We start from the raw sequence: 175,260 nt of genomic DNA, 5'->3' as shown, positions 1-175,260 counted from the left end.
GGGGACACCACACGGGGCAGTACCCGGCCGCGACCGGGCAGTATCCGCCGGCGACGGGGCAGAGCCCGCTGGGAGCGGGTGAACCTCGCTCGGCCGCCGCGGTGGCGGGACAGCAACTGCCGCCGGGAGGTTCCCGTCCGGGTGCCGAACGCGTACCGGACCCGGTCGGGCGTGCCGCCGGACCTCGACCGCGACATCGGGAGGGGGACCCGGGCAGCGACTCCTTCGCCGAGCCCGGCGTCGGACGTGCACAGGACTACGCGCCTGCGGGAGGATATGCGGACTCGGGGGTCGTGCCCGGCGAGTCTGCGCCCGGCACGGGAGGTTTCGCTGCCGCCGAGGTCCTTCGGGAGTCGCCCGGCAGGCGGTCCGCCGCGCCGGTGCCTGCCGCGGTACCCGCCTATGCGCGGGAACCGGAGCGTGCCGAGCAGCCGGTGCACGCGTACGCCGCCACGGAACAGGACTACACGGAACAGGACTACTCCGAGTCCCGTTCCTACGGCGCGGGCTACGACGACAGCGAGCACAGTGGCACCGACTACATATCCGAAGCGCCCGAAGACGACGGGTACGCCGACGATTACGCACCCGGCGACTACGACGGGGTCGGCGAGGAGTACGACGAGTACGAAGACGGTGACTACGACGACGAAGAAGACGCCGAGGACTTCGAACCGCACACCGGACCGTTCGACTACGACGACGTCGCCGACATTCTCGACGAGGTCTCCGAGCAGCGCCTGGACCTGGGGTCGATTCTGCTCCCCGTTCCCGACGGTGGACAGTTGCAGGTCGAGATGACCCCGGACGGCACTCCACAGGCCGTCCACCTGGCCACACCGCACGGCCGCCTCACCGTGGCCGCCTATGCTGCGCCGAAATCACCCGGTCAGTGGCGTACGGTCGCCGCCGACCTGGCGGAATCGCTGCGCAGTGACGACGCCACGGTCTCGGTGCAGACCGGGCCGTGGGGGCGCGAGCTGCATGCCGTGACCGAGGGAGCCGATCTGCGTTTCATCGGTGTGGACGGTTATCGCTGGATGGTGCGATTGGTCGCGGCCGGGCCGTCGGGTGCGGCGGACGAGGGGACCGAACTGGTGGCGGCCGCGCGGGCGATCCTGGCCGATACCGTGGTTCGCCGTGGTGAGGAGCCGATGCCGGTGCGAGAACCGTTGCCGGTGGTGTTGCCACAGGAACTGGCCGAACAGCTCATCGCGGCACATCAGCAGCAGGCCGAGGCTCAGCAGCAGGCACAGGCCGCGCAGGCGGCGGCGGCCGAGGCCGCAGCGACCGGATCGTTCCCGGTGGTCACCGGGGAGCAACAGACCGAGCGGCGACGCGCGGGCGGTTCGGCCATGCAACAACTCGGACGCAACTAGGTCACTTCATCGGGCAGCCCGCCATCGTGGGCTGCCCGACGGGGTCGGCCGCACCCGCCCAGCAGTGTCGGCACCGGGGCGGGTACCGCTACCCGGGGCGAGCACCGCCGGCCGAACGGCAGCGCTGTCAGTCGCGTGGTAGCGCCGGGGAGGGTGGCAGGGCCGGGGAGATCAGATCGGGGAAGCCGTGGGCGCCGAGTGTGCCCGGATCAGCGCCCAGTTCGTCGAGTGTGATGCGATGCAGCCGTGCGTCCGGGATCAGGTCGTGCCACCGTTGCGCGACCGCGACCGGATGCACCGGATCGTCGACTGCCGCCACGATCGAGACCGGAACCGGCAGTGTGGCAAGAAGTTCCGGTACCGGCCAGCTGTAGGTGGCGGCTTCCTCCAACGCCGTGGGCAGCTCGGGCCAATGGGTGCGCCAGGACTGCGCCAGGGCTCGCGCCAGCCACGCGGGGCTCCCTGCGGTCATTCGCTCGATCACCGCTTCGAGGCCGTCGGCGCGTAGCTGTGCCGCGGTCACCGCGGCGCTCAGCGTGGCCGGGCACTCGGTCGTGTCGGCGCCGGTCCACGCGGGGAGCGCGGCCACCACGCCGTACACCGAATCCGGTTGTTCGGCAGCCCATTCCACGGCGATCGCGGCACCCAGTGAGATTCCGGCCACCAGGACCGGTCCGGAACGACTCGCCTCGTCGAGCGCCCGGCGACAGCCGGCGACCACTGCCCGCGGGTCCGGCTCGACCGCAATCAGCCGCAGATCTGCGGCGACGCAGGCCGGTTCGAAGGCGCGGCGGGCGAAATCGGCATCGGACCCGGTCCCCGGCAGGGCGACGACGACGGCGGGCCGCTCTCCGCTGCCGCGGAACGGTCCGGAACGGGACAGCTGTGACACGGCCCGGAGCCTACGCGGCGCGCCCGTCGGTGCTGCGTGGCCTCCGGCTTCCGGGTGGTCTGCAGACCGGGGTTCGAGGCGGTCGCCGCGTCGGTTCGCCGGCCGGGCGTGGTGCCGGCCACTCGGATCGGAGGGTTCGAGTGGTGCGCGACTGGGAATCCAGCCTGTGGTGCGGTTGGCACCGTCACGATCGTAGGCTTGGCGTAGCAGCTGTGCCGGGGTACATCTACAGTGGCGGTGTACGGCTGACCAGCCGGTCGTGTGGGAATCCGACGACGTGTGACCCACGCCGTCTGTAGTGCAGGAAGTGTTGCAAGATGCCTTTCACAGGCGGGAACAGGCCAGGCTCGGGTGCTGCGGGCAAGGCCGGTCCCGACAGCGGTTATTTCAGGCGTTTGGGACGTCGTCTGACGGCCGATCTCGATGTGCTCGATGCCGAAGAGCTGGCCGAGACTTCCGAAGCGTCGGGAGCGTGCAGGGCGGCCGAGTGCCGTCGCGGTGAAGAGGTCACCATGCTGGGGCGGTTGCGCAGCGTCGAGGCGTGTTCCAAGTCGGCCGGCGCCACCGTGCAAGCCGAATTCTTCGACGGCACCGATGCGGTGACGCTGGTGTGGATAGGTCGTCGCCGGATCCCCGGTATCGATCCCGGACGCCGTATCCTGGTCCGTGGCCGCATCGGAGAGCGCGATGGCGCCAAAGTGATCTACAACCCCAACTACGAACTTCGCGAGAATTCCTGACGAATGCCGACACCCCACCACGACGAGGGCGCCGATCCGGTCGCCGCGACCGGCTTTCCGGCGGACCCGGTCGAGGGGCACGGCCGTCATCGTCTCCGCGAATCCGAGGATCTGCCCGACGAGCGTGCCGCGACAGGTAGTGATCTCGCGACCGACGACTCCTACCCGGCCGAGGAGCGCGAGGAGGAGATCCAGCAGACACTGCTCGAACAGCTCGGCGGTATCAGCGGGCTGATCTACTCCACGCTCCCGGTGGTGGTCTTCGTTCCGGCGAATACGCTGTGGGGCTTGACCGCGGCGATCTGGGCGGCGCTGGCCACCGCGGTCGGCGTGCTGGCGTGGCGCCTGCTGCGCCGTTCGCCGATTCAGCCGGCGATCTCCGGTTTCGTCGGAGTCGCGGTGTGCGCCTTCATCGCGCATCGCACCGGTGCCGCCAAGGGGTATTTCCTGTTCGGCATCTGGGCCAGCCTGGCCTACGCCGGAGTGTTCCTGGCCTCGCTGGTGGTGCGCTGGCCGTTGGCGGGTGTGATCTGGGGCGTGCTGAACGGGCACGGCCACGGCTGGCGTTCCGACCGGCGCGCGATGCGGCTCTACGACCTGGCGACGGTGGTGTGGGTGGTCGTCTTCGGGGCGCGCTACCTGGTCCAGAACCACTTCTACGACACCGACAGCACCGGGTGGCTCGCGGCCGCGCGGATTGCGATGGGGTGGCCGCTCACCGCGGTCGCCCTGCTGGTGACCGTGTGGGCGGTGCGCCGCGCGGGTCATATGCCGGTCTCGTCGTCGTCCGACTGAACCGACTCGAGGTACGAACTGCCCCTGATCTCAGGGGCACTGTTTGTGGGGGTGGGGACAAACCCACCCCTGGGGTATCTATTGCGCGGGCCGGATCCGGCGCACGATCGTACTGTCAGCAGCGATCGGCGAGAGGATCCACAGTGATTACCGAGGACACCGCGGTAGTGACGAACAGTGCGGCGAAGGGCACCGGTATGCGCTCGCCACGCTCGGCGCCCGCGGGATCGGACAGCCGTCGTGCCGCCGCCGAACTCGACCGGTTGATCGGCCCGGCCGCCGCGGGCGATCAACGCGCGGTCTCCGACATCATCAAGATCGTGCACCCGTTGGTGCGGCGCTATTGCGCGGCACGGGTCGGGGCGGGAAGCAACCCGCACGTCAGCGCCGACGACATCGCGCAGGAGATCTGCATTGCGACCGTCACCGCGATTCCGCGGTACCGCGATCAGGGCAAATCGTTTCTGGCCTTCGTCTACGGCATCTCCGCCAACAAGGTTGCCGACGCCTTCCGTCGTGCGCACCAGCACCCGTCGTATCCGGTCGCCGAATTCCCCGATGCCGCGTCCTGCGCGCCCGGCCCGGAGGAACTGGCGCTGGTCTTGGAGCGCCGTGAGGCGACCCGCGAGCTCATGACGATCCTCGCTCCCGCGCACCGTGAGGTACTGGTGATGCGCATCGTGCTCGGATGGACCGCCGCCCAGACCGCCGAGGCGATCGGTACCAGTCCCGGAGTGGTCCGTGTCATGCAGCATCGCGCGTTGAACAAGCTGCGCGCCCGGTTGACCGAAGCCGCCTGAACGACCTCAGATCGACGTGGGGGGTTCCGCGCCGGACGACCCGGCACCGGTCGGTTCGGCGGTCAGGGTCCGGCGCAATTCGTCCTCGGCTTCGACCGAGGAGACGAACAGCAATTCGTCCTCGCCCTCGAGGGGATCGTCGGGCTGCGGCACGATTACCCGGCCGCCTCGCAGGATCGTCACCAGCGCAACATCACGTGGCAGCGCCAGCGACCGCACCGGCCGTCCGGCCAGCGAGGTGTCGGTGGGCAGTGTGATCTCCACCAGGTTGGCCTGGCCCTGACGCAATGTCATCAATCGGACTAGATCGCCGACCGATACCGCCTCCTCGGCCAGTGAGGCCAGCAGCCGGGGTGTCGAGACCGCGACGTCCACACCCCAGGACTCGTCGAACAGCCATTCGTTGCGCGGATCGTTGACCCGCGCCACCACCCGCCGCACCCCGAATTCGGTCTTCGCCAACAGGCTGAACACCAGATTGGCCTTGTCGTCCCCGGTGGCGGCGATCACCGTCTCGTAGTCCTGCAGTACCGCCTCCTCGAGCAGTGCGAGTTCGCAGGCGTCGCCGTGCAGCCAGGTGGCTCCGGCCGCGACGGTCTCGTCGATGTGATCGAGGCGCCGTTCCAGCAGCGTGACGCGGTGTCCGCCGCGCAGCAGTTCCTGCGCGATGGAGCGCCCGACGGCACCGGCACCGGCGATGGCTACGTTCACGACTTGTCCTCACTCGGTGGAGCGGTGGTGGCTGCGGCGAGGGCCTCGCCGAGCCGATCGGAAGCGGCAGCGATGTAGACCGTGTCGTCCGCTTGCAACACCGTTTTGCTGGTGGGCAGTAGTGCCTGCCCGAAGCGGACCAGGAAAGCGACGCGCACCGGGACGGCTTCCTCCAGTTCCCGGACGGTGCGTCCGTACCAGTCCTCGTGCGGCACCAGTTCGGTCACGGTGGCGGTTCCGGTGGGATCGCGCCAGGTGGCGGTGGTTTCGTCACCGGTGATGGCGCGCAGGAACCGGTCGGTGGTCCACGGCACGGTGGCAATGGTCGGGATGCCGAGGCGTTCGTAGACGGCCGCGCGCTTGGCGTCGTAGATCCGCGCGACGACCCGTTCCACGCCGAACGTCTCGCGCGCCACTCGCGCCGCGATGATATTGGAGTTGTCACCGTTGGATACCGCGGCGAAGGCGCCGGCCCGTTCCACTCCGGCCCGGGCAAGGACGTCGCGGTCGAATCCGACCCCCGTCACTCGCTCGCCGGGAAAGTCCTTGCCCAGGCGCAGAAACGCGCCGGGATCCCGGTCGATCACGGCAACCTCGTGGCCGGTCCGGACCAGGGCACGGGCGAGCGCCGAGCCGACGCGGCCGCACCCCATGATCACTACGTACACCGTGTCAACCCCAATTCGCAGAAACCGTGGTGTGCGGTCTGGTGCCATTCGTGGGAACCGTACCTGCAGCGGATTCCCACGAAGCACGTTCCCCCGCCCGAAGTGGTCGAAACGCGAGTGAACCGCCCGCTATGTCACACCCGGGGGTGGCCTTATGCTGTGCCGAGTGTCCAAGTTGACGACGGCCGTCAAACGTATGGTGGTCGGCCGGCCATTTCGTAGCGATTCGCTGGGACATACCCTGCTGCCCAAGCGGATCGCACTGCCAGTCTTCGCCTCCGACGCATTGTCGTCGGTGGCCTACGCGCCCGAGGAGATCTTCCTCGTGCTGTCGACGGCCGGCCTGTCCGCCTACGTCTACGCGCCATGGGTGGGCCTCGCTGTCGCGGCGGTGATGGCGGTCGTGGTGGCCAGCTACCGCCAGAACGTGCACGCCTACCCGTCCGGCGGCGGTGATTACGAGATCGCGACGGTGAACATCGGTCCTATGGCGGGGCTCACGGTGGGCAGCGCCCTGCTCGTCGATTACGTGCTGACCGTCGCGGTGTCGATCTCGTCGGCGGCGTCCAACATCGGGTCCGCGGTGCCGTTCGTCGCCACCCACAAGGTGTTGTTCGCGGTCGCGGCGATCGTCCTGCTCACGGCGATCAACCTGCGCGGTATCCGCGAGTCCGGCGCCACCTTCTCGATTCCCACCTACGCCTTCATGGCCGGAGTCATGCTGATGCTGGCGTGGGGAGCGGTGCGGTTGTTCGTGCTCGGGGATGACTTGCAGGCCGAATCGTCCGGATTCAGTTTGAACGGTGACGAATCCCACCTGCAGGGCATCGCCTTCGCCTTCCTGATCGCCCGGGCGTTCTCCTCCGGATGTGCGGCGTTGACCGGTGTGGAGGCGATCAGCAACGGCGTCCCGGCGTTCCGTAAGCCGAAGTCCCGCAATGCCGCGACCACGCTGCTGATGCTCGGCGCGATCGCCATCGTCATGCTGGTGGGCATTCTGCTCATGGCTCGCAAACTGGGCGTTGTCTATGCCGCCGATGTGGCGGATCTGGTCGGCGCCCCGGCCGACTACGAGCAGAAGACGCTGATCGCCCAGCTGGCCCACACGATCTTCCACGGTTTCCCGGCCGGCTTCTTCTTCATCGCGATCGTCACCGCCCTGATCCTGATTCTTGCCGCCAACACCGCGTTCAACGGGTTCCCGGTGCTCGGTTCGATCCTGGCACAGGACAGGTTTCTGCCCCGGCAGCTGCACACCCGCGGTGACCGGCTGGCGTTCAGCAACGGCATCCTGTTCCTGTCGGGTGCGGCGATCGCATTCGTCGTCCTGTTCGGGGCCGAGGTGACCCGCCTGATCCAGCTCTACATCGTCGGCGTGTTCGTTTCGTTCGTGCTGAGCCAGACCGGCATGCTGCGGCACTGGACCAGATTGCTGCGCACCGAGACCGATCCGGCGGTGCGGCGGCGGATGCTGCGCTCGCGGGTGATCAATGCCATCGGCCTCACCATGACCGGCGCGGTACTGATCATCGTGCTGATCACGAAGTTCCTGGCCGGTGCCTGGATCGCCATCGTCACCATGGCCGCGATCTTCGTCATCATGCGGTTGATCCGCCGCCACTACGACACGGTCGGGCGGGAACTCGAGGAGCAGGACTACACCCAGATCCTGCCCAGCCGCACACATTCGATCGTGCTGGTGTCGAAACTGCATCTGCCGACTCGGCGCGCCGTCGCCTATGCGCGCGCCACCCGGCCCGACACCCTGGAAGCGGTCACCGTCAACGTCGACGAGCCCGATACTCGTGCGCTGGTCCGGGAGTGGGCCGACAGTGACATCCCGGTGCCGCTGAAGGTGATCGAATCGCCCTATCGCGAGATCACCAAGCCGGTGGTCGACTACGTCAAGCGGGTACGCAAGGACGCCCCGCGCGATGTGGTGACCGTCTTCATTCCGGAATACGTGGTCGGGCACTGGTGGGAACAGGTGCTGCACAACCAGAGCGCGCTGCGGCTCAAGGGGCGGTTGCTGTTCGAACCGGGCGTGATGGTGACCAGCGTGCCCTGGCAGCTCAGCTCCTCTGCTCGGGCGCATCGGCCGGAGAAGGTCAACGCGCCCGGTTCGGTCCGTCGCGGCTTCGAGGACCGCCTGTGAGCGCGGGGCTCGACTGGTCCGGGGAAAACTTCCGGGTGCGGCTGGGCCCGCCCGGGCACGGCGGTTTCTGTATTGCCCGCCACGAGGGCCGGGTGCTGTTCGTCCGGCACGGCCTACCCGATGAACTGGTGCTCGCCCGGGTCACCGAGGACCGTGGTGGCTCGTTCTGTCGGGCCGAGGCGGTCGAGATCCTGGAGCCGTCACCGGATCGGGTGGAATCGACCTGCCCGGTATCGGGCCCCGGGGGAGCGGGCTGCTGTGACTTCGCCTTCGCGACACCGCAGGCGCAACGTGATCTCAAGGCGGCGGTGGTGCGTGAGCAACTGCAGCGTCTCGCGCACTGGGAGACCGACGTCGTGGTGGAACCGATCCGCACGGGCCGGCCGCGCGCAGTTGAGGTGACAGCGCCCGATGGCAATGCGGATGGCGTCGAGGCGCTCGGCACACCCGATATCGGCTGGCGGACCCGGTTGCGGCTGGCAGTCGACGGGGAAGGACGCGCCGGGGTCCACCGCTATCGGGGCAGCGAGGTGATCACCGATCTGCGTTGCCCGCAACCGGTTCCGGGCGCACTCGACGGTATCGCCGAGCGAACCTGGACTCCGGGCGCGGACCTGGTGGTCGCCGTCGACTCCGAAGGGCTGCAACATATCGTCGAGCTGGCTCCGCCGACCGCCGGGGCAGCGCCCCGTGGACGCAGCCGCCGCGCCACCACCGCGCGCCGCGCGGCCGCCCACACTCGTCGCGCCGAGCGGTTGGTGTCCGGCAGTGGACGGGCCGTGCAGTATGTCGCCGAACGGCGCTGGGAGGTGTCGGCCACCGGCTTCTGGCAGCCTCATCGCGATGCGGCGCAATGCTATTCGGATGTGGTCGCCGAATGGGCGGATCTGGACGCGGGCGCGAGCGCCTGGGATCTGTACTGCGGTGCCGGGGTGTTTGCGGCCCGGCTGGCCGAACAGGCCGGACCGCGCGGCGCGGTGCTCGGTGTGGAATCCGCGCGATCCGCGGTCGCCGACGGCACCGCGGCGCTACGCGACCTGCCCGGGGTCGATCTGCACGCCGAACGGGTCGAACGCTGGATCGCCGGGCGTGAGCAGTCACCGAGTGTGATCGTGCTGGACCCACCGCGTGCGGGAGCGGGCAAGCAGGTCGTCGGCCCCCTCACCGCGGCGAATCCGGATCGGATCATCCATATCGGTTGCGACCCTGCGGCTTTCGCGCGAGATATCGGTCTCTATCATGCGGCGGGCTACCGGGTCACCCGGTTACGGGCCTTCGACGCCTTTCCCGCCACCCACCATGTGGAGTGCCTGGCACTGCTGGAACGGACGTAACGCCCGCCACCCCGTCGAGGAGGCGGCACCACGTCTCGCGGCCGACAACCGACACGGCCGCCGCACGATCACCGGTCCGCACCGCACGAACATAGGGCGGCCTCGAGCGAGCGGCGGTACTCAGTCCAATTGCCAGGTGGCCCGCAGGTCCGCGCCGACCTCGTGCTCGCCGTATTCGACGGGGACGGGTGATCCCGGCGCGGAGCGGGCCGCGACGAGACGTATCTCACCCCGGGGTTCCGGTGCGGCAGCAGTGTTCTCGGTGATCTCGAGGACTGCTCCCAGCCGGCGGTCGGCGCGCGCGGCATAGCGCCGGGCCCGGTCGAGCGCATCGTCCCAGGCCGCTTCCCGGGCCCGGATCAGCAGGTCGGCGCGGTCGGCGACGGTGAGGTTCAGCCCGCCCAGCCGGACGTCGTCACCACCGGCCTCGACCGCGCGGGCGATAATCGCGGCCGGATCCGGGGCATCGGATGCCGATGCCGAGGGAATCCGCAGTGACACCGTGAGTGCGGTGGTCGCCACATACCCGGTGATGCGGGCCCCTTCCTGCTCCGACCACGCCGTCTCGGTGCGGACCGACAACCCGGTCGTGGCGATATCGCTCGCGGTCACACCGTCGCGGCGCAGCGCATCGGTGACCGCGGAGGTTCGTTCGCCTGCCCGGTGGTAGGCGAGTGCGACGGCCCCGGCACGAGTTTCGATGGAAATGGAGACCTGCATCCGGTCGGGTGCGGCGCTCGCGGCACCGTGCCCGAAGGTAGTGACGGTGCCGGGGTGCCGGGGTGTGGCGTCCTCGGATCGCTGCTGCTCGGCGGTCATATCGTCCTTCCTGGGCGGGGACGGGCAGGCATCCACTGTAATGCGGAGCGGCTATGTCGATCCTCACACCGATGTCCGAATCCCGGATCTTCCGGGTCGTTCCCGTCGTCGCGCCCCGATTCGGCTCCGTAGACTGTTCCGAGACAGATGAGCCATCGGAGAGGGAGCGAGAACGGTGGGAGTTCTTTCCCGGGTCGACACACCCGAGGACCTGCGCCGGCTGACGGCACCGCAGCTGCGCGAGCTGGCCGAGGAGATTCGGGAGTTCCTGGTCCGCAAAGTAGCGGTCACCGGCGGCCATCTGGGTCCGAATCTGGGGGTGGTGGAATTGACCATCGCCCTGCACCGGATCTTCGATTCCCCGGCCGATCCGATCGTCTTCGATACCGGGCACCAGTCCTATGTGCACAAGATTCTCACCGGCCGCAAGGACGGGTTCGATCGGCTGCGCAAACAGGGCGGACTGTCGGGATATCCGAGTCGTGCCGAAAGCGAGCACGACTGGGTGGAGTCCTCGCACGCCTCCGCGTCGCTTTCCTATGCCGACGGTCTGGCCAAGGCGTTCGCCCTCACCGGGCAGGACCGCCACGTCGTCGCGGTGGTCGGTGACGGCGCGCTGACCGGGGGGATGTGCTGGGAGGCGTTGAACAATATCGCCGCGGGCCAGGATCGGTCGCTGATCATCGTGGTCAACGACAACGGCCGGTCGTATTCGCCGACCATCGGCGGGCTGGCCGACCGGCTCAACACGCTGCGGATGCAGCCGGGCTACGAGCAGGCGCTCGACGCCACCAAGCGTTTCGTCCAGGGCATTCCGCGGGTCGGTGCGTCGGCGTATTCGATGCTGCATGCGGTGAAAGCCGGGATCAAGGATGCGGTGGCGCCGCAGGAACTGTTCAGCGATATCGGGCTCAAGTATCTGGGCCCGGTGGACGGACACGATCCGGAGGCGCTGGAGGCGGCACTGCGCCGCGCGAAAGATTTCGGTGGCCCGGTCGTGGTGCACGTGGTGACGTTGAAGGGGCGCGGGTACCAGCCCGCGGTCGATCATGTCGCCGATCAGATGCATTCCATCGGTGCCATCGATCCGGAGACGGGCAAGCCGACCGGCAGCAAATCGGTCGGCTGGACGTCGGTGTTCTCCGAGGAACTGATCCGGCACGGGGAGCAGCGCGCGGATATCGTCGCGATCACCGCCGCGATGGCCGGACCCACCGGGCTGGCCCCCTTCGGTGAACGATTCCCCGACCGCCTGTTCGACGTGGGTATCGCCGAGCAGCACGCGATGACCTCGGCGGCCGGTCTGGCGCTGGGTGGCCTGCACCCGGTGGTCGCCATCTACTCGACCTTCCTCAACCGCGCCTTCGATCAGCTGCTGATGGATGTCGCCCTGCTGAAACTTCCCGTCACGCTGGTCCTGGACCGGGCCGGTATCACCGGCGACGATGGCGCCAGCCACAACGGTATGTGGGATCTGTCGATCCTCGGCATCGTTCCCGGTATCCGGGTCGCCGCCCCGCGCGACGCGGTGACGCTGCGGGAGGAACTGGCCGAGGCACTGGCCGTCGCCGACGGTCCGACCGCATTGCGTTTCGCCAAGGGCGCGGTGGTCGAGGAGGTCGCGGCGTCCGAACGCTTCGACGGTGTCGACGTGCTGCGCATGCCCGAGGGCTCCTCCGGTCAGGCGGTGCGCGGTGATGTGCTGCTGGTCGCGGTCGGCGCGCTCGCATCGGCCGTGGTCGAGGCAGCGGATCTCCTGACTGCGCAAGGGGTTTCGGTGACCGTGGTGGACCCGCGCTGGGTACTGCCGGTCTCCGACACACTCGTCAAGATGGCCGAGAACTACCGGATGGTGGTCACCGTCGAGGACGGTGGGCTGCACGGTGGAATCGGTTGCACAGTGTCGGCACGCCTGCGCGAATCCGGGCTGGACGTGCCCACCCGTGAAATCGGTGTTCCGCAACAGTTCCTGGAGCACAGCTCACGGGCTCAGGTCCATCAGGAACTGGGTCTGACCCCGGAACAGATCGCGGAGCGAGTCGCACGGTGGCTCGGCGGTAGCGCCGCCTGACCCGGCGGGCGCGGAAGCAGCCTTCCGTGTGTCCCGGCATCCCCGGCGTCAGGCGGTCCCCGCCGCAGCGTCGGAAGTGTCCGGAAACAGCGCTGCGGTCAGTTCCGGAACCGCGAGTTCGCGCTGCCAGGTACGAGCACCACCGGATTCGAGGTATTTCCCGATCTCCGCTGCCGGATCCGCCGGTGTGGTGCCGGTCCGGAACTCGGGGAGGCCGTCCCAGCACAACCTGCGCAGCAGGTCCGGGGTGAGCAGATTCTCCACCGGCACCGCGTATCGCTCCGACAGACCGCTCATCACCGCGCGGGCGGCGGTCAGACGGGCGGCGGCGGCCGGATCCCGGCGCTCCCACCGGTTCACCGGAGGCGGTCCGTCGAACGGCTGCGACATCGGCGGCAAGTCGGAATCCGGTAGTGCCCGGGCACGTTCCACCGCGCCGAGCCATTCGCGTGAATACCGGCGCTGGCGGGGCCCACCGAAGACCGGCAGCGCCCGCAGCTGTCCCACCGATTTCGGATCGGCCTGTGCCGCGGCGACGATGGCCGAATCGGGCAGGATTCGTGCCGGGGCCACATCGCGGTGCCGTGCGATATCGTCGCGCGTCGACCACAATTCCCGCACGATCGCCAGCTGGCGGGTGCGGCGCAGCGTGTGGATGCCGGAGGTGCGCCGCCAGCGGTCCGGTTTCGACGGCGCCGGATCGGCGGTGCGCACATGGTCGAATTCCTGTGCCGCCCAATCCTGTTTGCCTTGCTCGGTGAGCGCCGCCGCAACTTCGTCGCGCAGTTCGACCAGCAATTCCACATCCAGTGCCGCATAGTTGAGCCAGTCCTGCGGCAGCGGGCGGGTGGACCAGTCCGCGGCACCGTGGCCCTTGCGCAGCTCACGGCCCAGCAGCCGGGCCACCATCGCGGCCAGCCCGACACGTTCGAATCCGGCCAGGCGCCCCCCGAGTTCGGTGTCGAACAGCTGGGCGGGCCGCAGTCCCAGCTCGGCGAGGCACGGCAGATCCTGGTCGGCGGAATGCAGTACCCACTCCAGCTCGTTGATCACCGCGGCGAGCGCGTCGAGTGCGCCCGGGTCCGGGATGGGGTCGATCAGGAAGCTGCCGCTACCGCGGCGGCGCAACTGGATCAGGTAGGCCCGGTTCGAATAGCGGAACCCGGACGCCCGCTCGGCGTCCACCGCCAGCGGCCCGGTTCCGGCGGCCAGGCTCCGGGCGGCGGCCGCAATCTCACGCGCGTCGTCGAGGACGGGTGGGATGCCGTCGGCCGGCGCCAGCAAGGGAACCGGATTGTCGGTGCCGGGCTGTGCCGGGGGCGTCGCCGGGGCGGTGTCGGGCTGGTCGGCTTCGGGCATAGACCTGGACTCTACGTGGCCCTCAGAAGTGGTCGTCGGCGTTCTGCGGATGCGGACGCAAATGGGTGATGCCCGCCGGCGGCAGTCCCGCGGCGTAGGCCAGCACCTCGCAGAACGCCTCCACATGCGGTGCGAGCTGGGAAGACGGGACCGTCCACGAGGCACGCAGCTCCAGCTGATGGGCGCGGGGTGGGCCCGCGATATCGCCGTACCGCACCGAACTGGTCGAGGTGACGGTTCCACCCAGTGCGGTGAACTCCTCGCCCCGGGACTCCAGCGCATCGACCAACCAGCTCCAGGCCACCTCGGGGAGCAGCGGATCGCCTGCGAGGGCGGCGTCGATATCGGCCTGGATGTAGGCGACCAGCCGGAACACCCCGTGCCAGGCCTCGTGCCCGTTGGGATCGTGCAGCAGGATCAGCCGGCCGAATGCGTCGTCGTCCGAGTCGACCGGGACCGTGGTGGTGTCGAGGTGGGTGACCTCGGCACCGACGGCATACGAATACGGCGCCAGGCGTTGCGGGGGCCGGATCGGTGCAAGCTCGATCCGGGGATGAACTGATGCGGTGCCCATCGCCTCGACCGCGGCGCGAAACTCGGCGGGTTCGCTGTCAGGGCCCGGGGTCGGTGCGGCGCCGTCGCGGAAGTCGAGCGGTGTCACGACTGTGCACGGTAGACCGGAATATCGTCGGGCAGGCGGAGGCGCGCCGCTACAACGGCTCGACGGGGGCGTGTACACCGTGGCGGGGAGGGCTCCGCCGCGGCGGCCTACGATGTCGGGGGTGAGCACACCAACCCGTCGTCGTTTGCCCGATGCGACCTTCCTCGCCGCCGCGACCGGCGCGAGCACGGCTCGGCGTCCCGTCTGGTTCATGCGGCAGGCCGGGCGTTCGCTGCCCGAGTATCGCGAGCTGCGTGCCGGTATCGGCATGCTGGAGTCGTGCTTCGACCCGGAGCTGGTGTGTGAGATCACCGCGCAGCCGGTGCGCCGCCACGGTGTGGATGCCGCAATCCTTTTCTCCGACATCGTCGTTCCGCTGAAGGCGGCCGGAATCGATCTCGACATCGTGCCCGGGGTCGGGCCGGTGATCGCGAATCCGGTGCGCTCGGCCGAGGATGTGCGTGCCCTGCCCCGGCTGCGGCGCGAGGAGGTCGGCGCCGTCACCGACGGTGTGCGCCTGTTGCTCGACGAGCTCGGCGACACTCCACTGATCGGATTCGCGGGTGCGCCTTTCACTCTCGCTTCCTACCTGGTGGAGGGCGGCCCGAGCCGCAACCACGAGCGCACCAAGGCGATGATGCTCGGGGAACCGCAGATCTGGCACGAGCTGCTCGGGGTGCTCACCGATATCGCCGTGGAGTTCCTGCGCGCGCAACTCGCCGCCGGGGTCGACGCGGTGCAACTGTTCGACTCCTGGGCCGGTGCGTTGTCGGCCGCGCAGTACCGCGAATTCGTGCTGCCGCATTCGCAGCGGGTGTTCGCCGAGATCGCCGAAGCCGGGGTGCCGCGCATTCACTTCGGTGTCGGCACCGGTGAGTTGCTGGGTGCGATGGGCGAGGCGGGTCCCGAGGTCGTCGGCGTCGACTGGCGGGTCCCGCTGCACGAGGCCGCCCGCCGGGTCGGGCCGGGAAAGGTGTTGCAGGGCAATCTCGATCCGGCGGTCTTGTTCGCCGGGCGCGAGGTGGTCGAACGCGAACTGCGCCGTATCGCCCGCGAGGCCGACGAGGCGATCACGCTCGGCGCCACCGGTCATATCTTCAACCTCGGACACGGTGTACTGCCCGACACCGATCCCGAGGCGATCACCGCCGCCGTGGAATTCATTCACAGCCTGCCCGTTCCGCTCGGCGGGGAGTGAGCGATGCGGGTCGCGGTCGTCGGCGGCGGGATCAGCGGACTCGTCGCGGCATATCGTCTGCGGGCGGCGCTGGGTGCCGAACTCGAACTGGTGCTGCTGGATCGGCGCGGCCGGCTCGGCGGCACGCTGCGCACCGGTGAGATCGCCGGGGAGCCGGTGGATCTCGGTGCCGAGGCATTCGTCGGCCGCCGGCCCGAGATTCCGGAGCTACTGGCCGAGCTGGGCCTGTCGGATCAGCTGGTGCATCCGGCGGGCCGGCGACCGCTGATCTGGTCCGAGCGCCGTGCGCACCCGCTTCCGGAGCGGACCCTGATGGGTATTCCCGCCGGGCCGGAATCCGTCGTGGGTCTCGTCGACGAGCAGACCGTGGCGCAGCTCGCCGCGGAACCACAGCGGCCGCTGCGGTGGCAGCCCGGTGCGGACGTCTCGGTCGCCGAGTTGGTCGCCGGGCGGTTCGGCGCCCAGGTCGTGCAGCGCAGTGTCGACCCGCTGCTCGGCGGCGTCTACGCCGGACGCGCGGAATCGATCGGTGTGCGGGCCGCCCTGCCGACCCTGGCCGCCGCATTGGACGCCGGCGCCTCCAGTCTCACCCGCGCGGTCTCCGACGCACTGCCCCCGCCGTCGACGGGTCCGGTGTTCGGGGCGTTGCGTGACGGCTACCAGGTCCTGCTGGACGGCCTGCGTGCGGCGGCCGCACCGAAGGTCGACGTCGATACGACGGTGACGAGCCTGACCCGTACGGCGACGGGCTGGCAGCTCGATCCGGCCGGTGAATTCGATGCGGTGGTGCTGGCGACCCCGGCCCCGGTGACCGCCGAACTGCTGCGCAGCGCGGCACCGGTGGCGGCGGGACTGGCGGCCGGTGTCGAGTTGTCCTCGTCGGCGGTGGTGGCGCTGGGCCTGCCGGCCGACACCACATTGCCGGACAACTCGGGAATTCTCGTCGCGTCCGGAGAACCACTGCGGGCCAAAGCTTTCACCCTCTCCAGCCGCAAATGGCCGCATCTGGCCGAGCGGGAACATCTGCTGGTGCGCGCGTCCTTCGGCCGGTTCGGTGACGATACTCCGTTGTCGTGGACCGACGAGCAGCTGGTGACCGCCGCGGTGGAGGATCTGACAACCGTGACGGGAGTCGCGATCAGCCCGGACGTCGCGCTCGTGCAGCGCTGGCAGGGTGGGCTTCCGCAGTACGCGCCCGGTCACACCACCCGCATCGCCGATCTGGAGGCGGCGCTGGCCGACCTGCCTGGTCTCGCGATCGCGGGCGCCTATCTGCACGGCGTCGGAGTGCCGGCCTGCGCTGCATCGGGAACCGCTGCCGCACAACGTATTCTGGCGCGCTGAACCCTTCCGTCGGGGCGTCGGCGCAAGAGTGACGCGTCGCGGCGCTGCCCGGTCGTGTCGTGAGGACCGTGACGGGCCATGGCTCGGGGGCGTCGGGCAGCCGTCCCTGGCACTGCTGAGTGCCCGGCCCGCGGGGCGCGCGCCGCGCCCAGCCGCTGCGGACCACCGCTGGACCGGACGTCGCAGACGGGGTGCGGCTGTGTTACGGCCGCGCGCCGAGTGGCACGATGGAGTCATGGCGCGACTCGATTACGAAGCTCTCAACTCCACCGTCCGGTACCTGATGTTCTCGGTATTCCAGGTGAAACCCGGAGTACTGGGCGACCAGCGCGACACGGTGGTCAAACAGGCGCGCGAGTTCTTCGACTCGCTCGGCGAGCGCGGCATCGTCGTTCGCGGGATCTACGACGTGGCCGGTCTGCGCGCGGACGCCGATTTCATGATCTGGTGGCACGCCGAGCGGATCGAAGATCTGCAGGCCGCGTACGCCGAATTTCGCCGCACCACCGATCTGGGCCGCGCGAGCACCCCGGTGTGGAGCAATGCCGCGGTGCACCGTCCGGCGGAGTTCAACAAGAGCCATATCCCGGCCTTCCTCGCCGGCGAAGATCCGGGTAACTACATCTGCGTCTACCCGTTCGTCCGCTCGTACGAGTGGTACCTGCTGCCGGACGAGGAGCGCCGCCGTATGTTGGCCGACCACGGCCGCCAGGCCCGCGGCTACCCGGACGTGCGTGCCAACACGGTGCCGGCGTTCGCCCTCGGCGACTACGAGTGGATTCTGGCCTTCGAGGCGCCGGAAATGCACCGCATCGTCGACCTGATGCGCGAGTTGCGTGCCACCGACGCCCGTAACCATGTGCGCGAGGAGGTGCCGTTCTTCAGCGGCCCCCGCGTGGATGTCGAACAGCTCGTCAACGCTCTGCCCTGAGGCAACGCTCTGCCCTGAGACGGGGCGCTGCCTCGCAGGTCCCGGCAAGCCCCCGGAATCGGGGGCATGTCCGGGGCGGAGCGAGCCCGTAGGGTCCGGACGTCGGCTCGATCGCGCGCCTGCTCGGCGCGCGATCGGCGGCGGACCCGCACGATCCGCCGCGTTCAGCCCGCCGCGTCGTCCGAGGGGTGCAGACGCAGCGCGATCGAGTTGATGCAGTATCGCTTGTCGGTCGGCGTGGGGTACCCCTCACCTTCGAAGACATGTCCGAGGTGGCTGTGGCAGTTGGCGCACAGCACCTCGATGCGCCGCATACCCAGGGTGTCGTCGGCTCGCAGGATCACCGCATCGGAGTCGGCCGGATCGAAGAACGACGGCCACCCGCAGTGCGAGTGGAATTTCTCGGTGCTGCGAAACAGCTCCGAACCGCATGCCCGGCAGCAGTAGACGCCGGTCGTCTCGGTATCGGTGTATTCACCGGTGAACGCGCGTTCGGTGCCGGCATCGCGCAGCACCGCGTACTCCTGCGGATTCAACCGCGCTCGCCATTGCTGCGGCGTCAGCTCGATCTTGGGTGCGGGCAGCGATGAGGTCACAGGTGTTTCGGCGTCGGAACTCATGATGTGAGTCTAGTAGCGCCACGCCGATGACACCGCGACGATGCGGTGCTCGATCACTGTCACGCTCCCGGGACCGTGCCCGGCCGCCGCAATGCTGTCCGGGCGGGACCGGGTGACGTGGGGGCAGTGGCTCAGCGCAGTGCTTCTGCCGGTGCCTGGGGGTCCGGCGCATCGCTCACCGGCGCACGGTCACCGTCCGCGGTCGGGGGCGACGCGGCGGCACCGGCCGATCCCGCCGTGCCCGCCGCCGATCCGGTGGTCGGCTTCGGTAGCAGGAATGCGGGTTCGATACCCGAATCGAGGCGCCCTTCGCGGCGGGCCGTCAGATAGCGATCACCCAGCACACAGAACACCACGATCAGCAGCAGCGCCCAGCCGAAGGTGATGCGCAGGTACTCGAGCGATCGTCCCAGGCTCTGCCAATTGTCGAGCAGCCACTTGTCGTAGGTCATGAAACCGAAGATGGCCACCCAAGCCGGCCAGTTGCGCAGCACCGAATTGCGCAGCACCACCGTCATCAGGAACGGGAACAGCATCATCGAGTAGTACTGCTGCCCCAGTCCGGCCAGCAACCAGGACGCAGTCAGGATGACACCGGAGGAGGTGCAGATGAAGAACACCTCGTCGTCGCGGCAGTACCGATACAGCAGCCACAGCGAGATCAGCACCAGCACACCGAGCATGATGCGCATGCCCCAGGTCAGCCACGGTGGCAGACCGTAGTACTCGGCATTGCCGGCGATGGCGCTGTTGAAGTAGTTGCGTGTCTCGAGCAGGTACGGAACGGTGCGACGGACGAAATCCATCGGATCCTTGATCAGCGGCCACGCGATCGCCATGAGCGCCGCCGGCACACCGAGCGCGGTGACGAACACCTGCCACTGCTTGCGCATCAATGGAACCAGCAACAACGGCGCCAACGTCGGTTTCACCGCAATCGTCAGCCCCATCACGACCCCGGCCAGTAGATCCCGTCGTTGCAGCAGCAGATGGATGAACAGCACCTCGGCGAACAGCAGGCAGCCGTTGACATTGCCGAATCCGAGCGTGTTGATCACGGTCTCGGAGGCGAAGATCAGCAACAGTGACAGTGGGGCGGCCACCGACTTGATCGAGTACTTGAACAGCCGCAGCAGCAGGTACCAGGCGCCGATGATGGCGACCCCGTTGAGCAGGATGAAACACCAGCTCGACTTCTGCGGATCGATCAGCGCCAGCGGTGCGATCAGCAGGGTGCCGCTGGGCGGATACAGGTAGTGCGGATCGACCAAGTCGAAGTTCTCACCGTAGATCGCATGCCCGTTGAGGAATGCCAGGGAGGCCTTGTACACCGGCGCGAAGTCGTCGGTGATGGAGAAGTTCGTCCCTTTGACGAAGACTTGATGCAGCACGGTGAGGATCGCGAAAGGCCACAGGGCGAAGTTGAACACTTCGGCGGTGGTGCGAGCGGTGCGCGGCTCGAGCTGTCGAAGGAACACTGGGGCACGGTACACCGCAAACCTGTGGAGTAGTCGCGCGGACCCGCCGTCGAGCCGGTTTCCGTGGCGACGTGTCAAGCCGGGCAGGCAGTCCCGTCGTCGGGCAGCGTCGCATCCTTCAGGTAGGCGACGATGTTCTGCTGCGCGCAACCGGAGTGGGTGAACACCGGATGTCCCCAGCCCTGCCACTGCACCGTGGAGGCACGCGCACCGGCCGCGCCGAGCGCACCGGTGACCGAGGGCCGTCCGTCGCCGCCGACTACCGGGTCGGCGTCGGTGCCCAGGACCAGCACTGGCACCGTGATCTTCTCCGGCAGGCTCGGCGCCTGGGCCGCGGGCCACGCCGCACAGGCCATCAGCCCCGTCGCCGCGCTGCGGCCGAACGCCGGATACTTCGTGCCCCATTCCCCGACCAGTTGGGTGGCGCGCTCGGGGGTCGCCGGCCGCTGATCGTCACTGCAGCGTGAGACGAACTGTCCGTCGGATCCGACCGCCGCCCCGGCTCGGGTCGCCAGCGCCTGTATCGGGCCGGTGTCTCCGGTGCGGGCCGCCGACAACGCATCGGCGAGTTCGGTGATCCGCTCCGGCGGCAGGGCGCCGGGATCACCGAGGAATGCTGTGATCGTGGTGGCGAGGGTTGCGGCGGATACCGGACCCAGCTGCCCGGAATCGGCCCGGCTCATCAGATCGTCGACGGCCGCACGCGGATCCGGGCCGAGTGAGCAGCCGAGATCGGCGCACCGCCGGGCGAATCCGGTCAGCGCGGCCTCGGCGCCCTTGACCTGCTGTTCGGTCCGTGTCGCCGCGTCGGCGCCGCTGGCTTCGGGGGAGTCGAGCACCAGCCGCGCGAGATGGGGACCGTATTTGGCGGCATAGCTCATCGCCACCTGGGCGCCGTTGCCGGTGCCGAGCAGGTCGATGTGCTCCACCTGCCATTGTTTGCGCAGTTGTTCGATGTCGTCGGCGGCGTGCGGTGCGTCGAAGGTGGCCTGGTACGGCTGCAGGAAGTCCTGGCAGGCGATGGTGGCGTCCTGGCTCATCGTGGCCAGCGCCCGCACCCGGTCCTCGGAACCGGGGGTGAATTGCGCGTTGTCGGCGAGCCCTCGGCGCAGATCGTCGGGCAGGCAGTCGATCGGCTGTGAACTGCCGATCCCGCGTCGATCCACTCCGACGATCGGCCGCGAGTCCAGCAGCGCCCGTTCCGGACCGGCGGCCAGCCCGGCGAGGGTGGCGGTGGTGGAGCGGTCACCGCCGGAGGTCACGACCAGCGGTGCCGCATCGGCCGGTGTTTTCGCCGTCCGCGCCCGCACCGCGGCGGCGCGGAAGGTGCCCAGCACCGCACCGCCGGTGTCGATCGGTGTGCTGAATTCGGCGCATTCGAACGTGATGCCGGCGGGCGGGGGCGTGCCGAGCAGGTTGAATGTGGGCGCGGCGCAATCGCGCCAGGGCAGATCGGTTTTCGGTACCTGCGCCTGCGGTGGCGGCGGGGGCGCGGCGCTGGTTTCGGCCGCCGGACCCGATCCGCTGTGCGGATGGTCCAGCGCCACATCCGGCCGGTGCGACGGTCCGGCACCACAGGCCGTGGTCAGCAGAACCGTCAGTGACGATGCCAGCAGGGCGGCGCGAGTCCAACGCATGCTGACAGCCTGCCAGGTTCGGCGCGTTGCTTCAGCTCTGGGTGCGGCCGCGTTCCCACCGGGTCAGTACCGTGCCGTCGTCGTCGAGCAGGGCATGTCGCAGGCACATCGGGGTCGGCAACGCGTTGGGCGACACCGCGATTCGGCCCGCCGTCCCACCGACCAGCAGCGGCGACACGGTCAGGCAGAGCTCGTCGACGGCATTCGCGCCGATCAGCTCCCCGAACAGCGCGGGACCGCCCTCGCACAGCACCCGCAGCAGACCGCGTTCAGCGAGGACGCGGCGCAGGTCGGCCGCGGTGACGGTGCTTTCACCGGCCTCGACCACCTCGGCCCCGGTGTCGGCGAGGATGCGCTTGCGGTCGCCGTCGGCGGCTGCGGTGGTCAGGATCAGCGGCGGGCGGGTGGTGTCGGTGAACAGCCGGCATTGCGGATCGAGTGCGGCGCTCGCGGTGACGACCGCGATCGGCGGCGGTGCACCGTCACGTGAGCCGCCCAGCCCGTGATGGTGTAACCGCATCCGGCGGCGGGAGTCGGTGCGGGCGCCGCCGTAGTTCTCGGCTCGCGCGGTTCCGGCACCGACCACCACCACGTCCGCCAGATCACGCAGAATCGAGTAGACGGTGGCGTCGGAGGGCCGTCCGAGCGCGCCGGAGCGGCCGTCGACGCTGACTGCGCCGTCCAGGCTGGCGATGAAGTTGACCCGGATCCACGGCGCATCGAGTGCCGCCGGATAGGTGTAGAGCTGGACCAGGTCGGTGATCTCGCCGGCGCCGGCGGCCGAGAGCGCTGTGAAGTGGATCGCATCGGGGACACGCTGCATAAGGTCCGATCTCACCACGTCAGTACGCTACAAGCGTGCAACAACGCCTCGTCGATCGTCATCCGGAGGTTCCGGCCGATCAGCTCATCGCTCAGATGGTGCCGCCGCCCACCTTCGACGAGGTGAGCTTCGCCTCCTACATTCCCGATCCCAACGAGCCGAGCCAGGCCGCGGCGGTGCGCGCGGCCGAGGATTTCGCCGCCCGGGTCCGCAAGATTCACGCCGCCGCCGGTAAGAAGTCGCTGTTCGGCAAGAAGAAGCAGATCGACGGTGCGGGACTGTATCTCGACGGTGGTTTCGGTGTGGGCAAGACCCACCTGCTGGCATCGATCTTCCACGCCTCGCCGGGGCCCAAGTCGTTCGGCACCTTCGGTGAGCTGACCAACCTGGTCGGTGCACTGGGCTTCACGAATGCGGTGGAGCGGCTGGGCGGCAACAGCGTGCTGTGCATCGACGAATTCGAACTCGACGATCCGGGCGACACCATGCTGGTCTCGCGGTTGCTCACCGAGTTGACCGCGCGCGGCGTCTCGGTGGCGGCGACGTCGAACACGCTGCCCGACCAGCTGGGTGAGGGCCGCTTCGCCGCGCAGGATTTCCTGCGTGAGATCCGCAAGCTGGGTTCGCTGTTCGAGTCGGTGCGTGTCGACGGTCCCGACTATCGCCACCGTGACCTACCGCCCGCCCCGGAGCCGACCGATCCCGCGGCCCTCGCGGAGAAGGCCGCGGACACCCCGGAATCGACCCTGGACGACTTCGACGAGCTGCTGAAGCATCTGAGCACCCTGCATCCGTCCAAGTACGGTTCGCTGATCTCCGGCGTCTCCGCGGTGTACATCTCCTCGGTGCACACCATCACCGATCAGGCGGTGGCGCTGCGCATGGTGGTACTGGCCGACCGGCTCTACGACGCCGGCACACCGGTGACGGTGTCGGGCGCTGCGCTGGACAAGATCTTCTCCGAGGAGATGCTCGGTGGCGGGTACCGCAAGAAGTATCTGCGTGCCATCTCCCGGCTGCTGGCCCTGTCGCGATTCGAGGTACCCGCGGGCTGAGCGGTATTCGTACGGCGTACTGTCGGGACGGAAATCAACCATGGACAATCGTCCAGATCTGTGTGATCGGAGCTGACATGGCCCGTCGTTCCCTACGTGTCGCCGCTTCCACCGCCGCTGCCGCGCTCATCGCAGCCGGACCCGCACTGGGGATCGCGACCGCCGCCGATCCGCCGGCCGCCCCGCCCGCGGTATCGGTGAACACCCAGGACCGTTCGCTGGGCCTGGCCAGTGTGCAGAATGCCCGCGACCTCGGCGGATACACCACGACCGACGGCCGCACGGTCAAGACGGGCGTGGTGTTCCGCAGCGGCGATCTGAGCAAACTCTTGAACGAGGATTCCGCGGCGCTCACCGCCCGCAACCTGCGTGTCGTCGCGGATCTGCGCACCGACTACGAACGGATGATCGCCCAGGACCGGGTACCGGCCGGTGCGACCCTGCGCATCCACGACGCGATCGGCCATGCGCCGCCGCAGATCCTGGCCACGACACTGAGCGCGGGCAGCGATCTGAACAGTGCGTTCATCACCGCACCCGGCGCGAACGAGGCCTTCGCCGGTGTGCTGCGCGACATCATCGATTCCGACGGTTCGGTGCTGTTCCACTGCTCCGCCGGTAAGGACCGCACCGGGTGGACCGCGGCGGTGCTGCTGACCCTCCTCGGTGTGGATCGCGAGACCGTGAACTACGACTACATGCTCTCGAACTACTACCGCAACGCCGCCCCCGGTGACACGATCAACGGTGTCGTCCAGCCGGCGCTGGACGCCTCCTTCGCGCAGGTGGATCAGAGCTACGGCAGCTTCGACAACTACGTCCACGACGGATTGAAGCTCACCGACGACGATATCGCCGTCCTGAAGGCGAAACTGCTGTCCTGATAGGCATTTCACCGCCCACCGGGTGATTCCGGTGGGCGGTGCGCCGTCATATGTCTCGCTGCATCACGTAGTCGTGGCACAGCTGGTTGCCGACGGTCATGGTTTTGGCACCCACTTGCCGGAACCCGTGCTTGTCGTAGAAGCGCTGCGCACGTTCGTTGAGCTGGTTGACCGCCAGCCACACCGTGCGATACCCGCCGCGGCGGCCGTAGTCGACCGCGGCGTCCATCAGGGCCGCGGACACGCCGACCCCGTGATGGCCGGGTAACACATACATTTTGCTGATCTCGATCGCCGGGCGACCGTCGATCATCGCGGCTACCGCGGGATCGGCCGGCTCACCGGTGATCAGCATCGTGTAACCGACGATATCCCCGCCCATCGCGGCTTTGAGGACGATGCGCTGCGGATCGTTCAGGTAGTCGCCGAATCGTTCTCCCGACAGCACCTCGGCGATGAACGCGTCGATACTCTCGTCGGTGAGCTCGGGTGGGCAGGCCAAGGGGAAGGTGGCCGCCGCGACATCGCTGAGCGCCTCCGCATCCCACAATCCGGCACGGTCGACGACGACTTCGTGCTCACTCATGGATCAAGTACAACATGTCCGGGTACGGTCGCCGCGGGTTTGCCGGCGCGTGGACGGAAGTACCGGCTCATCGCCACCAGGGCGGCAGCGAACAGCAGCGGTACGACGAATCCGATCCGCAGGCTCCACACATCGGCGACAGCACCGACCACACCACCACCGATCAGGGTGCCTGCGTAGTTGAACAGGTTGAGCCGCGCGATTACCGCGTCCAGCCCGCGCCCGCCGGTCAGCCGCCCGGCCTCGCTGAAGCACAGTGGTGCGATCACCGGCAGGCCGAGCCCGGCCACCAAGAAGCCCGCGAGCGCGATCGGCGGGCCGGGCGCCGCGACCACCAGAACCAGCCCCAGCAAACCGACGGCGGCCGCTATCCGCACCACCGCACGCGCACCGAAGCGGCGTACCCACCAGTCGCCGGTGAGCCGGGTGAGCAGCGAGGCGCCCTGATACGCGGCCAATGCCAGCGCCGCGGTCGCCGACGAGGACAACAACTCATCGGTGAGGTACAGCGCCGACCAGTTGCCCACCGCCAAGTCGATCGCGAACACCAGGGCCATCGCCACGCCCAGCGCGAGATAGGCGCGCAAGGCCACCACCGCAACGGAATTCACCGGTGCGGCGCTCGTGTCACCGCTGCTGTCGTCCGCACCGCGCTCGGCCGCCTCGGTGCCCAGCAGACGCCGTCCGGCCACCGCGCCGGCCAGGGCGACCACCACCGCCGCGATTGTGACCGCGTACGGCAGCGTGATCCCGGCTTTCTCGCTCCCGGCGACGAACAGCGCTCCGGCGATCGATCCGGCACTCCACGCCGCGTAGAACGACGACAGGACGAAGCGGCCGTATCCGTGCTGGATGAAGACCGCTTGCATATTCGTTCCGGCGTCGACCATCCCGACCGCCACCCCGTAGCAGCCCAGCGCCACCAGATCGATCGCGATATTCGGTGCCGCCGCGACACCGAGCCCCGACACCGCGATCAGCGCCAGCCCTGCCCGCAGCGCCACCCGGCTGGACCAGCGCACCGCGACCCGCTCGGCCAGCAGGCTGCCTCCCGCCGCCAGCCCCGAGATCAGTACGACCGCGAGCAGGATGACGGTGTCGGTGAGCCCGAGCCGGTCCCGCTGCTGCGGCAGTTCGGTGAGGATGACCGCGAGAAAGAACCCCTGCAGCGCGAAGGCCACCGAGTTGGCGGTGCGAGCGGCCCGGAGCGGGGCCGATACAGAAGTGTATCCGCGGTCGAACATTCCGCGCAGCCTAACGCGTTGCGGCCGGAGGCGGTAGCGGAGCGTGACCATGGAGGGCGTGACGCGTTGGGCTGGATCGGACACTGCCTAACGGGTCGCGGCCGGAGGCGGTAGCGGAGCGTGACCACGGAGGGCGGGGAATTCTTCTGCTACGTCCCGATCACGCCGGTGTCCGCTCATGCCGATTTCGCAGCTCATCGGAGTCCATGATCACGTCCGGCTCCCGGTTGGGTAACGAATCCGGTCACGGGTACGTTAAGGCCCCTGCTACGTGCGGCACTCTGGTTGTAGCGGGCCGCACCGGGCCGCAGGTGTACGGGTAGGGGAGTGGTCGCGTGAGCACTACGGAACGGACCGGGACGAGGAGCCATACAGCTGTGCTGCCTCCCCTCGAAGAGGTGAAACTGCCCGCGGTGGAACCGAATCCGCGCGGGCATCAGGCGGGTGAGCGGTGCCGCAAGCCCGGGTGCGGTGATTGTCACTGGGATGTGCAGCGGTTCAAATACTGGTTGCGTGGCCGACTGCTGGCGGCGGGCGCCGAGGACGCCGAGGTGGATCAGGCGCTGGGCGCGCAGACCCCGAGTCTGCTCTGGCGCCGCGACGGGCGGTTGTGTGCGATCGAGGTGCGCAGCGCGCCGATCACCCTGGAGGCCGCGGTGCAGCGCACCGCACGGTTGAAGGCGGTCGGGGTCAGCGAGGTGCTGTGGTTGTGTCCGGGTGGGTACTGGGTCGGCCGGATCCCGGCGTTGGGGGTCGATGATTTCGCCGCGGCCGGCTGCGAATATCGTGCTCTGACCGGCGGCCTGGCCATCGATTCCGACGGCCTGCTCGCGGTCCGGCAAACACCCTGGGAAATCCGGGATTTCATTGATGGCTGGGTCGCTGGGGACCTGGCTTGTGGATATTTGAACGAGAATACGAGAGGGTGGGCGACAGTGCGCGATTGGGAGGCCCACACCCACGCCCAGGCGATGATGATCTCCGAGCAGCGTCAGGAACTGCGCGATCAGCGGATCGAACTGGCGGTGGCACGGCGATCCAACCGGGACAAGGCCAGGCATATCTACAAGCTCAATCATCGGCTGGAGCGGGCCGAACTGGTGGTCTCGGATCTGGACGCGGCAAAACGTAAACTGGCTGATCGCGACCGGTTCGAGGCGGGGCTGCGGGTGCGGCTGGCCCGCCAGCGCGAAGCGGTGATGCACTGGCAGTTGATGACGTGTTTCGCGATGCTGGTGATCGTCACCTTCATCATCGCGGGCTTCATGCTGCACTAGCCGAGCCGGGCTCGTCCTGCGCTGGGAGGGCCCACGCTTCCGGGCGCTCCGTCCCGTACCCGGCCGGTGTCACTCGGTGCGGAGCCGGAAGGGTGCGCGGTCCCAACGCCAGTGGTGGAGCAGCACCAGCGAGCTCAGGTCGAGGGGGGTGATTCCGGTCTCGTCGACGAGGCTGCGGAACTCACCCCATTCGATCGGCCCGCTCGCGAGCCGGTTGCGCAGGATGTTCTCCGAACGCATGGTGACCTTGTGCTGCAACAGGTCCGGTTCTCCGAGTCGGCTGCCGGTGAATACCAGCCAGCCCCAGCCCTGGGCATGGGCCTGCGCCCGTGCGGCCTGCAGCCGGATGCGGTTGACGTGCAGAGCTACTCGCCCGAGGGCGACCACATCGATCAGCAGGGTCCGCCCGTCGGTGAGGCGGACGGCGGCGGTGGGGCAGTAGGAGTCGGCCACGCCGTCCACTTCGTAGTCGACGCCGATGGGTCGTTCCACGTAGGTGGCGACCTGCTCGGCCTCGTCGAGTAACCGCAGCAGCCGCGCCTGTAGAGCGGTGTCGAATGTCACTTCCCGGTCGAGCTTTTCGGCGAACATGTGCCCGCGGGCATCGTCGTCCGCGTCGACGGTCGTGATCGGAAGTTCGGGCAGGGGCGTCGCGGTACCGCCGGGCCATTCGACCCGCCGCAACAGCGGAAGCAACTGTCCGGCATCGGATTCGATGGCCTTCGCTCCGTCCAGATGCCAGCGTCCACGCTGTTGCCAGCCGGCGATCCGTTGAAAAACGAAGCCCGCCACCCGCTTCGCGGCGATCAGCCCGTGCCCGGCCAACCGGAGTTTCAGATAGGCGAGGTCCTGCGCGGCGATGTCCTCGTCACCCGCATAGGTTTCCTGCAGCAGGGTGCGGACCAGGTGCCGATCGCCCCCGTCCACCGGATAGTGCTCGGCGAATACGGCGGGATCCGGAAATCCGGTGGCCTGCACCCGCCGCACCAACTGCCCGGCCGCGCGCGTATAGAGCTGCCGTATCCGGTCCCGGGACAGTTCGAACCGGGCGCCCAGCAGTGTCAGGGTTTCCGGCCGCACCCCGTCCAGACCCAGTCGCCGAGTCAGCAGCTCTCCGTCCCGCGGCCGGTCCTCGGCCTGTTCGGCGACCATCCGCGCAAGTGTGTCGGCCATCTGCTCGGAGGCGAATCCGAGACCGTTGCCCAGGTCGTCGAGCATCCCGGCCTGTATGTCCTCGATCCGGTTGGTCGTCACAGCCACGCCTCTCGTCTCGCACGTTCTTTCGAAAGCGTAGGCCCTCGTGCGTTTTCCGACGACCAGGCGCGGCCGTGCACTGCCCTCAGGTGTCCGGTCAGGACGCCGGAGGACGACCGGTTGGGGGCGTGTTGCGCGAGCTGTTCCAGTGCCGGTGCGGGTCGAACCGCGCGTGACCGAGTACCTCGAGCTTGCGGTTCGGATAGTCCACCGCGATGATTGCGACCCGGTCGGGGTGTCGGCGGTGATGTACTGCTGGTTGCCGGTACTTTCCGTCCAGGTCAGCTGGGTCGAGTACGCTGGGAGAACGGTGGTTCTCAATGCAAGGAGGTTGCTGTGGCGGCGGATGCCGAAGCGGCGAAGGTGCTCGCCGCGGCCGATCGCCTGTTCAACGATCGGGGCGTGCAGGCGGTCGGTATGGACAGCATTCGCGACGCCGCGAACGTGCCGCTGAAACGGCTCTACCGCCTTTTTCCGTCGAAGTCCGTTCTGGTGTGTGCGGTACTGGAGCGGCGCGACCGCGATGTGCGCGCGGCGATCACCGAATATGTGGATGCGCACGCCGATTCACCGCGCGAGCGAATCCTGGCAGTGTTCGGTTACTTGCTCGAGTGGTTCACCGAGCCCGGCTTCCGGGGATGCCTGTTCATCAACACCGTCGGAGAACTGGGCGGCACCTCCGACGATGTCGCCCGCATCGCCCGCCGCCACAAACTCGCGATGCGTGACTACCTCGCCGAACTCGTCGCCGAATGTTCGTTCCCGGCGGAGCTGGCCGACCAGCTCATGATTCTCGCCAACGGCGCCATGGCCACGGCCGCCGTGCACGACGACGGCCCACGCGCGGCGCAGCAGGCGCGCGCCGCGGCGGCCACCCTACTGTCCGCGGCAGAACGCGGAGAGGGGGCGACCTAGCGTTCGTCACCGATTACCGTCGAGCCGGGCGTGGTGTCTCGCGATGGCCGCTCGCGTCGGCGGCGCCGGATTCGGAATCCATCGCGAGGACGGTGAGCAGCAGTGCTCCCGTCCAAGCGATCGCCGACCCCGCTGCGAGCATGTGGATGCCGTCGAGGAAATCCGGGCTCGACGGGGCTCCGGCCACGGCACCGAATACCGCTACACCACAGGCGGTCCCGACCTGACGCGCGGTGTTGGATACTCCGGTGGCGAGCCCGGACCGCTCGGCTGGTGTGGCCCGTACCGTGGCGGCGACGACCGCGGTGGTGACCAGGCCCGCGCCGCACCCGAGGGCGGCGAAAGCTACCAGTAGTCCCACGATTCCCGAGCCGCCCACCGTGAGCAGTGCGAGTGAGCCGCACGCCGCGAGAACGCAGCCGATAGCGATTGCTGAGCGGGGACCGTAGCGGGCGGTCAAGCGGGCGGAGACGGGAGCCAGAACCACCAGCGGCACCGCAATCGGCAGGACCGTGACCCCAGCGGTGGCAGGGGACTGACCCGCGATGTCCTGCAGATACAGCATGCCGACGAACAGCACCCCGTTGAGGATCAGATTCATCGTCGCCGCTACGACGTTGGGTGCGAGGAATTGCCTGCGCTGCAACAGATCCAGCGGCAGGAACGGATGATCGCTCCGCCGTGCCGCGGCGACAGCGGTCGCCAGTGCGCAGATCGCGACCACCACGGCGACCGTGACCGTCCGGCTATCCGCGTGGTGGCCAGCGGAGGTGATTGCGAACACCGCGGCACCGAGCCCGACCACGAATCCGAGTAGCCCCGGCACATCGACTCGATCGGCCATCGACGGTGCGGATGCCGGGACCGCGATGCGCGCGGCGATAACGGCCGCGACGGTCAACGGCGCCGCGATCCAGAACACCGGGCGCCATCCGAAATGCTCGACCAGAACACCGCCCAGCAGCGGACCGGCCGGCAGCGCCAGCGACGACACCGCCGCCCACGTGCCCAGCGCCTTGGCCTGCTCACGCCGTTGTGGAAAGACGTCCACGATCACCGCCATGGTGCTCGGCAGCAGCAGGGCCGCACCGACCCCTTGAACGACCCGTGCGGCGATGAGCACTCCCACCGTTGGTGCCATCGCACAGGCCAGTGAAGCCGCCCCGAACACTGCGAACCCGGCGAGCAGCATCCGGCGGTGCCCGATCCGGTCGCCGACCGTTCCGGCTGCCAGCAGCAACCCGGCGATGACGACCACATATCCGTCCACCACCCACTGCAGCGCAGCGACCGGCGCATCCAGGTCCCGCCCGATCGCCGGCAACGCGACATTCACGATGGTCACATCCAGCAACACCAGGAACATTCCGGCGCACATGACCGTGAGGATTGCGGATCGGTTTCGGCTCGGTGGTATCGAGGGCATATCGCCAGTGTGGGAGCGAAACCCTTCGCCCTGGACCGAACTGTCGCCGCTGCGCAGCTCACCCGCCGGTGCATCCACGATTCGGTGAGTACCGAAGTGTCCGGGCGGCAGACTGGTGTCATGACCGATCGCCGGCCCCTCTACGGCTATTCCGACATCGCGTCCGTCGGCGCTCTGCTGGCGGACGCGACTCGGGCGCGCATGATGATCGGCCTGGCCGATGGCCGGGCACTCCCGGCCTCGGTCCTGGCCGCGGAATCCGGCGTCGTGGCCTCCACCGCCAGCGCCCATCTCGCCCGCCTGGTCGAGGGCGGTCTGCTCACCGTGGAGCGGTCCGGTCGGCACCGCTACTACCGCATCGCCGGACCGGAGGTCGGCGCGGCGATCGAGGCCCTGGCCGTCCTGGCCCCGAGCCGCCCGGTCCGTTCGCTCCGGGAATCGACCCGCGCCGCGGCATTACGCCGGGCTCGCAGCTGCTACGACCATCTCGCCGGGCAACTGGGCGTCGCGGTCACCGAGGCGCTGCTGGATCACCAGGCTCTGTCCCGCACCGATGGCATCGCGGGAACCGAACGCGCGCAGGGGGATCCGCTCTCCGCACCACTGCGGGAGCATCCGTATCGGCTGGGCCCGAATGCCGAGGCTCTGTTCGGCGAACTGGGCGTCGACCTCGATGTAGCCCGTGGCGGGCGGCGTCCGTTGCTGCGCTTCTGTGTCGACTGGAGCGAACAACGCCATCACCTCAGCGGGGCCCTCGGTGCAGCGGTGCTGACCCGCATGGAATCCGCCGGATGGGTGGAACGGCCGGGAGGCCGGCGGACCCTGCGCGTGACGAACGGGGGAGCCCGCACGCTCGAACGAGTCCTCGGGGTGCGGATCGCCTAGCGGACGCCCCGTGTTCCGGGCCTCCCACCGGCATCATTGAGTTTAGCGACAACCTGTCGTAACCTTTACGACAGGTTGTCGCATAGATTCTCGACCACCACATGGCCCGGACCGAATGGAGAGTGAGATGAATACGCTCAGCGACCGCGCGGAACTCATCGAATTGATGAGCCACTATGCCGATATCGCCGATCTGAAGGAGTTCACCGAACTGCCCGGCAAGGTCTTCACCGACCCGCTCACGCTCGACTTCTCCTCGGTGGCGGATATTCCGCCGACGAGCTCACCGCTGGCCGATTACGTCGAAATCCTGCGTGCCTCGTTCGCGCCGTACACCGCGACTCATCACGCCATCACCGGCCATGTCATCGATATCGACGGTGACACCGCGACGATCCACGCGCACGTCCGCGCCGAGCACTGGCTCCCGGACGGCTACACCGAAGGACCCAACCGGTGGCTGGTCGTCGGCTTCTACGACAACGACGCGGTCCGCACGCCGGAAGGCTGGCGCCTGACCCGGGTGAAACTCACCTCGGCGCATCAGGAGAACCCGCACCTGTCGAGCGCCGCCCTGGCTGCCGGGTAGGGGGCCCGATGCCGCGGATCAAGGCAGCCACCATCGAAGAGCATCACGAGATGGTGTGGGCCGCGCTCGCCGAGGCGATGCGGCAGCTGCTGCTCGAACGCTCCTACGACTCGATCACCATGGGGCACATCGCCGCCCGCGCCGGACTCGCGCGCAACACCCTGTACAACTACGCCCGCGACAAAACCGCACTGGTGCTGGCACTCACCGAGCGAGCGAGCCGGCCCGCGCTCGACCGTGTCACGACCATCGCCGCCCGCGCCGGCGACCCCGCTGCCCAACGGCTCCAGGAGATCGTCGAGGCGGTCCTGCAGGCATCCACCGATCAGGCCATGCAACCGATGTTCAGACCCGGATCGGGCCCGCTGGTCGACGAGTTACCGAAGGGCCCACACAACCCGTTCCACGCGATCGTGGCCGAGGTGGAGAACGTTGTCCGCGCCGGCATCGAACGCGGTGAATTCCGCGACACCGGTGACATCGGGCTCACGGTGGAACTGTTGTCCGGCGCGATGCGGGCCGGAGCCGAACGCATCGGCCGCGATCCCTCCGCCTACGCGCCCACGGTCCGTGCGGCGCAGGACATCATCCTCGCCGCTCTGGTCCTCCGAACCGATAGGTGAGCAGTCCGGCCACCGCGGCGACCCCGCTGAAGACGATCGCCTGCAACCACACCTGACCCGCACCGTCCCCGCTTCCAGGGCCGTGCAGGTACCCGGCCAGATCGACAGCCGCATGCACCGACCCCGCGATCCACACCGCCCCGACGGTGCCACGGCCGATCAGAAAGGCCATCAGGAAGGAGAGCGCGACCGTGTTGGCGAGAAAGCCGATCGCATAGATCGCCCCCTCCCCGAACACTTGAATATGCCAAGCGCCCCACAGTAACCCGGTGGCAACAGTGCCGGCCCAGAACCCGAGCCTGCCCTGCAGTTGCGGCTGCAGAAACCCACGCCACCCGAGCTCTTCCCCGAAAGACCCCAGCACCGTCCAAACCAACACGGTCGGCAGCACCCACCCCTCAGCGATCGGAGTGAACAGGGAATCGGTGAGGCCGAACACCCGCATCAGGACCAACCACACGAGCATGCCGGCGGCGCCACACCCCACCCCCAATGCAGCCTGCTGCCACGTCGCACGCCCGGTACGCACACCGCTACGAAGATCCGCCGACTCGAGACCCGTGCACCGCCGGTACACAACCACCGCGGCAATCGCGAGCGCGGGCCCGAACTGAACCCACTGGGCAGAATCGCCGTCCCCGGCTCCCAGCGCGGTCCCGAACACTGCTTGCAGCCAGAGGAACAGTCCGGACGCGAGGAGGACGGCGAGCAGGAAGAGCACGATCAGCGGCCATGAGAAGGGTGCGCTGCGAACAGGCTCTGCCGCCGGTTCCGACTGTCTTCCTGTTGCTGTGTTTCGTCCCCCTCGCCCTGGCGGGACGTCGTCCATCTGATCTCCGTTCGATATGCATGAAACAGCTCGGATCCCGCGGGCCAGCCGGTATGGCTGCGTGGAATCCTGCTTCGAGAACGTCAGCCGGGTACGACGCCGACACGCTGTGCTAGTTTGCCCAGATCGCCGGCGGTCAAGTCACGGCGCGCCGTGCGCATCATGTGCCCGACCAGTTCTCGTACCGGCGGCATGGTCCTGACATGCTGTGGCGCAGCGTGTTCCGCGCGGAGCAGCGCGTAGAGCGATTCTCGGTAGTTCTTCTGCATGGCGTGAGCCTTGCCGATCTCCACGAAGTATTGAGCGCGGCGTCCTTCGTTCGGCAGAGCACTCGGCGACACCGTCGGTGCGAGGGCGAGAACCTGGCCGGGCTCGCGCCGCTCGACCGCGGCCGACATGCGCCAGAGCTGAACATTCGCCGGGCCGAACGATTCGTTGCGCGCCATCGACGTGTTCGGTTTCGTTTCGGGAAGCCGGTCTGCTTGTTCGGCTGCCTCGATCAGATGCGGTTCGGGATCGCCGCCGAGCGTGGCTGCCACGATCGAACCCTGCAGATGCAGCATCCCGAATGTCTCGACCTCGCCGAGCGTACGCACTTCGGATGCGATCTTCTCAGCGGTGCCGACAGTGTTCGCCAATGCCGCAGGTAGGGCGCCAGGGCGAGACAGCAGGATCTGACCTTGGATGAAGGCTGCGGCAGCGATGGGCGCGGTCGTCCCGACGTGGCTCGCCGCACCTTCGGCTTCCTGCGCGGCATTCCATGCGAGCGCGTGGTAGCCGCGGGCTCGCAGCGCCGAAGCAATACCGTAGGAGACCGTTGCGAGGGCGTCCCATGCCTGCTCGGTATCGGCGTCCCGCACATGCCGGTAGGCGTCGGTAAGCATCGGTGCGAGTATCGGCCCCAGTGTCGCGTAGTCGCAGTCATGACGGAGCTTCGTTGCTTTTCGGTTGAGGTTCGCCAGCTCGTCCAGCGGCATCGGCGGTCGCGTATCGGTGACGTTGCCTTTGGCCCACAACACGGTTTCGAGTTCCGGTACAGCCGAATGAAATCCAGCGGTGGATGGATCGAACTTGTCTTGCTCGTGCCCTGTCAGATCCCCGAGCGTGCAACCGAGCGCCTGGGCCAGGGCCAGCATGGTGCGGCGCGAATCCACCGGTCGGAGGCCGGTTTCGTACTTGGCCAGCACTGAACGGTTCAGGCCCGCGCGGTCGGCCAGGACCTGTTGTGTGATGCCGCGCCGAGCTCGTATCTGGCGTACCCGTTGACCGATATAGGTGTCTGTTTCGTCGGTCATGGTGAGTACCTGCGCTTTCCCCTCGAGTTCAACGCCTTACGTGCATTGTTCCATGTGTTCCGGCAGGGAACAGAGTTCCGCGCATCGCTTGCAAAGCTCCACTACAAGCCCCGCCGTCGAGTGCGATCGCCTCGGCCGTGGGTGCGAATCAGCAGGGGACGGCGGAAGGGGAGTGGTGGCGGAACAACGAGGTTCTTCGGGACGGTATCTGCAAGACGGTGAGGGGACGTGGTTCGTCGTCGGACCGGACGGATGGCCGGAGGCGATCGATGCGTGGGCGGCGGAAGTCGGCTGCGCCGATGAGGACTTGCCGACCGAAATGGGTACGCCGGGCACGTCCTTCGTCGGGGATGCACCACCTCCGGCTGGGCAGGATGAGGGGTGGCAAGGGGGCCAGGAGCATTGAGCGACATCTGGATCGTTCTCGGTTGGGTGGTTGTGCTCGGTCTACCGTTCGGCGTGCTGGTTGCCGTCATCTTCTGGCCGGAGCGGGTTCCGAAGGATCGGAGTGTGGAGGCGATTCGGCAGCGGATCGAAGCAGAGGACGAGTTGCGATGATGTTGGGTGTCGGTTCACCAGCGTGAATACGCTTTGCGGGGGTGTGGGGTGTCGAACGCGCTTGAAGGTCCAGAAATGAAATCAGCCCCCGGTGAAAACCGGGGGCTGATTTGGTGCGCGATACTGGGATTGAACCAGTGACCTCTTCCGTGTCAGGGAAGCGCTCTCCCGCTGAGCTAATCGCGCGTGGGTACCTCTAACTTAGAGGCGGCGACGGGAATCGAACCCGTGTGCACGGCTTTGCAGGCCGTTGCCTCACCACTCGGCCACACCGCCAACCAAGGCCGGGTTGGCCTTCGAGCGGATGACGGGATTCGAACCCGCGACCCTCACCTTGGCAAGGTGATGCGCTACCAGCTGCGCTACATCCGCACGCTGCACTTCCGGGGCGCTTCGGCCCCTTCCGGCTGCGAGAAGAAACATTAGCCCACTACCTGCGCAAGCAACAAATCGGCTGGTAGATGGGGGTAAAAGTGAATAACGACGGTGTGATTCCCGGGAGGGGTGTGCGGGGCGCTCCTGGAGTTAGGGGCGAATCACTCGGGCGCTGTCATTTCCTGGGAGTCGGAACGGCCTGGCAGCGCGGGTTCCCGTTCGGAATCGACGCCCTGACGGGGAAGTAGTCACTGAGATTTCACCGCTGAGTGCCGGCGGTAGTTGTACATCGCCTCCGATGCTCGGCCCCTGTGGATTCCCAGGTCCAGCCCCGATTTGGTGTGGTACGGGTGGGGCGTGTTAAAGTTTCGTCTCGTTCGGAACGGCACGCCAGCCGCCCCGAATATCCCCACGGTCCCATAGCTCAGTGGGAGAGCGCTCGCCTCACACGCGAGAGGTCGCTGGTTCGAAACCAGCTGGGACCACAATTCTTGTATTCCCTGGTCAGGGTCTTTTCTGGGTTCTGGCCTTTCGTTTCTCCGGGGTTGGCTTTCGGCTCGTGTAGCCGTCTGATCTGCGGAAATGTCGTAATTTTCCCGGTTCGAACCCAGCTGGGTCCTGTGACTGTTGGGGCTGCTAGGACAAGAGTGGTGTGAGGTGTCACGTCGGATGCTTCGCGTTCGGGCGCGGCCAGGCAGAGCGGACAAGTGGGTCTGACCCGGGCTGGAGGGGGTGGCACGTAAGTGTCGCCGGGCCTGGTCTTCGCTGGGCTCATAACCCAGAGGTCGCAGGTTCAAATCCCGTCTCCGCTAACAGCAAGGGCGGTCCTGACCAGTAGGTTTCAGACCGACCTCAGTCTTTGTCGAGGTTCTTGGCAACGGATTTGGCATCATCCGCGAATCACCACTGCCGATCAGCGCCTAGGGTTGTGAAATGCGCTGCTACCAGCAGATATTCAGCGGACGCCACGGGACGATTGGGATTGCGATCGCTGGGTGCGGCTCCATGAATCGCGGTTGGGGCGACGCGTTGCATGCGGCTTCCGCGAGAGCGTCGACAGATTCCGATCCGCCGAGCACCTCACGGACGCTGTGTCCTCGGCAGCGTGGCATCGCGAGGTCATCGTTGCCGGTCGAGGGCGTTGGTGCCGAAATGGGGTGGGGGCGGAGGTTCGTGTGGCGGGCACGGACACCGTCGGAGAAGTAGTGCTCGTTTTCCTGCGTTCCAGCGCACACGAACTGTTCTCAGTACAAGTCGCTCCAGCTCCAAGCGCCAGCCCCGTGATCGCGCGCGGGTCGGAGGGTGAAGGCCGATGTGGGCAGCGCACCGCTCGTGACGTGCCTGATGATCTACGGAAGCGTTCCGAACTCCCAGTCCGGGGGCCACGGCTTGCTCAATGTCAGCTGCTCAACCGGCTTTCGCTGGTAGTCCTGGTGCGGGCCGTCTGGGCTCCACCCTTCGAGAAACGGTCGCAAGTCGTCGACGCTGGGCTCGATGTCGAACGCTATGTTGGCCAGAGACGCTGGCCCCGTTGTGGGGTCGAGTCGGTTGGCCAGCTCTCGGCCGACGGTGCACCAGTTGCGCAGGTTCGTCGCCGCCTGCGGGTCGTTCGCGTGCTCCGCAGCAGCGGCGCTGTCGTCGAGGATGGTGCAGATTTCACGCAGGTCCTGGGCATTGCGCCATGCGTCCAGCGCCGCGACCATGGTTCTGCGCTGCAGCATTGCTTGTGCCTGCGGCCTCGCGGCAGCCGTGATTTGTTCCCATTGTCGACGCTCCTCCATTCGTCTGCGATTCGCCTCAGCCATATGTGCTTGATGTTTCCGGTAGTTGTCCTCTGCCGTGCGTGCCGCTTCCTCGTGGCTGGCCTTGATTTCGGTGATGATCGACCGGATTCGTCGTTCGAGTGGTGACCGCTTCTGATCCTGCCACGTGTGGGTATTCGTCGACCCTTGGTGCGCAGCGATCTTCAGTCGGAGCCGTCCTGTGGGGGTCGTCTTGGTGTACGTGGAAGTGATCTCCCAGTAGTCGGCAGGGCGGCCGTAGGAGTTGAGATGCTCCTCGGCGAGTGTCAGCTCCCATCTTTCGGTGCCGATGCGGTAGCCCAGCTTTGCGTGCTCACCGCGACGAGTCAGCCGAACTTCTTGATCGTGCTTCGCTGCTGCGATATTGAGATCGATCAGGAACTGCATCGCCCGCTCCCGCTGTCCGTTGCTGACTTGCAGGGCTGCTGGATTGTCGATCAGCAGTTTTCGCAGATCCTGCGGCGGGATCTTCTTGTTCTCGGCCTTCGACTTTCGAGCCTGCTGTCGTATCCGGTACCAGTCGGTGTCGGTGTCCTCGTCGGTATCCAGCAGGCGCACCACGATGTCCCCCTCTGCTCGACCGGTGTATCGGATCACCTGACCTTCCGGGACGAGTCCTCTTCGCCGAGCAGCGTCTACGGCACCACGATAGGCGGCTCGTGTCTTCTCGTCCGGTTCCACAACCCGCACGGTCCCGTTTGGTGTCTTGCCCAGCCGACTTATCAGCTCCTCCGCGTTCTCCGAATCGCCGTGGGAGTACCAGCCTGATGGTCGATCGTTCTCGGGATGGTAGCCATGCCTGAGGTAGTATCTGCCGACGTCGGTGATGCCGGCCGCGAAGAACCCCTTGCGTTTCGAGATCGTGACCAGGCCGCGCGACTGTAGTGCGTGAGCCGAGACTCGCAAGGGTGCACTCTCCGGGCTGTTCAGGTCCTCGCCGTCTGCAATCCGTTCCAGGAGATCGCCTTGCCGGTCATTGAGTTGATCGCTTCGCCGCGTCATCTGACTATGGTGCGCGGCCTGGCTTCTCGTCGTCCGGGACTTCGCTGGATCGGTCCGGAGCTGCGGATGAAACGGTGCTGGCCGCTGGCAGCCGGACCGCTCGTTGTATCAGCGACACCAGGCGTTCGGACGCTGAACCATCCAAAGCCGACCGACATCAGTACAGCAAAGTAATGCGCTCTTGGCGGTATCGTGCGGGCGGCAGCGGGGACACCTGCGGTGGGTACCGCGATCGCGAACAAGCAGGAGGCGGCAGTATTCGGTTGCCCGGTTAACTGCCCTTAACCTCCTCGAGAGGTGGCGCAACGAATCCTGGCCATGGCGATCCAGCGACATCTACCCGGCAAGCCGCGGCCGGTTGCGCGAGTATTGCAGGAGTACCGGGCGCGCCGAGCTCAGCGACCAGACCATTGTCCGGAGGCTTTGTGGCGGCTCTTGGTTCCTCCTCCAGAAGAGTTGCGGCGCTGGCGGATCCAGCTGGATTGCAGCTGCATCCACGAGGTTCTCATCCATGCCGACCATGAGCTGCCCTTAGGTCCGTTCTACGACCCGAACAGCCGTCACCGGTTGCCGCACGGACAGATGGCCTGTTGTTCGGATCGCAGCGACGACGACTGCCCGTGTCATTTCCAGGAGATTGTCGACTGGGGCCGGCGTCGAGAACAAACCTTGCCCGCCGACCCCATAGATCCCCCCGACTATTTGGCCGACGTCGACGACGCCGTCGATTTGTGGGCGAAGATTCGGAACGACAAGCCGGTGACGCGGGCGATGTGGGAGGTCGAGCTGGCGTGCGGCCATTTCGCGGAAACGTCCGCCCCGAGCCTCGAGTGGCAGCCCGGTGACCCGCCAGAGACGGTGTCGGCTGAGCGGGCCGCGCGGCTGACCTCGGAGTGGGAGGAGTGCTACGCCACGCAACCACCGTCCAAGCATGATTCCGAGGACCATCGCGGCCATCGCCGTCGAATGCTGGCGCTGAGATGGCCGCGCCCCGTACCAGAACTGGATTGTTGGCCGTGCAGTTACGCCCGACGCATTCAGGCCTACGAATACGTGGGCCCTCTCGTCGAGTCGAGCCAGTCTGCACCGCCTGCTGGGCAGCTGAGTCCGCTGGCTTCGTATCACCGTCGTGGCGTCCCGCTCGAGGCATACGAGCTGACCCGAACTGACCATCGCTACCAGAGATCGGCTGAAGCTTCCCGCGACTATCTCCGCGAACAGATGAAGGAGTTCAGGGCAGAAGAAGCTGCGGATCCTGAACTTCGGGAACGCCGAACGACATCTGTTCTGAATGCCTGGAAGATGCTGGCTAGTACCACAACCCACGATTGCGAGATCATGCGATGGCGCGTCCGGCTGTATTGCGGCCACGTCGTGACTACGAGCCGGCATTGCACAATCGAGGATCCGACGCAGCATGGTGCGTCATCGATGCGGTGTCCGGAATGCGGAAAGGATCCCGCGTGCATCTGGCCTGTCCCCGGTGGATGACTCCGCCTGGTTTTAGAGTCCTTGTTGGCCCTGGTTGGGGCTGGAAGGGACACTGAAGGACATGGCAGGACGGAAACGGCATTCCGCGGAGGACATCGTGCGGAAGCTGCGCCGTGCCGACGAGCTCGCCGCGGCAGGACAGACGGGCGAGCAGATCGCCGCCGACTTGGGAGTATCGGCTGCGACGCTCTACAACTGGCGCCGCCAGTACGGCGGCATGGACACCGACGCGGCGAAGGAGCTCAAAGAGCTGCGCGAACAGAACAACCGGCTCAAGCGGCTGCTCGCGGATGCGGAGCTGGAGAAAGACGCGTTGCGTGAGATTTCGCGGGGAAAATTTTGAGCCCAGCGGCCAAGCGGCGCGCCGCGCACATGCTCCAACAGGTCATGGGCATGTCGGAACGGTTCGCCTGCAAGGTTGTTGGGCTCCACAGGTCTACATATCGGCGACTGCCGGCCTCGCAGACCCCGCACGATCCTGACGTCGGCGCGCGCGAGTGGCTGCGTTCGTATGCCACCAAGAACCCGTGCCACGGTTTCCGGCGGGCCTGGGCGGCATTGCGGTTCGACGAGGGCCACCGAGTGAACAAGAAGCGTGTCCACCGACTCTGACGTGAAGAGGGCCTGCAAGTTCGCACGCACTCCCCCCGCAAGCGTGCTGGTCAGTCCTCGGTCCCGATCATCGGTGCTGACGCACCGAAGGTGGTGTGGGCGTTGGACTTCCAGTTCGATTCAACCGTTGACGGGCGGGCGGTGAAGATCGCGTCGATGGTCGACGAACACACCCGTGAATCGCTGTTGCATCTGACGGAACGTTCCATCACCGCCGAACGCTTGGTCGCCGAGCTGGAGCGGGTGTTCACCGCTACCGGCGGCCCACCGAAGGTGCTACGCATGGATAACGGTCCAGAGATGATTTCTGTTGCGCTGCAACAGTTCTGTGGTGATCGCGTCGGGATCTCCTATATCCCACCCGGAACACCGTGGAACAACGGCTACATCGAGTCGTTCAACCGGCGGCTGCGGCATGAATGCCTCAATCGCAACCACTGGACCAGCCTGCTCGAAGCCCGCGTCGTGATCGGCGATTTCAAAACCGATCACAACCACCGGCACCGCCACTCGGCACTGAACTACCGGACACCGGTCGAGTACGCTGCGACCTGCAGCCACACCAATCACCCCGTGGTCTGCGACATCAACTGAGAACGGATCGACCCCGGACTCAAAGACCGGGTGGTCGCACCATCGGGGACCGGCCACATCGTTGCGTACGAACCCATCGGACTCCGAGCCCCGCGTCCGGACGACAGTACCGCGGTCGCGTCGTGCCTGCCTGACAAGAGACCCACCCGCAAGCATCTCGAGGCTCGCATCGCCGAACTGGAGGCGGAGTTGGACGCTGTTCGTCGAACCTCCGCCGATCGACCGGACGTGAGCACCCCGTCAGAGGAATAATGGCATTCGCGCTCGAACGATTCGACGAGCTGTATCGAACACGCGGCCGGGGACTGAGACTCCGCGGTCGATGAATGTCGGTGTCCAATCGGTGACGCTGGACGGGCGCTTCGAATCTGGACTCGCGACAGTTCCCGACCCGAACCCTAGTTACCGCGTTTCACGGAAGAGCGCGGTGCGCAGCCGACGGCGGATCCTGCGCGGAAGTGGTTTGCGGCTGTCAGCGCTCTTCCAATTCTCGAGGAACGCCGACAGCAGCCGGTGGTCGGGGTAGCCGAGGCCGGCGAGCATCTTTCGATCGATAGCGATTGCTGACTATTCGCTACTGGCGGGAATTGGATTGGTGGTCGGGCGTGTCGACTCGAGCTGGTCCCATGAGGAACGCGTTCATATGCGTCATCTGGACTTCAGCACCGCGTCGACCGCAAAATACAGCGTGACGTTCTCATTCTCGAGAATCGATGTTTCGGAAGGCAACGCTCGTTCGATCGACAGGCCGTTGAGAACGGTATTGAGGAACCGTGCGTGGTTGGTGATGTTTCCGTCGGCGACGACGCCTTCCTTCGCGAGAACGGACAACCAGTGTTCGACGCGACTCTGCCCTTCGTTGGCCATCGGCAGATAGGACGCACGTAGCGAATCCGTGTGTTCGGGGGCGATGAACGCCTCGAACACTTTGGTCCACGCGCGGCGAATCTCGTCGCCGAGTTGCGGCGCGAGAGTCTGTCTCAAGCATCCGACCAGTCGATCGCGCGGTGGGACCGACTCATCGGAGATGAGATGTTCGCCTGATCCCACGACGTCGTAAATCGTTGCGAGGACGGCGTCACGTAGTGCCCGCTGGGTGGGGAAATGATGTCGGAGTGACCCCATGCTCACTCCCGCGCGGGCGGCTACCGCACGCACACTCAGCGTGGAAGCTGGGTCCTCGCCGATCATCTTGCAGGCCGCGATGATGACCTTCGCGCGCGAGTCGAGCTTCTTCTCCTCGGTCATTGCACCCTTTCCAATACGACGTGCTAGCACGCTGTGCTACTGTCGCCCCGTTGAACGAAATAATACAGCGTGCTAGTCCCGGTTGGGAAAGGAACAGACGCGTGAAGCCCCGACTCCTCTGCTTGACGACCACGGTGGCCACCCTGACGGGAATCCTCGTCGCCGGGTGTTCGACGACCCCCGAGCACCCCGATGTCGTGCGACGGGTTTCGACGGATGTGCAGTGGACGGCCTGCCCGGACGGCGCCGAAGCCTCGAAGGGCGGTCCGCGGCAGTTGCAGTGCGCCAAAATTCAGGTGCCGCGCGACTACAACGACCCCGAGGGCGTGAAGATCGATCTCGCGATCTCGAAACTGGCCTCGAAAAACCTCGACAAGCGTCGCGGGATATTGATGCTGAATCCGGGCGGGCCAGGCGGAACCGGCCTCGATCAGCCTGAATTCCTTGCGAAGCAGGGTATTTCGCAGGAGGTGCTGGATACTTATGACCTCATCGGCATCGACACCCGAGGTGTCGGGCACTCGACTCGCATCAGCTGTGGATTCACCGACGACCTCGGTTACCTCGGTGCGGTTCCACCCTACGCATACGACGATGCGGCATTCGACGAACAGGCCGCACTGTCGGAAGAAGTCGCTCGCCGATGCGCTGAGGACCCTCTCGTGCCATATGTTTCGACGGCGAACATGTCGCGCGACATGAACCGGGTCCGCCAGTCGCTCGGGGAGGAGAAGGCAAGCTTCCTCGGCTATTCCTACGGATCTGCGCTCGGCGCGGCATACGCGTCGATGTATCCGGACACCGCTGATCGGATCGTTATCGACAGCAACATCGGAGATACCCACCTCGACTACGAAGGAATCCGAAACTACGCACTCGGAATGGAAGATGCTTTTCCTGACTTCGCGAAATGGGCGGCGGACCGGAGTGATCGATTCGGACTCGGCAACACTCCGGCAGAGGTGCGCGACACATATTTCGAGCTGGCCGACAAGCTCGACCACGACGTCGTCGACGGACTCGACGGGCGACTCTTTCGCTTGAGTACCTTTGTGGCACTGTATAATCCGCGCATGTACGAGGCGACCGCGAAGGCATGGAAGTCCGCACGAGAAGGGGCGCCCTCGGGGCAGGTGCAGCTTCCGCATGTGACGCCGGAACTGGACAACACATGGTCGGTGTTCCTTGCAGTGACGTGCAACGACGTGGAGTGGCCGGAAGATCCCGCCACGTACAAGAAAGCCATCGCCGCAGACAGCAAGGTTCATCCACTCTTCGGGGCGGCGGCCGCGAACATCATGCCGTGCGCGTTCTGGCGCTCCGGGCCATCGGAAGCTCCCGTCGCAATCGACGACGGTGGTCCGACGAACGTTCTGATCACACAGAACCAGCGTGATCCCGTGACGCCGTTGCGTAATGCCGAATTGGTGCACGAAGAGTTCGGCGACCGCTCCCGGCTACTGACCGTCGACAACAGCGGACACGGCGCGTACGTGCTCGGGAAGAACCCCTGCGCCGACGACGTCATCGGCGAATACCTCGTCACCGGCTCCATGCCGACCGATGGTTTCGCTTGCGGTGCGGCCTGACGCGGTAACCGTCGGGCCGATCATGTGTCCGTGCGGTGGAGCTGCTGACGGTGAGGACCTCGCCGAGGCCTGGGGTGGACCCGTCGTTGAACGTGGTCCATTCCCCGCTGAAGCCCTGTCGGGGTCAGGCGGTCGCGATCACCGAGTTGATCGACATGCTGAACCGACTGTTGCACGGTTTCGACGGAAACCGACCACCCGCCCATGGGCGATCATCACCAAAACCTCCCAGGCGTCGGCACGGGCGACAACAGGCCACCACGTCGAGTGTGAAACATCCGTGCTGTCAATGGAGTTCGGCGATTGCCGGGACGTTCAACGGGTCCGCAGTGCCGGTTTGCCTGCGGTATGGTCGGTGACCGACGGCGTACCGGGAGGGGTGACAGTAGCGATGATCGAGCTCGAGGCTGGTGAGTCGTTCGCCGGGTACATCATCGACCGTAAACTGGGTGCCGGTGGCTGGGGAATCGTTTATCTGGCGCAGGACCCGCGGCTGCCCAGGCCGGTCGCGCTGAAGCTGCTCGATCCGACCAGGGCCGACCCGGAAGCCCAGCAGCGGTTCGAGCATGAGGGCAATTTCACTGCCCGGCTGGATCATCCGAATATCGTGACCATCTTCGATCGCGGGGTTACCGGGGAGATCCACTGGATTGCGATGCAATTCGTGCACGGCACCGATGCCGGCGCACTCCGCAGCGTCGAACCCGAACGGGCTTTCCGGATCGGGGAGCAGATTGCGGACGCCCTCGATTACGCGCATCGGGTCGGGGTGCTGCATCGGGATGTGAAGCCGTCGAACTTTCTGATCGCCGCGCCCGAGCCCGGACGTCCGGAACGCGTGCTGCTCACCGATTTCGGTATCGCTCGTCTGCGTGATGCGACCACCGGCCTGACCCGAACCGGTTCGGTAACCGGGACCGCCGCGTATATCTCGCCGGAGCAGGTTTCCGGTGGTGTCGTGGATCACCGGTCCGACCAGTACTCCCTCGCGTGCAGCCTGTTCGTGCTGCTGACCGGGCAGTCGCCGTTTTCGGTGACCGATCCGCTCGCCCTGGCGTACGCGCACGTCTATCGGCCGCCGCAGTTGCCGGGCCAGTTGATGCCGGAGCTGGCGGTACTCGATCCCGCCTTCGCGAGGGCTCTGGCCAAGGAGCCGGACGATCGTTTCCCGAGCTGCCGCGAATTCCTTGCCGAGGTGCGGCGCGCCGAGCTGGAGATCGGTGTTGCCGGGGTGATCAGCGATATCACGGCCGTGTCGATGCCGGTGGACAACGTGAGGCCGGGGGACGGGACTGTTGAAGACACGACTCCCGAAAACGCGGACCCCGAAGGTGTGACTCCGGAAACTACGCCCCGGGAGGACGCGCATCCGGACAGCTCGGAGACAGCGGGTGATTCGGGCGGAATCCGGTTGTCGCGCAATGTGCTGCTGGCGGCAGGTGTCGTGGTGGTCATCCTGGTGGTGGGCGCAGGGCTGGCATTGGGGACCGATTTGTTCGGCAGGTCGGACGAGACGGATGGGTCCGCGCACACCGTGCCGGGCGCCGCATCGGGCTGGGACGATCGGCACGCGCCCGCCTCGGTCGCCTTCCCCGGACTCATCGGTGGAATGAACGCCAATACGGGATGGCGTGGAGCGACCTGCGCGCAGAACGATCCGGGGTCGGTGGAGAATCCCGCCGATCACGACTACGCCCGCATCTCGTGCACCGTTCCGATGGGGGACTCGGGTGAGACTCCGCTGATGGTCGACATCATGGACCGTGCCGGTTCCGCGCACGCGGATCTCGGTCTCGACGAACTGGTTTCGCGCCTGTTCAGCGGATGTGACACCCGCCCGCAACGCATAGAGCACGACAGGCAGCCGCAGCCTCCGCTGGTCGTCACCTGTGCCGGGACCGACTACGGTCGCGATGTCACACATCCTCCGGTGTGGACGTTCTTCCCCGAGGCGCCGTATTCGCGCTATGTGGCGGTGATGACCTGGAAGGGGCACACCATCAATCAGATTCTCGACCAATGGCGGCAGGTTCCGCTGGGACGATAGGGACTGCCAGATCCGCGACCACCGGTTCAGAAGTCGACCCGGTGCCGCATCACCTTGCCGGTGGCGTTGCGCGGCAACGGTTGCCGGGTCAGCCTCCACCGGGTCGGGACCTTGAAATAAGACAGTCGCCGCGACGCGAAGTCGCGGAGTTGTTCCTGGGTGGTGTTCGCGCCAGGTTGCAACACCACCAGGGCGGCGACTTCCTGACCGAGGTCGGCGTGGTCGATCCCCAACACCACGCATTCGGCCACGTCGGGATGCTCGTCGAGACATTGTTCGATCTCGACGGGGTAGACGTTCTCGCCGCCCCGCAGAATGAGATCCGAACGGCGACCGGACAATCGCAGCTTGCCGTCTTCGACGATCCCGTAGTCACCGGTGCGCAACCAACGGTCGGGGGTGATCGCGGCCGCGGTGGCCGCCTCGTCCTCCCAGTAGCCGAGCATGACGAACGGGCTGCGTGCGCAGACCTCGCCCTCGGTGCCGTCGGGCACCCGTTCGCCGAGGGCGTCGCGGATTTCCATCTCCACGGTGATGATCGGCCGACCCAGGGTTCCGGGGTTCGCCGCAAGATCGGCGGCGGTCGCCACGGTGATGGCCGTACTGCATTCGGTGAGGCCATAGCTGTCGACCAGAGCGGTGCGAGCGAACGGCAGCGTCTCGCGCACCTTGTCCTTGAATGCTTCCGACGATGGCGCCGCCGACATGGCGAGGTTCTGCATCGAGGACAGGTCGTATTTGTCGAGCCCGCCGTGCTCGAGGATGCGGCTCACCATCGTCGGCACCGCGCCCCAGTTCGTGATTCGTTCGCGTTCGATCAGGCCGAGGATGGTGTCAGGGTCGAACGCGCCCTGCGGCATGATCACCGTCCCGCCGGTGAGCAGGCGCGGAACCACCAGATTGTGCAGGCTGGCGATATGGAACAGCGGTGAGGTCAGAAGCGTGCGGGTCGGGCTCGGCGCGGTGGGGTCGTAGGTTTGGCCGCGCATTTCGGCGCCGAGGGCGTCGCCGTAGCGGATGTAGTCCACGACCGCGAGCAGGTTGCGTTGCGAATGCAGGACCCCCTTGGGTCGACCGGTGGTTCCGCTGGTATAGAGGATGACCGACGGATCGTCCTCGCCGATTTCCGTGCGCGGCGCGTCGGCGCCGGCGAATTCGGCGATCAGGGCGGGGAGGTCGGCTTCCATGGTCAGCACGGTGACGGTGTCCGGCAGTTCGGGAAGTGCGGCAGCACGTTTCGCGTCGACCACGAGCACGGTCGGACGGCTGTGCCGCACGCCGTAGCTGACCTCCTGGGGTGCCCACCAGCCGTTGAGGCCCACGGTGATGGCGCCGAGAAGTTGTGTGGCCCAGAAGGTCATCACCCATTCCGGGGTATTGGCCGCGAGCACGGCAACTCGGTCGCCTGCGCCGACGCCGTACTTGTCGTGCAGTGCCCGCGCCAACGCGGTGACGGATTCGCCGTGTCCGGCGAAGGAGATGCGTCGGTCGGCGGTGACCAGATAGTCGCGATCACCCCACGCCAGGGAGTCCGTGAACAGTTCGGCGACCGCCCGTCGGCGATTCTTCATGACCTGCATCCGGATGCCCAGTACGTCCTGCTCGACCTGTTCGAACGGCCCGCCGGGCCCGGTCAGGCGTGCGAGTGCCTGTTCGAGTGACGGCTGCGGATCGGTGCTGGCGGTCATGAGAGCCTCCGGTTGCGCTGCGATGCTTGTCACAGCTTTCACTGCCGAACGCCCGGCTTTCGAGACCGATTACCACTGAGCGAGACCGGAACACCTTCTCACGCCCGCAAAGGCCCCCGACAGGCGATCCCGAGCGCGCGACACGAGCGACTGAGGCCGGGGGATTCGAGTCGGGGTCGTCCTGGCCCCGGAAGGCGGTCACCGCGTCCACGATCCGGTCCTCGACGACGGCGAGCGGGCAGCCACTCGAAAACAAGGTGGCGTACAGCCAGTAGTCCGAGCTGGTGCGCGGAGTGATGTACGGGGCGCCGGTGCCCATGAGGTCCATGACTTCGCCGATGCGCGGCACCGACAGGGGAATGATTTCGGCCCCTACGTTCGCTGTCATACCGGCTCATCAGCCGGGATGGCGCCCGCGGCCTCCGCGATCCGATCAATATCCCGCGCCAAGTCGGAATCCAGTACGGTCAGCTTCGGTCTCGAAGCCTTTGTCGTTGCATGGCCGATTCGAAGGTGCCGAAACCGGATTACCGGCATCTGTACAGCGGCGGCCGGAAGTTGAGGCCGCGGGAATGGGTAAGCAATGTACGCAACGCGTCCGTGGTAGGCGGATCAATTGCGCGAACCAGTTCGGCGACTCGTCGGATGGTCAATGCGTCGACGCGACCTCGCGCCCCGCGAACGTACTCGTCGATGACGCCCAGGGTCTCCCGGTTCGGAACCACCACCTCCGCATACCCGACCACTGCGCGCCGCCGCTCAATATCGAGCTCACTGCGACCACCGCGACGGTTACGCAGTATCGCCTCCGCTTCCCTCAATTCGGACGTTGATACGAGCGGCGCGGCCAAGGATGTGTCGACCAGCCGGCGGGCGTCGACCTCGAATATGTGAGGTGCTGCGTCGGTGAGTTCGATGACTGCGGCTCGCTGGGTTTCGACTCTGCCTCGCCATCCACTCGCGGCGGCGGCGAGAAGGCCGTTGGCCTCGGAGGGATGCCAGGACCACACGTCGGTGAAGGGTGCGGCGTCTCGTGACGTCAAAGCACCTGTCCGGCGAGCTTCGAGTTGGTGCAAGCGGCTGCGGAGTTCGCGGTTTGTCAACTCCCCGTCGAGCCCTGTTCCGGCGACGATCACGCGGACAGGCAGAGCTGACCGTGCCGCCGCCGCGAGAGCGAGGGAATCGGCCAGCGGCGTCCGTAGAGAATCTTCGTGCCCCTCGGCGAGGATATCGCCGCCGACATCAACAACCACTACCTCGGCTGCGGCGAAAACCTCTGCTGCACTGTTGATCAGGTCCGCCATTCCGGCTGCGCCAGATGCCGCGTCCAGTAAGAGCACAGGCTTGTCGATACAGCCGGCCAAGCGGGGCAACGTCGACTGCCCTTTATGAAGTGCGGCGCCAGCCGGAATTTCCATGACGCCTCCACGGTCGATCAAGCCCTGGAAGTCCGTCGCTGTGCGGGGCCCAGGCACGGGGTCGATCATGAAGCGATCCCAGGAGTAGCTCATGATTGCCCGGATTCCCAGCTCCGGCATCGCCGAGGCCAGCATGGCGGCCGCGATGGCATCGCCTCCACCGCCGGCTGCAATTGCGATCGCTGGCATCGCTGAATGAACCCTTCATTCTCAGGACTCGTATAGTGGCTAGTGGCATACGGTAGTTGACCGGAGGTGGACAGGTGCCCCAGATCCAAGAGGTGCTGCCGAAGTATCTGCAGATTGCCGGTCATCTTCGAGACCAGATCGTGCGCGGTGATCTACCTCCGGGAGCCGAGGTGCAGTCCGAGCGCGAGCTCGCCGTTGCCTGGAACGTCGCACGTCCCACTGCGAGCAAAGCTCTGCAGGTGCTGCGACAGCAAGGGCTGGTCGAATCCAGGCAAGGGTCGGGCACCTATGTTCGGGCGCCCCACGCCGCGCCGCGGGCCCGGGAACGCCTCGAGCGAGCTTCGACATTAGGAACTATGTACTCCGATTCCGAAAGTGTCGAGTTCCCGGCTGTCGGCTTCGCTATCGGACCCGCTCACGTCACGGAATCACTCAACCTGCCCGCCGGTGATCGAGTTGTCCGTCGGCAACGGATCATCAGCAACGACACCGGCGTGGTCGAACTATCGACGTCGTGGTTCCCGGGATACTTCGCTGAGATAGCACCGCGATTACTCCTCACGGAACGGGTAGGCGGCGGGACCCTGGGGTATCTCGCCAAGGCTGCGGGCAAACGAGCGGCCTATGTACACGACCAGGCGTGCGCACGAGCCGCCACGGACGATGAGAACGCCGTACTCGGTTTGTCGGCCTGCTCGCCTGTGCTGGCCTACTGGCTCGTGGCCTACGACTCCGCCGACTCTCCGATCCAGTTCGACGAGGCGGTGTATCCACCGGAACGTTGGGCTGTCCGCCAAGAGTATCCGGTGAATATTTAGCGCCGGCCGGAGTGCCTGACTGAAATTTTCACCAGCTTTTGCAAAGTGGCCTAGTCCACTTGGATAAAGTGGCATAGTCCAGTTCGTACTTCGGCAACTCGGCACTGCAATCCCGACTGCCGAGTGGGACACAATCAGAGGGGACGTTTATGACCAGTTGCGATTGGTGCCTGCTGCTTCTGATCTGCAACCTGCTCGGGCTCACGTTGGCGCTGTTCCGGCTGCCGCTGAACCGCGAGCGTCGCAAGGACCGGTCGTGAGGGGCGGTCGTTCGATCGCGCTGGGGTTTACCCATCCGGATTCGGACGTGTCGGAGTGGGATCTCGCTCAGCTGCGCCGACTGGCGCGGCACCTCGGGTACACGCTGGTGTGGCCGCCGCAGACGAGCCGGATACCGCTGGTCGACCAGGTTCGCGCCACCGGGGCCGATGTTGTGATCGTTCCGTCGACCGATCACCTCGGTCCGGTCACTCTGCAGGCGGTGATGTGTGTTGCCGATGTCGAGACCGTCCGGCCGCGATTGTCTTTCGCTCGATGGGCGAGCGAAACCCGCCCCTGAACTCCGAGTACGGCTGCCGCGCAACGTCACTCGACAAGTTGCCGATCTCTTCCACCAGAATCGAGGTTTCGATGTCCCATCCGGTTGATAGCGCTGTGAACACTGTCTTCGGCTACTACCGAGACCGCTGTGGCCTGCCCGTCTCGATCGATCCCTGTTCGGGCCGCCTGGTTGTGAGAGCCGGTGCGATAGCGGCGATTACAACGCCGGAGGCGCTCGGTCAACGGGTGTCGTCTTCCCTCCGTGCCGTCGGTGTCGAACCGGGGCCGGTCATCGTGCATACCCGTAGTCGGCGGTGGACGTTCCTGCTGGAGCCCGACATCGCGTTCGATGACTACGAGCTCTACGCCGAAATGTATTGCCGCTCGGTAACCCTCGCACCGATGGGGGCCAGTGTCGCATTGCCGGTTCCGGGCGATCCGGGCGACAGCTACCGGAGCTGGAAGCAAGTACCGGCCGGGGCTTTCCGGCCTTCGGCTGCGTTGGTGATCCAGCATGTGCGGAACGAGAGGGCTTGAGGAGTGGTCGCGATCGTGACTGTCCTGATGGTGATTGTCTGCTGTGTTTTCATCGGGATCGGGTGTTGGTGGCCGGCGCGTGATCCAGGGTTGACCGTTGCTGTCGTGCAACGGCGGCTGGCATTCGAAAGTTACTGCCGCCACCTGGAATCCCAATGGCCCGCACGCACCGACATCGAAATCGACCACGACCTAGTCCTGACCCGACTACACGCAATGGCCGCCACCGACGCACAACGCGCACAAGGACACCAGCACAATGCGATTCACTGCTGATCCCACCGTGGCCGCCAGCACCACTGATCCGCTGGCTTCGCCGTCATGGACAGCGGAGCTGGCCCAGACTTGGGGAAGCCATCTCATCTCACTCGGCGACGTCGGCCATCTCAACCTGGCTTCGGGGTTCGGCCCCTGGGCCCGAGCACACGAACTACTCGACGCCACGATCGCGCTCGCCCAATTGCCTGCAGACACTTCGACGCATTCACCGTGGCTGCCAGAGCACCTTCGGGCGGGTCATTCGAAGTAGTCCTCGTCGACCTCAACGATGGTGAAGGTTGTCGTGTCCGGACGGCGACGCCGTAGCGGATCATGAGCTCTGCGAGGCGCCTACCATCGATGAGGATGATGCGGGTGCTGATGCTCTGCGCGTACTCGGGGGCACCCGATGTGAAGGCGCTGGTGGTGATGAAGACCCCGCGGGCAGCTCCGACGCGGTGCAGGGCACCGACGATACCTCGAGCTATCCAGTCGGTGGAGGTGCGCTGTGGGGCTCGGCATCAGCGGTCGCCGGAAGCGGGTCTATCCAGTACACCGCATGTCCCCAGAGTTGCCACAGGGTTTCGACTGCGGTCTCGTCGGTGAGTTCGAATTCCGGGTTGTCGTTCTGGTACTGCCAGGTGAGGCAGAACTGTTCGATCATGGCGGCCAGTGCCGAGGCGGCGATGTCGGGGTGCAGACCGGGGCAGTACCCGGCGGCCTGCGCCGCGCGTATGCCGCTCGCGATGAGTTCGGTTGCGCTGCGGTGGATCTCGCGCCACCGCGCGGCGAATGCGGGATCGATCATCGCCGCCTGGGATATTCCGATCACCTCGGCCAGGTGTTCGCGGTAGTGCAGCCAGAACAACCGGATCGCCTCCCGCAATGCGGCGATCGGGGTGAGGCCGCTGCGGTAGGGTTCGGCGATCTTGGCTTGCAGTTGCTCGCTGAAGTCTTCGGCGAGCTCGGCCAGCAACGCTTCCTTACCGTCGTAGTGCTGGTAGAGCAGCGCGGGGGACCGGCCCGCTTCGGCGGCAATGTCGCTCAAGCGCGCGTTGAGATATCCGTCCCGGGTGAAGACCCGGCGAGCGCCCTCCCGGAACGCTTCCCGAGTTGCGCGGCCGCGCGCGGTCCTGGCCATAGGCATGAACTTTATCGGTGGCCGGCGCGCAACTCGGCCTTGAGTACCTTCCCTGTGGCGCCGCGGGGCAGATCGTCGGCGAATTCCACCGAACGCGGGCACTTGAAGTGCGCCAGCCGCCCGCGGCACCACTCGATGACTTTCGCCTCGGTCACCGGCTCCTCGCCGTTCGACACCACCACGGCGTGCACGCGCTGTCCCCATTTTTCGTCCGGGATCCCTATGACCGCGACCTCGGCGACGGCGGGGTGTTCGGCCAGCGCGAATTCGACCTCGGCGGGATAGATGTTCTCGCCGCCGCTGATCACCATGTCCTTGGCGCGGTCGACGATGAACAGGTACCGGTCCTCGGTGAGGCGAGCGATATCGCCGGTGTGGTACCAGCTGTCGGTGAACGCGGCATCGGTGGCGTCCTGATCGCCCCAATATCCGGCAAACAGGCTTTCACCTCGGATGATCAGTTCGCCCGGTTCGCCGGTCGGCACGTCGCTGCCATCCGGTGCCACCACCCGTGCCTCCCAGCCGATGGTGAGCTGCCCGGCGCTGGTCAGATACGGGCTGTCAGGAGTGTGGTCGTCGGGGCTCAGCTGGGTGACGAACGACTGGCATTCGGTGCCGCCGTAGATCTGCCGGAAGCGGCAGCCGAGGGTTTCCACGGCCGCGCGGAGCAGGGTCGGCGTGATCGGTGCGGAGCCGTACTGGATCTCCACGAGTGCGGACAGATCCGGCGGGCGGGCCCGGGACCGGATCTCGGTGACCAGCATGTCGATCAGCGTGGGTCCGGCAGTGAAGAATTCGATGCGCTCGGTCTCGAACGCGTCCACCACATCCGCCGCGCGGAAGGTTTCGTGCACGGTCAGCGTGCCCGCGGTGAGGATGGCCTGCATCGCCTGGGCGAAGCCGGCCAGATGAAACAACGGCATGATCTGCAGGTGCTGGGCCCCGGCGACCTGGTCACCGATATCGAGCGCGAAGCCCGACAGCGACCGGATGAGTGAGCCGTGGTCGAGTGGGATCAGCTTGGGGCGACCGGTGGTTCCGCTGGTGTGCATCAGCGCGAACACCGAATCGGAGGTGAGCCGCTCGACGGGGCGGGGTGGGGCCGGCGCGACGGCCTCCGGTTGCCACCCGTCGTCTCCCTGGCCGCCGAGTACGACCTTGGCCCTGAGGTCGCGGGGTGGTTGTACCGAATCGAGGGTGGAAACCAGGTCCGGGCCTGCCAGGACTGCCACCGGATCGATCAGGTCGAGCAGCGGTGCCAATTCGTGTGCGGTCAGCCGCCAGTTGATCAATGCGGGGATCGCACCGGCACGCATCAGTGCCAAGGCTTGGATGAGGTAGGCCGCACTGTTGCGGGCGATGACCGCGACCACATCGCCCGGGCCGATGCCCAGTGTCGCCCAGCCGCCGGCCCGCCGTTCGACTTCGGCGAGCAGTTCGCCGTAGGTGTAGGCGTTGTCGGCGTCGCGCAGCGCGGGCTGGTCTCGCCGCCCGATGGCCCGCCACTCCAGCACGTGTATCCAGCTCTGCATGAGATATCCCTCCGGACGGCGATCCGCCGGTGTCAGGCGTCCGTGACTGTCGAGAGGGTCCGCCCGGCCCGGCTCACCGGTGCGTGCTGAACGTCTGCATCGGTGAATTCGCGCATCCAGCAGGCGAATTCGAGCAGAATCCCGTCCGGGTCCTGGAAGTAGAATGAGCGAACATAGACGCCGGGGTGCATGGTGGTCGCCACCTGAGTCGGGCTCTCGTCATGATTGACGATGGGGGCGACCTTGACGCCCTTGGCCTTGAGTTTGGCGCGGTATTCCTCGAACTTGTCGGCGGGGACGTCGAAGGCGACGTGATTGAGCGAGCCGATGGCGCTGGACCATTCGCCGAATCCGGGTACGGCCACCGGAGCCGAGATGCCGGGCACCCCCTCGGGTGCGTCGGGGAACCAGAAGAAAGCCAGCGAGTTCCCGCCGCCGGCATCGAAGAAGAAGTGCTGGCCCTGCCCGTCGGGAAGGTTCACTGTCTTGATCAACGGCATTCCCAGGACCTGCGTGTAGAACTCGACCGTGCGCGCCATATCGGAACACACGAGTGCGACGTGATTGAAGCCGCCGAGCTGGAATTCTGGATTCTCTCGCGTCATCGCCATCCTCCTGATCGCCGTGACTTATGAATCTGAGGTTAACATCAGGTTCATAAATCGGCCAGAGCCTGGCTGAACCACGCTGCTCCGGCAGTTAGGGTCGTGACCGACGAGGTGAGGAGTTCGGTATGGCTGAGCGTGCGCGTCCAACTATTCGCGGCCGGGAGACCTTGGCCGCGATCGAGTCCGCGGCGCGGAAGGTGATCGCCGACAAGGGGTTTCTCAAGATGACGATCCCGGACATCGCCAAGGAGGCGGGGCGCTCACCGGCGTCGTTCTACAACTATTTCGACTCCAAGGAGGCTCTGCTGGCGCATTGGGCCGAGGAGTTCAAGGTCGAGGCGAGCCGCCGTGCGCGACCCGCCGACCGCTCCGGCCTGTCGCATCGGGAGCGCGTTACGCAGTCCGCCCGGGCCCATTGGGATACCTACCGGGAGCGGCTCGCCGAGATGGTCGGTGTCAGTCAATTGGCGATGGTCAACGACGAGTTCGCCCGGTATTGGCGCGAACTCTGTGATGACGCGGTGGCGGGCATCGCGGAATCGATCGTGCATGCGCAAGACGAGGGTTACTGTCCGGGGCTGGTGCCGCGAGTGACCGCCTCGGCGATCGTGGCGATGCTCAATCAGTTCTGTTACGAGCACCTCGCCGGTGGCGCGCCCGATATCGACGACGACGAGGCGGTCGCCGCGCTCGCCGACATCTGGTTCCGTGCGATCTATTGGAAGCCCGGCACCGACGCGATGTGACGGATCGGCCCCTGGGGTCTTGTCAGCGCCGCATCCCTGAGACATGATTGTGAGATCAGATTTATATTTTTGGGCGGATGGGCAGCGCAGTCGAGGGAGCTGACCTCCGGCCCGGCGTCAGGAGTCCGATGAAGGTCGATGCGTCACTGGCACATATGGTGCGGCACTGGTCGCGGGTCCGCCCGGAGGCGACCGCGATTACGGTCGGCGGTCAAGGATCGCTGAGTTATCGCGAGCTCGACGAGCTGACCTCGCGATGCGCCAACGGACTGCGCGCCCTCGGCGTCGGAGCGGGGCAGCGAGTCGCCTTTCTCGGGCGTGACACCCGTACCTGGGCGACCACGCTGGTGGGCGCCTCGAAGGTACGAGCGGCGGGGGTTCCGCTGAATTGGCGTCTGGCCCGGCCGGAGATGGCGGAGATTCTCGCCGATGCCGACCCCGCGGTCATCGTGTGCGAACCGCACCTGCTCCCGCTGCTCGGCTTGCCTGCCGAGGAGCCGGGGAACGGCGACTGCCTCGTCGTCGACGGGGTGGCCACACCGTTGCGGGCGTGGCTCGACCAACAGAGCGCCCAGGACCCCGGCGGTGAACCGGAACCGGAGGACATTGCGTTCCTCTTCTACACCTCCGGTACCACGGGACGACCGAAGGGCGTCCAGCTGGCTAACCGCAGTGTGAGCGCCAATCTGGCCAAGACCGCGCCGTGGTCGATCGGCCCCGACGATGTGGTGTTCGTGCCCGCCCCGACGTTCCATCTGTCGGGCAGCGGATGGCTGTTCCTGTGTCTCGCGCGTGGTGCGCATGCACTGTATGTGAACGAGATAGTGCCTGCCGAGGTGCTACGCCTATTCGAAAGATATTGCGTCACACACGCACTGGTGGTGCCGGCGGTATTGCAGATGTTGGCGCGCGACCCGGTGGCCCCGGAAGTCGACTACTCGGCATTGAAAATGATCATCTACGGCGGCTCGCCGATTTCGACCACCGTGCTCGGGGAGGCCCGCGAAATGTTCGGCTGCGAGCTGACCCAGTCCTACGGCATGACCGAGAGCAACGGCCCTATCACCTTCCTGTGGCCGGCCGACCACGCGCCGGACGCTCCGGCGCATCGGCTGACCTCCGCCGGGCGGCCGGTCGATGGTGTCGAGGTCGCCGTCTTCGACCCGGTCGCGGGCGAGCGGCTGCGGCCCGGACAGGTCGGCGAGGTGTGGACCCGCAGTGACCTGCTGATGACCGGTTACCGCAACAGGCCCGCCGAGCAGGCGGCGGCCGTCACCGCGGACGGCTGGTTGCGCACCGGCGATGCCGGCTACTTCGACGAGGACGGCTATCTCTACATCACCGACCGGGTCAAGGACATGATCGTGTCCGGTGCCGAGAACATCTATCCCGCCGAGGTCGAGAACACCCTGATGGAACATCCGGATGTCGCGGACGCCGCGGTAGTCGGTGTGCCGCACGAGAAATGGGGTGAGACGGTCAAGGCGGTGGTCGTGGCGCGCGCGGGTGTCGAGCTGCAGGCCCGCGAGGTGATCGACTACTGCCGCCGGAACCTGGCCCACTACAAATGCCCGACCACGGTCGACGTCGTGGACGACCTGCCGCGCAACCCGAGCGGCAAGATCCTCAAACGGGTGCTCCGCGACCGCTACTGGCCCACCGACGGCCGCCGGGTCGGATAGATCACCCGCAGAATACTTTTCCTCATCACCGCAGGAGCGAACATTGACTATCGAACGGACATTCGTCGGACTTCCCTCTCCGGTCGTCGGGCGGGCCGGCGCGGGCGGGCACCCGTGTCAGGGCATCTATCACACCCCGGCCGGTAAATCCCCCAGGGTGGCGGTGATCGCCACCCACTACCAGATCGATTTCTCCGAGCACTATCTCGCCGAATACCTCGCCGAGCGCGGGATCGGATTCCTCGGATGGAACACCCGTTTCCGTGGCGACGAGAACCACTTCCTGCTCGATCACGCACTGGTCGACATCGGCGTCGGCGTCCGCTGGCTACGTGAGGTTGCCGGCGCGGAGATCGTTGTGCTACTGGGCAATTCCGGCGGCGGATCGCTGATGGCGGCCTACCAATCGCAGGCGACCGAGCCGAATGTGACACCACTGCCGGGCATGCGCCTGGCCTCCGGCGCCGACGAACTGCCCGCGGGCGACGCCTACATCTCCGTCGCCGCGCATCTCGGCCGGCCCGACGTGCTGACCGCCTGGATGGACGGCGCGGTCGTCGATGAGAACGATCCACTGAAAACCGATGCGTCCCTGGACCTGTTCGATCCGCGGAACGGACCGCCCTACGATGCGGACTTCGTGGCCCGCTATCGGGCCGCCCAGGCCGCACGCAACCGGCGGATCACCGCCTGGGTCAAGGCCGAGCTGGCACGATTGACGGAGGGCGGATACCACGACCGGCCGTTCAGCGTATTCCGCACGTGGGCCGACCCCCGAATGGTCGACCCGACACTCGAGCCGACCCGCCGCCGCCCGAACAGTTGCTATGCCGGTAAGCCCGAGCGCGCCAACCGCTCGGTCTACGGCATCGCCGCGGCGTCCACACTGCGCACCTGGCTGAGCCTGTGGAGTCTCGATGATTCCCAGACCCGCGCGCAACCACATCTGGCGCGAATCGGGGTGCCGTCGCTGGTGGTCAACGCCGACGCCGACACCGGGGTCTACCCCAGTGACGCCGACGCCATGTACGAGGCGCTGGCGAGTACGGACAAACAGCGCCACGACATCCACGCGGACCACTATTTTCTCGAACCTGCCGGTGCCCGTACCGAACTCGCCGATCTGACCACCGCGTGGATCGAGAAGAGGTTCGCATGAGCGAGGCATCGGCACCCTGCACCGCCGATGGGCTCGATCCGGCGCTGGAACAGTTGGCCGGGGATTTCATCGCCGCGGTCGAGCGAGGCGATATCGACGAGATCGCCGGGCGCATCTATGCCCCGGACGCGATCATCTGGCACAACAGCGACGGCCTGGAAATGACTGTCGCGCAGAACCTCGCGTCTCTGGCCTGGCTTTCGGCGACGCTGAAGGACATGCGCTACGAGCAGGTCTCCCGGATGCCTGCCCGAGACGGCTACGTACAACGTCATGTTCTGCGCGGGCGCTGCCCGGGCGGCGAGGAAATCACCGTGCGGGCCTGCTTCTTCGTCACCGTCGCGGGCGGCCGGATCACCCGCATCGACGAGTATCTGGACTCCGCGGCCAGTGCAGATCTGCGCAAATACCGGCCCGACGGGCTGACCGAGACGAAGTCATAACCCGCGCTGGACCCGCCCGCGGGCGGATCACCCTGCCGCAATACACATGGACAAGGAGCGATGCCGTGCGCATCACCGCGATTATGGAGACACCGGTCCGATTACACGGCGACGTCGCCAACGCACTGGTGAACTTTTCCAGCCATACGATCTCGCTGGTCGCTGTGGTCTCGGACGTGATTCGCGACGGCAAACCCGTGGTGGGGGTGGCTTTCAACTCGATCGGCCGCTTCGCGCAGAGCGGCATTCTGCACGACCGAATGATTCCACGGGTGCTGGCGGCACCACCGGATTCGCTACTCGGCGAACAGGGACGGATCGATCCGGCGAAGGTACTGCGGTGTGCGATGCGGGACGAGAAGCCCGGCGGCCACGGGGACCGCGCAGCGGCGGCGGGTGCCCTCGAGCTCGCCTGCTGGGATCTGGACGCCAAACTCGACGACGAGCCCGCCTATGCGAGCATCGCGCGTCACTTCGGGCGGGAGCCGATCACCGGCGGAGTGCCGGTGTACGCCGCGGGTGGTTACTACTATCCGGATCGGGGGATCCCGCAACTGCGTGAGGAGATGCGCGGATACCGCGACATAGGTTACGACGCATACAAAATGAAGATCGGCGGCGCCCCGTTGGCCGACGATCTCGCACGGATCGAGGCCGTCGTCGAGATCGTCGGTGCGGCGGATCGGGTCGCGGTCGACGCGAACGGCCGGTTCGATCTGGCCGCCGCCACCGACTGGGCTCAGGCGCTGAGTCCCTACAAACTGCGCTGGTACGAGGAGGCCGGCGATCCGCTGGACTTCGACCTCAACCAGCGCCTGACCGACAGTTACGCGGGGCCGGTCGCCACCGGCGAAAATCTGTTCTCGGTACAGGACGTGACGAACCTGGTGCGGTTCGGCGGTATGCGCCGGCAGCGCGACATCTTCCAGATGGATGCCGGACTCAGTTACGGGCTGACCGAGTACGCCCGCATGCTCGGCGTTCTCGAGTCCCATGGTTTCGACCGCGGGTTCGCGTTCCCGCACGGCGGTCATCTGCTCAACCTGCATATCGTGGTCGGTCTGGGGCTCGGCGGTTGTGAATCCTACCCCGGCGTATTCCAGCCCTTCGGAGGCTACAGCGAGCAGTGCGTCCTCGCCGATGGGCGGATCACGCCGACCGATGCCCCCGGCTTCGGGCTGGAACAGAAGACCGGCCTGGCCGAGCTGATCACCGAGTTGCTGGAATAAAGACACGAACCGGGACAAGGGAATACGTATGAAGATCGCGATAGTCGGTTGTGGCGCAATGGGGTCGATCTACGCCGGCAAGCTCGCCGCCGCCGGCAACGACGTCCTGGCGGTGACCCGGCGGCCCGAGACCGCCGACCGGATCTCCCGGGACGGGTTGCGGATCACCGGGCCCGAGTCCGATGTGGTGGTCGCTCTGCGTGCCGCCGATACCGCTCCCGCGGAGCGGATGGAACTCGTCGTGCTCGCCGTCAAGGCCTCCGACGTGGCCGCTGGGGCGCGCGCGGCACTGCCGCTGCTCGGCGAGTCGACTCCGGTGCTGACGATTCAGAACGGTCTCGGATCGGCGGACGCGGTGGCCGAGATCGTCGGTGGGCACCGCGTCGCCGTCGGCATCGCGAGCGGGTTCGGCGCCTCGCGTCGCGGGCCGGCCCACGTACACCACAATGCCATGAGCGCGATGCGATTCGGGGCCTATTCCACCCTCGACCACTCGCTCGTCGACACGATCGCGGACGTCTGGCGTGCCGCGGGCTTCGATGCGGCTGCCGTGTCCGATATCGCCGCGATGCAGTGGGAGAAGTTGATCTGCAACGTCGCCTACAGCGCGCCGTGCGCGCTGACCGGGATGACCGTCGGCGAGGTCATGGACGATGAGCAGATGGGGCGAGTCAGTCGCGCGGCCGCCACCGAGGCGTGGACGATCGCCCGTGCGGCCGGCATCGCGATAACCGTTGCGGATCCGGTCGAACACGTGCGCGCATTCGGCGCCCGGATGCCCGCCGCCAAACCTTCGGCGTTGCTCGACCACGAAGAGCGTCGGGCCAGCGAAATCGACGTGATCAACGGTGCCGTGCCGCGACAGGCGGAGCGGATCGGTCTCGAGGCGCCGGTGAACGCGACCCTGACCGCCCTGGTGAAGTCCATCGAACACCGTTGGACACGGCATGCTTCGGACGCGTGAGGCCGTCTGGCGCATCAGCTGACAGGCCGAGCGGCGCGTGGGCGTCATGGACGGCCGGACCACTGTTGACCTGCACGTGATGGGATCTTGCGTGAAGTCGGCACATGCGTTTACTCCGTTGCTCCTCGGCGCATACCCCGAGGACTGTACGACCGCCACGCCGTATCCGCTCGATTACTTTTCGATGACGATTGTTATGGAAACGTCCGACCGGTTATACCGTCGTTACAGCAAATAGGGCTTTTCTGGGCGTTGCACGGCGTTTAGGAGGTTCGAATGGTAGCGCTCGTACAACATCGATCACCGCCGTCGGCGGCGAATGCGCTGGTCGCGGATGCGGCGAATTCCACGGATTCAGGTCGGCGCAGGCGGTTTCGGCGGCCGCTGAATCCGGTCGACGCGTTCGATTCGGCAGCGGCGGATCTGTATGTCGGTGAGCCGGCGGCGCAGGTTTCGGCGGTGCACGCACTGGCCGATGTCGCCGACGGTTCGCCGTTCACCCGGCGCCAGCAATGCGTCGACGTGCTCTGCGGCTATCTGCGGGAACCGTGGCCGACTGGGCGGGATATGGGGGACGAGCGGACCGTACGTGACACGATCGTCGCGGTTCTCGCCGACCGTATGCGCCGCCGCCGTATTCGCGGCAACTGGTCGGGCGTGGCGATCGATCTGCGGAACGCCTACCTCGAGAATGTCGATTTCACCGAGGCGGTATTCCGTGGGCCGGCGCTGTTCGAATCCGCCACCCTGGCCGGGGTGACACGTTTCGACGGTGCGACGTTTCTCGGGCAGACCCACTTTCAGTCCGCTGTCTTCGATACTGCCTGGTTCCGGGAGGCGGTGTTCACCGATTCCGCCCGATTCTTCGGAACCCGGTTCGGCAGCGGCCGTTTCGACGAAACCACCTTCCGGGACTGCGCACAATTCCCGCTCGCGGTCTTCACCCGCGAGGCCCGCTTCTATCGCACCGCATTTCAACGCGGAGCGTATTTCGACAGTGCGCAGTTCCGTGGTGATGCCGATTTCGGCGCCGCCGACTTCACCGGTCCGGCACGATTCGACGGGTCCACCTTCACCACCGGCAGCTCATTCGACCATGCCCGGTTCGACAGCCCGGTCGCTGCGGCGCAGCGGAACTCGGTCGAAACTCACCGAATGGCGAGAGGATTGATCGGGGAGCCCACGCCTCGGGTGAACTTCAGCGGTGCACCGGTGTAGAAGAACTCGTAGGTTCCGTCGGCGGCGCAGGCGGCGGACAGCTCTTCGAGGTCGAGCATCTCGGCGAGTGTCATACCCATGTCCCGGATCAGCACCATGTGCAGTTCCATCAGGGCGTCGGGGTTCTCACCGGGCGCCACCTCTACACCCCAGTTGTCCGAGCCCACGACCGCGACGTCGTGCTCCCGCAGCCAGGTGGCGCATCCGAGCCCCAGACCCGGTTCGCCCGCCATGAATCCGGCTGCGTCCCCTTCGGCGACAAACTTGGCCCGCCAACCGGTTCGGATCAGCACGATGTCGCCGGCCCCGACCTGGACGTTCTGGGCGGCCGCGACGGCGTCCAGTTCTTCCGGGCCGATCACGGTGCCCGCTTCGAGCCAGTCCACTCCGCGGTACTTCGCGACATCGAGTAGGACCCCGCGTCCGGCGATACCTTTGGCCTGGGTGTGGATTCCGCACTTGTCGGCGCCCTTGACCGTCACCCCGGAGCTGGGGTGACCGTTGTAAAGCTGCTCGTCGTAGTACACGTGGGCGAGCGAGTCGTACTGTGAACCGGCCTGCAGCGGCATGAAGATGTAGTCGTCGGCGTATTTGAATCCGCCGGGAAACACCTGTTCCTGGCCGTTCTCCGCCATCAGCCGGATCGGGTTGTTCCGGAAACCGCCCGGCTGCGGACCGTCACTGTCGAGTGGGATACCCAGGTCGAAGACCTCGCCGGTGCGCACCAGACCGGCGGCGGCCGCGACGCGTTCCGGCGTGATCAGGTTGGTGGTTCCGCGCTCGTCGTCGGCGCCCCAGCGACCCCAGTTTCGCACCTTCCGGCCGAGCTCACGCATGTTGGGAACGGCGGTCATATCGGACTCCTTACTGTAGAAATGACATCCGTGCCGGCCGGCGACGGGTTCCGATGGGGCTCAGCGTTTGCTGTCCAAGCCGAGGGCCTGCTTCGCGATCAGAGTCCGCATGACCTCGGACGTGCCGCCGCCGATCGTTTCCAGAATCGCCTGCCGCCACATGAATTCGACATCGGTACCGCGAACCAGCGCTTCCGGGGAGCCGAATTCCAGGCCCGCGCGGGCGATCTCCTGGCACAGCACGGTGCCGGCGAGCTTGTGGTATGCGGCAGCGACCGCGGACGGTTCCCCGCTGGTGATCTCACCGAGCAGCGCCAGCGACAACGCCTCCACCTCCCGCACTTTCACCGCAAGGGCCGAAAGACGTTGCCGCACCATCGGTTGGGTGTCGAGACCGGTCGTGGTCACCCAGTCGACGAGGTCCTCTAGGTCGCGTCTGACCCGCTTGGGTGGGAACTGCACGTGCCGCTCCACCGCGAGCGCCGAGCCGACGACCTGCCAGCCCTGATTTTCCGCGCCCACCCGATTCTCGACGGGCACCTCGACACCGTCGAATCGGACCTCGTTGAGCCGCCCGCCCTCGAGCGTCGGAATCGGGGAGACCTGCACGCCCGGCGACGTCAGCGGCACGATGAACACGCTGAGCCCGCGGGAGCGGCTGCCGGGTTCACCGGTGCGCGCGAGCAACCAGATGTTGTCGGCCCAGTGCGCGTTGGAGGTCCAGCATTTCGCCCCGTCGATGCGGTACACCTCGCCGTGCCGGGCGGCTCGGGTGCGCACCGAAGCCAGGTCGGAGCCCGCTTCCGGTTCGGAGTAGCCGAGGCAGAAGTTCATCGTGCCCGCGCGCAACGCGGGCAGATAGCGTTGCTGCTGTTCGGCGGAACCGTGTGACATCAGCGCCTTGGCGACCAGGCCCGGACCCATCGGCGGCCGCGCGACCCGCGCATACGCCATTTCGTCCCACAGGATGAACTCGTAGGTCGGCGGCAGCCCCGCGCCGCCGAATTCCGTCGGCCACGACAGCGACAGCCAGCCGCGTGCGCCCAGCTCTCGGTAGAGCTCCTTGACCGTTTTCCAGGCGTCCGGGGTGCGGTGGAAGTACCCGTTGGTCCCCTGGAACCGGTCGAGCAGGTGCAGTACCTCGCGCCGGAACTCCTCTTCCTGCGGCGAGAATCCGAAGTCCACGTCAGGCCTCCGGCCGCGGAGTGGTCGTCCAGTGAGGTTCGCGGCGTTCGCTGAAGGCGCGGGGTCCTTCCTTGGAGTCCGGGTGCGCCCAATGCAGCCGCAGCAGCGCCCAGCCGTACTCGCAGGCCTGGGTGTATCCCATCTCGAGCGAATTCCAGACCGCCTGCTGGGACAGCGATACCGCGGCCGGCGAGTTCTTCACGATGCTGCGCGCGATGTCCTGCGCCGTCTCCATCACCTTGTCCGGTGCGACCAGTTCGTCGACCAGGCCCAGCTGATAGGCGCGCTCGGCGGGCAGTCGATAGTCCTTGCCCATCAACGTCATCCGGAGTGCGGTGCCCAGCGGCAAGCGTTTGGCCAAGCCGATGTTCTCCATCGCACCGACGAGCCCGACATTGACATGGGTGTCCATGAAGGCGGCGGTGTCGGCCGAGACGACGATGTCGGCGTCGACGACGAAGTGCAGGCCCGCACCGGCGACCAGCCCGTTGGCCGCACAGATGACCGGTTTCCATACCCGGTTCTGCCGCGGCGACCAGTAGACCTCGTCGGTGAGCGGACCGGTTCCGGTACTCATACCGCCGCGGGAAGCGACCACGTTCACATCGGCGCCGGTGCAGAAGTGCCGGTCGCCGGCTCCGGTGACGATGGCCGCCCGGATCCACGGATCGTCGCGGACCTCGCCCCAGACTTCCTTCATCACCGGCATCATCGTCCCGGTCAGCGAATTGCCCTTGTGCGGGCGGTTGAGGGTGATGTAGGCGATGTGGTCACGCTTGTCGAACAGCACCTCCGGTTCGGTGTGCTGTGCTTGCTCGTCGTGCTGCGTCATTGCTCTACCCTCTCTGCGGAAAAACCGGACAGGACTTGCTGTTCGAGCTCGGTGTCCATGCCGGTCGGCAGCGTGAGCTGCCGGATACGTTGTGTTATATGGCCGATCGGTCCCTCGACCGAGTAGCCGATCGCGCCGAGCGCCTGATGCGCAGCGAACGCGGCGTTCATGGCGGCCCGCGACGCCGACAGTCGTGCTGCCGCGGGCAGCCCTCTGTTGTCGGTATGCGGTTCGTCGGTGGCTCGGGCCGCGAGAATGGACAGCTTCTCCGCGGCTTCGAGCTCCAGGCTCGCGTCGACCAGTGGGTGCGCGACGGCCTGGAAGGATCCGAGGGTCCGGCCGAACTGTTCGCGGGTGCGGGCATGGTCGACAGCGGTGTCGAGGACCCGCCGCCCGGCACCCACCGCATATCCGGCCAGCGCCAGATGGAACAGGTCGCCGGCGGCCGCGACGCGCTCGAGGGGATGCTCCCGCTCGACCGAGATCCGGGCCCACGGCTCGTTGCCCAGCGTCTCCACCGGTTCGGCGGCTCCGACCCGCCGCACCACCCAGGCCCCGGCACCGGTCCACTCGATGTGGATATCGGCGATCTCCGCCCAGGGCATCAGCGGCGCAGTGCCGACCGACACCAGCTCGGTTCCCGCTACGAGCCCGCCGATGCGATCCGCGGGTAGGGCGTGCGCGGCGAAGAAGGTGGCCGGCACCGGACCCGGCGCCACCGAATGCCCGAGTTCGATTGCCGTAGCGAGGATCTCACCGGAACCGCCCTCTTCCGACGGCACCGCCATGGCGAAGACTCCGAGCTCGGCCAGGCCGGTCCAGAACTGCTCCGGAAAGGGGGGACCGGGTGCGCGTTGGATATCGTCGGTGCACTTGGCATGGCAGTACCCGCGCACCGCCTCGGCGAGTGCCTGCTCGTCTCGGGTGAACGCGGCCGGGCGGTTCACGACACGTCCCCGCCCCATCGTGCGGCGACCAGCGCTCGCCGATGCCGGCGCAGCCCGCCGAGTTCGGTCCGCAATGCCTGCAGCCGAAGCGTGTAGAGGTGCAGATCGTGCTCCCGGGTGAGTCCGATGGCTCCCAGGAACTGGTGGGTCTCGCGCGTCACCTTCTGCAGGGCAGCCATCGTGTGTGCCGCGGCGGTGGCCGACGCCTGTTCGGGCGCGCCGTGGAAGGCCGCCTCGTAGGTGAGCCAGCGCGCCCCCTCGACCAGGACGGTCAGTTCCGCCGCGCGGTGTTGCAGCGCTTGGAAGGATCCGACCGCGCGCCCGAAGGTGCGGCGGTCCTCCGCGTACCGGACGGCGATGTCGAGGGCTTTGTCCATCATCCCGATCGCCTCCGCGGACATGCCGACCCGCCACCAATTGATCATGGTCGCGGCCGTTCCCGGGGCCAGGTCTTCGCCGGCATCGGAGGCGACCCGGCCCAGCGAGTATCCGTAGGCCGACGGCAGGGCAGCCTCGGCCGTCGGCGACGAGTGCGCCAGCCTGCATCGGTCCTTACCTGCGGCCAGCACCGCGGATGCTTCGGCCCCGAACCGCACGGGCCGGTTCTCACCGCCGAGCACCAGCGCCACCGCGCCCTCGACCGAGTCGACACCCAGTGCGGGCAGCACCAGCAGGTGCGCGGTGGCCGCGATCGTGCCGAGATGGGCGCCGATTCGCTCCACGGCGAGAGTGGCCCCGAGCGGGCCGACGCTCTCCTCGGTGAACGAGTCGAAGAACCCGCCGACCCGTAGCTCTCGTTCGAGGGCGTGGTCGTACCCTTCGACCGCGGCCAGAGCGCGGCACCGCTGCACGCCGGCGTGCCGAACGAGAAGTGTGTCGAGCGCGTCCAGCACCGGTCGCTGTGTTTCGGAGAGTTCGAAATCCATGTCTAGTCCTTCGGCATTCCCAGGATGAGCCGCGATATCAGGTTGAGTTGCACCTCGTAGCTGCCGGCCGCGATACCGGCGCCGAGGGAGTTGCGGAACTGTGCATCGCCGAGGGAGCCTTCCACCAGAGCCTCGCTGCCCATGACGTCCAACGCCAGATCACCCACGGCACGCTCGGCCTGCACCATCGCCGCGCGGGCCTGATAGGCCAGCGGTGAGGGCTCCTTCTGTTTGGCGCGCTCGTCGATCACGCGGTACACGAGCACCCGCGCGGCTTCGCACAGCGTGCGCGCCTCGCCGAACTGTTCCTGCACCCCGGGATCGTCCAGCAGTCCACGGCTGCCGGCCCATTCGGCGAGGCCGTCGAGCACCAGTGCGGCGCGGGCATACCGTGGTGCGCCGACCCGCTCGTAGGCGAGCGTGCGGCGCACGATGTTCCACCCGTTGTTCTCTTCGCCCAGCAAGGCGCTGTGTGGGAGACGCACGTCGGTGAGGAACACCTCGTTGAAGGAGTGCTCGCCCACCAGGCAGTCGATGCGGCGTACCTCGACGCCGGGAGTGTCCATCGGCAACAGGAATACGGAGATGCCGTCGCCGCGGGACCCGGGCGGGCCGGTGCGCGCCAACAGGAAGCAGTAGTCGGCGGCGTTCGCGTAGGAGGTCCAGATCTTCTGACCGTTGAGCACGTACTCGTCGCCGTCGCGCACCGCGCGAGTCTTCAACGACGCCAGGTCGGTTCCGGCTTCCGGCTCGGAGAATCCTTGGCACCAGAAGACCTCACCGCGTGCGATGGGCGGCAACAGACTCTGCTTCTGCTCCTCGGTGCCGTATTTGATGATCGCCGGGCCCACCCAGTTGACGTTCATGTATTGCGGCCCACGCGGCTCGCCGCGCTTCCACATCTCCTCGCCGAGCACGAAGTGCTGCCAGGCGCTCTGGCCGCTGCCGCCGTACTCCTGCGGCCAGTGCGGGGTCAGCCAGCCTTTGGTGGCGAGTTTCCGTACGAACGACTTCGAGAACTCGGTGTACACCGCGCTGCCGAGGCCGGTGCCGTCCGACCGCGACCAGTCGCCGGTCAGTTCGGCGTCGAGATAGTCGACGAGCTCGGTGCGGAAGGCCGCGTCCTCCTTGCTCCACGCGAATTCCATCAACGACCCCCATCGGTTCGGGTCGGTCCGGCCGGCCCACTTGCCGGGAGGCTGGGGGTGCAATCCACTGAGTTGCTCCTAACGTGATGACAACGGTTCGACGCTGCGGAGTGAAACCCACAGTCGAGGATACGGAATAAGTCCGATTTGCAGCTATATGCAGGCGAAATCGCGCCTGTCCTCCATAAGAGTGTACTCAATGGCCGAAGTTTGGCAAGATTTATGAGTACACTCAATGCCGGTGTGACTCATTCGGCAGGAACGATGCCGCACACGGTGCCCGTGCGATGCGGGCACGGAAGGGAGAGAGCGCATGTGTGCAGCACTGACGTTGCCGTCATGGCTGGCAACGATCGGGACGCAACCCCATGGCGTGCACCGCCGTGCGATGCGCGACGAATTCGGCGAGATCTCCTACGCCGAACTCGTCGCGATCATGAACGGTGTCGGCGCGGGACTACGGGATGCGGGAATACGACCCGGTGACCGGGTGGTGACCGCCATGGAGCCCTCCATTGCGCACGTCATGGCGATCCTGGGGACGATGGCCGCGGGCATGGTGGCCGCGCCGCTCAACACTCGGCTGACCGCCGCGGAGATGCGGACCTATCTCGCGACACTCGAACCGAGTCTCGTCGTCGCCGATCCGACCTATGCCGATCCCGTCCGTCGAACCGGTTACCGCGTGATCGAATTGCCGTCGGCGGCCACGAGGGTGCCGGGCATACAGCGGTTGGCACCGCTGTATGCGCCCGCTCGGGAGCGTGTCGAGGTTCCCGAGGTGCCGGAAACCGCCCCGGCGATCATCTTCCCGACCGGAGGCACCACCGGAGCTCCCAAGGGGGCGGTGCATACCCACCGCAGTATGTGGTTGTGGCTGAACACCTGCGCCCACGGCAATCCGCGCACGCCTTCCGACATCGAACTGTGCTTCTCGCCCTTCTTCCACATCACCCTCGGCACCAGTGTGCTGACACCCCTGCTCGCCGGCGGCGAGGTGTGGATACAGCGCCGCTTCGACGCCGGCGCCGCCCTCGCCGCGATCGACGACGGAGCCAGCCGGCTCATGGGGGCGCCGACGATGTTCACCGCCCTGCGGGAGCACGAATCCTTCGCCGCGACCCATCGCGAAACAGTGACCGCGATTCGCTACGGCTCGGCACCGTCCACCGGCGACTTCGTTCGCGACCTGGTCCGCGAGTTTCCCAACGCCCGGATCCGGGCCGGCTTCGGCGCAACCGAATTCGGGTCCGTGATCGGATTCGACCATGAAGACCTGGAGGCCGGGCGGTATGCCGGGGTGGGGCGTCCGCTACCCGGGGTCGTCGTCCGGATCGTGGGAGACGACGGCCGCGAGATGGCGGCAGGCGAGGTCGGCGAGCTCGTCGTGTCCTGCCCGTGGCAGACCCAGGGCTACTTCGGCCTGCCGGGGGAAACGGCCGAGACCTTCCGGCCCGACGGCGTGCATATCGGCGACCTCGCCTCCCGGGCCGAGGACGGCTGGCTGTCCATCGCTGGGCGGAAAAAGGAAATGATCATCAGTGGCGGCGAGAACGTCTTTCCTCGCGAAGTCGAAGAGGTCGTGTTGAACCATCCCGGAGTGGCCGACGCCATCGTGTACGGAATGCCGGACGAATACTGGGGTGAACGAGTCGAAGTGGGCATCGTCGCGGCCCCGGGTACCACCGTCGTCGTCGACGAACTCCGGGAGTATTGCCGAGACAGTCTCGCCGGCTTCAAAATTCCGAAGACGATGCGGCTGCTCGACTCCATCCCCCTGACTCCGAACAACAAGCCCGACCGCAGAGCGGTGCGCGCCGTGGCGCTCGAGGCTGTTGGTTCGGTCGACGAATAGAGAAACCTCATGGTGTTTCGACAGCTACCCCTGACAGTGAACAACATCGACGAATGTCGAGCGCTCGTAGGTGTCGATATCGGACCCACCGACTGGCGCGTGATCACCCAGGAACATATTCAGGCGTTCGCCGATCTGACAGGCGATCATCAGTGGATTCACGTCGACGAAGAACGAGCATCCCGCAGCCTGCACGGCTCGACGCTCGCTCATGGTCTGTACGTTCTGGCGCTCGCTCCAGATTTTATGGCCTCGCTCCTCGAATTCCGCGGATTCTCACGGAGTCTCAATTACGGATACAACCGGGTGCGGTTTCCCGCACCCATCCCGGTGGGCTCGTCGATTCGCATGCGTGCGATGGTGACCGCGGTTGTCGACGTCGATGGTGGCGCCGACGTGGTCACCGCCCGTACCTATGAACGACTCGGGTCGGTCAAACCGGTGTGCGTGGCAGAGAACGTCGGTCGCTACTACGAGTAGTTTCATTGTTTCCGCTCGGTGGAAAGAAGCTGTTGCCGCACCGCCTGCGAAATTAGCCTGAACTGGTCGGTCGTGATATCGGTCACAGGCGTTCATCGCCGGAAATATCGCCGACTCTGTGAACCGCCGTACCGGCGGCATTCTTTCTCGGATCGGACACCCACTCATGAGTATTGACGCATCCCCACCCCCATGCGATAGCACCGACGAGGACCGGGGCTGGTCCCCACGTCTGGTGTGCTCGCTGGTCTCGATTGTGCTGCTCCTGGAAATGCTCGCGGTCAGCTACATGATGATCTCGATCGCGTTGCCCGACATTCTCGTTCACTACGAGACCACCCAGGGCGCGTGGTTGCTCACGGCTTTCCTGCTCGTCGGCGCCATCTCCTGCCCACTGGTCGGCCGGCTCGCCGACCGGCACGGCAAGCGCGCAATACTGCTGGGCTGCGCCGTGTCGGCCGCGCTCGGGTCGCTGCTGTCGGCTCTGGCCCCGACGTATCCGGTGCTCATCGCGGGCCGCGCACTGACCGGTCTGCTGACGCCGTGTCTGTTCTTGAGCTACAGCTTGATTCGCGATGTGTATCCGAAGCGCACCGTGCCGATGGCGGTCAGCATCGCCACGAGCGGGATGGGAGCTATCACGGTCCTCGCCCCGTTCCTCGCCGGATGGCTGATCGACACCTTCGGGTTCCGCAGCATCTTCTGGTTCACCATGATCGGGTTGGCCGTGCTCGCCGTCCTGATCGCATTCACCACCGCCGAGACCTCGATTCGCACCGACGGGCGGCTCGATCCCATCGGGGCCCTGTTGCTCAGCGGCGGTCTGGCGGGCGTTCTGGTGGCAATCAGTTTCGGTCCGCAGTGGGGATGGACGGCACCCTCGACACTCGGAACTCTCATCGGTGGTGCTGTGCTGCTGGGGTTCTGGCTCGTCTCCGCGCGAAGGGTGCGTGAGCCGCTCATCGATCTCCCCGTCCTGTGTAGCCGACCCGTTGCGCTCACCACGATCGGGGCCGGAGCCTGCTACGGTGCCGGCGTCGTCTTCTCACTGGTGCTACCGCTGATGTGCATGACACCGTCGACCCTCGGGCTCGGCTACGGATTCGGCGTGACCGCACAAGGCTTCTCGATTTTTCAGGCGCCGTTCGGGGCGGCGACGTTGGTGGGCGGGATCGTGGTCGGTCTCTGTGCTCGACGGGTGCCCTTGCGCAGCCTCATGGCGGCCGGTCTGCTGATCGAGGTCCTCGCGGCAGCGCTGGCGGCCGGAGTGCACGACCACAAGGTGCTGCTCATCGTGTTCATCGGTGTGTTCGGTTTCGGTCAGGGGCTCATCTACGCATCCATTCCGAATCTGGTGATCGCGGCCGTCGTGCCGAAGCTGCAGGCCAGTGCCGCGAGCATTGTCGCGGTGGCGCAAAGCCTCGTCTCGGCGATCGTGCCGATCATCGCTTTCGCGATCCTCAACTCGCGGATCGCAGTGGTCGCCGGCGAGCAGACGTTCTACAGCGACCTCGGTATCACCCTCGTGTTCGTGCTGTCCGCGACGGTGGCGGCGATCGGGGCCATCGCGGCTGCCACGTTGCCCCGGACGATTCGCCCACTGGCACTGAACGATTCCGGCAGCCTCGGCGCGTCGGCGAAACCGGGCGCAGAGGTCACGGCGTAACGGATCGAAGTGATCGGGGGCCGGGCGTGACACCCGGCCCCCGATCCCGGTAACTACGCCAGATACCTTGCGCGGCACGCCGAAGGGGAGCAGCGAGCAGATGACCGGCTCGGATATCGGCGATCGCCCCGCACACGGAGACAGCCGCGATCACGGCATCCGGCGGCCCGACAGGTGTTCCGATGCACCCGACCCCGTGGGCCGTCTGCCCGTGCTCGACGGCGATCCCACGGTCGCGGACCCGGGCCAGTTCGGCGTGCAGTCGCTGTACATCGGCAGGAGGCGCCAGCCCGCGGCCGTGGTGCTCGACCGCGAGGATGCGGTGCAGCTCGTCCGGCGGCAGGTGGGCGAGTATGGCCTTGCCCACACTCGTGTGCAGGGCCGGCTGCCGCCGGCCGATCCGCGCGGGGATCCGGGCGGCGGGCCCCCGGCCGAGCTTCTCGAGGTAGACGACATCGGCGTTGTCCAGCACAGCCAGATGCACAACGCGTCCCGTCACCCGGTGCAGCTCGTGCAGGAAGGGCAGCGCCGCTCGGTGCAGTCGGCTCTGATACTGGGCCAGGGAACCCAATTCGAGTAAGCGCGTTCCCAGTTCGTAGTAGCCGCCCTCGCGGTGCACCCACCGCAGTTGCACGAGTCGCTGCAGCATCCGATGCGCCGAGGAACGCGGCAGACCGGTTCTGTTCACCAGCTGTTCGAGGGTGAGACGATCGGAGCCCTCGAACGCGTCGAGCAGCAATGCGGCGCGGTCCACCCCGAAGCGGTGGCCTTGGTCAGTGGGCATCGCGCAACTCGGCCTTCCTGATCTTGCCCGTCGCCGTCTTCGGCAGCTCGCCGAAAACCACCGACGCGGGCACCTTGAAATGGGCGATACGCGCCCGTAGCCAGCTGATCAGTTCGCTCTCGGTGAGCAGGTGATCCTCGCGCAGGGCGACGAATGCCAGCGGAACTTCGCCCCAGCGCGGGTGGCTGCGGGCCACCACTGCCGCTTCCAAGACGGCGGGATGCTCGAGCAGCGAGTTCTCGACCTCGATCGAGGAGATGTTCTCGCCTCCGCTGATGATGATGTCCTTCATCCGGTCGTGAATCTCGATGTAGCCGTCGGGATGGCGCACCGCGAGGTCGCCGGTATGGAGCCGGCCACCCTCGAACGCCGCCCGAGTGGCGGCGGGGTTGTCGAGGTAATGGGACATGACGGTGTTGGACCGGACCACGATCTCGCCGAGGGTGCCGCCGTCGGCGGGAACATCGTCGCCGCGCTCGTCGAGCACTCGGACCGATTCCACACTCAGGGTGCGTACTCCCTGCCGGGAGAGTTTGCGCGAGAGGTCGTGTGCGTTCAACGACGACCACGACGGTCGCGGCTCGCACACCAGCGAGGGGCCGTAGGTCTCGGTCGCGCCGTACAGGTGCAGGATCTGCACGCCCATGCCGGACATCGCCTCGATCGCAGCTGGGGACGGCGGTGCACCGCCCACCGCGAAGAGCACATCCTGGTCGAATTGGCGGTGCCGAGTGCGGCTCTCCTCGACCAGTCCACCCAGCACCACCGGTGCGCCGCACAGGTGTGTCACGCCGTGGTCCGCGATCAGGTCCAGCACCCGGGCCGAATCGACCTTGCGCAGCGTGATGTGCTGAGCCCCCACGGCGGTCACCGCCCAAGTGAAACACCAACCGTTGCAATGAAACATCGGCAGCGTCCACAGATACCGAGAATCGGCGCGCAGCCCGGTGGCCACCACCTGGCTCAAGGCATTGAGGTAGCAGCCGCGGTGGGTGTAGACGGCGCCTTTCGGTCCCGCGGTGGTTCCGGAGGTGAAGTTGATCGCCAGCGGCGCGCGCTCGTCCTGCGGCAGGCGGAGCGAGACGCCACGCACGGAGCGCAGCCAGTGCTCGTAGCCGTCCCGGTCGTCGGAATCGGTGATCGTCACGATCACCCGGATCTGCGGCAGCCGACTCGCCACCTGTTCGACCCGTTCGACCAGCGAGGAGTCCGCGATGACCACCTTGGCTCCCGACCTGCGCAACAGATCCTCGTACTCGGGCGGTGAGAGCCGGGTGTTGAGCGCGACCAGCTCGCAGCCCGCACCCGGCACGCCGTAGTGGGCCTCCAGCAGCGGAGCATCGTTGGGCGCGAGAATCGCGACCCGATCCCCGGGGCCCAGGCCCAGCGCACGCAGGTTCGCTGCCAGCCGCTGCGCGCGGTCGAGCAGACCCGACCACGAGATCTGTTCCCCGGCATCGGTTATCAAGGCGAGGTCATCGCCTTTGATCTCCGCCGTACGGTGCAGAAAGCTCAGTGGGCTCAGTGGTACGTCGTTCGCCATCATCTCGGCCGGCAACACCGTGTCCGTCGGCTCCATGAACGTCTTCCTTCTCCTGGGTCGAAACAGAACTCGAGGTCGAATCAGAACTTGCCGAGGCTGCGCCCGCCGTCGATCACCAGCTCGGCTCCGGTCACATAACCGGCGAAGTCACTGAGCAGATAGGTGGCGGCCTGCGCTACCTCTTCGCGGAACGCCAGTCGTCCGGCCGGGATGGTCGCAAGTGCCTCGGCGCGTGCCTCGGGCGTCGAATGCAGCACCGACGCACCCGAGGTGTCGTCGGTCAGGCCCGGGGTGACCAGGTTGACCCGGACTCCGTATCGACCCCATGCCGAGGCCAGCGATTTGGTCATACTGCGGACACCGGCTTTGGCACTGGCCGAGTGCACGGTCGTGGCGCTGCCGTGCTCGGCCATGGTCGTCCCGATACTGAGGATGGAACCGCCGCCCCGCTCGATCAGCTCCCGGCCCACGACCTGGGTACAGTTCCAGCTGCCGTTGAGCACGATCCCGATCACGGCCTGCCAGGCGTTGAGCGACATGTTCTCGGGAGCGACGCGGAAGTTTCCCGCCGCGCAGTTGACCAGGTGGTCGATCCGACCGAAGCGGCCGATCACCGCGTCGACGACCTCCTGCACCCGGTCGCGGTCGCGCACATCGGCGCTGTAGGCCGCGGCAGATCCGCCGCGGGAGCGGATATCGGCGGCGACTTCCTCCAACTGTTCGCGGCGACGCCCGAGCACCGCCACATCGGCTCCCAGCCGCGCGAGTTCGCGAGCAATGGACTCGCCGATACCGGATCCGCCGCCGGTGACGACAGCGACCCGCCCTTCGAATGAGTTCGGTGGCAGCACGTTCGGTTCCTCAGGATGGTGGGTGATCGGTGAACACAGGACTACGTCGTTCGAAGAAGGCGCGGCGGCCCTCGTCGAAGTCGCTCGAGGTCAGCAGCCCGATCTGGGCGTCGGCTTCGGCGGCCAGCAGGGAGTCGAAGTCCTGCAGCGGATTCGCCAGGATGCGTTTGGTGGCCGCCAGCGCCGGCGCGGACGCCCGGGCCAGCTGCGCCGCCCGGTCGAGCGCGACACGCTGCGTCTCGCCCGGGGCAGCCAGCTCGTCGGCTATTCCGATGCGGGCGGCTTCGGGTGCCGCGACACTCTCCGTGAAGAGCAGGAACCGCCGCGCCCGTGCGGGGCCGAGGCGTCCGGTGAGGCTCCAGAACAGTCCGGTATCGCCTACCAGGCCGAGGAGTCCGAACGATGCGGTGAAGCGGGCGTTCTCCGCAGCGACGACGTGATCACACGCCGCCGCCAGTGAGAGTCCCAATCCGGATGCCCCGCCCTCCACCGCGGCGATCACCGGCTTCGGACCGTGCACGATCGCCCGTGCCAGCCGGGTGAGCAACGTCATTCGAGCGTGCGCGGCACCGGGCTCCTGCGACATGGCACCGATATCCGCACCGGCACAGAAGAATCCGCCGGAGCCGGCGAGCACGATCGCGCGAATGCCGTGGTCGGTGTGGGCGGCCTCGAGCTGTCCGGCCAGTTCTCGGCGCGCGTGGTCGTCGAGCGCATTACGTCTGCCGGGACGGTTCAGGGTCAGCAGCAGTACCGCGCCCTTCCGGGAGCGCAGAACGGCCGGCTCGCCGTCGCCGTGTTCGTCGCGCATGATCAGACGATGGCAATCGGGCGGATCGGCGAACCGGTGCCACCGCGAATCGACAACGGCAGCGCGACGAACAGGAAACTGGTCACCCCCGCGGCAGCCGGCTCCTCGCAGTCGACCCACTCCATGATGTGAATTCCCTGTTCCTGCAACAGGAACAGGTGTACGGGCAGCGGGTTGCCCGGGACCGAGGAGGGGCGCACCTCGAACGACTGGGTGTCGGCACCCACATAGCGGACACCGCGCTCGGCCAGCCAGCGGGCTCCGCTCAGATCGACGCCGCTGCCGCCGCTTTCCTGCCGGATCCGCTCGGCATCGGGCCAGAAACGCATCTGACCGGTGCGGACCAGGACCGCGTCGCCGGCCTCGATCTCCACATCTGCGCGCTGTGCGGCGCCGGCGAGGTGTTCGGCATCGACCGCGAATCCCGGTGGCAATGCGTCCAGTCCGAGTAGTCCCGGGATGTCCAGCAGCACTCCACGGCACACGATCGGCTCGAGTGCGGCCGCGTCGCCACGGCGGGCGCCGTAGTCTCCCACTGCGTCCGAGGCGGCGACTCCGCCGTGCCATTCGTCGTTCGGCCCCTTGGTCACATGGCACAAGGCGTCGATGTGGGTGCCGGTGTGCAGGCTTCCGGAGATCAGCTCGGAAACGTATCCGAACTCGACGGCATTCGCTTCCGGGTCGTCGAACGGGAAGCGCTGGTCGACCCGTTGTCCGCCGGGGGAGTTGTAGGTGACGACCTCGAAACGGGGGTAACCCTCGAAGTTCGGCATATGCCGCCACCACCCCGTAGACAGGTCGTAGATCGTCCCGGACCGAGGCCGGCTCAGTGCGCGGATGAGTGCATCGCCACGAACCGATCCGGTTGGTGCGTTCATTGCTGGCTCCTTTTCCTTGCGGGATCGAGCACGGCTCGGGTCGCTCGAGGGGAGCTCTTCGCACTAATAGAGTTCACTGTCCTCGACATCGCGTAGCCGTGCGACGCGGCGCATCCCGGCTAGAGATATCCGAAGCAACCGGGGCTCACGGTAGTATAGTGCACTCTTTATTAAGTGTCGAGACCTGCGTCACTCTCTGAATGGATGTCATACGCATTGGTGACCCTATAGAGGACACTCATACTGTGTGGCTATGTGTTGCTCCGGAAGGGCTATTAGGTGCACTTAAAAGAAGGTGCGGTAGGTAGTATCAGTCCATGGTCGGTGGACAGAAGGACGACGTGGTGAGCGCAGGTCGCGGTGGGCGGCGGCTGGCCGAGACGGTCGCCGAGCGGATCGAGGCAGATATCATCGCCAACGGTTGGCGCACCGGGACCATCCTCGGTTCCGAATCCGAGCTCATCGAGCGATACGGTGTCAGCCGCGCGGTCTTCCGGGAAGCGGTCCGGCTCGTCGAACATCATCAGATGGCCGCCATGCGACGCGGTCCGGGCGGTGGACTGGTGGTGACCGAACCGGATCCCGGGGTCGTTCGTCACGCGGCCCGGGTATATCTGCGCCACGCCGAGGTGACGCGAGAACAGTTGTTCCAGGCCCGCATGGCGCTCGAACTCGCCGGGGTGGTCACGGCAACGGAACGGTTGACCGAAGCCGGGATCGCCCGCCTGAACGATGCGCTGCATACCGAGCAGGAGCTGGTGACGCACGGCGTGACTACCGGTCACTTGCGGAATCTGCACAGCGAGATCGCTGAACTCACCGGCAATCCCGCCATCACGCTCTTCGTCGAAGTCCTTGCCCAACTCGACGAAGAGATGGTGCAGCAGGGGTGGGACAGTCGAGAGTCCCACCCGGACTGGGCAGAAGGGGCAGCCGCCTCGCACCAGGCGCACGAGGCAATCGTCGCGGCGATCACCAGCGGCGATGCCGCCTTGGCCCAATACCGCATGCGCCGGCACCTGCAGGCGATTGCTGCGGTGCTCGAAGAGCCACCGGCACCCGAGCTCGTAGGCTCCGACGCTCAGGACGGTGACAACACCACGGCCGTTCGCTGAGTCGTCCCCCTCAGCGGGACGGCCGGTCACCCGGCTCGACGTCTGTGTCTAACATCACGCGGCGTAACGAACTATCGCGATCGTTCTCTCACCGATCGCAGCCCGCACAGCCCCGGGCGAACGCCATTTCGTGAACTCGGATCATGCCGACGGAGCACACCGGGAAGGCCCACATCATGCCCTCTGAGCAAGCAACCACCGATCACGCCTCCGACCCTTTCGCACCGGCCACCCTCGGCCCCGTGCGACTACGGAATCGGTTCATCAAGGCGGCCACGTCGGAGGGGCGTTCGCCCGACGGCCTGGTCACCGACGATCTGATCGACTTCCACCTGGCCTTCGTCCGCGGCGGGGTCGGGATGACAACCGTGGCGTATTGCTGTGTCGCCCCGGAAGGAGCCAGCGCTCCGGGGCAGATCGTGATGAGCAACGCGGCACTTCCGGGACTGAAGAAGCTGACCGACGCTGTCCACGCGGCAGGTGGAGCGATCTCCGCGCAGCTCGGACATGCGGGAGTGGTGGCGTCGAAGAAGATCACCGGCATCACTGCGCTGTCGCCGAGTAAGTTCGTCAATCCTTCGTCCTTCGAGTACTGCCGCCCGATCCGGCGGCACGAGATCGAGATCGTGATCGACCAGTTCGCCCGAGCGGCAGAGGTGGCGGTCGAGGCGGGCTTCGACGCGGTGGAACTGCACTTCGGTCACCTGTACCTGCCGAGTTCCTTTCTCAGCCGGAAGATCAACCGGCGCAAGGACGAATACGGCGGCAGCATCGAGAACCGATCCAGATTCGTCCGCCAGATCGCGCAGCGGGTGCGTGAAGTCGTCGGCGACCGTGCCGCGGTCACCGCGAAACTGAGCATGGACGACGGTATCCGCGGCAGCATCTGGCTCGACGAGTCGATTCGCACGGTCCAGCTGCTCGATCGCGACCGCAACCTCGACGCCATCGAACTGACCCAGGGATCCTCGGTCTACCACCAGATGTACCTGTTCCGCGGTGACGTGCCGATCGACGGCTTCGCCTCCGTCCAGAAGGAGCCGTTCAAGACGGGTGTGAAACTCTTCGGGCGCAAGGTGCTCGGCGAGTATCCCTACGAGGACCTGTACATGCTCGAATCCGCGCGCCAGTTCGTGCCCGCGGTGAAACATACGAGGCTGATCCTGCTCGGCGGAATCAACAACGCCCAGCACGCGCAGCGAGGCCTGGCCGAGGGCTTCGACTTCGTGGCCATGGGCCGCGCGCTGCTGCGTGAACCCGACCTGGTGCACAAGATGCAGGCGGAGCCGACCACCAACGGCCGTTGCAATCACAACAACCGCTGCATGTTCACCGTCTATGGCCGCACGCACTGCGTGCTCGACCCACAGCAGGTGAGACCCGAACCGGTCGACAGTGCCGCAACGGAATTCGCGGCCCGTGCCGACAGCCGTGCACGGCACTGATCCTGGGCGCGGCACTACCGCCTTTCCGGCCACCGGGAAGGCGGCTGTGCTGCTGACGGCCCATCCGGTTCGGTGGTGGCACGGGTCGCACGATTCGGTGTGAATTGTCGGGCAGTGGAGGGAGTCGATGGTGGGTTCGGAACGAGTCGTGGTGGTGACCGGCGCCAGTCGTGGTGCGGGGAAGGGAATCGCGCTGGCCCTGGGGGAGACCGGGGCGACGGTCTACGTCACCGGGCGGACGCGGAACGAAGGGGATGCGCCGCTGCCGGGCACCGTGTTCGCGACCGCTGAGGAGATCGGTCGCCGCGGCGGCCGCGGCGTGCCCGTCGTGCTCGACCATCGAGACGACGCACAGGTCGAGGCCTTCTTCGAACGCCTTCGCGACGAGCACGGCCGCCTCGACATCCTGGTCAACAACGCGCTCACGGTGCCCGACGGCCTGACCGAGAAGGGGCCGTTCTGGGAAAAGCCGCTGTCGCTGCTCGACCTGCTCGATGTCGGCATGCGTTCGACATACGTCACCAGCTACTTCGCCGCGCCGCTGCTGGTCGCAGGCGGTGGCGGACTGGTCGTGAACACGTCGTCGTTCGGCGGCACCTGCTACATGCACGGACCGGCCTACGGGGCCGGCAAGGCGGCGGTGGACAAGATGGCGCACGATATGGCAGTCGATTTCCGGCCCTGGAACGTGGCGGTCGTATCGATCTGGATGGGGCTACTCGCCACCGAACGCACACTCGCCGGATTCGCCGCCGATCCGGGCGCCTACGACGGCCTCGCGGCGACCGCCGAGTCGCCGGAATTCACCGGCCGCATCATCGCCGCCCTCGCACGCGACCCGGAGTTGATGACCCGTACCGGCCGGGTACTCGTCGGCGCCGAGATCGCCCAGGAACTCGGCGTGGTGGATACCAAAGGACAGCAGCCGCCCTCGCATCGGCCGATGCTGGGCAATCCTCCGGTGTTCTCCGAGGCGGTCATCGACTGACCTGTGCTCCGGCGGAAACGTCGAGGATGATTCGACGGGTTCTATCGCCGGAGTTCAGCTTCGCTGTGTGTGCGCTCCGGTGGTTCGACGATGATGTCGTCGGTGTGTTGCCCGAGCGTGGGCGCGGCGCCACAGTGTAGGTGCCGACCGTCGAACAGGGCGGCTGTTCCCGCCGCCAGGTAGGTGCCGATACCCGGTTGCTCGAGTTCGGTGAACAACGGATTGTCCTGAACATCTGGTGAGACAAAGGTTTCGGCGAATGTGCGGTAGCGTTCGTGCAGGACTGCACATGTGCTCAACGTCGACGTGATCTCCTCGGCGGTATGTCTCGAGAACCAGTCGGCGAACAGCGCAGTGAGAAGATCGCGGTGCCGGTACCTGTCGGCGTCGCGTGTGAAGTCCGCGCCCAGCGCGGACTCGAGAGCCGCGATCGCGGTGGCGGTGCCGGTGGCCGAGACCAGGCCGCGGAAGTGTCTCGGGGTGAGCGCCACGATCATGAAGCGGGCACCGTCGGCGGCGACGAAATCGGTTCCGTACGTGCCGTACACGTGGTTGCCTGTGCGCGGCCTTTCGGATCCGTTGACCTGAACTTCGGTGAGGTATCCGAGAGTTCCCGCGATCGAGAGCGCGACATTGTCGAGCGGCAGCGTGATGTGCATGCCTCGTCCGGTTCCGGCACGGCGAAGTATCGCCGCGGTGAGTGCGAACGCCGCGTAGAAGCCACATGCGATATCCCACGCCGGCAGCGCGTGATTGACCGGATCGCCGTGGTTCGGCGGGCCGGTGACGTAGGGGAACCCGGTGGCGGCGTTCACGGTGTAGTCGACTCCGGGGGTGCCGTCGCGCCGCCCGAGGATCTCGAGGGTGATGACATCGTGCCGCATCCGCTCGAGGGTTTGGTGGTTGAGCCAATCGCGTCCCCCGGCGTTGGTCACGAGGATGCCGCCGCCGTCGCCCCGCGCGGTGATCAGTCGCTGAATCAGTTGCTGACCTTCGGTACTGCGCACGTCGCAGATCACCGACTGCTTACCTCGATTGAGGCCGGTCCAGTAGATACTGGTGCCGTCGCCGGTGGTCGGCAACCGGGTGTGGTCGGCCGCGCCACCCGGCGGATCGATGCGAATCACCTCGGCGCCCAGCTGTGCCAGCGAGAGCCCGCACAACGGCGCGGCGACGAAACTGGAGACTTCCACGACACGAAGTCCCGACAGCGGAAGGTTATCGGTGGACATGTATTTCCGTCCTGTGCGGGTCAGGCGCGCGATCGGTACGCGCGCAGCAGGCCACGACTGATGATGGTTTTCTGAATTTCGCTGGTGCCCTCACCGATCAGCAGGAACGGGGCTTCACGCATCAGTCGTTCGATTTCGTACTCCTTCGAATACCCGTAGCCGCCATGGATTCTGAACGATTCCTGAGTGACATCGACGCAGTATTCGCTGGCAACCAGTTTGGCCATTCCCGCGGTGATATCGTTACGTTCACCGGTCCCTTTCAGACGCGCTGCGTTGACCATCATGAGGTGCGCGGCTTCTATTTTGGCAGCCATATCGGCGAGTTTGAATGCGATAGCCTGGTGTTCGGCGATCGGCTTGCCGAAGGACTTGCGCTGCTGCGCGTAGTCGATCGCGAGCTCGAAGGCGCGGATCGTGATCCCGCACGCCCGCGCCGCGACGTTGACGCGACCGACCTCGACGCCATCCATCATGAACCCGAATCCCTGATCCGGCGCCTCGCCGAGGACCTGAGTCGCGGGGATACGGAAGCCGTCGAATACCGCTTCGGTGGTATCGACCCCTTTGTAACCCATTTTCTCGATCTTGCCGGGGATGGTGAGACCGGGGGCGACCTCGCCGAAACCTTCGGGCTTCTCCACGAGGAAGGTGGTCAGCCGCCGGCTCGGCTTCGGGTCGTCGCCGGTACGCGCGAGCAGAGCGATGAGATTCGACGAGGCACCGTTGGTGAGCCACATCTTGGCTCCGTCGATCACGTACTCGTCCCCGTCGCGGCGCGCACGGGTCTTGACCGCCGCGACGTCGGAGCCGAGGTCGGGTTCCGACATCGAGAACGAACCCCGGATCTCGCCGGTTGCCATCCGGGGCAGGTAGCTGTTCTTCTGTTCGGGAGTGCCGTGCCGGGCGATCATGTGCGCGACGATGAAATGCGTATTGATCACCCCCGATACGCTCATCCAGCCCCGGGCGATCTCCTCGACGACCAGCGCATAGGTCAATAGTGATTCACCGAGGCCACCGTATTCCTCGGGAATGGTCAACCCGAACAGGCCCATCTGCTTCATGGACTCGACGATCTCGCTCGGGTAGCGGTCGGCCCGTTCGAGTTCCTGCGCGTGCGGAATGATCTCCTTGCTCACGAATGCCCGTACGGTGGACAGGATGTCGATCTGAACCTCGGACAGGCCCGCGGTCTGTGCAAGCACAATTTCCTCCTTGTTGCGGTGTCGTCGGGCTATCCGATCTGTGCGGCGCTCGCATAGATGGACTTGTATTCGAGGTAGCTGTCCAAGGCTTCCGGTCCGAGTTCGCGTCCGAGGCCGCTGCTCTTCATGCCGCCGAAGGGAGCGCCGAGATCCTGCAGGTAGTAGTTCACGCCGATCGTCCCGGTGCGGATCCTGCGGGCTACGGCGATGCCGCGCTGCTCGTCGGTGGTCCAGACCGATCCGCCGAGGCCGTATTCGCTGTCGTCGGCCAAGCGGACGGCATCGTCGTCATCGTCGTAAGGGGTGACGGTGATGACAGGCCCGAAGATCTCTTCCTGGGCGATGCGTTCGGAGTTGTCGACATCGGCGAAGACGGTCGGCTCCACGAACCAGCCCGCGGGCAGTGCGCTCGGGCGGACGCCGCCGGTTACCAGCCGCGCGTTCGTCTTCTTCCCCAGGTCGATGTAGCCGAGCACCCGGTCCAACTGGGCTTCGCTGGCCATCGGCCCACAGGTGACCGTCGGGTCGAGCGGGTTGCCCACAACCATTTCGCGTGCGTACTGGGCCACGGCGTCGACGACCTCGTTGTAGCGCGACCGCGGTGCCAGCACTCGCGTCTGCGCGGTGCAGGTCTGTCCGTTGTTCTGGAACGACGCATCGCCCAGTCCGGCGACGAAGGTGGTCAGGTCGGCATCGTCGAGCACGATGGCCGCGGACTTTCCGCCGAGTTCCAGCGTGCAGCGCCGGATCAGCCGTCCGCATTCGGCGCCGATGATTCGTCCCGCCGCGGTGGATCCGGTGAATGCGATCTTGTCGACCAGCGGATGTGATACCAGCGCCGAGCCGGCTTCCCGTCCCGCGACCACGATGTTCAACACACCGGGTGGGAGGCCCGCTTCGGCAGCAGCTTCGCCGAGCACGTAACCGTCCAAAGCGGTTTCGGGGGCGGGCTTCAGCACGACGGTGCAGCCCGCGGCGAGGGCGGGCGCGATTTTCATCATCGCGAGGACCTGCGGATAGTTCCACGGAGTGATCGCGCCGACGACACCGACGGGTTCCCGGCGCACGATCGTCGATCCGGCTTGGCTGGGGCGGGCCTGCTCCAGGGCCATGGTCTCGATGGTGTCAGCATACATCCGCAGCAGGCCCGCGGGCGCCGCGCCGTTGAAGATGTTGGACAGTGCGATCGGCATGCCGTTTTCCCGGCTGACCAGAGTCGAGGTGTGCTCCGCGCGGGCCGCGAGCGCCTCGGCGAACCGGCGCATGACGGCTGCCCGTTCGGCGGCCGTGGTGCTGCCCCACGGGCCGTGCAAGGCGCGGTGGGCAGCGCGGACGGCGGTGTCGATATCTGCTTCGGAGCCCAGAGCTGCTGTGCCCAACGGTGTTCCGGTGGCAGCTTCCAACGCCAGATGAGTGTCGGCGCGATGTGGTGCCACCCATCGTCCATCGATGTAGAAGCGAGTGCGGTCGAGATCGATGTTGTCTGTGGAGGTCACGGTTGTCTCCTGGGGTGGTGGGGCTGGTGGATGGTTCGTTCGGTCGACCGGTCCGTGCTGGCCGGCACTACGGCGCGCACGGTGCGATCACCTTTCCGGGATTGAGGATGCCGTGCGGGTCGAGGGCGTTTTTCACCGCGGCGTGCATGGCCAGGACCGGCTCGGTCAATTCGCGTGTCAGGCCGTGACGTTTCAGCAAGCCCACCCCGTGTTCTCCGGTGACCGTGCCGCCCAGATCCATTGCCGCATCGAGGATTTCCTCGAAGGCACGCTGGGCACGTCGACGTGCCGGAGCGTCGTCTGCGGGGACGATCAACAGCGGATGCAGATTTCCGTCACCGGCGTGGGCGACATTGGCGATGGTGATGTCGTGCTGCTGCCCGATGCGCTCGATCCGGGTCAGCATCTCGGGGACGCACGCGCGGGGGACACACACGTCTTCGGTGAGGACCGGGCCGAGCCGTTCGAGCGCCGGGTACGCGAGCCGGCGGGCAGCGAACAGTGCCTCGGCCTCCTGGGAATCGGAAGAGATCGCCGCCCAGCTCGCGCCCGATTCGGTGAAACAGGCCGAAATCGTCGCGGCTTCCTGCTCGCCTTCCGCGCCCGGCACGTCGGTGCGGGCCAGCAGGACCACATTCGCGTCGTCGGACAGCCCCATCTTCTTCCATGCGTCCACTGCGAGCAGGGTGTGACGGTCGATGAGCTCCAGCGCCGACGGAATGAGGCCCGCCGCCCCGATCGCCGCGACCGCATGTCCGGCATCGGCGAGCGAGTCGAAGTAGCCGGCGATCGTGCGCTCCGGCGGACGCGTCGGGCGTAGCCGCACCGTGACTTCGGTGATGATGCCGAGCGTTCCCTCGGAACCGACCATGAGGCCGGCCAGGTCGTACCCCGCAACCCCCTTGGCGGTGCGCCGGCCCAGCCGCACCAGTTCGCCGGTGCCGGTGACAACCTGCATACCGAGCACGTAATCGCGGGTGACGCCGTACTTCACGCAGCACAGTCCGCCGGCGTTGGTCGCGACGTTCCCGCCGATCGTGGACCACGGGGCGCTCGCCGGATCCGGCGGGTACCACAGGCCGTGCTCGGCACATGCGCTTCTGAGGTGGTCGTTGACCACACCGGGCTCGACCACGGCGAGTTGTTCGGTGTTATCGATCTCCTTGATCGCCGTCATGCGTTCGGTCGACAGGACGACGGCGCCCTCGACGGCATTGGCGCCGCCGGACAGCCCGGTCCCCGCACCGCGCGGCACGATCGGTGTGCGATGAGTCAGGCACGCGCGGACGATCTGCTGAATCTCCTGAGCGTTACCCGGCCGCACGACCGCCAGCGGGCGGCTGTGCGGGGCCCACTCGGCCTCGTCGTGCGAGTAACTGTCGAGAATGTCGGGGTCTTCGAGGGTCCGCTCGGAAGGCAGTACACGGCGCAGCTCCGCGATCACAGGGTCACTCATCGCACACCCACCTCGCTCGTGAGCGCCGTCCCGGCCCGTCGCAGTTTCTCCAGCAGATCGGTGCGCCGGATCCGATAGTCGTCCACGGTGCGGAGCTTGACCTCTTCGTAGCCGCGGATCAGGTCCGGCAACTCCGCGATTTCGACGCTCAGCGCATGGGTTTCGGGCCGCAGCGTGCCGACGGCTTCGGTGATGGTAGCCAGGTACTCGTCGATCAGTTCACGCTCGAGCCGTCGCAGTGCCGCGTATCCGAAAGGATCCAGGCGAGTTCCACGCAGGCGTCGGCCGGCGACCAAAGTGCGGAATACCGGCCGGAACCAGGGCCCGAGTTCGAGTTTGCGGCTCATACCCATAGCGCGCAGCACCGGCGGGTGCAAGCGGTAGGAGATGGTGGCGTCCGCGCCGAATCGCGCTCGCACCGCACGTTCCTGATCGGGATCCAGACTCAGCCGCGCGACTTCGTACTCGTCCTTGTAGGCCATGAGTTTGTAGAGATATCGGGCGACCGCTTCGGTCAGCGCGCTCTGCCCGGGCACGGCCGCAGCCTCGGCACGGTGAACCCACCGGACGTATCGGACGTACCGGTCGGCATACGCCTCGTTCTGGTAGGCGATGAGATCGGGCACCCGGATGCGCAGCAGCCGATCGAGCTCGGAACCAGCCGGCGTGGCGACGGATTCGATCAGTGCCGCAGCACTGTCCGAGATCCGCGCAGGTACATGTGGCTGCCGGCTCAGGGCGGCGACGGTGGCATCGAAGCCGTGCCGGTCCGCGACGAACTGGCGGCCGCGCCGGAAGGCCTGAATATTGTTGTTCACCTTCGTCGCGTTCAGCGTGATCGCCTGTTCGATCGCGTCGGCGGGAATGGGCATGGCGCCCAGTTGATAAGCGACACCAGTGAGTACGAGGTTCGCGTACTGGTCCTCGCCGAACAGGGTTTGCGAGACGGCCCGGGCGTCCAGGGCCGTCAATGCTGTCGGATCGGTGGCTTCCGCGATGCGTTCGAGCAACGTGTCCTCGGCGGGGAACGCGACCGTCGGATCGGTAACCATAGCACCCGTCGGTACCTGCGACGTCGAGATGACCGCGACGGTACGGCCCGGGGCGGCGACAGTCAGGTGCCGGGGGTCGGCGGCGACGAGGATGTCGGCGCCCAGATACAGATCGCATTCGCCCGCGGCGGCCTTGTTGGCCTCGGCTTCGCCGAGTTTGATGTCGGAGATGACCGCGCCGCCCTTCTGCGCGAGTCCGGTCTGATCCAGGGAACACGCGCTCAGCCCTGCAATCGTGGCCGCGCGACCGAGTATCTGGGACAGGGTGACGACCCCGGATCCGCCGACCCCGGTCACTCGGACGGTGAACGCTGTGGCGGAGGTCCGTGCCGAGGGCTGCGGCAGATCGGCGCCGATGGACTCGGCAAGCATTTTATCCGCGCCGGCCTTGCCGGGGACGACTGTCAGGAACGACGGGCAGTCGCCGGCCAGGCAGGAGTAGTCCTTGTTGCACGACGATTGATCGATCAGCGTCTTGCGCCCGAACTCGGTCGCCACGGGCTGGACCGACAGGCAGTTCGACTTCACACCACAGTCGCCACAGCCCTCACACACCCGCTCGTTGATCATGATCCGTTCGATGGGGTCGGGCGCGAGACCGCGTTTGCGTTTACGGCGAAGCTCGGTGGCGCATTCCTGATCGTGGATCAGCATCGTCACCCCCGCGGTGCCCGACAATTCGGTTTGCGCCTCTTCGACCCGGTCGCGGTGCCAGACCTGCACGCCGGCGAGACGACGCAACTTGCGCAGGCGGCGAGGCTCGTCGGTGGTGACGATGATGCGGCGGACGCCTTCGGCACGCATCGCTGTGACAATCTGTGCGATGCTCAGCACACCGGCCGGTTGCTGCCCGCCGGTCATCGCGACCGCGGAGTTGTAGAGCAGCTTGTAGGTGATGTCGACACCGCCGGCTACGGCGGCTCGCACGGCGAGGCTACCGGAGTGGTGGAACGTGCCGTCGCCGAGGTTTTGCAGCAGATGATCGCGGGTGAGGAACGGGGCCATACCGACCCACTGCGCCCCTTCGCCGCCCATCTGGGTGAGGCCGGTGATCTGCCCCGTCTGCTCCGGTTCCATCATCAAAACCAGACTGTGGCAGCCGATTCCGGCCCCTACCAGCGATCCTTCGGGGGTTTTGGTGGACGTGTTGTGCGGGCAGCCCGAGCAGAAGTACGGCGTGCGCGTCGCCAGCGGCAGCAATGTGCGCGGTCGCGTGCTGTGGTGCTGCGGTGACCACGCATCGACGCTGGGGAAATCGCCGTGCGCGCGTAGTCGCGACGCCAGCGCGGTAGCGATGAGGTCGGGGTCGAGTTCTCCGTCGGCCGGAACGAGCGCGGTGCCGTCCGGAGTGCGCTTGCCGCTGATCGCCGGTGCGTCCGAGCGGCCGTAGAGCAGGTCCTTGAGGGCGCTTTCGAGAAACGAACGCTTCTCCTCGACCACGATGATCTCCCGCAGGCCGCGCGCGAATCGGCCGATGATCTCGGGTTCGAGCGGGTGGATCATCGCCAGGTGCAACAGCCGCACCCCGCGGCGGGCCAGTTCCGCCTCGTCGAGACCCAAGGTGCGCAGCGCTTGCCGCAGATCGTGAAATGTCTTTCCGGCGGCAACGATTCCGATCCGATCGGCGCCGCTCTCGGTGACGATCGTGTTCAGGCTGTTGACCGCCGCGTACCGGCGGGCCAGTTCCAGGCGCGCGCCGTCGCGGCTGCGTTCGAGCCGGCCCAGGTCGGGTTGCAGCATGCGCGCGGTCATCTCGTGGGCAAACGACCGCCCATCGATGCGGAAGTCGGGATCGATCGGCCTGATCCGGTCCGGGTGGACGCGCGCGGTCGCGGTGCCGTCGGCGACGTTGGTGGCGATCTTGAAACCCACCCACAGCCCGCATGCTCGCGACAGTGCGACAGCATGGAGCCCGAGGTCGAGAACTTCCTGAGGATCGGCGGGATACAGGGTGGGCATCCCGAGATCGGCCAGTAGCATCTCCGAACTGCCCGGCACGGTCGACGATTTCGCCGCCGGATCGTCTCCCACGAGTGCCAGCGATCCGCCCAGCCGGTGGGTGCCCATGAGATTGTTGTGCCGCAAGGCGTCCGAGGCACGATCGAGGCCGGGTGACTTGCCGTACCAGTAGCCGGTGACGCCGTCGACGCGTTTGTCGGACGAGATCGCGGCCAGTTGCGCGCCCTGCACCGCGGTCGCCGCGAGTTCCTCATTGACGCCGGGCCGGAAGAGGATGTCGTGCTCGTCGAGCAGCGGGCCCTGTCGGCCCAGCTCGAGGTCGTAGCCGCCGAGCGGCGACCCTTCGTATCCGGAGATGAACGCCGCGGTGGCACGGCTTGCTCGCCGATCTGCCCGACGCACGTCGATCGGCAGCCGCGCCAGCGCCTGCACACCGGTGAGGTGGACGACGCCGTCGGCGACGGTATAGCGGTCGTCGAGAGTGTGACGGCCGGAATCGGTCATGGTGTGGTTCCTCCGAATATTGCTATGTCCGAGGCGTTCGATCGGCGTATCAGTCATGGGTGGGCACCGGTCCGAATTCCGGCAGTACGGTGTCGTCGCCGACAGTGCGGAACGACACTGCGACGAGCTCGCCGATGACCGGATCCGCTGCGCCCGTCCAGGTGGTCGTGAGGTTGGGTCCACTGTCGAGACGGACCTGAACGACGACGTAGGGGACCCGATCTGCGGTGAAGTACTGCTTGTGGAAGCGAACCCAGCTGTTGACCCGGCCGGTACCCGGATCGGTATCCCAGCCGATGTCGGTGCCGAAGTCGGCGGGGCATACGGGCGCGGGCGGCCAGAACCGTTGATCGCAGGTGCGGCAGCAGGGTACGCGCAGCAGGGCGTTCACCGCGCCGTCGAGATGTTCGACGTCCTCCGGATACCTGACGGGAAGGGGGCGTTCGTTCGTCACTGCCTGTCACCGATCCTTCGTGAAGATGAGCGAATCGCCGAAGGGTGTCGCCCACTGAACGATTTCGCAGCCGTCGACTTGGCGGTCACCGGCCTGCCCGCGGAGCTGGCGAGTGGCCTCGATCATGTGGCCCCAGCCGCAGATATGTGCTTCCGACAACAGTCCACCGGCGGTGTTGGTCGGTAGTTCGCCACCGAGCCCGATCCGACCGTTCTGGAGCCAGTCGAGCGCTTCGCCTTCGGCGGTGAAGCCGAAGCGCTCGAGGACGAACACCAGGTTGGGTGAGAACGCGTCGTACAGTTGCAGTGAATCGACATCGTCGGCCCCGGTCAGTCCGGCCATCGCGTAGACCGGATTGTGCTCGATTCGCCTGGTGTCGTTCTGGGAGAAGACTCCGAGGCCCGGTGGGGCGAAGATGAATTCGTCGCGACCGGTGTGCAGGCCCTGCATCCGGGCCACCACGACGGCAGGGCGGCGCAGGTCGCGGGCGCGTTCGACGGTCGTGACGAGCAGGCAGCCACCGCCGTCGCTGAGCAACGCGAAATCGGGGCGACGCAACGGTTCGACGATGTAGGGCTGTCGCCGGTAGTCCTCGGCGCTCAGGGGAGTGGTCACCTGTGCGTTCGGATTCGATTGCGCGTGCGAAACGCGGTGGGCACCGCGGCGATCAGCTCGGGGTCGTAGCCGTAACGGGCGCAATACCGTCGGAAGGCCATCGCCGCGCCGGCGCCGGGCGCGGTCATGCCGTAATGCGGTAGTTCGCCGTGCGAGCCACCGCCCTGACGCATCCCTTCGATATCCTCCGCACCACCGACCGTGCCGAGCCCGGAAAATGACACTCCCGCAACGCATGCCGCAATATCGGACATGCCCAGTGCGACCGATTGCACCGCCGCCTGTAGGGCCGGTCCGACGAACCGTCCGTGGGTCCAGGTCTGCAGCGCGGCGCGGATCCGGAGCCCGAACGCTTCGGCCATCCGGTCGTAGTCGACAGCCAGCGGATAGCCGACATTGGTGAACAGGCCGTCGATGTCGCCCGGGCGCAGACCGGCATCGTCGAGTGCGAGGCGCAGCGCTTCGGCGGCGAAATCCAGGGCGGTGCGTGGCGAGCGTCGGGAGACTTCGGTCATCCCGATCCCGACTACGGCAACCTGACGGAGCGGGCCCAGCGGCACAGCGGTTCCTTTCATCGGTGATGGATCAGAGGATGGCGTGGGCGTTCGCGGGCGTTCCGACTCCGCCCGGCAGTGGCAAAACTCCCGACACCAGCAGGAATTCGTAGGCGCCACGGTCGGCGCACGCCTCGGCAAGCTCTGCGAGACACCACAATTCGCCCAACGGCATGCCTTGTAGTGCAATCAGGCGGCGATGCAGGAATCCCTTCTCGCGATCGACCGGGAAGACTTCGGCGCCGACGTTGTCGACAGCGACGGCAGCGAACTCGTTGTCCCACAGATAGCCCGCCATCTCCTTCGACGAGTCCAGTCCCGGGCAGGCGAATCCGGCGCCGATCGTTCCGCGCATACGGGCCCGGTCCTCGAGTGGACGCGTCCGGTACCACTCCGTCCAGCCGGTGCGAACCACCAGGATGTCGCCCGACTCGAAGGTGGTGTCCTGCGCGGCGGCGACCTCGTCGAGCAGGGCAGCGGTAATCACCACCGGTTCGTCCGCAGACAGCGGCGATCCCCTGTCGGACAAGTAGTTGGCGATGTCGAGCAGAACTCCACGGCCGCCGAAGCCGTGTGCCGCCCACCGATCGACCCCGAGGATGTCGGTGCCGGCCAGATCGGGTTCCTGGCGCCCGCCCCAGTAGCCGTGCCGTCCGGCGCGGATATGGCGCAGACCATCCCATTGGGAGGAGCCCTGCAGATAGAAGTGGTCGAGCCGGTCGTCGTGCCCGGCGGCGGTGTCCTCGACGATGTGCTGATAGGGCTCGCGGTCGTCGAACAACCCCGGATCCGGTTCGTTCAGTGGGAGATTCAGCGAAATCATCGCGCCGGTTCGGATGGTGCGGGCCGCACAGATGCGCTGCTCGGGGCCGATCAGGTTGAGCGTACCGAGCTCGTCGTCATGGCCCCACACATCCCAGCCGTGGTGTTCGTCGCGATCAGGCAGTGTCGGCAGGTCGGTGAAACGCGGAGTGCGCCGGATACGGGCGGAGGTGCTCATCGCACGCCCTCGCTGAGCAGCTCACGCAACTTCAGCTTGCTTACCTTGCCGGTGGCGGTCTGTGGCACTGCCGTCGCTTCCATGACGACGAATCGGGCCGGCACCTTGTAGCTGGCGGCACGAGCGCGGATGTACTCGGTGAGGGTACGGCTGAGGGCTTCCGCGTCGCCGATTGCGACAGCCGGCACGACGACACACGCCATCTCCTGATCGCCGTCGGCGGTCTCGATCCCCAGCACGTAGGCCTGGTCGACCGAGGCGTGGCCGGAAACGATCTCCTCGACCTCGAGCGGAGCTACGTTGATCCCTTTGATCTTGAGCATCTCTTTCCACCGACCGCCGAACGCCAGCCGGCCCTCGTCGTCGATCACCCCGAGATCGCCGGTCCGGAACCAGTCGTCCGCGGTCCGGGTGCCCGCGTTGATCTCCGCGCCGCCCAGGTAGCCGGGGATGACACAGCCGCGGATCTCGATCTCACCTACCGAGCCGGGCGGACACGGCCTACCGGTCGAATCGGTTATCCGGATCGCCTGGGTGGGAAGGCATTTCCCCTGTGTTCCGAGTTTGGCCGCCAGGTCGTCGTGTGCATCGGTCATGGTGACGAAGCCGTAGGACTCGGTCATTCCGTACGCGCTGCACGCTTCGGCGATATCGAGACCCTCGATGGCCAGCCGTTTGTCTTCCGCGTTGAATCCCACCGGTCCCGTCCGCAGTGACGAGATGTCACGCCGTCCGAAACTGGGCGCGGCCAGCAGGGCGCGCACGGCGGTGGCGAGGCCATAGAAGACGGTGCAGCGCTCGGCCTCGATGAACGCCAACGCCGCGTCGCCGTCGACCTTCTCCTGAACGCAGAGAGTGAGACCGTGGGCCAGCGCGACCGGCAGCGCATTGCACGCGCCGTAGCCGAAGAACAACGGCATCGCGAACCACAGTCGATCGCCGGGCACCACATGCATACAGTCGCCCATGGCGCGGCCGTTACGCAGCAGTTTGCCGTGTTCGAGCGGGACCGGTTTGGGAAGGGCGGTGCTGCCGCTGGTGTAGAGGATCATCGCCGGATCGGAAGACGCGCAGGTCGGCGGCGGGCACGGGCCGCGCTGCGCGGACGTCGGCAACTGCTCGTCCGCCGGCCACAGCAGAGCGCCCAGATATCCCTCGCCCCCGCCGTCGGTGTCGGAGGTGTACATTCCGGGCCGGCCTGCGGCCGCGAGCTCCGCGGGGATGTCTTTGCCGAAAACGACGCCATCGGTGACGATCAGCCGCAGCTGCGCGGTCGCGATCAGATGTGCCAGTTCGTTGGAGCGGTACCACGTGTTGATCGGGACAACGGTCAGTCCCGCGCGCTGGGCGCCCAGCATCGCTACCAGCCAGCGCAAGCCATTGGGCAGCAGCACTCCGACCCGCTGTCCGGGCCGCAGCCCGGCTCGGGCCAGCATGCCCGCGAATTCCGCACAACGGGAGTGGAATTCGGCAAACGTCACACGTCCTTCCGGCGCTACCACGGCCTCGGTGTCGGGGAATGTATCGGCCAGTTCGGCCAACGCCGCCGGAAAGGTTTCGCCCGCACCTATTCGGATCTCGTTCATTGATTGGTCCTGTCCTATTGCTTCGTGCGCATCGGTGGGCATCGCACCGGTCAGGGGACGGAATGCCTTCGGCTCGGCCGCGCCGCACCAGAGTGGGCGCACGCATTCCGGATATCGAATGACCTGGCCCCGAGCGACTTTGCTGTCGCCGGGATCACCATCTGACACCGACGTTACGCGCAACACTCTGGTGAGTCAAGCAACAGTGTGTTGCGTGAAGTTGGACGTGAAGACCGCCGGGTCGCCGGTGGGGCTCGAAAAAAAGGACAACGCCGGAGCCGGATGTGGACGGCTCGGCGTTGTCGGACAGGGGTGGGGTTGCTACTTATCGGTCACAGGTCCTTCTTCAAGTTCAGAGCGTCTGCCCATAGACCGGTCACCACGTCGAGCAGTGCGTCGCGCTCCAGGGTGAAAACCTTCTGCACGATGCATCGGAAGCACAACTGATCGAGTTGGATCATGAGTAGTTCGATTCGCAGTTGCCGTTCCGCACGTTGGGTCCGGGGGACCGTATGTAGGTATCCGTCCAGTTCGCCTGCCAGTTGGTCGATCTGCGCCTTCCATCGCGCGGCGACCTCGAGGTCGCTCGCCATGGCCTCGTGGATGGCCGGCAGCAACCTGGCGTGGTCCTCCCACCAGGTCAGCGCATTGTCGAGCCAGTGTCGGACCGAGGATTCGGTGCCCTCCTCGAGTGCGGAGTTCAGCAGGGACCAGTAGCGCGTGCTTTGTTGTTTGCGGACTGCCTCGTACACCTCGTTGAAGACTTCCGCCTTGTTGGCGAAGTGGAGGTAGATGGTGGAGCGGTTGATCTTCGCGACCTTGGTGATGTCGCCCATGGACGCTTCGCCGTAGCCGCGGTCCTCGAAGACCGTGCGTGCGGCGTCCACGATGCGCTGACGAGTGAGCAATCGCTGCTGCTCGCGTACCGGCAGCAATTCCGTCGACTCAGTCGATGCGGTGTTGTCCATCCCGTCAGCGTAGTCCTGGGAGTTGCCGCCGGCGGCCGCGCAGTGCCGTCATGGCAGGGGTGGTGAGCGGCTTTGATAGACGGAGAGCACATTGGATCGACACTGTGATGCTTGACTCATCGCACTGTCGTATCTAGTCTCATTTGCAGACGTCCTGCCTCTCGATCCCTGCGCCGGTTCCCGGGAAAGACGAACAATCTCCGCGAGCGGACGTCGCCGAATGAATGCCGGAGCGCGCGGTTCGACGCGCGGTCCGAAGTCTCCGAGGCGTCCGCGCCGGCCCCGGTTCTCGACCGTCTCGATCCTGCGGCCCGAGCTCCGTTCACCGCGGACTACGCAATCCTCATCAACCGCGAGGGAGTTACAGTGACCAGAGTCGTCGCCAGAGCGCGAATCCCCGTTCTGGCAATGTGTTTTGCCGGCCTGGCCTTCGAAGGGTACGACCTCGTCTCGTACGGGACGGTGCTGCCGCAACTGATCTCTTCCGATGGATGGCACCTGGGCGCCGCGACCGCGGGCCTGATCAGCACGCTCACGGTTGTGGGCATGCTGATCGGCTCGATCATCTCCGGCGCGCTGGCCGATTTCACCGGCAGGCGCACGCTGACCATCGCCTCGTGTGCCTGGTTCTCGGGATGGATGGCAGTGTGCGCTGCGGCCCCGAATGTTCAGCTGCTCGGTGGCGCCAGGTTGATGGCAGGGCTTGGTATCGGTGCGTTCGTCCCGCTCGTGGCGGCGCTCGCGGTGGAATTCGCGCCGGATGGAAAGGGCAACCGATACAGTGCCATCGCCTGGGCGGGATACCCCGTCGGTGGTGTGGTCGCGGCACTTGTCGGCGTGCTGGCACTCGAGCCGCTGGGATGGCGATTCCTCTTTGCGGTCGGTGCACTGCCATTGATCACCCTGGTGCCGCTGATGTACTTCGCTCTGCCCGAATCCTCCACACCGTCGCGCCGCGCGAGTGATGCCGTCTCGTCGCAGGAAGTACCACACGGCTCCCATGGCGTCGCGCGTGGCCCGAAAGCACTGTTCGTCGACGGAGTATGGATACGGACCGTCGTCTTCGGGCTGCTGAGTGCCAGCGGTCTCGTGCTGACCTACGGCCTGAATACCTGGCTCCCGCAGTTGATGCGTGCCAATGGCTACGAGCTCGGTTCGGCCCTCACCTTCTTGATGGCCCTGAATCTGGGGGCCGCGACGATCCCGCCGCTGCTCGCCAAACGTGCCGACGTGTCCGGTCCTCGTGTGGTGATCATTGCCGTGTTTCTTGCCGCCGCGGCGAGTATTCTCGCGCTGAGTATCGTCCTTCCGCTGCTGCTGGTCTACCTCCTGGTATTCGTCGCCGGTGCCGGCACGCTCGGTGCTCAACTACTCATGTCCGGGTTCGTGGCGACCGACTATCCGATCACTTCCAGAGTCGCTGCTCTGTCGTGGATTTCGTGTGCCGGGAGAGTGGGCGCTCTGGTCGGGCCGACGTTGATCGGGTTTCTCGTCGCCGCCGGCAGCAGCGTCGAGACAAGTTTCTATGTTCTCGCGGGGTTCGGAATTCTCGGCGCGATACTCGCCGCTCTGATTCCCCGGCAGCGGCAATCGCCGAGTGTCACCGATGTCAATGCGATCAGCGCTGCGTCCGAAGCCTGATCCAGGGAAAGGGAGTAAGTTCGATGACTGCACATTCGCCCGCGGGATATGTTGCCGAAGGGTTTTCGTTCACCGAATGCCCGCGCTATCGCGACGGACGCCTCTGGTTTGTCGACATGCACCTCAATCGAGTCGTATCGGTTCGCGCCGACGGTTCGGACCGTCGCACCCTCGAGGTGGCGAGCTCTCCGGGCGGAATCGGGTGGCTGCCCGATGGGCGGCTGCTGGTGGTTCTGATGCAGGAGCGGAAGATCGTCCGGCTCGAAGGGAACGAATTCGTTGTGCATGCCGACCTTTCCGATGTGGTCGCCACGACGCTCAACGATCTGGCGGTGGACTCGACCGGGCGGTGCTATGTCGGCGAAACCGGATTCGATCCACACATATTCTTCACCACCGCGGAAGATATCGAAAAGGTCTGCCGCGCAGAAATTGTTCCGCCGGCTACCAGTCGGATCTTTTCGATCGAACCCGATGGTGAGTACCGAGAGGTGGCTTCCGGACTCGCGTTCAGCAACGGAATCGTCGTCGACGAAACGAGAAAATATCTGTTCGTCGCGGAGTCGTTCGGTGCCCGGCTCAGTCGCTTCGACCTCGGTGCGGGGGGAGATCTTTCCGGGCGCAAGGAACTGCCATTCGATTTCGCTCCCGACGGCATCGGGATGGATCGTTGGGGGAGCGTCTGGGTCTCCGATGTATTCGGCTGTGCAGCTGTGCGTTTCGATGCGGAGGGCAGTGAGATCGAGCGCCTGCGGTTCGATCAGCTCGTCCTCGCCTGTGCAGCAGGTGGAGAACACGGCAATCAGCTTTATCTGTGCGCCTCTCCGTCCCTGGACAGCGCCGAATGTCTGCGGCTACGCGCCTCCCGGATCGAAGTACGGACCATCGCGGCACCCGCGCCACACGCGCGGTGATCGTGACCGGTGCACCGGCGAACAGAACAAGTAGAGGAACAACTATGAAGAGCCTTGCCATCTCCACCCTCGTGGTCGCGATATGGAGCGCGGCCGCCGGCGTCGCCGACGCAGCGCCGGATCAGAGTCGCGGCGTGAACTACACCGCGACCGCGAACCGGACGTCCACCATCATCACCACCGATGCGGGCACAATGGATACCGACCGCGGCGTCTTCAGGATCAAGGCGGCGGACGGCACGGTGCTGGCCGGGACCGAATTGTCCTTCAGAGTCGACGATTTCGTTTTTCCGATCGCGGCCGAGATCAACGGGCGCACCGCCACGTTGACACCGCGTTTCGATGCGGCGCACGCACAGTATCGACCCGTCGCGTTGCCGTTCGAGGACCAAGCGCCGTTCAAGACCCCATACGACCGCGAGCAGGCCGCCTGGAACCGGATGGTCACGACGATCACCACAGGTGCCACCGTCGGTAGCCTGGTCGGGGGCCTGACCGGTGGTGCGGTGGGATGCCTTCTCGGCGGCATCGCCGGTGCGACCGTTGCGGCGGCAGCGATCGTCGGCCTGTTCGGGGCATTCGTGCCGGCAGCTGTGGTGGGCTGCCTGGGCGGCATCGTCGCAGTCGGTGCGCTGGGTACGCTGGCCGGCCAGCTGCTGGTCACCGCACCGGCCGCGATCATGGCGGGGCTCCAGTACTTCACCACGATCAATCAGCCCTTCCCTGCACCGAGGTGAACCGCGACTGTGCCTCCGCTTCCTCGCCGGTGCCTCGAACGCCCCCGCGATACGACAGAGAAGGACCTGATGTGATCGCTACCCGCCGACGAACAACACTGGTCGCGCCCGGCTCCGACGAACGCACTGCGCGAAAAGCGCTCGGCTCACATGCCGACGAGGTCGTTCTGGACCTCGAGGACGCCGTCACCGCCGCCCGGAAAGACGAAGCGCGCCGACTGGTAGTCGAGCTGGCCCGTGAGTACGGAGCTCGACGGGCGGTCTCCGTCCGGATCAACGGGCCGAACACCCCGTGGTTCGGCCCCGATCTGTCCGTGCTCGGTCGAGCGGCGGACTTCCTGGCCTCTCTGGTGATCCCGAAGGTCGAAAACGCTGCGGAGCTCGAGGAGATCGACCGGATCCTGCACCGCGGAGGTGACAGTGCGGTACGCGTGCAGGCGCTGGTGGAAACCCCTTGCGGTGTTCGCAATGTCGACGCGATCGCCGCGGGCCCGCGACTCGAGGCGATGGTCATCGGCTACGCCGACCTCGGTGCCGCCCTCGGCCGCTCCCAGGTAACCCGGCCGGAACAGTGGCTCTACGTCCAGGACCGGGTATTGCATGCGGCACGGGAGGCCGGCGTACAGGCGATCGACGGTCCGTTTCTAGATCTCGTCGATATGGGAGCATTCCGTCGTGCGGCGCAGTGGGCCGCCGATCTCGGATTCGACGGCAAGTGGGTTGTCCATCCGGTGCATATCGACCCCGCGCTCGAGATATTCACCCCGAGTGGCGAGGACGCGGATTTCGCCCGCCGGGTACTGGCCGCCCTCGAAGCGGCGGAGGAACGCGGCGCGGGAGCTGTTCAGCTCGACGGCCGGATGCTCGATGAAGCTGTCGCCGTTGCGGCTCGGCGCATCGTGGCCAGGATCGGAGCCCGATGACGACACCGCGCCACACTCGCTCCGTCGATGTGGGAGGCCCGTACTTCGACCAGCTGACGGTCGGCCAGATCTTCGACACCGCCCCGGCCGTCACGCTGACCGACGGTCTGGCTGCCGCACACCAGGCGATTCTCGGTGATCGGTTACGGCTGCCATTGGATGCGCGGTTGTCGGCTGCGGTCGCGGGTGGCCCACTCGCACACCCGGGATTGGTCACCGACGTCGCGATCGGTCAATCGACGTCGGTCACCCATCATGTGCGGGCCAACCTGTTCTATCGCGGACTGCGATTGCATCGCCTTCCGCTGATCGGCGACACCCTGTGGACCACGACCGAGGTCGTCGGCTTGAAAACCAACTCGATCAGAGCGGGACGTCCGGCAACGGGATTGGCCGCACTGCGGATCAGTACTGTGGACCAACACGGGCGCACCGTCCTCGACTTCCATCGGTGCGCGATGTTGCCGATCGATCCCGCCGTGAATCCTGCCCAGGTGGTACGGGCCGACGATCTCTCCACGATCGGCGAACGGAACGAACCGAAGTGGGCCGTCCCGGATGGAATCGACCTCGGCGTCTACCGTTCCGAGGTCCCCGGCACCCACTTCGACGCTGCGCTGGTCGGGATTCGGTTCACCTCGAGTGGTGATCTGGTCAGCAGTGCCCCGGAACTGGCCCGGCTCACACTCAATCTCGCCGCCACCCACCATGACGAAAGGTTCGGCCCCGATGGCCGCCTGGTCTACGGGGGCCATACGATCGGCATCGCGCTCGCCCAAGCGACACGTGCGCTGCCGAATCTGGTCACGGTGCTCGGCTGGCGGTCGTGCGATCACACGGCCGCGGTTTCCGAAGGAGATACCTTGACCAGCGACCTGTACGTCGAAGATGCGACTGCCCTGCCCGGTGCCGGAGCCCTCGACCTCCGCTCGATCGTCTTCGCCCACCGCCGGGCGGGGCCGCCGGTGCGAGTACTGGACTGGCGGTTCACGGCACTGTTCGCCTGAACCTGTGGCGACCCGAACGTGCGTATCGGCACCGCTGTGGCAACCGACGGGACGAAGCCTTGTTCCGCACAGATCTGCCCGTCGGGCTGTGCGCCTACGCTGGACTCATGCCGCCCGACCGCGCAACTCTCGACGCTCGCCTCGGCGAGATCGCCCGGCACCCGTTCCGGGCGAAGTTCCACCTGCGTGCGCCCGAGGTGGAGTTCGTCGCGCTGCGCGGTATGGAGGTCGTGCGCCGACATGCCGCCGATCTCATCGGCACGCGGCTCGCGCCGGCTCACCCTGCCCGAGACGGCAAGCAGACGCCCTGGGGTGGGCACCCGGTTTTTCGGGCTCAGCATGCCACCGGCACCTGTTGCCGCAGTTGTCTGCAACGGACGCACGGTATCGCCAAGGGGAATGAGCTGACCGATCGGGAGCGGGAGTATGTCGTCGAAATCATTTGCCGCTGGGTCGAATTGGAATGCCGCGCCGCGCAGGACGGCCGGACATCCGCTACCGGTGAGCGTGCCGCGCCTCCCGGCTGAGTGAGACCGGACCTCCGGTCGGAGATCGGGGTAATCGGCTGTGTATCCGGGTTCGACCTGCGAGCGTCGGGTACCTGGCCGCTCTGCCTCGTTCCCTGAAGCGCGCCGCGAGCACGCCGCTGCTGTACTTCTTCATCCTCGGTGACGTGCTCGGAGCAGGCGTGTACGTGCTGATCGGCTCCGTGGCCGAGGCGTCCGGCGGTGCGGTGTGGTTACCGTTGGCGGTGGCGCCGGGTTCGGCGACGCTCACTGCCGCGTCGTATGCGGAATTGACGACGAAATATCCACGAGCGGGTGGGTCCGCGCACTACGCGACTCGCGCGCTGGGACCGGCGGCCGGTTCGCTGGTCGGCTTCTGCATGCTGGCCGCGGGTGTGGTGTCGGTAGGGGCGCTGGCCCGGGCAGCGGAATCAAGGAATCGTTGCGGGCGAACGTCGCGGCGAGTGTGGTCGAGCTCGGCGGGCTGGTGCTGGTCATCGGGCTCGGCGCCTGGCTGCTGCTGCGTGGCGACGCCGATCCGGGCCGGCTCACCGATATCGGAACCGCGGAGCACGGTCCCGTTGCGGCGGTGGCGGCCGGCGCGGTACCGGCCTTCTACTCCTTCGTCGGATTCGAGACCTCGGCGAACCTGGCGGAGGAGGTGCGCGATCCGCGGCGTTCGTACCCGGCCGCGTTGTTCGGTGCGTTGCTCACGGCCGGGCTGGTGTACGTGCTGGTAGGCGTGGTGACCAGTGCCGCGGTACCGACCGGCGACTGGCCGAATCGAGTGGGCCGCTGCTCGAGGTGGTGCGCCGGGCCGGTGGCGTGCCGGAACGATTGTTCAGTGTGATCGCGCTGGTCGCGGTGGCCAATGGGGCGCTACTGACCGGCGTCATGGCATCCCGGCTCGCCTTCGGCATGGCGCGTGCTGGCCGAAACCTTGGTACTGCTGCTACTCGTCGTCTTCGCGGCGGTGAATTGTTCGGTACTGCTCGAGCGCCGGCACCCGGTCGAGACCGAACATTTCCGCGCCCCGACCCTCCTCGTCTGGCTCGCCCTCGCCTCGTGTCTGTTCCTGTTCACCCGGATCGAGGCCGCGATCTGGGCGCGCGGACTGATCCTGGTGGGCCTGGGTGTCCTGCTCGCGATCCTGAACAGTCTGCGCTCCCGTCACCGGCAGCCCGAGCAGGCCCAGGGCGAAGCAGGCGTACCGGGTCGCGATCTGCTCCGGTGAGGTGGGTCCGTCGAGCCGGAACCATTGGGGCAGCGCGGTACACATGGTGGCGATCGCTCGTCCAGCGACGCGTGCGTCGTCGTGCGGTCGCCGCGCCTCATCCAGCGCGGCGGCGATAGCGTCGTCGAGCAGGTGCTGAAGTCGATTGCGCGAGTCCGCGATTCGCTGCCGGTTCGCAGTTGTCAGGCTGCGCATTTCGCTGGCTCCGATGAAGGCCAGCTGCCGGCGGTGGGTGTGGAACAGTGCCAGTGCTTCCACGGTGTGTACCAACCGGCCGAGCGCGGTCGTACCGTCGGCGTAGGCGGCACCCACCCGGAGGTGCAGTTCGTCCATGGTCAGGTCGAGTGCCCGAACCAGCAGCTCCTGCTTGTCCCGATAGTGGTGGTACACGCCCGGCACGCTGATCCGGGCGCGTTCGGCGATCGAGCGCATCGTGGCGCCGTGATACCCGGTTTCGACGAACGAGGCGATGGCCGCGGCGAGGACGGGGTCGAGTGACAGGGGCGGAAATTCACGCCAGTGACAGTGCTGCCGCGCCTCGTCGGCCCTGATCTCGTCGCCGGAACGGCGTGAGCGCGGCGGGGATTGGGGGTGCGGCCCCGGCTCATCGCCGGCGAGCCATCCGACCGTGACTCCGAATTCGGCGGCAAGGGTCCGCAGTCGCGGTACCGATGCGCCGGTTTTGCCGTTCTCGATGGCGCTGAGTGTGGCGGGGCTGACCCCGATGCGGCGTGCGGTGCCGCGCAGTGAGAGCCCGGCCGCGGTTCTGGCCGACCGGAGCCGGGCACCGATATCTGCGTTACCGAACGCGACAACCGTCATGGTGCTCAGCATAACTGAACACTGGCCACGACGATACTGGTGCGTTGACAAGGGAAAAAGCGACATGACAGGATCGTCGGCAGACGATAGGCGAACGAGCGTTCGGCTGCTGTGGTGAGGAGTGCGTGTGACGATCGAGCTGTCCTATTCGGCCGAGGTCCGGGAGCTGGCGGAACGGACCCGCGAGTTCGTGCGGACGTCCGTATTGCCGGTCGAAGATGCGCACGGTGGCGATATCGCGGCCGCCGGTGGTGACCAGGCGCGCGGTGAGTGGCAGCGCGCGGCACGGCAGGCGGGCGTGTTCGCCCCGCATGCGCCGGTGGAATACGGCGGCCACGGCCTGAACATGTCGGACCGGGCGCCGGTGTTCGAAGAGGCCGGGTACTCGTTGTTCGGCCCGACCGCGTTGAATATCGCCGCGCCCGACGAGGGCAATGTGCATATGCTCGCCCATATCGCGGATCCGGAGCAGAAGCAGCGGTTTCTGGAGCCGTTGGCGCGCGGGGAGGTGCGTTCGGCATTCGCGATGACCGAGCCGGCGCCGGGGGCCGGCTCGGATCCGTCGGCGCTGGCCACCCGCGCGGTGCGGGCCGAGGGCGGCTGGCGGATCTCCGGGCACAAGTGGTTCATCACCGGCGCCGACGGTGCGGGATTCTTCATCATCATGGCCCGCACCTCGGGGGAGCCCGGTCAGCGTGGCGGCGCGACGATGTTCCTCGCGCCCGACGACACTCCCGGGATTCGGGTCGAACGCCACATCGAAACCCTGGACCGGTCGATGATCGGCGGTCACTGTGAGGTGTTCTTCGACGATGTGCTGGTTCCGGATTCGGCGGTGCTCGGTGCGGTCGACCGCGGTTTCGGATACGCGCAGGTCCGGTTGGGGCCGGCGCGGATGACGCATGTGATGCGCTGGCTCGGTGCCGCCCGTCGGGGGCACGATGTGGCGGTGGCTCATGTGGCCGAGCGTGAGGGGTTCGGTTCGCGGCTGGGCGATCTCGGCATGATCCAGAAAATGATCGCCGACAACGAGATCGATATCGCGGCCACGCGAGCACTGCTGACTCGGGCGTGCTGGGAACTCGATCAGGGCGAGCACGCCTCCAACGCCACCTCGATAGCGAAAACCTTTGCTGCCGAGGCGATCTTCCGGATCGTCGACCGGAGCGTGCAGATGTGTGGCGGGCTGGGGGTATCGGGAGATCTGCCGCTGGCGCGGTTGTCACGTGAGGTTCGCCCGTTCCGGATCTACGACGGGCCTTCGGAGGTGCATCGGTGGGCGATCGCCAAACGCGCGGTCGGTGCCGCGCGCCGGGCGAAGCGGGAGCAGCAGTGAACCTCCCCGGTATGGATGTCGCCGCGCTGCGGCAGTTTCTGATCGAACAGGGTGTCGCGGTGCAGGGCGAGTTGCGGGTCGAGCTGATCAGCGGCGGCCGCTCCAACTTGACCTTCTCGGCGTCCGACGAGGTATCGCGATGGGTGGTTCGCCGTCCCCCGGTCGCCGGGCTGACGCCGTCGGCGCACGATATGGCGCGTGAGTACACCGTCACCCGGGCCCTGCAGGGCTCCGCGGTGCCGGTCGCGAAGACTGTCGCCTTCGACGCCGAGGGGCAGGCGCTGGGTGCCCCCGCGACGGTCGTCGAATTCGTCGACGGTGTGGTGATTCGGACCAGCGACGATCTCGCGGCGTTCAGCGACGAACAAGTGGCAGCCTGCGCGGGTGCGTTGGTGCGGGTGCTGGCGGATCTGCACGCTGTCGACCCGGATGAGGTGGGGCTCAGCGGGTTCGGGCGACCCGGCGGCTTCGTTGCCCGGCAGGTGAAACTGTGGGCCTCGCAGTGGGAGCGGGTGCAGACTCGTGAGCTGCCCGATGTCGCCACGCTCGGGGCCGCGCTGGTCGAAGCGGTGCCGCCCGAACAGCCGGGCGCGATCGTGCACGGCGACTTCCGGGTCGACAACACCATCGTGGACCCGGCGAACCCGGCCTCGGTTCGGGCGGTGGTGGACTGGGAGTTGTCCACCCTCGGTGAGCCTCTGACCGATGTCGCGCTGATGTGTGTGTACCGATCCGCGGTGTTCGATCAGGTGCTGGGTGCGCCGGCGGCGTGGACGAGTGACCGGCTGCCCGGCGCGGACGAGCTGGCCGAAGCTTACGCGACCGCATCCGGTCGGGCACTGGACAACTGGGGTTTCTACCTCGCCCTGGCCAATTTCAAACTCGGGGTGATCGCCGAGGGCATCACCCATCGCGCCCGGCACGGATCCGATGCCGGCTCGGCCGCCGAACGGGCCGCCGAGGTGACCCCGGAATTCATGGCGGCCGGGTTGCGCGCACTGAAAGGAGACCGGAGTTGACCGGAACACCGAGGACCGCACTGATCACCGGGGCCTCCCGGGGAATCGGGCAGGGTATTGCCGAACGCCTGGCACAGCAGGGCTATTCGTTGACCATCACCGCACGCGACAGCGCTCGGCTGGACACGGTCGCCACCGAACTGCGTGCCGCCGGCGCGGCGGATGTCGCCGCGGTCGCGGCCGATATGTCCGATGCCGAGGCGGTCGCCGGAATCATCGACCAGCATGCGCAGCGGTTCGGTGCGATGTCAGCGCTGGTGCTCAACGCCGGTGTCGGATATGCCGAACCGATCGCGGACACCGCGATGCGCCGGTTCGACAAGACCATCGCCGTGAATCTACGGGCGCCGCTGCAACTCATCCAAGGTGCGTTGCCGCTGCTGCGGGCCGCCGCGGCCGCCGAGCCGGCGCGCGGTGCGAAGGTGATCGCCTTGTCGTCGATCACCGGCGTCTATGCCGAGGCCGGCCTGTCGGTGTACGGCGCGGCAAAAGCAGCCCTCATCTCGCTGGTCGCGACGCTGAATGCCGAAGAATCCGGTAACGGTGTCACCGCCACCACCCTCGCCCCCGCCTATGTCGACACCGATATGAGCGCCTGGATCCACGACCGGATCCCGCCCGAGGACATGCTCGGGGTGAACGACATCGTGGAAGTGGTGGATTCGCTGCTGCGCCTGTCCGCGAACGCTGTCGTCGGCAATATCGTCATGTCCCGCGCGGGTACCGACGGCTACAGCGCCTAGCGGTGAGAAGCTGCCGTGGTCGCTGCGCACGGCAGTTCTGGACGGTGGCCTATTCCTCGACGATCAGTTCTGTCGGGGATGGAGTTCGGCGACGAATCTTTCGACGAATCTCGCGTCCGCTGCGCCGTCGGCCGGCACGACGACGAACTTGCTGAGGCCGGCCTCGAGATAGCCGTCGATGAGGCGGTGCAGGTCAGGCCAACTGCCCGCGACCAGGTCGGCCGGCTCCGCGGCGGGATGCTGTCGCCGGATTCTGGTTGCCAATTCGGTCGGTACGCCGTTCTCCGCGAGCAGGAGGGTGAGGCCGAAATGGTCGGCCTCGAGGGCACGGTCGGCGGCCGACGCCTCCGCATTGATGGCGGTGACCGCGGCTGCCGCCTCGGTGGGAGTGACGAAACTGCCCAGCCAGCCGTCTCCGTATCGGCCGATGCGCCGGAAGGCGCCGGGCGCGCGGCCGCCCAACCAGATGTCGAGCGGTCGGTCGGGTCTGTTGCCGAGGCTTGCGCCGCGCACGGAGAAATAGTCGCCGTCGAAGTCGACCGCGTCGGCACGAAGGACGGCACGCAGCAGTTGCAGTGACTCGTCGAATACGGCTCCGCGCGGGCCGGCGACCGGAAACAGCTCTGATTCTCGCGGTCCCGCCGGGCGCAGCCCGAATACCGGTAGCACCCGTTTGGGAGCCAGCGCGGCCAGCGACGCCAACTGCTTGGCGACGAGCACCGGATGCCGACCGGGAAGGATCGCCACCGAGGTACCGACCTTCAGACCGGTGGTCCGCGACAGCGCGAATGCCATCCCCACGACCGGGTCGACGGCGGGGGAGAAGACGAGCTCGGAGAACCACAGCGAGTCGACCCCCGCGGCCTCCAGCCGATCCACCAGTGCGGGCAGCTCTTTCGCGTCGGCGGACAAGCCCGTCCCCACACCGAACCGGATCTTCATGGTGGCCTTCCTTACCCGTGGATGAATTCGATGGTCAGGACGACGCCTTGTCCAGGATACGCAACTCCTCGTCCGACAGCTCGAGGTCCTGCATCGCCAGCAGCGCCGGGAGTTGTTCGACGGCTCGGGCAGAGGCGATCGGGGAGACCACTGTCGGTTGCTGTGCGAGCCAGGCCAGTGCCACCGTCGCCATCGCCACCCCGCGCCCCGTCGCCACCTGTTCCAGCGCGTCGAGCACGCGCACACCTCGTTCGGTGTCGGCATAACCACCGGCGAGTCCCTGCATGTCACGGACGCTGTCCACCCTCTGTCCAGGGCGGTACTTGCCGGTGAGGAACCCGGAGGCGAGTGCGAAGTAGGGAACGCATGCGAGTCCTTCACGCTGCACGATCTCGCGCCGTGCGCCCTCGTAGGTATCGCGCGAGACCAGGTTGTACTGCGGCTGCAATGCGACGTAACGGGCCGTTCCCTCCCGGTCGGAGAAGGCCAGCGAGGCGGTGAGCCGTTCGGGGCTGATGTTGGAGGCCGCGATCGCGCGTACCTTCCCGGCCCGCACGAGGTCGTCGAGCGCGGTGATGATGTCGCCGACGGGGATGGACTCGTCCCGATCGAAGTGGGTGTAGTAGAGGTCGATGTGGTCGGTGCGCAGCCGCCGCAGGGATTGCTCGGCGGCGGCGGTGATATTGGCGGGGTCGAGTCCCAGGTACTGCGGGTGATCGCCGACCTTGGTGGCGACGACCACGTCGTCACGGTTCCCGCGAGCGGCCATCCAGTCGCCGATGATGGCCTCGGACTGGCCGGGCTCGTTGCCCGGAAAATGCTGCATGTACGAGTCGGCGGTGTCGACGAAGTTGCCACCGGCGGCGAAGTAGTCGTCGAGCACAGCGAACGACTGTGCCTTGTCGGCTGTCCAGCCGAAGACATTGCCTCCCAGGCAGAGCGGGGACACGGAAAGCTCGGACGAGCCGAGCGCATAGCGTTTACCCATGACAAGATCAGCGCACGATTCAGGGCGGAAATTCCCGCCGGGCGGTGAATGGAAATGCGGGGGCTCACCGGTGTGATCGTGGCGGTGCCGATTCGACGAGGGCTCTCAGGTGGTCGTCCAGGAGTTCGACGACCCAGGTATCGGAATCTGTGCGGGGCGTCGTCACGAGTTGAACTGCCAGGCCGTCGAAGAGGAGTCGGAGTCTGGTGGCCTCTTTATCCGCATTCAGATGCGGTGGTAGCTCGCCTGTCTCGATGGCGTGCGCGATTCGGGCTGCCAGTGGCGCGTGGAGCCGTTGGACCGCGTGCTCGGCCGACATCGCCAGGGCGGGAACCACCGCGGCTTGGGCTGTGAAGGCGAGGTGCACGAGTGCCTCCGCACGACGTTCGTCGTCGAGGGGGAGTAGCTCGAGGGCGGTGGTTCGCAGGTCCGCGAGCGTCATTCCGTCGCCGGTGCGGTGCCGGATGCGCTGGTCCACCCGCTCACCTACGCGCCAGAGCGCAGCGGTGATCAGCTCGTCCTTGTTGGGGAAGTAGTGCCGGATGGAGCCGATCGACCATCCGGATTCGGCGGCGATCTCGGCCAGAGTCGTGCCCGCCAGTCCGTGCCGGGCTATTGCCGCGCAGGCTGCGTCCGCAAGTTCACGCTGACGGGTTTCGTGGTCCACGGTCTTCGGCATGCCCGATAAAATAACATCGCGGTACTAGTATGGCGATGCTAATACGGCTATGCTGAAAAAAATCGTCACGAACGAGGACTCGGCATGGGATGGATCGCAACACCGGATTTCCGGTTGCCGCGTGGGCTGCTCGGCGGTGCAGCCGCCGCCACTGCGCTGGTATGGGGCGTGTACCTGGTCGGACCTGGCGGCAGTCGCCTTTCGGCACTCGTGCAAACCGGTGTCTACCTCGGTCTGGTGCTGCTCACGGTATGCAGTCGACGGGCGAAAGTGCTTGTCGTGCGAACCGTGCAGCGCTACACCATCAACCCGCTGATGCGCCTGTTGCTCGCCATCGGGATAAATCCGCTCGGTCTGGCCATCCTGGAGACGACCGGACACGTGACCGGAAGAACTCGCCGGGTGCCGGTGGGCAACGGCCGGCAAGGCGATGCGTTCTGGATTATCGCCGAACACGGCATGCGCGCGGGATACGTCCGCAATATTCAGCATGATCCGCGGGTAAGAGTGAAGCTGCGCAGGGGCATTCGCTATCGCTGGGTATCCGGTGTGGCCACGCTATTGCCCGACGACGACCCACTGGCCAGGCAGCGGCGAATCATCGCGTGGCATCCGCTCCGCGCACTCAATGCCATCAACGTCCGAGTGCTGGGCGCCGATGTGCTCACTGTGCATATTCGGCTGGTCCTCGAGGCAGCGGCGTCACCGTCCGATCCCGCGGACGGTCCGGATCGGCCTGCGCTGCCGGTGCCGGATCGTCGAGTCGGCCGACAGTAGTACTCGTTTCGGATGCCCGGCCGGCTCGGGGAGCATCGCGGGCGGCTGCCGGTGCGAGCCCTGCGAACCGGCCCCATCCGGGAATGCCGGCGTGCTCCGGATGGGGCCGGTTCGGTTCGGGTCGACTATTCGGCCCGCGCCGTCTCGGGTGGCTGGTTCGGGTCGGTCAGCGCCGGATCCGGGGTACGTCCGGTGCTCATCCATTCACCGATGGTCTGTTGCACGTCCGGGGACTGCATTCCGGTCGGGTCCATGTAGTAGGCGGCACGGCGCATCGCCTGGGCGACACCGATATCGGTAGTGGAGGCCGCTACCGCGATCGCTTCCGCGGCGGCCGATTCCGGGGCCGGTGCGGTGAAGTTCACCAGTTCGGCGCCCGGGAAGGCCGAATCCGTTCCGGCGGCCATGCTGAAGGCGTATTCGGTCCAGGGCGCCAGTTCTGCGGCGAACTTCTCCGCAACCCCCGTGGTGGTGCCATCCGCCGACGCGACGATCTGCCCGAGCAGGGCGGCGCCGACGGCGGCGATGGTCATGCCCTGGCCGTAAATGGGATTGAACGCCGCGACCGCGTCACCGATGGCGACGAATCCCTCCGGGCTCCGGTCGAGTTGCTCCCAGAGCCGGCGCTGGTTGCCCGGCATGCGGTATGTGGCGGGCGGGGTGATCAACTCCGCAGAGCGTGCGGCGCGCCCGACGATCGGGCTCGGCGCCTCGTCGAGGAAGTCCAGTACTTCGGCATGGTCCGCGGACGGGTAGTTCTTCGACAATCCCATGGCGGCCACGACATGATGCCCGTTGCCGCAGGGCAGAATGGCTCCACCCTTGAGCTGCACGGGATTCGGGGTCGAGGCGATCCCGCGGAGTCCGGCCGGCAGCGCGTCCTCGTGCAGGCGCACCACCATCGTGGTGTAGCCGAGGAACGGCCGCACGTGCTGCTCCTCCGGCGCCGCGTAGCCCAGTGCGCTCAACCACTGGGGTGCTTTCGATCCGCGGCCGGTGGCGTCGACCACGAGGCCGGCATCGAGTTGTCCGCCGTCGACTCCGGCGACCGTTGCGCCGATGATCGTGGTGCGGTCGGCGTCGGCCACCAGTCCGGTGGCGTTACCGGTCACCAATTCGACATTGGGCAGTGCCAGGACCCGGCGCCGCAGCACCCATTCGAACGTCGGCCGGAGAAAGCCGATGACGTCCATCCCGCCGGCGACCCGGGCGGCCCATCCCATCGGATACCAGACCGCCACGTCGCGGTCGACCTCGTACCGTTCGCATCCTGCGGCGATCAGGTCGTCACCGAAGCCCGGCAGCAGCGCGTCGATCCGCTCCAGACCGGCGGGCATCAGCTGGTGAACCTGATCACCCTGCGGTACACCGCGTCTGGGCTCCGGCGCGTCGACGAGGTGATCCCGCTCGACGAGTGCGACCCGTTCGAAGGTCCTGCTCAGAGCAGCGGCCGACAGTAGTCCGGCCACACTGGCCCCGAGTACCACCGCGCGAGAAAGGGACATTCCAAGCCTCCGAAGCACATCCGTCGTTCATATGTCTGTTGCGACCGCGGGACCACGCCTGCGTCCGGTGCTCTCGAAGCCGGATTCCGATCGGTCGTGGTCGATCATAGGACGTGGTGTACTTTTCAACGGAACCAAGTCGGAACTCAGGGGAATGTCAAAGGCATTCGAGCACTTGATGTTTCGTGTGGTCACCTGTTCCGGAACCGTCGCTGGCGGATAATTGCCAAATCTGCGGCGGCATGTTGACGGGATTGCTACGGGTCCGCTAAAAACCCCACCTTCGTGCACGAGGAGTTGTTCTACACAGTGAGAGCATCGGTCCGCATGCCTGCCCGGCACAGGATCCGTCCTTCGTGATCGCCGCCTTCGCGTTGGAGCAGCTGCTGGATCTGCTCCCGGAAATCCAGCTCACGCAGTCGGTGGAAGCCCTGTCGTGGCGGGTCGGCGGATACAACCGGGCGGTGGACTCGCTACCGGTCGAATTCCCGCCCGCGCCGCCGATCCGGCTGGGCTGAGCCGATAGCCCCGCACGGGCTCATGGAACCTGTTCTAATCGGGGTACCCGGGTCGAACCGGGAACGCAGCGAACCCGAGCGGAGTGAGAGATCGTGCCCCTTGCCCTGACCGCGGATCAGACGGCGCTGGCGGAGGCCGTCAGCGGATTCGCCGACCGTCACAACAGTCGCGAATACACCCGTAAACACTCCGATCGGCTCGCCGCCGGTGAACTGCCCACCTTCTGGACGGAGTTGGTCGCCCTGGGACTGACGGGTGTGCACCTGCCGGAATCGGTGGGTGGACAGGGCGGCACCCTCGACGAGATCGCGGTGGTGCTCGCCGAAGCCGGACGAGCCCTGCTGCCCGGTCCGCTCCTGCCGTCGGTGATCACCAGTACGATCGTCGCCTCGTCGGGATCCGAGGAACCGGCCCGGGATGCGTTGCGACGCTTCGCCGCCGGGACGACCGGTGCGACGGTGGGCACGGAACACGGCATCGGTGTCTCGGCGGCCGGACTCGACGGTGCGAGCGGCCCGGTCCCGGGTGCCGCCGCGGCCGACGTGTTCCTGGTGGCAGCGAGCGACGAGGACCGGACCCGCTGGTTCCTGGTGGAGCGCGCCGCGCCCGGGATCGAGGTCCAGGCATGTGCCGGATCCGATCTGGGACGTGATCTCGCCGTCGTCCGGATGCGTGCGGCCGCCGGTGTGGAACTCGCCGGGATCGACGCCGGGTACGCCGAGGCGGTCGCCACCGCCTTGATGGCAGCAGAAGCCGCCGGAGTGATCCGCTGGTGCTCGGATGCCGCAACCGACTATGTGAAGGCCCGCAGGCAATTCGGTCGCCCCATCGGGGCCTTCCAGGCGGTGCAGCACCGTAGTGCACAGCTGCTGATCACCAGTGAGCTGGCCACGTCGGCGGCTTGGGACGCGGTACGCGGGCTGACCGACGATCCCGCCCAGCGCACCCACGCCGTGGCCGGCGCCGCGATCACCACGCTCGGCCATGCCGTTCACGCTGCCGTGGAATCGGTATGCCTGCACGGTGCGATCGGCTTCACCTGGGAGCACGATCTGCACCTGTACTGGCGACGCGCCATATCCCTGGCCGGTCTCGGAGGTGGTGCCGAGAGCTGGGAACGCCGGCTCGGTGAGGTCGCGCTGGGCGGCCCTCGCAGTTTTGCGGTGCCACTGCCGGAAACCGATACTTCTTTCCGCACCTGGGTTTCGGAGATTCTGGATCGTGCCGCCGCACTGGACAATCCACATCCCGGCAAGATCGGGGACCACGACGCCACCAATACCGGGCCGCGGCGCACCCTGCTCGCCGACTCGGGACTGGTGTCCCCGCCCATGCCGAAGCCGTGGGGCATCGAGGCCGGTCCGCTGGAACAGCTGATCCTGCAGGACGAATACGACAAGCACGGAATGGCTCAGCCCTCCATGGGAATCGGCCAGTGGGTGGTGCCGATCGTGCTGGCGCGCGGTACTCCGGAACAGCTGGCCCGGGTCGCGGCTCCCGCATTGCGCGGTGAGGAGATCTGGTGTCAGCTGATGAGCGAACCCGAAGCGGGCTCGGACGTGGCGTCGCTGAGCCTGCACGCGACCCGTGACGGCGACGGCTGGCGGCTCAACGGCCAGAAGATCTGGACCACGCTGGCACACCGGTCCGACTGGGGACTGCTGCTGGCCCGCACCGATTCCGACGCCGAACGCCATCGTGGCCTGACCATGTTCCTGGTCGATATGCACGGCCCGGGGGTGACGGTCCGCCCGATCACCCAGTCCAGCGGTAATGCAGAATTCAACGAGGTCTTCTTCGACGACGCCTTCGTCTCCGACGACATGGTCCTGGGCGAAGTCGGCCAGGGGTGGGCGCTGACACTGGAAACCCTTGCCCAGGAACGGTTGTTCATCGGTGGCGTACGCGATCCGGGGCACAATTCCCGGATCGTCGGCATCATCGAACGGGGCGAATACGCGGGCAGCCGTGAGAACGCCCTGCGCGTGCTGGGGCGGATCAGTGCTCGCGGTGCCGCCATCTCGGCGATGAACCTGCGGGAAACGATCCGCCGCCTCGACGGGCACGCCATCGGCCCCGCCACCAGTATTTCCAAGGCGGCGGCCTCGATGTTGCACACCGACGCCGCGGCGGCCGCCCTCGAGCTCATCGGACCGGCCGCCGCGTTGAGCGAAAAGGACTGCGAGGTCGTCCACCACGAACTGGACATCCCGAGCTGGGTGATCGGCGGCGGGACACTGGAGATCCAGCTCAACACCATCGCGACCCTGGTCATGGGCCTGCCGCGCAAGTAGTCTCGGCCTCTCGCGCCGCCGGGCCACGCTTCGGCGGCGCGAGAGGGCGGTGCGGCGAAGGTCAGTTGCGGACGAAGGCGATCGGCAGGCCGTCCTTGGGGAACGGCAGCGAGTGGTAGTCCAGCGGTGGGACATAGGCGGGGTCCACTCGCCAGTGGTAGTCGCGGAGCAGCCGATGCATGATCGACTTCACCTCCAGCCCGGCGAAATGCATCCCGAGACATTTGTGCGCGCCCCCGCCGAACGGCTCCCAGGCGAAGCGATGCGATTTGTCCTCGCGACGTTCGGGGCCGAAGCGATCCGGGTCGAAGGTGTGCGGATCGGTCCAGTACTCGGGCATCAGGTGGGTGAACTGGACTCCGACGACCACGTCCGTGCCGGCCGGAATCCGAACACCCTGGATCACCGTGTCTTTCACCGCGTAGCGGACCAGGACCGGCACCGGAGCGCGCAGCCGCAACGCCTCCCGCATCACCAGGTCGATGGATTCCAGTCCCTCGAGTTCGGCCATCGACGGTGCCGGCCCGAGCGCGAGTGACTCGGTGCGGCAACGCTGCTGCCACTGCGGATGCTGGCCGAGGTACTGCAGGATCGTGGAGGTGGTGCTGGTGGAGGTGTCGTGGGCGGCCATCATCAGGAAGATCATGTGGTTGACCACGTCGTCGTCGCTGAACCGGGCGCCGTCCTCGTCCTCGATATGGCACAGCACCGAGAAGATGTCGCCGGTGGGCTCGGCGCGTTTGGCGGGGAGATAGTGACGCAGGAAATCCTCGAGCACCCGGCGGCCGCGATAGGCCCTGCCCCAGCGGGTGCCCGGCACGTTACCGCGCACAATGCCCGCCGCGGCCTGCACGCAGGCGATGAATGCCTTGTTGACCCGGTCCATCTCGGCCGGGCCGGTATCCGCGGCTCCGCCCATGAACAGGTCGGCGGCGATATCGAGGGTGAGTTGCTTGAGTTTCCAATAGGCGGGGAAGGATTCGTTCTCGCCCCACTGCGCCACCCTGTGCTCGATCGCCGGATGCAACCGCTCGGTGTAGGACTGCAGCAGTGGGCGAGTGAACGCCTGCTGCAGGATCCGCCGATGCCGCTTGTGCTCGTCGAAGTCGATGAGCATGAGCCCGCCGTGGAAGAACGGGCCGACCAGTTGTGACCAGGCCGGCTCGTTGGCCAGGGCGCCGTCCTTGTTCAGTAGTGCCGCACCGCATGCGTCCGGCCCGAGCAGCAGTGCCGCCTTCCGGCCGAGCGAGTTCATGGGGGCGACCGGGCCGTAGTGATCCCATTCGCGCTGGAACAGGGCCAGTGGATCCTTGGCGTATTGCAGCAGTTGCCCGACCACCGGCAGACCGCGGTCTTCGCGCAGTTGGGTCGGGATCGGCCTGGCGTCCAGGGCGTCGGCAGTCATCGCATACCTCGTCTCTGTGATGGCGCTCACGTCCAGAGTGATTCAGGAAGGATGCTCTGTCAACCTTGGGTTCGGTTGCCGCTGTGGCATGCTGGGCCCATGGCCGTGCAATCTGGGCTCTACCGCGGGGCCACCGCCGCCGAACGGGTCGCCGAACGCCGATCCCGCCTGCTCGAAGCGGGGCTCACAGTGTGGGCGGATCCGGCGGTCCGGACGACGATGACCGCCGTGTGTGTCCAGGCCGGGCTCAGTGAACGCTATTTCTACGAGAGCTTCCCCGGGCTGGACGCCTTGCTCGCGGCCGTCCTGAACGGGATCGCGGTCGAGATCGAAGAGAACAGCCGTCACGCCGCCGCCGAAGCCGGAGACGATCCGGAAGCGCGCATGCGGGCATCGATCGGCGCGTTCGTGCGACTGCTGGTCGAGGATCCGCGCAAGGGCCGGGTAGCGATCGTGGAATCGGTGGCCATTCCCGAATTACGCCGTCGCCGTACCGAATTGCTGCGTCACCTGGCGCACGAATCGGCCGTCGAGGTCCGCACCTGGCTCGGCGACTCGGGCCGCAGCCGCGGCGCCGACGAAACATCCGGTCTGCTGTTCATCGGTGGTATGGCCGAACTCGTCACCGCCTGGCTCGACGGCGCTATCGAGGCGACCGCGGAGGAGATCATCGAGGCGGCCTGTCGGGCACTGCACGGGCTCTACCGCTGAATCCACCGTTCACCACGGGCTACACCGAGGGAGCCCGGTGGTGAGCTACCCCTCGTGAGTGATCGAGGTCTGCAGCCTCGACAACGCGGACCGGAGGTCGCCGACGAACTCGGCGGAATCGGGTACCGGCACGTGCTGCCACCCTGGTCCGGCCAGCAGCACTCGTGCCCCGCGGTCGGTGCACATGTCCACGGCAGCAAGGAGTGCAGTGGCTTTCTGTTGCGACCACAGCACCACTGCCGGGCGGGATGCGGTGCCGCCGATGGCGTCCACGCTGCGTCCCAGGGCATCGCCGAGCGCCGGGGTGGGCACGTCCGGGCCGAGCATGGTGGCGGGAATCGCGCACTCGGCCAAGGCGGCTCGCAGGACCTCGAGGGGCAGCGAGTGCGCTTCGCCGCTCGTGCACGCGAGTAGCACCGGGACAGGGGATATTCCGGTCGGGGGCGGGACCGCGCGGTGTAGTGCGGCCGTGATGCACCAGGACAGCAGATGCTCGACGTCGATGCACCCGTCGCCGGTCTGCTGTCGTCGCACGATCTCGGCGAATACCGGCCGGCAGAGACGTTCCCACGTGTCTATGACGCCGAAGGTGCGCAGATGAGCCGGCAGCAAGGCCTGCAGGGTGGCGGTATCGGCGCCGAAAGCCGCGTCGAGCACCGCGGTGTGGTCGCCTTCGACCGGTTGTGGTCCGCGCACCGTCTCCGCTGCTCGTGCAGGGCTCGATCCGGCGCGCACGAGCAGGACCATCTGCTCGAGCCGAGCGATATCGGCCTCGGTGTAGAGGCGGTGCCGCCCGCGGCGATGCTGCGAGGGGCCGATTCCGTAGCGCTGATTCCAGCTGCGCAGTGTCGCGGTAGGGATGCCGATGCGCTCCGCGACCGTGCGGACCAGGTATCCGGTCGCGTCGTTGTCGGGCGGTGAATCGGCGGACATGACGATCATTGTGCCTGCCACGGCTTCGGCTGCCCCACCGTCACGATGCGGCGGTGTCGTGTGGGCCGGGCCGTGCGTGCGGCTGCGAAAGATGTGCATCGAATGTGCATCGATTGCTGGTAGGGTTGGCCGGTATCGGATCTCCGCCCATCGGACAGAGGAGTCGTGATGCTCGAGTGTCGATCGCAGATGGAAGCAGTGGGAGCGCCCGCTACGGAACGGCGAATCCGGTGCTGAACCGGGGCGGTGGCCCGGCCGGGGGCGTTGCGGCAGTTCTGCGGCATGCTGCGCGGCTGATCGGCCTCGCCGTGCCGGTCGCGGCGATACTGCTCGGTGTGCTCGTTCCGGCCGGGGCGAGTCCGGGAGCCGCGGCCTCTCCCGCGCCGGTGCACCGGTTGGATCCGAGTAGGTATCTGGGGACCTGGTATCAGCTCGCGGCGGTGCCGCAGTATTTCAATCTCGTCTGCGCCCGCGATACTCGCGCCGAGTACGGTGCGCTACCGAACGGCGATGTGTCGGTGGTCAATTCGTGCACCACCTGGGCCGGGACGGACAATCGGATCGAGGGCGCGGCGCGGGTGCGCGATCGTGAGACCAATGCGCAACTGCGCGTGGCCTTCCCCGGGATACCGACCCAGGAGAGTCTGGACGGTCCACCCAACTACATCGTGACCGCACTGGGGCAGGACTACTCGTGGGCGCTGGTCACCGACCCGGACCGCACCTCGGGATTCGTCCTCTCCCGCACTCCCGAACTCGAGGCGAGCCAGTGGAATCGGATCGTTGCGTCCATCGAGGCCGCAGGGGAGCAGCCGTGTCTGTATCTGACCACGCCGGCCACCGGTGGCCGCAGCGACATCGTCCCGTTGTGCCGCGTGTGAAACGGCAGTTGTCGTGCAGCCATCAGCAGTCCGATCGGCGTGAGGAAGTGAGCAGTAATGGGTGTCTCGGTGGCGTTGTTCACCCGTGATCTGCGTGTGCACGACAATCCGGTGCTCACGGCGGCACAGCGTGGCGACGCCGTCGTGCCGCTGTTCGTCCTCGACGAGTGGTTGATCACCGGGGCAGGTGCCGCCCCCAACAGGCTGCATTTCCTCGCTGCCGCACTGAACGAACTCGACGAGCAATTGCGTGCGTGCGGTGCACGATTGATCCTGCGCCGCGGCGATGTCGTCGACGAGGTCGAACAGATCGTCGAGACCCTGGGCGCGGAGTCGGTGCATATCGCGGCAGAAGCCGGCCACTACGGCAAGCGTCGTGCAACGGCCCTGCGCGACAGACTGGCAGCACACCGCTGTCGCGTGCACATCCACGCCGCCACGGTGACCAGCGTGGACTTGGAAGCGATCCGGCCGAGTACCGGGCGTGATCATTTCGCAGTGTTCAGCCCCTACTTCCGGCGCTGGGAAACAGCTCGGCATCGGCAGCCGCTGCGGCCGCCCCGACACCTCACCGTTCCCCGACTGGACGAAGCGCAGCCGGGTCTCGACGATCTTCGTGCGGCGCCGGCCTCGCCGCACGTACAGGTAGGAGGGGAGGTTACTGGGCGAAAGCTGTTGCGACGGTGGTTGTCCGAGGGAGTGGGCAGATATGCGGAAGCAAACGACGAACTCGCCGCAGATGCCACGTCGCACCTGTCGCCGTATCTGCATTTCGGATGTGTATCCGCCGCCGAGGTGGTGTCGCGTCTGGACTTGTCGGATCCGGGGGAGTACAGCTTCGCGCGGCAGCTGGCATGGCGCGACTTTCATCATCAAGTCCTGGCGGCTCGCCCCGACGCGGCGTGGACCGATTACCGCCCCGGCCCGGTCGTGGTTCGCGAAGACGCGCAAGCCTTCGACGCGTGGACTCGTGGACATACCGGTTTCCCGATCGTCGACGCACCGATGCGTCAGTTGCGCGAGGAAGGGTGGATGCCCGGGCGGGCGCGGCTGATCACCGCATCCTTCCTGGTCAAAACGTTGCGGTTGGATTGGCGTCTCGGTGCGGGCCACTTCCGGTACTGGTTGGTCGACGGCGATGTGGCGAACAACCAGATGAACTGGCAATGGGTCGCGGGCACGGGCACCGACACCCGGCCCAATCGGAAGCTCAATCCCTTACGGCAGGCACAACGCTTCGATGCCGACGGGACATACGTGCGTCGCTGGCTGCCCGAACTCGCGGAGGTGCCAGGGGCGGCGGTTCACCGGCCGTGGCGTGAAGGAGTCGACCGGGCGGCCTACCCGGCGCCGATTGTGGAAGTGCCCGGCATGTAATCGATGTCGAAGGTGCGGGACCATACGCGGTGTGTGGTATCGGCGGTCCGACGTACTCACCTACGAGCAGATGATGCGCGAGTGCGCGGCGGTGGCACAGTTACCACGACGAGGTGGGGTGTGGTCGCGTGGTAACCGGGTAGCCGACGGTGAAACGCCGAAGAAGGAGTAGGGAAAACCCATGATCCTCAACGAGACCTACACCCTGTCCACGGGCGTGCGCATCCCCAGGCTGGGCCTGGGTACCTGGTTCATCGACGACGACAAGGCCGCCCGAGCGGTCACCGACGCGGTCGATATCGGGTATCGCAACATCGACACTGCGCAGGCTTACGGGAACGAACGAGGCGTCGGGGAAGGGGTTCGCACCAGCGGTATCGACCGCGACGACCTGTTCGTCTCGAGCAAGTTGGCGGCCGAGATCAAGAACTACGACGACGCTGTCGCGGCCATCGACGGTTCGCTCCGGAAGATGGGCCTGGACCACATCGACCTCATGCTGATCCACAGCCCGCAGCCGTGGGAGGACTTCCGGGGTGGCGACTACGCCGAGGGCAACCGCGCGGCCTGGCGAGCCCTCGAGGAGGCGTACGAGGCCGGCAAGCTGCGCTCCATCGGGGTGTCCAACTTCGAACGGCGCGATGTGGAGAACCTGCTGTCGACCTGCACGGTGGCACCGCAGGTGAATCAGTTGCTGGTGCATGTGGGTAAGACCCCGGCCGAGCTCATCGCCTACTGCGAATCCCAGAGCATCCTCGTGCAGGCATACTCTCCGATCGCCCACGGGAAGATCCTGAACAACGAGAACGTCGCGGCGATGGCGGACAAGTACGGCGTCACCGTGCCGCAGCTCTGCATCCGCTACACCCTGCAACTCGGTACCCAGCCGCTGCCGAAGACGGCGAACCCGGACCATATGCGCAGCAATGCCCAGGTCGACTTCGAGATCGCCGACGACGATATGGACGTGCTGCGGAACATGGCTCAATTCGAGGATTACGGCGACTCGCGCAAGTTCCCGGTCTTCAGCGGCAAATAGTTCCGCGCTGGTTCACGCGCCCACGCTCAGCTGTCCGGCGCGCAGTTCCCGCACCGCGTCCGCGTCCGCGGCCTGCTCGCGATCGTGGGTGGCCAGGACGACGATGGCCCCGCGGCGGGCCTCGGCGCGGACCGCGCCGGCGATGATCTCGCGTGCGGTGGTGTCCAAGCCGGTGGCGGGTTCGTCGAGCAGTACCAGGTCGGCTCGCTGGATCAGCGCCTGCGCCAGCAGGGCGCGCTGTCGCTGCCCACCGGACAGGTCACCGAGGCGGCGATGCGCCAGCTCGGCGATACCCAATTGGTTCAGAGCGTCGCGGCAGCGGGCCCTTTCGGCGGCAGCGGGCCGGCGCCACAGTCCCAGCGCGGGCCACAGTCCCATCTCGACGGTGGTCCGGACGTCGAGCGGGACGAGTGGGTCCACGGCGGTCTGCTGCGGGACGAACGCGACCGTGGGCGGCACTCCGGATACTTTCCCGGCGGTGCACGCGGTCAGGCCGGCCAGCACGTGCAGCAGGGTCGATTTCCCCGACCCGTTGTGTCCGACGAGTGCGGTGACGGTACCCGGTGCCAGCTCGAGGTTGATGTCGCGCAAGGCATGCACCGCTCCGTAACGCACCCGCACATCGAACATGGTAATCATGTTCAATTAGGGTAGCAGGATGGATTTCCTGCTCGACCCGTTCACCGTCCTGTTCGTTCGCCGGGCACTCGTTGCCGGCCTGATCGTGTCGGTGCTGTGCGCGATGGTGGGCACCTGGGTCGTCTTGCGGGGCATGGCCTTCATGAGCGAGGCCGTATCGCACGGAATGCTGCCCGGCGTTGCCATCGCCTATTCGACCGGCGTGAATCTCTTCCTCGGGGCGGCCCTCAGTGCGGGGCTGATGGTGCTCGGGGTGGCCTGGGTTTCCCGAAGTTCCTCGCTGGCCGAGGATTCCAGTATCGGGTTGCTGTTCGTCGGGATGCTGGCTCTCGGTGTCGTCATCGTCTCGCGGGCACGGTCTTTCGCGGTCGATCTGACCTCGTTTCTGTTCGGAGACGTGCTGTCGGCGACCTGGAGCGATCTGTGGTGGCTGGCGGGCGCGGCGGTGCTGACCCTGGTTGTGTCGGTGATCGCCTACCGGCCGTTCGTCGGTCTGATCCTCGATCGGCGTATCGCCCACACCATGGGGTTGTGGCCGCGGATCGCGCACGTGGTGCTGCTCGGGCTGGTGGTGCTCGCCGTGGTCGCCTCGTTCCGGATTGTCGGCACACTGCTGGTTTTCGGCCTGCTGATCGCGCCGTCGGCGACTGCACTGCTGTTGCGGCGCTCGATCCCGGCGACGATCGTCCTCGCCACCGGATTCGGCTGGTCGGCCACGGTTGTCGGTCTGTTGGTCTCCTGGCATGCGGACACCGCCGCGGGGGCGACCATTGCGGGTTCGGCGGTGCTGCAGTTCTTCGCGCTGTTGCTCGTTCGTAAAGCCGTGACGGCCGTCCGTGTCCGTTTCGTCGGGGTTGCCGACGATGTTCCCGATGTGCATCACCGGCCGGGTTCGGTTATGGTGACCGACGATAAATGAAAATGGTTTTCATTACCGAAATGGAGGGGTTGTGCGAAGCAATCACCGTTTATGGGTGGGCGCGGTGGTCGCGTCCTGTGCGTTGACCGTCACCGCCTGCGGAAGTGATCAGGGGTCCGAAGCCGCCGAAGGGGACGGAACCGCCCGCGCCGGAAGCGATATGCGTGCCCCGGCGGGGGCGACCGAGGCTGCCTCGGCCGAGCCTCGGCTGATTGCGACGGATGCGAAGACCGGCCGGATCGACGTCCTCGACCTCGCCTCGGCTCGGTCGATCGACAGCGTCACCGTCGACAATCCGGCCAAGGTCACCATGGTCGACAACCGTTACGCCTTCGCCGTCGACGGCCCGGGCGGACACGTCACGATCCTCGATGCCGGCTCCTGGACCGTCGACCACGGCGATCACACCCATTCCTATGTCGCCGATCCGAAAAAGATCGGCACTCTCGACGGCACGAAGCCCGCGCACATCGTGCCCGGTGACGGCAAGGTCGCCGCATTCTTCGACGGGGACGGCGAAGCTCGGGTCCTCGATCAGGAATCACTCGGCAACGGCGATACGCAACCGTCGGCCACCATCGAAGCCGACGCACCGCACCACGGTGTGGTGGCGCCGATCGCCGGCCACTACCTCACTTCGCACTCGGTCGAGACCCCGGGTGACACTCGGCCCGGCAGCTTCGAGCTGCGCGACAGCGAAGGAAAGAAGGTGCAGGACTTCGACACCGCGTGCCCGCGCATGCATGGTGAGGCGGTGTTCGACGACCGCTTCGTTGCCGCGTGCGACGACGGCGTCTTCCTGGTCACCGTCCACGACGGCGCCTGGGACTCGGAGAAGATCGCCTACCCGCAGGGCATCGGCACCGATACTCGGCCCACCACCTTCCGGGAGCAGGAAAATGTGAGCGTCCTGGCCGCGACGGCCGGGCCTGCCGCCACCAACGACGGTGTGCTCCTCTTCGATTCGGCGACCAAGCAGTGGCGCCGGCTCGAGACCCCGGCTCGCGCCCTCAACGTCCACCTCTCCGGTGACGGCCGCTCGGCCTTCGCGATCCTCGCCGACGGCACCTTCCATGTCTACGACACCACGACCGGCGCCGAGACCGCCGCAGCCCCGGTGCTGGCACGGCCCTACAACTGGAGCGACACGGCAGCCACCCCACCCGTGATCGCAGTTGCCGGTGCTCGCGCCTATGTGAGCGATCCCGCCGCCGGCGTGGTCAAGGAGATCGACTACGCCGACGGAGCGCGGGTGGCGCGCACCATCGACGTCGGCATGCCGGTCTCGTCACTCGGTGTCGCCGGCCTGTGAGCAGGACACTACTGACGCTCGTCCTGCTTCTCGCAGCCGTTGCCGGGTGCTCGTCGCAGGGCGGGCACCACTCCGGGAAGCCGTTGATCGTGGTGAGTACCAACATCCTCGGTGACGTCGTGGCCGAAATCGCCGGTGCCGAGGCCGAGGTCAAGGTGCTGATGCCGCGCAATGCCGATCCGCACTCCTTCGAGATCTCCGCCTCCGATGCCGCCGAGATCGGCCGCGCGGACCTTTTCGTGGCCAACGGTTTGGGGCTCGAGGAAGGGATATCGAAGACGGCCGACACTGCGCATGCCGCCGGAGTTCCGCTGCTGGAGGTCGGCGAACAGGTACAGCCGATTCGCTATGGCAGCGGCCGGACGGCCGGCAGCCCCGATCCGCACTTCTGGACCGATCCCGATCGGATCGAGCAGGCCGCAGGCCTCATCGGTGCGGCGATCACCGAGCATGCGGCCGTGAATGCCCCGGTGGTCCACGCCAACACCGTGCGCTATCAGCAGCAGGTGCGCGGACTCACCAGTTTTATGGAGGCGCAGTTCGCGACGATCGCTCCGGAAGCCAGGAAGCTGGTCACCAACCATCACGTCTTCGGTTATCTCGCGCAGCGTTTCGGCTTCACGGTGATCGGCGCGGTGGTGCCCAGCGGGACCACACTCGCCTCACCGAGCGCCTCCGACCTCGCCGGCCTGGCAGCCACCATCCGCGAGGCCCGCGTGCCGGCAATCTTCGTCGACTCCTCGCAACCCGACCGCCTGGCCCGCGTACTCGCCGAAGAGGCGAAGCTCACGGTGAAAGTGACTGCCCTGCACACCGAATCGCTGGGGGAAGAGGGCACCGAGGCCGGTACCTATCTCGACATGATGCGATCCAACGCCGAGAAGATCGCTGCGGGGCTGCGCGGGTGAGCACGGCGTGGGCTCGTCGCCGGGCGCACCTCGGTCCCCGGTGCGCAGGACCAGGGGGATGTCACCGCTGAGTCCGGTCGCGATCACAGATTTGCCAATTCTTCACTGCATTGCTGTACCCGGTGCTTAAACTACCTCCGGCACGCTATGCACAACATGCTGGAAGGTCGGGGATCACCAAGGGATATACGCCCAGGAGGTAAGAAATGCCGGAGGCTGATCATCGGCGCTTTTCGCGCCCGATGCTGATTGCGGGTATGTTGCCGATTGCGGTAATTCTCGGCACCGGAGTGGCCACCGCAGCGCCCGCGGACATCGCCCCGTCCCCGCCCGGCATCGTGCAGCCCGCGGCGATGCCGTCGGCGATACCGGATTGGCAGTCGTTGGCGCACGATGTGCAGCAGCTCGTTCCCTTCCCGCTACCCACGCTGCCCGCCGAAATGCCTGCCGTCCCACAGGTCTCGCTTCCCGGCTCGGCCACGCCCCCGGCGGCTGTCGCGCCGGCCGAGGCTGCACCCGTCGCGCCCGCCGACCCGATGGAACAATCGGCCGAGCCGATGGGGCCTGCGCTGGACGCAGCGGCCGCGACCCAGCCGGACCTGGACAGCGCCCCGGCCGAGGTCCGAGATACCCCAGCCGGCGTACTGCCGGCCGAGGTCATCGATCTGCTGCCTGCTCAGGCGGCAGATCTGCTGCCGACCCAGGTGGCGAATCTGCTACCTGCCGAGGTCGTGCATGCGCTGCCCGCCGAAGTGGTCGACTCGGCACCGGTTCAGGCTGCCGCGGAGCCGGCACCGGCGGGCATTCAGCATCCGGTCGAAACCTTCTGCGAGCAGGTGCCCGCGGATCCCGACCGGTGTGCTGCCACCGTCGTCGATGCGGGGGTCGGTGCAGCCATCGGTGCCGGCATCGGTGCCGCTGTATCGGCACCATTGGCGATTCCGGCCGCGGTGGTCGGCGCCGGCATCGGATTGATCGCGACCCTCCCGCTCTGGCCGACCGGACTGGTCGTCGGTCCGCTGGCCGGTGCGGCGGTCGGTGCCGCGGTCGTGGCGGGGCCGGCTGCCGTTCTCGGTGGGGCGCTCGGAGCGGCGATCGGGACGATCGTCGGAGTCACCGCACCCCTGCCGCCGCAGGTCGCACCCACCGGTGCGGCCGATACCTCCGTTCCCCCTGCGGCATAACACGGGGCCGCCCGGCCGCGCACGCCCGGGGCGAGCCGATGCCCGTTCATCGGGAAGAAGTGACAGCGCCGGGCGGTCGAAACATACCCTCCACACAGCTGAATACCGGCCGACGGTTCGTCGGAGAGTACAACAGTCAGGAGGTTCGATGAGGCTGCAGGACAAGGTCGCGATCGTCACCGGTGGTGCCGGCGGCATCGGACGCGGGATCGTCCGTGCCTTCGTCAAGGAAGGTGCGAAGGTCGTCGCGGTGGACATCAACGACGATGCGGGCGCGGCGCTGGAGGCCGAACTCGGTGATGTGGTCCGCTACCTCGGGGCCGATATTTCCCAGCACGAGAACGCAGCCCGGATCCGGGACTTCGCGGTGGAGCAGTTCGGTTCGGTGAGCGTACTGGTGAACAATGCGCACGCCTCCCGGCAGGCGCCGCTGCTCGAGACGACTCAGCAGATGCTGGACCTGTCCTTCGGCACCGGTTTCTACCCCACGTTCTGGCTCATGCAGGCGTGCTACGAGCAGCTGAAGACCACCCGCGGGACGGTCGTCAACTTCGCCTCCGGCGCCGGTATCGAGGGCCAGGTCACCCAGGCCTCCTACGCGGCCGCGAAGGAGGCGATCCGCGCCGTGAGCCGGGTCGCCGCCAACGAGTGGGCCGCCGACGACATCAATGTCAACTGCATCTCCCCGCTGGCGCTCACCGAGGGCGTGGAGGCGTACATCGCGGCCAATCCCGGTGTCGAGGAGAAGCTGCTGGCGCGAAATCCCTTGCACCGCTTCGGCGACCCGGAATCCGACATCGGCCGGGTCGCAGTCTTCCTGGCCAGCGCCGACGCCTCCTACATGACGGGCCAGACCCTCATGGTCGACGGCGGCAGCATCAAACTGCGCTGACCGCCACCGGCGTCGGTACCGCCCCCGCTACACCGCTGCTCCATTGACATCGAACGCTGCACCATGAATCGTGTGATTCATATAACAGCGGATCGCTCGGTGATCGGGCTGTGTAGTGGCGGGAGGGTTTCCGATGTTCGACGAGGAACAATTTCAGCGCGCATTGCGGCAGCCGCGGCTGTCGAAACCGGTGCCGGAGTTCCTGAATGCCAACCGTGCGGTGCCGATCCGGGCGATTCCGGAGGCGGAGCTGCAGCGGACCACCCTGGAGTGGTTCGGCGAGTTCGAACGCAAGCTGGAGGCCTACGGCGCACTCGGTGTGGATCTCGGCTGGGTGATGACGTGGGCGAAGAAGTACTGGTGGAGCTTCCTGGTCCGGGATATGAGCGTCAACGACGAGCTGTATGCCCAGGATATCCGCTATACCGACGTCACGACCTTCGGGCGCACCATCGTCGGGATCGATGAATTCGTGAAGTACAACTTCGCCTTCTTCGACGCCATCCCGGACTGGCGCTACGACCCGCTGCCGAACCAGGTGTATCTGGATGTGACACCGGAAGGCAACGTACGCACCGTCATCCGCTATATCGGTAGCGGCCATTGGACGGGTCCGTTGCGGTTGTATCCGTACGACGAGTCGGCGCCGGTGATCTACGGCAACGGCCGCTTCATCCAGTGCCCGGCCGTGGACCGGTACCACTTCAATGCCGACGGCTTGATGGAAGAGGGGGAAACCCTCTACGACTTCCTGGACGCCACCCAGCGTGGCGGGGTACTGCCGCGTGACGACAGCTGGCAGTTCCGGGCACTGATGGCGGCATCCAAGGTGCCTGCGCTGCTGTCCCGGCTACCGAAACTGCCGTAGGGCAGGTCGATCGGGATCGAACGCCCGGCACCGGCGGGCAATCCGCATATTCGCGAGGACTGCTCCGCCGGTGGCCGGTCTCGTTCAGTCGATCAGGATGCTGCCCGTGGCCGGAGCCACGCCGATCGCGCCGGCGGGAATCGTCCCGGCGCTGGCACCCGTGCAGTCCGGGCTGTTGAAGGTGACTGCCTCCCGGTCGGTGTAGTTGGCAATCGTGTTCGGCGCCGCCGGATCACCCTCCACCGCATAGCACCCGTGCGGGTTGCCCTGCATGTTCTCGTTGATTCCGAGCGAGCCGGTCGCGGCCTGCGCGGCTCCGGACCCGAGCACGGCCATCGCGGCCAGCGCCACACCGACACTCAGCGTTCGAGCAGTGCGCACCATTCATTCCTCCTTTGTCGCTTGCCGGAGTCTATCGTTGCCGAATCCGGAGCCGTTAGCCATTCGCTCCCGCGGGGAGAAGTCCGGGAAGAGCCCTTGCGTAGGCGTCCTCGGCGTGGCGTACGCGCGGATCACCGGCGGCCAGGGGACGCCGACGGACGGGTGTCACAGGGGCATCCCGAGTGAGCAACGCCGATGTTCGCCGGACTGCCAGTCGCGGGTTGCCGGACCGCCGATACTGGCTCGGTCGAGACCGGCGAAAAGTGCTGCTGCCGTGTGACCTACCGGCCGTGGTTCGAGCATCTCGCGCGGTGAGCGAATCGGGTGCAACGCGATCTTTGCGCCGGTCGTCGAACATGGGGGCCGGAATCGGTCCGGCGATAACTGGCTGGACCGCCATCGGAGCGTGATGGTTATCACGTCCCGCGTCACGGTGCAAGCTGCAGGTTGTTTCGCGCCGCCGCAGTCGACGGGGTCGGTCGGCTACCCGTCAGTTTGTTATGTGCAGAGCGGTAGCGGTGGGTACCATCAGACCGCTGCATCGAATTTTGCTGCACGGAAACGTATTACGAATCAGTTATCAACTCGTGAAGGAGTATCAGCAGGTGGATTCGTTGCTGGGGGCGACCGACCATACCGCCGCCTCGCTGTCGGCGGGGGTGGAACAGCTTCCTGTTCCGGTCCCGATCTACACGCCCGAATTCGCCGCCGATCCCCATGGGTACTACCGCGTCATGCGGGAGCAATTCGGCTCGCTCGTTCCGGTGGAGATCTGGCCGGGTGTTCCCGCAACGCTGGTGATCTCGTACCGGACCGCCGTACAGATCTGCAACGACCCCCAGCACTTTCGCTCCGATCCGCGGGTGTGGCAACGCACCGTCGACAACAGCATCCCGATCATGCCCATGGTCGAGTGGCGGCCGAATGCCTTGCGTAGTGACGGCGGTACGGTCGACCACCAGCGTTACCGCTCTGCCACCAACGATGCGCTGGGAGGCGTCGATCAGCTGACGTTGCACAACGTTGTCGAGAAGATCGCGGTCCCGGCGATCAACGAGTTCTGTGAGAACGGGCACGCGGACCTCCTATCGCAATACATTGCGCCGGTCGCGTTCGCGATCCTCAACGACATCATCGGCTGCCCGCCCGAGATCGGTGAGCGCGTCGCCGCCGCCAGCGCGGCCCTTTTCGAGGGAGTCGACACCGCCACCGTCAACGAGATGCTGGACTCCGCACTGCTGGAGTTGACTCAACTCAAACGGCTTCAGCCCGGCGACGACATCGCGACACGGTTGATCAACCATCCGGCCGGGCTCAGCGACCAGGAAATGGTGCACCAGCTGGTAACGCTGTACTCGGCAGGTCACGAGCTCCCGCAGGACCTCATCGCGCGAACACTGGTGCTGATGTTGACGGACTCCCGCTTCGTCGCGAGCAAGAACAACGGCTCGCCGCTGCCCACGAAGACGGCACTGATGGAGTGCCTGACAACGGATCCGCCGCTGGCCAATTACCTGATCACCTATCCTGCCCAGCCGAAGGAAGTCGACGGTGTCTGGCTGGCGGCGAACCAGCCGGTGATGATCAGTATGGCAGCCTGCAGTAGCGACCCCGCTGTCGCCACCGGCGACTACACGCTCAACTCCTCACATCTGGGGTGGGGGACGGGCCCACACTCTTGTCCCGTGCATGCCCAGTCGCTGTCGATGATGATCGCGCAGGATGTCATCGATCAGTTCCTCGATGCCCTTCCCGATGCCCGGCCGGCGGTCCCCGTCAACGAGTTGGTGTGGCGCCCGGGTCCTTTCCACCGGGCTCTGGCGAGCTTCCCGATCACCTTCCCTCCGACTCCGCCTCTGCCCGTCATGTAGGGGGTGGCCTATGACCTAGCACCGCTCCAGGCATTCCACGGCCTGCATGCCTTATTGTTCCCGGCTGCGCAGCCGTGTGATAGATAAGTTCGACATGATCGGTGTTGCGCAGCCACAGCTTTGACGCGAGTGAGTGTGCATCATGACCATCACGGAAAACTCTTCCAACGTACCCCCTAGAACCGTCTGCAAACCGCTCCCACGCGATGCCGATCGCGGTGTCGAAGTGCGGGATGCACTGCGGCAAGTGGTGTTCGGTGACCAGTTGTCATTGCACCGCCGGGTACGTGATTTGATTACCGGGCTGCCCGGTCGGCCGGGCAGTAGCCTGACCGCTCTCGAAAAAGCCGAGACCGCACCGGGATTGCTGCGGGCAGCGATCCGGGGACTCGGTGTCGGTGCCAGTGAGGTCTCCGCCGACACTCAACTGCGTGGGGCGCTGTGCGATTGGTCTCAGATCGCCGCGCCACAGTTGTTGCTCATCCTGACCGGACATTTCGATCTTGCCCTCGGAGCCATCCGTCATCTCGGCAACGGTTCGCCGTATCAGGAGCGCTGCCTGTCCGACCTCGAGGACGCCTCTGTACTCGGGGTGCTGATGCTGACCGAACTGGGCGGCACCAACGGCGCGAACCAGCAGACCACTGCCACCTACGATCCGGAGACGGATGGCTTCTGGCTTACCAGCCCGCGCATCACGGCTGTGAAGTTCATGCCGAACGTCGCCTCGGAGCGGATGCCGAAAACGGTGGTGGTCACCGCCCGGCTCATCGTCGGCGCCGCCGACGAAGGGGTGCTGCCGTTCCTGCTTCGATTGCGTACCGCCACCGGCCTCGCCGAAGGTGTGGAGCTGGCGGCACTGCCGGATACCGATGCGCCGATGGACCACGCTACCATTCGTTTTCGCCGCGCCTGGGTTCCGCGGGATGCTCTCCTTGGGGGTGATTGGGCAAGGCTGGACGCTCAGGGTCGTTTCGAATGCGATCTTCCGGTTCGTCGTCGCTGGCACCGCGCTATCGGTGTGCTCGACAACGGCCGCCTGGATCTGGCCAACGCCGCGATCGCCAGCGCGCGTGCGGCGCTCGTGGGACTGCACAACTATGCCGGACAACGCCGGCCGTCGCAGACAGTGATGATCGATCGAGATTCGGTGCAACAGGACCTCGTCGACGGTGTGGCCGCCACGGTGGCGGTCGGCGCGCTCGGCAGGATGATCCGTGATATGCGAACCAAGCCGGAATCGGCCGACGATCCGTCGCAGGTGCTGTGGTCGATGCTGGCCAAACCGCTGCTATCCGACACTGCCGCAGCAGTATTGACAACCTGCCGTCGCCGCGCCGCCGCACAGGGTGCGCTGAAGATCAATCATTTTACCGACTGGATCCACAACATCGAGGCAATCATCACCGCCGAGGGGGAGAACAGGATCATGGCGGTGACGGCAGGTCGTTCGACGGCAGTCACCACATTGCGATTACCGGACACGCCAGCCGATTTGCCGTGGTATGTCCGAATGCTAATCGAGCGGGAACGGCGGCTAGCGCGCGAGGTAGCGACGGGTGTCTCCGACCCTGCCAGTGATGCGCTGGGCCCGGAATCGGCTGCGGTCGAACTGGCCACCGCGACCGGCGAACGGCTCGCTGCGACCGCACTGATCATCGAGAGCCGAAACGCCGCTGACCCTCGGGCGAGCGAGTTGATAGAGAGTATTGCCGCGGCATATGCGCTGGATCGGATCAAATGTCGTGCTCCGTGGTTCCTCGCCGAACGGAAGATTGCGGACGTCGCGGGGGACCTACGCCGGTACCGGCGAGTGGTGCTTGACCACTTGCCCCTGATCCTGGACGCATTCGAAATCCGCGGGCTGGGTGGTCCAGTCTTCTCCGGTGATTACGTCGGCAGCTGGCAGGAGTACACCCGCTGGCACGATGATACTTTCCAGGACGCACCGGTGTAGTCGGGCGGCCTCCGGAACCGGGCTTGTCCACGGGGGATGCCGCGGCGCGAGCTGCAGCGGGGCGAAGCCGGCCCGGTTCCGGGACGTCGCGACACACTCGGCCAACGGTCGTGCTGCGGCGCGCGCTTGCCGTGCCATGTGGAAACAAGTTCAGGTGAGATGCATCGGTGCGCAGGCGGGGAACTCCACCGGGAGGGTGGTCAGCGCGCGGTGGAATGGTCCGGTGCGCCAATCAAGTTGTTGCACAGGGGTTGTCGTGCGAATGTCGGGTAGTGCGTCGAGTAGTAGGTCGATGCCCTGCTGGGCGATGGTATGGGCGTGGGGCTGAGCGGGGCAGGCGTGGGGGCCCAGCGCCCAGGCGAGATGGGATCGGTTGCCCTTGCGGTCGCTGTTGCCGACGACCTTGGGGTCGTTGTTGCAGGCAGCCAGGCTGATCACCACCGGCTGGTCGGCCGGGATCCATACATCGCCGATGAGTTGCGGCTGCACCGGATAGCGCAGGCAGTAGTTGGCGAGCGGTGGGTCCATGAACAACACCTCGTCGATGGCGTCTCGGGTGGACATGGCGCCACTGAGTACGTCACCGCCGTACTCGTCGTCGGTCATCAGCAGCAGTAATGCGTTGAGTATCAGGTTGCAGGTGGGTTCGGTACCGGCCGAGAACAGCAGTGCGGCCTGGTTGACCATTTCGACCGGGTCCAGGCCGTCCGGCTGTTCGAGGAGCCGGGAGATCAGATCGTCACCGGGGTCGGTCCGCTTCTGGTCGACGACTCCGACGAGTGCCTGGACGAATCGCTGGTGCCCTTCTTCGGTGCCGGCTCCGTCGAGGGCGGCTGCCATTCCTTCATAGGCTGCGGTGGCCGCCTCGTCGGGGAAACCCATCAGGTTGCTCAGCACCCGGAAGCTGAGTGGGAAGGCGTAGTCGGTTCTCAGGTCGGCGGCGCCGCTTTCGCAGAACGCGTTGATCAGTTTTTCCGCGGATTCGGCGGCGGCGACGTGCACCCGATGCAGGTCGACCGAGTCGAGTGCCTGACTGATCGCCCGCCGGTAGCGGGCATGTTCGGTACCGGCGGTTCGCAGCGCGTTCTTCCGGTAGCCCAGTAGTGGCACCAGCGGGGAATCGAGCGGGGCGTTGTTCTCCCAGCGGCGTGGGTCGGCCGGGAAATGATGTTCGTCGTTGAGGATCTGGACGGCGGTCTGGTAGCCGATCACCAGCGTGGCGGGCACCCCGGGGCCGAGTTCGATCGGGACGAGGGGACCTCGTCCGCGCATCGAACTGTAGGTGTGGTGCGGATTCGCGGCGAATCCGGTGGAGTCCAAACGTATCTGTGGGTCGGCCGCGACGGCGGGGGAGCCGTGTGGAACGGGGCATCCGGCGGTGCGTGCCATGTCTCGTTCGATCACCGGCTCGTTCCCCTCGGCGTTACGGTGTCATGCCCCCTGTGACCGATTGCGGGCTGACCTGACATTCGTTGGTTTGCCACGCCGAGAACCCTAGCCAAAGCTGTTGCAGGTCAGCCGGTTTACTGTCGAGTAGCTTGCGGTTTCACCGGGTCCGGAGACGGTTTCGGACTCCCGTCGGTGCCGGGTTCTCCTATAGGTCTCAATTGTCTAGAACGTGTTCGGGTTGGCAGACCTCGAGCGGAGACGGGAGGTATCCGACCACGGCGTCCAGTAGTGCGGTGATGTCGTCGCTCCACAGCGACCCGTCGCACAGCACGGGGACGAGATCGCCGAGGTGGGTACGGCGGCGCAGGCGGGCGGGTAGCCGGGTGGATGCTCGCCGGTCCGCGGCCGGGCTGCCGGACCGGGTGTCACCGGCCTCGGATTCCAGCACCGTGGCGACCAGATCGGAATAGGACCGTTGGGCGAGGGCCCAGTGGTCGCCGTAGAACTCGACGCCCATCGGCTCCAGCGCCCACATTCCGAGCAGGTCGATCACGCCCGCGAACTCCGGCCCGGCGCCGATGGGCAGCTGCAGTGCCACCGGTACTGCGCCGCGGATTCCGGCGAGTGCGCGCAGGCAGTGGTCGAAGTCGGCGGCCGGATGATCGAGGCCGGTGATCAGGCACAGCCGCGCGACCTGATGATCGTCGGCGATCCGCAGCACCGTGTCGAGCCGGGTATTGCGCCGGGCTCCGGCATCGATGATCGCGATGACGCCCTCGGCCGTCCGGATCACTCGCTGCAGCTGTGTCGGTGGTGCCGCCGGTGACAGTTCGGTGAGATGGATCGCGTATTCGACCCCGTGTTTCACCCAGTGGAATGTGCCGGTCTCGCCGGCACCGCCGCACAGGCGGCGGCCGATCCGTGCTGTTTCGGCGGGGTCGCCGACCATCGTGACATTCCGGATCGATTGTGGGTCAATGGCTTTGCGGTCCATCGTGTACTGAACTCCAGGTCGTTTCGAGGGGGTCGCCCGCGTCGATCCGGGCTCACCGTACTCTGGTCAGCGGGGCGCCGGAGCGGATTGCGGTTCCAAAGTAGAACGTGTTCCTATACGGTCGGAACTGTGCAGAAAGAACAACGCCCCGCGGTGGCAGATTGGTTCACTGCGGACGACGGCGCGGTACGTCTCGTGGGAAGCCGCTGCGAAGTGTGCAGCACACCGTACTTCCCGCGGAACACTCTGGCCTGTCGCAATCCACAGTGCTCCAGCAAGAAGGACGGCTCCGAGCTGGCCGAATACCTGTTCTCCACGCGCGGCCACATCTGGTCGTACGCCGATGCCAGGTACAAGCCGCCCCCGCCGTACGTCTCACCCGATCCCTTCGAGCCCTACATCGTCGCGGCGGTGGAACTCGAGGTCGAGCAGATGGTGATCCTCGGACAGGTGGTGCGCGGTCTCACCGTGGACGATCTGGCCGTCGGCATGCCGGTCGAGCTCACCCAGGGCGTGCTGTACGAGGACGAGGAAGCGGAGCACACCGTGTGGATGTGGAGGCCGGTCGATGCCTGATACGAATGCTCGCGACATCGCCGTCCTCGGTGCGGGTATGCACCAGTGGGGCAAGTGGGGCCGCAATTTCGTCGAATACGGACTGGTCGCGGCGCGCGCGGCGCTCGCGGATGCCGGTGTGGACCATCGCGACGTCGGCTATATCGCCGGCGCGGACACCATCCGCAACGGCTATCCCGGATTCGTGTCCGGCGCGACCTTCGCCCAGGCGCTGGGCTGGTCGGGTGCACGGATCTCGAGCAGTTACGCCGCCTGTGCCTCCGGTGCCCAGGCCATCGCCAATGCCCGCGCCCAGATCCTGGCCGGGCTGACCGATGTGGCCCTGGTCGTCGGCGCCGACGCCGCTCCGAAGGGCTTCTTCAAGCCGGTCGGCGGCGACCGCCACGACGATCCGGACTGGCTGCGCTTCCACCTGCTCGGTGCCACCAACCCCATCTACTTCGCGCTCTACGCGCGTCGCCGGATGGCGCTGCACGGTGCCACCCTCGACGATTTCGCCGCGGTCAAGGTGAAGAACGCGAAGCACGGGTTGAACAACCCGTATGCCCGCTACCGCAAGGAGGTCACCGCGGAGGAGGTCTCCGCCTCGGCGATCGTGTCCGATCCGCTGCGGCTGCTCGACATCTGCGCGACCAGCGACGGCGGTGCCGCGCTGGTACTGACCTCGATGGACTACGCCCGCCGCCACGGCATCGCCGATCCGGTCCGGATCCGGGCGCTGTCGACGGTGACGCCGACGTTCCCGAAGACGGTTCTCGACCTGCCGGATTTCGCGACCGACTCGGCGGTGGCCTTCGAGGCGCCCTCTGGGTCGTTCCGCTCCGCGATCGCGGCCGCCGCCTACGAGGAGGCCGGGATCGGTCCCTCCGACCTGTCCCTGGCCGAGGTCTACGACCTGTCCACCGCGCTGGAGCTGGACTGGTACGAGGACATCGGCCTGTGTGAGGTCGGTGGTGCCGAGGAGCTGCTGCGCAGCGGTGCAACCGCACTGGGTGGCCGGGTGCCGGTGAACCCCAGTGGCGGTCTGGCGTCCTTCGGCGAGGCGATCCCCGCTCAGGCGATCGCGCAGATCTGCGAATTGACCTGGCAGCTGCGCGGGCAGGCCGACGGCCGCCAGGTGGACGATGCCCGCGCCGGAATCGCGGTGAACCAGGGTCTGTTCGGCCACGGATCGGCGACCATCGTCACGCGCTGAGTAGCGCACCGCTTCACGAGAACCCGGGCTCCGGCCCGGGTTCTCGCATATCTGCTCGGCGCTGCCGTTCGCGCGGTGGGCCGGTGACAGCGACCGATGAAAATTCGCGCCCGCTCCGGTCACTACCTGAAACAGCCGAGCGAAGGAGCGAGATCATGCAGTCCATCGTCACCAACCTGTGGTTCGACGACAATGCCGAGGAGGCCGCGCAGTACTACATCGAGGCACTCGGCGACGGCCGGATCATCGATCGCTGGACCAACGGTCCCGGTCAGCCGGGTAAGGAGGGCACCACCATGGCCGTCGAGTTCGAACTGCGCGGCCAGCGGTTCGTCGGAATCAACGGCGGGCCGGTATTCCACTTCAGTGAAGCGATCTCGCTCGAGGTCCGGTGCCGGGATCAGGCCGATATCGACCGGGTGTGGGACGCACTCGTCGCCGGCGGATCCGAACAGCCCTGCGGCTGGCTGAAGGACAAGTTCGGGTTGTCCTGGCAGGTCACCTCCGACGACTGGACCGACTACCTGCAGGGGGACCCCGCCGCGGTGGCCCGGTTCATGGACAAGATGCTGTCCACCCACGGCAAGTTCGATCTGGCCGAGCTGCGCGCCGCCTACGCGGGCACCGCCTGAGCTGCCCACGTGCCCCGGGCCCGCTGGGCCGGTGGGGGTTCGTTGCGCGAGTGCGCCGACTGCAGTAACGATGGAAGGGATGTCGACGCAGCCGAAGCACTGGGGAACACCGCTCACCGGATACGCCGAAAGTACCGCGAAGCGGTTCGGTGTCGGCGGTACGGACCTCGGAATCCCTTATGATCGTGGCCATTTCGAGCCGGGAGCCACGGGGTTCGTATTCGGCGACACCTTCACCGGCGACAGTCAGGGCTCGGGGATATGGACCGGCTCACCGGTGCTGCTGTTCAGCCGTGATCTTCCGGACGCCACCACGACATTCACCGCGACGCCCGGCGGGGCACAGGCCGTGCAGGCGCTCGCGTACACGCACAAGGCCGACAACGGGTACGGCTACGAGGTGAGCCGGATACCCAACGACGCCTTCGTCGATCCCGGCGGCCGAACCTGGCTGACCTACACCAGCGTTCGCGACTGGGAGGTGCCCGACGATCGGTACGGCGCGCTGTTCTGCGGGCTCGCGTACTCCGACGACGACGGTGCGAGCTGGACCGACCTGCCCGCGGTGTGGCCGAACGACGGCAGCGAAGGCGATGACGGCTGGAGTCCGTACATGATGCAGTCGTTCGCCGGAATCGGGAACAACAACGACGACGGCTACCTGTACATCCTGTCGAAGGAATGGGGCCGCGTGCACAACCGTGGTGGGCCGATCCTGATGCGGGTGCCGTGGCAGCGCATCGCCGATCGTGCCGAATACGAGTTCTGGAGTTACGACGGGTCGGTGTGGCGCTGGGGGAACGCGCGGCCCACTCCACTGTTCGCCGGTGCGGGCCCACTCGGCGAACTGAGTGTGAAGAACATCGGCGGCACCTGGGTCATGTCGTACTTCGATGTCGAGGGGTATTGCATCGCCACCCGAACCGCGGCCGCGATCGACGGCGTGTGGTCGGACCCGACACCGCAGATTCACGGCTCGCGCCCGTGGTGGCAGCTGCGGGATCCGGCCTTCCCGCAGCTGTACGGCGGCTACATTCATCCGCGGTCGGCGTCCCCGACGGATGTGACCCTGTATGTCTCGCAATGGAATACCGCCACGGACCAGCCGTACTGGGTGCTGCAGTTCGACGGCATCACCCCGTAGCCGGCCGCGCGGGGGTAGTGGGAGTTGTGCCCTCCGGCGTGCTGAATCCGGGAACTAAGTTTCTATACATTCTTGTGTGGATAACCGGGACAAGACCGTGAGCGAGTGTGTAAGTTATTGACTATTCTGGTTGGTGTCCCGCTGTGAGTGCATAGCGGACTCGGCTCGTCCCCGATCGACAGGGGCGATGTGAACGCAGGGAGTGCAGATGAATCCGTACGTAGTGATCCAGGAGCTTCTCTACCGCCTGGATATGGGATCGGCCGCGTTCGGCGGCTGACCGCCCGTTGCGGTATCCCGCCCACGGCTCACGCGGTCGTGGGCGGCTCCAGCATCGGGACGAGATAGTGCCGGGCCAGCTCGGCGAGCTGGTGTTCGTCGTTCAGATCGACCAGCCGGCTCGGAATGGCGAGGAACGAGGCCGAGACTCGAACCATCAGCTCGGCCACCAGCTCGACGTCGACGTCGGGCGAAATGTTGCGAGCGCGCTGTTCGTGCAGCAATTGTCCCGCGACGAACTCGCGCACCATCGCCACGGTGCGCCCCTGATCGCTGATCATGGAACTGACGAGCATGTCCGGCTCCCCGGCGAGTAATCCGCCGATGATCGGATTGTCGCGGATTGCGCGCAACGAACCGACGAACCCGAGCACCACACGGTCGGCGACCGTATGCGCCTGCCGGATCTCGGACAGGAACTGGTCGAAGTAGCGGCGGTACTCGCGCAGGATCACCTGTTCGACCAATGCGTCCTTCGTGGCGAAGCGTCGATACACCGTGATGCGGGAAACGTTCGCCCGTCGCGCGACATCGTCCACGGTGGAGCGGCGCACGCCCAGCAGGCTGAACTGTTCGCAGGCCGCGTCCAGCACTCGGGAGCGGATGTCGTCGCCGTCCCCGACGCCGTCGACGGCGGCCGAATAGGCCCGCTGCAGTAGTGAATCGGGGGCGTCTGCCTGTTTCTGAGCCGAGGGTTCGGGTGTCACTTTTTCCTCTCGTACGGCACTTGTTCGGAAATCTTGCCAACTTCTTGTGATCCGGGACACGTTGTGTTCTCATCAAGATACGCAGATACGGAACCTGTATCACTGTATCTGGGACTCGACGAAGAGGAACCCTGACATGGATGGACTCGGCCTCAACAGGCGTGATGCATTGCGAGCAGGCGGCGGGGTGCTGGGAGCTGCCGGCGTACTCGCCCTGGGAGTCAGAACCGCACGGGCGGAACCGTGGACGTGGTCACCGAGCGGTTCGGTCGTCGGCAGTGGCGGTGGCGCGGACCCGTTGACGTTGTGGGACCCGGAGGCCGATCCGGTGATCGCCGCGGTGATGGACCACGAGGACGTGCCCCGGGTCAATCACCTTCTCGGCACCTGGACCAAGAACGATCAGCCGATCCCGGAGGGATTGCCGAAGAATCTGCGCGACTTCATGGAGTACGCGCGGCAACTCCCGTCCTGGGCGGATCCGGGAAAGATGGCCGCCGGCTTCGAGTTCAACAAGAAGCGCGGCACCTATCTCGGCGTGCTCTACGCCTTCGCCAGCGGCATGATGTCGACCGTGATCCCGCACGAGGCGCGGGCGGTGTACTACTCGCGTGGCGGGTCGCATATGAAGGACCGCATCGCCAAAACCGCGAAATTCGGTTACGACATCGGAACCGTCAACGCCTACGCGCCGGGTGGCGAAATGACCGTCACCTGCGTCAAAACCAGAATCATCCACGCCGCTGTCCGGCATCTGCTGCCACGGTCCCCGCACTGGCCGCAGGGGGTCATCCCGATCAGCCAGGATGATCTGATGGTGACCTGGCACAGCCTGGCCACCACCATCATGCGGACGTTCCACACCTGGAACGTTGCGATACCCACGGTCGAATCCGAGGGTTATCTGCACACCTGGCAGTTGGCCGCACATCTGCTGGGCATCCGCGACGAGTACATCCCGGCCTCCTGGGATCAGGCCGAGTCGCAGGCCAGGCAGGTCCTCGACCCGGTGATCGCGCCGACGGCAGAAGGTGTCGACCTCGCACACAAACTGCTCGATCTCGGCTTCAACCTCGATCTGACCCTGCTCAGCAAGCCGATTCTGGGGGCCTTCACCCGATTCATTCTGGGGGACAAGGTCGCCGACTGGCTCCAGATCCCCCGGGAACCGGTCTGGTCGCCGTTGCTGGAGTTCAGCTGGGGTCCGTTCGTCGCGGTGCGGGAAGGTGTGATGGGTGCCATTCCGCCGTCGGCCGACGCCGCCTGGATGTTCGACGAATTCCTGCGCCAATTCGTGCTGTGGTACACGGCGGAGCTGCGCATGCCCATCAGTATCGAAATTCCCCAGACCAACCGTTGATTCACCCGGCGGGCGCGTGCTCCGATCGCGCCCGTGAGGAGGGCAGTATTATGCCGAAAAGTCCCCAGCTGCAGCGTATCCGACGTATCTCAGCGGGTGCGCTGGCAGCCGCCGCGGTGCTCGCAGGCGGTATCAGTGTCGAATTGAACGCGGCCGCGACATCGTCGGCCGAAGCGCTCTCCGGCGTCGAGGCGCCCGCCGTCTCGGCAGGTGTGCCGCAGGTGCGGTCGGCCGCGAGCCGCGAGTGGGCCGGCACGACGCCGCTGCGGGAGGGGGACCGCGATCCGGATTCCAGCACGGCCGGATCATGATCGGCGAGCGGGCGGCCACCACATCGACGACGTTCGCCGCGATCGGGACCACCGTCGAAGTCGTGTGTACCGCTGCCCGGGAGACCGAACCGGCCGTGGCGGTGGTGCGGGCCCGGCTCGCCGAGCTCGACCGCGCAGCCTCCCGGTTTCGGGCCGATTCCGAACTGGTACGGATCAATACCCGGAGCGCGGCGCTGGCGAATACGGAACCGGATGCGCAGCTGCGGGTTCCGGTCAGCCGGACCCTCGGCAACTGCTTGCGGGCCGCGATACGCGCACAGCAGCTGACCGACGGCCTGGTGTCGGCCTCCTTGGGGACGGCCCTGGCCGCATGCGGTTACGACGACGATCTGGACGTGGTACGAGAGCGTGCGCAGTCGCAGTCACCGATCTCGGCGCGTCCCCGCCCGGGACCGTGTCCGGCGGCCGATTTCGACGAACAGCACTGGCAGCTGGTCCTGCCCGCCGGTGCCGCCCTCGATCTCGGTGCTTCCGCCAAGGCGTGGGCCGCCGATGCCATCGCACAGGAGTTGGACGCGATGTTTCCCGGTGGCTTCCTGGTGAATCTGGGCGGTGATATCGCCACCGCGGGCCCCCCACCGGACGGTGGCTGGTCGATCGGGGTGCGGGACTGGAATCACAGTGTCGTGCAGGTGATCCGGTCGACCGGCCAGGCGTTCGCCACCTCGTCGACACGGCTGCGCACCTGGGTCCGGCACGGCACCCGTCACCACCACATCATCGACCCGCGTACCGGGTGGCCCGCGCGCACCCGGTGGGCGCAGGTCAGCTGTGCGGGACCCGATGCGGTGCAGGCGAATGCGGCATCGACCGCGGCGATCATTCTCGACGACCGGGCACCGTATTGGATGACCGTGCGCGGGGTCCCCGCGCGACTGGCGGACGCCGGCGGCCGGGTGACCGTGACGCCGGGCTGGCCGGCAGCCTCTGGTGCACAGGAGCGGTAGGCACCATGAGCAGTCCGTGGCTGTGGTACGTCTCGCGGGCCTGCGGTGTGGCCTCGATGCTGTTGCTGACCGTCGTCGTGCTGGCGGGCCTGTTCACCGCGGCCCGGCGGCGCCCGCACGAGCCCGCCTCGACCCTCGCCATGGGGCTGCATCGCACCCTGGGGCTCGGTATGACGGTTTTCCTGCTCACCCATGCGATGACCGCGATACTCGACACCTACGTACCGATCGGCTGGATCTCCGCGGTGTTGCCGTTCACCTCCGAATACGAGCGGCCCTGCGTGGCGCTGGGCACGATCGCGCTCGACCTGTTCGTCGCGGTGATCGTGACATCGCTGCTGCGGCACCGCCTGCCGACCCGGCTCTGGCGCTGCGTGCACTGGTTCACCTATGCCATGGCGCCGATCGCGGTCACGCACGGATTGATGATGGCGAGCAGCACCGAACCACTCCTGCGCGGGGTGACCATCGGGTGTGGCCTCGCCATGGCGGCAGGCGCCGCCTGGCGCCTGCACGCCTCGGACGAGCACGCCCGGCGGCGCGCCGATATCGGGGATCAGGAGTGGGTATGACCACGGTGTCCGAGCTGGTGGCCGCCGCCGGTCTGACCGGACGTGGTGGCGCGGAATTTCCCACCGCCGTGAAGATCGATGCGGCCCGGCGCCACGATGCCGAACTCATCGTCAACGCGTGCGACGGCGAACTGGATGCACGCAAGGACGGTTGGGTGGTCGCTCGCTTTCTTCCCCGGGTACTCGAAGGCGCCCGCCACCTCACCCGGCAGCGCATCAGGGTGGCGGCGCACCGCGATTCCGAGACCCTCGCGACGTTGCAGGCGGCCGGTGTCGACACGCTGGCCGTCCCCCGCCGCTACGTCTCGTCGGAGGAGTCGGCACTGACTCAGCTGGCCCACGGTGGTGCGGCACGACCGCTCATGCGGTTCGAACCGATCGTCGCCGGCAGCCGTACCCGTACGGGCCGGCGGCTGCCGCCCACCCTGGTGCTCAATGCCGAAACCGTATGGCGCATCCAGCAGATCATCGAATTCGGCCCCGGCTGGTTCCGGTCCTACGGAACTCCCGACGAACCCGGGCCACGGCTGATCACCGTCGTCGACGGCGTCGGCGCTCCCGGGGTGTATCCCGGCGAGGCAGGCCTACCTGTCACCGAAATCCTGTACCGCGCAGGTGGACTGGTGTCGCCGATGCGAGCGCTGTGGATCGGCGGCCTCGGCGGGGGCTTCCTGAGCGGCACCAGCGCCCGGCGGGCGGCGTGGTCGCGGGCAGGGCTGGCGCCGTACGGGCTGCGGCCCGGAGCGGGGACCATTCGGGTGCTGGGCACACAGTGTGATCCGTGGGAGGAGATACTACGGGCCGTCACTTACGCGGCCGGCGAATCCGCCGGTCAATGCGGCCCCTGCATGTTCGGACTCCCTGCGGTGCGCGACGACGTTGCCGCGGTCGCCGCGGGGGACCGGGGTGAGGCGCTCGACCGGCTCGCACATCGGCTGGGGCAGTTGGCCGGCCGCGGTGCCTGCCGTTTCCCGGATGGGATCGCCGGATTTCTCGGCTCCGCATTACGCACGTTCACCGAAGAGGAGACCAGGTCGTGGCCATGATCAATCGGCTACTCGGTGCGGCGCGGCCGTCGGTGGGAAGTGTGCTGGCAATCGATCGGATCGCCTGCACCGGACACGGCATCTGCGCCCATATCCTCACCGGCACAATCGAACTCGATGAGTGGGGATATCCGATCCTGCACGAGGAAGCGCCCGACCCCGCCCTTGCCGCCGAAGCGGTCAAGCTGTGCCCGGCCAAGGCGCTGCGCTGGGTCGAGCGCCGGGATGTCCGCAGTCCGGAGTCCGGTCTGCTCCCGGAGTAGAGCCGGTGCTGCGGCCATGCCGGCCTCGCGGCCGCAGCACCGGTATTCGCGTCACCGTGTGAGGATGCGAGTCAAGGCATCGCGCAACCACGAGACAGCGGTGGCACCGCGGGAGTCCACGACATAGGTCGAATAGCTCTGGTGCACACCCGAGGAGAGGAACTGCTCTATCTGGGTCCGCCGTTGCTGCAGTGCCGGCGGAGCGAACTGACCGGCGAGCAGTCCGAGCCCACCCGCCTCGACGGCGGCGCCGAGCAGGTCGGAGCCGTGCCGGGCATAGTCGTCGAATCGCGCGGGGTCGGGGTTGGAGATCTCGGCGAGGAAGCCGGCGATGCGTCCGGCGAAATCGCCGGGTGGCATCGCGCAATACAGATCGCCTACGGCGCAGAAGGTGTAGGTGCGGTCGGCGATCCCGCCGAATCCGCCCGGGCGTGGACCGCCGGCTCCGGCACCTACGGTCGCGGGGCCGATGAGAGTGTCGGCCGGCGCGCGCCGGGGATCGGAGATCAGGCCGACGAGTGCGACCCGCTCCGGCGGCACCACGCCGGCCCCGGTGCCGATTTCGGCGGCGAAATCGCCCGCGGCGTCGGCGCCCTGGCTGTATCCGAGCAGTGCGATATCGGTCGACGCGCACATTCGTGCCATCGCGGCGACCGCGGTGCGCGTCTTGGTGAGGGCCTCGTGTTTGCTGCGCCCGTAGACCTCGGTCTCCCAGGGGAATGCGGTTGCGGCATAGGGGATGTAGTCGACCCGGACGTCGCCGGGGAGGCCATCCGCGCTCGCCGCGAGCAGACCCTCGGCAGGCTCGGCTTCGGAGGTCTCCCAGGTGCCCGGGACCGCTACCACGTACAACTGCGGGCACGGGCCGGGTGCGGCACTCGCGGGTGCGTTCGGTGGGAGGGTGCCCAGTGCCGCTGCGCTCGCTACCGCGGCGGCCGTGGTCTTCCATCGTGAACGGTTGGACATCTCGAACCCCCGAATCCACCGGATCGACATCGCCGTTCGATCGGAACGGACGTCGTCGATACGGTGTACGTCGTGGCGGCACGTTTGCAAATCGTGGAATAGTCATTAACTTACCAAGACAACGACGTGTCTGTTCGCGTTTTAGAGGATATATATATCGGAGTAATCGCCAGTTATATATCTGAATTGTCAGTCACTTATTGGCTTCTGTGGTCGCCGCTGACGATGGCTGGGTGCGCTGCGGCCGCGGTGGCAACGGTGCCGGATGCGCACGTAGGGTTCGACACGCACGCGCATGTGCTGCCCGACATCCATGCACCGACCACGAGGAGACCCACTGTGACCGAACTGCTGTCGTTGAGCCCGGACGAGTTGCTGACCACCACCCGTGCTGTGCGACGCCGGCTCGACCTGTCGCGGCCGGTGCCGCTGGAGGTCGTGCGCGAAGCGCTCGAGGTGGGCTTGCAGGCGCCCTCGGGAGGTAACCGGCAGCGGTGGCACTGGATCGTGCTGACCGATCCGGCACTCAAGGCGCAAGTCGCGGAGTACTACCGCCGTTCCTACCGTGCCTACCGGGAAGCGGGAGGCGCGCCCGCGAATGCGGCAGCCGCGCGGGTTGCCACGAGCTCGGACCATCTGGCCGAGGTGATGGCCGAGGTTCCGGTGCTGGTCATCGGAGCGATCGATACCGGCGGCGCCGAACTGCCCGCTAATCAGGCCGGGTTGTGGGGATCGCTGCTGCCGGCGGCGTGGAACCTCGCACTGGCGCTGCGTGCGCGCGGGCTCGGTACGGCGTGGACCACACTGCACCTGCAGTACGAACGTGAGGTCGCCGAAATCCTCGGAATTCCCGATCGGGTGCGGCAGGGAGTGCTACTTCCGGTCGCCTACACCAAGGGCACCGATTTCAAGCCCGGCCCGCGGGCGGATATGGATGCGGTGCTGCACGTCGACGGCTGGTGATCGAAGCCTGTTCCGGCCCGTGCCACGGCGTTTCGGCACAATCGCCCGGGGTACGCGGTGGGTGGAAGGCGTCGACAGCGGTTCGCAGGTGCCGGCGTCAGGCGGTACCCGTATCGACGCGAGGTGGAGGGAGCTGTGAACAGTGGGAACTACGGCGCGACCACAACGGTGCGAGTCCGGGTGCCCGCCGAACACCGGCAATTGACCCTGCTCGGCGCACTCACCGAAACCGCGTTACTGTTCGCCGATTTTCCCTTGGACGAGGTTGCCGACGTCCAGATCGCCATCGACGAGGTCGCTGCCGACCTGGCCGACACGGCCGTGCACGGTTCCACGCTGGAATGCGATCTGGCCGTGGACGACAGCCGAATCGCCGTGTGTATGAGCGCTTTCGCCTCGACCAGAGAGATCATCGATACTCGCGGGTTCAGTTGGCAGGTGATCCGTGCCGTCACCGACGCGCCGTCGATGGGAATCGGTGCCTACGACCGCGGCGCGGGTGGATACCCCGTGGCCGTCGAGTTCACCCGCTCCGGCGGGATACCGAGCGGAGATGCCGGAGCGGACACCCGGGCGGGCAGTAACGGTCGGGCAGACAGCTGAGCTCACCGCCGTCGGTGCTGCCCATCGACGTACCGAACTCGGAGGTCTACCGCCTTCGCCCGCCACCGGTCCGCATCGGCAGGGCGCCTCGTCCGTGCCGTGCAGTCGCGGCCGGTGACGCTGCCGCGGCGGGGAGTGCCGGCCCGTTCGTTCAGGAGTAGGCCGGATACTGGTACGCGTGCAGGGTTCGCGCCAGATGTGCGGCATTGCGAGCCAGGGTTGCGGTAGTGGTGGCCACCGCCTCCGGGGTTTCGTCCTTGTCGAGGTAGTCGACGCCGCTCATCGCCTCACCGTTCCAATACGTGCACCCCTGAGCCGGAACGGTGAACCCGATATCGTTCAACGATTGGAACAGATCGGCGACGATCTTGTGGGCGCCGTCCTCGTTGCCCACCACGGCCGCGATCCCCACCTTGTTCACCATGGCCGGCCGGTCGGCGTCGTCGGTGACCGAGAACTCGGCGTCGAGCCGCTCCAGGACACGCTGCGCGACCGAGGACATATGCCCCAGCCAGGTGGGGGTGGCGACGAGCAGGATATCGGCGGCGGAAATCCGGTCACGCAGCTGCGGCCACTGATCGCCGTCGCCTTCGTCGCGGGTGATGCCCGGTCGGATATCGAAGTCCACCGCGCGAACCGTCTTCCCGTGCACGCCGTGGCCGGAGAGCTCGCGAAGGACCTGCTCTGCGATCACCTCGCTGCTGGACCGATCCGGCGACGGCTTGAGCGTGCAGACGACGGCCACTGCGGTGAGAGAGTTGTTTCCCGAGGTGGCGGTGGTTTCGCTCATGGTTTCGCTCCTGCCGAGAATCGATGATGGCGGTATCTGTTCCGCGCGTACCCGGCCGGCGCGGCCCGAACCAGGTCGCGCCGGATCGGCAGGTGCGGTGATTGATCGAACAAGCGCCGGGTATGCGCGGGATATGGATATTTCGTGTCCGGAAGAGCCGGCTGTCCGGAACTCGGGGGCGACGGGGCAGGCAGGTGGATATGCACCGCTGCCGCGGTCGCGCGGGGAACTGTCCGGTGCGGTGCGCGCGCTGCTGCTCGGTGCCGGTGTGCCGGCGGTTTTCGATGTGGGCACGGCCGACCCCTACGGCGACGATCTGCAGCTGGCTCTGCATATGTGTTACGAATTACATTATGCCGGTTATGATTCCGTAGATCCCGCATTGGAGTGGGATCCGGATCTACTGCGATTGCGGGCGCGCCTGGAGGATCGGTTCCTGACAGCTATGCAGCGTGACACCGCGGGCGGCGAGGATGTGGGGCGGGCGCTCGACCGGCTGGTGCGCGAGCCCGCGCACCCCGGTGGTACCGGTGGGCACCTGTACGAACAGGGGCAGTGGTGGCAGGTGTGCGAATACTTCGCGCACCGTTCCATCTACCACCTGAAAGAGGCCGACCCGTACGCATGGGTGATTCCGCGGCTGCGCGGGGACGCCAAGGCCGGGCTGGTAGCCGTCGCCTACGACGAATTCGGCGGTGGGCGCGGTGCGAACATCCATGCCCGACTGTTCGCCGATCTCCTCGACGGTGCGGGGCTGGACAGCGGCTACCTGCATTATCTCGAGGCGGTGCCCGCCCCGATGCTCGCCGTGGTCAACATGATGTCGCTGTTCGGACTGCACCGGCGATTGCGGGGCGAACTGGTCGGACATTTCGCCACCGTCGAGATCACCTCACCGCCGGGGTCGCGCCGCATGGTCGACACGCTGCACCGACTGGACGCGCACCCGGCCTGCGTGCGGTTCTACGCCGAACATGTCGAGGCGGATGCGGTCCACGAGCAGGTGATGCGCCGCGACGTCATCGGCGACCTGCTGCGGCGTGAACCCGAACTGGCCGCTGCGGTGGTGTTCGGTATGCAGGCAACCGAACTGCTGGAGGACCGATTCGACCGCTTCGTGCTCGACCGCTGGGCCGCCGGCCGCAGTTCGCTCCGTGCCGTGAACGACGAACAAGAGGAGCGCGCTCGTGTCTTTCACTTCTGAACAGCGACCACGGGTCACCCTCACCAACGACGGTCCCGCCCTGATCGACGGCCCGGTCGACCTGGTCACCGAGGACGGGCGCACCGTGCACTGCGACCGCTTCGTGGTCGCGGTATGCACCTGCCGTCGTTCGAGTATCTATCCGCTCTGCGACACCTCGCACCGGCGCCACCGCCGCCCCGACGACGACTGATATCGCCACCCCCATCGGCGCGCTGCGAGCCCGCTCAGTCCGCGCCGCGAGCCACCGGAGCTGTTTCGCCGATCGAGTCGGGTCGGTCCGCGCGCACCACCACCAGCTGTTCCCGGTGCTGACCGGAGCCGAGCAGCCCGGCGGTCTCGAGGGCGCCGGCCCGGGACCGCAGCACCGGGCCGAACTCGACCGATGTCTGTGCCACCACCGCTGCCTTGAGCCCGCCCGCGCGCAGCCGGCCGATCGTGAGGTCGGGATCGCAGAGGGCCGAGTGCACGATCAGACCGGTCGCATTCGGGTTGAGCAGCCGGGGGAGTATCCGGCACAGCGGATCGAGAATATCCCTGCCCAGCGGTCCCGCATCCCACGCCCGGGCCCGCCCCCGCGCGCTCGCGCTGTTCGGGCCGGGCACATAGGGCGGATTGGCCAGTATCAGATCGTAACCGCCGTCGTGTTCCAGACGCGTCGAGTCCTCGTGCCGCAACTCCACCCGCACCCCGTGGAACCGGCAATTCAGCCAGGTAGAGACCAGGGCCCGCCATGAGATGTCGACAGCCGTAACACTTCCCGCACCGCCGCACGCGGCGTGTATCGCCAGTGCACCGGTCCCGGTGCACATGTCCAGAACCCGTCCGCCCCGCGGAATCGAAGGGTCCGCGGCGGCGCGCAGTAACAACTCCGTATCGGCCTGCGGCCGGTAGACCCCGGGCAATCGCAACAGGTACATGTGGGCCGCATACCCCGTTACGGCCGGTCGACGCATCCGAAATCGGTGCGCGGGTGCCGAATCCGCTGTGTTCGGCGTCGCGATCCCGCAAGCCCGGCCGAGTTCGCGCCGTACCGGACAGGTTGCTGCTGGTCGGGCCGCGGTCGAATGCGTCGCCGTGGTGGTTCGCAGCCCACACGGTGGTAGCGGGCGCCGGTGCTCGGACACCTTCGTGGGCCGCCTGGACCGAACCGGCGGCGCCCGCTCGGGATCGACACGGACAGCCTGCGGGGTATCGACACGTAGCCCGCGGGTATCGACACCAGCAGCCCGTGGGGTCGACACGAATATCGTGAACGCAACGACCGATGGGGAACGGGTAACCCGATCCCTGTGCTCGCATCGGGCATCGAATGCTGTCGATGTGCTGTGGTCCGGGAAGCGTGCGATTCGGGTGCCGGAGCAAGGAGTGCGCCCGTTGCATTTGTGTGCTGGCTTTGTTGTGATCGCGTGAATATCGGAGTGTTCCCGGCGGCCGAAGCGGATCATGGTGCGGGTCAACGATGTCGGGTGGAGACGAGTAGCGACAGTGACTGTAGCTGAGGAATCGTCGGAGAATTCGCGTGAGCCGGAAGGCTCGAAAAGGTCAGGGGGGTCGGAACAGTCTGGGAGACCGGAGAATTCGGAGAGTTCGAAGCGGCCGGAAAATTCGCAGCAACAACCATCGGAACCGGCGGTCGGAGTCGGGAAACCCCCGGTGCCGAGTTGGCGAGCCGGAATAGATATGCCGATCACGGTGGTCGCGGCCACCCTGACGATCGCTTTTCTTGTTGTCGGCGTGTCGTTCTCGGGACAGACGAAGGATATCGCCAAGGACGTGTACGCCGACATTTCGAGACAATTCGGCTGGGTCTTCGTCTTGGCGACGGCCGGTTTCGTCTTCTTCATCCTGTATCTGGCGTTGAGTAGATACGGTCGCGTGAAACTCGGTGATCCGGACGAGAAACCGGCGTACTCGACGTTCTCCTGGATCGCCATGATGTTCGCGCTCGGTGTCGGGATCGGCCTGATCTTCTACGGTGCCTACGAGCCGGTTGCGTTGTGGGCGGATCCGCCGCCCGGGGGACCTGCCGCCCGCACCGACGAGGCTGCCGTGGTCGGCGTGCAGTACGCGATCTTCCATTGGGCGCTGCACCCGTGGGCGTTCTTCGGTGTCGCGGGGCTGGCCTTCGCCTATACGACCATCCGGAAGGGCCGGCCTTCGCTCGTCAGCGCCACCCTGCGGCCACTGCTGGGTAAACGATCCGATGGCCCGGTCGGGCGAAGCATCGACACCTGGGTGGTGGTGACCACGACGGTCGGAAATGCGGTCACGCTGGGGCTCGGTGTGCTGCAGATCGTCGCAGGCCTCGAATCCGTCTCGGGCATCGTCGAGTCCACGCTGGTCCTGACTGTGGTGGTCGGCGTGCTCACCGCTGGGTTCATCGTCTCGGCGGTTGCGGGCGTGGACAAAGGCATCAAGCGGCTTGCCGACTTCAACACACTGCTCGCCATTGCGCTCGGACTGTTCGTGCTGGTATTCGGGCCGGCGCGGTTCATCCTGGACCTGATGTCGGAGGCGCTGGGTGGCTATATCTTCAATTTCCTGCCGATGTCGTTCCAGACCGGCGCCTTCGCCGACGGCGAGTGGATGCAGAACTGGACCATCTTCTTCTGGGCGTGGGGGATCTCGTGGGCGCCCTACGTCGGCAGCTTCCTCGCGAAGATATCTCGCGGGCGGACGATCCGTGAGTACGTCTTCGGGGTGCTGATCGCGCCGAGTATCGCCACGATCGTATGGTTCGCCATCCTCGGCGGTGCCACCTTGGATCTGCAGATCAGCGGGAAGAGCGACGTCGTGGCCGTTGCGAAGGGCGACGACCAGGCGGCGTTCTTCGCAGTCCTGAACGCGTTCCCGCTGTCCACCGTGACCAGTATCGCGGTCATCGTCCTGGCCGGTGTGTTCTTCGTCAGCGGCGCCGACGCCGGGGCGATCGTCCTCGGCACCTTCTCCTCGAAGGGCACCGAAGATCCGAAGAAGTGGCTGGTCGTCGGGTGGGGACTGTTGGTCGGTGTGGTCGCGCTGGCGCTGCTGGTGATCGGCGGGCTGGACGGCCTGCAATGGGGAGCGATGATTGTCGCCTGTCCGTTCGTCCTGGTCCTGGTCGCGATGTGTATCGGGCTCTGGAAGGAGCTGCGCGCCGATGTGGCCGCTGGCCGGGTCCCGATGGTGAGTCCGTACCGGTCCGGCCGTGCCGCTCACTGGGAAGAAAAGTCCGCGGTCGGCGCGGAGGATGAAAAGCTCGGAGGATGAGTACAGCTGCCGACACGACTGCGATCCCCGAACTTCGTGAATTGCCGACCGAGAAGGGTGTGCTGCGCTACCGCGAGAAGGGGGACGGCCCGCCGCTGTTGCTGCTGCACGGTTCCGGTCCGGGCGTCACCGGATGGCGGAATTTTCGCGGCAACCTGGACACCTTCGCCGAGCACTTCCGGACCCTGATCCTGGAACTCCCCGGTTTCGGCGTCAGTGACAGCTTCGGCGCCGTCCATCCGATGATGTCGGCAGGGGCCGCGGTGACCGCGTTCCTGGACGGTCTCGGGCTGGACAAGGTACGCATCATCGGTAATTCGATGGGCGGATTCGTCGCCACCGACTTCGCGCTCGCCGCCCCGGAACGGGTGGAGCGGATGGTCACCATCGGTGGCATCGGCACCAACGTGTTCAGCCCGCAGCCCGGAGAGGGCATCATCCGGCTGGGCGAGTTCGTCGACAACCCCAGTCGTGAGGCGCTGGTGGCGTGGCTGCGTTCGATGGTCTACAACCCGGCACTGGTGACCGAGGAACTGATCGCCGAACGCTGGGAGCAGGCCACCGATCCGGAGACGCTGGAGAATTCCCGCCTGATGTACGGGCGTGAGGCGCTGGAGCGGATGCGGGCGGCGCAACAAGCCTCGGATGCGGTACCGGGCTGGGCGAAGCTGGGCAACCTCAGCGTGCCCACACTGGTCACCTGGGGCCGTGACGACCGCGTGAGCCCGGTCGACATGTCGCTGCTGCCGATGCGGATGCTGCGCAACGGCGAGGTCCATATCTTCCCCAATTGCGGCCACTGGGTGATGATCGAACAGAAGCAGGCGTGGGAGGACGTCGTGCTGGCGTTCCTGCGGCGATCGGCCGACTAGTTTATCCCTTCCAGTTCGGACCAGGAGTTCCGTAGATGTCATACACAGTGCTCGACAACATTGTCGCGATCGCCGACGAGATCGCCGCCGCCGCCGAGGAGGGGGAGACGCTGGGCCGGCTGCCCGACGGGATGGCCACGCAGCTCAAGGGCGCCGGGCTGATCCGGTTGTTGCAGCGCAAGAAGTACAACGGTTTCGAGGCGCATCCGCGCGAATTCGCCGAGACGGTGATGAAGACCGCGAGCATCTACGGTTCGGCCGGGTGGGTCGGTGGCATCGTGGGTGTGCATCCGTGGCAGTTGGCGTTCGCCGACCCGAAGGTGCAGGACGAAATCCTGGGCGCCGACAGCGATACCTGGCAGGCTTCGCCGTACATGCCGGCCGGGATCGCGGTGCCGCAGGACGGCGGCTACGTGCTCAACGGCCGGTGGCAGTTCTCCTCCGGTACCGACCACTGCGACTGGATCTTCTTGGGCGCCATGATCGGTGACGCCGAAGGTAAGCGGGTGATGCCGCCCACGAGTCTGCACGTGATCCTGCCGCGGGCGGATTACGAGATCGTTGCCGACTCCTGGGATGTGGTCGGGCTGCGGGGGACCGGCAGCAAGGACATCGTCGTCAAGGATGCGTTCGTTCCGGCATATCGGGTGATGGACGCGTCGAAGGTGATGGACGGGACCGCGGCGCGGGAGTACGGGGTCACCGAGACGCTCTACAAGATGCCGTGGTCGACGATGTTCCCGCTGGGAATCACCTCCGCGACGATCGGCATCTGCGAGGGTGTGCTGGCGGCCGGGGTCGACTACCAGCGCAACCGGGTCGGCGCGGCCGGAAATCTGATCAAGGACGATCCGTACGTGCTGCATGCGCTGGCGGAGTCGGCCTCCGAGATCGACGCGGCGCGCCAGCAGTTGCTGGCCAATGTGGACCGGATCTTCGATCTGGTGGATCGCGGCGAGGAGATCGATTTCGCGGCGCGTGCGCAGGTCCGCCGGGATCAGGCGCGGGCGGCGTGGCGTGCGGTGCGCGCGGCGGACGAGATCTTCGACCGGGCGGGTGGTAACGCGCTGCGGATGGACTATCCGTTGCAGCGGTTCTGGCGCGACGCCCATGCGGGTCTGCATCACGCCATCCATGTCACCAGCACCACCTATCACGGTGCGGCCATGTCCTCGCTCGGGGTAGAGGTGCCCCCGGGGCCGCTACGCGCGATGATCTGATTTCGTCCCGTTACGACATCCGCCGCCCCCGTATCGAAATCGGGGGCGGCGGATGTCGTTGTCGGCTATGCGGTGAAAGTGGCAGTGACCCTGCCGATTTCGGAGATCTCGGCGTCGTAGGTGGTCCCTGCGGTCACCGTGACGACAGGCCCGAGTGCACCGGACAGAATCACTTCTCCGGCCCGCAGCGGCGAACCGTAGGTGCGGCTCATATTCGCCAGCCAGGCCATCGCCTCCCAGGGGCTGCCCAGACAATCCGAGCCGCGCCCCGAGGACACCTGCTCCCCGGCGACCGTCATCGACATGACGACCCGGGTCAGGTCGGGCGCCTCGCTGACCGGCAGTGAGTCGCCGAGCACGAACAGCCCCGACGAGGCGTTGTCGGCCACGGTATCGGCGAAACTGATGTCCCAGTTCGCGATCCGGCTGTCGACGATCTCGAATGCGGCGAACACTCGTGTGACGTAGGCGGGGGCCTGCTCCGCGGTGATCGCCTCGTCGATATCCGCGGACAGGACGAACCCGACCTCGGCCTCGATGCGTGGCTGCAGGAGCCGTCCGAAATCGACCGCTGCATCGTCGGTACAGTCGAAATCGTCCAGCAGCACCCCGAAGTCGGGCTGGTTCACGCCGAGCTGGCGTTGCACCGCGGGGGAGGTCAAGCCGACCTTACGGCCGATGACGGTGCGCCCCGCGGCCAACCGCGCGGCGATGTTGCGTTCCTGCACGCGGTACGCGGCATCGAGGTCTTCGCTGCCGATGAGATCGCGAACGGGCGCGCACGGCGTTTTCGTGGCTTCCGCTGCGGCGAGCCGATCGGCCGCGGCGACGAGTGCGGTCTGTTCCACCGAGGTCATGATCCGACCACCGCTGCCGCATCGGCGGGCACGGCCCGGCCCTCGGCCACCATGGTCAGCGCGATGTCGACGATCATGTCCTCCTGGCCGCCGACCAGGTGGCGGCGTCCCGCCTCCATCAGCAGGGTCCGGACATCGATGCCGTACTTCTCGCTGGCGGCCTCGGCGTGGCGCAGGAAGCTCGAATACACGCCGGCGTAGCCGAGTGTCAGCGTCTCCCGGTCCACCCGGACCGGCCGGTCCTGCAGCGGCCGCACCAGGTCGTCGGCCGCATCCTGCAGGGCGAACACGTCGCAGCCGTGTTTCCACTCCAGCAGGTCGGCGACGGCGATGAACGCTTCGATCGGCGTATTACCCGCTCCCGCACCGTGTCCCGCGAGCGATGCGTCCACCCGCAGCGCGCCGTGTTCGACCGCGGTCACCGAATTCGCTACCGACAGCGACAGATTCTCGTGGGCGTGGATCCCGATCTCGGTGCCCTCGTCCAGGATGTCGCGGTAGGCCCGCACGCGTTCGCCGACCCCGTTCATGGTGAGGCGACCACCGGAATCGGTGACGTAGACGCAGTGCGCCCCATAGCTTTCCATCAGTTTTGCCTGGGCGGCGAGCTCGGCGGCGGGCGCCATATGGCTCATCATGAGGAAGCCGGAGACGTCCATGCCGATCTCGCGGGCGGTCTCGATGTGCTGGGCGGAGACGTCGGCCTCGGTGCAGTGGGTGGCAACCCGGACCGAACGGACGCCGAGATCGTAGGCGCGACGCAGGTCGTGTGCCGTGCCCACACCGGGAAGCAACAGCGTGGTCAGCCGGGCGCGGCTGATGTTGGCGGCCGCCGCCTCGATCCATGCCCAGTCGCTGTGCGAGCCGGGACCGTAGTTCACCGACCCACCGGCCAGCCCGTCACCGTGGGCGACCTCGATGGCGTCGACTCCGGCCGCGTCGAGCGCGGCGACGATGCGGCCGACGTTGTCGGGGGTGATCCGGTGCCGGACCGCGTGCATACCGTCACGCAGGGTGACGTCTTGAACGAACAGGGTGGTCATCGGAGGTTCTCCTTCTGAGCCGAATTCGCGGCGATACGCTCGGCGACCTGCAGTCCGGCCGAGGTCATGATGTCGAGATTGCCCGCGTAGGCGGGCAGGTAGTGGGCGGCACCCTCCACCTCGAGGAAGACCGAGACCCGATGGGTCGGCCGGGTCCCGGTGCCGTCGGCGAGCAGCGTATGCACCGGCTGGTCGGCGGGAATCGGGTCGATCTGCACGTCCTGCTTGAGCCGGTAGCCGGGCACGTAGGCCGCCACGTCGCCGACCATCTTGGCCACCGAGGCGCGGATCTGCTCGTGGGTGTCCGCATCGTCCGCCGCTACCAGGCAGAAGACCGTGTCGCGCATGATCAGCGGCGGCTCGGCCGGGTTGAGGATGATCACGGCCTTACCGCGCGCGGCGCCGCCCACCACCTCGATCGCGTGCGAGGTGGTCTCGGTGAACTCGTCGATATTGGCGCGGGTGCCCGGACCGGCGGACTTCGAGGCGATCGAGGCCACGATCTCGGCGTAGGCGACGGGTGCGACGCGTGATACCGCGGCCACGATCGGGATCGTCGCCTGTCCACCGCAGGTCACCATGTTCACATCGGGTGCGTCGAGATGATCGTCGAAGTTGACCGCGGGGACCACGAACGGCCCGATCGCGGCAGGGGTGAGGTCGATCAGCCGCTTACCGAGCGGGGTCAGCCGAGCATGATTGACCTCGTGCGCCTTGGCGGAGGTGGCGTCGAAGACGATGTCGATCTCGTCGAAGTTCGGCAGCGCGATCAGGCCCTCGACCCCTTCGTGGGTGGTGGGGACGTTCATCGCGGCGGCACGGGCCAGGCCGTCGGAGGCGGGATCGATGCCGACCATGGCCGCCATTTCGAGGTGTTGTGAATGTCGCATGACCTTGATCATCAGGTCGGTGCCGATGTTGCCCGACCCGATGATCGCAACCTTGGTGCGAATACTGTTCTCGCTCAATGGATTGCCTCCGGTAGTGGTGAGCTGGGTGTCGATGCCCCGTGATAGCCAGTCCACCGCGCGACGCCGCAAACGGCCAGTAGAATGGTCCACTGAATGAACCAGTAGCCCGAAGGAAGTGTGATGACCGCAGAGCTCGACGACCGGTCGGTGCTGGGCCGGGCGCTGCGCATCTTGTATGCCTTCGGTATCGAGGATCAGGCAGTCGGCCTGTCGGAACTGACCCGGCGCACCGGGCTGCCGAAGGCGACGGTGCACCGCATCTGCGGCGATCTGGTTGCCGCGCGCTTGCTCACCACCTCGGCCGCGGGGTACCGGCTCGGCCGTGGTCTGTTCGAACTCGGTATGCGCGCTGCCGCCGAGCGCACCCTGCTCGAATTGGCGATGCCGTTCATGCAGGACCTGTTCACGCGCACCGGTGAGACGGTGCATCTCGCCGTCCTCGACGGCGACGAGGTGGTGTATGTCGGTAAGGTCGGCGGGCACCGGCAGGCACCGGCACCCTCCCGTGTGGGTGGGCGAATGCCGCTGTACTGCACCGGCATCGGCAAGGCACTGCTGGCCTATTCCGATCGTGGCACCATCGACCGCATTCTGAGCGGCCCGCTGATCCGCCGCACGCCGCGCACCCTGGTGGTTCCCGGACTGCTGCACACCCAGCTGCAGAATGTGCGCGAACAGGGTGTGGCCTACGAGTACGAGGAATCCGCCATCGGGGTCGTCTGTGTGGCGGCACCGATTCTCGGCACCGACGACCGGCCGCTGGCGGCTCTGTCGATCACCGGCCCGGCCACCCGGTTCCAGCCGGACAAACATGCACCCTCGGCTCGGGCCGCCGCTGCCGGGGTGGCATCCATTCTGGCCCGGCGGGCGCAGCTGTCCGCATGAGCAGCGCCGGACTCGAACCACGCACCGTGGTGACCGCGGCCGATCCGGGCAACCGGTTCAGTGCTGTGTCCAGTCGGGTTGTCGCAGGTCCGCGACCCGGGTGTCGCGCCCCAGCAGCACCACGTCGCGGAATTGCAGCAGCATCGCGCCCGTCGGGGCGTGGATCGTCATCTTCTCCCCGAGTCTCATCTGCAACAGCGGGGTGCCGTCCGGCTGCGACGCCCAGTGCGGCACGTCGTCTGCGGCGAGTCGGTCGAGGGGAACGTGGTGGACCGCGTGCACTTCGTGATTGGAGGTGACCGTGACAGGCTCGCTCGGCACCACGACGATCGGCGTGATGGCGAAGCCGGAGGAGGCCGGGAAATCATCGAGCCGGCCCAGCACGTCCTCGGGTTTCGCGAGGATGCCGATCTCCTCGTGCAATTCGCGCAGACCCGCCTCGATCACGGTCTCCCCGTCCTCGAGGCGGCCGCCCGGCAACGCCCATTGGCCCGCATTGCGTCCCCGGTAGGCCCGCTTGATCACGATGACGCAGGGCTGCCCCTCGTGTTCGACCACGCAGCAGACCACGGTCGCCCGCCGCATCTCGGGCAGATAGGCCGTGGTCCGGAAGCTGAACTCGCGCAACCGCATCGTCGCAACTTCCTGGAATTCCCGCATGCTCATCATTCGATGGTCTCATCCGGCATCGGTCAGGACGCCGCCGAGAACCCGGCCCACGGATCTGATCGGCCGGGGCCGGGGCGGGCTACCGCAGTGCGCGCTTGAGTAGTTTTCCGCTCTGATTCCTCGGCAGTTCGTCGGTGAAAACGACACGCTTGGGCACCTTGAACGGGGCGATCATGCCCTTGACATGGGCGATCAGTGCTTCGGCCGTGGCGTCGGCACCTTCGCGCAAGACCACGACGGCGGTGATCGCCTCGATCCACTTCTCGTCCGGAGTACCGATCACCGCTACTTCGGCGACCGCCGGATGGGTGTAGATCGCGTCCTCGACCTCTCGGGAGGCCACCAGGATGCCGCCGGTATTGATCACATCCTTGATCCGATCGACCACGGTGATGAACCCCGACTCGTCGCGGGTGACCAGATCACCGGAGTGGAACCAGCCGTCCCGGAAGGCGTCGGCGGTGGCCTCCGGGTTGTCCCAGTAGCCACGGCACAGCTGCGGTGAGCGGTAGAGCACCTCACCGGATTCTCCGGCGGGCACGTCGTTGCCGTCGGCGTCGACCACCCGCGCCTCGACGAAGTACACCGGCCGCCCGCACGACGACGGCCGATCGGCGTGTTCCTCGGGCCGCAGCACCGCGGCCAGGGGGCCGATCTCCGACTGTCCGAAGCAGTTGTAGAACCCCAGGTCCGGATAGCGTTCCCGCAGCCGGTTCAACACCGTGACCGGCATGATCGAGGCACCGTACTGGGCCTTGCGCAACGAGGACAGATCGCGGTGCTCCAGATCCGGATGATTCGACAGCGGCACCCACACCGTCGGGGCCAGGAACAGCGAACCGATCCGGTCGGCCTCCACCCGGCGCAGGATCTCCGGGATGTCCGGCGTGGCCATCAGCTGCACGCTCGCCCCGACCGACAGATACGGCAGCATGAACACGTGCATGCCCGCCGAGTGATACAGCGGCATCGCGACGAGTGGGTTGTCCTCGGCTCGTAGCTCCAGCGCGATCACCGCGGAGACGTATTCGAAGATCAGCGCCTCGTGGGTCATCATGGCGCCCTTGGGCTTCGAGGTGGTACCCGAGGTGTAGAGCAGCTGGGCCAGATCGGTCGCGCTCGCACGGGGAGCGAAATCGGCGACCTCGCCGCTGCCGGCGATCGCGAGCAGCGACCCCTCGGTGTCGCGCAGCGGTATCACGTGTTCCACCGTGCCGAGATCCGGGCGCACCGCGTCGAGGGTGGTGGCGAGCGCCGGGTCGACCAGCACCGCACGCGCGCCGGATTGTGCGACGAGATAGGTCAGTTCGTCGCCGGTGAGGGCATAGTTCACCGGAACGTGCACCAGCCCCGCGCGGGCGCAGGCCAGAAACCCGATCACGTAGGCGTCGGAGTTCGTACCGTAGGCGGCGACCCGATCGCCGGGGTCCAGGCCGAGCCCGGCGAGATGGTGGGCGGCCCGGGTGACCGCGTCGTCGAGCTCGCGGTAGGTACGCGCCCGTCCGTCGAAGGTCAGTGCGATGTGCTGCGGGACCTTCACCGCCGAACGACGCAGTACGCCGTCGATGGTGTGGGTGCGCGGATCGAGGTTCATGGACGCAAGATTATAGGACGTCCAACTAACTTAGGGGGTGTTTTCCCGGTCCTCGAGACGTTCTCCGGTGTTTTTTCGCTATACGTGCCGGTAACACCAGCGCGGTGTGTACGTACAAGCAATACGGGTGCACACTTCGTGGGTCCGGCAGTCGCAAAGTGCCGTCCGCTCGGGACGGCGCGGTGGAGTGGAAGGGAGTTGGCGCGCGTGTTCAGCCGCATTGCCATCGTGAATCGGGGTGAAGCAGCCATGCGGCTCATCCACGCCGTCCGGGATCTGGCTGCGGAGACCGGGGAACATATAGAAACCGTCGCTCTCTACACCGACGTCGACCGCAACGCCATGTTCGTGCGCGAGGCCGATATCGCCTACGACCTCGGGCCGGCGTCCGCGCGTCCGTACCTGGACCTCAAGGCGCTCGAGCAGGCGCTGCGCGAGACCAAGGCGCAGGCCGCCTGGGTCGGCTGGGGTTTCGTCGCCGAGGACCCGGCCTTCGCCGAACTCTGTGAGCAGATCGGCATCACCTTCATCGGCCCCAGCCCCGAGGCCATGCGCAAACTCGGCGACAAGATCGGCGCCAAGCTGATCGCCGAAGAGGTCGGAGTACCGGTCGCGCCGTGGAGCCGCGGCGCCGTCGAATCCCTCGAGGCCGCGGTCGAATCCGCCGCCCAGGTCGGCTATCCGCTGATGCTGAAGGCCACCGCCGGTGGTGGCGGACGCGGTATCCGCGTGATCACCAACGAGGCCGAACTCGTCGACGCCTACGAGCGCACCAGCCAGGAGGCCGCGCGCGCCTTCGGTAGCGGCGTCGTCTTCCTCGAGCGCCTGGTCACCGGCGCCCGCCACGTCGAGGTCCAGGTGATCGCCGACGGTCAGGGCACCGCCTGGGCACTGGGTGTGCGCGACTGCTCGGTACAGCGGCGCAACCAGAAGATCATCGAAGAATCGGCGTCGCCGGTGCTGAGCGCCGAGCAGACCGCCGAACTGAAGGCGTCGGCGGAGCGGCTGGCGGTGGCGGTCGACTACCGCGGCGCGGCGACCGTCGAATTCCTGTACCACCCCGGTGATCAGCTGTTCGCCTTCCTCGAGGTCAACACCCGCCTGCAGGTGGAACATCCGATCACCGAGTCGACCACCGGCGTCGATCTGGTGCGTGCCCAGCTGCACGTCGCCTCGGGTGGCCGGCTCGAGGGCGAACCGCCTGCCGAGCGCGGCCACGCCATCGAGGCCCGGCTCAACGCCGAAGATCCCGATCGCGACTTCGCGCCCGCGCCCGGCCGTATCGCACTGCTGGATCTGCCGGCCGGTCCCGGCATCCGCGTCGACACCGGCGTCGGAGCGGGCGACACCATCCCTGCCGACTTCGATTCCATGATCGCCAAGATCATCGCCTACGGCCGCGACCGGTCCGAGGCCATGGCCCGGCTGCGCCGCGCGGTGGGCGAGACCCGCGTGATCATCGAGGGCGGCGCCACCAACAAGAGCTTCGTCCTGGACCTGCTGGACCAGCCCGAGGTGATCGACGCCAGTGCCGACACCGGCTGGATCGACCGGGTGCGTGGCGAGGGCCGGCTGATGACCCAGCGGCACACCGGCATCGCCCTGGCCGCGGCCGCCATCGACGCCTACGAAGAGGAAGAGCGGGCCGAGCGCGACCGCCTGCTGTCCACCGCCGCCGGTGGCCGTCCACAGGTGCAGCACGAGAGTGGCCGGCCGCTGGACCTGAAACTGCGGGGGGCGAGCTACCGCCTGCGGGTGGCGCGGGTGGGTGCCAACCGGTTCCGCATCGGGATCGAGTCCGGCGCCGACATCCACACCGCCGATGTGAGCTTGGAACGGTTCGACCGCCACACCGGCCAGATCGTGGTCAACGGTGTCCGGTACCGCTTGGTCACCGGTACACACGGCCCCACCCATGTGGTCGATGTCGACGGTGTGACGCACCGCGTCAGCCGGGACGAGGGCGGCGTGGTCCGCTCGCCCGCACCGGCTCTGGTGGTCGCCAAGCCGCTCGAGGTCGGTGCCGAGGTGGAGGCCGGCGCACCGATCCTGGTGCTGGAGAGCATGAAGATGGAAACGGTGCTGCGCGCACCGTTCAAGGCCCGCCTCAAGGAGTGCGCGGTCGCGGTCGGCAGCCAGGTGGAGGCCGGTGCGCCGCTGCTGCGGCTGGAGCCGATCGCCGACGACGACACCGATACCGCCGACGAGGCGCAGGGCACCGAAACGGTCGAGCTGGGCCTGCCCGACGCGCCGGCACAGCTACTGGCCCACGAGCGCACCGCCCGGGGACAGGAAGGGCTGCGCGGCCAACTGCTCGGCTTCGACGTCGATCCGCACGACGAGGGCCGCATCCTCGCGGACTACCTGGTCGCGCGCCGTGCGGCCATCGCCGACAACCGTCGCCCGCTCGCCGAGGAACTCGAACTGGTGGACTTGTTCACCGACCTCGCGGAGCTGAGTCACAACCGATTCTGGGGCGAAGACGGCGGGCCGGGCCATGTGCACAGCGCCCGCGAGTACTTCCACACCTACCTGCAGAGTCTCGACGTCGAGCGCGCCGGGCTGCCGCAGTCCTACCAGACCAAACTGGCCAAGGCGCTCGGGCATTACGGTGTCACCGAACTCGATCGCAGTGCGGCACTGGAGGCCGCGGTGTTCCGGGTCTTCCTTGCTCAGCAGCGCCCGCAGGACACGGTCACGATCGTCACGTCGCTGCTGCGTGAATGGCTGAACGAGCCGGTGCCGGACCGGGCGTTGCAGGAGCCGGTCGGTCTGGCCCTCGAACGCTTGGTCGCCGCGACCCAGGTGCGGTTCCCGGTGATCGCCGATCTCACCCGCGGCGTGGTGTACGCCTGGTTCGGTCAGCCGCTGCTGCGGCGCAACCGGGCCCGCGTCTACACCGATGTCCGCAAACACCTGAGCCACCTCGACGCCCAGCCGCAGGCCGCCGATCGCGCGGACCGGATCTCGGAGATGGTGCGCAGCACCGAGCCGTTGGTTCGCCTGCTCGCTCAGCGTCTGGGCCGCGGTAAGCCGGACAACGCGGTGATGCTCGAGGTACTCACCCGGCGCTACTACGGCAACAAGGGTCTGACCAGTGTCCGCATCGAGGAGGTCGGCGGCTGCACCTTCGTCGTCGCCGAACGTCGCGGTGTGAGCCTGGTATCGGCGGCGGTGAACTTCGACGCTCTCGATACGGTGCTGGCCGGGCTGGGTGAGCTGGCCGGTGGTGCCGCCTCCATCGAGGCCGACATCTACCTGTCGTGGGAGCGTCAGCCCGAGGACTTCGATGCCGCGGCTGCCGCGCTGCAGGAGGTACTGGGCGCCCGCTCGCTGCCGAATCAGGTGCATCGCATCACCACCACGGTCGCGGGCAGCGGTGGCGCAGTCATGCACCACCACTTCACCTTCCGGCCGACGGCCACCGGCCTGGAAGAGGAACGCCTCATCCGTGGCCTGCATCCCTATATCGCCGAGCGTATGCAGATGCGCCGGTTGCGCAAGTTCGACCTCACCCGGCTGCCGTCCTCCGACGAGGAGGTCTACCTGTTCCGCGGTGTGGCCAAGGAGAACCCGGCCGACGAGCGTCTGGTTGCCTTCGCCCAGGTCCGTGACCTGACCGCACTGCGCGATCACGACGGCCGCCTGCTAGCCCTGCCCACCGCGGAAAGCACCGTCGCCACCTGTGTCGACTCCATCCGCCGGGCGCAGTCGCGGCGCGGGTCGGCCAAGAATTTCCGCACCAACCGCATCGTGCTCTACATCTGGCCGCCGCTGGATGTGACTCGTGCGGAACTGGATACGATCGTCGGCCGCGTCGAGCCCGCGACCGAGGGTGCGGGTCTCGAGGAGATCCTGCTCATCGCGCGCCAGCCCGATCCGAAATCCGGTGAGCTGCAGAAGATCGTGGTGCGGATCCGGTTCGACGGCGCTGGTGGCGGCACCGAGGTCAGCGTCGGTGAACGCACCGACGATCCGGTCGAGCCGCTGGACGAGTACCGGCAGAAGGTGCTGCGCGCGAGCAGCCGCGGCACCGTCTACCCGTACGAACTGACCGGCCTGCTCGGCGATTTCACCGAGTACGACCTGGGCACCGAGGCCGAGAGCACCCTGGTGCCGGTCGACCGCCCGAAGGGCAACAACACCGCGGCCATGGTCGCCGGTGTGGTCACCACCGTGACCGACCGCCATCCCGATGGCGTGACCCGGGTGGTGCTGCTCGGCGATCCGACGAAATCGCTGGGCGCCCTGTCGGAACCGGAATGCCGGCGCGTGATCGGCGCCCTGGATCTGGCCGAGCGGCTGCAGGTGCCGCTGGAGTGGTACGCGCTGTCCTCCGGCGCGCGGATCTCCATGAAATCCGGCACCGAGAACATGGACTGGGTGGCGGCCGCGCTCAAGCGCATCGTCGAATTCACCCAGGACGGTGGTGAGATCAATATCGTGGTCTCCGGCATCAACGTCGGCGCGCAGCCGTACTGGAATGCCGAGGCGACGATGCTCATGCACACCAAGGGCATCCTGGTGATGACACCGGATTCGGCCATGGTGCTCACCGGTAAACAAGCACTCGACTTCTCCGGTGGCGTCTCGGCCGAGGACAACTTCGGTATCGGCGGTTACGACCGGGTGATGGGTCCCAACGGTCAGGGCCAGTACTGGGCACCGGACCTGAACTCCGCGCGCGATGTGCTGATGTCGCACTACGACCACACCTACATCGCGCCAGGTGAGCAGGCCCCGCGCCGCGCGCCGACCACCGACCCGGTGGACCGCGATGTGTGCGATTTCCCGCACACACTGCCGGAGAGCGATTTCACCACGGTCGGTGAGATCTTCTCTTCGACCGCCAACCCGGACCGTAAGAAGCCCTTCGATATTCGCACCGTGATGCGGGCGCTGTCGGATCAGGATCACCCGGTGCTGGAGCGGTGGGCCGGGATGGCCGATGCGGAGACCGCGGTGGTGCAGGACGCGCACCTGGGCGGAATCCCGGTGTGCCTGCTGGGCATCGAGTCCCGCGGTGTGCCGCGACGCGGATTCCCCGTGACCGACGGTCCCGATACCTACACCGCGGGCACGCTGTTCCCGCAATCGTCGAAGAAGGCTGCGCGGGCGATCAACGCGGCCAGCGGCAACCGTCCGCTGGTGGTGCTGGCGAACCTGTCGGGCTTCGACGGTTCGCCGGAGTCGCTGCGCAAACTGCAGCTCGAGTACGGTGCCGAAATCGGCCGCGCAATCGTCAATTTCCGTGGTCCGATCGTGTTCTGCGTGATCTCGCGGTACCACGGCGGCGCGTTCGTGGTGTTCTCGAAGGCGCTGAACCCGAATATGACGGTGCTCGCCCTCGAGGGCTCGTTCGCCTCGGTGCTCGGCGGTGCCCCCGCCGCGGCCGTGGTGTTCGCCGGCGATGTGAACACTCGCACCGCCCGCGATCAGCGTGTTCGTGATCTGGAGGCCCGCGTCGCCGATGCCGCCGGTCCCGAGCGCGCGGAACTGTCCGCGGAACTCGACGAGCTCCGTTCCTCGGTTCGTGCGGAAAAGCTGGGTGAGGTGGCCGCGGAATTCGACCGCGTGCACAACATCCACCGCGCCGTCGAGGTGGGGTCGGTCGACGCGGTGATCCAGGCCCGCGAACTGCGTCCGCGCATCATCGACGCCATCGACGCGAAGTAGGCAGGCGCCCGGTGGGAGACCCGCGGGTCTCCCACCGGGCGCTGTCTTTCATCCCGCCCCGGCACCACCGTTCACACGTCGTCGGGACGCCAGGTACTCACGGCCCAGATGGCGACCGTGTTGATCGCGATGGCCACCACCGCCCAGCCCGGTTGGTGCGGTAGCCACAGGAAATTGGCGACCACGGCACACATCGCGAAGAAAGCGGCGGCGGCGCGTGCCCAGGTCCGGCCGGTGATGAGCGCGACGCCGCTGACTATCAGCACGGCACCCAGGACACAGTGCACCCAGCCCCAGGTGTTGTGGCCGAACCGGTAGACGTAATCGCTGCTGCTGAGCAGCAGGTCACTGTCGGCGAACGAGGCGATTCCGATCAGGAGTGCGATGAGCCCGGCCGCCAGCAGAATCCCCGACCAGGCGAATGCGACGACGGTGGCGGCGATCTGACGGGGTGGCAGGCCCGGCTCCCGGATCGTGGTCAACGTCTCCTGGGCACCGATACCGCCGTATTGTTGCGCCATATCCGCATTGTGGGCACGGAGGGCGGGGTGTGCATCATCCGATCGGGGTGAGGATCGAGCGGGGCGATCAGATCAGCCCGGCGGTGCGTGCGGACATGATGGCGTCGGCGCGGGACCTGGCCCCGAGCTTCTGGTAGATGCCGCGCAGATGGGTCTTCACGGTATTGATCGATACGCCCAGGTCGTCGGCGATGGACTGGGTCGTCATGGCGGACGGAAGGTGGCGCAGCACCGATAATTCGGTGCTGGTCAGCATGATGGCATCGGCATGTGCACGCGGGGGCGCCGAATCCCTGATCGTGTCGACGAACCGGTCCAGCTGCCCGAAACAGCCGACGAATCTGTCGAGCAGGTCGACGGCCCCGGGAACATCGGTGAACGGACGAATGATCCGTTCTCCGTCGGCCAGCGCCAGCGCCCGCTGCAGACTGTCGTGCGCGGGACGCGGCCGCTCCAGGTGGTGGCAGACCACGGCATGCAGCAGCCGGGCCTCGATCCGTGCCAGCAGGTCGAGCTCGTGGTCGCGATCGAGCAGCGGGCCGAGCTGGGCGGCGGCGTCGCCGACCCGGCGTTCGGCATAGGCGACGGCCGCCTCCAGCAGCGTGGTCTCGGCGGTCACGCCGAGCACGGCCGTTCCGCGGCGTAGCAGGCTGTGGGCTGATTCCAGCCAGTGGATGCGCAGCATCGCCCAGGTGACCTGGGTCCACAATCCGGCGGTGAGCAGCGGTGCCGGATTCTCCTCGAGCAGGCGCAGCATCTCCGAGCGCAGTTCCTGAGCGGCGTGATGGCGATCGGGTGCGGTATCGAGTCCGAAGAGCTGGGCAAGGATCGCGGTGGGCCGGCCGGCCACCGGAATCGACGAACCGTCGTGGTCCGACCGTGAGGACCCCACCCGGACCTCGCCCGCGGGCTGTTCGCACCGCAGATAGCCGACCAGGGCGACGATGGTCTGTGCTTGGACTGCGGATGCCGTGGCACTCAGGTCGTGTTGCTCGGCGAGCGCGAGCGCGGCGCGGGCGCGTTCGTCCATCGGAGTGAGACGGCCCGCAACGCCGGCCGCCCCGGCGAGCCGGGTCAGTGCCTGCAGCGCCAGATAGGGGACGTCGGCGCTGTGTGCGAGCATCAGCGCCTGGTGCAGCATCGACTCCCGGCCCTCTCCGTGCGAGCTCTCGAAGGCGCGTACGCTGCCCGCCTGCACGGTGATATAGCAATCGATCACCGGATCGCCGGTCGGTGTGAGATGCGCGGGCGGTTGCTCGCAGCGTTCGGCACCGACCGTGTCGGCCAGGCCGCGCAGCAGTGCGGGGGAGGCGAAGATGGAGATCAGATCCTCTCGTGCGCCCAGTGTTTCCCGCAGCGCGACGACCTGCGCGGTATCGGAACGCTCCAGCGAATCGGCGATCCGCAGCAAGACCACGAACGCGTCGTCGGCGAATTCGCGAGAACTGTCGAATTCGCGGAACAGCGTCGCGCCGCAGCCTTCGAAGACCATCCGTGCGCCGTGGTCGCGGACGAATGCGACGAAGGATGCGCGATCGCCGGTGGCGAGCACATGGTGTAGAGCCGTGGGGAGCCGGCCGGTCCGGATGTGCCAGTCCGCGCACGTACGGTGCACGGCGACGATACGGTCGTGATCGGTATCGGCGGCCTCGGCGAGCAGATAGGTCCGCAGCATCGGGTGCAGGCTGTACCAGAGCGCGCCGTCACCTGCCCGGGCGTCGATCGGGAAGTTCTTGCGCAGCAGGAGGTCCAGAACGGTCCTGGCCGAGGTGCCGGCCAACTCCTCGGCGAGCTCCACGGAGAACGCGGCGGGGACCGACACCGCGAGCAGGAATTCGCGCTCGGCGGTGGACAGCGAGGTGAGTAGTTCACCGACCAGGAAGTCCGCGACCGCCCGGGGACCGCGTTCGAGCGCGGTGAGGGCGGTGGCGCGGTCGTCGGTGTGCGCCTCCAGATGGATCGCCGCGATCCGGACCAAACCGGCCCAGCCGCAGGTCATATCGTGGATTCGTGCGATGTCTTCCGGGGTCGCCGGGTAGCTGTGCTGTGCGAGGAGGGCCGCGACATCGGTCGGCTCGAACGCGAGTTCGCGCGCACCGATGCGCGTCAAGCGCCCCGCCATCTGCAGCCGGTGCCATCGCAGCGGTGGGTCGTATCGGCCGACGACCACGGTGGTGAGTACGGGCGGTGCGTGTTCGAACAGGTACTGCAGCCCGGCCAGCAGCACCGGGTCGTTGATCCGGTGGGCATCGTCGAGAACCAGGACAGCGGGTTCGCCCCGGTCGGCGAGCGCGGTGACGATCGAGGCCGGTGCGGCGGTGTGATCGGTGAATTCGTCGCGTGGTGCCGACGGCGCCAAGCCCAGTGCCGATCGCACGGCGGGCCAGAGCTGTTCGGTACTCGTCGCGATGTCGGCGAGGTCCACCCAGCCGATGAGGGGCGCGGGTCTTCGCCGCCGGAGCCAGTCGGCGACCAGCACGGTCTTGCCGCTGCCGGCCGGTGCGCAGACGAGTGCGGTGTGCCCGTCGGCCGCCGCGCGGGCCCGGTCGAGTCGGTGATGCGGTTCTTTCAGGCGCAGCGGAGTGAAGGCGAGGACGGGTGCGCTGTCCAGGTTCGTCGGATCAGTGGTTTGGGCAATTCGACGGCTACCGTGTGGGTTTCCGGTCAGAGCTGTGTTCGCCAAACGATTCGTTGCCATCACACCGTCCTGAACACTGTGTTCTATCGATGGAATGCGCGTAGTAATCCGACTGGGTGATTGGTTTACTAGTTACCGTACGTATACCAGCTGATAGCTGTGAACGGGGCGCATCGGCCGACGATTTGACCGAATCGATTCCGGACGGAATGAGTGTGTGACTGGTCAGTCGGGCAGGCGCGACATCTCGATCAGCGTCAATCCGAGCGAGTCCACCCGGGCGAGCACGCCGCGCACTGCGGTGCTGTCCACCATCGACCCGTACAGGGTGGTGGTGCCGGCGGTGGATACGTCACTGCGAGTCAGGTCGGAGAACACGGCCAACGCCCGGTCCGACAGCTCGCCCTCGATGACGAACTGATACCGCATCGTCCTCGCCATGGAGATCTGCCTCTCTGCGGTCGGTGTCCATCCGTGCTGGCCCCCTCGGTGAGTGTGGTGCGTGCCCGGAACCCGCACATCATCCGTTCGGGATGATTCGCGCCGAGCGGGGGTGTTGCTTCACCCGCAGTGGGTGATGTGGTCACCTCTCGCCCCGAGCAAGGTTGACGCAGAACCCCCGCTCGGAAGGAGTCGGAGATGGCAACAACCGCACCTCAGGACCAGCCCCGGCCGCAGTCCCATGCGGTCCGTGACAGCGTCGCCGCCGGTACGTCGATCGGTGCCGCGATGTTGCTGGCAGTGATCGGAGTGCTATCGATCCTGCAGGGCATCTCGGCCGTCGCGGCCGACGATTTGTTCGTGTCCGGACCCCAGTACGTCTACGAGATCGACCTGACGGCCTGGGGCTGGGTGCACATCGTGCTCGGCATCCTGCTGGTGGTGTCCGCGATCGGCCTGTGGACCGGCAGTACCTGGGGCCGAGTGGTGGCGATCGCGATCGCCTCGCTGTCGATCATCGCCAACTTCCTCTGGCTGCCGTACTACCCGGCATGGTCGATTGTCGTCATCGCGCTCGGCATCGTGGTCATCTGGGCCGTCGCGACCTGGCGTCCCGAGAACTCCTGATCCGATCGTTCGACGATGCCGTGGTGCCGCCGCCGTCCTGACAGTGGGGACGGCGGCTCGGCGCTGCGGCGGGTGGCGGGAAAAGTGCGAGCGGCGTTGCCGCGCGAGCGACCCACCCGTTCCGATGTCATCGCCGGCCTGCCAGGAGCAATCGGCAGCGTGCCCTCCGGCATGGCCGCAGGTGTTCTGGCCGGGGTGAGCCCGGTCCACGGACTGTACGCGAGCATGTCCGGTCCGCTGTTCAGCGGACTCGCCACCAGCACCACCCTCATGATCGTCACCACGACGAATGCCTCCGCACTGGCGGCGGGTTCGGCGCTGGTCGCGGTCGAACCGCGCGACCGCGCGGCTGCGCTGACGTTGCCGACGCTGATCGCCGGTGCGGTGATGATCGGGGCGGGCGCGGCGCGGCTCGGCCGGTACACCAGGTTCGTCTCCCATTCGGTGATGACCGGATTCCTGCTCGGTATCGCCGCGAACATCGTCTTCGGCCAGTTGGCGGATCTGGTCGGTGCGCATCCGGGCGGCGGAACGCCGGTCGAGAAAGCGTGGCAGGTGATTGTCCATCCCGCCGACATCGACCTGCGCTCGTTGGCGGCCGGGATTCTGGCCATCGCCCTCATGGCCGGGTTCGCACGGACCCGAGTGCGATTGCTGGCGTCACTCGGGGCGCTGATCGTGCCGACCGCGCTGGTTATCGTGGCCGGATGGGATTCGGTCGCCCGGGTATCCGACGTAGGTGAGATACCGACCGGATTTCCGGTTCCGCACTGGCCGGACCTGTCGCTGCTGTCACCTTCGTTGATCACCGGCGCGGCCGCGGTCGCGCTCATCGTGCTGGTGCAGGCGGCCGGTGTGGCCGATGCTGCTCCCAACCCGGGTGGGCCACGTTCGGATGCCGACCGCGACTTCACCGCGCAGGGAATCGGTAATATGGCGACAGCCTTCTTCCGTGGCATGCCGGTCGGTGGATCGGTCGGCCAGACCGCCCTCAATCGCACTGCCGGGGCACGCACCCGGTGGGCTTCGGTGTCGACCGGTGTCTGGATGCTGGTGATCCTGGTAGCTTTCGCGGGACTGGTGGGTCGGGTCGCAATGCCCACACTGGCCGCGGTCTTGATCGTGGCGGCGGCCGGTTCGTTCGAGCCGGCTCGGGTGACCGCGATCTGGAGTAGCGGAACCACCTCGCGAATCGTGCTGGTGGCGACCTTCGTTGCGACGTTGGCCCTCCCGGTGACCGCGGCACTGGGTGTGGGGGTGGTGCTGTCGTTGCTGATGCAGCTCAACCGCGACGCGCTGGATTTGAAAGTGGTGCGATTGCGGGTGCAGGACGAGCAGCTGGTGGAGGCTCCGGTGCCCAGATACCTGGCGGCGGGCGAGATTGTGATCCTCGATGTATACGGCAGTCTGTTCTATGCTGGCGCGCGGACGTTGCAGATGCGCCTCCCGAATCCGTCGCACGGGGAGAACGCGGTGGTAATCCTGCGCCTGCGCGGTCGGACCACGTTGAACGCCACCTTCTTCGCGGTCGTCGCCGAATACGCCCGCCGACTGGACGAGCTGGGCGGGCGCTTGTATCTCAGCGGTGTGGATCGCGATATCTACGCATCCTGGACGGCCACCCTACGCACCGGGCACGGCGTGCGATTGGAGTTCTTCCCCGCTACACCTGTCGTCGGTGAATCGACATTGACCGCCTACGGGCGAGCGTTGGTACGCGTGGAACGCGATTTCACCCCCAACGAATGACGAACCTGGCTGCCGGCTCCGATAGCTTTCCGGCATCGGTGTCGCCACCGAGCGCCACCCTCGGCCGAAGGAGCCGTGATGGGTACTCTTTTCGCGGAGTTACTGCCCGAAATGGTGGGCTTGATCGTCACGCCGGGCGCGGTCGCGGGATGTACGCTGCTGTTGCATTCTTCCCGCCCGGTACGTAACCCCGTTGCGTTCGGGTCCGCATTCCTGCTGGTGTACACCTTGATTGCGATCTCAGCCTTGCTGGGTGGCGCATCCGAACCTGGTGCCACCTCCCAGGACACCGCGCACAGCGCCGGGCTCGTGGTGGGCTTGATCTTCCTGGCCGCGGGCAGCTGGATCGCGGTGCATCCCACGGGGCCGGTGGCGAGTACGCCGAAATGGCTGACCGCGCTACAGAGCGCGGGTCCCGGCAGGGCTTTCGTCGTCGGTCTCGGCTTCGCGATCATCAACCCGAATCTCTTCATCATGGTGTCGGGCATGAGTGTGATATCCAGTTCCCATGTAGGCCCGGGGGCTGCGTTGCTGGCCGCCGTACTGCTGTTGGTAGCCGCTGCACTGGATTTCTTGATCCCGATCGCCATCTACCTGGTGTTGGGGGAGCGTGCCAAGCAGGCGATGGATTCCGTGCAGGCGTGGATGATTCGAAACAATCGGAATCTGACGTTGGGCGTGCTGTTCATCTTCGGGGCGTTGTTCACCATCAGAGGTGTTCTCGACCTGAGCTGAGGTGGAACACCCGGCGAAGATAACCGAAAAATTGCTGAATGGTGGCACACTCGGAAGATGACTGCCCACGGTACCGAACTGTCGGCGCATTCGGACGACGGCCGGTCCTTCGTCATCGGTGACGCCACCGGAAGCCGGTTGATTCCGGGCACCTTCGTCGTCATCACCAGCGCGCGCAGTCGGCAGCTGGCGCTGGTGGAGGAACGTTCCGACGGCGAACCGGCCCGGCTACGCGGCCGTCTACTCGGTGATCTCGCCGCGGACGGCATCGACACCCGGGCCAGCCATGCGTTCGACCTCGGTGCCGTGGAACCTGCCGACGCCGCGACAGTACAGCTGTTGCACGATCGGACCGGGGCGATTCTCGACGTCGGCACCGACCTCAGCGCACCCGGCCGCCCGGTGCGGGTGCTGCCCGGCCGGTTCAACCGGCATACGTTCTGGTGCGGGCAGAGTGGATCGGGCAAGACCTACGCTCTCGGGGTCGTGCTGGAGCAGCTCATTGCGCATACGGCGTTGCCGATGGTGATCTTCGACCCCAACTCCGACTTCGTGCGCCTGGGTGACATGAGCCCGGAGGCCGGCGGGACGACCGCAGACGCATTGCGCGACCGCAATATTCGGGTGTTGAGCGCTCACGGCCGTGCGGGGACGAGACTGCGTGCCAGATTCCTGAGCATGCCTCTCGCCTCGAAGGCAGCCATCCTGCGTCTCGATCCGATCGCCGATCGCGAGGAATTCAACGAACTGCTGCATCTGGGTTCCTATCTCGAGGCCGGACCGACGCTCGACGCCCACGAAATCGAGGATGCCCTCGCGCGGCTGCGCGACACCGGCGGTGCCGCTGCCCGGCGGCTGGCCATGCGGGTGGAGAACCTCCGGTTGTCCGGGTGGGAGGTCTGGGCCGGTGGTGATCCGGCCGTCACCGAGATCGTGGCCGAGCGACCGGATGTGACGGTTCTGGCATTGGGAGGCTTCTCCACCCCCGAGCAACACCTGGTCGTAGCTCTCGCACTCCTCGACGAGCTCTGGGACCGGCGTGAGGAACGCAAACCGCTGCTGCTCGTCATCGACGAGGCACACAACCTCGCCTCCCCGCGGCTGGATTCACCGGTAGCGGTTGCGGTGCGGGAGCGGCTGATCCAGATCGCTGCCGAGGGCCGCAAATTCGGGCTGTGGCTGCTGCTGTCGACGCAGCGCCCCTCGCGCGTGCATCCGGGAATCATCTCCCAATGCGACAACCTCGCGCTGATGAAGATGACCTCACCGGCCGATCTCACCGAGTTGAGCACCTATTTCGGGTACGTGCCGCGGGCGCTGCTGGCCCGTTCCCCGTGGTTCCGCCAGGGGGAGGCGTTGTTCGCCGGAGGCTTCGTTCCCGCGCCTGCCCTGGTGAAGATCCACCCGCGGCTGACCTACGAGGGCGGCGGAGACGTGGAAGTGCCGCTGCGCTGAGGTCGCGGTGCACTCGGGTAGCCGACATTTCACCCGACGCGGGTGAGGTACGCGCTCGTCGTCGGTGCGACCGTCGCTGGTGACGGTGTGTTGATAGCTCACAATGGAGACAGGGGTGCGTTCGATGTCCGTTGACAGTCACGTTTCGCCGAAAATCGCGGCACAGAATCGAGACGCGGAACGGACCTTTCCGTTCGGCGACGAGCAGGATTTCGAGGATGCCCGCCGGGGTTTCATAGCGGCCCTGGAACCGGGAGTTGTCAAGAACGACACGGGGGACGTGGTCTGGGACAGCGACTCCTTTTCCTTTCTGGACCAGGAGTGCCCGCCGACCGTCCACCCGAGCCTGTGGCGGCAATCAAAGCTGTGCACGATCCAGGGCCTGTTCGAAGTCACAGACGGGATCTATCAGATTCGTGGGCTGGACCTGTCGAATATGACACTGGTCGAGGGCGATACCGGTGTCGTGGTCATCGATCCGTTGATCTCAGCGGAGACCGCCGCCGCCGGATTGGCGCTGTATCGCGCTCACCGCGGTGACCGGCCGGTGACCGGGGTGATCTACACCCATTCGCACATCGACCATTTCGGCGGTGTCAAGGGCGTGACCACCCCCGAGGACGTGACATCTGGGCGGTGCCCGATTCTGGCGCCGTCGGGCTTCGTCGAACACGCAGTCGAAGAGAACGTATACGCGGGAACCGCGATGGCTCGGCGTGCCGCCTACATGTACGGTGCGGCCCTTCCGCGCGGAGCGCACGGCGCGGTGGGTGCCGGGCTCGGACCGACGACCTCCACCGGCACGCCGACGCTGATCACACCGACCGTCGATATCGGATACTCCGGCCAGACCGAGGTTGTCGACGGGGTGCACATCGAATTCCAGCTCACGCCCGGAACCGAGGCACCGTCGGAAATGAACTTCTACTTTCCCGATCGGCGGGCGCTGTGTATGGCCGAGAACGCGACGCATACGCTGCACAATCTCCTGACGTTACGTGGTGCGCTGGTACGTGACCCGCATGTGTGGTCGAAGTATCTGACCGAGTCGATCAACCGTTTCGCCGCGCGTTCCGATGTCGTGTTCGCCTCGCATCACTGGCCCACCTGGGGTACCGCGAGGCTGACGGAGTTCCTCGGCCTGCAGCGAGATCTCTACGCCTATCTGCACGACCAGACGTTGCGGGCCTTGAACAAGGGCGCCACCGGGATCGAGATCGCGGAGAACATCGAATTGCCGCCGGCGCTCGCCGAGGCATGGCACACCCACGGGTACTACGGTTCGGTCAGCCACAACGTCAAGGCGATCTATCAGCGCTATATGGGCTGGTTCGACGGTAATCCGGCCACCCTGTGGCAGCATCCGCCCACCGAATCGGCGCTGCGCCACATCGAATTCATGGGCGGTGTAGACGAGGTGGTGAAGAAGGCGCACGATTCCTATTCCGCCGGCGACTTCCGTTGGGTGGCGCAGGTATTGAATTATGTGATCTTCGCCGAACCCGATCACAAGGCGGCCCGCTCCTTGCAAGCCGACGCGCTGGAACAACTCGGCTACGGCTCGGAGAACGGTACGTGGCGCAACTTCTTCCTGATGGGTGCCTACGAATTGCGCAACGGATCCGTCGGTACACCGACGGTGGCGGCATCACCGGATATCGCCGCCGCGCTCAGCGTGGAACAATTGTTCGACGCGGTGGCGTTACGGATCGACGGCCCCCGGGCATGGTCGGCGGATATCACCATCGACTGGCGCATTTCCGATCAGGATCTCGTGCACCGCATGCAACTGCGCAACGGTGTTCTCGTACATTTCGATACCGATGCCGACTCGTCCTCCGCGGAGACCGTGTTCACGCTCACCGGTCCCGATCTCCACACAGCTTTGCTGGGAGGCAGGGATATTCAGCAGATGATCGGTGACGGAACCATTGGCGTGGACGGCGACGCGGCGAAGTTGAGTGAATTGATGGGATACCTGGACAATCCGGACCCGGACTTCGCCATCGTGACGCCCTGACTCGTTACCCGAAGGACCCGACAACCGTTGCCCGCCGCGAATGGGATTCGCGGCGGGCAACGATTTGTGGTCGGCAGTCAGCGAGCGTACGGCCGCCAAGTGGAGATCGCCCAGATCACCACGAGATCGAGGACGATCGTCACGATCGACCACCACGGCGCGTACGGCAGCGAGAGAAAACTCGCGATGATCGACAGCCCAGCAACCGCGAGGGCGAAGACCCGCGCCCAGGTCGCCGTGGTCATCAGCCCGAAGGCGACGAGGACGCCGATGATGCCGAGCACGATGTGCACCCAGCCCCACGTCGTCAGATCCATCCGGTAGCTGTAGGCGGGGACGGCGACGAACACGTCGTCGCCGACGACCGCCGAAATTCCCTGCAGGATGAACACAATGCTGCCGAGCAACAGCATGACGGCGGCGAACATGGTGATTCCGGCGGCGAAACCCTGCTGGACCGGACGTTGTTCGTACGGATTGGTCGTCATGAGTGGACTTCCTTCTGACCTGGCCGAAGTGGCGACCACTGCCCGGGGTGCTGTCGAGGGCGTGCTCTCACGCGAGCGCCTTCTCCTTCAGCCGCTCGAACTCCTGCGCGGAAATCGTTCCGTTGTCCAGCAGCTGTTTGGCGTCGGCGATCTGCGCGGCATGGTTGGTGCCGGCGGTCGTCCGAATGTATTCCTTCTCGGCCGCGCGAGCCTGCTCGGTGGCGGTCGCGGTGCGCTCGCTCATACCACCGCCGCGGACCAGCAGGTACACCAGCGCGGTGATCAGCGGGAGAATGAACAGAAACAGGACCCACACCGCCTTGACCCAGCCGGATGTCTGACGGTCCCGGAACAGGTCGCTGATGATGAAGAACAGCAAGAGTATGTAGGCCATGAATGCGAAGCTCACCAGGATCAGCCACAGAACCTGCCATACCGACATGACTCACCTCGTATTTCTCGGTCGTTATTCGCCGCGCATACGACGATGAAGTCGAGAGTAGGAATTCCGTTGCCGACGGGAATCACCCCTTGCGGGTGAAATGTGATCTCGAACCGGAACTAA

At 66.7% G+C, this 175,260-nt stretch carries 157 protein-coding genes, 4 tRNA genes and 3 pseudogenes; 90 read left to right on the top strand and 74 right to left on the bottom strand.

All coding sequences use genetic code 11. The features are described 5' to 3' along the window. Positions 1-542: 542 nt before the first annotated feature. On the top strand, positions 543-1,379 hold the full coding sequence (locus tag NV2_RS17285) for a DUF3710 domain-containing protein (RefSeq protein ID WP_067875049.1): 837 nt from the start codon (positions 543-545) through the stop codon (positions 1,377-1,379). 127 nt (positions 1,380-1,506) lie between these two features. On the opposite strand, the gene NV2_RS17280 is transcribed toward NV2_RS17285, so the two are convergent. After that, on the bottom strand, positions 1,507-2,271 hold the full coding sequence (locus tag NV2_RS17280; protein WP_245662644.1) for an alpha/beta fold hydrolase: 765 nt from the start codon (positions 2,269-2,271) through the stop codon (positions 1,507-1,509). A 317-nt stretch (positions 2,272-2,588) separates the two neighbouring features. Here NV2_RS17280 and NV2_RS17275 point away from each other — a divergent pair, with 317 nt between their 5' ends. From NV2_RS17275 to NV2_RS17265, 3 genes are all read left to right on the top strand, one after another. Beyond that, entirely contained in the window at positions 2,589-3,011 is a 423-nt protein-coding gene (locus tag NV2_RS17275; protein WP_067874964.1) for an OB-fold nucleic acid binding domain-containing protein, read from the top strand. Positions 3,012-3,014: 3 nt separating this feature from the next. After that, entirely contained in the window at positions 3,015-3,806 is a 792-nt protein-coding gene (locus NV2_RS17270; RefSeq protein ID WP_084474919.1) for a DUF3159 domain-containing protein, read from the top strand. Between the two features lie 143 nt (positions 3,807-3,949). Further along, complete coding sequence (locus NV2_RS17265) at positions 3,950-4,606, top strand: sigma-70 family RNA polymerase sigma factor (RefSeq protein ID WP_373863577.1); 657 nt, start codon at positions 3,950-3,952, stop codon at positions 4,604-4,606. 6 nt (positions 4,607-4,612) lie between these two features. Here NV2_RS17265 and NV2_RS17260 read toward each other — a convergent pair whose 3' ends face one another. Continuing rightward, a complete protein-coding gene (locus tag NV2_RS17260; RefSeq protein WP_067874960.1) occupies positions 4,613-5,317 on the bottom strand; it encodes a potassium channel family protein in 705 nt (234 codons plus the stop codon). Continuing rightward, the gene (locus NV2_RS17255; RefSeq protein ID WP_067874958.1) at positions 5,314-5,985 is read right to left on the bottom strand and encodes a potassium channel family protein; all 672 of its coding nucleotides are present in this window, start codon (positions 5,983-5,985) and stop codon (positions 5,314-5,316) included. Before NV2_RS17255 ends, NV2_RS17260 begins: the two co-directional genes overlap by 4 nt. Before the next feature lie 166 nt (positions 5,986-6,151). Between NV2_RS17255 and NV2_RS17250 the strand changes: the two genes are divergently transcribed. Together NV2_RS17250 and NV2_RS17245 are read left to right on the top strand one after the other, a co-directional pair. Beyond that, positions 6,152-8,140, top strand: a complete 1,989-nt coding sequence (locus tag NV2_RS17250) for an APC family permease (RefSeq protein ID WP_067875038.1) — start codon at positions 6,152-6,154, stop codon at positions 8,138-8,140. Further along, entirely contained in the window at positions 8,137-9,474 is a 1,338-nt protein-coding gene (locus NV2_RS17245; RefSeq protein WP_067874955.1) for a class I SAM-dependent RNA methyltransferase, read from the top strand. Before NV2_RS17250 ends, NV2_RS17245 begins: the two co-directional genes overlap by 4 nt. Positions 9,475-9,594: 120 nt before the next feature. Here the strand turns inward: NV2_RS17245 and NV2_RS17240 are convergent, their stop codons facing one another. Further along, positions 9,595-10,293 (bottom strand): SIMPL domain-containing protein, encoded by a 699-nt coding sequence (locus NV2_RS17240; protein ID WP_067874951.1) that lies wholly within the window; start codon positions 10,291-10,293, stop codon positions 9,595-9,597. A 175-nt stretch (positions 10,294-10,468) separates the two neighbouring features. On the opposite strand from NV2_RS17240, the gene dxs reads away from it, so the two are divergent. Beyond that, positions 10,469-12,364 carry a 1-deoxy-D-xylulose-5-phosphate synthase gene (dxs, locus tag NV2_RS17235; RefSeq protein WP_067874948.1) on the top strand — a complete coding sequence of 632 codons (1,896 nt, stop codon included), beginning with the start codon at positions 10,469-10,471 and terminating at the stop codon, positions 12,362-12,364. A gap of 48 nt (positions 12,365-12,412) precedes the next feature. Here the strand turns inward: dxs and NV2_RS17230 are convergent, their stop codons facing one another. Both NV2_RS17230 and NV2_RS17225 read right to left on the bottom strand, forming a co-directional pair. Next, positions 12,413-13,723 (bottom strand): HRDC domain-containing protein, encoded by a 1,311-nt coding sequence (locus NV2_RS17230; RefSeq protein WP_067874945.1) that lies wholly within the window; start codon positions 13,721-13,723, stop codon positions 12,413-12,415. A gap of 22 nt (positions 13,724-13,745) precedes the next feature. Then, complete coding sequence (locus tag NV2_RS17225; protein ID WP_067875035.1) at positions 13,746-14,297, bottom strand: DUF3000 domain-containing protein; 552 nt, start codon at positions 14,295-14,297, stop codon at positions 13,746-13,748. A gap of 199 nt (positions 14,298-14,496) precedes the next feature. Here NV2_RS17225 and hemE point away from each other — a divergent pair, with 199 nt between their 5' ends. The 3 genes from hemE to hemQ all read left to right on the top strand — a co-directional run bounded on the left by hemE (position 14,497) and on the right by hemQ (position 17,857). Then, a complete protein-coding gene (gene hemE, locus NV2_RS17220) occupies positions 14,497-15,582 on the top strand; it encodes a uroporphyrinogen decarboxylase (RefSeq protein WP_067874942.1) in 1,086 nt (361 codons plus the stop codon). A 3-nt stretch (positions 15,583-15,585) separates the two neighbouring features. Next, a complete protein-coding gene (locus tag NV2_RS17215) occupies positions 15,586-16,926 on the top strand; it encodes a protoporphyrinogen oxidase (RefSeq protein WP_067874940.1) in 1,341 nt (446 codons plus the stop codon). Between the two features lie 235 nt (positions 16,927-17,161). Next, on the top strand, positions 17,162-17,857 hold the full coding sequence (gene hemQ / locus NV2_RS17210; protein WP_067874937.1) for a hydrogen peroxide-dependent heme synthase: 696 nt from the start codon (positions 17,162-17,164) through the stop codon (positions 17,855-17,857). A gap of 164 nt (positions 17,858-18,021) precedes the next feature. Here hemQ and msrB read toward each other — a convergent pair whose 3' ends face one another. The 4 genes from msrB to NV2_RS17190 all read right to left on the bottom strand — a co-directional run bounded on the left by msrB (position 18,022) and on the right by NV2_RS17190 (position 22,415). Beyond that, positions 18,022-18,477, bottom strand: coding sequence for a peptide-methionine (R)-S-oxide reductase MsrB (gene msrB / locus NV2_RS17205; RefSeq protein ID WP_157102946.1), 456 nt, complete (start codon positions 18,475-18,477; stop codon positions 18,022-18,024). 131 nt (positions 18,478-18,608) lie between these two features. Then, entirely contained in the window at positions 18,609-19,955 is a 1,347-nt protein-coding gene (locus NV2_RS17200; RefSeq protein ID WP_067875028.1) for a glycosyltransferase family 87 protein, read from the bottom strand. Between the two features lie 74 nt (positions 19,956-20,029). Next, positions 20,030-21,592: an alpha/beta hydrolase gene (locus NV2_RS17195; protein WP_067874934.1), complete on the bottom strand. Its 1,563-nt coding sequence runs from the start codon at positions 21,590-21,592 to the stop codon at positions 20,030-20,032. A gap of 31 nt (positions 21,593-21,623) precedes the next feature. Then, positions 21,624-22,415 (bottom strand): pyrimidine reductase family protein, encoded by a 792-nt coding sequence (locus NV2_RS17190; protein ID WP_067874931.1) that lies wholly within the window; start codon positions 22,413-22,415, stop codon positions 21,624-21,626. A gap of 35 nt (positions 22,416-22,450) precedes the next feature. Between NV2_RS17190 and zapE the strand changes: the two genes are divergently transcribed. Together zapE and NV2_RS17180 are read left to right on the top strand one after the other, a co-directional pair. Next, the gene (gene zapE / locus NV2_RS17185; protein ID WP_067874929.1) at positions 22,451-23,470 is read left to right on the top strand and encodes a cell division protein ZapE; all 1,020 of its coding nucleotides are present in this window, start codon (positions 22,451-22,453) and stop codon (positions 23,468-23,470) included. Between the two features lie 77 nt (positions 23,471-23,547). Further along, on the top strand, positions 23,548-24,354 hold the full coding sequence (locus tag NV2_RS17180; protein ID WP_067874926.1) for a tyrosine-protein phosphatase: 807 nt from the start codon (positions 23,548-23,550) through the stop codon (positions 24,352-24,354). A 46-nt stretch (positions 24,355-24,400) separates the two neighbouring features. On the opposite strand, the gene NV2_RS17175 is transcribed toward NV2_RS17180, so the two are convergent. Together NV2_RS17175 and NV2_RS17170 are read right to left on the bottom strand one after the other, a co-directional pair. Continuing rightward, on the bottom strand, positions 24,401-24,940 hold the full coding sequence (locus tag NV2_RS17175) for a GNAT family N-acetyltransferase (protein WP_067874923.1): 540 nt from the start codon (positions 24,938-24,940) through the stop codon (positions 24,401-24,403). Then, a complete protein-coding gene (locus NV2_RS17170; RefSeq protein ID WP_067874921.1) occupies positions 24,937-26,184 on the bottom strand; it encodes an MFS transporter in 1,248 nt (415 codons plus the stop codon). The genes NV2_RS17175 and NV2_RS17170 overlap by 4 nt, the downstream gene beginning before the upstream one ends. Positions 26,185-26,561: 377 nt before the next feature. Here NV2_RS17170 and NV2_RS17165 point away from each other — a divergent pair, with 377 nt between their 5' ends. Continuing rightward, positions 26,562-27,461 carry a competence protein CoiA family protein gene (locus NV2_RS17165; RefSeq protein WP_067874917.1) on the top strand — a complete coding sequence of 300 codons (900 nt, stop codon included), beginning with the start codon at positions 26,562-26,564 and terminating at the stop codon, positions 27,459-27,461. Positions 27,462-27,530: 69 nt separating this feature from the next. On the opposite strand, the gene NV2_RS17160 is transcribed toward NV2_RS17165, so the two are convergent. Further along, positions 27,531-28,715, bottom strand: coding sequence for a hypothetical protein (locus tag NV2_RS17160; RefSeq protein WP_067874914.1), 1,185 nt, complete (start codon positions 28,713-28,715; stop codon positions 27,531-27,533). 336 nt (positions 28,716-29,051) lie between these two features. Here NV2_RS17160 and NV2_RS17155 point away from each other — a divergent pair, with 336 nt between their 5' ends. Further along, positions 29,052-29,630 carry a TetR/AcrR family transcriptional regulator gene (locus tag NV2_RS17155; RefSeq protein WP_067874911.1) on the top strand — a complete coding sequence of 193 codons (579 nt, stop codon included), beginning with the start codon at positions 29,052-29,054 and terminating at the stop codon, positions 29,628-29,630. 13 nt (positions 29,631-29,643) lie between these two features. Here NV2_RS17155 and NV2_RS17150 read toward each other — a convergent pair whose 3' ends face one another. Then, a complete protein-coding gene (locus tag NV2_RS17150; RefSeq protein ID WP_067874907.1) occupies positions 29,644-31,056 on the bottom strand; it encodes an MFS transporter in 1,413 nt (470 codons plus the stop codon). Between the two features lie 120 nt (positions 31,057-31,176). Between NV2_RS17150 and NV2_RS17145 the strand changes: the two genes are divergently transcribed. From NV2_RS17145 to NV2_RS17135, 3 genes are all read left to right on the top strand, one after another. Then, the gene (locus NV2_RS17145) at positions 31,177-31,941 is read left to right on the top strand and encodes an ArsR/SmtB family transcription factor (RefSeq protein ID WP_067875025.1); all 765 of its coding nucleotides are present in this window, start codon (positions 31,177-31,179) and stop codon (positions 31,939-31,941) included. Positions 31,942-32,068: 127 nt separating this feature from the next. Next, the gene (locus tag NV2_RS17140; RefSeq protein WP_067874904.1) at positions 32,069-32,530 is read left to right on the top strand and encodes a nuclear transport factor 2 family protein; all 462 of its coding nucleotides are present in this window, start codon (positions 32,069-32,071) and stop codon (positions 32,528-32,530) included. Between the two features lie 8 nt (positions 32,531-32,538). Beyond that, positions 32,539-33,153 carry a TetR/AcrR family transcriptional regulator gene (locus NV2_RS17135; protein WP_067874901.1) on the top strand — a complete coding sequence of 205 codons (615 nt, stop codon included), beginning with the start codon at positions 32,539-32,541 and terminating at the stop codon, positions 33,151-33,153. Here NV2_RS17135 and NV2_RS17130 read toward each other — a convergent pair. Together NV2_RS17130 and NV2_RS17125 are read right to left on the bottom strand one after the other, a co-directional pair. Then, positions 33,116-33,874 carry a CPBP family intramembrane glutamic endopeptidase gene (locus tag NV2_RS17130; RefSeq protein WP_067874898.1) on the bottom strand — a complete coding sequence of 253 codons (759 nt, stop codon included), beginning with the start codon at positions 33,872-33,874 and terminating at the stop codon, positions 33,116-33,118. The two genes, NV2_RS17135 and NV2_RS17130, sit on opposite strands and share 38 nt — an antisense overlap. A gap of 191 nt (positions 33,875-34,065) precedes the next feature. Further along, positions 34,066-35,277 carry a helix-turn-helix domain-containing protein gene (locus NV2_RS17125; RefSeq protein ID WP_067874895.1) on the bottom strand — a complete coding sequence of 404 codons (1,212 nt, stop codon included), beginning with the start codon at positions 35,275-35,277 and terminating at the stop codon, positions 34,066-34,068. Positions 35,278-35,658: 381 nt separating this feature from the next. Here NV2_RS17125 and NV2_RS31460 point away from each other — a divergent pair, with 381 nt between their 5' ends. Next, complete coding sequence (locus tag NV2_RS31460; RefSeq protein WP_157102945.1) at positions 35,659-35,835, top strand: hypothetical protein; 177 nt, start codon at positions 35,659-35,661, stop codon at positions 35,833-35,835. A 111-nt stretch (positions 35,836-35,946) separates the two neighbouring features. On the opposite strand, the gene NV2_RS17120 is transcribed toward NV2_RS31460, so the two are convergent. The 3 genes from NV2_RS17120 to NV2_RS17110 all read right to left on the bottom strand — a co-directional run bounded on the left by NV2_RS17120 (position 35,947) and on the right by NV2_RS17110 (position 36,207). After that, positions 35,947-36,021: transfer RNA gene (locus tag NV2_RS17120), tRNA-Val, on the bottom strand. A 19-nt stretch (positions 36,022-36,040) separates the two neighbouring features. Beyond that, positions 36,041-36,111, bottom strand: a tRNA-Cys gene (locus NV2_RS17115). 23 nt (positions 36,112-36,134) lie between these two features. After that, positions 36,135-36,207, bottom strand: a tRNA-Gly gene (locus tag NV2_RS17110). 416 nt (positions 36,208-36,623) lie between these two features. Between NV2_RS17110 and NV2_RS17105 the strand changes: the two genes are divergently transcribed. After that, positions 36,624-36,695, top strand: a tRNA-Val gene (locus tag NV2_RS17105). An 864-nt stretch (positions 36,696-37,559) separates the two neighbouring features. Here NV2_RS17105 and NV2_RS17100 read toward each other — a convergent pair. Beyond that, entirely contained in the window at positions 37,560-39,014 is a 1,455-nt protein-coding gene (locus NV2_RS17100; protein ID WP_067874892.1) for a hypothetical protein, read from the bottom strand. A gap of 297 nt (positions 39,015-39,311) precedes the next feature. Between NV2_RS17100 and NV2_RS31455 the strand changes: the two genes are divergently transcribed. Then, positions 39,312-40,505 carry a hypothetical protein gene (locus NV2_RS31455; protein WP_157102944.1) on the top strand — a complete coding sequence of 398 codons (1,194 nt, stop codon included), beginning with the start codon at positions 39,312-39,314 and terminating at the stop codon, positions 40,503-40,505. A 61-nt stretch (positions 40,506-40,566) separates the two neighbouring features. Continuing rightward, positions 40,567-41,711: pseudogene (locus NV2_RS17090) on the top strand (IS3 family transposase). A gap of 648 nt (positions 41,712-42,359) precedes the next feature. Here the strand turns inward: NV2_RS17090 and NV2_RS17080 are convergent. Further along, complete coding sequence (locus NV2_RS17080; protein WP_067874887.1) at positions 42,360-42,959, bottom strand: TetR/AcrR family transcriptional regulator; 600 nt, start codon at positions 42,957-42,959, stop codon at positions 42,360-42,362. Positions 42,960-43,177: 218 nt separating this feature from the next. Between NV2_RS17080 and NV2_RS17075 the strand changes: the two genes are divergently transcribed. Together NV2_RS17075 and NV2_RS17070 are read left to right on the top strand one after the other, a co-directional pair. Beyond that, a complete protein-coding gene (locus NV2_RS17075) occupies positions 43,178-44,548 on the top strand; it encodes an alpha/beta hydrolase (protein ID WP_245662643.1) in 1,371 nt (456 codons plus the stop codon). 391 nt (positions 44,549-44,939) lie between these two features. Next, positions 44,940-46,595: a serine/threonine-protein kinase gene (locus NV2_RS17070; protein ID WP_168436128.1), complete on the top strand. Its 1,656-nt coding sequence runs from the start codon at positions 44,940-44,942 to the stop codon at positions 46,593-46,595. A gap of 26 nt (positions 46,596-46,621) precedes the next feature. Here the strand turns inward: NV2_RS17070 and casG are convergent, their stop codons facing one another. Further along, positions 46,622-48,283, bottom strand: a complete 1,662-nt coding sequence (gene casG, locus NV2_RS17065; RefSeq protein ID WP_067874878.1) for a steroid-24-oyl-CoA synthetase — start codon at positions 48,281-48,283, stop codon at positions 46,622-46,624. A 527-nt stretch (positions 48,284-48,810) separates the two neighbouring features. Continuing rightward, a complete protein-coding gene (locus NV2_RS17060) occupies positions 48,811-49,890 on the bottom strand; it encodes a DUF1152 domain-containing protein (RefSeq protein WP_067874875.1) in 1,080 nt (359 codons plus the stop codon). Between the two features lie 74 nt (positions 49,891-49,964). Here NV2_RS17060 and NV2_RS17055 point away from each other — a divergent pair, with 74 nt between their 5' ends. From NV2_RS17055 to NV2_RS32840, 4 genes and pseudogenes are all read left to right on the top strand, one after another. Then, positions 49,965-50,708: a GntR family transcriptional regulator gene (locus tag NV2_RS17055; protein WP_067874873.1), complete on the top strand. Its 744-nt coding sequence runs from the start codon at positions 49,965-49,967 to the stop codon at positions 50,706-50,708. A gap of 256 nt (positions 50,709-50,964) precedes the next feature. Then, entirely contained in the window at positions 50,965-51,267 is a 303-nt protein-coding gene (locus NV2_RS17050; RefSeq protein WP_245662642.1) for a hypothetical protein, read from the top strand. Then, positions 51,243-51,785 (top strand): DNA-directed RNA polymerase subunit beta, encoded by a 543-nt coding sequence (locus NV2_RS17045; protein WP_157102943.1) that lies wholly within the window; start codon positions 51,243-51,245, stop codon positions 51,783-51,785. The genes NV2_RS17050 and NV2_RS17045 overlap by 25 nt, the downstream gene beginning before the upstream one ends. Before the next feature lie 259 nt (positions 51,786-52,044). Beyond that, positions 52,045-52,212: pseudogene (locus tag NV2_RS32840) on the top strand (alpha/beta hydrolase); the annotation flags it as partial. Here the strand turns inward: NV2_RS32840 and NV2_RS32835 are convergent. The 4 genes from NV2_RS32835 to NV2_RS17025 are packed head-to-tail and all read right to left on the bottom strand — an operon-like array spanning position 52,172 to position 55,321. Next, entirely contained in the window at positions 52,172-52,474 is a 303-nt protein-coding gene (locus NV2_RS32835; RefSeq protein ID WP_245662646.1) for a restriction endonuclease, read from the bottom strand. The pseudogene NV2_RS32840 and the gene NV2_RS32835 overlap by 41 nt on opposite strands. A 53-nt stretch (positions 52,475-52,527) precedes the next feature. Next, the gene (locus NV2_RS17035; protein WP_067874863.1) at positions 52,528-53,184 is read right to left on the bottom strand and encodes a TetR/AcrR family transcriptional regulator; all 657 of its coding nucleotides are present in this window, start codon (positions 53,182-53,184) and stop codon (positions 52,528-52,530) included. An 11-nt stretch (positions 53,185-53,195) separates the two neighbouring features. Beyond that, positions 53,196-54,716 (bottom strand): class I adenylate-forming enzyme family protein, encoded by a 1,521-nt coding sequence (locus tag NV2_RS17030; protein ID WP_067874859.1) that lies wholly within the window; start codon positions 54,714-54,716, stop codon positions 53,196-53,198. Between the two features lie 32 nt (positions 54,717-54,748). After that, positions 54,749-55,321, bottom strand: a complete 573-nt coding sequence (locus NV2_RS17025; RefSeq protein ID WP_067875016.1) for a VOC family protein — start codon at positions 55,319-55,321, stop codon at positions 54,749-54,751. A gap of 128 nt (positions 55,322-55,449) precedes the next feature. Here NV2_RS17025 and NV2_RS17020 point away from each other — a divergent pair, with 128 nt between their 5' ends. The 7 genes from NV2_RS17020 to NV2_RS16990 all read left to right on the top strand — a co-directional run bounded on the left by NV2_RS17020 (position 55,450) and on the right by NV2_RS16990 (position 62,765). Further along, a complete protein-coding gene (locus tag NV2_RS17020; protein ID WP_067874856.1) occupies positions 55,450-56,070 on the top strand; it encodes a TetR/AcrR family transcriptional regulator in 621 nt (206 codons plus the stop codon). Between the two features lie 128 nt (positions 56,071-56,198). Next, a complete protein-coding gene (locus tag NV2_RS17015; protein ID WP_067874852.1) occupies positions 56,199-57,752 on the top strand; it encodes a long-chain-fatty-acid--CoA ligase in 1,554 nt (517 codons plus the stop codon). 49 nt (positions 57,753-57,801) lie between these two features. After that, entirely contained in the window at positions 57,802-58,911 is a 1,110-nt protein-coding gene (locus NV2_RS17010) for an alpha/beta hydrolase (RefSeq protein ID WP_067875013.1), read from the top strand. Beyond that, positions 58,908-59,354 (top strand): nuclear transport factor 2 family protein, encoded by a 447-nt coding sequence (locus tag NV2_RS17005; protein WP_067874850.1) that lies wholly within the window; start codon positions 58,908-58,910, stop codon positions 59,352-59,354. The genes NV2_RS17010 and NV2_RS17005 overlap by 4 nt, the downstream gene beginning before the upstream one ends. Before the next feature lie 65 nt (positions 59,355-59,419). Next, positions 59,420-60,583 (top strand): enolase C-terminal domain-like protein, encoded by a 1,164-nt coding sequence (locus NV2_RS17000; protein WP_373863576.1) that lies wholly within the window; start codon positions 59,420-59,422, stop codon positions 60,581-60,583. Between the two features lie 28 nt (positions 60,584-60,611). Next, positions 60,612-61,547, top strand: a complete 936-nt coding sequence (locus tag NV2_RS16995) for a ketopantoate reductase family protein (protein ID WP_067874848.1) — start codon at positions 60,612-60,614, stop codon at positions 61,545-61,547. A 276-nt stretch (positions 61,548-61,823) separates the two neighbouring features. Next, the gene (locus NV2_RS16990) at positions 61,824-62,765 is read left to right on the top strand and encodes a pentapeptide repeat-containing protein (RefSeq protein WP_067874846.1); all 942 of its coding nucleotides are present in this window, start codon (positions 61,824-61,826) and stop codon (positions 62,763-62,765) included. Here the strand turns inward: NV2_RS16990 and NV2_RS16985 are convergent. The 6 genes from NV2_RS16985 to NV2_RS16960 are packed head-to-tail and all read right to left on the bottom strand — an operon-like array spanning position 62,696 to position 68,657. Continuing rightward, a complete protein-coding gene (locus NV2_RS16985) occupies positions 62,696-63,619 on the bottom strand; it encodes a cyclase family protein (RefSeq protein WP_067874843.1) in 924 nt (307 codons plus the stop codon). The genes NV2_RS16990 and NV2_RS16985 overlap by 70 nt on opposite strands. Positions 63,620-63,679: 60 nt before the next feature. Further along, entirely contained in the window at positions 63,680-64,804 is a 1,125-nt protein-coding gene (locus NV2_RS16980) for an acyl-CoA dehydrogenase family protein (protein WP_067874839.1), read from the bottom strand. Position 64,805: 1 nt separating this feature from the next. Next, entirely contained in the window at positions 64,806-65,636 is an 831-nt protein-coding gene (locus NV2_RS16975; RefSeq protein ID WP_067874836.1) for an enoyl-CoA hydratase/isomerase family protein, read from the bottom strand. Further along, positions 65,633-66,583: an acyl-CoA dehydrogenase family protein gene (locus NV2_RS16970; RefSeq protein ID WP_067875008.1), complete on the bottom strand. Its 951-nt coding sequence runs from the start codon at positions 66,581-66,583 to the stop codon at positions 65,633-65,635. Before NV2_RS16970 ends, NV2_RS16975 begins: the two co-directional genes overlap by 4 nt. Beyond that, the gene (locus NV2_RS16965) at positions 66,580-67,509 is read right to left on the bottom strand and encodes an acyl-CoA dehydrogenase family protein (protein ID WP_067874833.1); all 930 of its coding nucleotides are present in this window, start codon (positions 67,507-67,509) and stop codon (positions 66,580-66,582) included. Before NV2_RS16965 ends, NV2_RS16970 begins: the two co-directional genes overlap by 4 nt. 2 nt (positions 67,510-67,511) lie before the next feature. After that, positions 67,512-68,657 (bottom strand): acyl-CoA dehydrogenase family protein, encoded by a 1,146-nt coding sequence (locus tag NV2_RS16960; protein WP_067874830.1) that lies wholly within the window; start codon positions 68,655-68,657, stop codon positions 67,512-67,514. A gap of 313 nt (positions 68,658-68,970) precedes the next feature. On the opposite strand from NV2_RS16960, the gene NV2_RS16955 reads away from it, so the two are divergent. The 3 genes from NV2_RS16955 to NV2_RS16945 all read left to right on the top strand — a co-directional run bounded on the left by NV2_RS16955 (position 68,971) and on the right by NV2_RS16945 (position 72,658). Then, entirely contained in the window at positions 68,971-70,512 is a 1,542-nt protein-coding gene (locus tag NV2_RS16955) for a class I adenylate-forming enzyme family protein (protein WP_067874826.1), read from the top strand. A 9-nt stretch (positions 70,513-70,521) separates the two neighbouring features. Further along, a complete protein-coding gene (locus NV2_RS16950) occupies positions 70,522-70,992 on the top strand; it encodes a MaoC family dehydratase (protein WP_067874823.1) in 471 nt (156 codons plus the stop codon). Positions 70,993-71,158: 166 nt separating this feature from the next. Then, positions 71,159-72,658, top strand: coding sequence for an MFS transporter (locus NV2_RS16945; RefSeq protein ID WP_067874820.1), 1,500 nt, complete (start codon positions 71,159-71,161; stop codon positions 72,656-72,658). On the opposite strand, the gene NV2_RS16940 is transcribed toward NV2_RS16945, so the two are convergent. The 5 genes from NV2_RS16940 to NV2_RS16920 are packed head-to-tail and all read right to left on the bottom strand — an operon-like array spanning position 72,648 to position 77,525. Further along, on the bottom strand, positions 72,648-73,442 hold the full coding sequence (locus NV2_RS16940; protein ID WP_067874818.1) for an IclR family transcriptional regulator: 795 nt from the start codon (positions 73,440-73,442) through the stop codon (positions 72,648-72,650). The two genes, NV2_RS16945 and NV2_RS16940, sit on opposite strands and share 11 nt — an antisense overlap. After that, the gene (locus NV2_RS16935; RefSeq protein ID WP_084474893.1) at positions 73,432-75,021 is read right to left on the bottom strand and encodes an AMP-binding protein; all 1,590 of its coding nucleotides are present in this window, start codon (positions 75,019-75,021) and stop codon (positions 73,432-73,434) included. Before NV2_RS16935 ends, NV2_RS16940 begins: the two co-directional genes overlap by 11 nt. Before the next feature lie 44 nt (positions 75,022-75,065). After that, positions 75,066-75,836: an SDR family oxidoreductase gene (locus NV2_RS16930; protein ID WP_067874815.1), complete on the bottom strand. Its 771-nt coding sequence runs from the start codon at positions 75,834-75,836 to the stop codon at positions 75,066-75,068. 10 nt (positions 75,837-75,846) lie between these two features. After that, positions 75,847-76,647, bottom strand: a complete 801-nt coding sequence (locus NV2_RS16925) for an enoyl-CoA hydratase/isomerase family protein (RefSeq protein ID WP_067874812.1) — start codon at positions 76,645-76,647, stop codon at positions 75,847-75,849. 2 nt (positions 76,648-76,649) lie between these two features. Beyond that, positions 76,650-77,525: a cyclase family protein gene (locus NV2_RS16920; protein WP_067874809.1), complete on the bottom strand. Its 876-nt coding sequence runs from the start codon at positions 77,523-77,525 to the stop codon at positions 76,650-76,652. A 317-nt stretch (positions 77,526-77,842) separates the two neighbouring features. Here NV2_RS16920 and NV2_RS16915 point away from each other — a divergent pair, with 317 nt between their 5' ends. The 3 genes from NV2_RS16915 (at position 77,843) to NV2_RS16905 (ending at position 81,073) form a co-directional block, all read left to right on the top strand. Continuing rightward, the gene (locus NV2_RS16915; RefSeq protein WP_084474889.1) at positions 77,843-78,640 is read left to right on the top strand and encodes a FadR/GntR family transcriptional regulator; all 798 of its coding nucleotides are present in this window, start codon (positions 77,843-77,845) and stop codon (positions 78,638-78,640) included. Between the two features lie 176 nt (positions 78,641-78,816). Continuing rightward, on the top strand, positions 78,817-80,085 hold the full coding sequence (locus NV2_RS16910) for an NADH:flavin oxidoreductase (RefSeq protein WP_067875002.1): 1,269 nt from the start codon (positions 78,817-78,819) through the stop codon (positions 80,083-80,085). Positions 80,086-80,212: 127 nt separating this feature from the next. Continuing rightward, positions 80,213-81,073, top strand: coding sequence for an SDR family NAD(P)-dependent oxidoreductase (locus NV2_RS16905; protein ID WP_067874806.1), 861 nt, complete (start codon positions 80,213-80,215; stop codon positions 81,071-81,073). 41 nt (positions 81,074-81,114) lie between these two features. On the opposite strand, the gene NV2_RS16900 is transcribed toward NV2_RS16905, so the two are convergent. The 11 genes from NV2_RS16900 to NV2_RS16850 form a co-directional block, all read right to left on the bottom strand. After that, entirely contained in the window at positions 81,115-82,305 is a 1,191-nt protein-coding gene (locus NV2_RS16900; RefSeq protein WP_067874803.1) for a CoA transferase, read from the bottom strand. A 20-nt stretch (positions 82,306-82,325) separates the two neighbouring features. Continuing rightward, positions 82,326-83,513, bottom strand: a complete 1,188-nt coding sequence (locus NV2_RS16895) for an acyl-CoA dehydrogenase family protein (RefSeq protein ID WP_245662641.1) — start codon at positions 83,511-83,513, stop codon at positions 82,326-82,328. Positions 83,514-83,542: 29 nt separating this feature from the next. Then, positions 83,543-85,009 (bottom strand): aldehyde dehydrogenase, encoded by a 1,467-nt coding sequence (locus NV2_RS16890; RefSeq protein WP_067874797.1) that lies wholly within the window; start codon positions 85,007-85,009, stop codon positions 83,543-83,545. Between the two features lie 67 nt (positions 85,010-85,076). Then, positions 85,077-86,465 (bottom strand): FAD-binding oxidoreductase, encoded by a 1,389-nt coding sequence (locus tag NV2_RS16885; protein WP_067874794.1) that lies wholly within the window; start codon positions 86,463-86,465, stop codon positions 85,077-85,079. Continuing rightward, on the bottom strand, positions 86,462-89,980 hold the full coding sequence (locus NV2_RS16880; protein ID WP_067874792.1) for an indolepyruvate ferredoxin oxidoreductase family protein: 3,519 nt from the start codon (positions 89,978-89,980) through the stop codon (positions 86,462-86,464). The genes NV2_RS16885 and NV2_RS16880 overlap by 4 nt, the downstream gene beginning before the upstream one ends. A gap of 49 nt (positions 89,981-90,029) precedes the next feature. Continuing rightward, a complete protein-coding gene (locus tag NV2_RS16875) occupies positions 90,030-90,434 on the bottom strand; it encodes a Zn-ribbon domain-containing OB-fold protein (protein WP_067874789.1) in 405 nt (134 codons plus the stop codon). A 6-nt stretch (positions 90,435-90,440) separates the two neighbouring features. Next, on the bottom strand, positions 90,441-91,049 hold the full coding sequence (locus tag NV2_RS16870) for a thiolase family protein (protein WP_067874786.1): 609 nt from the start codon (positions 91,047-91,049) through the stop codon (positions 90,441-90,443). Continuing rightward, positions 91,046-91,624 carry a beta-ketoacyl-[acyl-carrier-protein] synthase family protein gene (locus NV2_RS16865; RefSeq protein ID WP_157102941.1) on the bottom strand — a complete coding sequence of 193 codons (579 nt, stop codon included), beginning with the start codon at positions 91,622-91,624 and terminating at the stop codon, positions 91,046-91,048. Before NV2_RS16865 ends, NV2_RS16870 begins: the two co-directional genes overlap by 4 nt. Before the next feature lie 10 nt (positions 91,625-91,634). Then, a complete protein-coding gene (locus NV2_RS16860; protein ID WP_067874780.1) occupies positions 91,635-92,603 on the bottom strand; it encodes a cyclase family protein in 969 nt (322 codons plus the stop codon). Further along, positions 92,600-94,189, bottom strand: a complete 1,590-nt coding sequence (locus NV2_RS16855) for a class I adenylate-forming enzyme family protein (protein WP_067874777.1) — start codon at positions 94,187-94,189, stop codon at positions 92,600-92,602. Before NV2_RS16855 ends, NV2_RS16860 begins: the two co-directional genes overlap by 4 nt. A 332-nt stretch (positions 94,190-94,521) precedes the next feature. Continuing rightward, positions 94,522-95,157: a TetR/AcrR family transcriptional regulator gene (locus tag NV2_RS16850; protein ID WP_067874774.1), complete on the bottom strand. Its 636-nt coding sequence runs from the start codon at positions 95,155-95,157 to the stop codon at positions 94,522-94,524. Between the two features lie 366 nt (positions 95,158-95,523). Here NV2_RS16850 and NV2_RS16845 point away from each other — a divergent pair, with 366 nt between their 5' ends. From NV2_RS16845 to NV2_RS33035, 7 genes and pseudogenes are all read left to right on the top strand, one after another. Further along, on the top strand, positions 95,524-96,798 hold the full coding sequence (locus tag NV2_RS16845) for an MFS transporter (protein WP_157102940.1): 1,275 nt from the start codon (positions 95,524-95,526) through the stop codon (positions 96,796-96,798). A 23-nt stretch (positions 96,799-96,821) separates the two neighbouring features. Next, positions 96,822-97,712, top strand: coding sequence for an SMP-30/gluconolactonase/LRE family protein (locus NV2_RS16840; RefSeq protein WP_067874768.1), 891 nt, complete (start codon positions 96,822-96,824; stop codon positions 97,710-97,712). Positions 97,713-97,756: 44 nt separating this feature from the next. After that, positions 97,757-98,449: a DUF8020 domain-containing protein gene (locus NV2_RS16835; RefSeq protein WP_067874765.1), complete on the top strand. Its 693-nt coding sequence runs from the start codon at positions 97,757-97,759 to the stop codon at positions 98,447-98,449. 71 nt (positions 98,450-98,520) lie between these two features. Beyond that, complete coding sequence (locus tag NV2_RS16830; RefSeq protein ID WP_067874762.1) at positions 98,521-99,372, top strand: HpcH/HpaI aldolase/citrate lyase family protein; 852 nt, start codon at positions 98,521-98,523, stop codon at positions 99,370-99,372. After that, complete coding sequence (locus NV2_RS16825; RefSeq protein ID WP_067874759.1) at positions 99,369-100,379, top strand: MaoC family dehydratase; 1,011 nt, start codon at positions 99,369-99,371, stop codon at positions 100,377-100,379. The genes NV2_RS16830 and NV2_RS16825 overlap by 4 nt, the downstream gene beginning before the upstream one ends. Positions 100,380-100,486: 107 nt before the next feature. Then, on the top strand, positions 100,487-100,906 hold the full coding sequence (locus NV2_RS16820; RefSeq protein ID WP_067874999.1) for a DUF4186 domain-containing protein: 420 nt from the start codon (positions 100,487-100,489) through the stop codon (positions 100,904-100,906). Positions 100,907-100,989: 83 nt separating this feature from the next. Next, positions 100,990-101,909, top strand: a pseudogene (locus NV2_RS33035) (APC family permease); the annotation flags it as partial. Here the strand turns inward: NV2_RS33035 and NV2_RS16810 are convergent. Further along, the gene (locus NV2_RS16810) at positions 101,838-102,941 is read right to left on the bottom strand and encodes a TetR-type transcription factor C-terminal domain-containing protein (RefSeq protein ID WP_084474929.1); all 1,104 of its coding nucleotides are present in this window, start codon (positions 102,939-102,941) and stop codon (positions 101,838-101,840) included. The pseudogene NV2_RS33035 and the gene NV2_RS16810 overlap by 72 nt on opposite strands. Positions 102,942-103,068: 127 nt before the next feature. Between NV2_RS16810 and NV2_RS16805 the strand changes: the two genes are divergently transcribed. From NV2_RS16805 to NV2_RS16795, 3 genes are read left to right on the top strand one after another with little or no spacing between them, the layout of a single operon-like run. Then, a complete protein-coding gene (locus NV2_RS16805; RefSeq protein WP_067874993.1) occupies positions 103,069-104,277 on the top strand; it encodes an acyl-CoA dehydrogenase family protein in 1,209 nt (402 codons plus the stop codon). Between the two features lie 11 nt (positions 104,278-104,288). Then, positions 104,289-105,296, top strand: coding sequence for a phosphotransferase family protein (locus NV2_RS16800; protein ID WP_067874996.1), 1,008 nt, complete (start codon positions 104,289-104,291; stop codon positions 105,294-105,296). After that, positions 105,293-106,039 carry an SDR family NAD(P)-dependent oxidoreductase gene (locus NV2_RS16795; protein ID WP_067874756.1) on the top strand — a complete coding sequence of 249 codons (747 nt, stop codon included), beginning with the start codon at positions 105,293-105,295 and terminating at the stop codon, positions 106,037-106,039. The genes NV2_RS16800 and NV2_RS16795 overlap by 4 nt, the downstream gene beginning before the upstream one ends. 63 nt (positions 106,040-106,102) lie before the next feature. On the opposite strand, the gene NV2_RS16790 is transcribed toward NV2_RS16795, so the two are convergent. From NV2_RS16790 to NV2_RS16780, 3 genes are all read right to left on the bottom strand, one after another. Beyond that, positions 106,103-106,981, bottom strand: coding sequence for a TIGR03854 family LLM class F420-dependent oxidoreductase (locus NV2_RS16790; RefSeq protein ID WP_067874753.1), 879 nt, complete (start codon positions 106,979-106,981; stop codon positions 106,103-106,105). A gap of 34 nt (positions 106,982-107,015) precedes the next feature. Further along, positions 107,016-107,969 carry an aldo/keto reductase gene (locus tag NV2_RS16785; protein ID WP_067874751.1) on the bottom strand — a complete coding sequence of 318 codons (954 nt, stop codon included), beginning with the start codon at positions 107,967-107,969 and terminating at the stop codon, positions 107,016-107,018. Between the two features lie 64 nt (positions 107,970-108,033). Continuing rightward, entirely contained in the window at positions 108,034-108,648 is a 615-nt protein-coding gene (locus NV2_RS16780; RefSeq protein WP_067874748.1) for a TetR/AcrR family transcriptional regulator, read from the bottom strand. An 84-nt stretch (positions 108,649-108,732) separates the two neighbouring features. On the opposite strand from NV2_RS16780, the gene NV2_RS16775 reads away from it, so the two are divergent. Continuing rightward, positions 108,733-109,425 (top strand): nitroreductase/quinone reductase family protein, encoded by a 693-nt coding sequence (locus NV2_RS16775; protein WP_245662640.1) that lies wholly within the window; start codon positions 108,733-108,735, stop codon positions 109,423-109,425. A 125-nt stretch (positions 109,426-109,550) separates the two neighbouring features. Here NV2_RS16775 and NV2_RS16770 read toward each other — a convergent pair whose 3' ends face one another. Continuing rightward, positions 109,551-110,930, bottom strand: coding sequence for an FAD-dependent oxidoreductase (locus NV2_RS16770; RefSeq protein WP_157102939.1), 1,380 nt, complete (start codon positions 110,928-110,930; stop codon positions 109,551-109,553). A gap of 356 nt (positions 110,931-111,286) precedes the next feature. Between NV2_RS16770 and NV2_RS31450 the strand changes: the two genes are divergently transcribed. Together NV2_RS31450 and NV2_RS16765 are read left to right on the top strand one after the other, a co-directional pair. Further along, a complete protein-coding gene (locus tag NV2_RS31450) occupies positions 111,287-111,448 on the top strand; it encodes a hypothetical protein (protein WP_157102938.1) in 162 nt (53 codons plus the stop codon). A 93-nt stretch (positions 111,449-111,541) separates the two neighbouring features. After that, the gene (locus NV2_RS16765) at positions 111,542-113,743 is read left to right on the top strand and encodes an acyl-CoA dehydrogenase family protein (RefSeq protein WP_084474883.1); all 2,202 of its coding nucleotides are present in this window, start codon (positions 111,542-111,544) and stop codon (positions 113,741-113,743) included. Positions 113,744-113,804: 61 nt separating this feature from the next. Here the strand turns inward: NV2_RS16765 and NV2_RS16760 are convergent, their stop codons facing one another. Then, complete coding sequence (locus NV2_RS16760; protein WP_067874739.1) at positions 113,805-115,148, bottom strand: cytochrome P450; 1,344 nt, start codon at positions 115,146-115,148, stop codon at positions 113,805-113,807. 99 nt (positions 115,149-115,247) lie between these two features. Here NV2_RS16760 and NV2_RS16755 point away from each other — a divergent pair, with 99 nt between their 5' ends. Next, positions 115,248-115,859, top strand: a complete 612-nt coding sequence (locus NV2_RS16755) for a TetR/AcrR family transcriptional regulator (RefSeq protein ID WP_067874736.1) — start codon at positions 115,248-115,250, stop codon at positions 115,857-115,859. 45 nt (positions 115,860-115,904) lie between these two features. Here NV2_RS16755 and NV2_RS16750 read toward each other — a convergent pair whose 3' ends face one another. Continuing rightward, entirely contained in the window at positions 115,905-116,792 is an 888-nt protein-coding gene (locus tag NV2_RS16750) for a MerR family transcriptional regulator (RefSeq protein WP_067874990.1), read from the bottom strand. Between the two features lie 176 nt (positions 116,793-116,968). On the opposite strand from NV2_RS16750, the gene NV2_RS16745 reads away from it, so the two are divergent. Genes NV2_RS16745 through NV2_RS16735 form a run of 4 tightly spaced genes read left to right on the top strand, consistent with a single transcriptional unit; the run spans position 116,969 to position 120,089 of the window. Further along, a complete protein-coding gene (locus NV2_RS16745; protein WP_373863575.1) occupies positions 116,969-117,673 on the top strand; it encodes a lipocalin family protein in 705 nt (234 codons plus the stop codon). A gap of 57 nt (positions 117,674-117,730) precedes the next feature. Further along, positions 117,731-119,050: a cryptochrome/photolyase family protein gene (locus NV2_RS16740; RefSeq protein WP_067874733.1), complete on the top strand. Its 1,320-nt coding sequence runs from the start codon at positions 117,731-117,733 to the stop codon at positions 119,048-119,050. Between the two features lie 31 nt (positions 119,051-119,081). Further along, a complete protein-coding gene (locus NV2_RS31445) occupies positions 119,082-119,222 on the top strand; it encodes a hypothetical protein (RefSeq protein WP_157102937.1) in 141 nt (46 codons plus the stop codon). 9 nt (positions 119,223-119,231) lie between these two features. Then, positions 119,232-120,089, top strand: a complete 858-nt coding sequence (locus NV2_RS16735) for an aldo/keto reductase (protein ID WP_067874730.1) — start codon at positions 119,232-119,234, stop codon at positions 120,087-120,089. 12 nt (positions 120,090-120,101) lie between these two features. Here NV2_RS16735 and aztA read toward each other — a convergent pair whose 3' ends face one another. Beyond that, the gene (aztA, locus tag NV2_RS16730; RefSeq protein WP_067874726.1) at positions 120,102-120,728 is read right to left on the bottom strand and encodes a zinc ABC transporter ATP-binding protein AztA; all 627 of its coding nucleotides are present in this window, start codon (positions 120,726-120,728) and stop codon (positions 120,102-120,104) included. A 19-nt stretch (positions 120,729-120,747) separates the two neighbouring features. Between aztA and aztB the strand changes: the two genes are divergently transcribed. From aztB to NV2_RS16700, 6 genes are all read left to right on the top strand, one after another. Further along, positions 120,748-121,647, top strand: coding sequence for a zinc ABC transporter permease AztB (gene aztB / locus NV2_RS16725; protein ID WP_067874724.1), 900 nt, complete (start codon positions 120,748-120,750; stop codon positions 121,645-121,647). Positions 121,648-121,678: 31 nt separating this feature from the next. Next, the gene (locus tag NV2_RS16720) at positions 121,679-122,959 is read left to right on the top strand and encodes an ABC transporter (protein ID WP_245662639.1); all 1,281 of its coding nucleotides are present in this window, start codon (positions 121,679-121,681) and stop codon (positions 122,957-122,959) included. Then, positions 122,956-123,867: a zinc ABC transporter substrate-binding protein AztC gene (gene aztC, locus NV2_RS16715; protein WP_067874719.1), complete on the top strand. Its 912-nt coding sequence runs from the start codon at positions 122,956-122,958 to the stop codon at positions 123,865-123,867. Before NV2_RS16720 ends, aztC begins: the two co-directional genes overlap by 4 nt. Before the next feature lie 206 nt (positions 123,868-124,073). Continuing rightward, the gene (locus tag NV2_RS16710) at positions 124,074-125,051 is read left to right on the top strand and encodes a hypothetical protein (protein ID WP_157102936.1); all 978 of its coding nucleotides are present in this window, start codon (positions 124,074-124,076) and stop codon (positions 125,049-125,051) included. Positions 125,052-125,199: 148 nt separating this feature from the next. Continuing rightward, positions 125,200-125,943 (top strand): SDR family NAD(P)-dependent oxidoreductase, encoded by a 744-nt coding sequence (locus NV2_RS16705; RefSeq protein WP_067874713.1) that lies wholly within the window; start codon positions 125,200-125,202, stop codon positions 125,941-125,943. Positions 125,944-126,076: 133 nt separating this feature from the next. Continuing rightward, a complete protein-coding gene (locus NV2_RS16700) occupies positions 126,077-126,811 on the top strand; it encodes a nuclear transport factor 2 family protein (protein WP_067874709.1) in 735 nt (244 codons plus the stop codon). Between the two features lie 84 nt (positions 126,812-126,895). Here NV2_RS16700 and NV2_RS16695 read toward each other — a convergent pair whose 3' ends face one another. Then, positions 126,896-127,195 carry a hypothetical protein gene (locus NV2_RS16695; protein WP_067874707.1) on the bottom strand — a complete coding sequence of 100 codons (300 nt, stop codon included), beginning with the start codon at positions 127,193-127,195 and terminating at the stop codon, positions 126,896-126,898. A 602-nt stretch (positions 127,196-127,797) separates the two neighbouring features. Here NV2_RS16695 and NV2_RS16690 point away from each other — a divergent pair. Both NV2_RS16690 and NV2_RS16685 read left to right on the top strand, forming a co-directional pair. Then, positions 127,798-129,063: a cytochrome P450 family protein gene (locus tag NV2_RS16690; RefSeq protein ID WP_245662638.1), complete on the top strand. Its 1,266-nt coding sequence runs from the start codon at positions 127,798-127,800 to the stop codon at positions 129,061-129,063. A 142-nt stretch (positions 129,064-129,205) separates the two neighbouring features. Further along, positions 129,206-131,020, top strand: a complete 1,815-nt coding sequence (locus tag NV2_RS16685) for an acyl-CoA dehydrogenase family protein (protein ID WP_157102935.1) — start codon at positions 129,206-129,208, stop codon at positions 131,018-131,020. Positions 131,021-131,170: 150 nt separating this feature from the next. On the opposite strand, the gene NV2_RS16680 is transcribed toward NV2_RS16685, so the two are convergent. After that, positions 131,171-132,424, bottom strand: a complete 1,254-nt coding sequence (locus NV2_RS16680; protein WP_245662637.1) for a cytochrome P450 family protein — start codon at positions 132,422-132,424, stop codon at positions 131,171-131,173. Positions 132,425-132,623: 199 nt separating this feature from the next. Continuing rightward, on the bottom strand, positions 132,624-133,358 hold the full coding sequence (locus tag NV2_RS16675; protein WP_245662636.1) for a hypothetical protein: 735 nt from the start codon (positions 133,356-133,358) through the stop codon (positions 132,624-132,626). A gap of 174 nt (positions 133,359-133,532) precedes the next feature. Between NV2_RS16675 and NV2_RS16670 the strand changes: the two genes are divergently transcribed. The 4 genes from NV2_RS16670 (at position 133,533) to NV2_RS16655 (ending at position 136,950) form a co-directional block, all read left to right on the top strand. After that, positions 133,533-133,979 carry a Zn-ribbon domain-containing OB-fold protein gene (locus tag NV2_RS16670; protein WP_444980693.1) on the top strand — a complete coding sequence of 149 codons (447 nt, stop codon included), beginning with the start codon at positions 133,533-133,535 and terminating at the stop codon, positions 133,977-133,979. Continuing rightward, positions 133,972-135,174 carry a lipid-transfer protein gene (locus NV2_RS16665; protein WP_067874695.1) on the top strand — a complete coding sequence of 401 codons (1,203 nt, stop codon included), beginning with the start codon at positions 133,972-133,974 and terminating at the stop codon, positions 135,172-135,174. Before NV2_RS16670 ends, NV2_RS16665 begins: the two co-directional genes overlap by 8 nt. A 155-nt stretch (positions 135,175-135,329) precedes the next feature. Continuing rightward, positions 135,330-135,806: a VOC family protein gene (locus tag NV2_RS16660; protein WP_067874692.1), complete on the top strand. Its 477-nt coding sequence runs from the start codon at positions 135,330-135,332 to the stop codon at positions 135,804-135,806. Between the two features lie 79 nt (positions 135,807-135,885). Next, entirely contained in the window at positions 135,886-136,950 is a 1,065-nt protein-coding gene (locus NV2_RS16655) for a glycoside hydrolase family 183 protein (protein ID WP_067874690.1), read from the top strand. 308 nt (positions 136,951-137,258) lie between these two features. On the opposite strand, the gene NV2_RS16650 is transcribed toward NV2_RS16655, so the two are convergent. Beyond that, a complete protein-coding gene (locus NV2_RS16650) occupies positions 137,259-137,936 on the bottom strand; it encodes a TetR/AcrR family transcriptional regulator (RefSeq protein ID WP_067874687.1) in 678 nt (225 codons plus the stop codon). Positions 137,937-138,072: 136 nt separating this feature from the next. Between NV2_RS16650 and NV2_RS16645 the strand changes: the two genes are divergently transcribed. Genes NV2_RS16645 through NV2_RS16620 form a run of 6 tightly spaced genes read left to right on the top strand, consistent with a single transcriptional unit; the run spans position 138,073 to position 142,456 of the window. After that, the gene (locus tag NV2_RS16645; protein ID WP_067874684.1) at positions 138,073-139,296 is read left to right on the top strand and encodes an oxygenase MpaB family protein; all 1,224 of its coding nucleotides are present in this window, start codon (positions 138,073-138,075) and stop codon (positions 139,294-139,296) included. Positions 139,297-139,346: 50 nt separating this feature from the next. Continuing rightward, positions 139,347-139,607: a hypothetical protein gene (locus NV2_RS16640; RefSeq protein ID WP_067874681.1), complete on the top strand. Its 261-nt coding sequence runs from the start codon at positions 139,347-139,349 to the stop codon at positions 139,605-139,607. After that, positions 139,604-140,575, top strand: coding sequence for an FAD:protein FMN transferase (locus NV2_RS16635; RefSeq protein WP_067874678.1), 972 nt, complete (start codon positions 139,604-139,606; stop codon positions 140,573-140,575). Before NV2_RS16640 ends, NV2_RS16635 begins: the two co-directional genes overlap by 4 nt. Positions 140,576-140,580: 5 nt before the next feature. Continuing rightward, positions 140,581-141,147, top strand: a complete 567-nt coding sequence (locus NV2_RS16630) for a ferric reductase-like transmembrane domain-containing protein (RefSeq protein ID WP_067874675.1) — start codon at positions 140,581-140,583, stop codon at positions 141,145-141,147. Then, positions 141,144-142,193 (top strand): NADH-ubiquinone oxidoreductase-F iron-sulfur binding region domain-containing protein, encoded by a 1,050-nt coding sequence (locus NV2_RS16625; protein WP_067874672.1) that lies wholly within the window; start codon positions 141,144-141,146, stop codon positions 142,191-142,193. The genes NV2_RS16630 and NV2_RS16625 overlap by 4 nt, the downstream gene beginning before the upstream one ends. Further along, complete coding sequence (locus tag NV2_RS16620; RefSeq protein ID WP_067874977.1) at positions 142,190-142,456, top strand: ferredoxin; 267 nt, start codon at positions 142,190-142,192, stop codon at positions 142,454-142,456. Before NV2_RS16625 ends, NV2_RS16620 begins: the two co-directional genes overlap by 4 nt. A gap of 51 nt (positions 142,457-142,507) precedes the next feature. On the opposite strand, the gene NV2_RS16615 is transcribed toward NV2_RS16620, so the two are convergent. Then, the gene (locus NV2_RS16615) at positions 142,508-143,422 is read right to left on the bottom strand and encodes a cutinase family protein (protein WP_067874976.1); all 915 of its coding nucleotides are present in this window, start codon (positions 143,420-143,422) and stop codon (positions 142,508-142,510) included. A 339-nt stretch (positions 143,423-143,761) separates the two neighbouring features. Here NV2_RS16615 and NV2_RS16610 point away from each other — a divergent pair, with 339 nt between their 5' ends. Both NV2_RS16610 and NV2_RS16605 read left to right on the top strand, forming a co-directional pair. Next, entirely contained in the window at positions 143,762-144,385 is a 624-nt protein-coding gene (locus tag NV2_RS16610; RefSeq protein WP_067874669.1) for a nitroreductase family protein, read from the top strand. A gap of 135 nt (positions 144,386-144,520) precedes the next feature. After that, positions 144,521-144,988 carry a hypothetical protein gene (locus tag NV2_RS16605; RefSeq protein WP_067874666.1) on the top strand — a complete coding sequence of 156 codons (468 nt, stop codon included), beginning with the start codon at positions 144,521-144,523 and terminating at the stop codon, positions 144,986-144,988. Positions 144,989-145,139: 151 nt separating this feature from the next. On the opposite strand, the gene NV2_RS16600 is transcribed toward NV2_RS16605, so the two are convergent. Then, on the bottom strand, positions 145,140-145,778 hold the full coding sequence (locus NV2_RS16600; protein WP_067874664.1) for a flavodoxin family protein: 639 nt from the start codon (positions 145,776-145,778) through the stop codon (positions 145,140-145,142). A 133-nt stretch (positions 145,779-145,911) separates the two neighbouring features. On the opposite strand from NV2_RS16600, the gene NV2_RS16595 reads away from it, so the two are divergent. Then, positions 145,912-146,982 carry an iron-containing redox enzyme family protein gene (locus NV2_RS16595; RefSeq protein WP_084474871.1) on the top strand — a complete coding sequence of 357 codons (1,071 nt, stop codon included), beginning with the start codon at positions 145,912-145,914 and terminating at the stop codon, positions 146,980-146,982. Continuing rightward, positions 146,966-147,175, top strand: coding sequence for a CDGSH iron-sulfur domain-containing protein (locus NV2_RS16590; protein WP_067874659.1), 210 nt, complete (start codon positions 146,966-146,968; stop codon positions 147,173-147,175). The genes NV2_RS16595 and NV2_RS16590 overlap by 17 nt, the downstream gene beginning before the upstream one ends. Before the next feature lie 34 nt (positions 147,176-147,209). On the opposite strand, the gene NV2_RS16585 is transcribed toward NV2_RS16590, so the two are convergent. After that, entirely contained in the window at positions 147,210-147,938 is a 729-nt protein-coding gene (locus tag NV2_RS16585) for a methyltransferase (protein ID WP_245662635.1), read from the bottom strand. A 700-nt stretch (positions 147,939-148,638) separates the two neighbouring features. Here NV2_RS16585 and NV2_RS16580 point away from each other — a divergent pair. From NV2_RS16580 to NV2_RS16570, 3 genes are read left to right on the top strand one after another with little or no spacing between them, the layout of a single operon-like run. After that, the gene (locus NV2_RS16580) at positions 148,639-150,234 is read left to right on the top strand and encodes a BCCT family transporter (protein WP_245662634.1); all 1,596 of its coding nucleotides are present in this window, start codon (positions 148,639-148,641) and stop codon (positions 150,232-150,234) included. Then, complete coding sequence (locus tag NV2_RS16575; protein ID WP_067874654.1) at positions 150,231-151,106, top strand: alpha/beta fold hydrolase; 876 nt, start codon at positions 150,231-150,233, stop codon at positions 151,104-151,106. The genes NV2_RS16580 and NV2_RS16575 overlap by 4 nt, the downstream gene beginning before the upstream one ends. Before the next feature lie 35 nt (positions 151,107-151,141). Then, positions 151,142-152,326, top strand: a complete 1,185-nt coding sequence (locus tag NV2_RS16570) for an acyl-CoA dehydrogenase family protein (protein ID WP_067874652.1) — start codon at positions 151,142-151,144, stop codon at positions 152,324-152,326. Between the two features lie 65 nt (positions 152,327-152,391). Here NV2_RS16570 and NV2_RS16565 read toward each other — a convergent pair whose 3' ends face one another. From NV2_RS16565 to NV2_RS16555, 3 genes are read right to left on the bottom strand one after another with little or no spacing between them, the layout of a single operon-like run. Beyond that, positions 152,392-153,183 (bottom strand): 2-keto-4-pentenoate hydratase, encoded by a 792-nt coding sequence (locus NV2_RS16565; protein WP_067874649.1) that lies wholly within the window; start codon positions 153,181-153,183, stop codon positions 152,392-152,394. Next, on the bottom strand, positions 153,180-154,226 hold the full coding sequence (gene dmpG, locus NV2_RS16560; protein ID WP_067874647.1) for a 4-hydroxy-2-oxovalerate aldolase: 1,047 nt from the start codon (positions 154,224-154,226) through the stop codon (positions 153,180-153,182). Before dmpG ends, NV2_RS16565 begins: the two co-directional genes overlap by 4 nt. Further along, positions 154,223-155,179 carry an acetaldehyde dehydrogenase (acetylating) gene (locus NV2_RS16555; protein ID WP_157102947.1) on the bottom strand — a complete coding sequence of 319 codons (957 nt, stop codon included), beginning with the start codon at positions 155,177-155,179 and terminating at the stop codon, positions 154,223-154,225. The genes dmpG and NV2_RS16555 overlap by 4 nt, the downstream gene beginning before the upstream one ends. A 138-nt stretch (positions 155,180-155,317) precedes the next feature. Between NV2_RS16555 and NV2_RS16550 the strand changes: the two genes are divergently transcribed. After that, entirely contained in the window at positions 155,318-156,082 is a 765-nt protein-coding gene (locus NV2_RS16550; protein ID WP_067874645.1) for an IclR family transcriptional regulator, read from the top strand. A gap of 57 nt (positions 156,083-156,139) precedes the next feature. On the opposite strand, the gene NV2_RS16545 is transcribed toward NV2_RS16550, so the two are convergent. Both NV2_RS16545 and NV2_RS16540 read right to left on the bottom strand, forming a co-directional pair. Then, a complete protein-coding gene (locus NV2_RS16545; protein ID WP_245662633.1) occupies positions 156,140-156,748 on the bottom strand; it encodes an NUDIX hydrolase in 609 nt (202 codons plus the stop codon). An 82-nt stretch (positions 156,749-156,830) separates the two neighbouring features. Next, on the bottom strand, positions 156,831-158,345 hold the full coding sequence (locus NV2_RS16540) for an acyl-CoA synthetase (protein ID WP_067874640.1): 1,515 nt from the start codon (positions 158,343-158,345) through the stop codon (positions 156,831-156,833). 207 nt (positions 158,346-158,552) lie between these two features. Between NV2_RS16540 and NV2_RS16535 the strand changes: the two genes are divergently transcribed. After that, positions 158,553-164,021 carry an ATP-binding protein gene (locus tag NV2_RS16535; protein WP_067874637.1) on the top strand — a complete coding sequence of 1,823 codons (5,469 nt, stop codon included), beginning with the start codon at positions 158,553-158,555 and terminating at the stop codon, positions 164,019-164,021. Positions 164,022-164,092: 71 nt separating this feature from the next. On the opposite strand, the gene NV2_RS16530 is transcribed toward NV2_RS16535, so the two are convergent. From NV2_RS16530 to NV2_RS16520, 3 genes are all read right to left on the bottom strand, one after another. After that, positions 164,093-164,542, bottom strand: coding sequence for a DUF7144 family membrane protein (locus NV2_RS16530; protein ID WP_067874634.1), 450 nt, complete (start codon positions 164,540-164,542; stop codon positions 164,093-164,095). Positions 164,543-164,609: 67 nt separating this feature from the next. Continuing rightward, positions 164,610-167,240 (bottom strand): helix-turn-helix transcriptional regulator, encoded by a 2,631-nt coding sequence (locus tag NV2_RS16525; protein WP_067874631.1) that lies wholly within the window; start codon positions 167,238-167,240, stop codon positions 164,610-164,612. A gap of 165 nt (positions 167,241-167,405) precedes the next feature. Beyond that, on the bottom strand, positions 167,406-167,621 hold the full coding sequence (locus NV2_RS16520) for a DUF8691 family protein (RefSeq protein WP_067874629.1): 216 nt from the start codon (positions 167,619-167,621) through the stop codon (positions 167,406-167,408). Positions 167,622-167,819: 198 nt separating this feature from the next. Between NV2_RS16520 and NV2_RS16515 the strand changes: the two genes are divergently transcribed. The 5 genes from NV2_RS16515 (at position 167,820) to NV2_RS16495 (ending at position 174,207) form a co-directional block, all read left to right on the top strand. Further along, the gene (locus NV2_RS16515; protein ID WP_067874626.1) at positions 167,820-168,248 is read left to right on the top strand and encodes a DUF7144 family membrane protein; all 429 of its coding nucleotides are present in this window, start codon (positions 167,820-167,822) and stop codon (positions 168,246-168,248) included. A 15-nt stretch (positions 168,249-168,263) separates the two neighbouring features. Beyond that, the gene (locus NV2_RS16510; RefSeq protein WP_067874623.1) at positions 168,264-169,997 is read left to right on the top strand and encodes a SulP family inorganic anion transporter; all 1,734 of its coding nucleotides are present in this window, start codon (positions 168,264-168,266) and stop codon (positions 169,995-169,997) included. Between the two features lie 78 nt (positions 169,998-170,075). Then, positions 170,076-170,732, top strand: coding sequence for a GAP family protein (locus NV2_RS16505; RefSeq protein WP_067874620.1), 657 nt, complete (start codon positions 170,076-170,078; stop codon positions 170,730-170,732). Between the two features lie 57 nt (positions 170,733-170,789). Continuing rightward, on the top strand, positions 170,790-172,187 hold the full coding sequence (locus tag NV2_RS16500) for an ATP-binding protein (RefSeq protein WP_084474863.1): 1,398 nt from the start codon (positions 170,790-170,792) through the stop codon (positions 172,185-172,187). Between the two features lie 124 nt (positions 172,188-172,311). Then, entirely contained in the window at positions 172,312-174,207 is a 1,896-nt protein-coding gene (locus NV2_RS16495; RefSeq protein WP_067874615.1) for an alkyl/aryl-sulfatase, read from the top strand. A gap of 77 nt (positions 174,208-174,284) precedes the next feature. Here the strand turns inward: NV2_RS16495 and NV2_RS16490 are convergent, their stop codons facing one another. Together NV2_RS16490 and NV2_RS16485 are read right to left on the bottom strand one after the other, a co-directional pair. Beyond that, positions 174,285-174,695, bottom strand: coding sequence for a DUF7144 family membrane protein (locus tag NV2_RS16490; RefSeq protein WP_067874612.1), 411 nt, complete (start codon positions 174,693-174,695; stop codon positions 174,285-174,287). 67 nt (positions 174,696-174,762) lie between these two features. Next, complete coding sequence (locus NV2_RS16485) at positions 174,763-175,137, bottom strand: SHOCT domain-containing protein (RefSeq protein ID WP_067874609.1); 375 nt, start codon at positions 175,135-175,137, stop codon at positions 174,763-174,765. Positions 175,138-175,260 lie beyond the last annotated feature (123 nt).

Source organism: Nocardia vermiculata NBRC 100427 (assembly GCF_001613265.1).
Lineage (GTDB): Bacteria > Actinomycetota > Actinomycetes > Mycobacteriales > Mycobacteriaceae > Nocardia > Nocardia vermiculata.
Note: the sequence above shows the minus strand (reverse complement) of the source record. Positions and strands in the feature narration are given on the sequence as shown.

What these genes read in the sequence shown, in the direction of transcription:
- NV2_RS17275 (WP_067874964.1), top strand. Translation starts at nt 2,589, where the DNA reads ATGCCTTTCACAGGCGGGAACAGGCCAGGCTCGGGTGCTGCGGGCAAG.
- NV2_RS17270 (WP_084474919.1), top strand. Translation starts at nt 3,015, where the DNA reads ATGCCGACACCCCACCACGACGAGGGCGCCGATCCGGTCGCCGCGACC.
- NV2_RS17240 (WP_067874951.1), bottom strand. Translation starts at nt 10,293, where the DNA reads ATGACCGCCGAGCAGCAGCGATCCGAGGACGCCACACCCCGGCACCCC.
- NV2_RS17230 (WP_067874945.1), bottom strand. Translation starts at nt 13,723, where the DNA reads ATGCCCGAAGCCGACCAGCCCGACACCGCCCCGGCGACGCCCCCGGCA.
- NV2_RS17225 (WP_067875035.1), bottom strand. Translation starts at nt 14,297, where the DNA reads ATGGGCACCGCATCAGTTCATCCCCGGATCGAGCTTGCACCGATCCGG.
- hemE (WP_067874942.1), top strand. Translation starts at nt 14,497, where the DNA reads ATGTCGGGGGTGAGCACACCAACCCGTCGTCGTTTGCCCGATGCGACC.
- NV2_RS17215 (WP_067874940.1), top strand. Translation starts at nt 15,586, where the DNA reads ATGCGGGTCGCGGTCGTCGGCGGCGGGATCAGCGGACTCGTCGCGGCA.
- hemQ (WP_067874937.1), top strand. Translation starts at nt 17,162, where the DNA reads ATGGCGCGACTCGATTACGAAGCTCTCAACTCCACCGTCCGGTACCTG.
- msrB (WP_157102946.1), bottom strand. Translation starts at nt 18,477, where the DNA reads ATGAGTTCCGACGCCGAAACACCTGTGACCTCATCGCTGCCCGCACCC.
- NV2_RS17195 (WP_067874934.1), bottom strand. Translation starts at nt 21,592, where the DNA reads ATGCGTTGGACTCGCGCCGCCCTGCTGGCATCGTCACTGACGGTTCTG.
- NV2_RS17190 (WP_067874931.1), bottom strand. Translation starts at nt 22,415, where the DNA reads ATGCAGCGTGTCCCCGATGCGATCCACTTCACAGCGCTCTCGGCCGCC.
- NV2_RS17180 (WP_067874926.1), top strand. Translation starts at nt 23,548, where the DNA reads ATGGCCCGTCGTTCCCTACGTGTCGCCGCTTCCACCGCCGCTGCCGCG.
- NV2_RS17175 (WP_067874923.1), bottom strand. Translation starts at nt 24,940, where the DNA reads ATGAGTGAGCACGAAGTCGTCGTCGACCGTGCCGGATTGTGGGATGCG.
- NV2_RS17170 (WP_067874921.1), bottom strand. Translation starts at nt 26,184, where the DNA reads ATGTTCGACCGCGGATACACTTCTGTATCGGCCCCGCTCCGGGCCGCT.
- NV2_RS17150 (WP_067874907.1), bottom strand. Translation starts at nt 31,056, where the DNA reads ATGCCCTCGATACCACCGAGCCGAAACCGATCCGCAATCCTCACGGTC.
- NV2_RS17145 (WP_067875025.1), top strand. Translation starts at nt 31,177, where the DNA reads ATGACCGATCGCCGGCCCCTCTACGGCTATTCCGACATCGCGTCCGTC.
- NV2_RS17140 (WP_067874904.1), top strand. Translation starts at nt 32,069, where the DNA reads ATGAATACGCTCAGCGACCGCGCGGAACTCATCGAATTGATGAGCCAC.
- NV2_RS17135 (WP_067874901.1), top strand. Translation starts at nt 32,539, where the DNA reads ATGCCGCGGATCAAGGCAGCCACCATCGAAGAGCATCACGAGATGGTG.
- NV2_RS17125 (WP_067874895.1), bottom strand. Translation starts at nt 35,277, where the DNA reads ATGACCGACGAAACAGACACCTATATCGGTCAACGGGTACGCCAGATA.
- NV2_RS17100 (WP_067874892.1), bottom strand. Translation starts at nt 39,014, where the DNA reads ATGACGCGGCGAAGCGATCAACTCAATGACCGGCAAGGCGATCTCCTG.
- NV2_RS17080 (WP_067874887.1), bottom strand. Translation starts at nt 42,959, where the DNA reads ATGACCGAGGAGAAGAAGCTCGACTCGCGCGCGAAGGTCATCATCGCG.
- NV2_RS17070 (WP_168436128.1), top strand. Translation starts at nt 44,940, where the DNA reads ATGATCGAGCTCGAGGCTGGTGAGTCGTTCGCCGGGTACATCATCGAC.
- casG (WP_067874878.1), bottom strand. Translation starts at nt 48,283, where the DNA reads ATGACCGCCAGCACCGATCCGCAGCCGTCACTCGAACAGGCACTCGCA.
- NV2_RS17060 (WP_067874875.1), bottom strand. Translation starts at nt 49,890, where the DNA reads ATGCCAGCGATCGCAATTGCAGCCGGCGGTGGAGGCGATGCCATCGCG.
- NV2_RS17045 (WP_157102943.1), top strand. Translation starts at nt 51,243, where the DNA reads ATGGGCGAGCGAAACCCGCCCCTGAACTCCGAGTACGGCTGCCGCGCA.
- NV2_RS17035 (WP_067874863.1), bottom strand. Translation starts at nt 53,184, where the DNA reads ATGGCCAGGACCGCGCGCGGCCGCGCAACTCGGGAAGCGTTCCGGGAG.
- NV2_RS17030 (WP_067874859.1), bottom strand. Translation starts at nt 54,716, where the DNA reads ATGCAGAGCTGGATACACGTGCTGGAGTGGCGGGCCATCGGGCGGCGA.
- NV2_RS17025 (WP_067875016.1), bottom strand. Translation starts at nt 55,321, where the DNA reads ATGACGCGAGAGAATCCAGAATTCCAGCTCGGCGGCTTCAATCACGTC.
- NV2_RS17020 (WP_067874856.1), top strand. Translation starts at nt 55,450, where the DNA reads ATGGCTGAGCGTGCGCGTCCAACTATTCGCGGCCGGGAGACCTTGGCC.
- NV2_RS17015 (WP_067874852.1), top strand. Translation starts at nt 56,199, where the DNA reads ATGAAGGTCGATGCGTCACTGGCACATATGGTGCGGCACTGGTCGCGG.
- NV2_RS17005 (WP_067874850.1), top strand. Translation starts at nt 58,908, where the DNA reads ATGAGCGAGGCATCGGCACCCTGCACCGCCGATGGGCTCGATCCGGCG.
- NV2_RS16995 (WP_067874848.1), top strand. Translation starts at nt 60,612, where the DNA reads ATGAAGATCGCGATAGTCGGTTGTGGCGCAATGGGGTCGATCTACGCC.
- NV2_RS16990 (WP_067874846.1), top strand. Translation starts at nt 61,824, where the DNA reads ATGGTAGCGCTCGTACAACATCGATCACCGCCGTCGGCGGCGAATGCG.
- NV2_RS16985 (WP_067874843.1), bottom strand. Translation starts at nt 63,619, where the DNA reads ATGACCGCCGTTCCCAACATGCGTGAGCTCGGCCGGAAGGTGCGAAAC.
- NV2_RS16975 (WP_067874836.1), bottom strand. Translation starts at nt 65,636, where the DNA reads ATGACGCAGCACGACGAGCAAGCACAGCACACCGAACCGGAGGTGCTG.
- NV2_RS16965 (WP_067874833.1), bottom strand. Translation starts at nt 67,509, where the DNA reads ATGGATTTCGAACTCTCCGAAACACAGCGACCGGTGCTGGACGCGCTC.
- NV2_RS16960 (WP_067874830.1), bottom strand. Translation starts at nt 68,657, where the DNA reads ATGGAATTCGCGTGGAGCAAGGAGGACGCGGCCTTCCGCACCGAGCTC.
- NV2_RS16955 (WP_067874826.1), top strand. Translation starts at nt 68,971, where the DNA reads ATGTGTGCAGCACTGACGTTGCCGTCATGGCTGGCAACGATCGGGACG.
- NV2_RS16950 (WP_067874823.1), top strand. Translation starts at nt 70,522, where the DNA reads ATGGTGTTTCGACAGCTACCCCTGACAGTGAACAACATCGACGAATGT.
- NV2_RS16945 (WP_067874820.1), top strand. Translation starts at nt 71,159, where the DNA reads ATGAGTATTGACGCATCCCCACCCCCATGCGATAGCACCGACGAGGAC.
- NV2_RS16940 (WP_067874818.1), bottom strand. Translation starts at nt 73,442, where the DNA reads ATGCCCACTGACCAAGGCCACCGCTTCGGGGTGGACCGCGCCGCATTG.
- NV2_RS16935 (WP_084474893.1), bottom strand. Translation starts at nt 75,021, where the DNA reads ATGGAGCCGACGGACACGGTGTTGCCGGCCGAGATGATGGCGAACGAC.
- NV2_RS16925 (WP_067874812.1), bottom strand. Translation starts at nt 76,647, where the DNA reads ATGCGCGACGAACACGGCGACGGCGAGCCGGCCGTTCTGCGCTCCCGG.
- NV2_RS16920 (WP_067874809.1), bottom strand. Translation starts at nt 77,525, where the DNA reads ATGAACGCACCAACCGGATCGGTTCGTGGCGATGCACTCATCCGCGCA.
- NV2_RS16915 (WP_084474889.1), top strand. Translation starts at nt 77,843, where the DNA reads ATGGTCGGTGGACAGAAGGACGACGTGGTGAGCGCAGGTCGCGGTGGG.
- NV2_RS16910 (WP_067875002.1), top strand. Translation starts at nt 78,817, where the DNA reads ATGCCCTCTGAGCAAGCAACCACCGATCACGCCTCCGACCCTTTCGCA.
- NV2_RS16905 (WP_067874806.1), top strand. Translation starts at nt 80,213, where the DNA reads ATGGTGGGTTCGGAACGAGTCGTGGTGGTGACCGGCGCCAGTCGTGGT.
- NV2_RS16900 (WP_067874803.1), bottom strand. Translation starts at nt 82,305, where the DNA reads ATGTCCACCGATAACCTTCCGCTGTCGGGACTTCGTGTCGTGGAAGTC.
- NV2_RS16885 (WP_067874794.1), bottom strand. Translation starts at nt 86,465, where the DNA reads ATGAGTGACCCTGTGATCGCGGAGCTGCGCCGTGTACTGCCTTCCGAG.
- NV2_RS16880 (WP_067874792.1), bottom strand. Translation starts at nt 89,980, where the DNA reads ATGACCGATTCCGGCCGTCACACTCTCGACGACCGCTATACCGTCGCC.
- NV2_RS16865 (WP_157102941.1), bottom strand. Translation starts at nt 91,624, where the DNA reads ATGAAAGGAACCGCTGTGCCGCTGGGCCCGCTCCGTCAGGTTGCCGTA.
- NV2_RS16860 (WP_067874780.1), bottom strand. Translation starts at nt 92,603, where the DNA reads ATGAGCACCTCCGCCCGTATCCGGCGCACTCCGCGTTTCACCGACCTG.
- NV2_RS16855 (WP_067874777.1), bottom strand. Translation starts at nt 94,189, where the DNA reads ATGAACGAGATCCGAATAGGTGCGGGCGAAACCTTTCCGGCGGCGTTG.
- NV2_RS16850 (WP_067874774.1), bottom strand. Translation starts at nt 95,157, where the DNA reads ATGGACAACACCGCATCGACTGAGTCGACGGAATTGCTGCCGGTACGC.
- NV2_RS16840 (WP_067874768.1), top strand. Translation starts at nt 96,822, where the DNA reads ATGACTGCACATTCGCCCGCGGGATATGTTGCCGAAGGGTTTTCGTTC.
- NV2_RS16835 (WP_067874765.1), top strand. Translation starts at nt 97,757, where the DNA reads ATGAAGAGCCTTGCCATCTCCACCCTCGTGGTCGCGATATGGAGCGCG.
- NV2_RS16825 (WP_067874759.1), top strand. Translation starts at nt 99,369, where the DNA reads ATGACGACACCGCGCCACACTCGCTCCGTCGATGTGGGAGGCCCGTAC.
- NV2_RS16820 (WP_067874999.1), top strand. Translation starts at nt 100,487, where the DNA reads ATGCCGCCCGACCGCGCAACTCTCGACGCTCGCCTCGGCGAGATCGCC.
- NV2_RS16810 (WP_084474929.1), bottom strand. Translation starts at nt 102,941, where the DNA reads ATGACGGTTGTCGCGTTCGGTAACGCAGATATCGGTGCCCGGCTCCGG.
- NV2_RS16800 (WP_067874996.1), top strand. Translation starts at nt 104,289, where the DNA reads ATGGATGTCGCCGCGCTGCGGCAGTTTCTGATCGAACAGGGTGTCGCG.
- NV2_RS16790 (WP_067874753.1), bottom strand. Translation starts at nt 106,981, where the DNA reads ATGAAGATCCGGTTCGGTGTGGGGACGGGCTTGTCCGCCGACGCGAAA.
- NV2_RS16785 (WP_067874751.1), bottom strand. Translation starts at nt 107,969, where the DNA reads ATGGGTAAACGCTATGCGCTCGGCTCGTCCGAGCTTTCCGTGTCCCCG.
- NV2_RS16780 (WP_067874748.1), bottom strand. Translation starts at nt 108,648, where the DNA reads ATGCCGAAGACCGTGGACCACGAAACCCGTCAGCGTGAACTTGCGGAC.
- NV2_RS16775 (WP_245662640.1), top strand. Translation starts at nt 108,733, where the DNA reads ATGGGATGGATCGCAACACCGGATTTCCGGTTGCCGCGTGGGCTGCTC.
- NV2_RS16770 (WP_157102939.1), bottom strand. Translation starts at nt 110,930, where the DNA reads ATGTCCCTTTCTCGCGCGGTGGTACTCGGGGCCAGTGTGGCCGGACTA.
- NV2_RS16760 (WP_067874739.1), bottom strand. Translation starts at nt 115,148, where the DNA reads ATGACTGCCGACGCCCTGGACGCCAGGCCGATCCCGACCCAACTGCGC.
- NV2_RS16755 (WP_067874736.1), top strand. Translation starts at nt 115,248, where the DNA reads ATGGCCGTGCAATCTGGGCTCTACCGCGGGGCCACCGCCGCCGAACGG.
- NV2_RS16750 (WP_067874990.1), bottom strand. Translation starts at nt 116,792, where the DNA reads ATGTCCGCCGATTCACCGCCCGACAACGACGCGACCGGATACCTGGTC.
- NV2_RS16740 (WP_067874733.1), top strand. Translation starts at nt 117,731, where the DNA reads ATGGGTGTCTCGGTGGCGTTGTTCACCCGTGATCTGCGTGTGCACGAC.
- NV2_RS16735 (WP_067874730.1), top strand. Translation starts at nt 119,232, where the DNA reads ATGATCCTCAACGAGACCTACACCCTGTCCACGGGCGTGCGCATCCCC.
- aztA (WP_067874726.1), bottom strand. Translation starts at nt 120,728, where the DNA reads ATGATTACCATGTTCGATGTGCGGGTGCGTTACGGAGCGGTGCATGCC.
- aztB (WP_067874724.1), top strand. Translation starts at nt 120,748, where the DNA reads ATGGATTTCCTGCTCGACCCGTTCACCGTCCTGTTCGTTCGCCGGGCA.
- NV2_RS16710 (WP_157102936.1), top strand. Translation starts at nt 124,074, where the DNA reads ATGCCGGAGGCTGATCATCGGCGCTTTTCGCGCCCGATGCTGATTGCG.
- NV2_RS16705 (WP_067874713.1), top strand. Translation starts at nt 125,200, where the DNA reads ATGAGGCTGCAGGACAAGGTCGCGATCGTCACCGGTGGTGCCGGCGGC.
- NV2_RS16700 (WP_067874709.1), top strand. Translation starts at nt 126,077, where the DNA reads ATGTTCGACGAGGAACAATTTCAGCGCGCATTGCGGCAGCCGCGGCTG.
- NV2_RS16695 (WP_067874707.1), bottom strand. Translation starts at nt 127,195, where the DNA reads ATGGTGCGCACTGCTCGAACGCTGAGTGTCGGTGTGGCGCTGGCCGCG.
- NV2_RS16685 (WP_157102935.1), top strand. Translation starts at nt 129,206, where the DNA reads ATGACCATCACGGAAAACTCTTCCAACGTACCCCCTAGAACCGTCTGC.
- NV2_RS16675 (WP_245662636.1), bottom strand. Translation starts at nt 133,358, where the DNA reads ATGGTCGGCGACCCCGCCGAAACAGCACGGATCGGCCGCCGCCTGTGC.
- NV2_RS16665 (WP_067874695.1), top strand. Translation starts at nt 133,972, where the DNA reads ATGCCTGATACGAATGCTCGCGACATCGCCGTCCTCGGTGCGGGTATG.
- NV2_RS16660 (WP_067874692.1), top strand. Translation starts at nt 135,330, where the DNA reads ATGCAGTCCATCGTCACCAACCTGTGGTTCGACGACAATGCCGAGGAG.
- NV2_RS16655 (WP_067874690.1), top strand. Translation starts at nt 135,886, where the DNA reads ATGTCGACGCAGCCGAAGCACTGGGGAACACCGCTCACCGGATACGCC.
- NV2_RS16645 (WP_067874684.1), top strand. Translation starts at nt 138,073, where the DNA reads ATGGATGGACTCGGCCTCAACAGGCGTGATGCATTGCGAGCAGGCGGC.
- NV2_RS16640 (WP_067874681.1), top strand. Translation starts at nt 139,347, where the DNA reads ATGCCGAAAAGTCCCCAGCTGCAGCGTATCCGACGTATCTCAGCGGGT.
- NV2_RS16635 (WP_067874678.1), top strand. Translation starts at nt 139,604, where the DNA reads ATGATCGGCGAGCGGGCGGCCACCACATCGACGACGTTCGCCGCGATC.
- NV2_RS16630 (WP_067874675.1), top strand. Translation starts at nt 140,581, where the DNA reads ATGAGCAGTCCGTGGCTGTGGTACGTCTCGCGGGCCTGCGGTGTGGCC.
- NV2_RS16625 (WP_067874672.1), top strand. Translation starts at nt 141,144, where the DNA reads ATGACCACGGTGTCCGAGCTGGTGGCCGCCGCCGGTCTGACCGGACGT.
- NV2_RS16620 (WP_067874977.1), top strand. Translation starts at nt 142,190, where the DNA reads ATGATCAATCGGCTACTCGGTGCGGCGCGGCCGTCGGTGGGAAGTGTG.
- NV2_RS16615 (WP_067874976.1), bottom strand. Translation starts at nt 143,422, where the DNA reads ATGTCCAACCGTTCACGATGGAAGACCACGGCCGCCGCGGTAGCGAGC.
- NV2_RS16600 (WP_067874664.1), bottom strand. Translation starts at nt 145,778, where the DNA reads ATGAGCGAAACCACCGCCACCTCGGGAAACAACTCTCTCACCGCAGTG.
- NV2_RS16595 (WP_084474871.1), top strand. Translation starts at nt 145,912, where the DNA reads ATGGATATTTCGTGTCCGGAAGAGCCGGCTGTCCGGAACTCGGGGGCG.
- NV2_RS16585 (WP_245662635.1), bottom strand. Translation starts at nt 147,938, where the DNA reads ATGCGTCGACCGGCCGTAACGGGGTATGCGGCCCACATGTACCTGTTG.
- NV2_RS16575 (WP_067874654.1), top strand. Translation starts at nt 150,231, where the DNA reads ATGAGTACAGCTGCCGACACGACTGCGATCCCCGAACTTCGTGAATTG.
- NV2_RS16570 (WP_067874652.1), top strand. Translation starts at nt 151,142, where the DNA reads ATGTCATACACAGTGCTCGACAACATTGTCGCGATCGCCGACGAGATC.
- NV2_RS16565 (WP_067874649.1), bottom strand. Translation starts at nt 153,183, where the DNA reads ATGACCTCGGTGGAACAGACCGCACTCGTCGCCGCGGCCGATCGGCTC.
- dmpG (WP_067874647.1), bottom strand. Translation starts at nt 154,226, where the DNA reads ATGACCACCCTGTTCGTTCAAGACGTCACCCTGCGTGACGGTATGCAC.
- NV2_RS16550 (WP_067874645.1), top strand. Translation starts at nt 155,318, where the DNA reads ATGACCGCAGAGCTCGACGACCGGTCGGTGCTGGGCCGGGCGCTGCGC.
- NV2_RS16545 (WP_245662633.1), bottom strand. Translation starts at nt 156,748, where the DNA reads ATGAGCATGCGGGAATTCCAGGAAGTTGCGACGATGCGGTTGCGCGAG.
- NV2_RS16540 (WP_067874640.1), bottom strand. Translation starts at nt 158,345, where the DNA reads ATGAACCTCGATCCGCGCACCCACACCATCGACGGCGTACTGCGTCGT.
- NV2_RS16530 (WP_067874634.1), bottom strand. Translation starts at nt 164,542, where the DNA reads ATGGCGCAACAATACGGCGGTATCGGTGCCCAGGAGACGTTGACCACG.
- NV2_RS16525 (WP_067874631.1), bottom strand. Translation starts at nt 167,240, where the DNA reads ATGGCAACGAATCGTTTGGCGAACACAGCTCTGACCGGAAACCCACAC.
- NV2_RS16520 (WP_067874629.1), bottom strand. Translation starts at nt 167,621, where the DNA reads ATGGCGAGGACGATGCGGTATCAGTTCGTCATCGAGGGCGAGCTGTCG.
- NV2_RS16515 (WP_067874626.1), top strand. Translation starts at nt 167,820, where the DNA reads ATGGCAACAACCGCACCTCAGGACCAGCCCCGGCCGCAGTCCCATGCG.
- NV2_RS16510 (WP_067874623.1), top strand. Translation starts at nt 168,264, where the DNA reads ATGCCGTGGTGCCGCCGCCGTCCTGACAGTGGGGACGGCGGCTCGGCG.
- NV2_RS16505 (WP_067874620.1), top strand. Translation starts at nt 170,076, where the DNA reads ATGGGTACTCTTTTCGCGGAGTTACTGCCCGAAATGGTGGGCTTGATC.
- NV2_RS16500 (WP_084474863.1), top strand. Translation starts at nt 170,790, where the DNA reads ATGACTGCCCACGGTACCGAACTGTCGGCGCATTCGGACGACGGCCGG.
- NV2_RS16495 (WP_067874615.1), top strand. Translation starts at nt 172,312, where the DNA reads ATGTCCGTTGACAGTCACGTTTCGCCGAAAATCGCGGCACAGAATCGA.
- NV2_RS16490 (WP_067874612.1), bottom strand. Translation starts at nt 174,695, where the DNA reads ATGACGACCAATCCGTACGAACAACGTCCGGTCCAGCAGGGTTTCGCC.
- NV2_RS16485 (WP_067874609.1), bottom strand. Translation starts at nt 175,137, where the DNA reads ATGTCGGTATGGCAGGTTCTGTGGCTGATCCTGGTGAGCTTCGCATTC.